General features: G+C 71.5%; 196 protein-coding genes and 4 pseudogenes (1 of these 200 running past the window's edge). 105 read left to right on the plus strand and 95 right to left on the minus strand.

The annotated features are described in order from the left end of the window. The first annotated feature begins 160 nt into the window (after positions 1 to 160). Entirely contained in the window at positions 161 to 1012 is an 852-nt protein-coding gene (locus AOQ37_RS28990) for a sulfurtransferase (RefSeq protein WP_107085330.1), read from the plus strand. Between the two features lie 163 nt (positions 1013 to 1175). On the opposite strand, the gene sepH is transcribed toward AOQ37_RS28990, so the two are convergent. Then, positions 1176 to 2213, minus strand: a complete 1038-nt coding sequence (gene sepH, locus AOQ37_RS28995; RefSeq protein ID WP_062648502.1) for a septation protein SepH — start codon at positions 2211 to 2213, stop codon at positions 1176 to 1178. Between the two features lie 472 nt (positions 2214 to 2685). On the opposite strand from sepH, the gene AOQ37_RS29000 reads away from it, so the two are divergent. Beyond that, positions 2686 to 3609 (plus strand): hypothetical protein, encoded by a 924-nt coding sequence (locus AOQ37_RS29000; protein ID WP_062648504.1) that lies wholly within the window; start codon positions 2686 to 2688, stop codon positions 3607 to 3609. Here AOQ37_RS29000 and AOQ37_RS29005 read toward each other — a convergent pair. Continuing rightward, positions 3533 to 4861, minus strand: coding sequence for a D-arabinono-1,4-lactone oxidase (locus AOQ37_RS29005; protein ID WP_062648506.1), 1329 nt, complete (start codon positions 4859 to 4861; stop codon positions 3533 to 3535). The two genes, AOQ37_RS29000 and AOQ37_RS29005, sit on opposite strands and share 77 nt — an antisense overlap. Beyond that, entirely contained in the window at positions 4821 to 6059 is a 1239-nt protein-coding gene (locus AOQ37_RS29010) for an MFS transporter (RefSeq protein ID WP_062648508.1), read from the minus strand. Before AOQ37_RS29010 ends, AOQ37_RS29005 begins: the two co-directional genes overlap by 41 nt. A gap of 233 nt (positions 6060 to 6292) precedes the next feature. On the opposite strand from AOQ37_RS29010, the gene AOQ37_RS29015 reads away from it, so the two are divergent. Both AOQ37_RS29015 and AOQ37_RS29020 read left to right on the plus strand, forming a co-directional pair. After that, complete coding sequence (locus AOQ37_RS29015; RefSeq protein WP_062648510.1) at positions 6293 to 7420, plus strand: ferrochelatase; 1128 nt, start codon at positions 6293 to 6295, stop codon at positions 7418 to 7420. Positions 7421 to 7428: 8 nt separating this feature from the next. Then, positions 7429 to 8243: pseudogene (locus tag AOQ37_RS29020) on the plus strand (inositol monophosphatase family protein). Positions 8244 to 8318: 75 nt separating this feature from the next. Here the strand turns inward: AOQ37_RS29020 and AOQ37_RS40915 are convergent. Continuing rightward, positions 8319 to 8495, minus strand: coding sequence for a hypothetical protein (locus AOQ37_RS40915; protein WP_199825099.1), 177 nt, complete (start codon positions 8493 to 8495; stop codon positions 8319 to 8321). A 416-nt stretch (positions 8496 to 8911) separates the two neighbouring features. Here AOQ37_RS40915 and AOQ37_RS29025 point away from each other — a divergent pair, with 416 nt between their 5' ends. The 4 genes from AOQ37_RS29025 to AOQ37_RS29040 all read left to right on the plus strand — a co-directional run bounded on the left by AOQ37_RS29025 (position 8912) and on the right by AOQ37_RS29040 (position 12551). Then, positions 8912 to 9565 (plus strand): response regulator transcription factor, encoded by a 654-nt coding sequence (locus tag AOQ37_RS29025; RefSeq protein ID WP_020125132.1) that lies wholly within the window; start codon positions 8912 to 8914, stop codon positions 9563 to 9565. A 6-nt stretch (positions 9566 to 9571) separates the two neighbouring features. After that, positions 9572 to 10816, plus strand: coding sequence for a sensor histidine kinase (locus AOQ37_RS29030; RefSeq protein WP_062648512.1), 1245 nt, complete (start codon positions 9572 to 9574; stop codon positions 10814 to 10816). A gap of 396 nt (positions 10817 to 11212) precedes the next feature. After that, positions 11213 to 11509, plus strand: coding sequence for a DUF4193 domain-containing protein (locus AOQ37_RS29035; RefSeq protein ID WP_003993510.1), 297 nt, complete (start codon positions 11213 to 11215; stop codon positions 11507 to 11509). A 13-nt stretch (positions 11510 to 11522) separates the two neighbouring features. Then, a complete protein-coding gene (locus AOQ37_RS29040) occupies positions 11523 to 12551 on the plus strand; it encodes a hypothetical protein (RefSeq protein ID WP_234437035.1) in 1029 nt (342 codons plus the stop codon). Positions 12552 to 12585: 34 nt separating this feature from the next. Here the strand turns inward: AOQ37_RS29040 and AOQ37_RS29045 are convergent, their stop codons facing one another. After that, a complete protein-coding gene (locus AOQ37_RS29045; protein WP_062648515.1) occupies positions 12586 to 13050 on the minus strand; it encodes a DUF3093 domain-containing protein in 465 nt (154 codons plus the stop codon). Positions 13051 to 13108: 58 nt separating this feature from the next. Here AOQ37_RS29045 and AOQ37_RS29050 point away from each other — a divergent pair, with 58 nt between their 5' ends. The 8 genes from AOQ37_RS29050 (at position 13109) to AOQ37_RS29085 (ending at position 21093) form a co-directional block, all read left to right on the plus strand. Beyond that, the gene (locus tag AOQ37_RS29050; RefSeq protein ID WP_062648517.1) at positions 13109 to 13693 is read left to right on the plus strand and encodes a PaaI family thioesterase; all 585 of its coding nucleotides are present in this window, start codon (positions 13109 to 13111) and stop codon (positions 13691 to 13693) included. Then, positions 13690 to 14241, plus strand: coding sequence for a dUTP diphosphatase (gene dut / locus AOQ37_RS29055; RefSeq protein ID WP_062648519.1), 552 nt, complete (start codon positions 13690 to 13692; stop codon positions 14239 to 14241). The genes AOQ37_RS29050 and dut overlap by 4 nt, the downstream gene beginning before the upstream one ends. A 1-nt stretch (position 14242) precedes the next feature. After that, positions 14243 to 15007 (plus strand): DUF3710 domain-containing protein, encoded by a 765-nt coding sequence (locus AOQ37_RS29060; RefSeq protein WP_062648521.1) that lies wholly within the window; start codon positions 14243 to 14245, stop codon positions 15005 to 15007. A 231-nt stretch (positions 15008 to 15238) separates the two neighbouring features. Beyond that, on the plus strand, positions 15239 to 16417 hold the full coding sequence (locus AOQ37_RS29065; RefSeq protein WP_062648523.1) for an alginate lyase family protein: 1179 nt from the start codon (positions 15239 to 15241) through the stop codon (positions 16415 to 16417). Between the two features lie 185 nt (positions 16418 to 16602). Then, entirely contained in the window at positions 16603 to 19161 is a 2559-nt protein-coding gene (locus AOQ37_RS29070) for a DUF4118 domain-containing protein (RefSeq protein ID WP_062648525.1), read from the plus strand. Next, positions 19155 to 19871, plus strand: coding sequence for a response regulator (locus AOQ37_RS29075; RefSeq protein ID WP_062648527.1), 717 nt, complete (start codon positions 19155 to 19157; stop codon positions 19869 to 19871). Before AOQ37_RS29070 ends, AOQ37_RS29075 begins: the two co-directional genes overlap by 7 nt. Before the next feature lie 58 nt (positions 19872 to 19929). Then, positions 19930 to 20328 (plus strand): OB-fold nucleic acid binding domain-containing protein, encoded by a 399-nt coding sequence (locus AOQ37_RS29080; RefSeq protein ID WP_078890401.1) that lies wholly within the window; start codon positions 19930 to 19932, stop codon positions 20326 to 20328. A gap of 3 nt (positions 20329 to 20331) precedes the next feature. Then, on the plus strand, positions 20332 to 21093 hold the full coding sequence (locus AOQ37_RS29085; protein ID WP_062648529.1) for a DUF3159 domain-containing protein: 762 nt from the start codon (positions 20332 to 20334) through the stop codon (positions 21091 to 21093). A gap of 251 nt (positions 21094 to 21344) precedes the next feature. Here the strand turns inward: AOQ37_RS29085 and AOQ37_RS29090 are convergent, their stop codons facing one another. Then, positions 21345 to 22022, minus strand: coding sequence for a potassium channel family protein (locus AOQ37_RS29090; RefSeq protein ID WP_062648531.1), 678 nt, complete (start codon positions 22020 to 22022; stop codon positions 21345 to 21347). Then, entirely contained in the window at positions 22022 to 22690 is a 669-nt protein-coding gene (locus tag AOQ37_RS29095; RefSeq protein ID WP_020125146.1) for a potassium channel family protein, read from the minus strand. Before AOQ37_RS29095 ends, AOQ37_RS29090 begins: the two co-directional genes overlap by 1 nt. Before the next feature lie 413 nt (positions 22691 to 23103). Between AOQ37_RS29095 and AOQ37_RS29100 the strand changes: the two genes are divergently transcribed. Both AOQ37_RS29100 and AOQ37_RS29105 read left to right on the plus strand, forming a co-directional pair. Beyond that, positions 23104 to 25197, plus strand: a complete 2094-nt coding sequence (locus tag AOQ37_RS29100; protein ID WP_062648533.1) for an APC family permease — start codon at positions 23104 to 23106, stop codon at positions 25195 to 25197. 138 nt (positions 25198 to 25335) lie between these two features. After that, positions 25336 to 26676, plus strand: coding sequence for a class I SAM-dependent RNA methyltransferase (locus tag AOQ37_RS29105; RefSeq protein WP_062648535.1), 1341 nt, complete (start codon positions 25336 to 25338; stop codon positions 26674 to 26676). Positions 26677 to 26865: 189 nt separating this feature from the next. Here AOQ37_RS29105 and AOQ37_RS29110 read toward each other — a convergent pair whose 3' ends face one another. Further along, positions 26866 to 27405 (minus strand): MarR family winged helix-turn-helix transcriptional regulator, encoded by a 540-nt coding sequence (locus AOQ37_RS29110; protein WP_062648537.1) that lies wholly within the window; start codon positions 27403 to 27405, stop codon positions 26866 to 26868. Positions 27406 to 27474: 69 nt separating this feature from the next. On the opposite strand from AOQ37_RS29110, the gene AOQ37_RS29115 reads away from it, so the two are divergent. From AOQ37_RS29115 to AOQ37_RS29125, 3 genes are all read left to right on the plus strand, one after another. Further along, positions 27475 to 28806: a multidrug effflux MFS transporter gene (locus AOQ37_RS29115; protein ID WP_062648539.1), complete on the plus strand. Its 1332-nt coding sequence runs from the start codon at positions 27475 to 27477 to the stop codon at positions 28804 to 28806. 176 nt (positions 28807 to 28982) lie between these two features. Continuing rightward, a complete protein-coding gene (locus tag AOQ37_RS29120; RefSeq protein WP_062648541.1) occupies positions 28983 to 29630 on the plus strand; it encodes a TetR/AcrR family transcriptional regulator in 648 nt (215 codons plus the stop codon). 687 nt (positions 29631 to 30317) lie between these two features. Next, the gene (locus AOQ37_RS29125; RefSeq protein ID WP_062648544.1) at positions 30318 to 31973 is read left to right on the plus strand and encodes an MFS transporter; all 1656 of its coding nucleotides are present in this window, start codon (positions 30318 to 30320) and stop codon (positions 31971 to 31973) included. A gap of 204 nt (positions 31974 to 32177) precedes the next feature. Here the strand turns inward: AOQ37_RS29125 and AOQ37_RS29130 are convergent, their stop codons facing one another. Next, positions 32178 to 32711 carry a MarR family winged helix-turn-helix transcriptional regulator gene (locus AOQ37_RS29130; protein WP_062648546.1) on the minus strand — a complete coding sequence of 178 codons (534 nt, stop codon included), beginning with the start codon at positions 32709 to 32711 and terminating at the stop codon, positions 32178 to 32180. A gap of 112 nt (positions 32712 to 32823) precedes the next feature. Between AOQ37_RS29130 and AOQ37_RS29135 the strand changes: the two genes are divergently transcribed. From AOQ37_RS29135 to AOQ37_RS29155, 5 genes are all read left to right on the plus strand, one after another. Further along, on the plus strand, positions 32824 to 33339 hold the full coding sequence (locus tag AOQ37_RS29135) for a YceI family protein (RefSeq protein ID WP_062648548.1): 516 nt from the start codon (positions 32824 to 32826) through the stop codon (positions 33337 to 33339). Positions 33340 to 33988: 649 nt separating this feature from the next. Beyond that, the gene (locus AOQ37_RS29140; RefSeq protein WP_199825100.1) at positions 33989 to 34378 is read left to right on the plus strand and encodes a cell division protein SepF; all 390 of its coding nucleotides are present in this window, start codon (positions 33989 to 33991) and stop codon (positions 34376 to 34378) included. A gap of 554 nt (positions 34379 to 34932) precedes the next feature. Further along, the gene (locus AOQ37_RS29145) at positions 34933 to 36051 is read left to right on the plus strand and encodes an AAA family ATPase (protein ID WP_062649013.1); all 1119 of its coding nucleotides are present in this window, start codon (positions 34933 to 34935) and stop codon (positions 36049 to 36051) included. Further along, a complete protein-coding gene (locus tag AOQ37_RS29150; protein ID WP_062648553.1) occupies positions 36048 to 36377 on the plus strand; it encodes a nucleotide pyrophosphohydrolase in 330 nt (109 codons plus the stop codon). The genes AOQ37_RS29145 and AOQ37_RS29150 overlap by 4 nt, the downstream gene beginning before the upstream one ends. A gap of 418 nt (positions 36378 to 36795) precedes the next feature. After that, positions 36796 to 37275 (plus strand): DUF6099 family protein, encoded by a 480-nt coding sequence (locus AOQ37_RS29155; RefSeq protein ID WP_062648555.1) that lies wholly within the window; start codon positions 36796 to 36798, stop codon positions 37273 to 37275. A gap of 111 nt (positions 37276 to 37386) precedes the next feature. Here AOQ37_RS29155 and AOQ37_RS29160 read toward each other — a convergent pair whose 3' ends face one another. Then, complete coding sequence (locus tag AOQ37_RS29160) at positions 37387 to 37572, minus strand: hypothetical protein (protein ID WP_062648557.1); 186 nt, start codon at positions 37570 to 37572, stop codon at positions 37387 to 37389. 242 nt (positions 37573 to 37814) lie between these two features. Here AOQ37_RS29160 and AOQ37_RS29165 point away from each other — a divergent pair, with 242 nt between their 5' ends. The 4 genes from AOQ37_RS29165 to AOQ37_RS29180 all read left to right on the plus strand — a co-directional run bounded on the left by AOQ37_RS29165 (position 37815) and on the right by AOQ37_RS29180 (position 44274). Further along, positions 37815 to 38747 carry an LLM class F420-dependent oxidoreductase gene (locus AOQ37_RS29165; RefSeq protein WP_062648559.1) on the plus strand — a complete coding sequence of 311 codons (933 nt, stop codon included), beginning with the start codon at positions 37815 to 37817 and terminating at the stop codon, positions 38745 to 38747. Positions 38748 to 39078: 331 nt separating this feature from the next. Continuing rightward, complete coding sequence (locus tag AOQ37_RS29170; protein ID WP_062648561.1) at positions 39079 to 40065, plus strand: DUF4232 domain-containing protein; 987 nt, start codon at positions 39079 to 39081, stop codon at positions 40063 to 40065. Positions 40066 to 40207: 142 nt separating this feature from the next. Beyond that, entirely contained in the window at positions 40208 to 41677 is a 1470-nt protein-coding gene (locus AOQ37_RS29175) for a 3' terminal RNA ribose 2'-O-methyltransferase Hen1 (RefSeq protein WP_062648563.1), read from the plus strand. Beyond that, positions 41674 to 44274, plus strand: coding sequence for a polynucleotide kinase-phosphatase (locus AOQ37_RS29180; RefSeq protein WP_062648565.1), 2601 nt, complete (start codon positions 41674 to 41676; stop codon positions 44272 to 44274). The genes AOQ37_RS29175 and AOQ37_RS29180 overlap by 4 nt, the downstream gene beginning before the upstream one ends. 42 nt (positions 44275 to 44316) lie before the next feature. Here AOQ37_RS29180 and AOQ37_RS29185 read toward each other — a convergent pair whose 3' ends face one another. After that, positions 44317 to 45228: an NAD(+)/NADH kinase gene (locus AOQ37_RS29185; RefSeq protein ID WP_062648567.1), complete on the minus strand. Its 912-nt coding sequence runs from the start codon at positions 45226 to 45228 to the stop codon at positions 44317 to 44319. Next, complete coding sequence (locus AOQ37_RS29190) at positions 45225 to 46394, minus strand: SPFH domain-containing protein (RefSeq protein ID WP_062648569.1); 1170 nt, start codon at positions 46392 to 46394, stop codon at positions 45225 to 45227. The genes AOQ37_RS29185 and AOQ37_RS29190 overlap by 4 nt, the downstream gene beginning before the upstream one ends. Positions 46395 to 46598: 204 nt before the next feature. Here AOQ37_RS29190 and AOQ37_RS29195 point away from each other — a divergent pair, with 204 nt between their 5' ends. Beyond that, positions 46599 to 47822, plus strand: coding sequence for an arginine deiminase (locus AOQ37_RS29195; protein WP_062648571.1), 1224 nt, complete (start codon positions 46599 to 46601; stop codon positions 47820 to 47822). Between the two features lie 121 nt (positions 47823 to 47943). Continuing rightward, positions 47944 to 48957: an ornithine carbamoyltransferase gene (gene argF / locus AOQ37_RS29200; protein WP_062648573.1), complete on the plus strand. Its 1014-nt coding sequence runs from the start codon at positions 47944 to 47946 to the stop codon at positions 48955 to 48957. Between the two features lie 96 nt (positions 48958 to 49053). On the opposite strand, the gene AOQ37_RS29205 is transcribed toward argF, so the two are convergent. Beyond that, on the minus strand, positions 49054 to 49515 hold the full coding sequence (locus tag AOQ37_RS29205; protein WP_062649016.1) for an ATP-binding protein: 462 nt from the start codon (positions 49513 to 49515) through the stop codon (positions 49054 to 49056). 313 nt (positions 49516 to 49828) lie between these two features. Here AOQ37_RS29205 and AOQ37_RS29210 point away from each other — a divergent pair, with 313 nt between their 5' ends. Both AOQ37_RS29210 and AOQ37_RS29215 read left to right on the plus strand, forming a co-directional pair. After that, positions 49829 to 50656: an enoyl-CoA hydratase family protein gene (locus tag AOQ37_RS29210; RefSeq protein ID WP_062648575.1), complete on the plus strand. Its 828-nt coding sequence runs from the start codon at positions 49829 to 49831 to the stop codon at positions 50654 to 50656. A 95-nt stretch (positions 50657 to 50751) separates the two neighbouring features. Continuing rightward, positions 50752 to 53046 (plus strand): bifunctional salicylyl-CoA 5-hydroxylase/oxidoreductase, encoded by a 2295-nt coding sequence (locus AOQ37_RS29215; RefSeq protein WP_107085336.1) that lies wholly within the window; start codon positions 50752 to 50754, stop codon positions 53044 to 53046. Positions 53047 to 53139: 93 nt separating this feature from the next. Here AOQ37_RS29215 and AOQ37_RS29220 read toward each other — a convergent pair whose 3' ends face one another. Further along, positions 53140 to 53967, minus strand: coding sequence for a PaaX family transcriptional regulator (locus AOQ37_RS29220; protein ID WP_062648579.1), 828 nt, complete (start codon positions 53965 to 53967; stop codon positions 53140 to 53142). 15 nt (positions 53968 to 53982) lie between these two features. Beyond that, positions 53983 to 55767, minus strand: a complete 1785-nt coding sequence (locus tag AOQ37_RS29225) for an AMP-binding protein (RefSeq protein WP_062648581.1) — start codon at positions 55765 to 55767, stop codon at positions 53983 to 53985. A 173-nt stretch (positions 55768 to 55940) separates the two neighbouring features. On the opposite strand from AOQ37_RS29225, the gene AOQ37_RS29230 reads away from it, so the two are divergent. After that, positions 55941 to 57077 carry an acyl-CoA dehydrogenase family protein gene (locus AOQ37_RS29230; RefSeq protein ID WP_062648583.1) on the plus strand — a complete coding sequence of 379 codons (1137 nt, stop codon included), beginning with the start codon at positions 55941 to 55943 and terminating at the stop codon, positions 57075 to 57077. Beyond that, complete coding sequence (locus AOQ37_RS29235) at positions 57074 to 57475, plus strand: RidA family protein (RefSeq protein WP_062648584.1); 402 nt, start codon at positions 57074 to 57076, stop codon at positions 57473 to 57475. Before AOQ37_RS29230 ends, AOQ37_RS29235 begins: the two co-directional genes overlap by 4 nt. 104 nt (positions 57476 to 57579) lie before the next feature. Here AOQ37_RS29235 and AOQ37_RS29240 read toward each other — a convergent pair whose 3' ends face one another. Continuing rightward, positions 57580 to 57783, minus strand: coding sequence for a DUF5999 family protein (locus AOQ37_RS29240; protein ID WP_062648585.1), 204 nt, complete (start codon positions 57781 to 57783; stop codon positions 57580 to 57582). 230 nt (positions 57784 to 58013) lie between these two features. Between AOQ37_RS29240 and AOQ37_RS29245 the strand changes: the two genes are divergently transcribed. Then, on the plus strand, positions 58014 to 58442 hold the full coding sequence (locus AOQ37_RS29245) for a DUF6299 family protein (RefSeq protein WP_062648586.1): 429 nt from the start codon (positions 58014 to 58016) through the stop codon (positions 58440 to 58442). A gap of 58 nt (positions 58443 to 58500) precedes the next feature. Here the strand turns inward: AOQ37_RS29245 and AOQ37_RS29250 are convergent, their stop codons facing one another. From AOQ37_RS29250 to AOQ37_RS39070, 6 genes are all read right to left on the minus strand, one after another. Next, on the minus strand, positions 58501 to 59559 hold the full coding sequence (locus AOQ37_RS29250; RefSeq protein ID WP_062649018.1) for an ABC transporter ATP-binding protein: 1059 nt from the start codon (positions 59557 to 59559) through the stop codon (positions 58501 to 58503). A gap of 119 nt (positions 59560 to 59678) precedes the next feature. Next, positions 59679 to 60539, minus strand: coding sequence for a molybdate ABC transporter permease subunit (gene modB, locus AOQ37_RS29255; RefSeq protein ID WP_062648587.1), 861 nt, complete (start codon positions 60537 to 60539; stop codon positions 59679 to 59681). Then, entirely contained in the window at positions 60536 to 61363 is an 828-nt protein-coding gene (modA, locus tag AOQ37_RS29260) for a molybdate ABC transporter substrate-binding protein (protein WP_062648588.1), read from the minus strand. The genes modB and modA overlap by 4 nt, the downstream gene beginning before the upstream one ends. Before the next feature lie 532 nt (positions 61364 to 61895). After that, positions 61896 to 62291 carry a TOBE domain-containing protein gene (locus AOQ37_RS29265; protein ID WP_062648589.1) on the minus strand — a complete coding sequence of 132 codons (396 nt, stop codon included), beginning with the start codon at positions 62289 to 62291 and terminating at the stop codon, positions 61896 to 61898. Positions 62292 to 62422: 131 nt separating this feature from the next. Beyond that, a complete protein-coding gene (locus AOQ37_RS29270) occupies positions 62423 to 63952 on the minus strand; it encodes a UDP-N-acetylglucosamine 1-carboxyvinyltransferase (protein ID WP_062648591.1) in 1530 nt (509 codons plus the stop codon). 64 nt (positions 63953 to 64016) lie between these two features. Further along, positions 64017 to 64217, minus strand: a complete 201-nt coding sequence (locus tag AOQ37_RS39070) for a DUF4236 domain-containing protein (RefSeq protein ID WP_078890403.1) — start codon at positions 64215 to 64217, stop codon at positions 64017 to 64019. A gap of 601 nt (positions 64218 to 64818) precedes the next feature. Between AOQ37_RS39070 and acnA the strand changes: the two genes are divergently transcribed. The 4 genes from acnA (at position 64819) to AOQ37_RS29285 (ending at position 70773) form a co-directional block, all read left to right on the plus strand. Beyond that, positions 64819 to 67536 carry an aconitate hydratase AcnA gene (gene acnA / locus AOQ37_RS29275; RefSeq protein ID WP_062648593.1) on the plus strand — a complete coding sequence of 906 codons (2718 nt, stop codon included), beginning with the start codon at positions 64819 to 64821 and terminating at the stop codon, positions 67534 to 67536. A 198-nt stretch (positions 67537 to 67734) separates the two neighbouring features. After that, the gene (locus AOQ37_RS39075; RefSeq protein ID WP_234437038.1) at positions 67735 to 67902 is read left to right on the plus strand and encodes a hypothetical protein; all 168 of its coding nucleotides are present in this window, start codon (positions 67735 to 67737) and stop codon (positions 67900 to 67902) included. Next, positions 67899 to 69443 (plus strand): sensor histidine kinase, encoded by a 1545-nt coding sequence (locus AOQ37_RS29280; protein ID WP_062648595.1) that lies wholly within the window; start codon positions 67899 to 67901, stop codon positions 69441 to 69443. The genes AOQ37_RS39075 and AOQ37_RS29280 overlap by 4 nt, the downstream gene beginning before the upstream one ends. Before the next feature lie 265 nt (positions 69444 to 69708). Beyond that, the gene (locus tag AOQ37_RS29285; protein WP_062648597.1) at positions 69709 to 70773 is read left to right on the plus strand and encodes a lytic polysaccharide monooxygenase auxiliary activity family 9 protein; all 1065 of its coding nucleotides are present in this window, start codon (positions 69709 to 69711) and stop codon (positions 70771 to 70773) included. Positions 70774 to 70945: 172 nt separating this feature from the next. On the opposite strand, the gene AOQ37_RS40540 is transcribed toward AOQ37_RS29285, so the two are convergent. Beyond that, positions 70946 to 71113, minus strand: coding sequence for a hypothetical protein (locus tag AOQ37_RS40540; RefSeq protein ID WP_159401381.1), 168 nt, complete (start codon positions 71111 to 71113; stop codon positions 70946 to 70948). A gap of 110 nt (positions 71114 to 71223) precedes the next feature. Continuing rightward, complete coding sequence (locus tag AOQ37_RS29290; RefSeq protein WP_062648599.1) at positions 71224 to 75027, minus strand: GH92 family glycosyl hydrolase; 3804 nt, start codon at positions 75025 to 75027, stop codon at positions 71224 to 71226. A gap of 452 nt (positions 75028 to 75479) precedes the next feature. On the opposite strand from AOQ37_RS29290, the gene ngcE reads away from it, so the two are divergent. From ngcE to AOQ37_RS29335, 9 genes are all read left to right on the plus strand, one after another. Further along, on the plus strand, positions 75480 to 76946 hold the full coding sequence (ngcE, locus tag AOQ37_RS29295; protein ID WP_062648601.1) for an N-acetylglucosamine/diacetylchitobiose ABC transporter substrate-binding protein: 1467 nt from the start codon (positions 75480 to 75482) through the stop codon (positions 76944 to 76946). A 45-nt stretch (positions 76947 to 76991) separates the two neighbouring features. Continuing rightward, on the plus strand, positions 76992 to 77918 hold the full coding sequence (locus AOQ37_RS29300; protein ID WP_062648603.1) for a carbohydrate ABC transporter permease: 927 nt from the start codon (positions 76992 to 76994) through the stop codon (positions 77916 to 77918). Positions 77919 to 77920: 2 nt separating this feature from the next. Next, complete coding sequence (locus AOQ37_RS29305; protein WP_062648605.1) at positions 77921 to 78853, plus strand: carbohydrate ABC transporter permease; 933 nt, start codon at positions 77921 to 77923, stop codon at positions 78851 to 78853. A gap of 657 nt (positions 78854 to 79510) precedes the next feature. Beyond that, positions 79511 to 80710, plus strand: coding sequence for an ROK family transcriptional regulator (locus AOQ37_RS29310; protein WP_062648607.1), 1200 nt, complete (start codon positions 79511 to 79513; stop codon positions 80708 to 80710). Positions 80711 to 80845: 135 nt separating this feature from the next. Beyond that, positions 80846 to 81934, plus strand: a complete 1089-nt coding sequence (locus AOQ37_RS29315) for a sugar ABC transporter substrate-binding protein (protein WP_062648608.1) — start codon at positions 80846 to 80848, stop codon at positions 81932 to 81934. A gap of 296 nt (positions 81935 to 82230) precedes the next feature. Further along, positions 82231 to 83022: an ATP-binding cassette domain-containing protein gene (locus tag AOQ37_RS29320; protein ID WP_078615460.1), complete on the plus strand. Its 792-nt coding sequence runs from the start codon at positions 82231 to 82233 to the stop codon at positions 83020 to 83022. Then, on the plus strand, positions 83019 to 84374 hold the full coding sequence (locus AOQ37_RS29325) for a sugar ABC transporter permease (protein WP_062648611.1): 1356 nt from the start codon (positions 83019 to 83021) through the stop codon (positions 84372 to 84374). The genes AOQ37_RS29320 and AOQ37_RS29325 overlap by 4 nt, the downstream gene beginning before the upstream one ends. Before the next feature lie 194 nt (positions 84375 to 84568). Beyond that, positions 84569 to 86494: a 1-deoxy-D-xylulose-5-phosphate synthase gene (gene dxs / locus AOQ37_RS29330; RefSeq protein WP_062648613.1), complete on the plus strand. Its 1926-nt coding sequence runs from the start codon at positions 84569 to 84571 to the stop codon at positions 86492 to 86494. Positions 86495 to 86650: 156 nt separating this feature from the next. Further along, positions 86651 to 88192, plus strand: coding sequence for an amino acid permease (locus tag AOQ37_RS29335; RefSeq protein ID WP_062648615.1), 1542 nt, complete (start codon positions 86651 to 86653; stop codon positions 88190 to 88192). A 179-nt stretch (positions 88193 to 88371) separates the two neighbouring features. On the opposite strand, the gene AOQ37_RS29340 is transcribed toward AOQ37_RS29335, so the two are convergent. Further along, on the minus strand, positions 88372 to 88743 hold the full coding sequence (locus tag AOQ37_RS29340; RefSeq protein ID WP_062648617.1) for a PIN domain-containing protein: 372 nt from the start codon (positions 88741 to 88743) through the stop codon (positions 88372 to 88374). A 79-nt stretch (positions 88744 to 88822) separates the two neighbouring features. Here AOQ37_RS29340 and AOQ37_RS29345 point away from each other — a divergent pair, with 79 nt between their 5' ends. Then, a complete protein-coding gene (locus AOQ37_RS29345) occupies positions 88823 to 89845 on the plus strand; it encodes a PLL family lectin (RefSeq protein WP_062648619.1) in 1023 nt (340 codons plus the stop codon). 222 nt (positions 89846 to 90067) lie between these two features. Here AOQ37_RS29345 and AOQ37_RS29350 read toward each other — a convergent pair whose 3' ends face one another. The 4 genes from AOQ37_RS29350 to AOQ37_RS29365 form a co-directional block, all read right to left on the minus strand. After that, positions 90068 to 92194 carry a 3-hydroxyacyl-CoA dehydrogenase NAD-binding domain-containing protein gene (locus AOQ37_RS29350; RefSeq protein ID WP_062648621.1) on the minus strand — a complete coding sequence of 709 codons (2127 nt, stop codon included), beginning with the start codon at positions 92192 to 92194 and terminating at the stop codon, positions 90068 to 90070. Continuing rightward, on the minus strand, positions 92191 to 93417 hold the full coding sequence (locus AOQ37_RS29355) for a thiolase family protein (RefSeq protein ID WP_062648623.1): 1227 nt from the start codon (positions 93415 to 93417) through the stop codon (positions 92191 to 92193). The genes AOQ37_RS29350 and AOQ37_RS29355 overlap by 4 nt, the downstream gene beginning before the upstream one ends. A 191-nt stretch (positions 93418 to 93608) precedes the next feature. Next, positions 93609 to 94646: a LacI family DNA-binding transcriptional regulator gene (locus AOQ37_RS29360; RefSeq protein ID WP_062648625.1), complete on the minus strand. Its 1038-nt coding sequence runs from the start codon at positions 94644 to 94646 to the stop codon at positions 93609 to 93611. Next, positions 94643 to 97051: a glycoside hydrolase family 2 protein gene (locus tag AOQ37_RS29365; protein ID WP_062648627.1), complete on the minus strand. Its 2409-nt coding sequence runs from the start codon at positions 97049 to 97051 to the stop codon at positions 94643 to 94645. Before AOQ37_RS29365 ends, AOQ37_RS29360 begins: the two co-directional genes overlap by 4 nt. A 181-nt stretch (positions 97052 to 97232) precedes the next feature. Between AOQ37_RS29365 and AOQ37_RS29370 the strand changes: the two genes are divergently transcribed. The 3 genes from AOQ37_RS29370 to AOQ37_RS29380 are packed head-to-tail and all read left to right on the plus strand — an operon-like array spanning position 97233 to position 100401. Further along, the gene (locus tag AOQ37_RS29370) at positions 97233 to 98552 is read left to right on the plus strand and encodes an ABC transporter substrate-binding protein (RefSeq protein WP_062648629.1); all 1320 of its coding nucleotides are present in this window, start codon (positions 97233 to 97235) and stop codon (positions 98550 to 98552) included. After that, complete coding sequence (locus AOQ37_RS29375; RefSeq protein ID WP_234437039.1) at positions 98552 to 99574, plus strand: carbohydrate ABC transporter permease; 1023 nt, start codon at positions 98552 to 98554, stop codon at positions 99572 to 99574. Before AOQ37_RS29370 ends, AOQ37_RS29375 begins: the two co-directional genes overlap by 1 nt. Beyond that, positions 99571 to 100401, plus strand: coding sequence for a carbohydrate ABC transporter permease (locus AOQ37_RS29380; RefSeq protein WP_062648631.1), 831 nt, complete (start codon positions 99571 to 99573; stop codon positions 100399 to 100401). Before AOQ37_RS29375 ends, AOQ37_RS29380 begins: the two co-directional genes overlap by 4 nt. Before the next feature lie 138 nt (positions 100402 to 100539). Here the strand turns inward: AOQ37_RS29380 and AOQ37_RS29385 are convergent, their stop codons facing one another. From AOQ37_RS29385 to AOQ37_RS29395, 3 genes are all read right to left on the minus strand, one after another. Further along, entirely contained in the window at positions 100540 to 101829 is a 1290-nt protein-coding gene (locus AOQ37_RS29385) for a ribonuclease D (protein WP_078890404.1), read from the minus strand. A gap of 200 nt (positions 101830 to 102029) precedes the next feature. Beyond that, complete coding sequence (locus AOQ37_RS29390; RefSeq protein ID WP_020125228.1) at positions 102030 to 102689, minus strand: helix-turn-helix transcriptional regulator; 660 nt, start codon at positions 102687 to 102689, stop codon at positions 102030 to 102032. Positions 102690 to 102943: 254 nt separating this feature from the next. Beyond that, positions 102944 to 103612 (minus strand): DUF3000 domain-containing protein, encoded by a 669-nt coding sequence (locus AOQ37_RS29395; RefSeq protein WP_078890405.1) that lies wholly within the window; start codon positions 103610 to 103612, stop codon positions 102944 to 102946. A gap of 207 nt (positions 103613 to 103819) precedes the next feature. On the opposite strand from AOQ37_RS29395, the gene hemE reads away from it, so the two are divergent. Next, a complete protein-coding gene (gene hemE / locus AOQ37_RS29400; RefSeq protein WP_062648637.1) occupies positions 103820 to 104887 on the plus strand; it encodes a uroporphyrinogen decarboxylase in 1068 nt (355 codons plus the stop codon). 6 nt (positions 104888 to 104893) lie between these two features. Here the strand turns inward: hemE and AOQ37_RS29405 are convergent, their stop codons facing one another. Then, complete coding sequence (locus AOQ37_RS29405) at positions 104894 to 105706, minus strand: rhomboid family intramembrane serine protease (protein WP_062648639.1); 813 nt, start codon at positions 105704 to 105706, stop codon at positions 104894 to 104896. A gap of 133 nt (positions 105707 to 105839) precedes the next feature. Between AOQ37_RS29405 and AOQ37_RS29410 the strand changes: the two genes are divergently transcribed. Further along, entirely contained in the window at positions 105840 to 106112 is a 273-nt protein-coding gene (locus AOQ37_RS29410) for a hypothetical protein (protein ID WP_078890406.1), read from the plus strand. Between the two features lie 16 nt (positions 106113 to 106128). On the opposite strand, the pseudogene AOQ37_RS29415 reads toward AOQ37_RS29410, so the two are convergent. Together AOQ37_RS29415 and AOQ37_RS29420 are read right to left on the minus strand one after the other, a co-directional pair. Next, positions 106129 to 107510, minus strand: a pseudogene (locus tag AOQ37_RS29415) (FAD-dependent oxidoreductase). Between the two features lie 27 nt (positions 107511 to 107537). Beyond that, on the minus strand, positions 107538 to 108644 hold the full coding sequence (locus tag AOQ37_RS29420; protein WP_078890407.1) for a DUF4349 domain-containing protein: 1107 nt from the start codon (positions 108642 to 108644) through the stop codon (positions 107538 to 107540). 159 nt (positions 108645 to 108803) lie between these two features. Between AOQ37_RS29420 and hemG the strand changes: the two genes are divergently transcribed. Next, positions 108804 to 110267: a protoporphyrinogen oxidase gene (gene hemG, locus AOQ37_RS29425; RefSeq protein WP_062648644.1), complete on the plus strand. Its 1464-nt coding sequence runs from the start codon at positions 108804 to 108806 to the stop codon at positions 110265 to 110267. A gap of 5 nt (positions 110268 to 110272) precedes the next feature. Next, the gene (hemQ, locus tag AOQ37_RS29430; RefSeq protein WP_062648646.1) at positions 110273 to 111004 is read left to right on the plus strand and encodes a hydrogen peroxide-dependent heme synthase; all 732 of its coding nucleotides are present in this window, start codon (positions 110273 to 110275) and stop codon (positions 111002 to 111004) included. Here hemQ and AOQ37_RS29435 read toward each other — a convergent pair whose 3' ends face one another. The 5 genes from AOQ37_RS29435 to AOQ37_RS29455 all read right to left on the minus strand — a co-directional run bounded on the left by AOQ37_RS29435 (position 111005) and on the right by AOQ37_RS29455 (position 116961). Further along, positions 111005 to 112615, minus strand: coding sequence for an alpha/beta hydrolase (locus AOQ37_RS29435; RefSeq protein ID WP_062648648.1), 1611 nt, complete (start codon positions 112613 to 112615; stop codon positions 111005 to 111007). It lies immediately after the preceding gene. Positions 112616 to 112746: 131 nt separating this feature from the next. Further along, the gene (locus AOQ37_RS29440; RefSeq protein ID WP_062648650.1) at positions 112747 to 113520 is read right to left on the minus strand and encodes a TIGR04222 domain-containing membrane protein; all 774 of its coding nucleotides are present in this window, start codon (positions 113518 to 113520) and stop codon (positions 112747 to 112749) included. A gap of 175 nt (positions 113521 to 113695) precedes the next feature. Next, entirely contained in the window at positions 113696 to 114472 is a 777-nt protein-coding gene (locus AOQ37_RS29445; RefSeq protein WP_062648652.1) for a DUF4142 domain-containing protein, read from the minus strand. Positions 114473 to 114733: 261 nt separating this feature from the next. After that, on the minus strand, positions 114734 to 116062 hold the full coding sequence (locus AOQ37_RS29450; protein WP_062648654.1) for an MbnB/TglH/ChrH family RiPP precursor modification enzyme: 1329 nt from the start codon (positions 116060 to 116062) through the stop codon (positions 114734 to 114736). Positions 116063 to 116208: 146 nt separating this feature from the next. Further along, the gene (locus AOQ37_RS29455) at positions 116209 to 116961 is read right to left on the minus strand and encodes a peptidyl-tRNA hydrolase (protein ID WP_062648657.1); all 753 of its coding nucleotides are present in this window, start codon (positions 116959 to 116961) and stop codon (positions 116209 to 116211) included. 27 nt (positions 116962 to 116988) lie between these two features. On the opposite strand from AOQ37_RS29455, the gene AOQ37_RS29460 reads away from it, so the two are divergent. Beyond that, positions 116989 to 117882 (plus strand): ABC transporter ATP-binding protein, encoded by an 894-nt coding sequence (locus tag AOQ37_RS29460; protein WP_062648659.1) that lies wholly within the window; start codon positions 116989 to 116991, stop codon positions 117880 to 117882. After that, positions 117879 to 118550, plus strand: coding sequence for a hypothetical protein (locus tag AOQ37_RS29465; RefSeq protein WP_062648661.1), 672 nt, complete (start codon positions 117879 to 117881; stop codon positions 118548 to 118550). Before AOQ37_RS29460 ends, AOQ37_RS29465 begins: the two co-directional genes overlap by 4 nt. Positions 118551 to 118567: 17 nt before the next feature. On the opposite strand, the gene AOQ37_RS29470 is transcribed toward AOQ37_RS29465, so the two are convergent. The 8 genes from AOQ37_RS29470 to zapE form a co-directional block, all read right to left on the minus strand. Next, entirely contained in the window at positions 118568 to 118759 is a 192-nt protein-coding gene (locus AOQ37_RS29470) for a hypothetical protein (protein ID WP_062648663.1), read from the minus strand. 51 nt (positions 118760 to 118810) lie between these two features. Then, a complete protein-coding gene (locus AOQ37_RS29475) occupies positions 118811 to 119665 on the minus strand; it encodes a polysaccharide deacetylase family protein (RefSeq protein WP_062648665.1) in 855 nt (284 codons plus the stop codon). 250 nt (positions 119666 to 119915) lie between these two features. Next, positions 119916 to 121289 carry a PhoX family protein gene (locus tag AOQ37_RS29480; RefSeq protein WP_062648667.1) on the minus strand — a complete coding sequence of 458 codons (1374 nt, stop codon included), beginning with the start codon at positions 121287 to 121289 and terminating at the stop codon, positions 119916 to 119918. 90 nt (positions 121290 to 121379) lie between these two features. Next, a complete protein-coding gene (locus AOQ37_RS29485; RefSeq protein WP_062648669.1) occupies positions 121380 to 122204 on the minus strand; it encodes a slipin family protein in 825 nt (274 codons plus the stop codon). Positions 122205 to 122321: 117 nt separating this feature from the next. Continuing rightward, on the minus strand, positions 122322 to 123830 hold the full coding sequence (locus tag AOQ37_RS29490) for a SulP family inorganic anion transporter (RefSeq protein WP_062649022.1): 1509 nt from the start codon (positions 123828 to 123830) through the stop codon (positions 122322 to 122324). Between the two features lie 8 nt (positions 123831 to 123838). After that, positions 123839 to 124420 carry a carbonic anhydrase gene (locus AOQ37_RS29495; RefSeq protein WP_062648671.1) on the minus strand — a complete coding sequence of 194 codons (582 nt, stop codon included), beginning with the start codon at positions 124418 to 124420 and terminating at the stop codon, positions 123839 to 123841. A gap of 91 nt (positions 124421 to 124511) precedes the next feature. After that, complete coding sequence (locus AOQ37_RS29500) at positions 124512 to 124928, minus strand: hypothetical protein (protein ID WP_062648673.1); 417 nt, start codon at positions 124926 to 124928, stop codon at positions 124512 to 124514. 183 nt (positions 124929 to 125111) lie between these two features. After that, on the minus strand, positions 125112 to 126218 hold the full coding sequence (zapE, locus tag AOQ37_RS29505; RefSeq protein ID WP_107085331.1) for a cell division protein ZapE: 1107 nt from the start codon (positions 126216 to 126218) through the stop codon (positions 125112 to 125114). Positions 126219 to 126255: 37 nt separating this feature from the next. Here zapE and AOQ37_RS29510 point away from each other — a divergent pair, with 37 nt between their 5' ends. From AOQ37_RS29510 to msrB, 4 genes are all read left to right on the plus strand, one after another. Beyond that, on the plus strand, positions 126256 to 127113 hold the full coding sequence (locus tag AOQ37_RS29510) for a pyrimidine reductase family protein (protein ID WP_062648677.1): 858 nt from the start codon (positions 126256 to 126258) through the stop codon (positions 127111 to 127113). 191 nt (positions 127114 to 127304) lie between these two features. Next, positions 127305 to 127778, plus strand: a complete 474-nt coding sequence (locus tag AOQ37_RS29515; protein ID WP_199825101.1) for an indole-3-glycerol phosphate synthase — start codon at positions 127305 to 127307, stop codon at positions 127776 to 127778. 208 nt (positions 127779 to 127986) lie between these two features. Further along, the gene (gene murC / locus AOQ37_RS29520) at positions 127987 to 129372 is read left to right on the plus strand and encodes a UDP-N-acetylmuramate--L-alanine ligase (RefSeq protein WP_062648682.1); all 1386 of its coding nucleotides are present in this window, start codon (positions 127987 to 127989) and stop codon (positions 129370 to 129372) included. A 13-nt stretch (positions 129373 to 129385) separates the two neighbouring features. Next, positions 129386 to 129796, plus strand: a complete 411-nt coding sequence (gene msrB, locus AOQ37_RS29525; protein ID WP_062648684.1) for a peptide-methionine (R)-S-oxide reductase MsrB — start codon at positions 129386 to 129388, stop codon at positions 129794 to 129796. A gap of 64 nt (positions 129797 to 129860) precedes the next feature. On the opposite strand, the gene AOQ37_RS29530 is transcribed toward msrB, so the two are convergent. From AOQ37_RS29530 to AOQ37_RS29540, 3 genes are all read right to left on the minus strand, one after another. Further along, positions 129861 to 130877 (minus strand): lysylphosphatidylglycerol synthase transmembrane domain-containing protein, encoded by a 1017-nt coding sequence (locus AOQ37_RS29530; RefSeq protein ID WP_062648686.1) that lies wholly within the window; start codon positions 130875 to 130877, stop codon positions 129861 to 129863. Positions 130878 to 131383: 506 nt separating this feature from the next. Continuing rightward, positions 131384 to 132838 (minus strand): sensor histidine kinase, encoded by a 1455-nt coding sequence (locus tag AOQ37_RS29535; protein ID WP_062648688.1) that lies wholly within the window; start codon positions 132836 to 132838, stop codon positions 131384 to 131386. After that, the gene (locus AOQ37_RS29540; RefSeq protein ID WP_234437040.1) at positions 132835 to 133527 is read right to left on the minus strand and encodes a response regulator transcription factor; all 693 of its coding nucleotides are present in this window, start codon (positions 133525 to 133527) and stop codon (positions 132835 to 132837) included. Before AOQ37_RS29540 ends, AOQ37_RS29535 begins: the two co-directional genes overlap by 4 nt. 152 nt (positions 133528 to 133679) lie before the next feature. On the opposite strand from AOQ37_RS29540, the gene AOQ37_RS29545 reads away from it, so the two are divergent. The 7 genes from AOQ37_RS29545 (at position 133680) to AOQ37_RS29575 (ending at position 139397) form a co-directional block, all read left to right on the plus strand. Next, the gene (locus AOQ37_RS29545; protein WP_062648692.1) at positions 133680 to 135017 is read left to right on the plus strand and encodes a ferredoxin reductase family protein; all 1338 of its coding nucleotides are present in this window, start codon (positions 133680 to 133682) and stop codon (positions 135015 to 135017) included. A 16-nt stretch (positions 135018 to 135033) separates the two neighbouring features. Then, positions 135034 to 135444, plus strand: a complete 411-nt coding sequence (locus tag AOQ37_RS29550; protein WP_062648694.1) for an FMN-binding protein — start codon at positions 135034 to 135036, stop codon at positions 135442 to 135444. 1 nt (position 135445) lies between these two features. Continuing rightward, positions 135446 to 136183 carry an FAD:protein FMN transferase gene (locus AOQ37_RS29555; protein WP_062648697.1) on the plus strand — a complete coding sequence of 246 codons (738 nt, stop codon included), beginning with the start codon at positions 135446 to 135448 and terminating at the stop codon, positions 136181 to 136183. A gap of 200 nt (positions 136184 to 136383) precedes the next feature. Next, positions 136384 to 136782 carry a hypothetical protein gene (locus tag AOQ37_RS29560; RefSeq protein ID WP_062649024.1) on the plus strand — a complete coding sequence of 133 codons (399 nt, stop codon included), beginning with the start codon at positions 136384 to 136386 and terminating at the stop codon, positions 136780 to 136782. An 82-nt stretch (positions 136783 to 136864) separates the two neighbouring features. After that, positions 136865 to 138019: an ABC transporter ATP-binding protein gene (locus AOQ37_RS29565; protein ID WP_078890409.1), complete on the plus strand. Its 1155-nt coding sequence runs from the start codon at positions 136865 to 136867 to the stop codon at positions 138017 to 138019. Then, the gene (locus AOQ37_RS29570; protein ID WP_062648701.1) at positions 138016 to 138732 is read left to right on the plus strand and encodes an ABC transporter permease; all 717 of its coding nucleotides are present in this window, start codon (positions 138016 to 138018) and stop codon (positions 138730 to 138732) included. The genes AOQ37_RS29565 and AOQ37_RS29570 overlap by 4 nt, the downstream gene beginning before the upstream one ends. Then, positions 138729 to 139397: an ABC transporter permease gene (locus AOQ37_RS29575; protein WP_062648703.1), complete on the plus strand. Its 669-nt coding sequence runs from the start codon at positions 138729 to 138731 to the stop codon at positions 139395 to 139397. Before AOQ37_RS29570 ends, AOQ37_RS29575 begins: the two co-directional genes overlap by 4 nt. A 108-nt stretch (positions 139398 to 139505) precedes the next feature. On the opposite strand, the gene AOQ37_RS29580 is transcribed toward AOQ37_RS29575, so the two are convergent. The 4 genes from AOQ37_RS29580 to AOQ37_RS29595 are packed head-to-tail and all read right to left on the minus strand — an operon-like array spanning position 139506 to position 144147. Then, a complete protein-coding gene (locus AOQ37_RS29580; RefSeq protein WP_020125271.1) occupies positions 139506 to 140105 on the minus strand; it encodes a GTP-binding protein in 600 nt (199 codons plus the stop codon). Beyond that, positions 140092 to 140535 carry a DUF742 domain-containing protein gene (locus AOQ37_RS29585; protein WP_062648705.1) on the minus strand — a complete coding sequence of 148 codons (444 nt, stop codon included), beginning with the start codon at positions 140533 to 140535 and terminating at the stop codon, positions 140092 to 140094. Before AOQ37_RS29585 ends, AOQ37_RS29580 begins: the two co-directional genes overlap by 14 nt. A 31-nt stretch (positions 140536 to 140566) precedes the next feature. Next, complete coding sequence (locus AOQ37_RS29590) at positions 140567 to 141043, minus strand: roadblock/LC7 domain-containing protein (RefSeq protein WP_020125273.1); 477 nt, start codon at positions 141041 to 141043, stop codon at positions 140567 to 140569. Then, entirely contained in the window at positions 141040 to 144147 is a 3108-nt protein-coding gene (locus AOQ37_RS29595; RefSeq protein ID WP_062648706.1) for a sensor histidine kinase, read from the minus strand. The genes AOQ37_RS29590 and AOQ37_RS29595 overlap by 4 nt, the downstream gene beginning before the upstream one ends. A 401-nt stretch (positions 144148 to 144548) precedes the next feature. Here AOQ37_RS29595 and AOQ37_RS29600 point away from each other — a divergent pair, with 401 nt between their 5' ends. Both AOQ37_RS29600 and AOQ37_RS29605 read left to right on the plus strand, forming a co-directional pair. Continuing rightward, a complete protein-coding gene (locus AOQ37_RS29600) occupies positions 144549 to 145508 on the plus strand; it encodes an ABC transporter substrate-binding protein (protein ID WP_062648708.1) in 960 nt (319 codons plus the stop codon). A gap of 24 nt (positions 145509 to 145532) precedes the next feature. Beyond that, positions 145533 to 147500 (plus strand): aromatic amino acid lyase, encoded by a 1968-nt coding sequence (locus tag AOQ37_RS29605; protein WP_062648710.1) that lies wholly within the window; start codon positions 145533 to 145535, stop codon positions 147498 to 147500. Between the two features lie 42 nt (positions 147501 to 147542). Here AOQ37_RS29605 and AOQ37_RS29610 read toward each other — a convergent pair whose 3' ends face one another. Then, entirely contained in the window at positions 147543 to 148913 is a 1371-nt protein-coding gene (locus AOQ37_RS29610) for a glycoside hydrolase family 43 protein (RefSeq protein WP_062648711.1), read from the minus strand. Positions 148914 to 149122: 209 nt separating this feature from the next. Between AOQ37_RS29610 and AOQ37_RS29615 the strand changes: the two genes are divergently transcribed. Then, the gene (locus AOQ37_RS29615; RefSeq protein WP_062648713.1) at positions 149123 to 149542 is read left to right on the plus strand and encodes an ankyrin repeat domain-containing protein; all 420 of its coding nucleotides are present in this window, start codon (positions 149123 to 149125) and stop codon (positions 149540 to 149542) included. Positions 149543 to 149665: 123 nt separating this feature from the next. Here AOQ37_RS29615 and AOQ37_RS29620 read toward each other — a convergent pair whose 3' ends face one another. From AOQ37_RS29620 to AOQ37_RS29650, 7 genes are all read right to left on the minus strand, one after another. Then, positions 149666 to 150283: a GTP-binding protein gene (locus AOQ37_RS29620; RefSeq protein ID WP_062648715.1), complete on the minus strand. Its 618-nt coding sequence runs from the start codon at positions 150281 to 150283 to the stop codon at positions 149666 to 149668. Then, positions 150270 to 150626, minus strand: coding sequence for a DUF742 domain-containing protein (locus AOQ37_RS29625; protein ID WP_062648717.1), 357 nt, complete (start codon positions 150624 to 150626; stop codon positions 150270 to 150272). The genes AOQ37_RS29620 and AOQ37_RS29625 overlap by 14 nt, the downstream gene beginning before the upstream one ends. A 1-nt stretch (position 150627) precedes the next feature. Continuing rightward, a complete protein-coding gene (locus AOQ37_RS29630) occupies positions 150628 to 151062 on the minus strand; it encodes a roadblock/LC7 domain-containing protein (RefSeq protein WP_020125285.1) in 435 nt (144 codons plus the stop codon). Positions 151063 to 151072: 10 nt separating this feature from the next. Further along, positions 151073 to 153679, minus strand: coding sequence for a sensor histidine kinase (locus AOQ37_RS29635; RefSeq protein WP_062648719.1), 2607 nt, complete (start codon positions 153677 to 153679; stop codon positions 151073 to 151075). A gap of 108 nt (positions 153680 to 153787) precedes the next feature. Continuing rightward, a complete protein-coding gene (locus AOQ37_RS29640; RefSeq protein ID WP_062648721.1) occupies positions 153788 to 154807 on the minus strand; it encodes a substrate-binding domain-containing protein in 1020 nt (339 codons plus the stop codon). 617 nt (positions 154808 to 155424) lie between these two features. After that, positions 155425 to 155886: a DUF6114 domain-containing protein gene (locus AOQ37_RS29645; RefSeq protein WP_062648723.1), complete on the minus strand. Its 462-nt coding sequence runs from the start codon at positions 155884 to 155886 to the stop codon at positions 155425 to 155427. Next, the gene (locus tag AOQ37_RS29650) at positions 155886 to 156551 is read right to left on the minus strand and encodes a DUF6230 family protein (protein WP_062648724.1); all 666 of its coding nucleotides are present in this window, start codon (positions 156549 to 156551) and stop codon (positions 155886 to 155888) included. Before AOQ37_RS29650 ends, AOQ37_RS29645 begins: the two co-directional genes overlap by 1 nt. 810 nt (positions 156552 to 157361) lie before the next feature. Between AOQ37_RS29650 and AOQ37_RS29655 the strand changes: the two genes are divergently transcribed. Next, positions 157362 to 157997: a hypothetical protein gene (locus tag AOQ37_RS29655; RefSeq protein WP_062648726.1), complete on the plus strand. Its 636-nt coding sequence runs from the start codon at positions 157362 to 157364 to the stop codon at positions 157995 to 157997. Positions 157998 to 158127: 130 nt separating this feature from the next. Here the strand turns inward: AOQ37_RS29655 and AOQ37_RS29660 are convergent, their stop codons facing one another. After that, positions 158128 to 159063 (minus strand): lytic polysaccharide monooxygenase, encoded by a 936-nt coding sequence (locus AOQ37_RS29660; RefSeq protein ID WP_062648728.1) that lies wholly within the window; start codon positions 159061 to 159063, stop codon positions 158128 to 158130. Positions 159064 to 159429: 366 nt separating this feature from the next. On the opposite strand from AOQ37_RS29660, the gene AOQ37_RS29665 reads away from it, so the two are divergent. The 4 genes from AOQ37_RS29665 to cyc2 all read left to right on the plus strand — a co-directional run bounded on the left by AOQ37_RS29665 (position 159430) and on the right by cyc2 (position 166332). Continuing rightward, positions 159430 to 161247 carry a S8 family peptidase gene (locus tag AOQ37_RS29665; protein WP_062648730.1) on the plus strand — a complete coding sequence of 606 codons (1818 nt, stop codon included), beginning with the start codon at positions 159430 to 159432 and terminating at the stop codon, positions 161245 to 161247. A gap of 582 nt (positions 161248 to 161829) precedes the next feature. Beyond that, positions 161830 to 162480 carry a ScbR family autoregulator-binding transcription factor gene (locus tag AOQ37_RS29670; protein ID WP_062648732.1) on the plus strand — a complete coding sequence of 217 codons (651 nt, stop codon included), beginning with the start codon at positions 161830 to 161832 and terminating at the stop codon, positions 162478 to 162480. A gap of 75 nt (positions 162481 to 162555) precedes the next feature. Continuing rightward, positions 162556 to 163845, plus strand: coding sequence for a damage-control phosphatase ARMT1 family protein (locus AOQ37_RS29675; RefSeq protein WP_062648734.1), 1290 nt, complete (start codon positions 162556 to 162558; stop codon positions 163843 to 163845). A gap of 300 nt (positions 163846 to 164145) precedes the next feature. After that, a complete protein-coding gene (cyc2, locus tag AOQ37_RS29680) occupies positions 164146 to 166332 on the plus strand; it encodes a germacradienol/geosmin synthase Cyc2 (RefSeq protein WP_062648736.1) in 2187 nt (728 codons plus the stop codon). Here cyc2 and AOQ37_RS29685 read toward each other — a convergent pair. Continuing rightward, complete coding sequence (locus tag AOQ37_RS29685; RefSeq protein WP_062648738.1) at positions 166323 to 167054, minus strand: CTP synthase C-terminal region-related (seleno)protein; 732 nt, start codon at positions 167052 to 167054, stop codon at positions 166323 to 166325. The two genes, cyc2 and AOQ37_RS29685, sit on opposite strands and share 10 nt — an antisense overlap. Positions 167055 to 167148: 94 nt before the next feature. Here AOQ37_RS29685 and AOQ37_RS29690 point away from each other — a divergent pair, with 94 nt between their 5' ends. The 4 genes from AOQ37_RS29690 to AOQ37_RS29705 all read left to right on the plus strand — a co-directional run bounded on the left by AOQ37_RS29690 (position 167149) and on the right by AOQ37_RS29705 (position 171654). Next, complete coding sequence (locus AOQ37_RS29690; RefSeq protein WP_062648740.1) at positions 167149 to 168036, plus strand: LysR family transcriptional regulator; 888 nt, start codon at positions 167149 to 167151, stop codon at positions 168034 to 168036. A 107-nt stretch (positions 168037 to 168143) separates the two neighbouring features. Next, entirely contained in the window at positions 168144 to 168770 is a 627-nt protein-coding gene (locus tag AOQ37_RS29695; RefSeq protein ID WP_062648742.1) for a PDZ domain-containing protein, read from the plus strand. A gap of 621 nt (positions 168771 to 169391) precedes the next feature. Beyond that, positions 169392 to 170519 (plus strand): aminopeptidase P family protein, encoded by a 1128-nt coding sequence (locus tag AOQ37_RS29700; RefSeq protein WP_062648744.1) that lies wholly within the window; start codon positions 169392 to 169394, stop codon positions 170517 to 170519. 46 nt (positions 170520 to 170565) lie between these two features. After that, on the plus strand, positions 170566 to 171654 hold the full coding sequence (locus AOQ37_RS29705; RefSeq protein WP_234437041.1) for an aminoglycoside phosphotransferase family protein: 1089 nt from the start codon (positions 170566 to 170568) through the stop codon (positions 171652 to 171654). Between the two features lie 52 nt (positions 171655 to 171706). On the opposite strand, the gene treZ is transcribed toward AOQ37_RS29705, so the two are convergent. Continuing rightward, positions 171707 to 173452 (minus strand): malto-oligosyltrehalose trehalohydrolase, encoded by a 1746-nt coding sequence (gene treZ, locus AOQ37_RS29710; protein ID WP_062648746.1) that lies wholly within the window; start codon positions 173450 to 173452, stop codon positions 171707 to 171709. Between the two features lie 165 nt (positions 173453 to 173617). Between treZ and AOQ37_RS29715 the strand changes: the two genes are divergently transcribed. From AOQ37_RS29715 to AOQ37_RS29725, 3 genes are all read left to right on the plus strand, one after another. Further along, entirely contained in the window at positions 173618 to 174169 is a 552-nt protein-coding gene (locus AOQ37_RS29715) for an FHA domain-containing protein (RefSeq protein ID WP_062648748.1), read from the plus strand. Positions 174170 to 174567: 398 nt separating this feature from the next. Beyond that, positions 174568 to 175896, plus strand: coding sequence for a M14 family zinc carboxypeptidase (locus AOQ37_RS29720; protein ID WP_199825102.1), 1329 nt, complete (start codon positions 174568 to 174570; stop codon positions 175894 to 175896). Next, the gene (locus tag AOQ37_RS29725) at positions 175893 to 176348 is read left to right on the plus strand and encodes an SSI family serine proteinase inhibitor (protein WP_062648752.1); all 456 of its coding nucleotides are present in this window, start codon (positions 175893 to 175895) and stop codon (positions 176346 to 176348) included. Before AOQ37_RS29720 ends, AOQ37_RS29725 begins: the two co-directional genes overlap by 4 nt. 223 nt (positions 176349 to 176571) lie before the next feature. On the opposite strand, the gene AOQ37_RS29730 is transcribed toward AOQ37_RS29725, so the two are convergent. The 4 genes from AOQ37_RS29730 to glgX form a co-directional block, all read right to left on the minus strand. Further along, complete coding sequence (locus tag AOQ37_RS29730; protein WP_062648754.1) at positions 176572 to 177822, minus strand: M14 family zinc carboxypeptidase; 1251 nt, start codon at positions 177820 to 177822, stop codon at positions 176572 to 176574. A gap of 132 nt (positions 177823 to 177954) precedes the next feature. Further along, positions 177955 to 178818 carry a nitroreductase/quinone reductase family protein gene (locus AOQ37_RS29735; RefSeq protein WP_062648756.1) on the minus strand — a complete coding sequence of 288 codons (864 nt, stop codon included), beginning with the start codon at positions 178816 to 178818 and terminating at the stop codon, positions 177955 to 177957. Positions 178819 to 179245: 427 nt separating this feature from the next. Next, the gene (gene treY / locus AOQ37_RS29740; RefSeq protein ID WP_062648758.1) at positions 179246 to 181597 is read right to left on the minus strand and encodes a malto-oligosyltrehalose synthase; all 2352 of its coding nucleotides are present in this window, start codon (positions 181595 to 181597) and stop codon (positions 179246 to 179248) included. Positions 181598 to 181679: 82 nt separating this feature from the next. After that, complete coding sequence (glgX, locus tag AOQ37_RS29745; protein ID WP_062648760.1) at positions 181680 to 183788, minus strand: glycogen debranching protein GlgX; 2109 nt, start codon at positions 183786 to 183788, stop codon at positions 181680 to 181682. Positions 183789 to 183986: 198 nt separating this feature from the next. Here glgX and AOQ37_RS29750 point away from each other — a divergent pair, with 198 nt between their 5' ends. The 4 genes from AOQ37_RS29750 to AOQ37_RS29765 all read left to right on the plus strand — a co-directional run bounded on the left by AOQ37_RS29750 (position 183987) and on the right by AOQ37_RS29765 (position 188417). Then, positions 183987 to 184814 carry a hypothetical protein gene (locus tag AOQ37_RS29750; RefSeq protein ID WP_062648762.1) on the plus strand — a complete coding sequence of 276 codons (828 nt, stop codon included), beginning with the start codon at positions 183987 to 183989 and terminating at the stop codon, positions 184812 to 184814. Positions 184815 to 184889: 75 nt separating this feature from the next. Further along, entirely contained in the window at positions 184890 to 186245 is a 1356-nt protein-coding gene (locus tag AOQ37_RS29755) for a copper amine oxidase (RefSeq protein WP_078890412.1), read from the plus strand. A 71-nt stretch (positions 186246 to 186316) separates the two neighbouring features. Further along, positions 186317 to 187585, plus strand: a complete 1269-nt coding sequence (locus AOQ37_RS29760; protein ID WP_078890413.1) for a DUF5919 domain-containing protein — start codon at positions 186317 to 186319, stop codon at positions 187583 to 187585. Positions 187586 to 187694: 109 nt separating this feature from the next. Further along, a complete protein-coding gene (locus AOQ37_RS29765) occupies positions 187695 to 188417 on the plus strand; it encodes a 3'-5' exonuclease (protein ID WP_062648764.1) in 723 nt (240 codons plus the stop codon). Positions 188418 to 188582: 165 nt separating this feature from the next. On the opposite strand, the gene AOQ37_RS29770 is transcribed toward AOQ37_RS29765, so the two are convergent. Further along, positions 188583 to 189446, minus strand: a complete 864-nt coding sequence (locus AOQ37_RS29770) for a phosphotransferase enzyme family protein (RefSeq protein ID WP_062648766.1) — start codon at positions 189444 to 189446, stop codon at positions 188583 to 188585. 176 nt (positions 189447 to 189622) lie between these two features. Between AOQ37_RS29770 and AOQ37_RS29775 the strand changes: the two genes are divergently transcribed. From AOQ37_RS29775 to mgt, 4 genes and pseudogenes are all read left to right on the plus strand, one after another. Continuing rightward, on the plus strand, positions 189623 to 190558 hold the full coding sequence (locus AOQ37_RS29775; RefSeq protein ID WP_062648768.1) for a carbohydrate ABC transporter permease: 936 nt from the start codon (positions 189623 to 189625) through the stop codon (positions 190556 to 190558). Continuing rightward, positions 190555 to 191388, plus strand: a complete 834-nt coding sequence (locus AOQ37_RS29780) for a carbohydrate ABC transporter permease (protein WP_062648770.1) — start codon at positions 190555 to 190557, stop codon at positions 191386 to 191388. The genes AOQ37_RS29775 and AOQ37_RS29780 overlap by 4 nt, the downstream gene beginning before the upstream one ends. Continuing rightward, a complete protein-coding gene (locus AOQ37_RS29785; RefSeq protein ID WP_062648772.1) occupies positions 191388 to 192662 on the plus strand; it encodes an ABC transporter substrate-binding protein in 1275 nt (424 codons plus the stop codon). The genes AOQ37_RS29780 and AOQ37_RS29785 overlap by 1 nt, the downstream gene beginning before the upstream one ends. Positions 192663 to 192676: 14 nt before the next feature. After that, positions 192677 to 193925: pseudogene (mgt, locus tag AOQ37_RS29790) on the plus strand (macrolide-inactivating glycosyltransferase). Positions 193926 to 194010: 85 nt separating this feature from the next. On the opposite strand, the gene AOQ37_RS29795 reads toward mgt, so the two are convergent. Beyond that, entirely contained in the window at positions 194011 to 196278 is a 2268-nt protein-coding gene (locus tag AOQ37_RS29795) for an MMPL family transporter (protein WP_062648776.1), read from the minus strand. 404 nt (positions 196279 to 196682) lie between these two features. Between AOQ37_RS29795 and AOQ37_RS29800 the strand changes: the two genes are divergently transcribed. The 3 genes from AOQ37_RS29800 (at position 196683) to AOQ37_RS29810 (ending at position 199010) form a co-directional block, all read left to right on the plus strand. Next, positions 196683 to 197231, plus strand: a complete 549-nt coding sequence (locus AOQ37_RS29800; RefSeq protein WP_062648778.1) for a DUF1697 domain-containing protein — start codon at positions 196683 to 196685, stop codon at positions 197229 to 197231. A gap of 81 nt (positions 197232 to 197312) precedes the next feature. Beyond that, positions 197313 to 198353 carry a ketopantoate reductase family protein gene (locus tag AOQ37_RS29805; protein ID WP_062648780.1) on the plus strand — a complete coding sequence of 347 codons (1041 nt, stop codon included), beginning with the start codon at positions 197313 to 197315 and terminating at the stop codon, positions 198351 to 198353. A gap of 57 nt (positions 198354 to 198410) precedes the next feature. After that, positions 198411 to 199010, plus strand: a complete 600-nt coding sequence (locus tag AOQ37_RS29810; protein WP_062648782.1) for a TIGR03086 family metal-binding protein — start codon at positions 198411 to 198413, stop codon at positions 199008 to 199010. Between the two features lie 29 nt (positions 199011 to 199039). On the opposite strand, the gene AOQ37_RS29815 is transcribed toward AOQ37_RS29810, so the two are convergent. The 15 genes from AOQ37_RS29815 to AOQ37_RS29885 form a co-directional block, all read right to left on the minus strand. Continuing rightward, positions 199040 to 199804, minus strand: a complete 765-nt coding sequence (locus AOQ37_RS29815; RefSeq protein ID WP_062648783.1) for a sirohydrochlorin chelatase — start codon at positions 199802 to 199804, stop codon at positions 199040 to 199042. A 6-nt stretch (positions 199805 to 199810) separates the two neighbouring features. Beyond that, a complete protein-coding gene (locus AOQ37_RS29820; RefSeq protein WP_062648785.1) occupies positions 199811 to 200710 on the minus strand; it encodes an ABC transporter permease in 900 nt (299 codons plus the stop codon). After that, a complete protein-coding gene (locus AOQ37_RS29825; protein ID WP_374701550.1) occupies positions 200697 to 201509 on the minus strand; it encodes an ABC transporter ATP-binding protein in 813 nt (270 codons plus the stop codon). Before AOQ37_RS29825 ends, AOQ37_RS29820 begins: the two co-directional genes overlap by 14 nt. 10 nt (positions 201510 to 201519) lie before the next feature. Then, positions 201520 to 202632 (minus strand): aliphatic sulfonate ABC transporter substrate-binding protein, encoded by a 1113-nt coding sequence (locus AOQ37_RS29830; protein WP_062648789.1) that lies wholly within the window; start codon positions 202630 to 202632, stop codon positions 201520 to 201522. 235 nt (positions 202633 to 202867) lie between these two features. After that, positions 202868 to 204202 carry a sulfate adenylyltransferase subunit 1 gene (locus AOQ37_RS29840; protein ID WP_062648791.1) on the minus strand — a complete coding sequence of 445 codons (1335 nt, stop codon included), beginning with the start codon at positions 204200 to 204202 and terminating at the stop codon, positions 202868 to 202870. Positions 204203 to 204204: 2 nt separating this feature from the next. Continuing rightward, on the minus strand, positions 204205 to 205143 hold the full coding sequence (gene cysD / locus AOQ37_RS29845; RefSeq protein ID WP_062648793.1) for a sulfate adenylyltransferase subunit CysD: 939 nt from the start codon (positions 205141 to 205143) through the stop codon (positions 204205 to 204207). Then, a complete protein-coding gene (gene cysC, locus AOQ37_RS29850; RefSeq protein WP_078890414.1) occupies positions 205140 to 205739 on the minus strand; it encodes an adenylyl-sulfate kinase in 600 nt (199 codons plus the stop codon). The genes cysD and cysC overlap by 4 nt, the downstream gene beginning before the upstream one ends. Before the next feature lie 4 nt (positions 205740 to 205743). Beyond that, the gene (locus AOQ37_RS29855) at positions 205744 to 206454 is read right to left on the minus strand and encodes a phosphoadenylyl-sulfate reductase (protein WP_062648797.1); all 711 of its coding nucleotides are present in this window, start codon (positions 206452 to 206454) and stop codon (positions 205744 to 205746) included. After that, positions 206451 to 206630, minus strand: a complete 180-nt coding sequence (locus AOQ37_RS29860; protein WP_062648799.1) for a hypothetical protein — start codon at positions 206628 to 206630, stop codon at positions 206451 to 206453. The genes AOQ37_RS29855 and AOQ37_RS29860 overlap by 4 nt, the downstream gene beginning before the upstream one ends. Then, positions 206627 to 208324: a nitrite/sulfite reductase gene (locus AOQ37_RS29865; RefSeq protein ID WP_062648801.1), complete on the minus strand. Its 1698-nt coding sequence runs from the start codon at positions 208322 to 208324 to the stop codon at positions 206627 to 206629. Before AOQ37_RS29865 ends, AOQ37_RS29860 begins: the two co-directional genes overlap by 4 nt. A gap of 180 nt (positions 208325 to 208504) precedes the next feature. Further along, positions 208505 to 208588 (minus strand): putative leader peptide, encoded by an 84-nt coding sequence (locus AOQ37_RS42200; RefSeq protein ID WP_309486338.1) that lies wholly within the window; start codon positions 208586 to 208588, stop codon positions 208505 to 208507. Positions 208589 to 208738: 150 nt separating this feature from the next. After that, a complete protein-coding gene (locus tag AOQ37_RS29870) occupies positions 208739 to 209311 on the minus strand; it encodes a GNAT family N-acetyltransferase (protein WP_062648803.1) in 573 nt (190 codons plus the stop codon). 17 nt (positions 209312 to 209328) lie between these two features. After that, positions 209329 to 210660 (minus strand): hypothetical protein, encoded by a 1332-nt coding sequence (locus AOQ37_RS29875; protein ID WP_062648805.1) that lies wholly within the window; start codon positions 210658 to 210660, stop codon positions 209329 to 209331. Between the two features lie 166 nt (positions 210661 to 210826). Then, positions 210827 to 212104, minus strand: a complete 1278-nt coding sequence (locus AOQ37_RS29880) for a GAF domain-containing protein (RefSeq protein ID WP_062648807.1) — start codon at positions 212102 to 212104, stop codon at positions 210827 to 210829. A gap of 312 nt (positions 212105 to 212416) precedes the next feature. Continuing rightward, on the minus strand, positions 212417 to 214066 hold the full coding sequence (locus tag AOQ37_RS29885) for an acyl-CoA dehydrogenase family protein (protein WP_062648809.1): 1650 nt from the start codon (positions 214064 to 214066) through the stop codon (positions 212417 to 212419). A gap of 124 nt (positions 214067 to 214190) precedes the next feature. On the opposite strand from AOQ37_RS29885, the gene AOQ37_RS29890 reads away from it, so the two are divergent. Next, positions 214191 to 215378 (plus strand): YihY/virulence factor BrkB family protein, encoded by a 1188-nt coding sequence (locus tag AOQ37_RS29890; protein WP_078890416.1) that lies wholly within the window; start codon positions 214191 to 214193, stop codon positions 215376 to 215378. A 105-nt stretch (positions 215379 to 215483) separates the two neighbouring features. On the opposite strand, the gene AOQ37_RS29895 is transcribed toward AOQ37_RS29890, so the two are convergent. Further along, positions 215484 to 216323, minus strand: a complete 840-nt coding sequence (locus AOQ37_RS29895; RefSeq protein WP_062648811.1) for an NmrA family NAD(P)-binding protein — start codon at positions 216321 to 216323, stop codon at positions 215484 to 215486. 104 nt (positions 216324 to 216427) lie between these two features. Here AOQ37_RS29895 and AOQ37_RS29900 point away from each other — a divergent pair, with 104 nt between their 5' ends. After that, complete coding sequence (locus AOQ37_RS29900; RefSeq protein WP_062648813.1) at positions 216428 to 217375, plus strand: AraC family transcriptional regulator; 948 nt, start codon at positions 216428 to 216430, stop codon at positions 217373 to 217375. A gap of 53 nt (positions 217376 to 217428) precedes the next feature. Further along, positions 217429 to 218103 carry an AraC family transcriptional regulator gene (locus AOQ37_RS29905; RefSeq protein ID WP_062648815.1) on the plus strand — a complete coding sequence of 225 codons (675 nt, stop codon included), beginning with the start codon at positions 217429 to 217431 and terminating at the stop codon, positions 218101 to 218103. Between the two features lie 10 nt (positions 218104 to 218113). Here AOQ37_RS29905 and AOQ37_RS29910 read toward each other — a convergent pair whose 3' ends face one another. Together AOQ37_RS29910 and AOQ37_RS29915 are read right to left on the minus strand one after the other, a co-directional pair. Further along, entirely contained in the window at positions 218114 to 218509 is a 396-nt protein-coding gene (locus tag AOQ37_RS29910) for a VOC family protein (protein WP_062648817.1), read from the minus strand. Positions 218510 to 218604: 95 nt separating this feature from the next. Then, a complete protein-coding gene (locus AOQ37_RS29915) occupies positions 218605 to 219237 on the minus strand; it encodes a VOC family protein (protein WP_062648820.1) in 633 nt (210 codons plus the stop codon). 165 nt (positions 219238 to 219402) lie between these two features. Here AOQ37_RS29915 and AOQ37_RS29920 point away from each other — a divergent pair, with 165 nt between their 5' ends. The 3 genes from AOQ37_RS29920 (at position 219403) to AOQ37_RS29930 (ending at position 221342) form a co-directional block, all read left to right on the plus strand. Further along, positions 219403 to 220056: a ThuA domain-containing protein gene (locus AOQ37_RS29920; RefSeq protein ID WP_062648822.1), complete on the plus strand. Its 654-nt coding sequence runs from the start codon at positions 219403 to 219405 to the stop codon at positions 220054 to 220056. 168 nt (positions 220057 to 220224) lie between these two features. Continuing rightward, complete coding sequence (locus AOQ37_RS29925) at positions 220225 to 221088, plus strand: isocitrate lyase/PEP mutase family protein (protein ID WP_062648824.1); 864 nt, start codon at positions 220225 to 220227, stop codon at positions 221086 to 221088. Beyond that, complete coding sequence (locus tag AOQ37_RS29930; protein ID WP_062648826.1) at positions 221085 to 221342, plus strand: hypothetical protein; 258 nt, start codon at positions 221085 to 221087, stop codon at positions 221340 to 221342. Before AOQ37_RS29925 ends, AOQ37_RS29930 begins: the two co-directional genes overlap by 4 nt. 314 nt (positions 221343 to 221656) lie before the next feature. On the opposite strand, the gene AOQ37_RS29935 is transcribed toward AOQ37_RS29930, so the two are convergent. From AOQ37_RS29935 to AOQ37_RS29945, 3 genes are all read right to left on the minus strand, one after another. Continuing rightward, positions 221657 to 221869 (minus strand): hypothetical protein, encoded by a 213-nt coding sequence (locus tag AOQ37_RS29935; protein ID WP_062648829.1) that lies wholly within the window; start codon positions 221867 to 221869, stop codon positions 221657 to 221659. Between the two features lie 37 nt (positions 221870 to 221906). After that, a complete protein-coding gene (locus tag AOQ37_RS29940) occupies positions 221907 to 222968 on the minus strand; it encodes a LacI family DNA-binding transcriptional regulator (protein ID WP_062648831.1) in 1062 nt (353 codons plus the stop codon). A 217-nt stretch (positions 222969 to 223185) separates the two neighbouring features. Next, positions 223186 to 224199, minus strand: a complete 1014-nt coding sequence (locus tag AOQ37_RS29945; RefSeq protein ID WP_062648833.1) for a hydroxyacid dehydrogenase — start codon at positions 224197 to 224199, stop codon at positions 223186 to 223188. Positions 224200 to 224471: 272 nt separating this feature from the next. Here AOQ37_RS29945 and AOQ37_RS29950 point away from each other — a divergent pair, with 272 nt between their 5' ends. Beyond that, positions 224472 to 226154 (plus strand): carboxylesterase/lipase family protein, encoded by a 1683-nt coding sequence (locus AOQ37_RS29950; protein WP_062648835.1) that lies wholly within the window; start codon positions 224472 to 224474, stop codon positions 226152 to 226154. Between the two features lie 27 nt (positions 226155 to 226181). Here the strand turns inward: AOQ37_RS29950 and mmuM are convergent, their stop codons facing one another. Beyond that, positions 226182 to 227123, minus strand: coding sequence for a homocysteine S-methyltransferase (gene mmuM, locus AOQ37_RS29955; RefSeq protein ID WP_062648836.1), 942 nt, complete (start codon positions 227121 to 227123; stop codon positions 226182 to 226184). Positions 227124 to 227430: 307 nt separating this feature from the next. Between mmuM and AOQ37_RS29960 the strand changes: the two genes are divergently transcribed. Beyond that, positions 227431 to 228843, plus strand: coding sequence for an RICIN domain-containing protein (locus AOQ37_RS29960; RefSeq protein WP_062648838.1), 1413 nt, complete (start codon positions 227431 to 227433; stop codon positions 228841 to 228843). A 6-nt stretch (positions 228844 to 228849) separates the two neighbouring features. On the opposite strand, the pseudogene AOQ37_RS29965 reads toward AOQ37_RS29960, so the two are convergent. Then, positions 228850 to 228899: pseudogene (locus AOQ37_RS29965) on the minus strand (rhamnogalacturonan lyase B N-terminal domain-containing protein); it runs 1631 nt beyond the window's last position.

Raw genomic sequence — 228899 nt, forward strand, 5'->3', positions numbered from 1 at the left:
GATAGGGGGTTTCTCATTGGTTTACGCGTGGTTGTCGCCGTATGTCGATCGCCTGTACGGCATGTGCTCGATCCCGCACACCCTGTGACCGAGCCTGTCCGGCCGAGCAGAGTAGCCGGACATGAGCGATGAGGCCACCCCGTACGCGAGGATGGTGAGCATGAACGTCATCATCTCCGCATCGGAACTGGCCGGCGACCTGGCGGGGGAGAACCCGCCGGTCGTCCTCGACGTCCGCTGGCAGCTCAGCGTGGCGAAGGCGGCGGGGGAGCCGCCGTTCGACGGGCGCGCCGCGTACGAGGCCGGGCATGTACCCGGCGCGGTCTACGTCGACCTGGACCGGGAGCTTGCGGGGGCGCCGGGTGGCCGCGGCCGGCATCCGCTGCCGGACCTCGCGCTGTTCGGTTCCGCGATGCGCCGGGCGGGTGTCTCGGCGGACAGGCCGGTCGTCGTGTACGACGGCGGGCAGGGCTGGGCGGCCGCCCGTGCGTGGTGGCTGCTGCGCTGGACGGGTCACCCGGACGTGCGGGTCCTCGACGGCGGGTTGCCGTCGTGGCAGGGCGAGCTCTCGCGCGACGTCCCCGCGCGCGGGGAGGGCGACTTCGAGCCGGTGCCGGGCGCCACGGGACTCCTCGACGCCGACGGGGCAGCCGCCCTCGCCGGTTCCGGGGTGTTGTTCGACGCCCGCGCGGGGGAGCGGTACCGGGGTGAGGTCGAGCCGATCGACCGGGTCGGCGGGCACATTCCGGGTGCCGTCTCCGCGCCCACGAACGACAACGTGGGCCCGGACGGCCGCTTCCTGGCGGCGGAGGATCTGCGGGACCGCTTCAAGGCGCTGGGGGCGTCCGACGGCACCGAGGTCGGCGTGTACTGCGGCTCGGGCGTCTCCGGCGCCCACGAGGTGTTGGCCCTGGCCGTCGCGGGGATCCCGGCGGCCCTGTACGTCGGCTCCTGGTCGGAGTGGTCCTCGGACCCGGCGCGGCCGGTCGCCGTGGGCCCCGATCCCCGGTAGTCCCGCCGCGCGGACACATGGGGAAGGGCCGCACCGGACAGGTGCGGCCCTTCCCCATGCCGTACGGATCCCCACGCCGGTACGGATCTCCGCACACATGAGGATGGTGCCCACCGGATCCCGTGAACCGGCCGACACCCCGGGGCCGTTGCCCGAGGGCCGGTTACTCCTGCTTCTTCCGCCGGGTGCCGAACACGATCTCGTCCCAACTGGGCACCGCGGCGCGGCGGCCCGGACGGACGCCGTCCGCCTCGGCCTGCCGGTCGGTGGCACCGATGAGACGGTCACGGTGGCTGCCGACGGAACGCGGCATGAGGACGTCCGCGTAGGCGGACCCGGCGGAGGCGGCCGGAGCCGGGGGCTCCTCGGCGACGGGCTCCTGCTCGTCGGGCTCCTCCGGGACGGGCTCAGCCGGGCGCTCCGGGACGACCATGTCGCCTCGGAAGCTCGGCACCGCCTCCAACAGACTGGTCAGCGAGTCGCGTTCCCGCTCGCCCGTGCTCTCCTCGGTGGGCTCGGACGCCTGGGCCGGCAGGCTGGGCCGGTCGAGCGTGCGGTCCAGCGGACGGTCGCGCGGCAGCCGTGCGATGCGCGGGACGAAGGGGAAACTGGGCTCGGGAGCGGCCAGGTCGTCGGACTCGCCGATCAGCGAGCGCGCCTCGTCGTCGACGGCCTGGACGAGCCGCCGGGGCGGGTCGTACGTCCAGCTCGCCGAGTGCGGCTCGCCCGCGACCAGATAGACCAGAAGGACTTCCCAGGTGCCGTCGTCGCGACGCCACGAGTCCCACTGGACGGTGTCCTTGTCGGCGCCGCGCAGCAGCAGCCGTTCCTGGACCGCTTCGCCGAGTTGGGGGCCGGCGTTCTCTCCGGGGCGGCGGACCGGGGTCTTCCGGGCCCGCTCGGCCATGAAGGCGCGCTCGGCCAGCACCGGGCCCTCGAAGCGGCGCACACGGTCGACAGGGATGCCGGCCATCTGGGCGACTTCTTCCGCGGTGGCGCCGGCACGTATACGCGCCTGGATGTCACGGGGGCGGAGATGGCTCTCCACCTCGATCTCGATCTGGCCGAGGCGGGGACGGTCGCCGCGGACGGCGGCGCGCAGACGCTCATCGATCGGAAGCGTGTACTCCGTGCTGTCCGCAGCCTTCAGCACCAGCCGTGTGCCGTCATTCGAGACGGCCACGACACGCAGTTCGGGCATGGGGACCTCCCGGGTGGTGCCTGCCGACGTCACGTGCGTCGCTGCTTCCGCTAGTCGAGTGTGGCCTGCCCGGGTGCAGCCTGCCACTACCTTGCCGAGTTGCCCGGCGTGTCGGGCACAGGTCCTGCGCCGCCGTTATGGCACGGTTACCTATTCGCCACGCTGAGTGACCAACCCCATCACCCTGTGCGACGAGCCCCCCCTCAAGCGGTCCAGCGAGGCCCCGGACATCCTGGAGGGAGACCGGGCCCAGGGCTCGCAACAGTACTCCATTTGGGCCACGTGCGTGGATTGGCGCGCCACCCAACTTCTGTGGAGAGGTGGGACTTGGCCGTCCCCCGCGGACATTTCGCGATCTTGGGCGTGGTGTAGTTCACGCAATCTCCCGAAAAGGAACTATCGCTTTCGCCCGTACGTCCCCTTCTCGTGCAGTTGATTGATCAAGTGAGGGAAAGGAAGGCAAGCTCCCGGTATGCGTGAAAGGCCCGAAACCGTCGGTGGAGCGAGCGCCGGGGAGGAGGTGAAGCGCAAGCGGATCGACCTGAGCGTGCCTCAGGTAGCCGGCAGCGCCGTGGCCGCGGTGGTGGCCGCGAAACTCGCCTCGTACTTCGGGGTCTACGGCACGATCCTCGGCGCGGGTCTGGTCAGCGTGGTCGCCACCTGCGGCGGATCGCTCTTCCAGCACTTCTTCAGCCGTACGGGGGAGCAGTTGCGCGAGGCGCAGGTCCGCGACGCGCACGGCGCACAGGTGCACGGCGCACAGGTGCACGGCGTACGGGTCCGCGACCCGCAGGCCCGCGACCCGCGGGTGGCCGCGCGACCGAGGGGGCGCACCCCGCTCCCGCCGGGCGAGTTCACCGAGGGCACCGTCCACCGCGCCCGGTCCGGGCGCCGCAAGCGGCCGGTGGTGGCGGCCGCGCTCGTCTTCGGGGTCGCGATGGCCGGGATCACCACCTACGAGCTGGTGTCGGGCGACAGCTTCAGCGGCGACCGGGGTACGACGGTCAGCGGGGCGGTGACGGGCGGCGGTTCCTCGTCCGGTACGTCCTCCGGCTCCTCCGGCGGGAACTCCGGGAACTCCGAGGACTCGGACGGCACGGACAGCACTTCGCCGACGGCGTCCCCGTCCTCGCCCGCCACCCCCTCGGCCGGGGCGTCGGATCCCTCGGACGGGGTCTCCTCCCCGGCGAGCGGCAGCGGGGAGGACTCGGGGGACGACACCGGCGGTGGTGCGACGGACGGGACCGCGCCGGCTCCCACGGCCACGGAGGGCGGCACGGGGGCCGACGACCCGGCGACCCCCGCACCCACGGGGTCCGCTACGACCCCAGAACCCTTCGCAGGTAGTCGTTCTGGAACAGACGACCAGGATCCAGCCGGTCCCGCAGCGCCGTGAACTCGCCGAAGCGCGGATAGACGTCGGCGAAGTACTCGGCGTCCCGGGTGTGCACCTTGCCCCAGTGCGGCCGGCCCTCGTGGGCGGTGAAGATGCGCTCGGCCGCGGTGAAGTACCCCTGGTAGGGCGTGCCCTTGGCCATGTGGACGGCGATGTAGGCGCTGTCGCGTCCGGAGGCGGTGGACAGGGTGATGTCGTCGGCGGGCGCGGTGCGCACCTCCACGGGGAAACTCACCCGCAGGCCCGAGCGGTCGAGCATCGCCTTCAGCTCGCGCAGCGTCCCGGTCACCGCCTCGCGCGGAACGGCGTACTCCATCTCCACGAAGCGGACCCGGCGCGGAGAGGTGAAGACCTTGTACGGGATGTCCGTGTAGGTGCGCGCGGACAGGGCCTTGCTGGACACCTGCGCGATGGCCGGGATCGTGGCGGGCACGGCCCTCCCCACCCACTGGGCCACCTGGAAGACGCCGTTGGAGAGGAACTCGTCCTCGATCCAGCTCGAGACCTGGCTCACCGGTCTGCGCGGGCCCGCGCTGCGGTTGTTGCGCTTGGTGTTGGTGCTGCCGGTGTGCGGGAACCAGTAGAACTCGAAGTGCTCGTTCTCGGCCCACAGCTCGTCGAACTCGGCGAGGACCTTGTCGAAGGGCATCGGTTCCTCCCGCGCGGTGAGCAGGAAGATCGGTTCCACGGCGAAGGTGATCGCGGTGACGACACCGAGGGCGCCCAGTCCGATCCGGGCGGCGGCGAAGAGCGCGCGCTCCTGCTCGGTGCCCTTCTCGGAGCAGGTGAGGACCGAGCCGTCCGCCGTGACGAGCTCGAGGCCCTTGATCTGGGCGGCGATCGAGGCGGACTCGCGGCCGGTGCCGTGGGTGCCGGTGCTGGTGGCCCCGGAGACCGTCTGCTCCATGATGTCGCCCATGTTGGTGAGCGACAGGCCCTCGCGCGCCAGCGCCAGGTTGAGCCGCTTGAGCGGGGTGCCGGCCTCTACCGTGACGGTCATGTTGTCGCGATCAATGTGGCGAATGCCCGTCAACAGTTGAGGGCGGATCAACACACCGTCGGTCGCCGCTATCGACGTGAAGGAATGCCCGGTACCGACGGCCTTCACCCTCAGTCCGTCCTCGGCGGCCCGGCGCACCGCCTCGGCCAGTTCGTCGACGGAGGCGGGCGTGACCTCCCGCGCGGGACGGGCGGCGACATTGCCGCCCCAGTTACGCCACGTGGCGTTCTTCCCGCTCGCTGTGCTGCTCAACGGTGCCTCCCCGACCCGGCGCCGGCCTGCTCAGCCGGCGGTACCCCAGAAAACCGACCGCGACCGCGACAGCTCCGGACACCGCCGGAACCCCGTACCCGGCCTGTGCGCCCGCCGCGTCGATGACCCAGCCGGCGATGGAGGAGCCGAGCGCGACGCCGACCGCGAGCCCGGTGCTGATCCAGGTCATGCCCTCGGTCAGTTGTGCGCGTGGTACGTGCTCTTCGATGAGGGACATCGTGGTGATCATCGTGGGAGCGATGGCCAGACCCGCAAGGAACAGCGCCACGGCCAGAAACGGCAAGTTCCCGACCAGTAGGAGGGGGATCATACTCACGCCCATCATGAACACGCCCAGCAGCCAGCGTCGTTCCGGCGTCCCCTTGAGGTGCAGCAGCCCGAAGACGAGCCCGGCCACGCAGGAACCGGCCGCGTAGAGCGCGAGGACGACACTGGCCGCGCCCTTGTGGCCCTGCTCGTCGGCGAAGGCGACCGTCACCACGTCGACCGCTCCGAAGATCGTCCCGGTCGCCACGAAGGTGGCCACCAGGACCTGGAGTCCGGGCGAGCGCAGAGCCGAGCCGCCGCCGCGCGTCGCGCGCGGGTGCGGCGCGGGCTCGGTGGCCCGCTGGGCGGTCAGCCAGAAGACGCCGACGGCGAGGAATCCGGCCGCCAGCAGCGGGCCGGCCTCCGGGAACCAGGCCGTGGACAGGCCGATGGAGATGATCGGCCCGAAGATGAAGCACACCTCGTCCACCACGGACTCGAAGGAGTACGCGGTGTGCAGTTGTGGCGTGCCCCGGTACACGGCCGCCCAGCGGGCCCGGATCATCGCACCCAGGCTCGGTACGGAACCGATCCCGGCGGCGCACACGAACAGCACCCAGTCCGGCCACTCGAAGTGCGCGGCGAGCAGCAGCCCGGCCGCGGCGGTGAGCGCGACCAGCGTCGCCGGGCGCAGCACCCTGCGCTGACCGTGCACATCCACCAGGCGCGAGATCTGCGGCCCGAAGGCGGCCGCCGCCAGCGCGATGGTCGCCGACAGCGCGCCCGCCAGCCCGTAGCGTCCGGTGAGCTGGGAGACCATCGTGACCACGCCGATGCCCATCATCGACAGCGGCATCCTGCCGAGGAACCCGGCGGCGGAGAAACCTGTGGAGCCGGGGGCGGCGAAGAGGGCTCGGTACGGGCTGGGCACGGGGTCTCCGGTGGGTCCGGGCACGCGCGCGTGACGGCTCGGCGCGGCGTGGGGGAAGGCGGCTCTGAGGGACTCGGTAAGGCGTGCGGTGAGCCCGGCGGAACCGGTAAGGCGTGAAGATGGCTCATACAGCTTACGAAGTTAGGCAACCCTAACGCATCCGGATATGCCCGGTACCCCGCCCGGCACCCCGCCGATTCCCGCCTGTCGGAGGCGGGTGGCAGGATCGACTCATGCGAGACGCGCTCGATGCCACCCCCTACGACGCCCTGCTCCTGCTCTCCTTCGGCGGCCCGGAAGGGCCGGACGACGTGGTTCCGTTCCTGGAGAACGTGACGCGCGGGCGCGGCATCCCCAAGGAACGCCTCAAGGAAGTCGGCCGGCACTACTTCCTGTTCGGCGGGGTAAGCCCCATCAACGACCAGAACCGCGCCCTGCTGGACGCCCTGCGCAAGGACTTCGCCGACCACGGCCTGGACCTGCCGATCTACTGGGGCAACCGCAACTGGGCGCCGTACCTCACGGACACCCTGCGCGAGATGGTCACCGACGGCCGTCGTCGCGTCCTCGTCCTCGCCACCAGCGCCTACGCCTCGTACTCCGGCTGCCGTCAGTACCGTGAGAACCTCGCCGACTCGCTGGCCGCGCTGGAGGCCGAGGGGCTCGAACCGCCGAAGGTCGACAAGCTGCGGCACTACTTCAACCACCCCGGCTTCCTGGAACCCATGATCGAGGGTGTGCTGCGGTCGCTGGCCGACCTCCCCGAGGAGGTCAGGGACGGCGCGCACCTCGCCTTCTCGACCCACTCCATCCCGATCGCGTCGGCGGACACCTCCGGCCCGGTCGAGGCCCACGGCGACGGCGGCGCGTACGTGAAGCAGCACCTGGACACCGCCCGGCTCATCGCCGACGCCGTCCGCGAGCGCACCGGCGTGGACCACCCCTGGCAGCTCGTCTACCAGTCCCGCTCCGGCGCCCCGCACATCCCCTGGCTGGAGCCCGACATCTGCGACCACCTGGAGGAGCGGCACGCGGCCGGCGTCCCGGCCGTCGTGATGGCCCCCATCGGCTTCGTCTCCGACCACATGGAGGTCCTCTACGACCTCGACACGGAGGCCAAGGCCAAGGCCGAGGAACTGGGCCTGCCGGTGCGCCGCTCGGCCACCGTCGGCGCCGACCCGCGCTTCGCCGCCGCGATCCGCGAGCTCGTCCTGGAGCGCGCCGCGACGGAGAACGGCCTGGAGGTCACCCCCTGCGCCCTGGGGGCGCTCGGCGCGAGCCACAACCTGTGCCCGGTCGGCTGCTGCCCCGCCCGTGCCCCCAAGCCCGCCGCCGCGGGCGCCGACAGCCCCTACGCGTGAGGAACGGCGTGACCGACCCCCTGCACACCGAACTGCTCGAGCTCGCCAAGGAGGCCGCCCGCCGGGCCGGCGAGCTGCTGCGGGACGGCCGCCCGGCCGATCTCGCGGTCGCCGCCACCAAGTCGAGCCCGATCGACGTGGTCACCGAGATGGACATCGCGGCCGAGAAACTGATCACGGGACTGATCTCCGAACACCGCCCCGACGACGGCTTCCTCGGCGAGGAGGGTGCCTCCAGCGAGGGCACCAGCGGCGTCCGCTGGGTGATCGACCCCCTCGACGGCACGGTCAACTACCTCTACGGACTGCCCACCTGGGCCGTCTCCATCGCGGCCGAGCAGGAGGCGAGACCGTCGCCGGGGTGGTCGAGATCCCGATGCGCGGCGAGACGTACCACGCGGTACGCGGCGGCGGGGCCTGGGGGAGCGGCGCCCGGCAGGGCGAGCGCGCCCTGTCCTGCCGTCCCGCGGCGCCCCTCGAGCAGGCCCTGGTCTCCACCGGGTTCAACTACGTCACCGAGGTCCGGGCCCACCAGGCCGACGTCGCCCGGCGGCTGATCCCGCTGCTGCGCGACATCCGGCGCAGTGGCTCGGCCGCGGTCGACCTGTGCGACGTGGCCGCCGGCCGCCTCGACGGCTACTACGAACGCGGACTGCACCCCTGGGACCTCGCGGCGGGCGACCTGATCGCCCGGGAAGCGGGCGCGCTGACCGGTGGGCGGCCCGGAGAGCGCCCCGCGCGCGACCTGGCGGTGGCGGCATCCCCCGGCGTCTTCGAGCCCCTCCAGCGACTCCTGGAGGACTTCGGCGCCTGGCACGACTGAGCCGCTCCCGCGCGGCCACGCGAAGGGGCCCCGGCGCTGGATTCGCCGGGGCCCCTCCGTCTGCGTACGTACTGCTCAGGCGACGCTCGTCGCGCCGACCTCCACACCGTGCTCGGCGGCGAGGCGGCGCAGGTCGTCGAGCTCGGCCTGTTCCACCTCGACGAGGAAGTCGTCGCCCTCGTCGCGAGCCCGCGTCAGGTCGGACTCGGTCGTCCTTATGCGGTGCAGAAGTCCTGCGGTGAATGCGTCCATGCTGCGCCCCCTCGTCCTGGGTCGTGGGTCGGTGGCACGGGGGTGTGCCGGTTGAGAAGGGGCGATCACGTCTGCCACAGGTGCCCAGCGCTGCCCTGCCGGGCGGCGACGGTGCCGGACACCCACGCCCGCTCTGCGGCCGACGGACCGCGGGGTACCGCATGGTGCTGCGGCACATGCAGAGCGTGATCGCGGGGTGTAAAGCCGTCCTCCCCCCGCTCCCTTCCGCGGAAACCTCAACCTCACGAGAAAATCTCGCATTCCCGGGCTTCACACCCGTCCTTCATCTTCCGCGCAGCCGCCTTACCCCCGACTTATGGCCGAAAAGGGCAGGATGGAGGCACACACTCACCGAACCCCCTGCCCGCGTGCGCTCACGGAGCGCTACGCGGGTGGACACAGGAAGGACAAGCGACGTGCGCGTACTCGTCGTCGAGGACGAGCAGCTGCTCGCCGATGCGGTGGCCACCGGACTGCGCCGGGAGGCCATGGCCGTCGACGTCGTGTACGACGGTGCGGCGGCTCTGGAGCGCATCGGCGTCAACGACTACGACGTGGTCGTCCTCGACCGGGACCTCCCCCTCGTCCACGGCGACGACGTCTGCCGCAAGATCGTCGAACTCGGCATGCCCACGCGCGTGCTGATGCTCACGGCCTCCGGTGACGTCAGCGACCGCGTCGAGGGCCTGGAGATCGGCGCCGACGACTACCTTCCCAAGCCCTTCGCCTTCAGCGAGCTGATCGCACGCGTGCGTGCCCTCGGCCGGCGCACGAGTCTGCCGCTGCCGCCCGTCCTGGAGCGGGCCGGCATCAAGCTCGACCCCAACCGCCGCGAGGTCTTCCGCGACGGCAAGGAGGTCCAGCTCGCGCCGAAGGAGTTCGCCGTCCTGGAGGTGCTGATGCGCAGCGAGGGAGCGGTGGTCTCCGCGGAGCAGCTCCTCGAGAAGGCATGGGACGAGAACACCGACCCGTTCACCAACGTCGTACGCGTGACCGTCATGACGCTCCGCCGCAAGCTGGGCGAGCCTCCGGTGATCGTCACGGTCCCCGGTTCCGGCTACCGGATCTGATCCGCCGTGGCAACGACACCCGCGCCTCCCCAGGCACCCCCGAAGCCCACCTGGGACCCCAGGAGCCCGCAGTCGCCCTTCCCGTGGCTGCGCCCGACCATCCGCATACGCCTCACGCTGCTGTACGGCGGCATGTTCCTGATCGCCGGCATCCTGCTGCTGTCGATCATCTACCTGCTGGCCGCACAGGCCCTGCACACCGGCAACCAGCCGTTGTTCAAGATCATCGACGTCGGGAACCTGAAGGTCTCCAGCACCGACTGTCCCGGGCTCGCCAGCGGCCAGACGCTGGGGGAGTTCAACGACGCGATCAGCCAGTGCATGAACCACCAACGCCAGGCGGCGCTGGACAACCTGCTCAGCCGCTCCCTGCTGGCTCTCCTGGGCCTCGCGGTGATCGCCTTCGCCTTCGGCTACGCCATGGCCGGCCGGGTGCTGTCCCCGCTCGGCCGGATCACCCGCACCGCGCGCGCGGTGGCGGGCTCGGACCTGTCCCGCCGTATCGAGCTGGACGGACCGGACGACGAGCTGAAGGAACTGGCCGACACCTTCGACGACATGCTGGAGCGCCTCCAGCGGGCCTTCACGGCCCAGCAGCGCTTCGTGGGCAACGCCTCGCACGAGCTGAGGACCCCGCTGGCGATCAACCGGACGCTGCTCGAAGTGCACCTGTCCGACCCGGAGGCGCCCGTGGAGCTCCAGCAGCTCGGCAAGACGCTGCTGGCCACCAACGAGCGCAGCGAGCAGCTCGTCGAGGGACTGCTGCTGCTCGCCCGCAGCGACAACCAGATCGTCGAGCGCAAGCCGGTCGACCTCGCGGAGGTCGCCGGGCAGGCCATCGACCAGGTGCACGGGGAGGCGGCGGCCAAGGGCGTCGTGATCCGGGGTGATCAGAAACCGGCCGTCGTCCAGGGCAACGGCGTCCTGTTGGAGCGGATCGCGCTGAATCTCGTGCAGAACGCCGTACGGTACAACGTGTCCGAGGGCGGCTGGGTCGAGGTGACCACCGAGGTCCAGCACGGGCAGGCGGTCCTCGTCGTGTCGAACACCGGGCCGGTCGTGCCCGCCTATGAGATCGATAATCTGTTCGAGCCCTTCCGTCGCCTGCGTACGGAGCGGACCGGCAGTGACAAGGGGGTCGGGTTGGGTCTGTCCATCGTGCGGTCCGTGGCACGGGCGCACGGCGGTCATATCGCGGCCCAGCCGCGCGAGGGGGGTGGACTCGTGATGCGGGTCACCTTCCCCGTCTGAGATCATGTCGCCGACACACGCGAGGATGTTCGCTTTGCGCGGAATTTTCTGGGTCCCGACCCGGCTTCCCCGTGTGTGATCGATCACAAGGGCGAATTTCCGGCCATCTACTCTCCGTGATCATGAATGCCGTCGTAAAGCCCGGAAAATCCGGGTTTTCAGGGGTCCTGATCACGGGAAGTACACGGTGAGACGCCTTTGAAGTGCGGCAATCGGACCGTGTACGGTCCCGATCGCCATCCAAGCCGATCACTCGTGAGGAGTTCGGTTGGGTGTCGATTGAGTAACAGACCTTGATGTGAGGCAAAATCTCCGCCTCGAGGCGGGCACAAGTCCGGCCTCTCACGCGTTACGTGCGCTGGAGACACCGCAGACACCCAGAGGGGGAGAGGCGAAATGGCTACCGATTACGACACCCCACGCAAGACCGATGACGACGTCGACTCAGACAGTCTTGAAGAGCTGAAGGCCAGGCGGAACGACAAGTCCGCCTCCGCAGTCGATGTCGACGAATTCGAGGCCGCCGAAGGTCTCGAGCTGCCCGGCGCAGACCTCTCGAACGAGGAACTGGCCGTCCGGGTGCTGCCGAAGCAGCAGGACGAGTTCACCTGCATGAGCTGCTTCCTGGTGCATCACCGCAGCCAGCTGGCCCGGGAGAAGAACGGCCAGCCGATCTGCCGCGACTGCGACTGAGGCGGGGTCGGCCGTGACTGGCTCGACCCCACCCAGGAAGCGCCGCTTCCCCCTGTGGGGAACGGACAAGGGGCCCTCCCGCGGCCCTCACGGCGTGCGTGACGACGAGCGAGGCTCATCCGGTACGGGAGCGGTCCCTGCGGGATCGGCCTCGCTCGAACCCGCGACGGACCGGACTGACCGACCGGTGCAGACGCGGAGCGCCGCCCCCGTCGCCAGACGGCGGGCGGCGGCCATCCGGGACAAGGCGACGGACCTCGCCAAGGAAGGCGTCCGCAAGGGCGGGAACCGCGCCAGGGCGGGACTGGGGCACCTCGCCGACCGGATCATCGACCTCGCCCCCCGGGTCCCCGTACGGGACCTCCAGACGCTGCGCAGGCAGTTCCCCGGCCTCGGGCCGGAGCAGCTCGCCGACAAACTCGTCTCGGGCGCGGCCAACGCCACGTCCACCGTCGGCGCGGGCATCGGGGCGGCGGCGATGCTCCCCGTACCGCCCGCGATGCCCACCGAACTGGCCGCGGAGATCACCGGGGTCGCGGCGATCGAACTGAAACTGATCGCCGAGCTCCACGAGGTCTACGGCGTGCGCCCGGCGGGCGGTCTCAAGGACCGCAGCACCGCGTATCTGCGGTCGTGGTCGGGCGAACGAGGCGTCGACGTCATGAAGCCGTCCACGGTCAACTCGGCGCTGGGCGGCCAGATGAAGCGCGAGCTGCGCCAGCAGATCATGAAGCGCATGGTCCGCGATCTGCCGATGCTGATGCCCTTCATGGTGGGCGCCGCCGTCGGAGCGGTCATGAACCGGCGGGACACCAGGAGAGTGGCCGGGAAGGTCCGGGCAGACCTGCGGAAGCGGCAGGTGCCGTGGGACGAGCTGCCGGCACTGCCGCCGCTGGAGAAGCCGGCGGACGCCCTGGCCATCGAGGAGATCCCCGAGAACCCCCTGCATTCCCTGGGCCCCGGCAGTCCCGGAATCTCCGGGAACCCTGAGAACCCCGGGAACCCTGAGAACCCTGACAGCCCCGGGAACCGAGAACCCTGAGAAGCCCGGAGGGCACGGGCGTCGAGACGGCCGGTTACGCCGTCGCCTCCCGCGCGGCCTTCAGCGCCTCGGCCAGACGCTCCGGCTCCCGCGTCGACAGGTACAGGTACGGCGTCGGGTCGTCCGGGTCGGTGACCTCGACCCGCAGTGCCGTGGGGATGTACGAGCGCAACAGCAGGAACGCCCGGGTGTCGGCCTTGTGCGTGCGCCAGGCGCGCGCCTCGTCCGCGTCCAGGATCTCCGCCTCGCCCAGGGCCGCGACCGGGATCTTCGCCTCGCCGGCGATGAGCGAGTCGCCCACGACGCGGATGCGGACGGAACCGTATGAGCTGGCCACGACGGCGGCGGCCGCGGTGCCGCCGACCAGCCCGCCGAGCAACGGCAGGGTGCCGAAGGGCAGCAGGATCAGGGCCATGGAGACACCCACGAGGAACGAGACGAACCACCACGACCTGGGGGCGGTGAGGCGTTCTTCGTACGGGGTGGTCGAGAGCTGCATGCGGCCAAGCTTGGCACGGTGTCCTGATGTGGCGGACGCGCGGGTAAGGTCTGCGCCTGTGAGTGGTACTTCCGCAGCTCTTGAGCCTCCGGCCGATGCCGTGAAACCCGTCCGGCACCCCGACGCTCCCGTGCCCGGCGAGCTCCTCGGTGCCCACTACGAACACTGTTTCGGATGTGGCGGCGAGCAGACGCACGGGCTGCACCTGGAGGCGCGGGCCGGCGAGGGGGTGACCGTCACCGCCGAGTTCACCGTGCAGCCCGCCCACCAGGGCGCGCCCGGCCTCGCGCACGGCGGGGTCCTGGCCACCGCCCTCGACGAGACGCTCGGCTCGCTGAACTGGCTGCTGCGGACGATCGCCGTGACCGGACGGCTGGAGACCGACTTCGTCCGGCCCGTGCCGGTCGGCACCACGCTGTACCTGGAGGCCGAGGTGACGGCGGTGGCCGGGCGCAAGATCTACTCCAGTGCCACCGGGCGGATCGGCGGTCCCGGCGGGCCGCTCGCCGTCCGTGCCGACGCGCTCTTCATCGAGGTCGCGGTCGAGCACTTCGTGAGCCACGGCCGGCCGGCGGAGATCGAGGCCGCCATGAGCGACCCGGACCAGATCAGGCGCGCCCGCGCCTTCGAGGTGAACCCGTGAGCCGTGACCCCCTGAACGTCCTGATCCGGCGCGTCGACCCCGACGTACCGCTTCCGACGTACGAGCACCCCGGTGACGCCGGGGCGGATCTGCGCACCACGATCGGTCATGAACTCGCGCCGGGGGAGCGGGCCGTACTGCCCACGGGGGTGTCCATCGCCCTGCCCGAGGGGTACGCGGCCTTCGTGCACCCGCGCTCGGGGCTGGCAGCCCGGTGCGGCGTCGCCCTCGTGAATGCCCCGGGGACGGTTGATGCCGGGTACCGTGGGGAGATCAAGGTGATCGTGGTGAATCTCGACCCGCGCGAGTCCGTGCGGTTCGAGCGCTTCGACCGGATTGCCCAACTGGTCGTCCAGCAGGTCGAGAGGGTCCGCTTCCAGGAGGTGGCGGAGCTTCCCGAATCCGCGCGGGCCGCAGGGGGCTTCGGGTCCACCGGCGGGCATGCGGCCGTGGGCGGTGAAAGCGGTACAAGCGCCTCGGCCGCCGAGGGCGGCGCGACGGGTGGGAATCGATACGCTTCGGTCGTATCCGACCGGGAAGGACAGTGACGTGTTCGGACGTCGCAAGAAGAAGGGTGCCGCCGAGGACGCGGCCGGCGAGGCCGAGCAGGTCGTCGACAGTGTCGACGCTGAGGCGGACGACGTGGAGGGCGAGCGCGAGCGGGTGCGTCTCGAGCCCGAGCCGCGCCCCGACGGGCCCTGGGACGACTCGGAGGTGCGCGACCCGGCCGAGGGCCGGGTGGACCTCGGCGGGATCTTCGTGCCCGGGGTCGACGGCATGGAGCTGCGGGTCGAGGTCGCCGGTGACGCGATCGTCGCGGCGACCGTCGTGCTGCGCGACAGCGCCATCCAGCTCCAGGCCTTCGCCGCTCCCAAGCGCGAGGGCATCTGGGGCGAGGTGCGCGAGGAGATCGGCTCCGGCATCACCCAGCAGGGTGGCATCGTCGACGAGGTCGAGGGCCCGCTGGGCTGGGAGCTGCGGGCGCAGGTGCCGGTACAGCTGCCGGACGGCACGGGTGGCTTCCACGTCGTGCGGTTCGTCGGCGTGGACGGTCCCCGCTGGTTCCTGCGCGGGGTGATCTCGGGCCAGGGCGCGGTGCAGCCGCAGGCGGCCGGTCTGCTCGAGCAGATCTTCCGGGACACCGTCGTGGTCCGCGGCGAGGGTCCGATGGCGCCCCGCGACCCCATCGTCCTCAAGCTGCCGAACGACGCGCAGATGGTCCCCGAGGGCGTCCAGCAGCAGGACGAGGGCTCCCGCTTCTCGGGCGGCATGGGCCAGCTTCAGCGCGGACCGGAGATCACCGAGGTCCGCTAGTCCAGGACGGCAGACCGCGACGGCGGTCCGCGCGGCGGTCCGCGACGGCGGACCGCACGGCTCTGAGGGCCGCACCCCGCACGGGGTGCGGCCCTTTGTCGTGTCCGCGTCTCGCGCGCTTCTCGTGTGTGAACCCTTGACGGTCCATTGGTCTGGACCTACGGTCCCGCTCAACGCCTGAGTTCATAAGGGCGCTCTGTGTTCACATACAAGAACGAGAACGGAGCTGCTGTGCGTCGAACCGCATTCCTTGTGACCGTCACCGCCCTGGTCCTGGGCGCTCTCGTGTCACCGAACGCCCCCCGGGCCCAAGCCGCCCCCACCACCTTCGCCCACCCCGGGGTCACCGTCTCGCGGGCACAACTGGACTTCGTCCGGGGCAAGGTCGACTCCGCGGCCCAGCCCTGGAAGGGCGCCTTCGACCAGTTGCTGGCGAGCAAGTACGCCAGCCTGAGCCGCACCCCCAAGCCTCGCGCCGTGGTCGAGTGCGGGTCCTACTCCAACCCGAACTACGGCTGCACGGACGAGCGGGAGGACGCCCTCGCGGCCTACACCGACGCCCTCGCCTGGTACGTCACGCGGGACGAGCGGTACGCGAAGAAGGCCATCGAGCTGATGGACGCATGGTCGGCCGTCGTCAAGGACCACACCAACAGCAACGCGCCCCTCCAGACCGGCTGGGCCGGCTCGTCCTGGCCGAGGGCCGCCGAGATCATCAAGTACACGTACACCGGCGGCTGGTCCGGCTCCGGCCGCTTCGCGACCATGCTGCGGGACGTCTACCTGCCCGAGGTCATCAACGGCTCCAACTCCAACGGCAACTGGGAGCTGTCCATGACGGAGGCCGCGATCGGCATCTCCGTCTTCCTCGAGGACAGGACCTCGTACGACAAGGCGATGGCGAGGTTCCGCACCCGCACGGCCGCCTACGTCTACCTGGCCTCCGACGGTGAGCTGCCGAAGACCGTGCCCAGCCAGAACCTGAACACCCGGGACAAGGTCGTCGCCTACTGGCAGGGACAGGGAACCTTCGTCACCGGCCTCACCCAGGAGACCTGCCGCGACCTCACCCACACCGGGTACGGCATCTCCGCGATCTCGCACGTCGCCGAGACCAGCCGGATCCAGGGGCAGGACCTGTACGGCACCGACGTCGGCGAGCGGCTGCGGCAGGCGCTCGGCTTCCAGGCCAAGTACGAACTCGGCGCGGCCGTCCCGAGCTGGCTGTGCGGCGGCTCGCTGAACCAGGCGCTCGGCCCGGTCACCGAGGTCGGCTACAACGCGCTGCACAACCGTCTGGGCATCGCGATGACCAACACCCAGACGCTGACCCTCCAGAACCGCCCGGCGGGCAGCAACAACCTCTTCGTCGCCTGGGAGACGCTCACCCACGGGGACAATCCCGCGTGACCCGATGTGCGTGAACCGATACGGGGGGCTCGTCCGATGAAGGGGTGAGGGGCGCCGGTGTCCGTCTCGCCGCGTCAGGGTTGCGTCAAAGGCGCCCCTCACCCTTCAGTCCGTCCCTTATGTCGGATCCGTTGGCCGTAAGGTCGACGCTGCGTACGCAGGAGTCACGGGAAGACAATGAGGCCATGGCACGCGGAAAGCTTCGGATCTACCTCGGTGCGGCACCGGGCGTGGGCAAGACGTACGCGATGCTGTCCGAAGCGCACCGCCGGGTGGAGCGCGGCACGGACTGCGTGGTGGGGTTCGTCGAGCACCACGGGCGGCAGCGCACCGAGGTGATGCTGCACGGCCTCGAACAGGTCCCGCGCCGGGAACTGGAGTACCGGGGCGGCACCTTCACCGAGATGGACGTGGACGCGGTCCTCACCCGAGCCCCGCGGGTCGCCCTGGTGGACGAACTCGCGCACACCAACGTCCCGGGCTCACGCAACGCCAAGCGCTGGCAGGACGTGCAGGAACTGCTCGCCGCCGGCGTCGACGTGGTCTCGACCGTGAACATCCAGCACCTGGAGTCCCTCGGCGACGTCGTGGAGTCGATCACGGGGGTGCGGCAGCAGGAGACGGTGCCCGACGAGTTCGTCCGGCGTGCCGACGAGATCGAGCTGGTGGACATGGCGCCGCAGGCGCTGCGGCGGCGGATGGCGCACGGGAACATCTATCAGCCGGACAAGGTCGACGCCGCCCTCTCCAACTACTTCCGGCCCGGCAACCTCACCGCCCTGCGCGAGCTGGCCCTGCTGTGGGTGGCCGACCGGGTCGACGAATACCTGAAGCAGTACCGCAGCGATCACCGCGTGTCGGCGATCTGGGGGTCACGCGAGCGGATCGTGGTCGGGCTGACCGGCGGCCCGGAGGGACGCACCCTGATCCGGCGGGCGGCCCGACTGGCGGAGAAGGGCGCGGGCGGGGAGGTACTGGCCGTGTACATCGCCCGCAGCGACGGGCTGACGTCCGCCTCGCCCAAGGAACTCGCGGTCCAGCGCACCCTCGTCGAGGACCTCGGCGGCACCTTCCACCACGTGGTCGGCGACGACATCCCCGCCGCCCTGCTCGACTTCGCCCGCGGGGTCAACGCCACCCAGATCGTGCTCGGCTCCTCGCGCCGCAAGACCTGGCAGTACGTCTTCGGGCCCGGGGTGGGCGCGACCGTCGCCCGGGGCGCGGGGTCCGACCTCGACGTGCACATCGTCACCCACGAAGAGGTCGCCAAGGGGCGTGGCCTGCCGGTGGCCCGGAGCGCCCGGCTCGGGCGGGCCCGGATCCTGTGGGGCTGGCTGGTCGGTGTGCTCGGTCCGGTGCTGCTGGCCCTGCTGCTGAACACCGTCCACCTCGGCCTCGCCAACGACATGCTGCTGTTCCTGGCCGTGACGGTGGCGGCGGCGCTGCTGGGCGGGCTGTTGCCGGCCCTGGCCTCGGCGGCGGTGGGCTCGCTCCTGCTGAACTACTTCTACACACCGCCCCTGCACCGCTGGACGATCGCCGATCCCAAGAACATCGTCGCCATCGTGATCTTCGTCGGCGTGGGGGTGTCGGTGGCGTCGGTGGTCGACCTGGCGGCCCGGCGTACGCACCAGGCGGCCCGGCTGCGCGCCGAGTCGGAGATCCTGTCCTACCTGGCGGGCAACGTGCTGCGCGGCGAGACCAGCCTGGAGGCGCTGCTGGAGCGGGTGCGCGAGACCTTCGGGATGGAGTCGGCGGCACTGCTGGAGCGGGCCGACGACAGAGCCCCGTGGACCCGCGCGGGCCACGTCGGGTCCGGACGACCGGTCGAGCGGCCCGAGGACGCGGACGTGGACGTCCCGGTCGGCGACCACCTGGCGCTGGCGCTCACCGGCCGGGTCCTGCCCGCGGAGGACCGGCGGGTACTGGCCGCGTTCGCCGCGCAGGCCGTCGTCGTACTGGACCGGCGGCGTCTCCAGGAGGAGGCCGAACAGGCCCGCGCGCTGGCCGAGGGCAACCGCATCCGCACGGCCCTGCTGGCCGCCGTGAGCCACGACCTGCGGACCCCGCTGGCCGGGATCAAGGCGGCGGTGTCGAGCCTCAGATCCGACGACGTCGCCTGGTCGGAGGAGGACGAGGCGGAGCTCCTGGAAGGCATCGAGGACGGCGCGGACCGCCTCGACCACCTGGTGGGCAACCTGCTGGACATGTCCCGCCTCCAGACCGGTACGGTCACGCCGATCATCCGGGAGACCGACCTCGACGAGGTGGTGCCGATGGCGCTGGGCGGCGTGCCCGATCCCACCGAGAGCGTCGAACTGGACATCCCGGAGTCGCTGCCCATGGTCGCGGTGGACGCCGGGCTGCTGGAGCGGTCGGTCGCCAACCTCGTGGAGAACGCGGTCAAGTACAGTCCGGCCGGCCGGAGCGTGCTGGTCTCGGCGAGCGCGCTGTCCGACCGGGTCGAGGTGCGGGTCGTGGACCGCGGACCGGGCGTCCCCGACGAGGCCAAGGAGCGGATATTCGCCCCTTTCCAGCGCTACGGTGACGCCCCGCGCGGGGCCGGGGTGGGCCTGGGGCTCGCGGTCGCGCGCGGCTTCGCCGAGGCCATGGGCGGCACCCTCGACGCGGAGGACACCCCCGGCGGCGGCCTCACCATGGTCCTCACCGTCCGCGCGGCGGGACCGCGCCCCGAGCCGCAGGCCGCACAGCCCGCACAACCCGAAAGGCACGCCTCATGCTGAGCCCGGCCGAGGGGACGCCCCAGGCTCCCACGAGAGTGCTCGTGATCGACGACGAGCCGCAGATCGTCCGCGCCCTCGTGATCAACCTCAAGGCCCGCAGGTACGAGGTCGACGCCGCCCACGACGGAGCCACCGCCCTCCGGCTCGCCGCCGCCCGCCACCCGGACGTCATCGTCCTCGACCTGGGCCTGCCGGACATGGACGGCGTCGAGGTGATCAAGGGCCTGCGCGGCTGGACCAGGGTGCCGATCCTGGTGCTGTCCGCCCGGCACTCCTCGGACGAGAAGGTCGAGGCGCTCGACGCGGGCGCCGACGACTACGTCACCAAGCCGTTCGGCATGGACGAGTTGCTCGCCCGGCTGCGCGCCGCCGTCCGCCGGGCCGAACCCGCCGGAGGCGGCGACGACGAGGTGCTGGTGGAGACCGGCACGTTCACCGTCGACCTGGCCGCGAAGAAGGTCAACCGGGCGGGGAAGGACGTACGGCTGACGCCCACGGAGTGGCATCTGCTGGAGGTGCTGGTACGCAACAGCGGCCGGCTGGTCAGCCAGAAGCAGCTGCTCCAGGAGGTGTGGGGGCCGTCCTACGGGACGGAGACCAACTACCTGCGGGTGTACATGGCCCAGCTGAGACGCAAGCTCGAGGCGGATCCCTCGCATCCCGAGCACTTCGTCACGGAGCCGGGGATGGGATACCGGTTCGAGCGCTAGTACGACCCGGTGGGGCGGCGACTACGGCTCCGCGGGGGTGCCCCGGTACCCTTCAGACATGAGTGCTGTCCCTCGTTCCGAAAAGCCGGTGGGCCGGTTCCGGCGCATGCTCGACCGGCTCTCCTCTTCGCAGGAGGACCTGGAGTCGGAGGAGCTGCGAGAGGACGCCGAGACGGCCGGATGCACCCGGATCGGAGACTGCCAGGACCGCCAGATCGTCACGGTTACTGGTACCTTGCGCACGGTCACTCTGCGGCCACGCGCCGGAGTCCCGGCCCTGGAGGCCGAGCTGTTCGACGGCAGCGCCGCGCTGGACGTGGTGTGGCTGGGCAGGCGCTCCATCGTGGGCATAGAGCCGGGACGCAGGCTCATCGCATCGGGTCGGGTCTCCATGAGCCGGGGCCGCCGGGTGCTGTTCAACCCCAAGTACGAACTGAGACCCCTGGGTAGGGAGTAGCCGGTGACGTCGCTCGACAAGCCGACCGAAGACACGACCGCGGACGACACGACCGCGGCCGACGCCCGGGCGGTGACCGAGGCCGCGCTGTTCGAGGCGTTCGGCGGGGTCCGGGGCATGGTCGAGACGGTCGTGCCCGGCCTGCTCTTCGTCACGGTCTTCACGATCAACAAGGATCTGCACATGTCCGCGATCGCCGCGCTCGCGGTGTCGCTGATCCTGGTCGTGGTCCGCCTGGCGATGAAGGACACGGTCAAGCACGCCTTCAGCGGGGTTTTCGGGGTCGCCTTCGGCGTCGTCTTCGCGATGATGACCGGCAACGCCAAGGACTTCTATCTGCCGGGCATGCTCTACACGCTGGGCCTGGCCCTCGCCTACATCATCACGACGCTGTGCGGGGTGCCGCTGATCGGCCTGATCCTGGGCCCGGTCTTCAAGGAGAACCTCTCCTGGCGGACCCGCAACCCCGGTCGTAAGACGGCGTACGCCAAGGCCAGCTGGGCCTGGGGGCTGATCCTGCTCGCCAAGTGCGCGATCCTCTTCCCGCTGTACTGGTGGGCCGACACCGCGCAGCTGGGCTGGGTGCTGATCGCGCTGAAGATCCCGCCGTTCCTGCTCGCGGTCTGGCTGACGTGGGTCTTCCTCGCGAAGGCGCCCGCGCCGATCGACGTGTTCGCGGAGATGGAGGCGGAGGAGAAGGCGGAGGCCGCCGCCGCGGAGACGTCGGAGACGTCGGAGGCGGGTGGGCGGCACCGTCGGGAGTAGCTCCCGGTGTCGGGGTGACCGTCCCCGGGGGCTGCGCCCCCGGACCCCCTTCGGCCCTGAACGTGCCTCGTCCTCGAACGCCGGACGGGCTGGTAGGGACACGTAAGGGCCCGTGCTCGAACGCCGGACGGGCTGAGAGGGACTCGCACGGCGGGCGGGTCCTCGAAGGCCGGACGGGCCGAAAGACACAGACGCGTGACGGGGGCGTCCGGAGATTTCCGGGCGCCCCCATCCTGCGTATGTCTCGCGGCTCAGCCGGCGGTGTCCTCCTTGCGGACCGACAGGAGGTCCTCCAGCTGCTCCTCCCTGGCCTGGGCGGCCACGAAGAGGAGTTCGTCGCCCGGTTCGAGGGAGTCCTCGCGGGTCGGGGTCAGGACCCGGGTGCCTCGGATGATGGTGACCAGCGAGGTGTCCTCGGGCCATTCCACGTCGCCGACCTGGGTGCCGGCCAGGGCCGACTCCTCGGGGAGGGTCAGTTCGACGAGGTTGGCGTCGCCGTGGCTGAAGCGGAGCAGCCGGACCAGGTCGCCGACGCTCACCGCCTCCTCGACCAGGGCGGACATCAGACGGGGGGTGGAGACGGCCACGTCCACGCCCCAGGACTCGTTGAACAGCCACTCGTTCTTCGGGTTGTTCACCCGGGCGACGACGCGCGGGACGCCGTACTCCGTCTTGGCCAGCAGCGACACGACCAGGTTGACCTTGTCGTCGCCGGTCGCGGCGATCACGACGTTGCAGCGCTGGAGGGCCGCCTCGTCGAGGGAGGTGATCTCACAGGCGTCGGCCAGCAGCCACTCCGCCTGTGGGACGCGCTCGACCGAGATGGCGGTCGGCGCCTTGTCCACGAGCAGCACCTCGTGGCCGTTCTCCAGCAGTTCGCCCGCGATCGAGCGGCCGACGGCGCCGGCTCCGGCAATGGCGACCCTCATCAGTGACCGTCCTCCTTGGGACCCTCGGCGAACGAGGCCTCGACCTTCTCGACCTCGTCGCTGCGCAGCATCACGTGCACCAGATCGCCCTCCTGGAGCACCGTCTGCGAGGTCGGCAGGATCGCCTCGCCGAGGCGGGTGAGGAACGCCACGCGGACGCCCGTCTCCTCCTGAAGCTTGCTGATCTTGTGGCCGACCCAGGACGGGGCGGCGTGCACCTCGGCGAGCTCGACGCCGCCGGTGGGGTCGCGCCACAGCGGCTCGGCGCCCGACGGGAGCAGCCGGCGCAGCATCTGGTCGGCCGTCCAGCGCACGGTGGCGACGGTGGGGATACCCAGGCGCTGGTAGACCTCGGCGCGCCGGGGGTCGTAGATACGGGCGGCGACGTTCTCGATGCCGAACATCTCACGGGCCACCCGGGCGGCGATGATGTTGGAGTTGTCGCCGCTGGACACGGCCGCGAAGGCGCCGGCCTCCTCGATGCCCGCCTCGCGCAGGGTGTCCTGGTCGAAGCCGACTCCGGTGACCCGCCGGCCACCGAAACCGGAGCCCAGTCGTCGGAAGGCGGTGGGGTCCTGGTCGATCACGGCGACCGTGTGCCCCTGTTGCTCCAGGGTCTGCGCGAGGGCGGAACCCACCCTGCCGCAGCCCATGATGACGATGTGCACGACCGTCCTTCCGAGGTCAAAAAGTCAAGAAGTCAATAAAAAATCTGGCTTGGCTTTGAACAGGGTCTCAGACCGTCGACCAAGCTACACACGTGCGGTCACCGCAGGGCACCCCTGTGCACGCTTCACGTGATCAGCGGCGGCTGATGCTCCACAGGCTGAGGAAGGTAAGGATTCCGAGGCCGATGAGGGTGCCGACGGCGCCGATGATCTCCGCGGTCGTGTGCATGGACCCTCCAAGGGGGCGGCAGCGGGCGGGGATTGTCATATAGACATGGGGATCGGCGCCGTAACGGAATCCGCAGCACGGGCATGGCCGATTTCACCCGGGAGGCAGACGCGGCACACCATCACCCGGCTGAGGTCGGGGGAGGGTGGGCGGTCCCGTGTTCGAAGGCCTACGATCCTCTGTTGTGTCCAAACTGACCGACGTGCCCAAACGGATTCTGATCGGGCGCGCACTGCGCAGTGATCGGCTCGGAGAAACGCTCCTGCCGAAGCGCATCGCCCTGCCCGTCTTCGCTTCTGACCCGCTGTCCTCCGTGGCCTACGCGCCCGGGGAGGTGCTGCTGGTCCTGTCCATCGCGGGCGTGTCGGCCTACCACTTCAGCCCCTGGATCGCCCTCGCGGTCGTCGTGCTGATGTTCACGGTGGTCGCCTCCTACCGGCAGAACGTCCACGCCTACCCCAGCGGTGGCGGCGACTACGAGGTGGCCACCACCAACCTCGGCCCCAAGGCCGGCCTGACCGTCGCGAGCGCGCTGCTCGTCGACTACGTCCTGACCGTCGCCGTCTCCATCGCCTCCGGCATCGAGAACCTGGGCTCCGCGATCCCGTTCGTGGTCGAGCACAAGGTGGCCTGCGCGGTCGCGGTGATCGTGCTGCTGACGCTGATGAACCTGCGCGGCGTGAAGGAGTCCGGGAAGCTCTTCGCGATCCCCACCTACGTCTTCGTCGCGGGCGTCTTCATCATGATCGCCTGGGGCGCCTTCCGCGGACTGGTGCTCGACGACACCATGCGGGCGCCGACGGCCGAGTACACGATCAAGGCCGAGCACCAGGGCCTGGCCGGATTCGCCCTCGTCTTCCTGCTGCTGCGCGCCTTCTCCTCCGGCTGTGCCGCGCTCACCGGCGTGGAGGCCATCTCCAACGGCGTCCCCGCCTTCCGCAAGCCCAAGTCGAAGAACGCGGCGAGCACGCTCGCGGCGATGGGCCTGCTGGCCGTCACCATGTTCTGCGGCATCATCGTGCTGGCCCTGTTCACCAAGGTCCGGATGGCCGAGAACCCGGCCGTCGACCTGCTGCACGACGGGGTCGCGGTCGGCGCCGACTACGTCCAGAACCCGGTGATCACCCAGGTCGCCGAGGCCGTCTTCGGCAAGGGCAGCTTCCTCTTCATCGTGCTCGCCGCGGCCACCGCCCTGGTGCTGTTCCTCGCGGCGAACACCGCGTACAACGGCTTCCCGGTGCTCGGCTCGATCCTGGCCCAGGACCGCTATCTGCCCCGCCAGCTGCACACCCGCGGTGACCGCCTCGCCTTCTCCAACGGCATCGTGCTGCTGGCCGGCGCGGCCATGCTGCTGGTGATCATCTACGGCGCCGACTCCACGCGGCTGATCCAGCTGTACATCGTCGGCGTGTTCGTGTCGTTCACCCTCAGCCAGATCGGCATGGTGCGGCACTGGAACCGCCTCCTGGCCACCGAGACCGACCAGGCCAAGCGCCGTCACATGGTCCGCTCCCGCGCGATCAACACCTTCGGCGCCTTCTTCACCGGCCTGGTCCTGATCGTCGTCCTGGTCACCAAGTTCACGCACGGCGCCTGGGTCGCCCTGCTCGGCATGGTGATCTTCTACGGGACGATGAGCGCGATCCGCCGCCACTACGACGGCGTCTCCGCGGAGATCGCCGCTCCCGAGGGGCCCAGCGACGACACCGTCCGGCCCTCGCGCGTCCACTCGGTGCTGCTGATCTCCAAGATCCACCGCCCGACGCTGCGCGCCCTCGCCTACGCCAAGCTGATGCGCTCCGACACCCTCGAGGCGCTCACCGTCAACGTCGACCCGGCCGAGACGAGGACGCTGCGCGACGAGTGGGAACGGCGCGGTATCGACGTCCCGCTGAAGGTCCTGGACTCGCCCTACCGCGAGGTCACGCGGCCGGTCATCGAGTACGTCAAGAGCCTGCGCCAGGAGTCGCCGCGCGACGCGGTGTCGGTGATCATCCCGGAGTACGTGGTCGGCCACTGGTACGAGCACCTGCTGCACAACCAGAGCGCGCTCCGCCTCAAGGGCCGGCTGCTGTTCACGCCGGGCGTCATGGTCACGTCCGTCCCGTACCAGCTCCAGTCGTCCGAGGCGGCGAAGAAGCGGGCCCGCAGGCGCTCCGAGTGGAACGCTCCGGGCGCGGTGCGACGCGGCCCCGCGCAGCAGGGCCACCCGAAGGAGCCGACGGGCACGGGTTCCGCCGGCTCCCCGGGCTCCTCGAAGCCGGACGCGAAGAGCTGACCCTCGCCCCGGGCGGGCCCCCGGCCCTCGGCCCCTGACCCTCGCCCCGGCGCATGGTGAACGGCCGGACGACAGCCACGTAGACTGGTGGGCTGTTGTCCGGCCGTTCCTCGTTCGACGTTGTGGAGTCACCCCGCCATGCAGGCAGAACCGAAGAAGTCGCAGGCGGTGTCGCTCGTGGGGCAGGAATACGAGGTCGAGATCGGCCCCGTCGCCCATGGCGGCCACTGCATCGCCCGCACGGACGCCGGTCAGGTGCTGTTCGTCCGGCACACACTGCCCGGTGAGCGGGTCGTGGCCCGGGTGACCGAGGGCGAGGAGGGGGCCCGGTACCTGCGCGCGGACGCGGTACAGGTGCTCGAGGCGTCCAAGGACCGCGTCGAGGCACCCTGCCCGTACGCCGGACCCGGCCGCTGCGGCGGCTGCGACTGGCAGCACGCCAAGCCGGGCGCCCAGCGCCGGCTCAAGGGCGAGGTGATCGCCGAGCAGCTGCTGCGGCTCGCGGGCCTCACGCCCGAGGAGGCCGGCTGGGACGGCACCGTGATGCCGGCCGAGGGCGACAAGCTGCCGGCCGGCGAGGTGCCCGCCTGGCGCACCCGCGTCCAGTACGCGGTCGACGCCGACGGCAACGCCGGCCTGCGGCGCCACCGCTCGCACGAGGTCGAGCCGATCGAGCACTGCATGATCGCGGCACCGGGCGTCAGCGAGCTGGGCATCGAGGACCGCGACTGGTCCGGCATGGCCTCCGTCGACGCGATCGCCGCGACCGGCTCCCAGGACCGCATGGTGATCCTCGAGCCCCGCCCCGGAGCCCGCCTCCCCCTCGTCGAGCTGGACCGGCCCGTCTCCGTCATGCGCGTCGAGGAGCACGACGGCGGCATCCACCGCGTCCACGGCCGGGCCTTCGTGCGCGAGCGGGCCGACGGCCGGACGTACCGGGTCGGCAGCGGCGGCTTCTGGCAGGTCCATCCGCAGGCCGCCGACACCCTCGTCAAGGCGGTCATGCAGGGTCTGCTGCCGCGCAAGGGCGACATGGCGCTCGACCTGTACTGCGGCGTCGGCCTCTTCGCCGGCGCCCTCGCCGACCGCCTCGGCGACAAGGGCGCGGTCCTCGGCATCGAGTCCGGCAAGCGCGCGGTCGAGGACGCGCGGCACAACCTGGCCGGCTTCGAGCGGGTGCGGATCGAGCAGGGCAAGGTCGAGGCGGTGCTGCCCCGCACCGGGATCACCGAGGTCGACCTGATCGTCCTCGACCCGCCGCGCGCGGGCGCCGGCAAGAAGACGGTCGAACACCTGGCCTCGCTCGGCGCCCGGAGGATCGCGTACGTGGCCTGCGACCCGGCGGCACTGGCACGCGACCTGGCGTACTTCCGGGACGGCGGGTACCGGGTGAGGTCGCTGCGGGCTTTCGACCTGTTCCCGATGACGCACCACGTGGAGTGCGTGGCGGTGCTGGAGCCTGCGGCCAAGGGGAACTGACCTGCGCAGTTTTCCTGGGTTGCGCATGCCCGTCCGGGTGCGCTCGACGTGTTACCCGAAATGCACTACGTGGAACGTCCCGTTCGACGTGGAGTGGGTTCGACCTGCGACTTCGTGATCGGTGCAGGCCGCCTTGCTGAACCCCCGGCCCGGCTGCCGCTTGGCTTGAGCTTCGGGTTCAGCCCGGGGTCAGCCGTGGCGGCCCTGGCCTTCCATCGCCTCCACCAGCCGCTCCAAGGCCCCGACGACCCACTCGCGGTCCTTGCCGAGTCCTGCCAGTAGGTCCACCTCGGCGGCGAGTTGGCGGGGGAAGAGGTCGTCGACGGCCTTCGCGCCCGACTCCGTGATGGCGATCAGGGCGGCGCGGCGGTCGGCTGGATTGGGGGTGCGGGTGATGAAGCCGCGCCGTTCCAGCTTCGCGAGGGTCTTGCTGATGCCGGCGCGGGACAGGCCGAGGCGTTCGGCGAGGCTGCGGGCGATCACCGGGTCGGTGGCGTGGCGCAGCGGGATGAGTGTGTCGACCTCCGGGGCGGTGAGGGGGGCGCCCGCGTAGAGGGGCTCGACGGCGCGGTCGAGCAGGCCGGTGGCGCGCTTGAGCAGGCCGATCACTTCCATGGGGGAGGTGTCGAGGCCCGGATTGTGCGCGGCCCACTGGGCGCTGACGTCGGCGGGGGATGCGGACGCGGCGGGGGAGACGGGGGAGTCAGGGGTGGTGGGGGAGTGGGGCATGCGGCTCGGCTCGCCTTCTGGCCTGCGGGCTATTTGTTAGCTGGTGAACTATTGGTTATCTTTATTTTCATGGTACCTCCGTCATCTTCCCGTGCCGCCGCCGTGCCGACCACCACCGGTGCTGACACCGGTGCCACCGCTGGTGCCGTCACCGGTGGTGGGGCGGCCGGCGGCGCTCCCGGTCCGGCGCCGCGGGAGCGGTCGGCCGTCGCCCTCGTCGCCGTGCTCGGTGCTCTGACGGCGGTCGCGCCGCTCGCGACCGACATGTACGTCCCCGGCTTCCCGGCCATGGGCGACGCGCTCGGGGCGAGCAGCTCGGCCGTGCAGCTGACGATGACGGCGTTCCTGGCCGGGCTGGTCGTGGGACAACTGTTGATCGGGCCGTTGAGCGACGCTCTCGGGCGTCGCCGACTGCTGATATCCGGGTCGGCCGGGTTCGTGCTCTTCTCCCTGGTGTGCGCCGTCGCGCCGGACGTCGGTCTGCTGACCGGCGCCCGCTTCCTCCAGGGCGTGGCCGGCGCGGCGGGCATGGTGCTGGCCCGGGCCGTGCTCACCGACCGCTTCCACGGAGCCGAACTGCCGCGCCACTTCGCGGTGCTGTCCCAGGTCATGGGCGTGGCCCCGATCGCCGCGCCGGTGCTCGGCGGAGTCGTCCTGGGGGTTTCCACCTGGCGTGCGGTGTTCGTCGTGCTGGCCGTGCTGGGCGGACTGCTGGTGCTTGCCGTGGTGCGCGGGGTGCCGGAGTCCCTGCCGCCCGAGCGGCGTCGGAGCGGCGGGTTCGTGAACACGTTCCGAGCCATGGGAACGCTGCTCGGCCGCCGGGCGTTCATGGGATACGTCCTCGTCGTCGCCTTTGTGGCGGCCGCCCTGTTCACCTACATCAGCGGTTCCAGCTTCGTCTTCGAGGACCTCCACGGCGTCTCCTCGACGACGTACTCCCTCATCTTCGCCACGAACGCGGTCGGCATGCTGCTCGCCGGCGCGGTCTTCTCCTGGCTCGCCGGGCGGGGTGTGCGGCTGAACACCCTGCTCACGGCCGGTGTCGGCGTGGTGCTGGCGGGTGCGCTGGGGCAGGTTCTGGTGGTCCTGTCCGTGGGGGAGAGCCTCGTGGGTACGTGGCTGACGCTGTTCGTGACCGCCAGTGGCGTGGGGCTGGTCTTTCCGAGCGGCATGAGTATCGGGCAGTCGGTGGGGCGGATGGCGCCGGGAGCGGCGTCCGCGCTGCTGGGCGGTCTCCAGTTCCTCTTCGGAGCACTCGCCTCACCGCTGGTGGGAATGTTCGGGGAGGGCAGCTCCCTGCCGATGGCCCTGATCATGCTGGCCGCCGCCGCGGGGGCGGGACTTGCCCTCGTCGGGCTGGCGCGGCCGTGGCAGGGGCACGGGGAGCCGGCTGCGGGCTGAGGCTTTCGGCGGGCTGCTCCGGTGACGGGGCGCATCAGAGGTGTGGTCGAGCCGGGTCGCTCCCGAGTCTCGCTCGGGTCGCCTCCGAGTCGCCTCCGGGTCGCTCCCGTGGCGAAGATCCGCCACAATGGGCGCCCGTCGTCCGTTCGTCCGTACCGAACCATCCGAGGTTTCCCGTGACCCACTCCGTGGCCCGCGAGCCGCAGCGGCGCAATTCGCGGTCCAACCGGGCGCGCATTCTGGCCACCGCCCGGCAGGAGCTCGGCCGGAATCCGGACGTCACCCTGGAGGAGATCGCGCGCGCCTCCGGCGTCGTACGACGGACCCTCTTCGGCCATTTCCCGGGGCGGGCGGCATTGCTGGAGGCGCTGGCGGAGGAGGCGTCCGAGGCTCTGCGCGGCGCGCTGGCGGTCGCGTCGGCGCCGCGGGAGCCGGCCGAGCGGGCACTCGCGCACTTCGTCCACACGATCTGGCCGGTGGGCGACCGCTACCGCCTGCTCCTGGCGCTGGCTCGGCGCGACCTGGGCGACGAGCGCGTCGCCGAGATCCTCGCCCCGGCCCGCGACGAGGTCACCACCATCCTGACGCGCGGGCAGCGAGACGGTGTCTTCCACACGCAGTTGCCGCCCGCCGTGCTGAGCGCGGGGCTCGAGGCGATGCAGGTCGCGCTGCTGGAGGAGGTCAACACCGGGGCACTGGAGGACGACGGCAGCCGGACGGCCGTCGTCACGCTCGTCGCGGCCGGAGTGCCGGAAGAGCGGGCCCGTGCGGTGGTCGGCGAGGTCGTGTCGGCGGCCGGCGAGGCAGCTGAACCGGGGGCCTGAAACGCCTGAGTGAGGGTCTCCCTCCCCGGGCCGCAGATCCGCCTGTTCTGCCGCAGCCTCTGTGCCTGTTCCCGTGCCTGCCCTTGCCTTCGTGCCTGGTGCCTGCCCCTGTCTTCGTCCGCGGCCTCGCCTCTGCGTTCTGTGTTCCGCGTTCTGTGTTCTGTGTTCTGCGATGAGGGCACGACGTCGGTATCCAACGTCGGTAGCCGGTAGCCGGTAGCCGGTAGCCGGTAGCCGGTAACCGGTAGCCGGTAACCAGTAGCCAGGAGCCGGGCGTAGTCGAGACGGTCGCGGTCCGTGATCTGTCCGCCGCTGCCGTCTCAGGCCCGGTCAACCAGTCCTCGCGCAGGGCGAGTTCCGAAGGTGCCTGCGTCGGACGGGACCCGCGCGCCTGTACCTCGGGCGGCGCCGCGCTGTGCACGTCCGTGCCCTCCCGGCAGTCCTTCGCCCGCCGTGACACCGCCCCCTTGCCGTCGGCCTCGGGCGGCTCTCCCCTGGCCGAGTTCGATCCATCACCCCACCCCGATCCGGGCGCGAAAGCGGTCGTCCGCCCTGGGTGAGGTGAGGGCGGAGCGGCTCCGGGCACCCGTCGGAGCGGCAGGACGGCGGAGTATTTGCACAGTGATGGGCAATAAACTAGTCTGCACATCAACGGGCAATTAACTCGTCCTCTCTTAGGAGCCCCCCATGCCCTTCCCCGTCAACACACCCGTCGAGAAGATGACAGGGCCGTACGACAATCGCTGGTCGGCGTTGATCGTGCTCTGTCTGAGCCTGTTGATCGTGGTCATGGCGAACACCTCGCTGATCGTGGCCGCGCCGGACATGACGACGGACCTGGGGCTGAGCAGCAGCGACCTCCAGTGGGTCATCGACGGCTACACGGTCCCGTATGCCGCGCTGATGCTCGTGCTGGGGTCGATCGGCGACAAGTACAGCCGTCGCGGCGCGCTCGTCACCGGGCTGCTGGTCTTCGCGGGCGGTTCGGTGATGGGGAGCCTGGTGGACCGGACCGAGCTGGTCATCACGGCTCGCGCGATCATGGGTGTCGGCGCCGCGGTCGTCATGCCGGCCACGTTGTCGCTGCTCGTCGCGATCTTCCCGCGGCGGGAGCGGGCGAAGGCCATCACGGCCTGGACGGCCACCTCGGGGCTGGCCATCGCCGTCGGTCCGCTCGTCGCCGGCTGGCTGCTCCAGGACCATGCGTGGGGCTCGACCTTCCTGATCAACGTCCCCATCGCGCTCGTCGCCGTCGTCGGCGCGCTCGCGCTGGTCCCGCCGTCCAGGGCGGCGGGCATGGGCCGGATCGACTACGTCGGCGGTCTGCTGTCGATCGTCTCCGTCGGCGCGCTGGTGTACGCGACCATCGAGGGCCCGCACTTCGGCTGGGGCGTCGGCCCGATCGCCGCGGCCGTGGTCTCCGGGGTCGGTCTGGTGACCTTCGTGGCCTGGGAGCTGCGGCATCCGCACCCGATGCTGGATGTCCGCAAGTTCCGTCTGCGGCCCTTCGGCGGTTCGATGCTGGCGGTGCTGTTCTTCTTCTTCGGCACCTTCGGCGCGATCTACTACTCCACCCAGTTCCTCCAGTTCGTGCTGGACTACGACGCGCTGGAGACCGGTGTACGGCTGTTGCCGCTGGCCGGCGCGGTGTTCGTGGGTGCTGCGGTGACCGGGCGGCTGACCCCGAAGCTGGGCGTGCGGGCCATGGTCGTGTCCGGCATGGTGATCGGCACCGCGGGCGTCTTCCTGCTCACCCGCGTCGACACGGGCTCGACGTACACGGACTTCCTCGCGCCGATGATGATGCTGGGCTTCGCGATCGGCCTGAGCGTGTCCCCGGCCACCGACACGATCATGGGGTCGTTCCCGGAGAACGAGCTGGGTGTCGGCGGCGGCGCCAACGACACCGCGCTGGAGCTGGGCGGTTCGCTCGGCATCGCGATCCTCGGCTCGCTGCTCGGCACCGCGTATCGCGACAAGCTGACCGGCCTGGTCGGCGGCAACCTTCCGGCTGCCGCGCTGGAGACCGCCAAGGACTCGGTGGGCGGTGGCCTGGCGGTCGCCGAGCAGGTCGCGAAGGACCCCGCGGGTGGCGTGCAGCAGGCGCAGGCCCTGGTGGAGGCCGTGCACGAGGCCTTCGCGCACGGTGTCGCCCAGACCAGCCTGATCGGCGGGATCATCATGGCCGCCGGCACGATGATCGTCTTCGCGGTCCTGCCCGGCCGCAAGGCCTCGGTGGACGCTGAGGCGGCGAAGGATTCCGAGGAGTCCGGCGCTTCGGGCTCGGGCTCGGGCTCGGGCTCAGGATCGGACTCGGAGCAGTACACGGACGTCTCCCGATAGGACAGGCCGTCCGGCCCCCTGTTGTGCGTCTGCAGTCCGCCGTCCGCCGTCCGCCGTCTGCCGTCTGCCGTCTGCCGTCAGCTGACTGCCTGACTGTTTGTCCGTCCCCTCCCGTCCCGGCCCGCTCGCCCGGCTCCGCCCCGCCCCGGTGTTTCTCGGAACTCCGCAGGTGGGGCGTTCGGCGTCCGGATTCAGGCGTCCGAATCAGTCGGAGACGGTGGCGTGCTCCGGCTCCGGCTGCGACTCCGTGGCCGCCTTCGGCATCAGCCCGCTCATCGCGGCGCACTGCTCGGGTCCCATGACGTGGGCCAGCGCCCCCGTCACCGTCTCGGCCAGGGCGCCGGAGGCCTCCCGGAGCATGTCCCGGGCCTTGTCGGTGAGCGCCACCTCCACCCCGCGCTTGTCCCCGGACACCGACCTGCGGGTGACGAGACCGGCGTGCTGAAGGCAGGCGATCTGGTACGTCAGCCGGGTCTTGGGCCGGCCCAGCAGTTCCGCGACGCGGGTCATGCGCAGGCCGCCCTGGGGCTGTTCGGCCAGGAGGCACAGGACCAGGAACTCGTCGTGCGAGACGTCGAGGTGCTCCTTGACCACCGAGCGCAGCCGCTGTTCCACCGCGCCGGTCGCCGCCAGCAGCAACATCCAGCCACGCAGCTCGGACGGCAGCAGACCCGCCCCGGCGCCCTGCGCTGACGGGCATGCGGGCAGGTCGGCGGGGTGTTCAGCGGAGTCTGCCATGGTTCGAGTGTATCTCTAGTCCAAATTTGCATGACCCTGTTGTCCAGATTTGGATAACCGGCTAGCGTGGCCGTGACCCTTATCCAGACGCGGAACACCAAGGAGAACGGCCATGACCGTCGCCGTGGAAACCGGACTGTGGCAGCTCGACGCGGGCGCCTCCACCGTCGCCGTGAAGCACAAGGCGATGTGGGGCCTGGTCCCCGTCAAGGGCGTCTTCGCCACCGTCGGCGGCGGGGGTGAGGTGGCCGCCGACGGGACCGTCACCGGCTCCCTGGTCCTGGACGCCGCTTCCGTCGACACCAAGAACCCGAAGCGGGACAAGCATCTGCGCAGCGGGGACTTCTTCGACGTCGAGAACCACCCCGAGATCACTTTCGCGGTGCGCTCCGCCGAACTCGGGGCCGACGGGGACGTGAAGGTGTCCGGCCAGCTGACGGTGCGCGGCATCAGCCGGCCGCAGAACTTCACCGCCCGTCTGAGCCAGGCGGATGCCGACGCGGTCACCCTGGACGCCACGTTCACCGTGGACCGGAACGAGTTCGGGATGACTCTGAACCAGCTCGGCATGATGGGTGGCCTGACGACGATCACCACCACGCTCCGCTTCACCCGCACGGTCGCCTGATACGCCGTCATCCCGGGGTGCGTCAGTCACCTGACCCTGCGTCAGCGTCGTTGCGTGTGAAGGACTTTTGACGTCCCGCGCCTGGCCAGGGTCACGTGAACGTCGCCTTCGGTGTCATCAGTGCCAAGTTGGTTGTGTGGCACGGCGGTTGTGGGGACTCACGCGGGATTCAGGGGGATGGACGGGCGTCCCCGCCTGCCACAACTGCCGTGTTCGCCGGGGGCCGGGGAACCGGCCGGTTGAGTCGCCCTGATCCGGGTCACCCGCCCGTGTGACTCTGTCGCCGCCCCTGTGATTTCGCCGGCGGGCGAGGACGCACTCCGCCGCAGGTCAAAACCACTCCGCCGTAGATTGCGGTGACCGGGCCCCGGGCCGTCGGTCACGCCGGCGTCACCATCTCTCGTACGCCCGTACCGGCCGAGCCGATCAGCCGAGCCGATCACTGCCGCCGTGTACGCGCTTTCGCCACGGAATCAGGGCTGGTGAGCGGCGCACACCTGGACGTGGGGATTCCGGTGTGGTCGCCCCGAGAAGCCGCCGCGCGCTGCCGGAGACCGTGGCGGTCCGTGTCGCTGTTGGGCTGAACGGGTGACTTGGCGTAAGAATGGCTGGTGCAGGCATTGAAGGCGAGTCAGTTCGGGGGGTGCCGGTGAACCGTTACGACGTCACCGATGAACAGTGGGAAGGGCTCGCTCAGGTTGTTCCGCTGCGGGGCCGGGACGCGTGGCCGTCGGCGGTGAGCCATCGCTCGCTCCCTGACGCGGAGACGGAGACCCGGCGGCGTTTCGTCGTGCTGCGGGTCAACGTCTTCGCGGACGCCCGCGAGGTCGCCGAGACGCTGATGGCGGGCATCCCGGTGCTGCTCGACCTGACGGGCGCGGAGACCGACACCGCCAAGCGCGTCCTGGACTTCTCCACCGGAGTCGTATTCGGCCTGGCCAGCGGCATGCACCGGGTCGACCGCAACGTCTTCCTGCTGACCCCGCCGGGCACCGAGGTCAGCGGGATCATGGAGGGAGCGGGGATTCCAGGAGTCTGAGCGACCCCCGGGCGTCGAGCGACCCGCGCCCAGCGCGGCGCTCGGCGGCGCCCGCGGCCGGTGCTCGGTGCCCGGCGCCGCCCGCCAACGGTGGTCGGTGCTCGGCATGCGGCGTAGTGCGCAGCGGCGTGGTCGTCGAGGACGTCGGGGACGTTGAGGACGTCGAGGACGTCGGGGACGTCGAGGACGTCGGGGTCGCTCGATCGTAGGAAGGTTTTCGGGGCGGAACGGTTCGTCGGCCTGCGGAGTCCTACGGTCCGGATATGCCCTCGCCGTTTGCCTCCTCCGCTGCCTCCCCGTCGGCTTCTTCGGCTGCCGCTTCCCCCACTCCGTCCGCCCTTTCCGGCTCCTCCGCCCCCTCTGCCGCTTCCACGGCCTCGGCCCGCCCGGTATCCGCCGGGCCGCCGTCGGCAGACGTCGCCCCCACCGTGCCCGCGCAAGCCCCGTCCGCGGCGGAGCGACGCGGTCAGCCCTCCGTGCCGTCCTCCGCGCAGTCCACCGCGCAGGGCCCCGGTCCCGGCCCCCGTACGGGCCCCGGCACGGCGTCCGCCCAGGTGCGGTACGTCCGGCCCTGCGTCACCGAACTGCGGCTCTCCGCCTTCGAGGGTCATCGGCGGGCCAGGTTCGCGCTCGGGGCGGTCACGCTGTTCGTCGGGGCCAGCGGGAGCGGCAAGACCAGCGCGCTGCGCGCCTACGAAGCGCTGGCGCGGCTCGGCGGCGGAGCCCCGCTGGGTGAGGTGTTCGCCGATCCGCTCGCGTGTGTACCGCAGGGGGCGCGGCCCGATGCCCAGCGTCGCCGGGGATTCCGTATCGGATGCACGGCCGACGGACCCGGCGGCCCGGTCCGGCTCGATGTCGCGGTACAGGCCGAACCGGAGCTGCGCATCGTGGGGGAGCGGCTGAGCGCGGCGGGTGTCGTACTGCTGGAGACGGCACTGCGCGATCCCGGCCGCCGCACGGTGCAGGCGGCCTGGCACACCGGGGGCTCCGCGCCCGTGACACGGGCCCCGCTGCCCGACGACCGGCTTGGCACCGCCCTGCTGCCCCTGCGCGTGGCGGGTAAGACCGACGGGCAACGTCAGGTGCTCGCCGCCGCGGAACAGATGGTCGTCGCCCTGCGCTCCGTCTTCGCCTGCGATCCGCAGCCCGACTGGATGGGGGTCCCGGTCCCCACCGGCTCCGGCCGACTGCTCACCGGCTGCGACAACCTCGCCGACGTCCTGTGGCGCACCCGGGAGGAGTGCGCCCGACGGCACGCGCAACTGGTGGCCGCGCTGTCCGCCGGTTCCGGCGCACCGGTCGTGGACCTGCGTGCCGAACCGCTGGCCGACGGCACGGTCCGGGCGCTGCTCCACCGCGCCGACGGCAGCCGTACGGAACTCGCCCGGCTGGGATACGGCGAGCTGCGTTACGTCGCCCTCGCCCTGGTGCTGCTCACCGGGCCGGGCGTCCTCGACGTGGACCCGGCCGGCGAGGTGCCCGCCGCGATGCAGACCCTCACGCTGCTCGCGGACGGCCTGGACCGCGGCCTCGACGCACGACAGCGCGCCGAACTGCTGCGGCTGGCGGTGCGGATGGCCGAGCGCGGGCACATCCGCTGCGTCGGCGCGGTCGGCGACGGCTATGGCGCCGCCCGGACGGAGGGAGTGACGGTGGTACACCTGGGTGCGTGACTGAACAACACCTCGACGTGGCGAAGCTCCAGCGCAGACTCGCCGAGTTCGCGGCCGCGCGGAACTGGCAGCCCTTCCACACCCCGAAGAACCTCGTCGCCGCCCTCAGCGTGGAGGCGTCCGAACTGGTCGAGATCTTCCAGTGGTTGACGCCGGAGGAGTCGGCACGCGTGATGGAGGACCCGGACACCGCCCACCGGGTGACGGACGAGGTCGCCGACGTACTCGCCTATCTGCTCCAGCTCTGCCAGGTCCTCGGTGTCGATCCGCTGGCGGCGCTGGACGCGAAGATCGACCGCAACGAGCACAGGTTCCCGGCGCCGTAGGGAGACCCTGCACCGCCCGGCACAGGCCCGGCCGGGACCTTGTGGAAACCCCGCGGAACCTCCGCCTCGTCGCGCGGCGGTGACGTGCGGCCTCGGCGGTGACGTGCGGCCTCGGTGGTGACGTTCGGCCGTGCGGGCGGGGGTGACGCGCGGCGGCGTCGCGCGCCGGTGACGCGATGACCCCGTAGCGGTCCCGGTGCGGCCCGTGGACACCTCGCAGCGGCATCTCGGATGTGAGCCGAACAGTCCGTTTTCACTCTCCGCAGTCGACGGGCGGACCGAAATCGATTTGTTGTCCACAGATTTCGGTCTTCCTCTGGCTTTTCGCCCCACAGACCCTCACTCTGGGTAGTGGACTGGTGGAGACGGGTGTTCGGGCGGACGTGCGAGCAGCACGTCGGGCAGACGGGGGCAGCGCATGGATGCGGTGCGGCTCATCCTGACGAGCAGGAGCGCGCTGGCGGGCAGCGCGGAAGGAGCGGGGATCCTCGCGGAGGTGTGGCAGGCGCAAGCCCTGGCGCAGGCGATCGGCAGTCGCCTCGCCGTCTCGGGCCCGCCCGAACTGCGCGGTGAGGCGCTGGGGCTGACCGAGCTGGCGGGCAGAGGCTGCGGCGTGCTGGGCGCGCCCGACCTCGACCCCGGGGACCTGCTCGCCGCCCGGCTCACCGAACTGGACGACGCACGCCGGGCGCTGCTCGACCTGAGCGGGCTCCTGGGCGAGGTCGGCATCGCCCTGGTCGGCCTGGCGAGCTCGGCGGACGACCAGGGCACGTACTGGAAGTGCATGGAGGCCATCGACGCGGCGGACGAGTCCAGGGACCGGGTCCTGGAGATGCTGCGCAAACTGGCGGCGAGGGAGGAACGGGAGGAGAGGGAGGGCGCCTTGCCGGAGAGGTGAGGAAAGCCGACCTGCCCGGCGCGCTCGGCGGAAGGGGAGGAGGGGAAAGGGGGAGAGGGGCGGGCGGGGAGGGGGGAGAGAGCGGGAGGCGGAAGGAAGTGGAGGCGGAGGTCAGCCCATCACGTCACCCTCATCTCCCGGCCCCCGCATCACACCCCCGGCCGACTGGAAGTCCGCGTCCAGCGCCGAGAGGTCCGCGTTGAGCGCCGCCATCAGCTCCTCCATCTGCTCCAGCAACCCCTTCGGCTGAGCTGCGGCGGGGGCCCCGCCCTGCTGCGGCACGGTCTCTTCGGACATGACGGCCTCCTCGGCGCTGGCCCCCCGGGAGGAGGGCCGATGCGGGTGACGTCCCGGCGCTGACCAGCCGGGCGCGGGCGCCGGGCGGGCCGGCTCCGCCCGCCCAACGATCACCGGAGGGGCGGGTCACTGGCCGGGGCAACCCCCCACGCACGGCGCGGCCGATTTTCACCCGACCGGGGACGGCGGAGGGAGCAGGGACCGATGGGGTTGACGGGAAGGGAGGAGTGCAGGATGGAGACATGGATCTGCGTATCTTCACCGAGCCCCAGCAGGGGGCGACCTACGACACCCTTCTCACCGTGGCCAAGGCCACCGAGGACCTCGGGTTCGACGCCTTCTTCCGCTCCGACCACTACCTGAAGATGGGCGAGGTGAGCGGCCTTCCGGGCCCCACGGACGCCTGGATCACCCTCGCCGGGCTCGCCCGCGAGACCAAGCGCATACGCCTGGGCACGCTGATGACGGCGGGTACCTTCCGGCTGCCCGGCGTCCTCGCCATCCAGGTCGCGCAGGTCGACCAGATGTCCGGGGGGCGCATCGAACTGGGCCTGGGCGCGGGCTGGTTCGAGGAGGAGCACAAGGCGTACGGCATTCCCTTCCCGAAGGAGAAGATCGGCCGCCTGGAGGAGCAGCTGGAGATCGTCACGGGCCTGTGGGCGACGGAGCTCGGCAAGACGTACGACTTCCACGGCACCTACTACGACCTCACCGACTCGCCCGCGCTGCCGAAGCCCGCCCAGGCGAAGATCCCGGTGCTGATCGGCGGCACCGGTGCGACCCGCACACCGCGGCTGGCCGCCCGGTTCGCCGACGAGTTCAACATGCCGTTCGCCTCGGTCGAGGACAGCGAGCGTCAGTTCGGCCGGGTGCGGGCCGCCGCGCAGGAGATCGGCCGCGCGGCGGACGCGATCACCCTCTCGAACGCCCTCGTCGTCTGTGTCGGCAAGGACGACCGGGAACTCGCCCGGCGAGCCGCCGCGATCGGCCGTGAGGTCGACGAGCTGAAGGCCAACGGGCTGGCCGGTTCCCCGGCCGAGGTCGTCGACAAGATCGGCCGCTATGCCGAGGCCGGGTCCCGGCGGTTCTACCTCCAGATCCTCGACCTGCACGACCTGGACCACCTGGAGCTGATCTCCGCGCAGGTGCAGGCACAGCTGAGCCGCTACAACTGAGCGCGACAACTGAGCGCGACAACTGGGCGCCACGACTGAGCCAGTGCAGCTGAGCCGTACAGCTGGGCCGGCACGGGAGCCGCCGGTACGCCCGTAGGGGGGGGACCGGCACCGAGGGCGACGGCGGCTGAGCCGGCACGGGAGCGCCGCCGGTACGCCGTACGGGGCACCGGCACCGAGGGAGACGGCGGCGTGCTCCGGCCCGGCTCGGACATCGTTGTCCTCCTTGTCCGGCGGCCGAGGCGCGGCGCCCCTCATCTGTGACACGGCTGTGACCGGAGGTATGGCTTCCGTCACAGTAGGCATGGCCGGGCGCTGATGAGGTGGCCGGATGCGCAGACCCCTCCCGCTCCTTCCGGCCCTCGCCGCCCTGCTGCTCCTGACGGGATGCGGAGCGGAGCACGCCGGCGCCGACAACGGCGGCGTCGGCGCGAGTTCGACGCCGCGCACGCAGGTCACCGAGCCCGCCGTGGACGGGGTCCGGATCACCTCGGTGACCCTCCCCGCCACCTCCGCGACCCCCGGCGCCTCCGACACCCCCGGCGCATCCGGCATCGGCGGGGTCGAGGCCGAACGCCTCCCGACCGGCCTGGGCGCCGGCTCCGGCATCTCGGCCGCCTACGAGGTCACCAACTCCGGTACCGAGGAGCTGACGTACACCGTCCTGTTCGACTTCACGACCGGCGCGGGCGAGGTCATGAGCAACGAGCGGGTGACCGTGCGCGCGGTGGGACCCGGCCGGACGGTACGGGGCACGGTCCGACCGGGGACGCTCATGTCGGGAGCGTCCACGGTGACGACGGTGAAGGTCGGGGAGGTGACCAAGGTCCCGGCGGACGAGGCGCCGAGCGAGGCCGGGGTCTGCCCGCCCTCCGGCATCCGTGTGTCGGCCGACGACGGTGACGCCGCGATGGGGCTGCGCGTCGTGGGACTCGTCCTGGAGAACTGCGGCGACCGGGACTACACCGTCGACGGCTACCCGCAGCTGAGCCTCCTGGACGAGGACCATGAGCCGGTCGACGGCGTCGAGATCTTCAAGGGCAGCGGCGGTATCTCCACCGTCACCGGGTTCGACGACCCGCCCCGGCCCGTCACCCTGAAGCCCGGCGAACGCGCGAGCGCCGGCCTGATGTGGCGCAACACCACCGGCTTCGGCACCGCGGTCGACGTCCCTTACGTCCGGGTGCGCGCCAGGTCCGACGCGGCGCCGGTGATGGTGACCCCGCACCTGGACCTCGGCACCACCGGGAAACTGGGCGTGAGCCCATGGCGCAGCACGCCCGCGGGAGCCGAGGCGGACGGCCGTCCCCGGGGCTGACCAGCGCGGACAGGGGGCGGTCGGGTGCCGGTCGGGTGGGAAAATCGCGCGTGGCGCGGAAGCGTTCTCTGTACGTTGTAGGGGTGCGCGGGCGCACGATCAGCGCTTCCGCTCCTTCTTCCGAACCCACCGAGGCACCCACGTGTTCCTGACGATCAGCACCACCGGCACCCCCGAACGTCCTGCCACCGACCTGGGCTACCTGCTGCACAAGCATCCCGACAACGCGCAGGCGTTCTCCACCTCCTACGGCAAGGCCCACGTCCTCTACCCCGAGGCGGACGCCGAGCGCTGCACGGCGGCGCTGCTGCTGGAGGTGGATGCCGTGGCGCTGGTCCGGCGTGGCAAGGGCAAGGGCCGGGGCGGCGCTCCGGACGCGGCCCTCGCCCAGTACGTCAACGACCGCCCCTACGCGGCCTCCTCGCTGCTCGCGGTGGCGCTGAGCGCGGTGTTCTCCAGCGCGATGCGTGGTGTGTGCGCGGCGAAGCCCGAACTCCCCTCGCAGACAAGGCCGTTGAGGATCGAGGTACCCGCACTGCCGGCCCGTGGCGGCGCCGACCTCGTACGCGGCCTGTTCGAGCCGCTCGGCTGGGCCGTGCGTGCCGAACCGGTGCCCCTCGACACGGAGTTCGAGGAGTGGGGCGACTCGCGGTATGTGAGCCTGGTCCTGGAGTCGCGGACGCTCACCGTCGCCGAGGCCCTGCGCCACCTGTACGTCCTGCTGCCGGTCCTCGACGACGCCAAGCACTACTGGGTCTCCTCCGACGAGGTCGACAAGCTGCTGCGCGCCGGTGAGGGATGGCTGGCCGAGCACCCCCAGCAGAAACTGATCACCAGCCGTTACCTCTCGCGCCGCTGGTCGCTGACCCGACAGGCGATGGAGCGGCTGGAGCTGGTCCGGCTCGCCGAGGCGGACGACAGCGAGGTCGAGGAGATCGACAACGCGGTCGAGCCGGAGGCCGAGACGGAGGAGCGCCCCACCCCGCTGGCCGTGCTGCGCCGCGAGGCGATCGTCACCGCGCTGACGCAGTCCGGGGCCGCCCGGGTCCTCGACCTCGGCTGCGGTCAGGGCCAGTTGGTGCAGGCGCTGCTGAAGGACCCGCGCTTCACCGAGATCGTCGGGGTCGATGTGTCGATGCGCGCGCTCACCATCGCCTCCCGCCGGCTGAAGCTGGACCGGATGGGCGAGCGGCAGTCCTCCCGTGTCCGGCTCTACCAGAGCTCGCTCGCCTACACCGACGCCCGCCTCCAGGGCTATGACGCCGCCGTGCTCAGCGAGGTGATCGAGCACCTCGACCTGCCCAGGCTGCCCGCCCTGGAGTACGCGGTGTTCGGTGCGGCCCGTCCGCGCACGGTCCTGGTGACCACCCCGAACGTCGAGTACAACGTCCGCTGGGAGAGCCTCCCGGCAGGCCATGTCCGGCACGGCGACCACCGCTTCGAGTGGACCCGCGAGGAGTTCCGCGGCTGGGCGGCCGCGGTCGCCGAACGGCACCACTACACCGTGGAGTTCGTCCCGGTCGGCCTGGACGACCCGGAGGTCGGGCCGCCCACCCAGATGGCCGTCTTCACCCTGAGCGGCGCGAACGAGAAGGAGGCGAAGGCGGCATGACCGAGACCCAGGTTTCCACGCAGCGGCGGGGTGGCCGTGTGCTGCCCGTCACCGACCTCTCCCTCGTCGTCCTGATCGGCGCGTCCGGGTCCGGCAAGTCCACCTTCGCCCGCCGCGTCTTCAAGCCCACCGAGATCATCTCCTCCGACTTCTGCCGGGGCCTGGTCTCCGACGACGAGAACGACCAGAGCGCGACCCGGGACGCCTTCGACGTCCTGCACTACATCGCGGGGAAGCGGCTCGCGGCCGGCCGTCGCACGGTGGTCGACGCCACCAGCGTGCAGCCGGACGCCCGCCGCCAGTTGATCGAGCTGGCGAAGCAGTACGACGTGCTGCCCATCGCCATCGTGCTGGACGTGCCGGAGGAGGTGTGCGCCGAACGCAACGCGGCCCGCACCGACCGCGCCGACATGCCCCGCCGGGTCATCCAGCGCCACACCCGCGAACTGCGCCGCTCGCTGCGCCACCTGGAGCGCGAGGGCTTCCGCAAGGTGCACGTCCTGCGGGGAGTCGAGGACATCGAGAACGCCTCGGTCGTCACCGAGAAGCGCTACAACGACCTGACCCACCTCACCGGGCCCTTCGACATCATCGGAGACATCCACGGCTGCGCCGCCGAACTGGAGCGCCTGCTGGGCAAGTTGGGCTATGCGGACGGCGTCCACCCGCAGGGACGGCAGGCCGTGTTCGTCGGCGACCTCGTCGACCGGGGACCGGACAGCCCGGGTGTCCTGCGCCGCGTGATGGCGATGGTCAGGTCGGGCAACGCCCTGTGCGTGCCCGGCAACCACGAGAACAAGTACGGCCGTCACCTGCGCGGCCGCAAGGTCCAGCACACCCACGGTCTGGCCGAGACCATCGAGCAGATGGAGAGCGAGAGCGAGGAGTTCCGCGCCGAGGTAAGGGAGTTCATCGACGGTCTCGTCAGCCACTACGTCCTCGACGGCGGCAGGCTCGTGGTCTGTCACGCGGGCCTGCCGGAGAAGTACCACGGCCGCACCTCCGGCCGGGTCCGCTCGCACGCGCTGTACGGCGACACCACCGGTGAGACCGACGAGTTCGGCCTGCCGGTGCGCTACCCGTGGGCGGAGGACTACCGGGGCCGCGCGGCGGTGGTCTACGGCCACACGCCCGTCCCGGAGGCGACCTGGCTGAACAACACCATCTGCCTGGACACCGGCGCCGTGTTCGGCGGCAAGCTGACCGCGCTGCGCTGGCCGGAGCGCGAGCTGGTCGACGTACCGGCGGAGCAGGTCTGGTACGAGCCGACGAAGCCGCTGCGCTCCGAGGCGCCCGGCGGGCACGACGGCCGCCCGCTGGACCTGGCCGACGTGCACGGCCGGCGGGTCGTCGAGACCCGGTACGACGGCCACAACCGCGTCTCGATCCGGGAGGAGAACGCGGCCGCGGCCCTGGAGGTCATGAGCCGGTTCGCGGTGGACCCGCGGCTGCTGCCGTACCTGCCGCCGACGATGGCCCCCACGGCCACCTCGCACGTCGAGGGATACCTGGAGCACCCGGCGGAGGCGTTCGCGCAGTACGCGCAGGACGGTGTCGCGCGGGTCGTGTGCGAGGAGAAGCACATGGGCTCGCGGGCGGTGGCCCTGGTGTGCCGGGACGCGGAGACGGCGCGCAAGCGTTTCGGCGTGGACGGCCCCACCGGCTCCCTCTACACCCGCACCGGCCGGCCGTTCTTCGACGACGAGGGCGTGACGGAGGAGATCCTCGGCCGGATACGGACGGCGGTGGAGGAGGCGGGTCTGTGGGCGGAACTCGACACGGACTGGCTGCTGCTGGACGCCGAGCTGATGCCCTGGTCCCTGAAGGCCTCGGGTCTGCTGCGCTCGCAGTACGCGGCCGTGGGCGCCGCCTCCGGCGCGGTCTTCCCGGGCGCCCTGTCCGCTCTGGAAGGCGCGGCGGCACGGGGTGTCGACGTCGGGGACCTCCTCGCCCGTCAGCGTGAACGCGCCTCGGACGCGGCCGCGTTCACACAGGCGTACCGGCGCTACTGCTGGACGACGGACGGGCTGGACGGCGTACGGCTGGCCCCGTTCCAGATCCTCGCGGTCCAGGGCCGCAGCCTCGCCGGTCTGCCGCACGACGAGCAGCTGTCGCTCCTGGACCGGCTGGTGGAACACGACAACACCGGTCTGCTCCGGACGACCCGGCGGCTCTACGTCGACACGGCCGACCCCGAGTCGGTGGCGGCCGGTGTCGACTGGTGGCTGGAGATGACGGGCCGGGGCGGCGAGGGCATGGTCGTCAAGCCGCTGGGCGCCGTGGTGCGCTCGGGGTCTACGCGTTCGGGCGACGCCGGGAGCGGGGGAGGCGAAGGCCGTCTGGTCCAGCCCGGTATCAAGTGCCGGGGCCGCGAGTACCTCCGGATCATCTACGGCCCGGAGTACACCCGCCCGGACAACCTCACCCGGCTGCGCGGGCGCTTCCTCAACCACAAACGGTCGTTGGCGATCCGCGAGTACGTCCTCGGCCTGGAGGCCCTGGCCCGACTGGCCGAGGGGGAGCCGCTGTGGCGCGTCCACGAGGCGGTCTTCGGTGTACTGGCCCTGGAGTCGGAGCCGGTGGACCCCCGCCTGTGAGCGGTGGCGGTGGTGGAAGCGGGGGGGGCGTCGTGCCGCGGTTCAGCCCACGAGGCGTAGCGCCGCTTCCGCCCGCCCCACCCGTACCCGCTGACCCCACGTCAGCTCCACCGCGTCGCTCTCGATCCCGTCACCGAAGGCGATGAGGCGCTCCGACTCGACGGTGAGCGTCAGCCGGCCGCCCGCCGCGAGCTCGCCCGCGACCAGCGAGGTACCGGTCGCGGGGGACGGCCACGCCTCCCGCACGAACCACACCAGGCGGTCCTCCGTCGGGCCCGGCAGGCGCGGGGCCGATGCGCTCCCGCCGCCCCGCTCCTGCCACACCGACCGGATCCAGCCGGTCGCCCCGGTGCCCGTGCCCACCAGCACCCCGGAGGAGGCCTGGGCCTCGGCGGCACCCCCGTCGCCGTCGAGGCCCAGGCGGTAGCGGGCGGTCTGGTGTCCCGCGGCCCCCAGATAGATCTCGTTGAGAGCCAGGAGCCGCTGGGTGTCGTCGGCCACCGCCTCGACCATGGTCAGCCCCTCCGCGCCGGTGCCCGTCGCGAGCACCGAGGGCAGGAGCAGCCGGGCGTCCGCCGGGCTGTGGCGGACCAGGACACCCGGGTTGCGGCCCGGGTCGGTGTCGATGCCCACCACCGGCTGGCCGGACAGGTACTTGGCGACGTTCGCCACGAGTCCGTCCTGGCCGACCACCACGACCACGTCCTCCGGGGCGAACAGGAAGCGGTCCAGGTCGGCCCGCTCCACCCGGGTCTGACGCCAGGTCAGGGGGATCGCCGCCGTCACCTCGGCCAGTGCCCGCCGTGTGCGCCGGTGGCGTTCGGCGATCTCCTCGATGTCCCGGCCCCGCGAGGAGAGGAAGAAGGCGGCCTGGCCGTGGGTGCCGTGCCGGGCGACCAACTCCTCGTACTCCGTGGTGCGGTGGACCAGCACGGCCCGCGGGGCGAGACTCATTCCCGTTCCCCGCCGCCGAGCCTCGACAGGAGACCGGTGAGGACGTCCGGCGAGATCGTCACGTTGTCGATGCGGGGCAGGTTCTCGGCGAGACGCGTACCGGTGAGGGCGTGCAGGGTCGCCACGTCGACGTCGGCGTGCACGCGCAGCCAGGCCGCCTGTGCCTGCGCCCGCGCCTCGCCGACCTCGCGGGCCGCCTGCGCCTCGGCACGGGCGAGCTGGACCGAGCGGGCCGCCTCCGCCTCCGCGAGCCGTACCGTGCGCGCCGCCTCCACCTGGGTCAGCCGCTCCGTGCGCTGCGCCTCGGCGTCGGCCAGCCGCACCTGCTTCGCGGCCTCCGCCTCAGCCAGCTTCACCGACCGCGCGGCCTCCGCCTCCGCCAGCCGCACGGACCGGGTGGCCTCCGCCTCCGCCCGCACCTTGTCGGCCGCCGCGCTCTCCTCCGCCTCGCGACGGGTGTTCGTACCGCGCTGCTCGACCAACTGCTCCTCGCGGCGGGCCAGTTCGATCTGGCTGGCCAGTTCGTTCTCGGCGATCGTCCGCTCCCGCTCGACGGCCACCGCCCGCCGCTCGTACGTCGCCCGGTCGGCCTCCTGCTGGATCTGCTCACGCGCCGGGGTGCGCAGCGCCCGTTCCACCTCCGGTTCCGGACGCAGCGCGACGACCCGTACGGCCACGATCTCGATGCCCGTGGCCGGCAGCCGCGGCTCGGCCGCCAGTCCCGTCGCGACCCGCTCCCGTACCGACGTCACGCCGTCCACCAGGGCCGACGACAGTGAGGTCCGTGCGAGGACGTCCAGCGCGTGCTGCTGTGCCGTCTCCGTGAGCAGTGTGCCGAGCTGCTCCAGGGGCGCGCTGCGCCACACGCCCGTGTCGGGGTCGATGGAGAAGTCGAGGCGGGCGGCGGCGACGGCCGGGTCGCTGATCCGGTAGGTCACCGTCGCCTGCACCGTCACGTCCTGGAAGTCGACCGTGCGGGCGTGGAAGGTCATCGCCAACTCGCGGTCGTCGACCGGGACTTCGGACAGTGCGGCGCTCAGTGAGCGGAACCAGAAGCTGAGTCCCGGGCCGTCGTGCGCCAGCTTGCCGGAGCGGTGGTGGCGCACGTGCGCCGTCGGGGCGCCGCGCAGATGGCGCCAGCCCAGGCGCCGGGTGATGTCGGCCATGAGAGACCCCCCTCGTCCGTTTCCCGCGTTTCTCGTCAGTGCGACGATAAGAAAACGATAGCCGCGCGTTCCTCTTGTCGTCAAGGGGACGAGAACGACGTGAGGGCGGCGGAGGGTGGCCGTGGGGGGCTCAGGGTGGAACAAGCTCGTGCGGAATCGGTCCAGCAGGGGGTGAAGGTGGTCCCTGGTGGTCAGGATGGAGACATGGGATTCCATGTCGACTCCGAGGCCGGGCGGCTGCGCCGCGTCATCCTGCACCGGCCGGATCTCGAGCTCAAAAGGCTCACCCCCAGCAACAAGGACGCCCTTCTCTTCGACGACGTGCTGTGGGTGCGCCGGGCGCGCGCCGAGCACGACGGGTTCGCCGACGTGCTGCGCGACCGCGGTGTCGCCGTCCACCTCTTCGGCGACCTGCTCACCGAGGCCCTGGAGATCCCGGCGGCCCGAGCGCTCGTCCTGGACCGCGTATTCGACGAGAAGGAGTACGGGGTACTCGCCACCGACCACCTCCGCGCCGCCTTCGAGGCGCTTCCCGCTCCGGAACTCGTGGAGGCCCTCGTCGGCGGCATGACCAAGCGGGAGTTCCTGGAAGCGCATCCCGAACCGACCTCCGTGCGCTTCCATGTCATGGACCTGGACGACTTCCTCCTCGACCCGCTCCCCAACCACCTCTTCACCCGCGACACCTCCGCCTGGATCTACGACGGTGTCGCGATCAACGCCATGCGCTGGCCGGCCAGGCAGCGCGAGACCGTCCACTTCGAGGCGATCTACCGGCACCACCCCGTCTTCCGCGGGGAGTCGTTCCGTGTCTGGTCCGAGGGGCAGGCCGACTATCCGTCCACCATCGAGGGCGGTGACGTCCTCGTCATCGGCAACGGCGCCGTGCTGATCGGCATGAGCGAGCGCACCACCCCGCAGGCCGTCGAGATGCTCGCCCACAAGCTGTTCGCGGCGGGTTCGGCCGAGACCATCGTGGCCCTCGACATGCCGAAGCGGCGCGCCTTCATGCACCTCGACACCGTGATGACGATGGTCGACGGCGACACCTTCACCCAGTACGCGGGCCTCGGCATGCTCCGCTCGTACACCATCGAGCCGGGCGTCGGCGAGAAGGAGCTCAAGGTCACCGACCATCCGCCGGAGCACATGCACCGCGCGATCGCCGCCGCCCTCGGTCTGAGCGAGATCCGCGTGCTCACCGCCACCCAGGACGTCCACGCCGCCGAACGCGAGCAGTGGGACGACGGCTGCAACGTCCTCGCCGTGGAGCCGGGTGTCGTCGTCGCCTACGAGCGCAACGTCACCACCAACACCCATCTGCGCAAACAGGGCATCGAGGTGATCGAGATCCCCGGCAGCGAACTGGGCCGGGGCAGGGGCGGACCGCGCTGTATGAGCTGTCCGGTCGAACGGAGTGCCGTATAGGCGTACGGATGTCGTTCGCGCGTCTGTATAAAAATGTTGGGTGTCGTATAGACTTCCGGGGTTCCCTGCCACCGCAGTCCCGTGCACTGCACTTTTCCACCGCACCTCTGGAGCGACCCCCATGGCGACAGTCCCGACCGCCCTCGCCGGCCGCCACTTCCTCAAGGAGCTGGACTTCACCGAGGAGGAGTTCCGCGGCCTGATCGAGCTGGCCGCGGAGCTCAAGGCCGCCAAGAAGGCCGGGACCGAGGTCCAGCACCTGCGCGGCAAGAACATCGCCCTGATCTTCGAGAAGACCTCGACGCGCACCCGCTGCGCGTTCGAGGTCGCCGCGGCGGACCAGGGAGCCTCCACCACCTACCTCGACCCCTCCGGCTCGCAGATCGGCCACAAGGAGTCGGTGAAGGACACCGCCCGGGTGCTGGGCCGCATGTACGACGGCATCGAGTACCGCGGCTCCAGCCAGCACAGGGTCGAGGAGCTCGCCGCCCACGCGGGCGTGCCCGTCTTCAACGGTCTCACCGACGACTGGCACCCCACCCAGATGCTCGCCGACGTGCTCACGATGACCGAGCACTGCGCCAAGAGCCTCGTGGACGACGGTTTCGTCCTCGCCTACCTCGGCGACGCCCGCTTCAACATGGGCAACTCCTACCTGGTCACCGGCGCTCTGCTCGGCCTGGACGTCCGCATCGTCGCGCCCAAGGAGTACTGGCCGGCCGACGAGGTGGTCGCGCGGGCCCGCGAGCTGGCCGAAAGCTCCGGCGCCGCGATCCTGCTCACCGAGGACCTGGCCGAGGGTGTCGCGGGCGCCGACTTCGTCGCCACCGACGTGTGGGTCTCCATGGGTGAGCCCAAGGAGGTCTGGGACGAGCGGATCGCCGCCCTCGGCCCGTACGCCGTGACCATGGACGTCCTGCGCGCCACCGGCAACCCGGACGTCAAGTTCCTGCACTGCCTCCCGGCCTTCCACGACCTCGGCACCAAGGTGGGCCGCGAGATCCACGAGGCGCACGGCCTGGACTCCCTCGAGGTGACGGACGAGGTGTTCGAGTCGGCCCACTCGGTCGTCTTCGACGAGGCGGAGAACCGACTGCACACGATCAAGGCCGTGCTGGTGGCGACGCTCGCCTGAGCGGCGCCGACGGCGGACAGTGACGTCGCGGCGGAGGGCCGTGTCACGGCGCGCGTGACGTCACCGCGGAAAGTGACGGCACCGCCGAGAGCGGCGTCACGCCGGGTGCGGCCGCCACTGTGCCGGAACGGCGGCCAGCCTGAACCACACCGCCTTGCCCTGTTCCGTGGGCCGGTGCCCGCAGGACGAGCTGAGGGTGCGGATGAGCAGCAGCCCGCGCCCGTGCTCCTGCCAGGGGTCGGGCTCCTCCCCGGAGGGGCGGGTGAGATCGCCCGGCGGCAGCGGGTCGGGGTCGTGCACCTCGACCTGGCAGCCGGTCGGCCGCAGCTCCACCACCAGCTCTATCGGGGCGTCCCCGGCGGTGTGCTCCACGGCGTTGGCCACCAGCTCGGCGGTGAGCAGCTCCGCGGTGTCGCTGTCCGCTCCGTGCTTCAGCTCGGCCAGCGCCGTTCGGACCAGCGCGCGGGCCACCGGCACGGCCGCGGCGGAGTGCGGCAGCGCGATACGCCAGGAGGCGGCCGGGTCGGAGGGGCGTTCGTACAAGGCGAGTCCGTTCATGGCGCAGGGTCCGGTGATCGACATCAGGCGGTCCTGCTTTCAACTTCAGGAATGGTACGGCGGCCTCCGGCAGAGGCGCTCGGCGGGCGCCGCACGGGACCCTCGGCCCCTGCCCGGCGACTTACCCGGGACAACGGTCCCTCTCGCGCACCTGATCCCGTTGTTACCGCGTTATTGACGACCGGTGACGTGTGTGACGAGAACATGTCGTGCGGTGACACGGCGATTCTTCCCGGCAGCCCTATCGCGTACTCATGACGACAGTCACGAGAGGGTGGTAACTTCGAGGGTGACTGTCGAGGAGGCCGCCCTCATGAGTCCCTTCACCGGCTCCGCCGCCCGCACCTCCGACTGGCACCACCTGCGCGTCACACACACCGACGGCATCGCCACCGTCACCCTGGCCCGTCCCGAGAAACTCAACGCCCTCACCTTCGGCGCCTACGCCGACCTGCGCGACCTCCTCGCCGAGCTGTCCCGGGAGCGGTCGGTCCGCGCCCTGGTCCTGGCCGGCGAGGGCCGCGGCTTCTGCTCCGGCGGAGACGTCGACGAGATCATCGGCGCCACCCTCGGCATGGACACCGCCCGGCTCCTCGACTTCAACCGGATGACCGGCCAGGTCGTGCGCGCCATGAGGGAGTGCCCGTTCCCGGTCATCGCGGCCGTGCACGGCGTCGCGGCGGGCGCCGGCGCGGTCCTCGCCCTGGCCGCGGACTTCCGGATCGCCGATCCCAGCGCCCGCTTCGCGTTCCTCTTCACCCGCGTCGGCCTCTCCGGCGGCGACATGGGCGCCGCCTATCTGCTGCCCCGGGTCGTGGGCCTCGGCCACGCCACCCGGCTGCTCATGCTCGGCGAGCCGGTCCGCGCCCCCGAGGCCGAGCGCATCGGCCTGATCAGCGAACTCACCGACGAGGGCCGCGCCGACGAGGCCGCACAGGCCCTCGCCCACCGCCTCGCCGACGGACCGGCACTGGCGTACGCCCAGACCAAGGCCCTGCTGACGGCCGAGCTGGACATGCCCCTGGCGGCGGCGGTGGAACTGGACGCCGCGACCCAGGCCCTGCTGATGAACGGCGAGGACTACGCGGAATTCCACGCGGCGTTCACCGAGAAGCGCCCGCCGAAGTGGAGGGGTCGGTAGGCGTGGCCGCCGACGGGCGGGCATCCACCCCGACGGCGCGGGCCACCGCCGACGAGCCGCGCGGCCGCGGGACACGACCCGCCACGACGCGACCGCTGCCGCCCGGACCGACCGGCCACCCCCTCCGGGTCGCGATCATCGGCGGCGGCCCCGGCGGGCTCTACGCGGCCGCCCTGCTGAAACGCCTCGACCCCGGCCGCGAGATCACCCTCTGGGAACGCAACGCCCCCGACGACACCTTCGGCTTCGGCGTCGTCCTGTCCGACGAGACCCTCGGCGGCATCGAGCACGCCGACCCGCAGGTCTACGCCGCCCTCCAGCAGGACTTCGTCCGCTGGGACGACATCGACATCGTGCACCGCGCCACCCGGCACACCTCCACCGGACACGGCTTCGCCGCCCTCGGCCGACGCCGGCTCCTGGAGATCCTGCACGAGCGCTGTCGCTCCCTCGGCGTCGGCCTGCGCTTCCGCGCCGAGGCGCCGGACCCCGCACGGCTGGCGGCGGAACACGACCTGGTCATCGCCGCCGACGGCGTGCACAGCACCACCCGCCAGGCGTACGCCCAGGTGTTCCGCCCCCGGGTGACCAGCCACCACTGCCGCTACATCTGGCTCGCCGCGGACTTCGCCTTCGACGCCTTCCGCTTCGAGACGGCCGAGACCCCGCACGGCGTGATGCAGCTGCACGGATACCCCTACGCGGCCGACTCCTCGACCGTGATCGTCGAGATGCGCGAGGAGGTCTGGCGGGCGACCGGCTTCGACGAACTCGACGAACGGGAGTCCGTCGAGCGCTGCGCCAAGATCTTCGCGGACGCCCTCGGCGGACGCTCACTGGAGTCCAACAAGTCCACCTGGACCACGTTCCGGACCGTCGTCAACGAGCGCTGGTCGCACGGCAACCTCGTCCTGCTGGGCGACGCCGCCCACACCGCCCACTTCTCCATCGGCTCCGGCACCAAACTCGCCGTCGAGGACGCCCTGGCGCTGGCCGCCTGTCTGCACGAACACCCCGATCTCCGCACCGCGTTGACCGCCTACGAGGAGGAACGCAGGCCCGTCGTCGCCTCCACCCAGCGGGCCGCCCGCGCCAGCCTGGAGTGGTTCGAGAACATCGGCCTCTACCTCGACCAGCCGCCCCGCAGGTTCGCCTTCAACCTCCTCACCCGCAGCCGCCGCGTCACCCACGACAACCTGCGTCTGCGCGACCCGCGCTTCACCGAGGGCGTGGAGCGGGAGTTCGGCTGCCCGCCCGGCACACCCCCGATGTTCACCCCGTTCCGGCTGCGCGGACTGACCCTGCGCAACCGGGTCGTCGTCTCGCCCATGGACATGTACTCGGCCACCGACGGCCTCCCCGACGACTTCCACCTCGTCCATCTCGGCGCCCGCGCCCTCGGCGGCGCCGGACTCGTCATGACCGAGATGGTGTGCGTGTCTCCCGAGGGCCGCATCACGCCCGGCTGCACCGGCCTCTACACCGGGCGCCAGGCCGACGCCTGGCGGCGGGTCACCGACTTCGTGCACGAGCGGGCACCGGGCACCGCGATCGGCGTCCAACTCGGCCACTCCGGGCGCAAGGGATCGACGAGGCTGATGTGGGAGGGCATGGACGAACCACTGCCCGAGGGGAACTGGCCGCTCGTGGCCGCCTCCCCGCTGCCGTACAGACCGGACGGCCGACTGCCCCGCGAGCTCACCCGGGCACAACTCACCGACCTACGGCAGGAGTTCGCCTGCGCTGCCCGGCGGGCCGCCCGTTCCGGCTTCGACCTGCTCGAACTGCACTGCGCCCACGGCTACCTGCTGTCCGGCTTCCTCTCCCCGCTGGCCAACCTCCGGACCGACGCCTACGGGGGCTCACTCGCCCGGCGGCTGCGCTTCCCGCTGGAGGTCTTCGACGCGGTCCGCGCGGTCTGGCCCGAGGAACGGCCGATGACCGTCCGCATCTCCGCCACCGACTGGGCCGAGGGCGGCACTTCGGCCGACGACGCCGTCGAGATCGCCCGCGCCTTCGCCGCGCACGGCGCCGACGCGATCGATGTGTCGACCGGCCAGGTGGTCGCCGACGAACACCCCGAGTTCGGACGCTCCTACCAGACCCCCTTCGCGGACCGCATCCGGAACGAGGTGAGGGTGCCCGTGATCGCGGTCGGCGCCATCTCCTCCTGGGACGACGTCAACTCGCTGATCCTGGCAGGCCGTACGGACCTCTGCGCCCTCGCCCGACCACACCTCTACGACCCGAACTGGACCCTGCACGCGGCCGCCGAGCAGGGCTACACCGGACCGGGAGCCGACTGGCCCGCCCCCTACCGCGCGGGCAGCCGCCCACCACGCACCGGACGCGCCGACGCGCCCAAACCCCGGCTGAAGCTGATGAGTTGAGGTATGCGGGAGTGCCGTGGGGAGCACAACGGGCCGTGCGCCGGGAAGGGTGACCGGGAGCAGGCCGGGGAGTGCGGCGGGCCTACCACTCCGTCACGGCGCGTGCGGGGTCACTCCCGCGAACTGCGCTCCCGCGTCCCGCAGCCGCTCGTGCAGTGCCTGGAACACGGCCGCCGAACGGGTCCCCGGCCAGTCCTCCGGCAGCAGGCGGGCGGGCAGTCCGGGATCGGCGTAGGGCAGGTGGCGCCAGGAGTCCAGGGCCAGGAGATAGTCCCGGTAGGCCTCCTCCGGCGGGGTGTCCGGACGCTGCCGCCAGGCGTTCAGCACGCGCGCCTGGCCGTCCAGGAACGTCTCGTGCTCCTTGGCGATGGCCGCCAGGTCCCACCACCGGCCGACGGACTCGACGGTCGGCGCGAAGCCGAGGTGCTCGCCGCGGAAGAGGTCGACGTACGGGTCGAGGCGCAGCCGCTGGAGGGTGTGCCGGGTCTCGTCGTACAACCGCGCCGGCGCGATCCACACACCCGGCGCGGCGGTACCGAACCCCAGGCCCGCGAGCCGCGAACGCAGCACATGCCGCTTCTGCCGCTCCGACTCGGGCACGGAGAACACCGCCAGCACCCAGCCCTCGTCCGCGGGCGGGTCCGTGGCGTAGATGCGCCGGTCGCCGTCGTCGAGCAACTGCCGTGCCTCGTCGGACAGTTCGTATCCGGCCGCGCCCTGTGCCGTCCGGGCGGGCAGCAGCAGCCCACGCCGTTTCAGCCGGGACACCGAGGAGCGTACGGAGGGCGCGTCGACACCGACCGCGGCCAGCAGCCGGATCAGTTCGGCGACGGGCACCGGGCCTGGTGCGAAGCGGCCGTACGCGCCGTAGAGCGTGACGATGAGAGACCGGGGTGCGGGCTGATCGGACACGTTGATCATCTTAGGTCTTCGGTATCACTGCTGGTCACTCTTGGTCTCATCCCTGATGTGATCTTCGCTCCGATCTCCGGTCGGGCCCTTGCTGTCGCCTTCGCCGTGGTCCTGCGTGCGGTCCTCGGTGCGCAGGCGGAACCGCTGGAGCTTTCCCGTCGCCGTCCGGGGCAGCGCGTCCAGGAAGACGAACGCGCGCGGGCACTTGTACGGTGCCAACTCCCGGGTGACGAAGGCGCGCAGTGTCTCCGCGTCGCGCCGGACGCCGGTCCGCAGGACGACGAACGCCACGACCAGCTGCCCCCGTCGCTCGTCGGGACGTCCCACGACCGCCGCCTCGACGACGTCGGGGTGGCGCAGCAGCGCTTCCTCGACCTCGGGGCCCGCGATGTTGTACCCGGCGGAGATGATCATGTCGTCGGCGCGGGCGACGTACCGGAAGTAGCCGTCCGGCTCCCGCACGTAGGTGTCGCCGGTGATGTTCCAGCCGTCGCGCACGTACTGCCGCTGACGGGGGTCGGCGAGGTAGCGGCAGCCGACCGGCCCACGCACCGCGAGCAGGCCGGGCTCGCCGTCGGGCACGGGTCTGCCGTCCGGGTCCTGCACGCGCGCGTGCCAGCCGGGGACGGGGACACCGGTCGTGCCGGGCCGGATGTGTTCGTCGGCGGCCGAGATGAAGATGTGCAGCAGTTCGGTGGCGCCGATGCCGTTGATCAGCCGGAGTCCGGTCCGTTCGTGCCAGGCTCGCCAGGTGGCGGCGGGCAGGTTCTCGCCGGCGGAGACACAGCGGCGCAGCGAGGAGACGTCGGGTGCGGCCGGCCGCTTCGGCCCGCCGGGCCCGACCGGCCGGGTGGGCCCCTCGAGGGCGTTCGGCCCGGCCTGACCGTTCCGGCTGCTCCGGCCGCTCCGGTCGTCCAGCTCGTTCAGCTCGTCGAGCATCGCGCGGTAGGCGGTGGGGGCCGTGAACAGCACCGTCACCCGGTGTGTGGCGATCGCGGGCAACAACTGCCGTGGGCCCGCCTGTTCGAGCAGCAGAGCGCTGGCGCCGGCCCGCATCGGGAAGACGACCAGTCCGCCGAGGCCGAAGGTGAAGCCGAGCGGGGGACTGCCGGCGAAGACGTCGTCCGGAACCGGTTTCAGTACGTGCCGCGAGAAGGTGTCGGAGATGGCCAGTACGTCCCGGTGGAAGTGCAGACAGCCCTTCGGCCGACCGGTGGTGCCGGAGGTGAAGGCGATCAGCGCGACGTCGTCGGAAGCGGTCGCGACGGCTCGGTACGGCGTGGGCGGCGCCGACCGGTTCAACAGGTCGTCCGGGGCGTCACCGCCGTACGTCGTGATCCGGAGCCCGGGTATCTCCGCCTTGGCGAGATCGTCCACGGACCTGATGTCGCAGAGCGCGTGCTGCACCCGCGCGATCTCGCACATGGCGCGCAACTCGTTCGACCGCTGCTGGGCCAGGACGGTGACCGCGATCGCGCCCGCCTTCAGCACCGCCAGCCAGCAGGCCGCGAGCCAGGGCGTGGTGGGACCGCGCAGCAGCACCCGGTTTCCCGGGACGACCCCGAGATCACCGCTGAGCAGATGCGCGATCCGGTCGACCCGGGTCCGCAGTTCCCCGTACGTCCAGGACGGCCCCGAGACGGTGTGGAACACGGGCCGGTCCGGCGCCGCGCGGTCGAGCAGCTCGGCGGCGCAGTTCACCTGATCGGGGTAGGCCAGCTCCGGCAGATCGAAGCGGAGACCGGGCCAGGTGCCGGGCGGCGGAAGGTGGTCGCGCGCGAAGGTGTCGACGTGGGCCGAGACGTTCATGGGCGTTCGCCCCCTTGCCTGGATGGACTGTCCGGCCGGGCTGCCCGGGCGGGCGTCGTCTTGGGGTCGCCTCATGGAGCGTAGCGCGTTGGTGACGACAGTCAACGCTACGCGATACCGTCGAGGGGAAGTGGTAGGCGAGAGCAGCCGCCGAGCGGCAGAGGGGACAGGCGATGCCCGCATTCTCGCTCGAACCGGCACAGGTCGCCCGGTGCGCGCAGCTGCGCGCTCTTGCCGCGGAACGGCTGCGCCCGCTGGCCGAGAAAGGCGAACCGGGGCGCGTCAACCGCCCGCTCGTCGCCGAACTCGGCCGGCTCGGCCTGCTGCCGAGGCTGTTCACCACGGGCGCCGTCGACCTCTGCCTGATGCGCGAGTCGCTCGCCTACGCGTGCACGGAGGCGGAGACCGCGCTCGCGCTGCAAGGCCTCGGCGCGCACCCGGTCCACGCCCACGGAACCCCCGCCCAGCGGCGGCACTGGCTGCCCCGCGTCGCCGACGGCACCGCGATCGCCGCCTTCGCCCTGAGCGAGCCGGGCGCGGGCTCGGACGCGGCTGCCCTGTCCCTGGCCGCCGAGCGGGACGGGTCGGACGGCTGGCGGCTCACCGGTGAGAAATGCTGGATCTCCAACGCTCCCGAAGCCGACTTCTACACCGTCTTCGCCCGCACCACCCCGCAAGCGGGAGCCCGTGGCGTGACCGCCTTCCTCGTACCGGCCGACCGCGCGGGTCTCACCGGCTCCGCCCTGGACATGCTCTCCCCGCACCCCGTCGGCGCCCTGCGCTTCGACGGCGTACCGGTCACCGCCGACGACGTGCTCGGCGAGCCCGACCGCGGTTTCCGGGTCGCCATGGGCACGCTCGACCTGTTCCGCCCCAGCGTCGGGGCCTTCGCCGTCGGCATGGCGCAGGCCGCCCTCGACGCGACCCTGGCGCACACCGCCCGACGGGACGCCTTCGACGGCAAGTTGAGCGACCTTCAGGCGGTCGCCCACCAGGTCGCCGAGATGGCCCTGCGCACGGAGGCGGCCCGTCTGATGGTCCACGCCGCCGCGGCGGCGTACGACAGCGGCGCCCCGGACGTCCCGAAGCGGGCCGCGATGGCCAAGCTCTGCGCCACCGAGACGGCGCAGTACGTCGTGGACGCGGCCGTCCAACTCCACGGCGCACGGGCCCTGTGCCGCGGTCATCTGCTCGAGCACCTCTACCGGGAGGTGCGCGCGCCGCGCATCTACGAGGGGGCCAGCGAGGTCCAACGCGGCATCATCGCCCGAGAGTTGTACGCCGAGCACGCCGCTCTGGAGGCCAGGTGACCACCGAACGCGTCAACCCGCCCGGACTCTCCCCGCCCGTCGGCTTCTCCCACGCCGTCGTCGCCACCGGTGAGCGGATCGTCTTCCTGGCGGGGCAGACCGCGCTCGACGCCGAAGGGAAGATCGTGGGGGAGTCGCTGCCGGAGCAGTTCACCCGGGCGCTGACGAACCTGCTGGCCGCGCTGAAGGCGGCGGGCGGTTCGGCGGCGGACCTCGCGCGCGTCACGGTCTACGTCACGGATGTCGCCGCGTACCGCGAGAGGGCCGCCGAACTGGGCGCGATCTGGCGCGAGTCGGCCGGACGCGACTATCCGGCGATGGCGGTCGTCGGGATCGTACGACTCTGGGACGAGCAGGCACTCGTCGAACTGGACGGCTTCGCGGTACTCGACCGGTGAACCGGGCCGGTGACCGCTGCCGACGCCGGGTCGGGTTCGGCGACCGGTCTCGGCACCTTGTGGGACGGTCGCGCCGGGGCTGTCGCCGGCTTCGACGATCCAGGTCAGGCGGCGACGGCCAACCGCTCGACGGTCACCCGGTGCGGGTCCACGGCACGGCCGTCGGGCAGCAGTTCGCCGGAGTCGTCGAAGACGATCGTGCCGTCACACATCAGGTACCAGCCCTGCTCGGGGTGGGCGGCGACGATGTGCGCGAGGCCGACCGGCCGGGCGTCGGCGGAAGCGCGGGGAAGCCGGTGGGAACACATGGAGCACCTCCACGTCGGTGGGGTCGGCCGTCCGGTCGGCCCCCATGGGGAGACCATGCGCCCGGCCCGCGGGCATCTCCAGGGGCTGCCCGAAAGCGTGACACCACCAGGACGACACCAGGACCGTTCGTCGACGACCGGTGCGGACTCGCCACCGAAGGAGTGACGATCACCGTCCCGGGCGCGCCCGCCCGGTACCTGTGGAGGCCCCCACAACAGGAGGTACTCCCATGTCGTTGCGTTCCGCCCTCTCCGCGGCCGCCGGCGCCGTCCTGCTATCGCTCGCCGCCCCGGCGGTCACGGCCACAGCCGACGCGGCGGAGTCCGTCACCGTGGACTCGGTCGGCACCATCGCCGCGGACGGCACCGTCACGCTCTCGGGCACCTACCGGTGTCTCGGCAACACGGGTCCCGTCTTCGTCAGCTCCTCGGTGGGCCAGGGTTCCGGCAAGGTTCGGCACGGCATCGGCGGCACCCGTGCCGTGTGCGACGGCGCCGAGCACACGTGGAAGAACACCGGAAAGGCCACGCCGGCCGATCTCGAACCCGGTACCGCCCACGTGGAGGCCACGCTGATGGAACTCCGCCCCCAGGGCAGCCTGCCGCTGCCCCGCTTCCACGCGGCCCAGGAACGGGACATCACGCTGACGGCCGGCTGAGCGGCCGCTCCCGGACGGCGGGCCCCGTCGACTTCGACCCGATCCGGACCCGCCCCGCTCACACCGGGTAGGCGTGGGTCTGCGCGGCCTTCACCGCCGCCCAGACCCGCGCCCCCGGATGCAGGTCGAGTTCGGCCGCGGCGACGGTGGTGAGGTCAGCGGCGAGCGGGAGTCCGCCGGTGAGGTCGGCGCGGATCTGGTCGCCGTGGGTCTCCAGGCCGGCGACCTCGCAGTGCCAGAGGTTGCGGGCGCTGGTGCCCGTCGGGCGGTCGCGGTAGAGGGTGACCGCGCTCGGCGGGAAGGCCACGAACACCGGGCCGGACAGGACCTCGGTGGTGGTGACGGCCGGGCCGGCGTCGAGGCGGACGGTGTGGCCGTCGGCCTCGCCCCGGTAGAGGTTCAGGCCGACCAATCGGGCGATGTAGTCCGTACGGGGATGGCGGGCGATGTCGGACGGCGCCCCCTCCTGGACGACCCGCCCGTGCTCGACGACGACCAGCCGGTCCGCGAGCACCATCGCGTCCAGCGGATCGTGCGTGACGAGGACGGCGACGGCCTCGAACTCGGCCAGGTGGCGCCGGAGTCGGGAGCGGACCTCCAGCCGGGTGCGGGCGTCCAGCGCGGCCAGCGGCTCGTCGAGGAGCAGCAGCCGAGGGTCGGTGGCCAGCGCACGGGCCAGGGCCACCCGCTGGGCCTGGCCCCCGGACAGCCTGCGCGGCTTGGCGCCCGCGTGCGCCGCCAGGCCCAGGCGGTCCAGCCACTCGGCGGCCCGGGCACGGGCCGCCGCCTTGGTCTCGCCCTGGCAGCGCGGCCCGAAGGCCACGTTGTCCAGTGCGCTCAGATGCGGGAAGAGCAGATAGTCCTGGAAGACGACACCGACCGGGCGGGACTCCGGCGGCGTACCCTCCAGCGCGCCACCGTCCAGCCGTATCCGGCCCTCGGTGAGCGGCGTCAGACCGGCGAGGGCGCGCAGCGCGGTGGTCTTCCCCGCGCCGTTCGGCCCCAGCAGGGCGACCACCTCACCCGGCGCCACCCTCAGCGCCACGTCGAGGCGGAACCCCCCGCGCTCCACGACCAGGTGGGCGTCGAGCCCGCCCGCGGACGGGTCGGCGCGCATGCCCGGCTCGTCGTTCCCGGCCGGGTCGGCGCGCGGGTCGAGCTCGCCCTCGGCGGCCGTACGGGCCCGGCGCTCGCGGTGGACGGACCGGGCGTCGGCGGCGGTTTCCTGCGGCTCGGTCATCCCGTTGTCATCCAACGGTCGCGCAGGCCCGCCAGCACCGCGACGGACACGGCCAGCAGGACCAGACTGAGGGCGATGGCGGCCTCCGGGTCGCTCTGAAGGGCCAGATACACGGCCAACGGCATGGTCTGGGTACGGCCGGGGAAGTTGCCGGCGAAGGTGATCGTCGCGCCGAACTCGCCGAGCGCCCGGGCCCACGCCAGGACCGCGCCGGCCGCGATGCCCGGCGCGATCAACGGCAGCGTGACCCGGCGGAACGCGGTGAAACGGGAGGCGCCGAGGGTGGCGGCCGCCTCCTCGTAGCGCGGGTCGGCGGCCCGCAGGGTGCCCTCGACGGTGATGACGAGGAACGGCAGGGCGACGAACGCCTCGGCGACCACGACCCCGGCCGTGGTGAACGGGAGCGTGACACCGAACCAGGAGTCCAGCGACCTCCCGACGATGCCGTTGCGCCCCAGCGCCATCAACAGCGCCACACCGCCGACCACGGGCGGCAGGACGAGCGGCAGGGTGACGAGCGCCCGGACGAGACCGCGCCCCGGGAACTCGACGCGGGCCAGCAGCCAGGCCAGCGGCACGCCGACGACCATGCTCACGGCGGTCGCGGCGGTGGCGCACACCAACGACAGCCGCAGCGCCTGCCACACCTCGGCACTGGTCAGCAGCTCCGGCAGACTGCGCCAGGGCGCCCGCACGAGCAGCGCGATCAGCGGCACGATCAGGAACGCCAGGCCGATCAGCGCGGGCACCAGCAGAGGCAGCGGCACGCCGCCCACCTGGGCCCGGACACGCCGACGCCGCGGTCCGCCGCGGACGGTGTCGGCCGCGCCGTCCGGCCCCTTGCCCGGGTGGGTCACGGCTGGAGGAACCCGGCCCCGGTCAGGACCTTCTGGCCCTCGGCGGACCGCACCAGCGCGATGAACGCCTCGGCCGCCTCGGCGTTCCGCGCGTCCTTGAGCCGGACGATCGGGTAGTCGTTGACGGCGTCGGCCGATTCGGGGAACTCCACACCCTCCACCTTGTCACCCGCCGCGTGCACATCGGTCTTGTAGACGACCGCGGCGTCGGCCTCCTTCAGCTCCACCTTCGTCAGGGCGGCCTTGACGTCCTGCTCGTAGGACACGGGGGTGAGCTTCAGCTTGCTGGCGTCGAGGGCCTTCTGGGCCGCGGCGCCGCAGGGTACCGTCCTGTCGCACAGCACGACCTTGAGGCTCGACCCGGTGAGGTCCTCGAGGGAGGCGATCTTGTCGGGGTTGCCCGGCAGGGTGGCGATCTCCAGCTGGTTGCGGACGAAGGTGGTGGGCGTCCCCGAGGCGTCCCCGGCGTCCGTCACGATCGCCATCGTCTTCGGGCTGGCGGACGCGAACACGTCCGCCGGGGCACCGCCGGTGATGCTCGCGGCGAGGGAGTCGCTGCCGCCGAAGCTGAAGGTGACCTTCGTGCCCGGGTGCGCCTTCTCGAACTCCTTGCCCAGCGCGGTGAAGCTCTCCTTCAGCGAGGCCGCGGCGAACACGGTGACGGTGCCGGACACCTTGTCCGAGGCGGACGCGGAAGCGGAGGAGTCCGAGTCGGCCGACGAGGAGTCGTCGGACGACGAGCAGGCGCTCAGGGCCAGCAACGCGCCGACCCCCAGGGCGGCCACCTGCGTCGGTCGGCCGGTCCGGCGCGCGGTTCGGGTCATCACGGGTCCACTCCCTCTGGTCCTGACGGACACATCACGTGGGGTCCTGGCGGACCGCCCACGTCTGCGGTCCGGTAGGTGTGCATGCCGATGATAATGCCGCAGATGCGAGGGGAAAGTCTCCTGTGGCTTCGCATGAGCCGGAACAGCGATCGCTCGGGGTGGCATGTGCGTTTGCACGGGAGGCAGGGCCGGGTGCGGTCGTCCAGGAGGTGGCAGCCCGTGAGCCGTCTGTCGCAGTCACCGGCTCGACCGCCGGTCCGCGCTTCGACCCGGTCCGGGGCAGGGCCCGTCTGGGCTCCCTGATCGGGGTGTCCGGGGCAGGGGCCGTCTGGGCTCGCTGATCGCGGGGTCCGGCGCGGACGGCCGTCGCGCCCCGCTGTCCAGGGCCGGGATCGACCCCGACTCCGGACGGGCACCCGTCCTCCTGGCGGTCACCCTCGACGACGCCCCGCTCGACCGCGGGCCGCGTCCGGTGGACGCGGGCGGCGCCTGACCGGCGTGGCGGGGCAGTGTCGGTTCTCCGGCGTGCTCAGGCCCGGTCGATGTGCACGTTCGTCGACTTCACCCGGGCGGTGGCCTCCACCCCGACCTCCAGCCCCAGTTCCTCCACGGCCTCCCGGGTCAGCAGCGACACCAGCCGGTGCGGCCCGGCCTGGATCTCCACCTGAGCGGCGACATCACCGAGCTTCACGGCCGTGACGATGCCGGGAAACGCGTTGCGGACCGATGTGTACGAGGCACCCTCCTCGCCGCCACCGCTCCTGGCCAGCTCCACGGAGAAGGCAGCCAGATCCCGGCCGTCGATGAGGCGTCGTCCGCCCTCGTCGCGGTGTGTGGCCATCCGGCCGGCGTCCGCCCACCGCCGCGCGGTGTCCGGACTCACCCCGAGCAGACGCGCCGCCTGGCCGATCGTGTAGGACTGCATAGCCGCCAAGATAGGCGATCAACGCCGCCCCGACCGTCCGCCGGGGCCCGGAGCAGCCACCCGAGAGGTGGCGCCGCCGCCCCCAGACCCGCATGCGTGCGGTTCGAGCGGGGGGCGGCGGCGTCCGACGGTCAGATGTCCCGGAAGATCTCGATCTGTGCCCCGACGGAGTTCAGCCGCTCGGCCAGGTCCTCGTAACCGCGGTTGATGACATAGACGTTGCGCAGCACCGAGGTGCCCTCCGCCGCCATCATCGCCAGCAGCACGACGACCGCGGGCCGCAGGGCCGGCGGGCACATCATCTCGGCGGCCCGCCAGCGCGTCGGACCCTCGACCAGCACCCGGTGCGGGTCGAGGAGCTGGAGTCGCCCGCCGAGCCGGTTCAGGTCCGTGAGATAGATCGCGCGGTTGTCGTAGACCCAGTCGTGGATGAGGGTCTTGCCCTGCGCGACGGCCGCGATGGCCGCGAAGAAGGGCACGTTGTCGATGTTCAGCCCGGGGAACGGCATCGGGTGGATCTTGTCGATCGGCGCCTCCAGCTTGGAGGGCCGGACGGTGAGGTCGATCAGCCGGGTGCGGCCGTTGTCGGCCGGATACTCCGGCGTACGGTCGTGATCGAGCCCCATCTCCTCCAGGACCGCCAGCTCGATCTCCAGGAACTCGATGGGCACCCGGCGCACCGTCAGCTCCGACTCGGTGACGACGGCGGCGGCCAGCAGGCTCATCGCCTCGACCGGGTCCTCGGAGGGCGAGTAGTCGACGTCCACGTTGATGTTCGGCACGCCGTGCACGGTGAGGGTGGTGCTGCCGATGCCCTCGACCCGCACCCCGAGCGCCTCCAGGAAGAAGCACAGGTCCTGGACCATGTAGTTGGAGGACGCGTTGCGGATGACGGTCACGCCCTCGTACCGGGCGGCCGCCAGCAGGGCGTTCTCGGTGACCGTGTCCCCGCGTTCGGTCAGGACGATCGGCCGGTCCGGGCGGACGGCGCGGTCGACGACGGCGTGGTACTGCCCCTCCGTCGCCGCGACTTCCAGACCGAACCGGCGCAGCGCGATCATGTGCGGCTCGATGGTCCGCGTACCGAGGTCGCAGCCACCGGCGTACGGGAGCTTGAAGTGGTTCATCCGGTGCAGCAGCGGACCGAGGAACATGATGATGGAACGGGTGCGTACGGCGGCCTCGGCGTCGATCGCGGCCATGTCCAGCTCGGCCGGCGGCACGATCTCCAGGTCGACCCCGTCGTTGATCCAACGGGTCCGGACCCCGATGGAGTTCAGGACCTCGAGGAGGCGGTAGACCTCCTCGATCCTGGCGACCCGGCGCAGCACTGTGCGCCCCTGGTTGAGCAGTGAGGCGCACAGCAGGGCCACGCAGGCGTTCTTGCTGGTCTTCACGTCGATCGAGCCGGACAGCCGACGGCCGCCCACGACCCGCAGGTGCATCGGTCCCGCGTAACCCAGAGAGACGATTTCACTGTCCAGGGCTTCACCGATTCGAGCGATCATCTCAAGGCTGATGTTTTGGTTGCCTCGCTCGATGCGGTTGACAGCACTCTGGCTGGTTGCGAGCGCCTCGGCCAGCTGCGCCTGTGTCCAGCCACGGTGTTGGCGGGCGTCACGGATGAGCTTGCCGATGCGTACGAGGTAGTCGTCTGCCATGGGGTTGAGGTTATCTCAGATATGAGATCGCACCTCTTGGGGGGTCCATTCGGGTGACGTCCCGTCAATGGCGCTTCTCCTTGCGCGTACGACGCCATCCGAAAGGTCCGGGCAAATCAACCGATGTCGTACGACGTCCGGTGCTGCTGTGCGTGTGGTGCGGTCCGTGCCGGCCGCCGCCGGTCGTGATCGACCAGGAGTGCCGATTGATGTTCAGTCGCACCCCGGGGAGGATGCGGAAACTCTTGCGGAAAGTGAGGGGCATCGAGCCTCCTTCGTCGAGTGGCGTCCGTCCGCACTCGTCTACCCCGAGTCGGCGGCCTCATGACCGGCGCATTCTCAACGCCCTTGACTCGGCGGCCTCATGGCCGGTGAGCCCCCGATGCCGCTGCCCCCGAGGCCCGTTCGGGCGCCGGGGTCGTGCCGGACGGCCGGAAGGGGGTGGGGGTCCGTGGGTGCGCATCCGGTCCGTCCGGGCGTCCCGGCCACGACCTCGCTCCCGGTCGGCGGTGGCCCGTGTGCCGCTCGACCGCCGCGTGGCCGAGGTCACGGAGGGCGTGCGCTCCACCGGCGGCATACTCGTCAGCGCTTCCCGTGGCACTTTCCGGCGGGAGTGGCGGGACCGGCCGGCCGAGTGCGGATTCCGGGGTTCACCGGGAGCGCGCAGCGAGCCCGGGCATGACCATTCAGCCCCCATGTACTAGAGTTATCTCGACATCGAGATATCTGCCGAGGCGCCCCGCAGTCGCACGCTTCAGTCGGTCCAGTAGTAAGGGTTACCTAACTTAGCCTGACCTTAGCGGATCGGCCAAGCCCGCGCGACGGCAGGATGCGGTGGTAAGCGCACATCAATGAAGGAGACTGTCGTGTCGGCGAACAGCTTCGACGCCCGCAGCACGCTGCGCGTGGGCGACGAGTCGTACGAGATCTTCCGGCTGGACAAGGTGGAAGGCTCGGCTCGCCTTCCGTACAGCCTGAAGGTGCTGCTGGAGAACCTGCTCCGTACCGAGGACGGCGCGAACATCACCGCCGACCACATCCGTGCGCTCGGCACCTGGGACTCCCAGGCCCAGCCGTCGCAGGAGATCCAGTTCACGCCGGCCCGCGTGATCATGCAGGACTTCACCGGCGTGCCCTGTGTCGTCGACCTCGCCACCATGCGTGAGGCCGTCAAGGAGCTCGGCGGCGACCCGGCGAAGGTCAACCCGCTCTCCCCGGCCGAGCTGGTCATCGACCACTCCGTCATCGCCGACAAGTTCGGCACCCACGAGGCGTTCGCGCAGAACGTCGAGCTCGAGTACGGCCGCAACAAGGAGCGCTACCAGTTCCTGCGCTGGGGCCAGACCGCGTTCGACGACTTCAAGGTCGTCCCGCCGGGCACCGGCATCGTCCACCAGGTGAACATCGAGCACCTGGCGCGCACGGTCATGGTCCGCAACGGCCAGGCCTACCCCGACACCCTGGTCGGCACCGACTCGCACACCACCATGGTCAACGGCCTCGGCGTCCTCGGCTGGGGCGTCGGCGGCATCGAGGCCGAGGCCGCGATGCTCGGACAGCCGGTTTCGATGCTGATCCCGCGCGTCGTGGGCTTCAAGCTCACCGGTGAGCTGCCCGCCGGCACCACCGCCACGGACCTGGTGCTCACGATCACCGAGATGCTGCGCAAGCACGGCGTCGTCGGCAAGTTCGTCGAGTTCTACGGTGAGGGCGTCGCCGCCACCTCCCTCGCGAACCGCGCCACCATCGGCAACATGTCGCCGGAGTTCGGCTCCACCGCCGCGATCTTCCCGATCGACGACGAGACCCTGAAGTACCTCAAGCTCACCGGCCGCTCCGAGCAGCAGGTCGCGCTCGTCGAGGCGTACGCCAAGCAGCAGGGCCTGTGGCTCGACCCGAAGGCCGAGCCGGACTTCTCCGAGAAGCTCGAGCTGGACCTCTCCACCGTCGTTCCGTCGATCGCCGGCCCGAAGCGCCCGCAGGACCGCATCGTCCTCGCGAACGCCGCCGAGCAGTTCAAGACGGACGTGCGCAACTACGTCGACTCCGTGGACGAGGCGGGCCAGGAGTCCTTCCCGGCCTCCGACGCCCCCGCCGTCGCCCCGAACGGCGCCCCGTCCAACCCGGTCACCGTGACCGCCCCCGACGGCTCGACGTACGAGATCGACCACGGCGCGGTGACGGTCGCGGCCATCACCTCCTGCACCAACACCTCCAACCCGTACGTGATGGTCGCCGCCGCGCTCGTCGCGAAGAAGGCCGTGGAGAAGGGCCTGACCCGCAAGCCGTGGGTCAAGACCACCCTCGCGCCGGGTTCGAAGGTCGTCACCGACTACTTCGACAAGGCGGGCCTGACCCCGTACCTCGACAAGGTCGGCTTCAACCTCGTCGGCTACGGCTGCACCACCTGCATCGGCAACTCCGGCCCGCTGCCGGAAGAGGTCTCCAAGGCCGTCAACGACCACGACCTCGCGGTCACCTCGGTCCTCTCCGGCAACCGGAACTTCGAGGGCCGGATCAACCCCGACGTCAAGATGAACTACCTGGCCTCCCCGCCGCTGGTCGTCGCGTACGCCATCGCGGGCTCCATGAAGGTGGACATCACCAAGGACGCGCTGGGTGTCGACCAGGAGGGCAAGCCGGTCCACCTGGCCGACATCTGGCCCTCCGAGGCCGAGGTCAACGACGTCGTGGCGAACGCCATCGGCGAGGACATGTTCAACAAGTCCTACCAGGACGTCTTCGCGGGCGACGCCCAGTGGCAGGCGCTGCCGATCCCCACCGGCAACACCTTCGAGTGGGACACCGAGTCCACCTACGTGCGCAAGCCCCCCTACTTCGAGGGCATGACGATGGAGACCACCCCGGTCTCCGACATCGTCGGCGCGCGCGTCCTCGCCAAGCTGGGCGACTCGGTCACCACCGACCACATCTCCCCGGCCGGTGCCATCAAGGCCGACACCCCGGCCGGCAAGTACCTCACCGAGCACGGTGTAGAGCGTCGTGACTTCAACTCCTACGGCTCCCGCCGAGGCAACCACGAGGTCATGATCCGCGGTACGTTCGCCAACATCCGCCTGCGCAACCAGATCGCGCCGGGCACGGAGGGCGGTTACACCCGCGACTTCACCCAGCCCGACGCGCCGGTGTCGTTCATCTACGACGCCTCGCGCAACTACATCGAGCAGGGCGTCCCGCTGGCCATCCTGGCCGGCAAGGAGTACGGCTCGGGCTCGTCGCGCGACTGGGCGGCCAAGGGCACCGCGCTCCTCGGCGTCAAGGCCGTCATCGCCGAGTCGTACGAGCGCATCCACCGCTCGAACCTCATCGGCATGGGCGTGCTCCCGCTCCAGTACCCGGAGGGCGCCAGCGCCGAGTCCCTCGGCCTGACCGGCGAGGAGACCTTCTCCTTCACCGGTGTCGAGGAACTCAACAACGGCACCACCCCGCGCACGGTCAAGGTCAGCACCGACACGGGTGTCGAGTTCGACGCGGTCGTCCGCATCGACACCCCCGGCGAGGCCGACTACTACCGCAACGGCGGCATCATGCAGTACGTGCTGCGCAGCCTGATCCGCAAGTAGCCGATCCGGCACGGCAGTGGAGGGCCGCATCCCCGTCAGCGGGGGTGCGGCCCTCCGTCGTGCCGCCCCGGCGCCGGTCCGCGCGGGCACCCGACCGCCGATGCCTCCTTGCGGAATCGCGGGAAGAAACCCGTTTCACACGGCTTCGGCCCAGTCGGAACACAGGGTTCCCTCAGCGGACCGGGACAGGATCAGGACATGGCTGGCATCCCCGGTACCCGAAGCGAACGGGTCCGCGTCCTGATCGTCGACGACGAACCCGCGCTCACCGAAGTGCTCTGCGCGGCCGTCACCGAAGCGGGCCGGCGCCCCTGCCTGGCCGCCACCGGGCCCAGCGCTATCAGACCGGTGGAGGCCGGAAGGTGAGAAGCTCCGGCCGGTGGCGTTCGCGCGGCGGGGACAGCCGCCCGCGGGGCGGCTCCCTGCGCACCCGCCTCCTGATCCTCTTCGGCGTCGTCCTCGTCGCCGTGTGCGCCGTGACGGCCCTCACCGCCGTCCTCGCCCAGCGTGCCTACCTGCTGGGCGACCTGGACGACCGGGTCACCGACGCCGCGGAACGCAGCCTCGACGGCGCCTCCCTCCACCCCGACAAGGCCCGCGACCTCACGTTCCTCGACGAGAGCGGCCGGCCGGCCGGGATGCTCGCCGCCCGCCTGGACGCCGACGGCACCGTCCTCGCGGCGGCGACGGTCGGCCAGGACACTCCGCCGCGGTCCCTGACACGAGCCCAGATCGCGGCCCTGCGAGGCATCGCGACCGACGGCGGCCCGCACACCAGGACGATCCCGGGACTGGGCACCTACCGCTTCACCGCCCTCGACGACGACGGCGTACGCGTGCTCACCGGTCTTCCGATGGACGACGTCCAGGACATGATCAGCGGCCTGGTCGTGGTGGAGTCGGTCGTGGCCGCGGCGGGTCTGGCCGTGGCCGGCGGTGTCTGCGCGGTGGTCGTACGACGCCAGCTGCGCCCTCTCGGCAGGGTCGCCGCCACCGCCGTCGAGGTCACGCACGCCCCGCTCCGCCGCGGCGAGGCGACCGGTCTCACCCGGGTTCCCGAACGGGACACCGACCCCGGCAGCGAGGCCGGCCAGGTGGGCGCCGCCCTCAACCGCATGATCGACCATGTGGAGTCCTCGCTCGCCGAACGCCGGCACAGCGAGGAGCGGATGCGCCGCAGCGAGGAACGCATGCGCCGTTTCCTGGCCGACGCCAGCCACGAACTGCGCACCCCGCTGGCCTCCATCGCCGGCTACGCGGAGCTGATGAACCGCGGAACGGACCGCATCGAACCGGGACTGGCCTGGCGCCGGGTGACGGCCGAGTCCGCGCGGATGACGGGCCTGGTGGAAGACCTGCTGCTGCTCGCCCGGCTGGACGAGGGCAGGCCGCTGCCATCCGCCGAGGTGGACCTCGCGGCGCTCGTCGCCGAGGCGGTGTGGGACGCCCGGGCCGCGGGCAGCGGTCACGACTGGCGACTGGAGCTGTCCGTCGACGAGGCGCCCCTGGTCCTCGGCGACGAGGTACGCCTGCGTCAGGTGGTCGCCAACCTGTTGGCCAACGCGCGCGTGCACACACCCGCCGGAACCGGCGTCGTGGCGGTGGTGGAGGCACGACGGGGGACGTGCGCGGTGCGCGTGCGGGACGACGGCCCGGGCATCCCAACCGACCTCCTCCCGACGGTCTTCGAACGCTTCACCCGCGCCGACGCCTCCCGGGCCCGCGCCACCTCGGGCAGCGGCGCCGGTCTGGGCCTCGCCGTCGTCGCGGCGATCACGGCGGCCCACGGCGGTCACCTCGCCGTACACAGCGAACCGGGCCGCACGGAGTTCACGGTGGAACTGCCGCTCGCGGGGGACACCGGCGCGGACACCCTCACCTGGAGTCCACAGGTGTCCGTGCGATGAGCCGACGGCGCGGAACCGTCCGAGCGGACGAGCCGCCCCGCCCCGCGGTGGTTTACAAGTGGACCGTACGGCGCTACCTTCCGGCACAGGTGAAGTGGGAGCGCTCCCATATCCGCTCGTGACCGGCGGACCGGAACCTGTCGGGCTCGGGTCCGGGAGGCTCCCGCTTCACGCCCCCACCCGCATCCGCAGTGCACCCCATGCACGCACGGTCCGTACACGGAAGGCGGACTCATTCGCCATGCGATCTGCCATGCAACCTGTCATGATCACGTCAGAATCGAGGTCGGGGTTACGCACCCGGGCCCTTCTCCTCGTCCTCCTCGCGCTGCTGGCCACCGTCCCCGCCCTGGGTCTGATCGTCACGACCGGCGGCAAGGCCGAGGCGCACGGCACCCCCATGAAACCCGGCAGCCGTACGTTCCTGTGCTGGCAGGACGGACTGACCGACACGGGTGAGATCAAGCCGGTCAATCCCGCGTGCAGGAACGCGCAACAGGTGAGCGGTACCACGCCGTTCTACAACTGGTTCTCGGTACTGCGTTCCGACGGGGCCGGACGCACCCGCGGGTTCGTCCCGGACGGCCAGTTGTGCAGCGGCGGCAACGCCAACTTCACCGGATTCGACGCGGCCCGCGGCGACTGGCCGCTCACCCATCTCACCTCGGGCGCCAGGGTCGACTTCTCCTACAACGCCTGGGCGGCGCACCCGGGTTGGTTCTACGTCTATGTCACCAAGGACGGCTTCGACCCGACCCGTACCCTCACCTGGGACGCGATGGAGAGCCAGCCCTTCCTCTCGGTCGACCACCCGCCGCTCAACGGCAGTCCGGGCACGGTCGAGGCCAACTACTCCTGGACGGGGCAACTCCCGGCGAACAAGTCCGGCCGGCACATCATCTACATGGTCTGGCAGCGTTCGGACAGCGCCGAGACCTTCTACTCCTGCTCCGACGTCGTCTTCGACGGCGGAAACGGCGAGGTGACCGGCATCCACGAGCCGGGGAACCCGACCGAGCCCGTCCCCGGCACCTGCACCGCCACCCGGCGGACCACCAACAGCTGGACCGGCGGCTACCAGTCCGAGGTGACCGTCACCAACTCCGGCGACGTTCCGATGCTCGGCTGGATGGTCGACTGGACACTGCCCGGCGGTCAGTCGGTGGCCAGCCTGTGGAGCGGCAACGCGACGTACGACGGACAGGCGGTGATGGTGCACAACGCCGACTGGAACGGCTCGTTGAGCCCGGGGCAGAGCGCGACGTTCGGATACGTCGTCTCCGGCTCGGGCGGCGACAGCGCCACGAGCCTTCCATGCAGGGTCGGCTGAGCACGAGCAGCTCAGGGCGGGCCCGGTGGGCGGAGATCCGCACGCCGACCGGGCCCGCGAGCCGGGCCTGCCCCGAGGGGGGATCGGGGCGGTCCGGTGCGTCCCCGCCCGGACGGTGCCACGGACGGGTAGCGCGATGCGACAACGTTGTCCGCATGTCGCACCGATGACCCTACCGGGTCAACGCGTGTAGGAGCCAACCGAGTTGAGGACAGAAGTCGTAGCAGGCGTGGAAAGCCGGGCCGGGGCCGTACGCCCGCGCCGGAGCGGCGGTGAGGAACAGGGCCTTGTGGCGGGCCGCTCCCGTCAGCGGTCCCGTGAACCGTCCGGTGACGCTCATGAGCCGCGGTCCCCCTCGTGGGCCGGGCCGCCCGCTGTCCGCGGGCGGCCCGGCCGTCGAGGAGAAGAGGCGACGCCCGGTGCGGCGGGCGGTCGCTGTCGGCTACCCGATCAGGACAACAACTCCACCTCGGCCAGGCTGACTTGCCCTCCCGCGTCGCCGTCCAGGACCAGCCGGTAGTGGGCGTACGTGCCCGGCCGCTCCAGGGTGAAGGCGCGTGTCTGCCGGTCCCACGGGAAGCTCTCGCCGGAGCGCCGGTCCAGGTCGGTCCACGTCCGGCCGTCCGCCGATCCCTGGAGCACCCAGCCCGTCGGTGCCTGGGTGTGGTCGGCCGACGTGAGGGTGTACTGCACCGCTTCGGTGCCGGCCGTGACCGGCAGGACCAGCGTTCCCGGCAGGGTTTCCTGCGTCGCCGACGTGTCGTCGAACAGCGCGCCCGCGCCCTTCAGCACGTCCACGCGCGGCGTCGGCACCTGGTCGTTCTGCGTGATGGACACCGGAGCGGCGTTCTTTCCGGACCCCCAGGACGAGGGACGCGGTCCCATGTCGAACTCCAGGACCCCGCCCTTGGCGAGCAGCGTGTGGGGCAGTGAGGTCGACGTCCAGGCGCTGCCGTTGACCTTCAGGCCCTGGACGTACACGTTCTTCGCGCTGTTCTTCGGCGCCTTGACCACCAGGTCCTTGCCGTTCTCCAGATGCACGGTCGCCTTGGTGAACAGCGGGGAACCGACGGCGTACTCGCCGCTGCCCATCACCAGCGGGTAGAAGCCGAGCGCGGAGAACAGGTACCAGGCCGACTGCTCGCCGTTGTCCTCGTCGCCGTGGTACCCCTGTCCGATCGAGCTGCCGGTGTAGAGCCGTGCGAGCACCTCGCGGGCCTTCTCCTGCGCCTTCCAGGGCTGCCCGGCCGCGTCGTACATGTAGATCGCGTGGTGGGCGACCTGGTTGGAATGCCCGTACATGCCCATCCGCACGTCCCGCGCCTCCGTCATCTCGTGGATGACACCGCCGTACGACCCCACGAACTCCGGGGAAGCGGTTTCCGGGGTGGCGAAGTAGGTGTCGAGCTTCTTCGCCAGACCGTCGCGGCCGCCGTACAGGTTCGCCAGGCCCCGGCTGTCCTGCGGGGCGGTGAAGGCGTAGCCCCAGCCGTTGGTCTCGGTGTAGTCGTACCCCCAGACGCGAGGGTCGTAGGTCTCCGACGCCACGCGCCAGTCGCCCTTCTCGTCCTTGCCCTGGAAGAACCCGGCCTTCGTGTCGAAGAGGTGCACATAACCCTGCGCGCGGTTGAGGAAGTAATCGGCTTCCTCCTGGTAGCGCTTCTCGCCGGTCTGCTTGAACAGGGCCTGGCCCATGCGGGCGATGCCGTAGTCGTTGAGGTAGCCCTCCAGCGCCCACGACAGGCCCTCGTGCGTGGCCGTGCCGGTGTAGCCGAGGAACGGCGAGGTGGACATGCCCTTGCGGCCCACCCCCGAGGCCGGGGGCACGACGGTCGCGTTCTTCAGGGCCGCCTCGTAGGCCGCCTCGGCGTCGAAGCCGACCCCCTTGACGAACGCGTCCGCGAAGGCGACGTCGGACGAGGTACCGGTCATCAGGTCGGCGTACCCGGGCGAGGACCAGCGGGAGGTCCAGCCGCCGTCCTTGTACTGCTGGACGAATCCGTCGGTGAGCACACCGGCCTGAGTGGGCGTCAGCAAAGCGTAGGCGGGCCAGGTCGTCCGATAGGTGTCCCAGAAACCGTTGTTGACGTACACCTTGCCGTCCACGATCTTGGCGCCGGTGTGCGTCGGGGTGTCCGGGCCCGGCATGGGCGAGAAGGGCGACGCGTACCGGTACGTCGAACCGACTTTCTCGAATCCGGAGTTGGGATACAGGTAGAGCCGGTACAGGCTGGAGTACAGCGTCGTGAGCTGGTCCTGGCTCGCCCCCTCGACCTCCACCGTGCCGAGCAGCTTGTCCCACTGCTGCCGGGCGCGCTGCTTGACCGTGTCGAAGCCGGTGTCCCGCGGGATCTCCTGGCGCAGGTTGTCGCGGGCCTGGTCGACGCTGATCAGGGAGGTCGCCAGGCGCAGGGTGACCGTGCGGTCGGCGCCCGCGTCGAAACGCAGGTAGCCCTTCACGCCGCTGGAGGTGCCCTCGGTGACCGGGGCGTCGAACTCGCCGTACACGAAGAGCCGGGTCGCGCCCGCCGACAGCCCCGACTTCACGTCCGAGTAGCCCGTGACGACGCCGGCTTCCTTGTCCAGCGTCAACCCCGCCTGATCGGTCACGTTGTCGAAGACGACGCTCGCGTCCGAGCCCGGGTAGGTGAAGCGCAGGGCGGCCGCGTGGTCGGTCGGTGCCATCTCCGCGGTGAGGCCGTTGTCGAAACGGACTCCGTAGTAGTACGGGCGGGCGGTCTCGTTCGCGTGCCGGAAGGGCAGGGCCCGCGCCGTCCGCCCGGTGTCCGGGACGCCGGCCGCGGCCGACGGCATCAGCTGGAAGGTCTGCCGGTCGCCCATCCACGGGCTCGGCTCATGACTCGCGCTGAACGCCTGGATCGTGGGCAGGTTGTCGGCGTTGTTGCCCCGGGCGTAGTCGTACAGCCAGCCGAGCGAGGACGCGTTGGTCACCGGCGTCCAGAAGTTGAACCCGTGCGGCACGGCCGTGGCGGGAAACGTGTTCCCGCGCGAGAAGCTCCCGCTGGAGTTGGTGCCGCGGGTGGTCACCGCGTAGTCCGACAGATGCGCCTTCGCGGGCTCGGGGTCGGCCGTGCGCAGCGCGATGTCGTCCACCCAGCCCCTGAACCGGGCGGGCCCGCCGGGGGAGTCGTAGGCGAGGAGGATCCGGTCGACCGTCTTCCCGGCCGCCACCGTCCCGATCCGGGACACCACGTCGTTCCACTGGTTGACGTACAGCACCTTCGCGGCGCCCTGGCCGCGGGGCGACAGCGGGAAGCCGTACTGGTCGCTCGCCCCGAGCCCGCTCAGGTAGGTGCCGTCCGTGAAGGCCAGGTCCACGGAGACATGCGTCGCGGCGTAGTCACGGTCGCCCTCCGCCATCCCGGGGAAGATCCGGTACGCCAGCTGCGTGCGCGTACCGACCCGGACATTCACGTCGAAGACCTTGTTGTACGAGTACGCCCGGCCGGACGCGGTGTGCCGCCCCGCGTAACGCAACGCACGGCGCCCGGTGAACCCGGCGCCCGCCTTCGCGGTCGGTGAGCCGCTCGGGCCCCGGTCGGCGACGGTGAGCATGTCCGGCGGGACGGGCGCGTCGCTGCCGCCGGTGCCGAAGCGCACGTCGGCGAGCTGGACGATCCCGGCGCCGTGGTTGCGGGTGAACTCCAGCCGGAAATGCCGGTACTCGGCCGCGGCCGAGAGGGTGAACGTACGGCTCTGGAACCGCTCGGTGAAGGACTCCCCGGAACGGGTGTCGAGGGGTGTCCAGGCGGCGCCGTCGGCCGAGCCCGAGAGGGTCCAGTCGGCGGGGTCGCGTTCGGCGGCGTCATTGGCCGAGGTGAGCGCGTAAGCGCTTACCCGCGCGGGCTGGTCGAGGTCGAACTCGACCCACCCGGTGGACGCGAACGTCAGCCACTTGGTGCTCGCCTCGCCGTCGACGAGGTTCTCCTTCACCTCGCCGCCGGCCGTGTTCTCCGCGCTCGCCCGGACGTCCGTGACCCGGTCGGTCACATCGCCGGGGAGCCCGCCGCCGTAACCGCCGTCCACGCCCGAGGCCCGTTTGCCGCCTCCGGGCGTGGTGTCGACCGTGCTCTGCCAGTCGGGGGCGTGTTGACCCGTCTCGAAGGACGAGGCGAACCCCCGGCTCGGTACCGGCACCGGGGAGGGCAGCGCGACCGCCGTCCCCTGTGCGCCGACCGTCATGACCAGAGCGGCCGTGATCACGACCGCCCGCAACCGTCCCAACCGTCGCATGCGTGAGTACCCTCCCCGCGCCGGACAACGCCCCGGACAACGTTGTCTTCGTGGTGCGCAGGAATCAGTAGGTGGCCAAGTGGACAGTGATGTCAAGGATGTTGATTGCGCCAGGCGGGGCCCATGTCATGCAATTTTCCGGCAAGCCACCCACCGGCCGGTCATATTTCCGGGAGGTCTCAACTCGGAAAAGACCAACGGCCAACCTTGCATTCGATCTTGCTCAGTTGGCAAGAAGTGGACTATACCTGTCGGCGATTCACCGTCGATTCCGGCGGTGCCGTCCGATCGCGTGATGGTCGATCGCCCGCTGCTGCCCGCACGGCGCCGGCCGCATGATTCCGACCGCATGATTCCGACCGCATGATCCGTACGACCCTGCTTGACCTGACCGCGGTGCCGGGAAGGATCCGGTACACCGCCTGAGTCCTGGAGAAGGCGAGGACTTGAGCATGGGATCCCACTCCGAGAACATCGGTTCCGACAAGAACGGCTCCGCAGGCGTCGGCCGCCGAGACCTGATCAAGAGATCCGCGGCGCTCGGCCTGATCTCCGTCCCCACGATGAGCTTCCTGTCCGCCTGTGCCAGCAGCGGCGGCGGGGGCGACGAGGACAAGGCCAAGGCCGGAAAGAAGACCGCGAAGAACCCGCTCGCGGTCAACGAGACCGCCCAGCTCGAATTCGTCCTGTTCGACGGCGGTTTCGGCAAGGAGTACGCCGAGGACGCGGTCAAGATCTACGAGAAGGGCTTCCCCGGCGCGAAGGTCAAGTTCTCGGCCACCCAGAAGATCCAGTCGACCCTCCAGCCCCGCTTCAACCAGGGCACGCCGCCCGACCTCATCGACAACTCCGGTGCCGAGCAGATGGACATGGGCGTCCTGGTCGGCAAGAAGCAGCTCGCCGACCTCACCCCGCTCCTGGACGCCGCGTCCTACGACGACCCGAACAAGAAGGTGCGCGACACCCTGCGCCCCGGCATCGTCGAGATGGGCCAGTTCGACGGCGACCCGGTCTGGATCATGTACTACGCCTACACCGTCTACGGCGTCTGGTACTCGCAGAAGGCCCTGGACTCGCTCGACGCCACGTACCCCGAGACCTGGGACCAGATGCTCGCGGTCTGCGAGAAGGCCAAGAAGAAGGGCATCGCGGGCTGGACGTACGCGGGCAAGTACCCGTACTACCTGCCCTTCTCGCTGTACCCGATGATCGGCAAGGTGGGCGGTCGCGAGGTCCTCGACGCCATCGACAACCTGGAGCCGAACGCCTGGAAGCACCCGGCGGTCAAGGCCTGCTTCGACGCCTACTACGAGCTCTACAAGAAGGGTTACGTCCTCAAGGGCACCCCCGGCCTGGACCACATCCAGTCGCAGACCGCGTGGGCCAAGGGCAAGGCCCTGTTCATCCCCAACGGCTCCTGGGTGGAGAACGAGTCGGCGAACGTCATCCCCGCCGACTTCGACCTGGCCGTCTCCGCGCCCACCGGCATCGACTCCTCCGACAAGATGCCCTTCGGCACCATCTGGGCGTCCGGCGGCGAACCGTTCATCGTCCCGGCCAAGGCCAAGAACGCGGCGGGCGGCATGGAACAGCTGCGCATCATGCTCAGCGAGGCGTCCTCCAAGAACTTCACCGCCAAGGTCAAGTCGCTGACCGCTTACAACGGCGGCACCGACGGCATCACCCTCACCCCCGGGCTCAAGTCGGGTGTGGCGGCGCTGGACAAGGCCGGCGAGAACGTGGTGAATCCGCGACTTCAGGACTGGTATGTCCAGCTTCAGAAAGAAAAGATCGGGGTGTCCGGCCTCGGCGAGATGATGGCCGGCCGCCTCACCCCGGCCGAAGCGATCAAGAAGATCCAGGGTTACGCCGACGAGGCCGCCAAGGACACGTCGATCAAGCATTACAAGCACCAGTGACGGTGAGAATCACGGCGAAGTATCCATAAAAGCACCGGAGTGGCGATGCAGCACGGCAAGTACCGGTTCATCGTGGGGTTCCTGGCGCTCCCCCTGGGACTGTACGCGCTCTTCGTGGTGTGGCCCTTCGTCCAGTCCATCTACTACTCGTTCACGGACTGGACCGGCCTGAGCCCCGAATTCAAGATGGTCGGCCTGGACAATTACCGGAGGATGCTGGACGACGAGATCTTCTGGAAGTCCCTGCGGCACAGCTTGATGTTCGCGGTCGTGCTGCCGCTGGTGACGATCAGCCTGGCGCTGTTCTTCGCTTTCATGATCAATGTCGGCGGGCGGCGCAGGAAGGGCGGGCCGGTGATCTCCGGGGTCCGGGGCTCGTCCTTCTACAAGATCGTGTATTTCTTCCCGCAGGTGCTGTCGATCGCCATCGTGGCGCTGCTGTTCGCCTTCGCGTACAACCCGGACAGCGGCGCGATCAACTCCTTCTTCCGGGGGATCGGACTGGACGGCCTCCAGCCCCTCTGGCTCGGCGACCCCGATCTCGCGCTGTGGTGCGTGATGGCGGTGCTCGTCTGGTCCACGGTCGGCTTCTTCGTGGTCCTGTTCTCGGCGGGCATGGCCTCCATCCCGGCGGACCTCTACGAGGCCGCGCTGCTGGACGGCGCGGGCCGGGCCGCGACGTTCTTCCGCATCACCCTGCCGCTGCTCTGGGACACGGTGCAGTCGGGCTGGGTCTACATGGGGATCCTCGCGCTCGGCGCCGAGTCGTTCGCGGTCGTCCAGATCATGACGACCGGCCCCGGCGGCCCCGACTACTCGACCACCGTCATGGTCCTGTACGTGTACCAGAAGGCGTTCCGTGACGGTCAGGCCGCCTACGCCACCACCATCGGCGTCGCCCTGCTCATCGTGACGCTGGCCTTCGCCGCGGTCGTGATGCGACTGGGACGGCGCGAGCGGCTGGAGTACTGACGATGAAGACGACCGAAACCCCCGTGCCTCCGCCGGCCGAGTCCGGCTCGGCTCTCCCCGTCACGAAGGTCGACCTGGCGACCGGGAAACCGTCTCGGGGGAAGAAAACGGAAGGAAACGTTCTCAACGCCTTCTCCCACGGCATCCTGGTCATCTGGGCGATCATGGTCGTGCTGCCGCTGCTGTGGGCGGTGATGACCTCCTTCAAGGACGACAGCTCCATCTTCGGCTCGCCCTGGTCGCTGCCGGACCGGCTGCACTTCGACAACTGGTCACGGGCGTGGACCGAGGCCAACATGAGCGACTACTTCCTCAACACCGTCCTGGTGGTGGGAGGTTCGCTCATCGGCACACTGGTCCTCGGCTCCATGGCGGCCTACGTCCTCGCGCGTTTCGACTTCCCGGGCAACCGCTTCATCTACTACCTCTTCATCGGAGGCATGAGCTTCCCGATCATGCTCGCGCTGGTCCCGCTGTTCTACGTCGTGAACAACATGGGCCTGCTGAACTCCATCCACGGCCTGATCCTCGTCTACATCGCCTACTCGCTGCCGTTCACGGTCTTCTTCCTGACGGCCTTCTTCCGCACGCTGCCGACCTCGGTGGCCGAGGCCGCCTTCGTGGACGGCGCCTCGCACAGCCGTACGTTCTTCCAGATCATGGTGCCGATGGCCAAGCCGGGCCTGATCAGCGTCGGCATCTTCAACTTCCTGGGCCAGTGGAACCAGTACATGCTCCCCACGGTCCTCAACACCGACCCCGACAAACGCGTCCTCACCCAGGGCCTGGTCCAACTGGCGGTCAGTCAGGGCTACAAGGGTGACTGGTCGGGGCTGTTCGCGGGTCTGGTGATGGCGATGCTGCCGGTGCTCGCCGCGTACATCGTCTTCCAGCGCCAGGTCGTGCAGGGGCTGACCGCGGGGGCGCTGAAGTAGGCCGCGTCCCTCCGGGGTGCGGCTGACGCCCGGGGCGAGTCGCCCTCCGGGCCTGCGCGGACGCCCGCTTCACGGAACGGCCCGCGCAGCCCGGCCCCTGCTCCGCCCCTCGACCGCCGCCCCTGCTCGCCGCCCGCCGCCCCGTTTCGCCGACTGCCGCCCCGTTCGCCGGTCGCCGACGCCGCGTGCCGCCTCCGCCGGCCGCCCCCTTTCGCCGCCCGCCGCCCCCGTCCGCCGGCCGCAGCTGCCGCTCACCGCCCCCGCACGAACTGTGATGGCGGGCGTGGCCGAAGCTGCCGCCCGCGGGCTTATCGGGAAAGACGGGGCAAAATCGGCGACGCCTTCATTACCTGGCACTCCCTGCGTCCATCCGTGCGCCCCGGCCCCGCGCCCTCCTCGCGCCCTCACCTCGCCCGGCTCCCCGCCCGCACCTGCTTTCGCCCTTCACCACCACCGCCGAGCCGCTGGCCGCAACGCCCCGCAGCCGCTCATGCACGCCCCGCGACCCCGGCTCCGACCACCCTCCGTGTCTCTTCGCACGCAGGCGGATACTGTTCAACCTCTTGACGGGAGGCGACCCGAACGGCTCAGCTTAGAGTTCACTAGTTGGACATAGACGGGGCCTCATCGAAGCGGTCCCGCGCGCAGGAGGTCGTCGTGGAGACTCCGGGGTCGCAGTCGTCGCTGCACCGAGCCAACCTGGAGCGGGTCGTACGCGCCGTGCGTCTGGCAGGGTCCCTCACGCAAGCGGAGATCGCCCGGAGCACCGGTCTGTCCGCCGCGACCGTCTCCAACATCGTGCGTGAACTCAAGGACGGCGGAACCGTCGAGGTGACGCCCACCTCGGCCGGTGGTCGAAGGGCTCGCAGCGTCAGTCTGAGCGGCGACGCGGGCATCGTCATCGGGGTGGACTTCGGGCATACCCACCTCCGGGTCGCGGTGGGCAACCTGGCGCACCAGGTCCTCGCGGAGGAGTCCGAGCCGCTCGATGTGGACGCCTCCTCGACGCAGGGCTTCGACCGGGCGGAACAGCTGGTCAACCGGCTGATCGAGGCCACCGGGGTGGACCGGGAGAAGGTCGCGGGAGTCGGCCTGGGCGTGCCCGGACCGATCGATCTGGAGTCCGGGACGCTGGGTTCGTCGGCGATCCTGCCCGGCTGGATCGGCACCAGACCCGCCGAGGAGATGAGGGGCCGCCTCGGTGTGCCCGTGCACGTGGACAACGACGCCAATCTGGGTGCCCTCGGCGAGATGGTCTGGGGCAGCGGCAGAGGCGTGCGTGATCTCGCGTACATCAAGGTCGCGAGCGGTGTCGGCGCCGGCCTGGTGATCGAGGGGAAGATCTACCGGGGTCCTGGCGGCACCGCCGGAGAAATCGGACATATTACACTTGACGAGTCCGGCCCCGTCTGCCGCTGCGGAAACCGGGGCTGCCTGGAGACCTTCGCGGCGGCGCGCTATGTGCTCCCGCTCCTCCAGTCCAGCCACGGCACGGATCTGACGATGGAAGGCGTCGTGCGGCTGGCGAGGGACGGTGATCCGGGCTGCCGTCGGGTGATCGCCGACGTCGGCCGACACATCGGCAGTGGAGTCGCCAATCTCTGCAACCTGCTGAATCCGAGCCGGGTGGTGCTGGGCGGTGATCTCGCCGAGGCCGGTGAGCTGGTGCTCGGTCCCATCAGGGAGTCTGTCGGCCGCTACGCGATCCCGAGTGCGGCGCGTCAACTTTCCGTTCTTCCGGGGGCACTTGGTGGCCGTGCGGAGGTGTTGGGGGCGCTCGCTCTCGCACTGAGCGAGATGGGCGATTCCACCCTTTTGGACGGCACGCTCACCGCGGCGACACCTGCCTTCACTTAGAGAACGAATGACGCCGTTGCCATCTCGTTAAGTATTTACTTCTTGACGTCGAACTTGCGGCCGAGTTGACTTCGAGCCACCTCGGCCGCAGCGTTGCGGCCCTGTCAGGGAGGCACACCTCAAATGAACGCAACGATGCGTAGAGTCGTGATCGGCGCCACCGCCGTGTCCATGGCGCTGTCGATTGCCGCGTGCGGCAAGGCGGGCGACGACAAGGACAGCGACTCCGGCAGCAGCAGCTCGGGCGACAAGTCCATCGGCCTGCTGCTCCCCGACAGCGTCACCGCGCGGTACGAGAAGTTCGACAAGCCGTACTTCGACGCCAAGGTCAAGGCGCTCTGCTCGGACTGCAAGCTCGAGTACGCGAACGCCGCGGCCGACTCGGCCAAGCAGGCCCAGCAGGTCAGCAGCATGGTGACCAAGGGTGTCAAGGTCATCGTGATCTCCGCCCAGGACTCCGCCGCGATCAAGTCCTCGATCCAGTCCGCGGTGGACAAGGGTGTCAAGGTCATCGCGTACGACCGTCTCGCCCAGGGCCCGGTCTCGGCCTACGTCTCCTTCGACAACGTCAAGGTCGGCGAGCTCCAGGGCCAGGCCCTGCTCGACTCCCTCGGCGCCAAGGCGACCACCAAGTCGAAGATCGTCATGATCAACGGTGACGACGCCGACCCGAACGCCGGCCAGTTCAAGGAAGGCGCCCACAAGGCCCTCGACGGCAAGGTCGACATCGCCTACGAGCAGTCCGGCCTCTGGAAGGACACGGTCGCCGCGCAGAAGATGTCCGCGGCCATCACCCAGCTCGGTGCCAAGAACATCGCGGGCGTCTACTCGGCCAACGACGGCATGGCCGGTGGCATCGCCAACACCCTCAAGGGTGCGAAGATCAGCGGCATCCCGCTGACCGGTCAGGACGCCGAGCTCGCGGGTATCCAGCGCATCGTCGCCGGCACCCAGTCCTCCACCGTCTACAAGGCCTTCAAGCCCGAGGCCGAGGCCGCCGCCCAGCTCGCGGTCGACCTGCTGGAGGGCAAGGACATCAAGGCCCTCGCCACCGAGACGCTGACCAGCGGCTCCGGCGACAAGGTCCCCTCGCAGCTGCTGACCCCGGTGTCGGTCACCAAGGCCAACATCAAGGACACGGTGATCAAGGACGGTCTGTACACCGTCGCGGACATCTGCACCGCCGAGTACGCCGCCGCCTGCAAGGCCGCCGGAATCCAGTAGTCCGCCGGTCCTTCCGTAGGCACCCGGTCCCGAGGGCCCCTCTCGAGTCGCTTCTCGAGCCGGCCCTCGGGTCCCACCGACCGCTCAGCGGTCCCGTGAGACCTGTCCGACGCCCGCCCCACCTCACACCCCGCTGCCGGGGCGGGCGTCGGACGGAACCGTTGCCAAGTGCAGCGGATTCACGCATGTTCATCTTGTAAACCTCGTGCGTCGGCATCGCGTACCCCGCGTGTCGCGCACATCCCTCCGCGCCTGTCTTTGAGCGCGGCATCCCCGCCGGTCAGGCGGCGAAGGAGATGGTTCACGTGTCCGCTACGCCCGTGCTGGCGTTGCGCGGGGTCTCCAAGCGATTCGGTGCTGTGCAGGCACTCACCGACGTCGAGCTGGAGGTCCACGCCGGAGAAGTGGTCGCCCTGGTGGGCGACAACGGCGCAGGAAAGTCCACCCTGGTCAAGACGATCGCGGGTGTCCACCCCATCGATGAGGGCGTCATCGAATGGGAGGGAAAGCCGGTCAGCATCAACCGGCCGCACGACGCTCAGGGACTCGGCGTCGCGACCGTCTACCAGGACCTCGCCCTGTGCGACAACCTCGACGTGGTCGGCAACCTCTACCTCGGACGTGAGCTGCTGCACCGCGGCGTCATCGACGAGGTGACGATGGAGAAGAACGCCCGGGAGCTGCTGTCCACGCTCTCCATCCGCATCCCGAGCGTCCGCATCCCGATCGCGAGCCTCTCCGGCGGTCAGCGTCAGGTCGTCGCCATCGCGCGCGCCCTGATCGGTGACCCGAAGGTCGTCATCCTCGACGAGCCCACCGCCGCCCTCGGCGTCGAGCAGACCGCGCAGGTCCTCGACCTGGTCGAGCGGCTGCGCGAGCGCAACCTCGGCGTCATCCTCATCAGCCACAACATGGCCGACGTCAAGGCGGTCGCGGACACCGTGGCCGTGCTGCGTCTGGGCAAGAACAACGGCTCCTTCCCCGTGAAGGACACCAGCCACGAAGAGATCATCGCCGCGATCACCGGGGCCACGGACAACGCCGTGACCCGTCGTGCGGGGCGTCGCACCGCGGAGGCGGCAAAGTGAGCGACACGTCCAAGACCGTGAAGAGCGACTCCTCGGAGCCCGGGAAGGTCGAGAAGACCGGGGGCGTCATCGAGGACCAGACCACCGTCGCGCCCGCCGACGACCCGACCGCCGCGCCGGTGTCCGTCGTCGACCCGCGCCTGCTGGTGCGTGAAGAGGGCTTCAAGGGCTACCTCACCGAGTTCAAGCGCAAGGTGAAGGGCGGCGAACTGGGTCAGATCCCCGTCGTCCTCGGTCTGATCGTCATCTGGACCATCTTCCAGGCGAAGAACGACCTCTTCCTGAGCGCCGACAACCTCTCGAACATCAGCTACTTCATGTCGGCCACCGGCATGCTGGCCATCGGCCTGGTGTTCGTCCTGCTGCTCGGCGAGATCGACCTGTCGGTCGGTTCCGTCAGCGGCCTGGCGTCGACACTGTTCGCGGTGTTCGTGGTGGACCACACCATGAACCCGTGGCTTTCGCTGGTGCTGACGATCCTCACCGGTGTCGGCATCGGTGCCCTGCACGGCTGGTTCTTCGCGAAGATCGGCGTGCCGGCCTTCGTGGTCACCCTGGCCGGCTTCCTCGGCTGGAACGGCCTGATGCTGTGGCTGCTGGGCTCCAGCGGCACGATCAACATCCCGTCGGACTCCGGCCCGGTGCACCTGCTCGGCCAGAACTCCTTCTTCATGGACCAGGCCATCATCGGCGCGTACCTGCTGGCCGGTCTCGCGGTCGTGCTGACCGCCATCGGCAACTTCGGCGAGCAGCGTCGCCGCCGGGCCGCCGGTGTGCCGTTCCGGCCCACCACCGAGATCCTGCTGCGCGTCGGCGCGCTGGCCGTCGCGTCCTTCCTCGCGGCGAGCGTGCTGAACAACGCGTCCGGTGTCTCCAACGCGCTGGTCATCTTCCTCGCGGCGCTGGTCGTCGTCGACTTCGTGCTCCGTCGCACCACGTACGGCCGTAAGGTCTTCGCGGTCGGTGGCGGCATCGAGGCGGCCCGCCGGGCCGGTATCAACGTGCCGATGGTCCGCATCACCGTGTTCGCCATCTCCGGTGGCTTCGCGGCGGTCGGCGGCATGTTCTTCGCGGGCCAGACGGCCTCCGCGACGCTGAACGCCGGTGGCGGCAACACCCTGATGCTCGCCATCGCGGCGGCCGTCATCGGTGGTACGAGCCTCTTCGGCGGCCGCGGCACGGTGTGGTCGGCCCTCCTGGGCATGCTGGTCATCCAGTCCATCCAGACCGGCCTCGACCTGCTGAACATGAACACCTCGATCCAGTACATGATCACCGGTGGTGTTCTGCTGGGCGCGGTCGTCATCGACTCCATCTCCCGCAAGAGCCAGAAGGCCGCCGGGCGCGGCTGACGCTCCTGGTGACCCGACCGTGCCCGGCATCCGTACCGATGCCGGGCACAGTCGTGTCATAGGAAAGGCTCATTCTGGGTACGGCCGTTCGCGTGACCTATGAGGCATGGGCCGGAGTCCGTCCGCCCGGGCGGAACATTAGACTCGACGAGCCCGGCAACAGCTCGATCAGCTTTTACTGCAAGGAGGCACGGGTGCCGCTGCTGACCCGCATCAGGGGACCGCGCGATCTGGACCGGCTCAGCCTGGAGGAGCTGGACCAGCTGGCAGGGGAGATCCGGACCTTCCTGGTCGACGCCGTCTCCAAGACCGGTGGCCACCTCGGCCCCAACCTCGGCGTGGTCGAGCTCACGATCGCCCTGCACCGGGTCTTCGAGTCCCCGAAGGACAAGGTGCTGTGGGACACGGGACACCAGTCCTATGTGCACAAGCTCCTCACCGGTCGGCAGGACTTCTCCCGGCTGAAGATGAAGGGCGGCCTGTCCGGCTACCCCTCGCAGGCCGAGTCCGAGCACGACGTCATCGAGAACAGCCACGCCTCCACGGTGCTCGGCTGGGCCGACGGCCTCGCGAAGGCCAACCAGATCCTCGACCGCGGTGACCACGTGGTCGCCGTCATCGGGGACGGCGCGCTCACCGGCGGCATGGCCTGGGAGGCGCTGAACAACATCGCCGACGGCGACCGCCCGCTGGTCATCGTCGTCAACGACAACGAGCGCTCGTACGCGCCGACCATCGGCGGCCTGGCCAACCACCTCGCCACCCTGCGGACGACGGACGGCTACGAGCGCTTCCTCGCCCGCACCCGGGAGGTGCTGGAGCGCACCCCCGTCGTCGGCAGACCCCTCTACGAGACCCTGCACGGCGCCAAGAAGGGCCTGAAGGACTTCATCGCCCCCCAGGGCATGTTCGAGGACCTCGGCCTGAAGTACGTCGGCCCGATCGACGGTCACGACATCGAGGCCCTGGAGTCCGCGCTGGCCCGCGCCAAGCGCTTCGGCGGCCCGGTCATCGTGCACTGCCTCACCGAGAAGGGCCGCGGCTACCAGCCCGCCCTCCAGGACGAGGCCGACCGCTTCCACGGCATCGGCCCCATCCACCCCGACACCGGCCTGCCGATCAAGGCCTCCGGCGCCGACTGGACCTCGGTCTTCGGCGACGAGATGGTCGAGCTCGGCAAGGAGCGCGAGGACATCGTCGCGATCACGGCGGCGATGCTCCAGCCGGTCGGACTGAAGAAGTTCGCGGACACCTTCCCGAACCGCATCTACGACGTCGGCATCGCCGAACAGCACGCCGCGGTCTCCGCCGCGGGCCTGGCGGCCGGCGGGCTGCATCCGGTGTTCGCGGTGTACGCCACCTTCCTCAATCGTGCCTTCGACCAGGTCCTGATGGATGTCGCCCTCCACAAGTGCGGTGTGACGTTCGTACTGGACCGGGCCGGGGTCACCGGCACCGACGGCGCCTCCCACAACGGCATGTGGGACATGTCGATCCTCCAGGTCGTCCCGGGCCTCAGGCTCGCCGCCCCGCGCGACGCCGACCAGGTTCGCGCCCAGCTGCGCGAGGCCGTCGAGGTCGAGGACGCGCCGACCGTCGTGCGCTTCTCCAAGGGCGCCGTGGGCCCCGCCGTACCCGCCGTGGGGCGTGTCGGCGGCATGGACGTGCTGCGCGAGAGCGGCACCGACACCCCGGACGTGCTGCTGGTCTCGGTGGGTGCCCTCGCCCCGATGTGCCTGGAGATCGCGACCCTGCTCGACCGGCAGGGCATCACCACCACGGTCGTCGACCCGCGCTGGGTCAAGCCCGTCGACGAGGCCATGGCCCCGCTCGCCGAGCGGCACCGCGTGGTCGTCACCGTCGAGGACAACTCCCGGGTCGGCGGCGTCGGCTCGGCGATCGCCCAGGCGCTGCGCGACGCGGGCGTCGACGTCCCGCTGCGTGACTTCGGCATCCCGCCCCGCTTCCTCGACCACGCCTCCCGCGCCGAGGTCATGGCCGAGATCGGGCTCACCGCCCCGGACATCGCCCGCCAGGTCACCGGACTGGTCTCCAAGCTCGACGGCAGGTACGGCAGCACGGCCGCGGAGGTCGACTCCGTGGAGTCCGCGCGCGACTGACGTCGTACCGGACGAACCGACACGCCCGAATGGGCCGGTTGCGCCACTGCGAAGAGTGGTTAAACCGGCCCATTCGCGTTAAGTCGCCCGCGCCGGGGCATACGGTCTACGCCCCCTCTCGATCATGTCGAGGACGACACAGCGTGGGAGGTCCCCGTGAGCAGCACCCTCTTCCGGACGAAGAAGGTCGAGCAGTCCATCCTCGATACCGAGGAACCCGAGCACGCGCTCAAGAAATCCTTGTCCGCGTTGGATCTCACCGTCTTCGGCGTCGGTGTCATCATCGGCACCGGCATCTTCGTCCTGACCGGCACGGTGGCCAAGAACAACGCCGGTCCGGCCGTCGCCCTGGCCTTCGTGGCCGCGGGCGTGGCCTGCGCGCTCGCCGCGCTCTGCTACGCCGAGTTCGCCTCGACCGTGCCGGTGGCCGGCTCGGCGTACACCTTCTCGTACGCGTCCCTGGGAGAACTTCCCGCCTGGATCATCGGCTGGGACCTGGTCCTGGAGTTCGCGCTCGGTACGGCGGTGGTGGCCGTCGGCTGGTCGGGGTACATCGCCTCGCTGCTCGACAACGCGGGCTGGCACCTGCCGGCGGCGCTCAGCGGCCGGGAGGGCGCCGACGGCTTCGGCTTCGACATCCTCGCCGCCGCCCTCGTCCTGGTGCTGACGGCCATCCTCGTGGTCGGCACGAAGCTCTCCGCGCGGGTCACCTCGGTCGTGGTCGCCATCAAGGTGACCGTCGTCCTGACCGTGATCGTCGCGGGCGCCTTCCTCATCGACGGCAAGAACTACGACCCGTTCGTCCCGAAGGCGCAGCCCGTGCCGGCCGGCGACAGCCTCCAGTCCCCGCTCATCCAGCTGATGTTCGGCTGGGCGCCGTCCAACTTCGGCGTGATGGGCATCTTCACCGCCGCCTCGGTGGTCTTCTTCGCGTTCATCGGCTTCGACGTCGTGGCCACGGCCGCCGAGGAGACGAAGAACCCGCAGCGTGACATGCCCCGCGGCATCATCGGTTCCCTCATCATCTGCACCGTCCTGTACGTGGCGGTGTCGATCGTCGTGACCGGGATGCAGCACTACACCGACCTCTCGGTCAGCGCCCCGCTCGCCGACGCCTTCAAGGCCACCGGGCACCCCTGGTTCGCGGGCTTCATCAGCTTCGGCGCCGCCGTGGGCCTGACGACCGTCTGCATGATCCTGCTCCTCGGCCAGACCCGGGTCTTCTTCGCGATGAGCCGCGACGGACTGCTGCCGCGCTTCTTCTCCCGCGTCCACCCGCGGTTCAAGACCCCGCACCGGCCGACCATCCTGCTCGGCGTCCTCATCGCGATCCTGGCCGGCTTCACCAGCCTGAGCGAACTCGCCGAGCTGGTGAACATCGGCACCCTCTTCGCCTTCGTGGTCGTCGCCATCGGTGTGATCATCCTGCGCAAGTCCCGCCCCGACCTGCCGCGGTCCTTCCGGACCCCGTGGGTGCCGTTCCTGCCGATCCTGTCGGTGTGCGCCTCGCTGTGGCTGATGCTGAACCTGCCCGCCGAGACCTGGCTCCGGTTCGGCATCTGGATGGTCATCGGGTTCGTCGTGTACTTCCTCTACGGCCGCTCGCACAGCCTTCTGGGACGGCACGAGGAGACGGCCCTGAACGGCCCCGCCGGGCCCTCCGGGACCGCCGGTCCGGGCCGCGACGACGCCGTGTGACGCCCTTGGAGCCCCGGCACCGCCGCCGGGCCCGCCCCGGCCCTGTCCGTCCCCGAGAGGGACGGACAGGGCCGGTCGCGTTACCACACTGCCCGGATCCCGTCCGGGTCCCGCCCGGGGCGCGTCCCGCTCCGGACGCGTCCTCCGCGGTCGGCGTCCCGCCTCGGGCGCGGGACGCCTCAGTCCCGTACCGAACGCGGGCCCGTCACGTCCGCGCCCAGCTCCGTCACCCGGCGGCGCAGCTCGCGGTCGGCCGTGACGACCAGGCGGGGGCGCTCCACCGCCGCGGCGACCAGCTCGACGATACGGTCGTCCCCGCTGCCGGCCGCCTCCTCGACCCGTACGCCGGGCACCGGCTCCACCCCGCGGGCCGCGCCCTCCACGACGAGGACGATCTCCTGGGCCCCCTCGTGGCCCGGCAGCCCGGTCACGGCCAGCCGGTCGCGCAGGCGCTCCGCGGCTCCGCGCCGGTCCCGCCACCACCCGTCGGGCACCGATCCGACGACGTTCGCGGCGTCGACGATCACGAGCAGCGCGGCGTTGTCGTCCATGGGACCAGGGTGGCACGGACGGCCCCGCGGGTGTGACCCTCGCGCGGGCGCCGCGAAGGGTCCGTCATAAAGTGATCGGGTGAACGGCGACTGGCTCATACGCGGCCGCGACGGGCGGCTCGGTGTCTATCTGGTGTCGGACGACGCCGTCCTGTGCCGGGCGGAACGCGCCCCGGGCGGGCCCTGGGAGGCCCCGCGCAGGGTGGGCGGCGACCAGAAGGTCTGTCCGGCCCCGGCCCCGGCCGTCGGCCAGGGCGTGGACGGTTATGCCCACCTGGCCGCCTGGCGGCCCACGGTGAAGGGCGAGGCGGGGCTGGTGCACTCCGCGCACTTCCGGCCGCACCTCGCGGCCCTGGACTGGACGCCCGTCGGCCACCCCAACAAGAAGGGCGACCGCACCGGCACACCCGCGGTCGCGGTGGACGCCCAGGGGCGGGCGCACGTCTTCGCCCGCAACATCGGCACGGGACTGTGCATGGTCGCCCAGAAGGAGAAGGGCGGCTGGGATCCGTGGCGCGACCTGAAGGGGCAGGGCGTCGAGGGCCCGCCGATCGCGGTGACGGGGGAGTCCGGCTGCGTCCAGGCGTACGCCGCCGTCTCCGGGGGGATCCTGCACTGGCGCCAGGAGGCGCCGGGCACCCAGCCGGTGCTCCAGGAGCCCCTCAAGACGTCGGTGCGGCCGCGCACCCTGCGGGCGCTGGCGACCTCCGCGGAGCACACCACGCTCTTCTACACGGACGACTCCGGTGACGTGTGCGCTTGGCGTCCCGGCGCCGAGCCCGTCTCCCTGCTCGCGGCCGCCGGACCCGGTCCGGTCGCCGCGATCCGCACCGAACTCGACGGTCACGACTGCACGTTGCTCGCCCAGCGCTCCGCGAGCGGCCGGGTCGCCTTCGCCGCGTACCCGACGGAACGGGAGTCGGCCGGCGCCTGGTGGGCCGAGTCGGGACCCCAGCTGCCCGTGGACGCCATGGTGGCGCTCGCCAAGGACCACGAGGACCGGGTGGTCGCGGCGGCGCTGTCCCCGGCGACCGGCCTGCTCCAGCTCACCCGCCGCAAGGACGAGCCCGGCCTGGCCCTGATGGCCTGGCGGACGGTCTGACGCGGAGGCCTTCGGGCCACGCGCCCGCGCTGCCCGCGGCCGGCGGTGCGCCTGCTCGTGCGCCCGCTCCCGCGGCCGGGCGGTGGGCCGGGCGGGCCGGACCGAGAGCCCGGCCCGCCGGGGCCGGGCAGAGCGGCGGGAACACGGGAAAGAGGGCCTCCGCCGGTGGCGGAGGCCCTCTTCACGTCCGAGGACGCGGGTTCGCTCAAGCGGTCACGGGGGTCAGGCCGGAACCGAGGCCAGGCCCGGGGCCAGGAACTTCTTGCCGTTCACGCGCTCGGAGACACCCTCGCGGTCCAGGTACGGCGTGATGCCGCCCAGGTGGAAGGGCCAGCCGGCGCCCGTGATCAGGCAGAGGTCGATGTCCTGCGCCTCGGCGACGACGCCCTCGTCGAGCATGAGCCCGATCTCCTGCGCCACCGCGTCCAGGACACGCGCCCGCACCTGCTCCTCGGTCAGGACGGTGTCGCCCTGCTTCAGGAGCGCGGAGACCTCGGGGTCCAGCTCGGGCTTGCCGCTGTCGTAGACGTAGAAGCCGCGCTTGCCGGCCTTGACGACGGCCGCGAGGTTCGCCGAGACCGTGAAACGGTCCGGGAACGCCCGGTTGAGCGTCTCCGAGACGTGCAGCCCGATCGCGGGGCCGACCAGCTCGAGGAGCACCAGCGGGGACATCGGCAGGCCGAGCGGTTCGACCGCCTTCTCCGCCACCGCGACCGGGGTGCCCTCGTCGATGACGTTCTGCACCTCGCCCATGAAACGGGTGAGGATGCGGTTCACGACGAACGCCGGGGCGTCCTTCACCAGAACCGCCGTCTTCTTCAGCTTCTTGGCGACGGCGAAGGCGGTGGCCAGCGAGGCGTCGTCGGTCTGCTCGCCCCGGACGATCTCCAGGAGCGGCAGGATCGCGACCGGGTTGAAGAAGTGGAAGCCCACGACCCGCTCGGGGTTCTTCAGCTTCGACGCCATCTCGGAGACCGACAGCGAGGAGGTGTTCGTGGCGAGGATCGCGTGCGCCGGGGCGACCGCCTCGACCTCCGCGAACACCTGCTGCTTGACGCCGATCTCCTCGAACACGGCCTCGATGATGAAGTCCGCGTCGGCGAAGCCCTCGGCCTTGTCCAGGACGCCGGAGACCAGGGCCTTGAGGCGGTTGGCCTTGTCCTGGTTGATGCGGCCCTTGCCGAGCAGCTTCTCGATCTCGGCGTGGACGTAGCCCACACCCTTGTCGACGCGCTCCTGGTCGATGTCGGTCAGCACGACCGGCACCTCGAGGCGGCGCAGGAACAGCAGCGCGAGCTGCGAGGCCATCAGGCCCGCGCCCACGACGCCGACCTTGGTGACCGGACGCGCCAGGGACTTGTCCGGGGCACCGGCCGGGCGCTTGCCGCGCTTCTGCACCAGGTTGAACGCGTAGATACCGGCGCGCAGTTCGCCACCCATGATCAGGTCGGCGAGCGCGACGTCCTCGGCGTCGTAGCCCTGCTGGAGGTCGCCGTTCTTGGCGGCGGCGATGATGTCGAGGGCACGGTAGGCGGCCGGGGCCGCGCCGTGCACCTTGCTGTCCGCGACGAACCGGCCGCGCGCGACGGCCTGGTCCCAGGCCTCACCGCGGTCGATCACCGGGCGGTCGACGACGATCTCGCCCTTGAGGACGGACGCCGTCCACAGCAGCGACTGCTCCAGGAAGTCCGCGCCCTCGAACAGGGCGTCGGCGATGCCCAGCTCGTAGACCTGCACACCCTTGAGCTGCTTGTTCTGGTTGAGCGAGTTCTCGATGATCACCGAGACGGCCTTGTCGGCGCCGATCAGGTTCGGCAGCAGCGTGCAGCCCCCCCAGCCGGGGACCAGGCCGAGGAAGACCTCGGGCAGCGAGAAGGCAGGCAGCGCCGCGGACACCGTGCGGTACGCGCAGTGCAGACCGACCTCGACGCCACCGCCCATCGCCGCGCCGTTGTAGTACGCGAAGGTCGGGACCGCGAGGCCCGACAGACGCTTGAAGACCTCGTGGCCGCCCTTGCCGATGGCGAGCGCGTCCTTGTGCTCCTTGAGGAGCTCGACGCCCTTGAGGTCCGCGCCGACGGCGAAGATGAACGGCTTGCCGGTGACGCCGACACCGACGATCTCGCCGGCCGCCGCCTCCTTCTCGACCTGGTCGATCGCGGAGTCGAGGTTCGCGAGGGACTGCGGGCCGAACGTCGTCGGCTTGGTGTGGTCGAAACCGTTGTCCAGCGTGATCAGGGCGAAGCGCCCGGCGCCGAACGGCAGGTCCAGGTGACGGACGTGCGCCTGGGTGACGACCTCGTCCGGGAACAGCTCGGCCGCGCCCTTCAGGAGTTCGGTGGTGCTCACTTGTCGCCTCCGGCGGACTCGAAGTGCGGGTTCTCCCAGATGACGGTGGCGCCCATGCCGAAGCCGACGCACATGGTGGTCAGGCCGTAGCGGACGTTCGGCTGCTCCTCGAACTGGCGGGCCAGCTGCGTCATCAGACGGACACCGGAGGAGGCCAGCGGGTGACCGAAGGCGATCGCGCCGCCGTACTGGTTGACGCGCTCGTCGTCGTCCGCGATGCCGTAGTGGTCGAGGAAGGCCAGGACCTGGACGGCGAAGGCCTCGTTGATCTCGAACAGACCGATGTCGGAGATGGACAGACCGGCCTGGGCCAGCGCCTTCTCCGTGGCCGGGATCGGGCCGTAGCCCATGACCTCGGGCTCGACACCCGCGAAGGAGTACGACACGAGGCGCATCTTGACCGGCAGGTCGTTCTCGCGGGCGAAGTCCTCGGACGCGATGAGGGAAGCGGTCGCGCCGTCGTTCAGACCGGCCGCGTTACCGGCCGTGACCCGGCCGTGGACACGGAACGGCGTCTTGAGGCCGGAGAGGTTCTCCAGCGTCGTGCCCGGGCGCATCGGCTCGTCGGCGGTGACCAGGCCCCAGCCCGTCTCCCCGGCGTCCGGGTTGGTGCGGCGGACCGAGACCGGCACCAGGTCGGCCTGGATCTTGCCGTTCGCGTAGGCCTTGGCGGCCTTCTCCTGCGAGCGCACGGCGTATTCGTCGGCGCGCTGCTTGGTGATCTGCGGGTAGCGGTCGTGCAGGTTCTCGGCGGTCATGCCCATGAACAGGGCGGACTCGTCGACCAGCTTCTCGCTGACGAACCGCGGGTTGGGGTCCACGCCCTCACCCATCGGGTGGCGGCCCATGTGCTCGACACCACCGGCGATGGCGATGTCGTAGGCGCCGAAGGCGACGGAGCCGGCGACCGCGGTGACGGCCGTCAGGGCGCCCGCGCACATGCGGTCGATGGAGTAGCCGGGCACGGACGTCGGCAGACCGGCCAGGATGCCGGCCGTACGGCCGATGGTCAGGCCCTGGTCGCCGATCTGCGTGGTCGCGGCGATGGCGACCTCGTCGATCTTCTTCGGGTCGAGACCGGGGTTGCGGCGCAGCAGCTCCCGGATCGCCTTCACGACGAGGTCGTCGGCGCGGGTCTCGTGGTAGATGCCCTTCGGGCCCGCCTTGCCGAACGGGGTACGGACGCCGTCTACGAAGACGACGTCCCTGACGGTACGAGGCACGATGGCTCTCCTCCAGGTGCGGGATGGCACTGCTGCGGCACGCAAGCGCTGAGCGCGCGCTCAGGACCCATGCTACTTGTGGGTAACGTAGCTGCCCAGTCCCGGAGGGCCAAGCGGCGAACGTCACACCCGGAACGGGTCCGGGATCACCCTCCGCCGCACCCCCTGCCCCGCCCTGCCCCCACCCGCCCTCAGCCCCGCGGCGGCGCCGTCGAGCCCCGGGGTGTCAGGACGGGCGTCGGCACCGGATGCGAACCGGGACCCGACCCGGTGATCACCCCGAACAGCGTCCGCGCCGCCTCCGCGCCGAATCCGTGCACGTCATGGCTCATCGCCGAGAGCGTCGGATGGGTGAGCCGGCACAGCTGTGAGTCGTCCCAGGCGAGGAGGGAGACGTCGCCCGGCACGGCGAGCCCCATCTCCGCCGCCACGGCCAGCCCCGCCACCGCCATGATGTCGTTGTCGTAGACGATCGCCGTCGGCCGGTCCGCCGGAGCGGCGGTCAGCATCGACCGGGTCGCCCGCGCCCCCGCCTCACCGGAGTAGTCGGTGGCGACCTGCCGGGCCCCGGCCAGCCCCAGAGTCCGTGCCGCCGCGTCGAAGGCCGCGGTCCGCATCACCGTGTGCCCGAGCGCTGCCGCGCCACCCACCCGCGCGATCCGCCGGTGCCCGAGCGCCGCGAGATAGCGCACCGCCTCCGTCACCGCCGTCGCGTCGTCGGTCCACACGGAGGTCAGGCTCCCGGTCAGCGAGGGATGCCCCACGGCGACCACGGGCATCCCGAGCCGCTCGGCCGCCGCCACCCGGGGATCGTCGGCCCGGAAGTCGACCAGGATCGAACCGCCGATCTGCCGCCCCCGCCACCACGACTCCAGGAGCCCCGCCTCCTCCTCCACGGTGTGCACCAGCCTCAGCAGCAGCGAACAGGAGTGCTCGGTCAGCACGCCCTCCACCCCGGAGACGAACTCCATGTAGAACGGTTCCAGGCCCAGCATCCGGGCCGGCCGACAGATCGCGAGCCCCACCACGTCCACGCGTGAACTCGACAGCGAGCGTGCCGTGAGGTTCGGTTCCCAGCCCAGCTCCCGCGCCGCCGCGAAGATCCGGTCCCGGGTCGCCTCCGCCAGCCCCGGCTTGCGGTTGAAGGCGAGCGAGACGGCACCCTTGGACACGCCGGCGCGCGCCGCCACGTCCTTTATGGTGACGCGGGACGACGGGGAGGCTGTCATCGAGCGGGCTCCTGGCAGTACAGCGCGGCCCGGGCGGCGGCGGCATCGGGAGTCTCCCAGCCCTCGACCCCGATGGTCACCCGCTCCCCGGGCAGCAGGGTCACGAGCCCCCGGTCGGCCCGGGCTCCCGGCGCCAGCCGGTCGGCCTGGAGCAGCAGATCCCGGACGAGGGTGCGGGCCGTGACCGTGACACTCCCCGGCGCCACCGACACCTCGAAGCGCGGTGGCGGGTACGCGAAGTCACGGTCGGGGACCGGGAAGTGCGCGGCCCGCAGCCCGCCCTCGCTCGCGGTCCCGCCCGAACCGGGGGACACCCCGGCGTCGGCCACCAGGAACTCCTCGTGCCCGGCCGGCTCCAGTTCCGCGGGCACCCGCAACACGTCCACCACCCGGGCGCCGACCGCCAGTTCCACCCGGGCCGCGCCGATCACCTCTCCCGCCACGGACATCCGCCGCAACGAGACCGTCCCCTTCCACGGCTCGGCCGACTGGTTCACGGCGGCCAACACCATTTCACCGTGCCGCACTTGGAAGGTGAGCAACCGGTCCGCGTACAGCCGCCGCAACTCGTGGTACAGCGGCTTCTCCCGCCCGTCACCGTCGATCGCCGCCCAGGAGGTCACCGGCCAGCAGTCGTTGAGCTGCCAGACGATCGTGCCCGCGCACACCGGCCAGTGCGACCGCCAGTGCTCGATCCCGGCCGCCACCGCCCGCGCCTGGTTGACCTGCGTGAGGTAGTGCCAACGGTCGAAGTCCCCCGCCGGTACGTCGAAGTGGCGGGCGAGGCCGCGCGCCAGCTTGCCGTTGCCGTCCTCGGCCTTCTGGTGGTGCAGCATGCCGGGGGAGTCCGGCGCGAGCTCCTCGCCCGGCAGCGCCCGCCGCAGCGTCGCGTGGGCGGGCGGCGCCTGCCAGCCGAACTCGGCCACGAACCGCGGCACTTCCCTCCGGTACGCCGTGTAGTCCAGCTTGTTCCACACCTCCCACGCGTGGTGCGTCCCGTGCGCCGGGTTGTTGGGGTGGTGCTCCCACGACCCCGACCACGGACTTCCCGCCGTGTACGGCCGGGTCGGATCCAACTCGGCCACCACACGCGGAAGAACGCCCAGGTAGTACCCCTCGCCCCAGGAGTCCCCGGCGAGCCGCTCCTCCCACCCCCAGTCCCTGAAGCCCCACAGGTTCTCGTTGTTGCCGTTCCACAACACCAGCGACGGATGCGGCATCAGCCGGACGACGTTCTCGCGGGCCTCCGCCTCCACCTCACCCCGCAACGGCTGTTCCTCGGGGTAGGCCGCGCACGCGAACGGGAAGTCCTGCCACACCAGCAGACCCAGCTCGTCGCAGGCGTCGTAGAAGTCCTCGCTCTCGTAGACGCCGCCGCCCCACACCCGGACCAGGTCGACCCCGGCGTCGGCCGCCTGCCGCAACCGCTTCCGGTAACGCTCCCGGCTCACCCGGGACGGAAACACGTCGTCCGGGATCCAGTTCACCCCCCTGGCGAAGAGCCGCTCGCCGTTGACGACGAGGGTGAAACCGGTCCCGTGAGCGTCCGCGGAGGTGTCCAGGCCGACGCTCCGGAACCCCACGCGCCGTCGCCAGACATCGAGCGGCGCGTTCCCGTGACGCAACGTCAACTCAACGTCGTACAGCGGCTGCCCGCCATAGCCGCGGGGCCACCACAGCTCCGCCTCCGGCACCTCGACGCGCACCACACCGCTGGTGCCCGTCACCTCGACGCGCGCCGACCGGCCCGCCACCCGGGCCTCCAGCGTGAGCCCGGCCTCCACCCGGGTCCGCTCCACCTCCACCCGCAGCTCGACGACCCCGACGCCCTCCTCCACCGTCACCAGCGGGCGCACCCGGGCCAGGCGCGCCGTCGACCACCGCTCCACCCGTACCGGCCGCCAGATCCCCGCCGTCACCAGGGTGGGCCCCCAGTCCCAGCCGAACGAGCACGCCATCTTGCGGAGGTACTGGTACGGCTCGGAGTAGGCGCCCGGGCGCTCACCGGCCCGGCCGCGCACCGCCTCCGCCTCGGCGTAGGCCGAGACGAACCGGACGGCCAGCGGTCCCTCCAGCCCCGTCACGTCGAAGCGGTACGAGCGGTGCATGTTCCGCACCCGGCCGAGGAGCTGACCGTTCAGGGTGATCTCCGCGACCGTGTCGAGGCCGTCGAAGACCAGGTCGGTCTGCTCGTGCCCGGACGGCACGGCCGGCAGCTCCCTCTCGTAGGTCCACTCGCGCCGCCCCACCCACGCGACCTCCTCCTCACCCCGCCCGATGAACGGGTCCGGGATCACCCCGGCGGCGAGCAGGTCGGTGTGCACACAGCCCGGCACCACGGCCGGGAACGGCTTTCCCCCGTGCCGCAGGTGCCAGCCGTCGTCGAGCGATGAGGCCTCCAGCATGCGCACTCCCTAAACCGGTAAAGCCCACAACTGAGCGCCACTTCTTCATCGTTGGCGGGAATCTGACTTTACCGGTTGAGAAAGCGCTGTCAGAGTGCCGAATCAGCCAACCCGCTCGTGTTCCACCAACCCGCACGTGCTCATCCGTCCCGAGAACATCCCGAGAACGGAAGTGATGCACATGAACCGCCGTACCGTCACGGTCCTCGCCACGATCGCCGGAGCCGCCCTGCTGCTGCCCGGCTGCACCGGCACAGGTGGCAGCGCGAAGGGCGCGGACGCCAAGGTCCCCGACGACCCCGCCGAGGTCAGCGGAACCATCACCGTCCTCACCGTGCGCACCGACCTGGTGCAGGACGGCACGATGAAGAGGTACGCCGCCGAGTTCAACAAGACCTATCCGAAGGTCCGTGTGGAGTTCCAGGCGCTCACCAATTACGAGGCCGAGATCAAGATCCGGATGAACACGGACGACTACGGTGACGTCCTGCTGATCCCCGCCGTGATCAAGAAGAACGACTACCCGAAGTTCTTCGCCTCCCTCGGCACGGCGGCCGAACGAGCCCAGAAGTACCGGTTCACCGACTTCACCACCGTCGACGGCAAGGTGTACGGGCAGAGCCCGGTCGGCGTGATGCCCGGCTTCGTCTACAACAAGCGGGTCTGGCAGGAGGCCGGGGTCACCGAATGGCCCACCACCCCGGCGGAGTTCCTGGCCGGCCTGAAGGCGATCAAGGCGAGGACCGACGCGGTCCCGTACTACACCAACTTCGCCGCGCAGTGGCCTCTGACCTCCTGGACGTACGTCGACGGCGCGGTCCACTGCGACCCGCAGGCGACCACGAAGCTCGCCGAGGGCGACCCCTGGGCCGAGGACTCCGACCTGCGGGTCGGGGACACGCTGCTGTACGACATCGTCGAGCAGGGCCTCGCCGAGAAGGACCCGACGACCAGCAACTGGGAAGAGTCCAAGCCCCGGACGGCCAAGGGCGAGATCGCCACCCAGTGGCTCGGCACCTGGGCGATCATCCAGTTCCAGGACGCCGCCAGGAAGGCCGGGGTGAATCCGGACGACATCGGTTTCATGCCCTTTCCCGCGCAGACGGACGGCTCTTTCTGCGCGACCGTCGGCCCCGACTACCACCAGGCCGTGAACGTCCACTCCCCGCACAAGGAGGCGGCCCGCGCCTGGATCGACTGGTTCACCGACAAGTCCGGCTACGACAAGGACAACCTGGCGATCTCCCCGCTCAAGGACGCGGCCATGCCCGAGGTGCTGAAGCCGTACGAGGAGAAGGGCGTCAAGCTCATCGAACTGGACGACGCGGCAGGCGCGAAGGTCAAACTGATCGACGACGAGTCCGAGGTCGGCATCTACAAGCCCGAGTACCGCCAGGACCTGGTCGACCTGGCACGCGGCGCCAGGAAGGGCAGCCTGGACGACTTCCTCACCGGACTCGGCCGGAAGTGGACCGAGACGCAAGCGAACGTGAGCGACTGATGGCGCACGCGCACGCGCACGCCGACCCGCCCGCCCACACCCACACCCACAGCCACCCGCACGCGCAGGCGCTCCGCGCCGGGCAGCCGAACTCCGAGGCCCTGCGACCGGTTTCGCAACAGGCCACGCCCGCGCCCTCTCCCGCCCCGCGACGGGCGCGCGCCCGGCGGCTGCTCACCCCGTGGCTGTTCCTGCTCGCCCCGCTCGCCCTGCTGATCACGTTCACCTACGCGCCGATCGCCAACATGATCGCCTACAGCTTCACCGACTGGGACGGCGTGAGCCCCGAACTGCACTACACGGGCGCCGAGAACTACAGGGAGATCTTCACCAGGGAGGACCTCTTCCAGGTCTTCTGGGTGAGCGGCTACTACCTCGTCGCCTCGGTGATCCAGATCGTCGCCGCGCTGTACTTCGCGACGATCCTCAGTTTCCGCGTCCGCTTCCGGAACTTCTTCAAGGGCGTGCTCTTCTTCCCGTCCCTGGTGAACGGTGTGGCGATCGGTTTCGTCTTCCTCTACTTCTTCCAGGACGGCGGCACCCTCGACACGGTGCTCGGCCTCTTCGGACGGCCCACCGACCACGCCTGGCTGGGCACGCCGGCCTCGGCGAACGTCTCGCTCGCCGGCGTCTCGGTCTGGCGCTACCTCGGGATGAACTTCGTCCTGTTCCTCGGCGCGATCCAGTCCATCCCGGGGGAGCTGTACGAGGCGGCCGAACTGGACGGGGCCGACCGCCGGCACCAGTTCCGCTACATCATCCTGCCCGGCATCAAGCCGGTGCTGACCCTGACGGTGATCCTGTCCGTCTCGGGTTCCCTCTCGGCCTTCGAGATCCCGTACATCATGACCGGCGGGGCGACCGGCACCGAGACCTTCGTGATCCAGACCGTGAAGCTGGCCTTCCAGTTCAACAAGACGGGGCTCGCCTCGGCGGCGGCGGTCGTGCTGCTGCTGATCATCCTGCTGGTGACCTGGGTGCAGCGACGTCTCGTCCCCGACGACAGGGTGGACCTCGTATGACACGCCGTGCCCTGACCCGCGCCCTCGTGTACCTGTCGCTGATCGCCGCGACGCTGGTCGTCCTGCTCCCGCTGGGCGTCGTCCTGCTGACCTCGCTGAAGACCGAGAAGGAGACCGCGAACGGCAGTGGAGCGCTCACACCGCCGGACGACCCGCTCAACTTCCACAACTACGTGACGGCGTTCCAGGACGGCGGCATGCTCACGGCGTTCGGCAACACCGCCTTCATCCTCGTCATCTCGGTCGGCGGGACCGTGCTCATCGGGTCGATGACGGCGTACGCGATCGACCGGTTCACCTTCCGTTTCCGGAAGCTGGTGATCGCCCTGTTCCTGGTCGCCGCGCTGGTCCCCGGAGTGACCACCCAGGTGGCCACCTTCCAGATCGTCCACAGCCTCGGCATGTTCGACACCCGCTGGGCCCCGATCGCCCTCTACATGGGTACGGACATCGTCTCGATCTACATCTTCCTCCAGTTCGTGCGCTCGATCCCCATCTCCCTGGACGAGGCCGCGCGACTCGACGGAGCCAACGCCTTCACGATCTACCGGAAGATCATTTTCCCGTTGCTGAAACCGGCGATCGCGACGGTCGTGATCGTGAAGGGGATCGCCGTCTACAACGACTTCTACATCCCGTTCCTCTACATGCCCTCGCAAGATCTTGGCGTGATCTCGACGTCCCTGTTCCGCTTCAAGGGCCCGTACGCGGCGCACTGGGAAACGATCTCGGCAGGAGCGGTGCTGGTCATCCTGCCGACACTGATCGTCTTCCTCGCCCTCCAGAAGTACATCTACAACGGCTTCATGAGGGGAGCGACGCGGTAGCCGCCCGCGACTCACGCCGCGGGCCGACGGTACCCCGGGGCCGCTCCCGCCGCTGGTGCGCGGGCACCCCGGAGCCCGCCTGCGCCGCGGAGCCCGCCGCCACCCCGGGGTCCCGGGAAGCGGCCGCCGTCGCGGACGTCAGGCGCCGTCCTGGACGGTCAGGGCCGCGGCGAGGACCGGTGCGACCTGCTCCACCTGCCACGGCCGCGCCCCGTACGACGCGAGCGCGCCGGCCACCGCTTCCTCGGCCGCCGCCGGCGGCTCCCAGCAGACCCGCCGGACCGCGTCCGGAGCGATCAGGTTCTCCTGCGGCATGTTCAGTTCCTCGGCCAGCGCGGAGACGGCGGTGCGCGCCGCGGACAGCCGAGCCGCCGCAGCGGGGTCCTTGTCGGCCCAGGCCCGCGGCGGCGGCGGTCCCGCCACCGGCTGCCCCGGCTGCGGCAGCTGGGACTCGCTCAGCGCCTTCGCCCGGTCGACCGCCGCCTGCCACTGCTCCAGCTGCCGCCGGCCCATCCGGTGCCCGAAACCGTTCAGCGCGGCCAGGGCCTGCACGTTCGCCGGAAGCGACAGCGCCGCCTCCACGATCGCCGCGTCCGAGAGCACCTTGCCCGGCGACACGTCCCGCCGCTGGGCGATCCGGTCCCGGGTCTGCCACAGCTCCCGTACGACACCGAGCTGCCGGCGCCGCCGTACCTTGTGCATCCCGGACGTACGACGCCACGGATCCTTGCGGGGCTCGGCGGGCGGTGCCGCCGCGATCGCGTCGAACTCCTGGCGGGCCCAGTCCAGCTTGCCCTGCCGGTCCAGCTCCTTCTCCAGCGCGTCGCGCAGGTCGACCAGGAGCTCGACGTCGAGAGCCGCGTACCGCAGCCAGGGCTCGGGCAGCGGCCGGGTGGACCAGTCCACCGCGGAGTGGCCCTTCTCGAGGACGAAGCCCAGCACTCCCTCGACCATCGCGCCGAGGCCGACCCGCGGGAACCCGGCGAGCCGTCCGGCCAACTCGGTGTCGAACAGCCGCGTCGGCACCATGCCTATCTCGCGCAGACAGGGCAGATCCTGGGTGGCCGCGTGCAGCACCCACTCCACGCCGGACAGGGCCTCGCCGAGCGCGGAGAGGTCGGGGCAGCCCACGGGGTCGATCAGCGCGGTGCCGGCGCCCTCGCGGCGCAGCTGCACCAGATAGGCGCGCTGCCCGTAGCGATAGCCGGAGGCGCGCTCGGCGTCCACGGCGACGGGGCCGGTACCGGCGGCGAAGGCGGCGATCACCTCGGCGAGGGCGGCCTCGTCGGCGATCACGGGAGGAATGCCCTCGCGCGGTTCGAGCAAAGGTGTCGGCGCCCCGGAATCAGCTGATCCGCCGTCGTCCGGAGGGGCGCCTCCGGTGGTTCGCAGTGAACTGGCTGCTGCGGTTTCTTGGGCGTCGGTCACCTGTCAAGGGTATCTGTGTATCGACGGCGCCCGCCGACGGAACGTTCCGTCGGCGGGCGCCGGATGGTCGTAAACCAGTCAGGACGGTGAACGAGGGGGAGGAGGTCGGGAGGAAAGCGGGCGGAGAGGGGTGCGCGGGGCCGCGGTCGCGGGCCTTCCCGCGGGAGCGGCTTCCGGGTGACGGGCGGGGTCTCGGTGTCTCAGTGGATGATGCCGGTCCGCAGGGCCACCGCGACCATACCGGCGCGGTCGCCCGTGCCGAGCTTGCGGGCGATGCGGGCGAGGTGGCTCTTGACGGTCAGCGCGGACAGGCCCATCGAGACGCCGATCGCCTTGTTGGACTGGCCTTCCGCGACCAGTCGCAGCACCTCCACCTCGCGGCCGGAGAGCTCGCGGTAGCCGCCCGGGTGGCTCGGGGCACCCGGGGGGCGGCGGTGCAGACGGGCGGCGGAGCCCATGGGGGCGGCACCGGGTCGGCTGGGGAGGCCGAGGTTGGTGCGGGTTCCGGTGACGACGTAGCCCTTGACGCCGCCCGCGAGGGCGTTGCGCACGGCGCCGATGTCGTCGGCGGCGGAGAGGGCGAGGCCGTTGGGCCAGCCCGCGGCGCGGGTCTCCGACAGCAGGGTGAGGCCGGAGCCGTCGGGCAGGTGGACGTCGGCGACGCAGATGTCACGGGGGTTGCCGATGCGGGGACGAGCCTCCGCGATGGACGAGGCCTCGATCACGTCGCGAACACCGAGCGCCCACAGATGGCGGGTGACGGTGGAGCGGACGCGCGGGTCGGCCACGACCACCATGGCGGTGGGCTTGTTCGGGCGGTAGGCGACCAGGCTTGCGGGCTGCTCGAGGAGAACGGACACCAGGCCTCCTGGGTGGGGGACGGGAGCCGGCTCGCGGGGCTTGTGGGGAGGAAGCCGGGACGAACCGTGCTTTCAAGGTCACAGTCGTCTTCGGCAGCGAACCCGGGGTCCTTTAGAGAATGATCACGATCTAGTGAGTAACAATACGTGCAATTCGGACACGCGATCGATCATCCGAAGATCGAGTCGGTTTAAGTGGGCTTCTTACGGGATCGAAAATGGCCGTATCGACAAAGAGATCGACAAAGAGGTGGTCAACGTGACTGAGGCCCCCTGCGCTGCGGCAGCGTGACCACCGACGCGTCCCCGGGGCCGGCCGGCGGCAGCCCCGCCACCTGCGCCAGCAGATCGCACCAGGCCGCCAGGTGCGCCCCCGCCTCCGGCACCCCGCCCAGTCCCTCGCGCGGTGTCCAGGAGGCCCTGATCTCGATCTGCGAGGTCGCCGGACGCTCCGCCAGTCCGCCGAAGTAGTGCGAACCCGCGCGGGTGACGGTCCCGCTCGGCTCGCCGTAGGTCAGTCCGCGCGCCTGGAGCGCCCCGGTCAGCCATGACCAGCACACCTCCGGCAGCAGCGGGTCCGCGGCCATCTCCGGCTCCAGTTCGGCGCGGACGAGGGTCACCAGCCGGAACGTCCCGCGCCAGGCGTCGTGCCCCGCCGGGTCGTGCAGCAGCACCAGCCGGCCGTCGGCCAGGTCCTGGTCGCCGTCCACGACGGTCGCCTCCAGCGCGTACGCGAAGGGGGCGAGCCGCTTCGGGGCCGGTGTCGGGTCCATCTCGATCTGCGGCCGCAGCCGCGCCGCCCTCAGCTGGTCGACCGCCGCCCGGAAGGGCGGTGGAGCCGACCTGGTCCCATCCGGGTCCCCCTCGTTCGCGTCATCCATCCCGCCAGCGCCGTCCGACAGTCGTCCCTGAGCCGCAGCCATGCGGGGAAGATTAAGGGGAACGGGGCCTTCGCGCAGGGCAAGACACCCGTGCGGGGCTCGCGGACGGGTGCGCGCTGGGCGAACAGGCGCACGGGCCGCGCACGTCCGGGACGCCCGGCGCGGGCGGGGCGTCGGCCGGGTGCGGGCCGGGCACGGACGTGGCAGGGGCGGCCTCACGGCCCCCGGCGCCGTGCGAGACTTGCCGTCGTGAGTGCGAACGAGAGCCCGGCGGGCCGGCAGCCGACAGCGACCTACGACAGTGCCTTCATGAAGGCGTGCAGGCGTGAACCGGTGCCGCACACGCCCGTGTGGTTCATGCGGCAGGCCGGACGTTCACTGCCGGAGTACCGCAAGGTCCGTGAGGGCATCCCGATGCTCGAGTCCTGCATGCGGCCCGAGCTGGTCACCGAGATCACCCTCCAGCCGGTGCGCCGGCACAACGTGGACGCGGCGATCTACTTCAGCGACATCGTCGTCCCGCTCAAGGCCATCGGTATCGACCTCGACATCAAGCCCGGCGTCGGCCCGGTCGTCGAGCAACCGGTCCGCACCCGCGCCGACCTCGCCCGGCTGCGCGATCTCACCCCCGAGGACGTCTCCTACGTCACCGAGGCCATCGGCCTGCTGACCGCCGAGCTCGGTGCCACCCCCCTCATCGGTTTCGCGGGCGCTCCTTTCACCCTCGCGAGCTACCTCGTCGAGGGCGGTCCGTCCCGCACGTACGAGAACGCCAAGGCGATGATGTACGGCGACCCCGAGCTCTGGGCCGACCTGCTCGACCGCCTCGCGGAGATCACCTCCGCCTTCCTGAAGGTGCAGATCGAGGCGGGTGCCAGTGCCGTCCAGCTCTTCGACTCCTGGGCCGGCGCGCTCGCCCCGGCCGACTACCGCCGCTCGGTGCTGCCCGCCTCCGCCAAGGTCTTCCGCGCGGTCGAGGGGTACGGCGTCCCGCGCATCCACTTCGGCGTGGGCACCGGCGAGCTGCTCGGGCTGATGGGCGAGGCCGGCGCGGACGTCGTCGGCGTCGACTGGCGCGTCCCGCTCGACGAGGCCGTCCGCCGGGTCGGCCCCGGCAAGGCACTCCAGGGCAACCTCGACCCGACCGTCCTGTTCGCCGGCACCGAGGCCGTCGAGGCCAAGGCCCGCGAGGTCCTCGACGCGGCCGCCGGCCTGGAGGGCCATGTCTTCAACCTCGGCCACGGCGTCATGCCGTCCACCGACCCGGACGCGCTCACCCGCCTCGTCGAGTACGTCCACACGCAGAGCGGCCGCTGAGCCGTCTCACCAGGTGTGCCGGGGGCGCGCCCGTCTGCCGAACAGCAGACCGCGCGGCTCCGGCGGCGGGGGCGTGCCCGGCTTGAGCGGCCAGGCCAGCAGCATGCCGGCCAGGAAGCCGACGACGTGCGCCGCGTACGCCACGGTGCCCGCGCCGGAGACGCCCTCCCCGGAGGAGTACACCGCCTGGAGCACGAACCAGAAACCCAGCACCATCCAGGCCGGCAGCCGCAACGGCAGGAACACCAGGAACGGGACGAGCACCCAGACCCTGGCCTTCGGATACAGCACCAGATAGGCGCCCAGGACTCCCGCGATCGCCCCGGACGCGCCGATCAGCGGGTCGGTCGAGTCGGGGTTGACCAGCGCGAAGCCGTACGACGCCGCGTAGCCGCAGGCGACGTAGAAGAGGGCGAAGCGGACGTGCCCCATGCGGTCCTCGATGTTGTTGCCGAAGATCAGCAGGAACAGCATGTTGCCCAGGAGATGCAGCCAGCCGCCGTGCAGGAACATCGCGCTGAACACGCTCAGCGCGGGCGACTTCTCGTAGCCCGGCGGGCCCAGCACGCAGCCCGCGCCCCGCACTTCACCGGTGGGCACGAGCTGCGGAAGCTGATGGTGGATCAACTCCCGTGGCACGGCGGCGTAGTGCTCCAGGAAGGCGTGCAGATGACACGTCTGGGCCAGGCTGCTGTCGCCCGCCGTGGAGCCGGACAGGCCGGGCATGAACAGGAAGACGAAGACGTTCGCCGCGATGAGCGCGTACGTCACCACCGGCGTGCGGCGCACGGGATTCACGTCATGGACGGGGATGACCACAAGAAATTACTGCCCCCGATCCGTTCGGCGAACCTGTGAAGCGGTGAACGCGCATCCGCACCGGCGCGTATGAAGCGTCAACCGCTCGCGGCACGAGGAAGGCGGGCCGCGGGGACGACGTGAGGAACAGACGATGAACGACCGAGTGACTCCCCCCATGCACGCCACTCCGGACGGCGAGGCGGAGATCTCCCTGGTGATACGGCTGCCCTGGGAGGACGTGGCACGGCTCGGCCAGGAGGCCGGGCGGCTCGCCGCGCAGATGCAGCGGCCGGTGACGTTGGACGAGGCCGTGAGCAGCCGACTGCGGTCGCGGCCGGCGCCCGCGGCGCACGCGAAGCCCGCGGAGCAGCCGTCCTCCACCGCGCCGGTCTCCGCGCTGCCGCGACTGAGCGGAACCGCTTGAGGAACGTGCCGCCCGGCTAGCCGTTGCGTACCTTCGCCGACGCCTTTCTCGCCACTACCAGTACGGGGTCCCACACCGGTGAGAACGGCGGCGCGTACCCGAGGTCCAGTGCCGTCATCTGTTCCACCGTCATCCCGGCCGTCAACGCCACCGCCGCGATGTCGACGCGTTTGCCCGCACCCTCCCGCCCGACGATCTGGACACCCAGCAGCCGGCCCGTCCGCCGCTCGGCGAGCATCTTGACCGTCATGGGGGAGGCGTCGGGGTAGTAGCCGGCGCGGCTCGTCGACTCGATCGTGACCGCCTCGAACCGGAGGCCGACGCGCCGGGCGTCCTTCTCGCGGAGGCCGGTGCGGGCGATCTCCAGATCGCATACCTTGCTGACGGCCGTGCCGACCACGCCCGGGAACGTGGCGTACCCGCCGCCGACGTTGGTCCCGATGACCTGGCCGTGCTTGTTGGCGTGGGTGCCCAGGGCGATGTGGCGTTCCTGGCCGGAGACCAGGTCCAGCACCTCGACGCAGTCGCCACCGGCCCAGACGGTGCCGTCGGCCAGCGGGCCGCGCACCCGCATCGCCAGGTCCGTGAGGAGACCGCCGTGGGCGCCCAGGGGCAGGCCCGCGGCCTTCGCGAGCTCGGTCTCCGGGCGGACCCCGATGCCCAGCACCACCACGTCCGCCGGGTACTCGGCGTCCTCGGTGACCACCGCCCGTACATGGCCGTCCTCGGTGGTGCGCAGGGCGGTGACCTCGGCGTCGTTCACCATGGTGACGCCCAGGCCCTCCATGGCCCGGTGCACCAGCTGCCCCATGTCCGGGTCCAGCGTCGACATCGGCCGGCTGCCCCGGTTCACGACCGTCACCCGGTAGCCGCGCTTGATGAGCGCCTCGGCCATCTCCACACCGATGTAGCCCGCCCCCACGACCACGGCCCGCTTCCCTTGCGCGCGGGCCAGCGTGTCGAGCAGCGCCTGACCGTCGTCCAGGGTCTGCACCCCGTGCACGCCCCGAGCGTCCATGCCCGGCAGGTCCGGCCGGATCGGGCGGGCCCCGGTCGCGATGACCAGCTTGTCGTACGAGGTCCAGGACTCCGCCCCGGAATCCAGCGCACGCGCGCGTACCCGCCGGCCCGCGACGTCGATCTCCGTGACCTCCGTGCGCAGCCGCAGATCGATCCCCCGCGCGCGGTGTTCCTCGGGTGTGCGGGCGATCAGGTCGTCCCGCTCGGTGACGTCACCGCCCACCCAGTACGGATGCCGCACGCCGAGTAGGACGTGAAGTGACCGCGCTCGAAGGCCACGATCTCCAGCTCCTCGGGCCCCTTCAGACGGCGGGCCTGCGACGCCGCGGACATGCCCGCGGCGTCCCCGCCGATCACCACCAGTCGCTCGATGCTCATACGAACACGCTACGGGGGGCTCGCAGTTCAGCGCTGCTCGGGCTCGCCCGGCTCGGCCCCGGCCTGCTCGGGCCCGGTCTGCACCGATCCGGTCCGTGCGGACCCGACCTGCGCGGACCCGACCTGCGCGGACCCCGTCCGGGTGACCCCGGCCCGCGCCGCCCCCGGCTGCCCCGGCACGCCCAGCCCGGCCCGGCTCGCCTCCGCCGCCCTGCGGCGCGGGCGCACCACCCGCAGCCACACCAGCACGAGCAGGGCGGCCGCCGCGAGGAACGGCAGCGCCGCGCCGAACACCACGGCGATCCAGCGCAGCGTCGTCACGAACGCGTCCCAGCCGCCCGCCAGCGCGTCCACGAACCCCGGGTCGTCGTCCTCGACGGCCGGGACGACCGGCTTCTCCGACAGGGTGAGGGTGACGGTCGCCAGACTCGTGCGGTCCTTCAGGGACGACTGCTGGGCGAGCAGCGCCTCGAGATCGGCCTCCCGCCTGCTCAACTCACCCTCCAGGGTGACCACGTCGCTCAGCTTGGTGGCCCGGTCCATCAGCTCACGCACCCGCACCACGCTGGCCCGCTGCGAGGCGATGCGGCTCTCGACGTCGACGACCTGGTCGGTGACGTCCTGGGCCTTCGCCGTGCGCTCCAGGAGCTTGCCCGCGCCCTGGAGATCGGCGAGGACGTCGTCGTACTGCGCGACGGGCACCCGCAGCACGACCCGGGTCCGCTCGGCGCCGTCCCCGTCCCGGACGGTCGTCTCGTCGCCGACGTAGCCGCCCGCGTTCTCGGTGGTGGCGCGGGCCTCGTCCAGGGCCTTGGGCACGTCCTTGACCTGCACGGTCAGTGAGGCGGTGCGGATGATGCGGTTGGCGGTGAGGTCGGGTGCGGAGGTGGCCTTCGAGCCGCTCGCCCCCGCGCCCTCCTTCGCGTCCTGCGCGGCGTCCGCGTCACCGGCGCCGGCCTCGCCCGCCGCGGCCTCCCCGACCGCCGCCTTGTCGGCCGTGCTGCTCGCGCCCGAGTCGTCCGCGGCGCTGCATCCGGTGAGCGCGAGGGCCGCGGCCAGCAGGACCCCGGCCAGGGCGGGCGAGGGCCGTGCGGAACGTCGTACGGAGCGTCCTGCGGAACGTCGTGTGCGCATATGGGTGAACCCCCGAGGTGATGACTGCATGGACGCTCCTTCGACGCCCGGGCGGGCGGGAACGTTGGCGGCGATCGGTTCCGAACAGGTCACGGTCGGGACGCGGGGAGGACACCGGGCCGCGACGGCGGTGTCGGCGGGGTCTGAGAGAGTGGACGCATGAGCTCAACGGGTACGGGCACGGGGCCGCGTGTCGTCGTCATCGGAGCCGGGATCGCCGGACTGGCCGCCGCCCACCGGCTGGTGGAGCGCGGGGCCCGGGTGACCGTCCTCGAGGCCTCCGACCGGGTGGGAGGCAAACTCCTGCCCGGCGAGATCGCGGGCGTGCGCGTGGACCTCGGCGCCGAGTCGATGCTGGCCCGCCGACCCGAGGCGATCGCCCTCGCGCGCGAGGTGGGCCTCGCCGACCGCCTCCGGCCACCGGCCACCGCGACGGCGTCGATCTGGACCCGCGGCGCGCTGCGCCCCATGCCCAAGGGCCACGTCATGGGCGTCCCCGGCGCGGCGGACGCCCTCGCCGGGGTCCTCTCCGACGAGGGGCTCGCCCGGATCGAGCGCGACAGCGACCTGCCCCGCACCGAGGTCGGTGACGACGTCGCGGTCGGCGAGTACGTGGCCGCCCGCCTGGGTCGCGAGGTCGTCGACCGGCTCGTCGAGCCGCTCCTCGGCGGGGTGTACGCCGGCGACGCCTACCGGATCTCGATGCGCTCCGCCGTCCCGCAGCTCTACCAGGCGGCACTGACCCACACCTCGCTGACACGGGCCGTCCGCGAGATCCAGGCGAAGGCCGCCGCCCATCAGCAGACCGGCCCGGTGTTCATGGGGGTCGAGGGCGGCGTCGGCTCCCTGCCGCTCGCGGTCGCCGGGTCCGTTCGGGCGCGCGGCGGCGAGATCCACACACGCGTACCCGTGACCGCGCTGCGCCGGGCGCCCGACGGCGGCTGGCGTGTCACGGCGGGGGAGCGGGTGCTGCCCGCCGACGCCGTGGTCGTCGCCGTCCCCGCCCCGGCCGCCGCCGCGCTGCTGGCCACCGAGGCCCCCGGGGCCGCCGCCGCGCTGCGCACGGTGGAGTACGCCTCGATGGCCCTGGTCACCCTCGCCTACCGGCGCGCCGACACCGCCGGCACGCTCCCCGAGGGCAGCGGCTTCCTCGTCCCGCCCGTCGACGGACGCACTATCAAGGCATCCACCTTCGCCTCCCGCAAGTGGGGCTGGATCGCCGACGAGGACCCGGAAACGGTCGTGCTGCGCACCTCCGTCGGGCGGTACGGCGAGACGGAGATCCTCGGCCGCGAGGACGCCGAACTGGTCGACGTCTCCCGGCACGACCTGCGCGCCGCCACCGGCCTGGAGGCCACCCCCCTCGAGACCCGCGTCACCCGCTGGACGGACGGCCTGCCGCAGTACCCGGTCGGCCACCACGCGCGCGTGGCCCGCATCCGCGAGGAGGTCGCCCGGCTCCCCGGCCTCGCGGTCTGCGGCGCCCCGTACGACGGCGTGGGCATTCCGGCCTGCATCGCGAGCGCGTACGCCGCGGTCGACCAGCTCGGCGGCGACCTGAGCGCCGTACGGGAGCTGGCGGCCAACCCGGTGCAAAGTCTGCACGGCGGAGCGGGAGAATGAGAGCCATGAGTGACGACGCCCCCACCACCGAGTCCGGCAGGGTCCCGAACAAGGGCAAGCTGGCCAAGGACCTCAACGAGGTCATCCGCTACACGCTGTGGTCCGTCTTCAAGCTGAAGGACGTGCTGCCCGAGGACCGCGCGGGCTGGGCCGACGAGGTCCAGGAGCTGTTCGACCAGCTCGCCGCCAAGGACGTGACGATCCGCGGCACCTACGACGTGTCCGGCCTGCGTGCCGACGCCGACGTCATGATCTGGTGGCACGCCGAGACCGCCGACCAGCTCCAGGAGGCGTACAACCTCTTCCGCCGCACGAAGCTGGGCCGTGCCCTGGAACCGGTCTGGTCGAACATGGCGCTGCACCGGCCCGCCGAGTTCAACCGCTCGCACATCCCGGCGTTCCTCGCCGACGAGACGCCCCGCGACTACGTGAGCGTCTACCCCTTCGTCCGCTCCTACGACTGGTACCTGCTGCCCGACGAGGACCGCCGCCGCATGCTGGCCGACCACGGCAAGATGGCCCGCGGCTACCCGGACGTCCGCGCGAACACCGTCGCCTCGTTCTCGCTCGGCGACTACGAGTGGATCCTGGCCTTCGAGGCCGACGAGCTCTACCGCATCGTCGACCTCATGCGCCACCTGCGTGCCTCGGAGGCCCGTATGCACGTCCGCGAGGAGGTCCCGTTCTACACGGGCCGCCGCAAGGACCTCACCGAGCTGGTCGCGGGCCTCGCCTGATCAGCGTCCCGGCCGGGCGGCGCGCTCCGCGGGGGCGACCGCCGGCTCGGGTTCCGGGTGCGGTGCGCAGGCCGCGCGCCGCACCGGGAGCCGCCCCTCCAGCAGGTACGCCTCCAGGTGGCCGTTGACGCACCGGTTCGGACCGCCCGCGATGCCGTGCGTACCGGCGTCCCGCTCGGTCACCAGCACCGAGCCCGTCAGCCGCCGGTGCATCTCCAGCGCACCGGCGTACGGCGCCGCGGCGTCCCGTTCGGCGGCCAGGATCAGCGTCGGCGGCAGTTCGCCCGGACCGGTCCGCACGTCCACCGGCCGCTGCCGGGGCGCCGGCCAGTACGCGCACGGCAGGTTCGCCCACACGTTGTCCCACGTCTCGAACGGCGCGACGCGCGCCAGCCGCGTGTTGTCGCGGTCCCACACCTTCCAGTCCGTCGGCCAGGACGCGTCGTTGCACTCCACGGCCGTGTACGCGGCGTTGGCGTTCTCCGCCTCCGCCGCGGCCTCCCGCACCGGCCCGGCCTGCGCGATCAGCTGCTCCGGATCACCCTTCAGGTACTCCGACAGCGCCTGCGCCCGGGAGGGCCAGTAGTCGTCGTAGTACCCGGCCTGGAGGAACGCGCCCTGGAGCTGCCGCGGCCCCACCGTCCCGCCGGCCGGCTCCGCGGCGAGCCGGGCGCGCGCCCGCTCGTAGCTGGTCAGCACCGCCTCCGCCGTGTCACCCAGGCCGTAGACGTCGTCGTGCCGCGCGATCCACTCCCGCAAGTCCGTCCAGCGGCTCTCGAACGCCGCCGACTGGTCCAGGTTGTTGCGGTACCAGATCTGTGCCGGATCCGGGTTCACGGCCGCGTCGAACACCATCCGCCGCACATGGGAGGGGAACAGCGTCGCGTAGACGGAGCCGAAGTAGGTGCCGTACGACGCGCCCATGAAGGTCAGCCGCTCCTCGCCGAGCGCGGCGCGCAGCACGTCCAGGTCTCGGGCGTTGTTGAGCGAGTTGTAGTGCCGCAGGGCACTGCCCGTCCGCTGCGCACAGCCGCGCGCGTACGCCTTCGCCTGCGCGATGCGCTCCCGCTTGTACGACTCCGAGGGGTGGTCCGGGGCGGGGGCGGGGCCCTTGAAGAAGCGCTTGGGATCCTGACAGGACAGCGGCGCCGAACGGCCGACCCCGCGCGGGTCGTAGCCGACGAGGTCGTAGGCCGCCCCGATGCGCTTCCACTCCGGCAGCAGTCCGATCAACGGGAAGTACAGGCCCGAGCCGCCGGGACCGCCGGGGTTGAAGACCAGCGCGCCCTGCCGGGGCACCCGGCGCTTGCTGTTGTGCGGATCCCGGTGGGTGGCCCGCACCCGGCTGACGGTGAGCTCGATCTGCCTGCCGTTCGGGGCCGCGTAGTCGAGCGGGACGGAGACCGTGCCGCACTGCATGCTGCCGGGCAGGTCCTGCGCGTCGGAGCACTTGCCGAACTCGATGCCCTTCGCCGCCGCCCGCGCGGCGGCCGACACGACACCGGTCGAGCCGGACAGAGCGCCGGAGTTCGGGGCGCCGCCCGCCGGGACGGCGGAGAGGGCGGTCAGGAGGAGGGCTCCTGCGGCCGAGTGGAGGGCGGCGGCTCTCATCGGGTGTCCCTTCGGTGCACGGCGGCGACACAAGGGATGGTTGGTTCGACCGTGGGGGAAGGCAAGCACCATCGTCGGGTGTCGGCGTCAATGCCCCTTGTGCGCCCCCCGCTGGTCGAGCGCGCCCCGGCTCAGTCCCGCCCGTACCCACGATGAGCGAAGGCCGCCCGCAGGTCCGGCTCGCCCACCGCGCGGATCCCGCGTACGGCGACGGAGGTCAGGTACGTACGGTCGTCCCCCGTGCCACCGTCGGGCCGCGCCAGCGCGCCCAGCAGCCGCTGCCCTGCCGGGGACGCCCAGCGCGAGTACGGATGCACCTCCACCCGCGCTATGGCCAGGCAGCTCAGCGTGAGCGCCAGGGGAAGCGAGAACCAGAGCGCGACGAGATCGCGGGGCATGTCCGGGGTGGCGGGGAACAGCAGTGCGGTGACGCCCAGGGCGAGGACGGCCACGGCGGCGGCCCGTACCTGCCGCACTCCGGCCGCGACCGTCGTACGGCCCCCGTCGGGCACCGCGAGACCGGCGCGGACCAGCCGGTCGGCGAGGCCGCCCACCGCGTCCGCCGCCGCGGCCGCCGCCCGTGCCGGGGCGATGAGGGACTGTCCCCCGGGTCCGATGGCCCCTATGACCGACCGCTCCATCTCGTCGCGCCCGCACGGGTCCAAGACGGTCGCCCACCCGGTCCGGGCGAGCAGCAGTCGCCGCTGCCGCGCCATGGACACCATCGTCAGGTCGGCGACCCTGCCCGGCCCGCCGGACAGGAAAGCGGCCTCATAGAGCGTCAGATCATGACCCTGGCCGGCGTTCTCGTCGACGGCGGCGGCCCGTACGGCGGCCAGGCACAGCCGTGCGCACGCCGCGCCCGCGACGGCCCATGCCAGCAGCAGGAGAAGCACCCAGACCATGCCGTGTTTCTATGCCAGGTGCACCGGAAAACGCCATGCCTTGTTCACAATCCGGACCGGGCGTTGTGGATACGTGACGTTCCGCGCGCCTTCGTCCACGAAAACCGGCTCGGCGAAAACCGGTTCCCCCCGGAGACCGTTCTCGTGAGCGGTGTCAGGTGTCAGGTGTCAGGTGTCAGGTGCCGGGTGGCGGGCTGGCCGCGGCCGGCGGGAGCGTGTAGGTGGGAGACGGCGACGGCGTCACCGGCACGGCGGAGCCGGGATCGGCCGTCGGACCCGGCGGGGCGGGGGAGCGGGTGATCGACGGGGTGCTGCCGGCGGCCAGGTCCCGGGCGAGGGCGTCGAAGTCGACGAACCCGGTGGCCTCCAGGATCTTGATGTGGTCCAGCACGGTGGTGTTGGCGTCGTCGGCGAGCTCGCGCACCAGCGAGTTGCGGGTGCCGGCCCGCACCTGGGCGACGACGGAGAACACCCGTCCGTGCGCGAGCCGCAGGATGTTGGCGAACTTCCAGTCGTACTGCCCGCCCTGCGCCGCGTCGAGCTCGCTCAGCCAGCCCTTCTGCTGGTCGTTGGGCTCGTCGGGCAGCGCGAGGCCCAGCTGAGAGGCGACGGTACGCACCCGCTCGTCCAGGAAGGTGTGTCCCTCGACCAGATGCCGGCCCGCCGTCCGTACGGCCTCGGTCGTGCCCTTCGTCTGCGCCTGCTGACCGGCGGGCAGCTCCCACAGCCCCGCCAGCCGCACCTTCGTGATGAAGTCCCGGTCCAGCGCGGACAGCGGCCCGTACTGCGTGGACACCGTCTGCGCGTTCAGCACGTCCACGCCGGTGCCGGACCGGTCGGCGTACGACCAGATCGGGAAGACCAGCGCCGCCAGGGTCGCCGCCAGACCCGTGATGATGAGCCCGGTTCCGCTGAAGATGCCTCTGCCCTGGATGGGGGGTCGCGGCCGCATGGGGTGCCTCCTGCTCGCGGCACTGCACGCTAGTGCGCTTCGGTTGTGGGACTGGCTGGCATATTACTGCGCCTGCGCCGCCAACTGCCGTACAGGGGCGAATGGTTACAACCCGGGCATCATGTGTGAAACGGGAGGGGTGAGGGACGCCTCGAAAAGGGAGGAAGGGTGCGGAATCGCCGACGGAACGGTTTCGCCGCGTGTGCCGGGCTGTGGGGTGTTAGTCCCGGCACATTCGGGCCACTCGCGGCATTCGATCACTCATCGTCGGATCAACGTCCGTCCCACCCGTCCCACCTGGCCCAGCCGTGACCTCGGCCGCGGCGCGGGGCCCGAGCGGTCCAGCCACCAGCGGCGCAGTTCACGGCGGGCCCGGCCCTCCGTCAGCCGCCCGCCCAGGAGTGTCCGCTCGGCGAAGTCGAGGGCGTCCTGCCGGTAGCCGGCGCGCATCGGGTGCCCTTGGGCGTAGGCGAGGAAAGCGGCGCGGTAACCGCTTCCGAGGATCACCGGCAACTCCGGGGCGACCTTCGCGACCACATCCGCCCGCTTGGCCGCCAGCGCCCGGGACTGTACGCCGAGTCGCACCCGGTCGAAGCCCTCGGGGACCGGCGTCCCGGCGACGAGCGCGGACAGCAGAGCCGCCTGCGCGAGCCCCAGCCGCTGACGCGTGGCCTCGTCGACGGCGGTCGGTTCCGGCTGCGGGGCGCGCGGGACGGCCGCGTCCGCGCTCGGGCTCCTCGTCCCGGGCTCGGCCCAGGCGTCCTGCCCGCCGGCCTCGACGGCCGCTCTGATCTGGTCCAACTCCCGCTCCAGCTCCGCCGGTTCGGGGAAGTTCTCGTCCCGTTCCAGCAGCACTCCCGGCGGTGACACCCGGGACGCGAGGTCGGTGAGGATGTCGAGGACCGGCCGGGGCACCGGGTGGGCGTGGCTGTCGTGCCAGACGCCGTCCCGCTCGAAACCGCCCGCGACATGGACGTACGCGATGGCCTCCAGGGGCAGTTCGGCCAGTGCCTTGGCGGGGTCCTCGCCCCGGTTGACGTGGTTGGTGTGCAGGTTGGCCACGTCGATGAGCAGCCGTACGCCCGTGCGGTCGGCCAGCTCGTACAGGAACTGCCCCTCGGTCATCTCCTCGGCCGGCCACGCGACGAGCGCGGCGATGTTCTCGACCGCGAGCGGCACCGGCAGCGCGTCCTGCGCGATGCGCACGTTCTCGCACAGCACGTCGAGGGCGTCGCGGGTGCGCGGCACGGGCAGCAGGTGCCCGGCCTCGAGCCGCGGGGACGCCGTCAGGGTGCCGCCCGCGCGGACGAACGCGATGTGCTCGGTGACCAGCGGCGAACCCAGTGCCTCGGCCCGCTCGGCGAGCGCGGCCAGACGTCCCGCGTCGGGCCGCTCCGCGTCGCCCAGCCCGAGCGAGACGCCGTGCGGGATCACGGTGACCCCACGCTCGCGCAGCCGTAGCAGCGACTCGGGCAGATGCCCGGGACACACGTTCTCGGCGACGGCCTCGACCCAGTCGATGCCCGGCATCCGCTCGACGGCGTCCGCGATCTCCGGCCGCCAGCCGATCCCCGTCCCCAGTCGCCTCATGGTCCCCGCCTCCTTCGTGCCCCCTGCGTGGTGACGGTGGTATGGCCCCGCCACCGCGCCCCGAACCGCGCGCGGTCTTCCTTCAGAGCAACATTTGAGGTTCGGCCCACCCGGCCGCACCACGGGGGCTGTGCGGGGCGACGGGGCTAGCGGGTCCGCAGGGCCGGGTGGTCCGCGACCACCGTGCAACTGCCCGGGGCGATCTCGGTGAAGCCCGCGTCCCGCACCAGCGGCAGTCCGCTCCGCGTCAGCTCACGCCACCGTCGCGGCTCCGCGGTCCGTACGGCGAGCGGAAAACCCGCCTCGCGCCACGCGGTCCGCTCCTCGTCCGACAGTTCCCACCAGGCGAGCTGCGCGCCGTGCCCGGCCTGCGCCATCGCCTTGCCCGCGGACATGCCCACCTCGGGGTTCTGCCAGATCACCGCGGCCGTCGGGTCGAGGTCCGCCGGCGGCTCCGGGTCGTCGAGATCTGTTCCGGAGACCTGGAGCTTCGCCAGTTCCTTGGGCCAGCCGTCCAGCGGAACGGGCGGAAACACCCTGACCTCCGCCGCCTTGCCCGTGACCGTGATGCCGGGCAGCGCTTCCGCCCGCCGCCACTCGGCGCCACGCGCGCGCCGCACCACCTTGCGGATCCGGGCGTCCTGCCAGTCCCGCACGGCTGCCGCCCACTCGCCGTCGCCCAGCGCCCGCTCGTCGGCGAGGAGGGTCAGCACGGCGCGCGCGGCCGTCTCCAGCGCGTCCGTGCGGGCCGGCGGATCGGCGCGCTCGATGCGGACCACCAGGGGCAGGACGAACTGCGGGGCCTCGTCCCGTGTCGAGGGCTCGGTACGGAAAGGGCTGTCGCCGGGAACGGCCGGATCAATCGTCACGTCCTCCAGTCTGCCAGGTGGAAGATCCATGCAACCGGGAGCGGGAGGACGGTCCGTATGCCACGTGAGGTGCGGCTGGAGGGCGTGGGCCGCCGCTACGGCGTCCGCGGTCCCTGGGTGTTCCGCGACGTCGACCTGAACCCGGCCCCCGCCGCGCTCACCCGCGTCGATGGCCCCAACGGCACCGGGAAGTCCACCCTGCTCCGCCTGCTCCGCCTGCTCCGCCTGCTCCGCCTGCTCCGCCTGCTCGCCCGCGTCGACGCGCCGACCGAGGGCAGGGTCACCGGCACCCCTCGTACGGCCTGCGTTCCCGGGCGTTTCCCCGCCGCCCTCCCCTTCACCGCCCTCGGCTACCTCACCCACCTCGGCGCGGTCCACGGCCTGTCCCGTACGGCGGCCGAGCGGGCCGCCGGCGACTGGCTGGACCGCTTCGGCGCCACCGCCCACGCCCACACGCCGATGAGCCGCCTGTCCAAGGGCAGCAGCCAGAAGGTCGCGGTGGCCCAAGCGCTCCTCGCCGAACCGGAGTTGCTGATCCTGGACGAGGCCTGGACCGGTCTCGACACCGACGCGCGCGCCGAACTGGACCGGGCCGTCGCCGAGCGGACGGCCGCCGGATCGGCCGTCGTCTTCGTGGACCACGACCCCCGCCGCCTCGCGGGCCGGACGGACGCCGAGTACACCGTCCGCGACGGCACCCTCCGCCGCCGTACCGCGGCACCGGCCGCCGCCCCCGACGGCCCCCGGGTGATCATCGAGGTACACGGTCCGACGGCGCCGCTCCCACCGGAGATCCTCCGGCTGGCCACCGCCGCCGAGGAGACGGCCGACCGCTCCCACCGGCTCACCGCCCCCGCCTCCCACTCCGACGTCCTGCTCCGCGCCCTGCTGACCGCCCGCCCGCCGTGGCACGTGGTGAGCGTCCGTCAGGACGGCGGCCGCCGCCCATGACCGCTCTCCTGCGCTATCAGAGCGCTCTGCTCCTGCGCTCGCAGCGCTGGCTTCCCCCGTTCCTGCTCTACGCCGTCTTCCTGGCCGTCGGCGTTCAGGGAGGACAGCCGCTGCTGGACTCGCTCGGCTACACGGCCGCCTTCCTGCTGCCCGTCGCCGCCTGGCTGGTGCGGATCTGCGTCACCAACGAGCCGCCGGCCGCCCGTACCGTCGTCGCCGCGGCGGTCGGCCCCGGGCGGGCGCACCTGGCGTGTGTCCTGGTCGCGCTGACCACGGCCGTCGTGCTCGGCGCCGCGGCGACGGTGACGGTCACGCTCATCAGCGACCCGGTCGGCACCGACCACGACCAGCGCGTTCCCGTCCCGCAGGCCGCCGGTGCCGGTCTGCTCGCCGTCCTGACCTGCGCCCTGCTGGGCGTGGCCGTCGGAGCGCTCACCGCCTGGCCCCTGCTGCGCTCGCCCGGCCGCGCGGTGCCCGCCCTGCTGCTGGCGGCGCCGGCGGCCCTGGTGGTCACCGGTTCCCCGGCGCGGGCGGCGGTGAGCGACCTGGTGGGCGGCTCCCGGACGGCGACCGTCCACGCACCGATCCTGCCCATGGCCGCGGCAGTCCTGCTCACCGCGGTGGCGACGGCCGTGGCGTGCGCGCTGACGTCACGCCGGTCACCGTGATCGAGGGGAGAGGACGGCTACCCCGAGCACGCGGTCCGTTGTGCCTCCTGCCACTCGCACACCGGGCACAGCGTGATCCCCTTGTACGACTCCGGATACTCCGTGGGCTTCCGGCACAGCACGCACTCGGCGTACGGCGGACCCTCGGCCCGCGGCGGTGTGGTCGCGTCGATCAGGCAGTAATCCCGGTCGTCACTGTCGTCGCTCATGCCTCCAGCGTACGTAGGCGTTGACGGCGTCGGCCGCCCGGTCGAGGGCCGTCATCCTCGTCCGCTCGCCGCCCCGATCAGCTCGGACACCTTGACGAACCGGTACCCCTGGCGGCGCAGCTCGGGCACGATGGCCCGCACCGCGCGCTCGGTGGTCGGCGCGGCGCTGCGCGTGCAGTGCATGACGACGACGGAGCCGGGTCGGACCCCCTCCAGCACCTGCCGGGCCACCGCGTCCGCGTCGGTCGCGAACGCGTCCCCGCTCACCACGTCCCACTGCACCGCGGTCACGCCCAGGCCGCTCACCGCGCGCAGCGCCCGCCGGTCGTAGCAGCCACCGGGGAAACGGAAGTACGGCATCGCGTTCGGTACCCCGGCTCTGCGGAACGCCGTGTACGCCCGTTCGACGTCCGCGCGCATCCCGTCTACGGGGACGGTCGGCAGGCCGTAACAGTCGTCGGTGAAGGCGTAGTGGCTGTAGGAGTGGTTGGCGATCTCGAAGCGGGGGTCGCGGCCGAGGGAGCGGGCCTGGTCCGGGTACTCCTCGGCCCAGCGGCCGGTCATGAACACGGTGGCCGGCACCTTCAGCGTCCGTAGCGCGGCGATCAGCCCCGGGTTGTCGAAGTGCTCACCGGCTGCCGCGCGGGCACCCTGGTCGGCGGTCATGTCGGCGTCGAAGGTGAGGGCCACCGTCCTGCCGGCGGTGCGGGGCGCGTTGCCGAAGACGGGGGTGAGTCCGGCGGGACCAGGGGCCAGGGTGGGGGGCCGGGTGGGGGCGACGGAAGCGTGCGCGGGGGCCGCCGGGCGGGTGGTGAGTGGGTCCTGGGGGGCGCCGCAGGCGGTGAGGGGGGCGAGGGCGGCACCGAGGGCACAGAGGGCGGCGAAGCGACGTACGGGAGAGATCATCGTATGAAGTTATGAGAGCAATAGCGGCATTCCTGGCGATATCCGGCCGCGCCTCCCGTCCTGTCACCCGCCCGGGCCCTCCCGCGCCCGGCCCCGCTCCCGGCCGTCAGCCCCGAGCCGGCGCCCGTGCTCGGAGGCCACGGGCACGTGGTGACGCACGACCGTCTCTTGCGGGAACGCTTCCCCTGCCCCGCCCGGAACCCCCGTCGTGCCCGTCGTGCCCTTCAGGAGCCCGTCCGCTCGGGACCCGCTAGCGGCGCCAGGGGCCCGTGACGGCGAAGGTCGTTCCCGGGGTGTAGCAGTTGACGTACATCGTGTCGCCGTCGGGGGAGAAGGTGACGCCGGCGAACTCGCCCCACTCGGGTGCCTCCGGTGTCCCGATGTTCTGGCGGCCCCGCGCCATCGCGTACACCTCGCCTGACCTGGTCACGCCGAAGACGTGCTGGGCGCCGTTGCCGTCCTCGCAGACCATCAGGCCGCCGCTGGGCGCCAGGCAGATGTTGTCCGGTGATTCGCCGGGGAGCTGGACGTCCGTGTCCGGGCCGAAGACGATGACGAGGGTGAGGCGGCGCAGTTTCGGGTCGTACCGCCAGATCTGGCCGAAGTGGTCGGCGGCCGAGCCGTCGGAGCCGCGTGCGAACGACGACACGAAGTACACGCACCGCCCGCCCCAGTAGCAGCCCTCCAGCTTCTGCGCGTGCGTGATGCCCTTCGGGCCGAAGTCCTGGAGGCGGATCGGGGTGTCGGTGGCGAGGGGGTCCGGTACGTCGACCCACTCGATGCCGTCGAAGGTGGCGCCGGTGTCCTGGATCGAGGACAGGTCCGGCACGCCGGGGACGCGCATCGCCTGGAGGCGGCCGCCCGCGCGCAGCGAGCCCACCCCGCCCAGCGGCTTCTTCGGGAGGAAGCGGTAGAAGAGACCGAACGGCTCCAGGAACGCGTCCTCGGTTTCGTAGACGATGCCCAGACGCGGATCGACGGCGATCGCCTCGTGCTGGAAACGGCCCATGGCGGTCAGGGGGACCGCCCCGGTGCGGCGCGGGTCGGCCGGATCGACCTCGAAGATGAAGCCGTGATCCTTGGTGTAACCGTTGGTCCCCGCTTTGTCCTCGGTCTCCTCGCAGGTCAGCCAGGTGTGCCAAGGGGTGGGCCCACCCGCGCAGTTGACGGCCGTACCGGCGATGGCCACCCGCTCGGCGAGCACGTTGTTCCGGGGGTCCAGCGTCAGCGCCGTACAGCCGCCCTTGCCCGCCGGGTCGTAGGTCAGGCCGTCGACCGTGGGGACGGGGTACTTGGCCGTGGGGCGGTTCTCGTGGTTGCGGACCAGGTGGACGCGACCGTTCCGGGCGGGGAGGGCCGTCATGCCGTCGTGGTTCGAGGGCACCGGGCCCTCGCCGGAGCGCAGCGGGTCGCCCTCACGGGAGAGGACGCGGTAGCGGAAGCCCGCGGGGAGGTCGAGCAGGCCCTCCTTGTCGGGTACGAGGGGGCCGTAGCCGTCGCGGCCGAGGCCCTGCGCGGCGGCGGTGCCCGCGAAGAGGTCGGAGAGCGCGCCGGTGAACGCGATGCTCGCGCCCACCCCCAGGGCGCCGGTACCGGCGAGGATCTGACGTCGTGTCGCAGACATGCGAAAACCTTCCTGCTGGCGGACAGGAACTGTGATCCCGCAGTGTCTATCACCAGGAGAGCGCCCCGGGAACCACGCGCGTACCCCGTGTCACTCGTCCACGTCCTTCGGGAGCGCCGGCGGAGGCGGCTCTTGCGGCGGATGTGGTGGGAGCGGTTGCTGGGCCTTCTCCAGGAACCGCAGCAGCTCCACCGGGAACGGCAGCACCAGGGTGGAGTTCTTCTCGGCGGCGACCGCCACCACCGTCTGGAGCAGCCGCAGCTGGAGCGCGGCGGGCTGCTCGGACATCTCCTTCGCCGCCTCGGCGAGCTTCTTCGACGCCTGGAGTTCCGCGTCGGCGTTGATGATCCGGGCGCGCCGTTCACGGTCGGCCTCGGCCTGCCGGGCCATCGAGCGCTTCATGGTGTCGGGCAGGGAGACGTCCTTGATCTCCACCCGGTCGATCTGCACGCCCCAGCCGATGGCGGGGCTGTCGATCATCAGCTCCAGGCCCTCGTTGAGCTTCTCCCGGTTCGACAGGAGGTCGTCCAGCTCGCTCTTGCCGATGATGGACCGCAGGGAGGTCTGCGCCATCTGCGAGACGGCGAAGCGGTAGTCCTCGACGTTGATGACCGCGGCCGCGGCGTCCACCACCCGGAAGTACACCACCGCGTCGACCCGCACGGTCACGTTGTCGCGGGTGATGCCCTCCTGGGCGGGGATGGGCATCGTCACGATCTGCATGTTGACCTTGTGCAGCCGGTCCACGGTCGGGACGACCAGGGTGAACCCCGGCGGCCGCACCTCGCCGCGCAGCCGGCCGAGCCGCAGGACGACCCCGCGTTCGTACTGCTTGACGACCCGTGCCGCCGCCGCGACGTACACGAGGCCTCCGGTGGCGACCACCGCGGCCGCGCCGAGCAGTTCCTCGAGCATGACGACCTCCTCGACAAGAGGCCCGTAAGAGCGTTTCTGTCTGCTCTGTAACGATATGCCCGCCATCCGGCCCGGAGCCACGCCCCAGGTCCCGGGCCGGACGGTCCACGGGGCGGGCTACACGGTCGTCACCGGTCGCGACACGTTCACCGGTTCCGTGACCTTCACGGGCGTCGTGCCGGCCGCGCTGTGCCGTTCGGCCCAGGCCTCCAGTGCCGTGCGGCAGGCGTGGTCGAGGTGATGCAGACCGGAGAGGTCCAGCTCGACGGGACGGTCCTGCGGAAGGGCTTCCAGATGGTCGAGGATCTTCGGCAGTCGCAGGAACGTCGCGTTGCCCGAGAGGTACGCCTGGACCGGACCCGCGCCCTTGTCGACGACCTCCAGCCGGATGTGCGAGGCCTCCCAGGCCGTCTTGGCGACGGCCAGCGCGAGGCCGATGAGCACGCCCTCGAACATGCTGACCGCGACGATCGACACGGCCGTGACCACCAGGATCAGCGCCTCGCCGCGGTGCTCGCGCCACAGACCGGCGATCGCCCGCACGGGCACGAGCTTGGCGCCCGCGTGCACGAGGACGCCGGCCAGCGCCGGGACGGGGATGTACGCCAGCACGTTCGGCAGCAGGGCGGCGAACAGCAGCAGCCAGACGCCGTGCAGGACGCGCGAGGCCTTGGTCCGGGCGCCCGCCTGCACGTTGGCGGCGCTGCGCACGATCACCGCGGTCATCGGCAGCGCGCCGAGCGCCCCGCAGACCGCGTTGCCCGCGCCCTGCGCCATCAGCTCCTTGTCGTACTCGGTGCGCGGACCGTCGTGCAGCCGGTCCACGGCCGCCGCGCTGAACAGGGACTCGGCGGACGCGATCAGGGTGAACGCGACGATCGTGCCGAGCAGGCCGACGTCCGCGAGTCCGCCGAAGGAACTCAGCGACGGGGGCTGGACGGAACCGAGCAGCCCGCGCACCTCGACCGTGGCCACGGGGAGGTTCAGCAGCACGGCGCTGAGCGTCGCCAGGCCCACCGCGGCGAGCGGCCCGGGCACCGTACGCACCTTCGCCGGCAACCGCTTCCACGACACGAGCACCGCGACGGTGCCGGCGCCGATCGCGAGCGAGGCCAGCGCGGAGGTGTCGCCGACCGCGTCCACGAGCGCCCCCGGCAGTCCGGCGATCTTCTCGATGCCGGACGCCGGCGCCTTGGTGCCCGCGGCCGCGTACAGCTGACCGGCGATCAGCACCAGGCCGATTCCGGCCAGCATGCCCTCGACGACCGAGACGGAGATGGCCCGGAAGTAGCGGCCCAGCTTCAGGGCGCCCATGGCGAGCTGGAGGATGCCCGTGGCGAGGACGACGACCCCGAGGGCGGGCAGGCCGAACTCCCGCACCGCCTCGAAGACCAGCACGGTGAGTCCGGCCGCCGGGCCGGACACCTGGAGGGAACTGCCCCGCAGCAGACCGGTGACGACGCCGCCGACGATGCCGGTGACGAGCCCCAGCTCGGCCGGCACGCCGGAGGCCACGGCCACGCCCACGCACAGCGGCAGCGCGACCAGGAACACGACGAGGGAGGCGGCGAAGTCCTGCCGCAGGTGGGGGAACCGGGATATTCGCCCGGCGGGCTTCTGGTTCATCGCGGCGCTCACAGGGCCTCGAACCGGTCGGTGTCCGCGCGGTGTTCGCGTACGGCACCGGTGTGCACCTCGTAGTACCAGCCGCGCACCCGCAGCCGGCCGTCGGCCAGCCGCTTCTCCACGCACGGGTAGGAGCGCAGCCGCAGCAACTGGGCGAGGACGTGGTTCTGCACCGCCCCCATGACCGTCGGGTCGTCGGGGTCGGAGGTCCCCGGTTCGTCCGCTGCGTGCGCGAGCCAGTCGCGCACGGCGGGGACGCCGTCGAGGTCGTCGCCGCGTACCAGCGCGCCGACCGCGCCGCAGTGCGAGTGGCCGCAGACGACGACGTCCTGGACGCCGAGCACCTCCACGGCGTACTCGATGGTGGCGGCCTCGCCGGTGGGACGGTCGGAGAGGTACGGGGGCACGATGTTGCCCGCGGTGCGCAGCTCGAAGAGCTCGCCGGGACGGGCGCCCGTGATCAGGGCGGGAACGACCCGCGAGTCGGAGCAGGTGATGAACAGGACCTGGGGGGACTGGCCGGCCGCGAGTTTGGCGAACTCCTCAGGGCGCTGTCCGAACGTACGGGCGTTGTCGATGAGGGGCTGCATGACGTGGTGACTCCTCCTGGCGCGCCGTGGGGGCGCGTCGGATGTGCAGGACACAGGACAGGTGGGGGAACTGCTGTTCTGCTCTGCTCTCTCAGCAGCGGAAGACCTGGAGGGCCGCCGGAGAGTGCGCCGCCGACGGTCTCGACCAGCGGTGATAGGGGGCGCCGGGGCGGCGCGGCTGATGCCCGGCCGCGGGATCCTGCGCCAGCAGCGCGCGCTCGGGCTCCTGGGGTGTCGAGGCGGCCGGGGCGGTGGTGGTGGCGCGGTGGCGGTCACGCGTGCGCAGGGGGTCGGCGGGGCCGCCGGTGGGGAGGTCGCAGTCGCGGAGCGTGGCGACCTCGTCGCGCATGGCTTTGCCCGAGGTCTTGATGCCGGGCGGGGTCTTGGCCTCGGCCTGACGCGCTGTGTGCGCGTGTGCGAACGACGACGTGGGTGCGAAGAACGGAAGGGTGAGCAGGACGGCGGCGAGGATCGAAAGGACGGTCCGGGTCGTCGTACCTCGGAACATGCGCCCCCCTTCGGCCGGTTCGCGTTTCTAGTACAGACCAACGGTTGGTCAACCACTGGTCAAGAAACACGTTAACCCTGCAAGGTTGTTTGCAGGGTTAACTGGACGTTGCGAGATGAAGTGCGCCTCAAAAGGGAGGGATTCTTGGCGCGAACAGGCCCTTGACCGGAGGGTCAAGATCGTTTATTGGTGCTCGACGAGCTTCTTGGCGTCGCGGGCCAGCGCGGTGAGCCGGGAGATCGCGCGGAAGTACTTCTTGCGGTAGCCGCCGTTCAGCATCTCCTCGCTGAACAACCGGTCGAAGGGGAGCCCGGAGGCCAGGACCGGGACCTCGCGGTCGTAGAGCCGGTCGGCCAGGACCACCAGCCGCAGAGCCGTGGACTGGTCGGGCACGGCCCCGACGTCCGTGAGGCAGACCGCGTTCAGGCCATCGGTCAACGCGCCGTAGCGGCTCGGGTGGACCTTGGCGAGGTGCTCCAGCAGATGCGGGAAGTCGTCGAGCGAAGCGCCCTCGGTGGCGTACGCCGCCTTCGTCACCTGCTCGTCGGAGTACGGCGCCGGCGCCTCGGGCAGGCCGCGGTGGCGGTAGTCCTCACCGTCGATGCGCAGGGCGCGGAAGTGCGCCGACAGGCCCTGGATCTCGCGCAGGAAGTCGGCGGCGGCGAACCGGCCCTCGCCGAGCTTGCCGGGGAGCGTGTTGGAGGTGGCGGCGAGCGCGACCCCCGCCTCGACCAGCTTGCCGAGCAGCGTCGAGACGAGAACCGTGTCGCCCGGATCGTCCAGCTCGAACTCGTCGATGCACAGCAGCCGGTGCCCGGAAAGGGTCCGTACCGTCTGCTGGAAGCCGAGGGCGCCCACCAGGTTGGTCAGCTCGACGAACGTGCCGAAGGCCTTGAGGGCGGGCTCCGCCGGGGTGGCGTGCCACAGGGAGGCCAGCAGGTGCGTCTTGCCGACGCCGTAACCGCCGTCCAGGTAGACACCGCGCGGTCCGGCGGGGACCTTGGGCGCCTTGGACCTGCCGAAGCCGAGGAACCCGCGCTTGGCGCCGCCCGTCGCGTGCGCTCCGCCGAGTCCGGCCGCGAACCCCTCCAGGACGCCGACCGCCTCGGTCTGGCTGGGCTGGTTCGGGTCCGGGATGTAGGTGCTGAAGCGGACCGAGTCGAAGCGTGGCGGCGGCACCATCTCGGCGACCAGCCGGTCCGCGGGGACATGGGGCCGGCGGGTGCAGAGGGACACCGGGGCCGCGTCGGTTATCGGGCCGAGGCCGGAGGCTGAGGAGGAGGACGACACGGTTCCCCATGCTACGGGGCGTGCCAGACTGCCTGACATGCGACGGCTGTTCCCTGTGACCGACCAGACAGTGACCACCGACCCCGGCGGCAGGCCGCTCGGGGCTCCCGACGAGGGGGGTGGCGGGGAGAGCGGCACCGCGGTGGACCGGGAGTGGAGCCTCGACGAGCTCGCCGAGGCCTACGCGTATCCCGGAGCCGGAGCCGGAGCCGGAGCCGGAGCCGGAGGGCCGGTGCCCTGGCTGCGGGCCAACATGGTGTCGACCCTGGACGGCGCCGCCCAGCACGACGGGCGCTCCCAGCCCATCTCCACCGCCGCCGACATGCGGATCTTCGGCACGCTGCGCGGGCTCGCGGACGTCGTGGTGGTGGGTGCGGAAACGGTACGCCTGGAGGGGTACCGCCCCGCACGCGCGCGTGCCGAGTTCGCCGGGCGGCGCGAGGCGGCCGGGCAGGGACCCGCCCCGGCCGTCGCGGTGGTCAGCGCGAGCCTCGACCTGGACTTCTCGCTCCCGCTCTTCACCTCGCCGCTGGTCCCCACCCTGATCCTGACGGGAGCCGCCGCGTCCCCCGAGAGGGTCGCGGCCGCGGAGAAGGCGGGCGCGCGCGTGGTGGTCGCCGGGGACGGCACGGGCGTCGAGCCGGACCGCGCCGTACGGGCGCTCGTCGAACTCGGACACACCCGGCTGCTGACGGAGGGCGGTCCCCGGCTGCTGGGTCAGTTCGTGGCGGCCGGGGTGCTCGACGAGCTCTGTCTGACCGTCTCCCCGATGCTCACGGTCGGCGACGCCCAGCGGATCACGGGCGGACCGTCGGTCGCCGTTCCGCACCGGTTCGCACTGGTGTCCCTCCTCGAGGAGGAGGGTTTCCTGTTCGGCAGGTATCAGAGGCCGTGATGCCGGATAGGAGTTCGATCACCACCGTCGGTCCCAAAAGGGCGGAATCAACCGTTCCGTTTAGCGTCCGGCGGGCACACTGAATCTCGCAGTCCCCGTGCGTACGCGGGGGAGGATGGTTTCCGCAGGGCCGCGAACGGCCCACGGAGGAAAGAGGGCCACGGGGGTCCTCGAAGGAGAATGGGGCGCTGGTGTTCACAAGCGTGTTGATGATCGAGAAGGCCCTGACGTCCGCCGACGTGGAGTTCGTCAGCACCTTGCACGGGGACGAGCCGGTCTCCTTCCAGGTGCTGCTCCAGCCGCGCGGTGACCAGGCGGACCGCCTGCTGCGGGCCATCGACGACGTGGCCCTCGGTGAACTGGACGAGGCGGCGCGGGAGGGCGAGACACCCGAGGGCGACGAGGCCAAGGGGTTCGGCGTACGGGCCCTGGAGGTGTCCCTGCACGCCCTGCACGCGGCGGGCCACGACGCGGTGGGGCGCCTCGTCGAGGACCATCCGCTGGACGCGCTCAAGTCCCTGGTGGCGGAGGCGGGCGCGGACGAGGTGATCGTGCTGACCGACCCCCACTACGTCGAGGAGTTCTTCCACCGGGACTGGGCCTCCCGGGCCCGGCACAAGGTGGGGGTGCCGGTGCTGAAGCTCTTCTCGCACAGCAAGGCGTGAGCGGAGCCCTGTGCCGCGCCCCTGTCGGCACCCGTGCCGGTTCGGGCGCCGGTGCGGGCGTGGCGTGACCGGGTGCGCCGGGTCCGCTCGTGCCCGTGCGGCGCGGTCGTACAGGATGCGGTCCCGCGCCCCTGGCTGGGTGGTCCGCGCCCCGCGCAATAGGGTGGGGGCGCACCGAACCGTCGTAGCGCACCCTGGGAGAACACGCATGGCACCCGGCCTTCCTACCGCCATGGACCGACCGCACTTCATCGGCATCGGTGGGGCGGGGATGTCGGGCATCGCGAAGATCCTGGCTCAGCGCGGCGCGAAGGTGGCCGGCAGCGACGCCAAGGAGTCCGAGACCGCGGCGGCGCTGCGGGCGCTCGGGGCGACGGTGCACATCGGCCATGCCGCCGAGCACCTGGCCGAGGACGCCAGCTGTGTCGTCGTGTCGTCGGCGATCCGCGCGGACAACCCGGAGCTCGCCCGCGCGGCCGAGCTGGGCATTCCGGTGGTCCACCGCTCGGACGCGCTCGCCAGGCTGATGGACGGGACGCGGCCGATCGCCGTCGCCGGCACCCACGGCAAGACGACGACCACGTCCATGCTCGCGGTGTCGCTGTCCGAGCTGGGACTCGACCCCTCGTACGCGATCGGCGGCGACCTGGACGCGCCCGGCTCCAACGCGCTGCACGGCGAGGGCGAGATCTTCGTCGCCGAGGCGGACGAATCGGACCGCAGCTTCCACAAGTACGCGCCCGAGGTCGCCATCGTCCTCAACGTCGAGCTGGACCACCACGCCAACTACGCGTCGATGGACGAGATCTACGAGTCCTTCGAGACCTTCGCCGGGAAGATCGTGCCCGGCGGCACCCTCGTGATCACCGCCGACCACGACGGCGCGCGGGAACTGACCCGGCGGGTCGAGGGTGTGCGGGTGGTGACGTACGGGGAGGCCGAGGACGCCGACGTGCGGGTGCTCTCCGTCGTCCCCCAGGGGCTGAAGAGCGAGGTGACCGTGCTGCTCGACGGGCAGCGGCTCACCTTCACCGTCTCCGTGCCCGGCCGCCACTACGCGCACAACGCCGTCGCCGCGCTGGCCGCGGGCGTCGCACTGGGCGTCCCGGCCGCGGAACTCGCCCCCGCCCTGGCCGCGTACACGGGCGTCAAGCGCCGGCTCCAGCTCAAGGGCGAGGCGGCGGGCGTCCAGGTCATCGACTCCTACGCCCACCACCCGACGGAGATGACGGCCGACCTCGAGGCGATGCGCGCGGCGGTCGGCGACGCCCGGATCCTCGTCCTCTTCCAGCCGCACCTGTTCTCCAGGACCCAGGAACTCGGCCAGGAGATGGGCCAGGCCCTGTCCCTCGCGGACGCCTCCGTCGTCCTCGACATCTACCCCGCCCGCGAGGACCCGATCCCGGGCGTGACCAGCGAGCTGATCATCGACGCGGCCCGGGCGGCGGGCGCGGACGTGACCGCGGTGCACGACAAGGACCTGGCCCCGCAGGTCGTGGCGGGAATGGCGAAGGCGGGTGATCTCGTTCTCACCATGGGCGCGGGCGACGTGACGGACCTGGGCCCGCGCATTCTGGACCGTCTTTCCCAGTAAGGGGCTGAGGCTCATGTCGTACGACGTCGAAAAGCCGGACGAGCAGTGGCGGACGGAGCTGACCCCGGCCGAGTACGCCGTACTGCGGCAGGCCGCCACCGAGCCCGCGTTCACCGGTGAGTACACCGACACCAAGGCCGAGGGCGTCTACTCGTGTCGCGCCTGCGGTGCCGAACTCTTCACCTCCGAGACCAAGTTCGACTCCCACTGCGGCTGGCCGTCCTTCTTCGACCCGAAGGACACCGACGCGGTGGAGCTGATCGAGGACCGCTCGCACGGGATGCTGCGCACCGAGGTGCGGTGCGCCCGGTGCGGTTCGCACCTCGGACACGTGTTCGCGGGCGAGGGCTACGGGACCCCGACCGACCAGCGGTACTGCATCAACAGCATCTCGCTGCGGCTGGCGACGGACGGCGAGGGCTGACGGCGCGGGACGGCGAAAGCTGACGGTGAGGGCTGACGGCCCGGGTACGGCGAAAGCTGACGGCTCACAGCTGCTTGCGCTGGACCAGCGCCGAGAGCACGAGCATCCCGGGCAGCAGGGGCAGCCACACCGTCAGCACCCGGTAGCCGATGACCGTCGCCGTGGCGAGGGGCAACGGGGTGCCGTACCCGGCCAGGGTGAGGACGAGCGCCGCGTCGACCGGGCCGATGCCGCCGGGGGCGGGAACGGCACCGGCCGCGGTGCTCGCCGCGAGGAACGCGAAGAGCAACTGGGGCCAGGACAGGGGCAGGCCGAGCGCCGTTCCCACCGAGGCCACCACGCTCGCCTGGATCAGCGGCGCCGCGACCGCTCCACCCCACAGGGGCAGGAATCGGGCCGGGCGGGTGTGCAGATGCCGGGCGTCGGTGAGCGCCGTACGGACGAAGTCCAGGGCGGGCCGCCGCAGCGGCCGTACGAGGACGAGCAGCGCTCCTGTCGCCGCGGGGGCCAGCAGAAGGCCCGCGGCGGCCAGGAGCAGGGTCCGTCCCTCCGGGAGGAGCCTCGCGGGGGGTACCGCGCTGGGCGCGGCGAGCAGGAAGATCAGCACGACGGGCGTCTTCGCCACGGCTCTGACCAGGGAGTACAGCGCGATCGAGGCGGTGGCGCGGGGGAGGGCCACCCCCTGGCGCTGGAGGAAGCGGACCGTCACCGCGTGGGCGCCGATGCTCGCGGGCAGTATGTGGTTCGCGGCGCCCGCGGCGATCTGGGAGGCCACCAGCAGCCCCGGCGGCAGCCGGTCCGGGATCGCACCCTGACGGACACAGGCCGCGGCGACCGAGCCCAGGTAGGTGAAGAGAAGCCCGATCAGCAGCCACCAGGGGTCGGCGGCGGCCAGCAGGGCGGCGCCGTCCCGCACGGCGTGCCAGTCGAGCGCCGCCCACACCGCGAGCAGCAGGATGGGGGAGAGGGTGAGCGCCCGGCGGGTGGCGGTGGCCGCCAGGGGGCGGCGGCGGTCTTCCGCGAGCGGCGGCCGGGGCTGCGGCGGTGGGGACGCGGGGTCGTCGAGGGGCAGCAGGGGCACGGCGCACGTCGTCCTTCCGCGTCGTGACCGCGCGCGGCGGCGCGACGGATCGGGCCTGGGGAGGGGACGGGGAAGTCGTTCCCCTCCGGTGTGACGGTGCGGTGTCCGTAAGCCGACGGAGTGCGGGCCGCAGGGCGACCGCGGTGCGGTGGGGCGGGGTGCCGTGAGGCGAGATGCGGTGGGGCGGGGTGCCGTGCGGCAGGTGTGCTGAGCGAGGTGCGGTGGGGCGGGGTGTGCTGAGCGAGGTGCGGTGGGCGGGGTGCGGTGAGGCTTTGGGATTTCTGCCCGTACCCCCCGCGGTTCATCCCGGGCTCGTCCGGAGGTTCACCGGCCCGCAGTACGGTCGACCGCCTCCCCGCGGTCCGGTCGGCCGACTTCGCCGGGCGGCCGAGAGGCGTTTCCGCCAGCCGAGGAGACCGCTCGCCGAATCCCCGTCACCGGCTCACCGGCTCACCGGCTCACCGCATCTCGCCTCATGGCTCACCGGCTTGCCGGTGGCACCGGCGTCACCGTGTCCCGTTCCCGGTCGTGACCGGTCCCCGTGGCAGCGTCACGACGAACATCGTGGCCCCGGGGGCATCGCCCAGCTCCAGCGAGCCACCGTGCGCCCGTACCAGGGACCGGGCCACCGACAGGCCGAGGCCGCTGCCGCCGCGGTCGCGGCTGCGGGCCTTGTCGACCCGGTAGAACCGGTCGAAGACGCGGTCGCGGTCGTCGGCCGAGATGCCGGAGCCCCGGTCGGTGACACGGACCCGCGCCAGTTCCGCCGAGACGGCGACCTCGACGCGGACCGCGGTGCCGACCGGGGTGTGCACGGCGGCGTTGGTGAGGAGGTTGTCCAGGACCTGGCGGATGCGGTGCGGGTCCATCCGCAGCGGCACGGCGGCCGGTCCCGCGGACACCGTCAGCGGATGACCCGGGTGGCTCGCGCGGAACGCGTCGACCGCCTGCTCGACCAGTTCCATCAGGTCGGCGTTCTCCATCCGCAGCGGTGTCTCCACCTCGGCCGCGTCCAGGCGGGCCAGCAGCAGGAGATCGTCGAGGAGCACGCCCATCCGGGCGGCCTCGGCGCGCAGCCGGGCCAGGTGCTTGTCCCGTTCCTCGGGCGCGTTGGCGGGCGCGTACTGGAAGAGGTCCGCGTAGCCGCGTACCGACATCAGGGGTGTGCGCAGCTCGTGCGAGGCGTCGGCGACGAAGCGGCGCAGCCGCTGCTCGGCCTGCGCCCGCACGGCGAGGGAGTCGTCGATGTGCTCCAGCATCGTGTTGAAGGCCGTGCGCAGTTCCTCGACCTCCGGACCGCCGCCCGGGGCGTCCGCGCGCAGGTGGAGCCGGGACGCCGACTCGGTCAGGTCGTGCGAGGCGATGCCGTGCGCGGTGTGCGCCATGTCGCTCAACGGTTTCAGACCGTGTTTCAGCATCCGCCGGCCGAACACCACCAGGGCCAGCAGCGCGAGGCCGAAGGCGACCACCTGCACGGTGATCAGCCGGCGCACGGTGCCGTCGATGTCCTCCGTCGGCGCCGCGCTGACCAGCACGACACCGGGCGAGACCTCGCAGGCCCGCAGCAGATAGGTGCCCTCGCCGTCGATCCGCACCGTGCGGGTGACCTCGGCGTCGACGTCCTCCATCCGCCGGGCGAGCGCGGTGAGCGCCGTGGTGTCCGAGGGCACGTCGGCGGGTCTGCGCAGCACGGCCGCGCCGGGCGAGACGTCGTACACGGCCGTGTACCAGCCGTAGTACGGCTTGCGCTCCACGATGCCGTGCGCCTTGGCGTCCTTGGTCTGCACGATCTGGACGAGCTTGATCTGGTCGCGCAGCTGATGGTTCAGATAGTCCCGCATGTACATGGTCAGCGTGGCGCCGACCACCGCGAACACGACGAGCGACAGCGCGCCCAGGCCGAGCGCCAGCCGGGTGCCGAGCCGCAGTCTGCGGTAGGCGTGCCAGAAGCGGCCTATCACCCGGCCGCCTGCCGGATCACGTATCCGAAGCCGCGTACCGTCTGGATCAGCGGGTCGTCACCCGTCGTGTCGAGCTTGCGGCGCAGCCGGCTGACGACCAGTTCGACGACGTTGGAACGGCCGCCGAAACCGTATTCCCACACGTGGTCGAGGATCTGTGCCTTGGTGAGCACGGTCGGCGACTTCCGCATCAGATACCGCAGGACCTCGTACTCGGTGGGGGTCAGCGTCAGCAGTCTCCCGCCCCGCCGGACCTCGCGGGTGTCCTCGTCCATGGTGAGGTCCGCCACCCGCAGCACGGAGCGCTGGACCCCGGGGCCCGCGCTGCGCCGCAGTACGGTCCGCAGCCGGGCCATCAGCTCCTCCACGGCGAACGGTTTCACCAGGTAGTCGTCCCCGCCCCGGGTGAGCCCGGCGACCCGGTCGGCGACCCCGTCGCGTGCCGTCAGGAACACCACCGGCACCATCGTGCCCGTGTGCCGCAACCGGTCGAGCACGCCGAAGCCGTCGATGTCGGGCAGCATCAGGTCGAGCACCACGATGTCGGGACGGAATTCGGCGGCACGGCGCAGCGCCTCCGCACCCGAGTTCGCGGTGACCGCGTCCCAGCCTTCGTAGCGGGCGACCGTCGCCACGAGATCGGCGATCGGCGGGTCGTCGTCCACGACGAGGAGTCGTACTTTTTCCACCTGCTCATAGTGCGCCACCCACCCCACAGCGCCAGACCCCCGTCTCGGGCGGGCGCGAATCGATAAGATCTTGAAAGTTGTACGACAGGAAAACGACAGCGAAGCACGGACAAGCTCTGTGTTCTGAGGACCCGATCTAGGAGTTTCCGTCCGTGACGACCGTCCAATCGCCTCCCGTACCCCCCACGGCGATACGTCCCAAAGTAGTGGCCCGCACCGGCCTGTACGCCGTGCTCGCCGCGAACGCGGCCGTCGTGACCCTCTTCGCCGTCCAGGCGGGCTTCGCCTCCAACGCGCTCGTCGTGATCGGCCGCTTCGCCGGCCTGTACAGCGCCCTGCTGATGGCGTTCCAGCTGTTGCTGGTGGCCCGGCTCCCCTGGCTGGACCGCCGCATCGGCATGGACCGGCTGACCAACTGGCACCGCTGGACCGGTTTCGGCCTGTTGTGGGCCTTGGTCTGCCATGTGGTGTTCATCACCTTCGGCTACGCCGAATCCTCGTCGATGAACCCGGTGAGCCAGCTCGTCGACCTCGCCGAGACCGTCGAGGGCGTGCTGCGTGCCGCCGTCGCGGTGGTGCTGATCCTGGTCATCGGCGGTGCCTCGGGCCGCTGGGCCCGCCGCCGCCTCGCCTACGAGACCTGGCACTTCATCCACCTGTACACCTACGTCGCCGTGGTGCTGGCCTTCACCCACCAGGTCGCGGTCGGCACGACCTTCACCACGTCGTCCGCCGCCACCGGCTACTGGTACGCGGTGTGGGGCGTGGCCCTCGGCTCGGTGTTCCTGGGCCGGCTGGTGCTGCCCCTGTGGCGGAACCGGCGCCACCGGCTGCGCGTCGAGGCCGTCGTCCCCGAGGCCGACAACGTCGTCAGCGTGTACATCACCGGTCGCGACCTGGACCGGCTGCCCGCCCGGGCCGGCCAGTTCTTCCTCTGGCGGTTCCTCACCAAGGACCGCTGGTGGCAGGCGAACCCCTTCTCCCTCTCGGCCGCGCCCGACGGCACCCGGCTGCGCCTCACCGCGAAGGCGGCCGGTGACGGCTCCGCCGGACTGCGCCATCTCGAGCCCGGTACCCGCGTTTTCGCCGAGGGCCCCTACGGCGCCTTCACCGCCATGCACCGGACCCGGCCCGAGGCGCTGCTCATCGCCGGCGGCGTCGGCGTCACCCCGATCCGGGCACTCCTCGAGGAGATCCACGGACACGCCGTGGTCATCTACCGGGTGGCCGGGGAACGGGATGCCGTGCTCTACGACGAGCTGCGCGAACTCGCCCTGGCCAAGGGCGCCGAGCTGCACCTGGTCACCGGGCCGCCGGTGCCCGACCGGCTGGCGCCGCGTGAACTGGCCGCGCTCGTACCGGACATCACCGAGCGGGACGTCTTCCTGTGCGGGCCGCCGCCGATGATGAACGCGGTCCTCGGCACCCTGCGCGAGCTGGACGTGCCCAAACCGCAGATCCACTTCGAACGCTTCAGCCTGGCCGGATGAGAGATACGAGAACACCGTGAAGCGAGTAATCCCCGCCCTGGTCCTGTCCGTGGCGGGTCTGATCCCGGTCTGGCGCTACGAGCCGTCGACCGGTACGACCTCCACCACCGAGTCCGCCTCGACGCCCTCCGTGTCCTCCTCCACGTCGTCCTCGGGCTCCCCGGGATCGACCACGTTCACCGGTACGACCGTCGCCACGGAGAAGGGCGACGTGCAGGTCCAGGTCACCTTCGAGGGCGACAGGATCACGGCCGTGGAGATGCTGAAGCAGCCGGACCATCCGCAGACGACCGCGGCGCTGCCGAAGCTGGTCGCGGAGACGCTGGCCGCGCAGAGTGCGGACATCGACACCGTCTCCGGCGCGACGGTCACGAGCGACGGATACCGGGAGTCCCTCCAGGCCGCGATCGACGCGAACGGCGCCTGACGTGCACCGCGTCGAACATGTGATGGGGTTCCCGGTCTCGCTGCGGGTCGACGACAGGGTCGTCCCCGACGGGGCCGGGGACGCCGTGTTCGCGTGGCTGCGCGAGGTCGACGCGCGGTTCAGCCCGTTCAAGGCAGACAGCGAGGTCTCCCGGTACGGCCGGGGCGAGCTGTCGGCCGACGAGCTGAGCGCCGACCTCGTCGAGGTGCTCGCCCTCTGCGAGCGGTACCGGGTGGCCACCGGCGGCGCCTTCGACGTCCGGCTGCCCGGCCGCGGACTGGACCCCTGCGCGGTGGTCAAGGGCTGGTCCGTGCAGCGGGCCGCGGAGCTGCTGACCCGGGCCGGGCTCACCCGGTTCTGTCTCAACGCCGGGGGTGACGTGGTCGTTTCCGGCGGGCCCTGGCGGGTCGGCGTACGGCATCCCGAGCTCGCCGACCGGCTGTGCGCCGTCCTCGACCTCACCGACGGGGCCGTGGCCACCTCCGCGCGCTACGAGCGCGGCGACCACATCCTCGACGGCCGCACCGGCCGTCCGGCGACCGGCCTCGACAGCCTCACGGTCGTGGCCCCGACCCTGACCGAGGCGGACGCCGTCGCCACGGCCGCCTTCGCCCTGGGCGCGGACGGTGTCGAGTGGGCGGCCGCGCGGGACGGCTGCGAGGTGTACGCCGTACTGCCCGGCGGACGCGTGCTGCGCAGCGCCGGGTTCCCGACGGCGGCGGCAGGGGCGCCCGCGTGAGGGCGGGGGCGGCCGTCCCGGGGATGGCCCGGTGGATGCCGGGGCGGCTCTTCGCGCCGATGCGGGCCGACCCCGTGCCCCTGCCCCTGGGCTGACGCTCCCGCATAACTGCTGTGGGTCACCGGTGTTCCGGTGACCCACGGGTCGTGCACCGGGGAAATGCCTTTCGCCCGGGTGCGGGTGGCGTGATCCCCTGGGGCATGAGCCTGACGACCGAGGTCTTCCTGGTGCGCGACGACGGTGACCTCGACATCCTGACCGGGGAGCGGGACGGTCGGCCGGACGGCACGGACCTGGCCGGCCCGGAGTCGTGGCGCACCCAGGTCTGGGGATCACGGGCCGTCCGCCGGATCGGCGCCCGGTTCCTGCCGGCGCTGGTGAGCGTGCACCACGGTGATGTCGTCGCCCCGGACGAGATCCCCGCCGTCCTGACGGAGATCGCCCTGGTGCGCGCCTGTTCGGAGCGGCTCGCCGCCGAGACCCGCCCGCCCGACCGGACGGCCGAGAGCCACCACTTCCACATCTCCAGCCGTCTCGACGGCATCGAGGCGAGCGCGCGGTACGCGCAGGGGGCCGGCGGCGGACTGCTGATCTGGTAAGCGGTCTAGACTCTCCCCGCAACGGCCCGAACTCGTATCGAGAGCGGGCGGAAATGGCCAGACCCGAAGGGTATTCGGCGCTTTGATACGGATAGATTCAGTCACCAAGCGATACCCGGACGGCACGGTGGCGGTCGACCGGCTTTCCCTCGACATACCGGACCGTTCGATCACCGTCCTGGTCGGCCCCTCGGGCTGTGGCAAGACGACCACCCTGCGGATGATCAACCGGATGGTCGAGCCCAGCGAGGGCACGATCCTCATCGACGGCGTCGACAGCCGTCAGCAGCCGGTCAACACCCTGCGCCGGTCCATGGGTTACGTCATCCAGAACGCCGGACTCTTCCAGCACCGGACGATCGTCGACAACATCGCGACCGTGCCCCGCATGCTCGGCTGGAGCAAGGACAAGGCCCGCGCGCGGGCCCGCGAGCTGATGGAACGGGTCGGACTCGACGCCTCGTTCGCCAAGCGCTATCCCTACCAGCTCTCCGGCGGCCAGCAGCAGCGCGTCGGCGTGGCCCGCGCGCTCGCCGCCGATCCGCCGGTGCTGCTGATGGACGAACCGTTCTCCGCCGTCGACCCCGTGGTCCGCAAGGGCCTCCAGGACGAACTGCTGCGCATTCAAGCCGAGTTGGGCAAGACCATCGTCTTCGTCACACATGACATCGACGAGGCCGTCAAGCTCGGCACGATGGTCGCCGTGCTGCGTACCGGCGGCAGGCTCGCCCAGTTCGCGCCGCCGGCCGAGCTGTTGTCCGATCCCGCGGACGCGTTCGTCGAGGACTTCCTCGGCGCGGACCGTGGCATCCGGCGCCTGTCCTTCTTCTCGTCCGCGGGCCTCGACCTGCTCACCACCCCGATCGTCGCGATCGACTCCACGGCCGAGCAGATCGCCGCACGGGGCGCGACCGACGCCCCCTACCTCCTCGTCACCGGTCTGGACGGCCGTCCGCTCGGCTGGAGCGAACCCGGCGCGCTGACGGCAGGTCGGATCGACGCCGACCGACTGCTCCCGTACGGGCGGCCGTTCGTCGCCGGACGCGACTCACTGCGAGCCGCCCTCGACTGCGCGGTCCTGTCGCCCACCGGCTGGGCGGTCGCCGTGGACACCGAGGGCCGGGCCGCCGGGGTCGTCTCGCAGACGGCCATCGGCGAGGCCATCCGCGGCGCCCACGCGGCAGGACGTGAGGAGCGGCCGACGCCCGAGGAGACCCCTCAGAAGGTCATCCGGTGAACCGCTTCTTCGACATCCCCAGCGACCTCCAGCACGACTGGTTCGGCCTGATCGGGCTCCATCTGCGCGAGGCACTGCTCCCGGTGCTGGGCGGGCTGCTGCTCGCGCTCCCGCTGGCCCAGCTGTGCGTGCGGCTGCGCTGGCTGTATCCGCCCGTGCTGTGGGTGACGACCGTGCTCTACGCCATCCCGTCGCTGGCCTTCTTCGTCGTCCTCATCGACTACACGGGCCAGACCGAACTGACGGTGATGATCCCGCTCACCGTCTACAGCCTGGTCGTGCTCGTGCCGGCCATCGTCGACGGCGTCCGTTCGGTCCCGCAGGAGACCCTCGCCGCCGCGACCGCCATGGGCTTCGGACCCGTGCGCCGGTACGTCCTGGTCCAGTTGCCGATCGCGGTGCCCGCCATCATCGCCGGGCTTCGGGTGGCCACCGTGTCCAGCATCAGCCTCGTCAGCGTCGGCATGCTGATCGGCAACCAGGGCGCGCTCGGCAATCTGCTGCACGACGCGCAGATCTACAACCGGCCCGAACTCGCCTGGAACTCCGTCATCACCAGCGCCGCCCTGGCGGTGCTCGCCGACGCCCTGCTGGTCGTCCTCCGGGTCCTGCTCACGCCCTGGATGCCGAGCGGCGCGCGCGGCGGAAAGACCAAGCCCGCCGGGGTCCGGCCCGAACCGGCCGTGCCCGCCCTGGAGGACGCAGCCCGGTGAACGTCATCAATTTCATCAACGCCTTCTTCAGCGACAGCGCGCACTGGCACGGCTACGACGGAATCCCCACCCGCGTGGGGGAACACGTCCAGTACTCCCTGGAGGCGCTGGCCCTCGCCGCCCTGATCGGGCTGCCGATCGGCCTGGTGACCGGTCACTACGGACGCGGCGGGAACGTCCTCTCCCTCGTCGCCACGGCCGGCCGGGCGCTTCCCACCTTCGGCCTGCTGGTGGTGACGACCATCGTGCTCGGCTTCGGCATGCTGCCCGTGATGATCCCGCTGGTCGTCCTCGCCGTCCCGCCGATCCTGGTCACCACCTACGAGGCGGTGCGCTCCGTCGACCCGTCCCCCGTGGACGCCGCACGCGGCATGGGCATGGGGGAGTCCGGCATCCTGCTGCGCGTCGAACTGCCCGTCGCGCTCCCGCTGATCTTCGGCGGTCTGCGGTCGGCGGCCATCCAGATCGTCTCCACGGCCACCATCGCCGCGTACGTCAGCCTCGGCGGCCTCGGCCGCTACATCGTCGACGGTCTCTACCAGCACGACTACGAGAAGGTGGTGGGCGGCGCCACCCTGGTCGCCGGCATGGCACTCGCGACGCTCGCGGTGTTCTGGGCGGCCGCCAAGGTGACGGTCTCGCCCGGGGTACGCGGGAGCAACTAGCCGCCGACGGCGTCGGATCCCCGGCGGCGACGGGGCTCAGGGCGGGAACGTACGCGGTGCGGGGGGAACGGCGTTCCCCCCGCACCGTAGTTCCGGTCCGGCCTGCCGTCAGCCGCCCGAGCGGGCCAGCGCCTGCTCCAGCACGACCAGCAGCGCGTCGCGCACCGAGCCGCGCTCGCGGGCGTCGAACACGAGCAGCGGTACGCCCTCGGACACGTCGAGAGCCCAGCGGACCTCGTCCAGCGTGTGCGCGATCTGTCCGTCGAAGGCGTTCACGGCGACGGCGAACGGGATCTGCTTGTGCTCGAAGTAGTCGACCGCCGCGTAACAGTCGTCGAGACGGCGGGTGTCCACGATGACGAGCCCGCCGACCGCGCCCTCCACGATGTCGTCCCACATGAAGCCGAACCGTTCCTGCCCCGGCGTGCCGAACAGGTACAGCTTCAGTGTCGGGTCGATGGTGATGCAGCCGAAGTCCATCGCCACCGTGGTCGTGGTCTTGCGCGGGGTGTGGCTGAGGTCGTCCACACCCGCCGCGACCTCGGTGATGGCCGCCTCGGTGGTCAGCGGCTCGATCTCGGAGATCGAGCCGACGGCGGTGGTCTTGCCCACGCCGAAGCCGCCCGCGATCACCAGTTTCACCGGCAGCGGCGGCCGTACGGCGGCCTGGCCGGCCGAGGTGCGGACCAGCGGTTCAGTCGGTGTCACGGAGTACCCCCCGGGAGTCGGGGATGGCCCGCAGGCCATCGATAACCCTGCGCAGAACGGATGCGTCGTGGGTGACGCCGGAGTCGGGCATGTGCACCGACAACTGCCCCGCCGTCCGGAGGTCCTCGGCGAGGACCCGCACCACGTTCAGGTGCAGCCGCAGCCTGGCCGCGATCTCCGCGATGGACTGCGGGACGCGGCAGGCGGCGACGATGTCGTGCTGTTCGAAGGAGAGCCGGTCGAGCGCGTCGAGCCCGCCGGTGGTGGCCACCAGCTGGGTCTCCACGGGCATCGTCCGGCCGGACGACGCCTCGCCGACGCCGCCCGCCACCCGGCCGGCGGTGACCAGGAAGGGCCGGACGGCGGGCGCGGGGCCGACGGGTACGACGCCGTCCTCGCCGGGCCCGCGCGGTGTGCGGCCGTCCGCCATCGGTGTTCGCTCTCTCTACGGTGGCACGCGCTCAGCGCGTACGCGTGGCGCCGACGCTGTTCTTCAGTTCCAGGACGAGCTGCGGGCTGAGCGCCGTGCCGGCGCGGTTGGCGAACACCGTCATCTCGTAGGCGATGTTGCCCAGCTTGGCCTCCTTGTCGGTGACGACGCCGAGCACGGCGCCGCTGCCGATCGCGGAGACCAGGACGTGGCCGCCCTCCAGGTCGATGATGACCTTGTTCAGGCCGCCCAGGCCGTAGTTGCCGGAGGCGCCCGCGGCCAGGCTCGTGATGCCCGAGACGATCGCGGCCAGCCGTTCGGAGTCGGCGTGCTCGCGCAGCTCCGACACCGCGATCAGCAGTCCGTCGGAGGACACCGCGATGGCGTCCACGACTCCCGCGGTCTCGGTGGCGAAGCGGTTGAGCAGCCAGGTGAAGTCGGCTGCGGCGGCCCGCAGGTCGGTCGGCTTGGCGTCTCCGGCGGGAGTCTCACCTGTCGACGTGCTCACTGCTCGGCTCCTTCCGGAAGGTGGTTCTGGTGGTGCGTGGTGTCCCGGCCGGTGATCGGGTCGGTGATCGGCTCGCTCCGGTCGGACGCGTCGGACGGCTCTGTCCGGTCGGTCCTGTCGGGCGAAACGTCGGGACGGTGGTCGTGCCGGCGGTCGTTCCGGCTGTCGGTCAGGGCTTCGGTGGTGGGGGTGGAGGCGAGCGGGCGGGTATCGGCGGGGCGAGGGTGCTCGCCGGTGTCGCGGTGCGCCCGGGCCACGGCCGCCTCGAACTCCTCCAGCGAGTCGCGTACGGCGTCCGCGTCGGCGGGTCGGGGGGCCTGCCGCGCGGCCTGCTGGGCGGCGGCGTCGGCGGTCGTCCGCAGCGTCGCGCCGCGCACCCGTCGACGGAGCGGACGGGAGCCGTCGGGCCCGACGGCGAACGGGTCCGCACCGGCCCCGGTGGGCGTGGAGAGGGGACCGGTGGAACCGGAGGCGCGGTCGGGACCGGAGCTGTGGTCGGGCGCGGGCGGTTCGCCGCCGCGGTCCGTCACGCCGTGCTCCGCCCCGCGGACGGAGTCGCCGGGGCCGCCGGTCGTACGGGCAGGGCCGCCCTCGGAGCCGGACGTGCGGGCGTGCGGCGCGGGCGACTGCGTCCGGGCGGCGGGCCGGGAACCGGTGTCGTGGAGGTGCGCCGACTCCGCCGGACCGGCGGGCGTGCGTTCCGCCGTACGGGCGTGCTCCCCGGGCTCGTCCTCCGCGCGGGCGTGGAGCGTCGCCTCGGCCGTGCGCGGCGCCGGGATCCCGACACCGGCCGGGTAGGGACGGGCCGCGGACCCACCCGCGGAGGCCGGGAGGCCGGTGTCAGCGGTTTCCGCGGAGGCGTCCGCCCCTGTCCCCGGCGTGCCGGTGGCGGTGACGTCGTCCCCTTCCTGCGACTGCCGCTCGTCCGGGGACGGATCGCGGCGGGGGACCCGGCGCGGGAGCGCGGTCGCGTCGTCCTCGCTCGTGGCCCAGGACGGAACCGTGGCCGGGACGGAGGACGACGGCGAGGGGCCGGCAGGGGGTGCCGACGGGGCGGCGAGGGCCGCGCCGGCCGGGGAGGAAGGTGTGCCGGCGGAGACCGGACGGCCCACCGGACCCAGCTCGCTCATCGTCAGGAGCAGCGTCGACGGGATGAGCACCTCGGCCGTCACGCCGCCGCCCGGGGTGCGGGAGAGGGTGACGTCGACGTCCCAGCGGCGGGCCAGCGCACCGACCACGAACAGGCCGAGCACCTTCGTCGGGACGACGTCGAGACGTTCGCGGCGCACGAGGCGGGAGTTCTCCTCGGCGATCCGCTCGGCGCTCATACCGAGACCGTGGTCGGCGACGGTGATCGAGGCGCCGTCGACGTCGGCGCCGACGACCACCTCCACGGGGCTGCCCTCCGGCGAGAACGACACGGCGTTCTCCAGGAGTTCGGCGATCATCAGGGTGAGGTCACCGATGATGTCGGGCTCCACCATGGCCTCGGTCGCGGCGCGCAGCCGAACCCGCTGGAAGCCCTCGATCTGGCCCAGCGCGGCACGTACGACGTTGGTGAGTTCGGTCGGCCCGGCGTCCAGGACGGTCTCGCGGATGCCGGCCAGCAGCATCAGGCTGTCGGCGTTGCGACGCAGCCGGACCGCGATGTGGTCGATGGAGTAGAGGCGTTCGAGGAGGGCCGGGTCGGTCTCGCCGCGCTCCACCGCGTCGATCAAAGCGAGCTGACGCGTCGTCAGGTTACTGACGCGACGGCCGACGTTGCCGAACATCTCGGCGACGTTGCGGCGGCTGAGCACCTGGCGCTCGAGCAGGGCGGCCGCGGTCGTCTGCACGTTGTTGAAGGCCTCGGCGAGTTCACCGATCTCGTCGTCCGCGGTGACCGGCAGCTCGCGCAGGCGCGGGGGACCGGACTCCTCGGCGTCGTCGTCGGCGACCCGGGCGAGTTCGCGGCCCGCGACATCGGCGACCTCCTGGGCCGCTCCCGTCAGCGCCAGCACCGGGCGGACCACGGAGCGGCGTACCAGGATGGAGAAGGCGATCCACAGGGCGAAGCAGAGCAGCGCCAGGGTCAGCAGCAGGCCCGCGCGCCACTGGGCGCTGGAGGCGGTGTCGTCGGCCCGGTCGGCGATCTGGTCGATGAGCGACGCGGTGATCTTCAGCCGGGTCCGGGCCTGTGTGCTGTAGTCGGGGTAGGAGGCGATGGCCGCACGGAACGCGGTACGGATCTCGGCCTTCGACTCGGCCTGGAGCGCGCTGGGGTCCACGGCCAGTTCGGCGTAGTGCTGACCGATCGAGGCCTGCGAGGCGTTGTGCTCGATGCCGCCGAACTCCTCGTTCTGCGTCTCGCTGGCGAACCGCTCGAACCGCTCGGCCTGATAGGTGAACAGCTCGTAGGAGCCCACCGCGCCGGTGAACTCGATGAGCGCGTTGCTGTCGCCGGTCCGGGCGGAGAACACGCCGGTCTCGAAGGCGCCGTGCGCGGCGTCGGCGCGCAGCAGCGAGTCGAGGAGGTTGCCGGTGAACGTCGTCGCGAGACCGGCGTTGCGGTCCAGGCCCAGACCGTCGATGAGGCCGTCGGCCGCACCCGAGTACGCCGGGTCGATGTTGTCGGCGGGCAGATAGCCCTGCTCGATGGTGGCCCGCAGGCCGGCCAGGCCCTGGACTTCCTTGAGGGCCTGCACCTCGGTGTCCGGGAGCCGGTCGCCGAAGGCGTCGACCACCTTGCGCACCTGCGCGTCCACAGCGGACTGGGCCTGCCGGTAGCCGTCGGTGGAGGGGGTGCCGCCGTCGAAGGACGCCTCGTGCCGCACGGAGAGCAGGATCGCCTGCTGGTGTTCGTCCTGGAGCGTGGCGACGAGCTGGGCGACCTGCGCGCTGTCCCGCACCAGTTGGGCGGCGTCCTCCGCGCGGTCGGACTCCTGCACCAGGTCGACGATGAGGTACGTCAGCAGCAGCGCGATCACCGTCAGCGGGATACCGACGAGTACGTTCAGCTTCCGCTGGAAGGGCCACCGGTCGGCGAAGCCTCGCAGGCCCCGGCGCGCGGACGTCGGTGCCGAGGATGCCGACCGGGCGGACGCGTCCACCTCTTTCGTGGACACCGGGCCTCCTTCGAGAAGGTGCTGTGGGCGTGCAAGGGGGGTCGCATGCATGCCCAGTTCCTGCACACACGTGTCCGAATATGAATGATACGGAAGCGGCCCCCGCACACCGCTGTGGCCGACGCCGACTGCTGTGGCGGACGCCAACTCCGGCGAGACTATCGCCTATTCGAACGGCCGAGCGCGTTGCCCTACGTCAAGAATCCATTACGAACAGGTGTACTGGAGCCGTTCAGGGGCCTTCGGAGGGGTACACAGGTGATCTCCCGATCCGTGCGCCAGTGATCACGGATCGAAGCCAATCGGTAACCCGACCCCTCTTGACTGATCAAGAAGCGGGTGGATTGGATCAGGCCAGAGTGTTTGAGTTCTCATCAACCCCCCAGCCCGGAACGGGAACCGTGACTTCCAACGCCCACAGCAGCAGGTCCCTGAGGAACCACCCCGGTGCGGCGGCCGTCGCCCTCGCAGCGGTGACGGTCCTGCTGGCGGGATGCTCCTCCTCGTCCGACGACACCTCCGACCCGCTCGCCGGCGACAAGGCGGCCGGTGACACCGTGGTCGTCGGCTCCAACAACTTCGCCGAAAGCATCCTGATCGCCGACATCTACGGCGAGGCCCTGAAGGCCAAGGGCATCAAGGTGTCCTACAAGCCCAACATCGGCAGCCGGGAGACCACGTACGGCCTGCTCAAGAACGGTTCGATCACCGTCCTGCCGGAATACAACGGCTCGCTGCTGGCCTACCTGGACGCGAAGGCCGAGCAGACCTCGCTCGCGACCGTGAACGCCGCTGCGACGGCCAAGCTCGACTCCAAGCTCACGCTGCTGGAGTCGTCGCCGGCCGAGGACAAGGACTCCGTCACGGTCAACGCGGAGACCGCCAAGAAGTACAACCTCACGGCGACGTCCACGCTCGCCGACCTCAAGGACATCGCGCCGGAACTGGTCCTCGGCGGCTCGCCCGAGTTCCAGACCCGCCAGCAGGGCATCCTCGGCCTGGAGTCGGTGTACGGGCTGAAGTTCAAGTCCTTCAAGGCACTCGACGCGGGCGGTCCGCTGACCCAGGCCGCGCTCAAGAAGAACACCGTGCAGGCCGCGGACATCTTCACCACGGACCCGACCATCACCAAGGAGAAGTTCGTCGTCCTCCAGGACCCGAAGAACCTCTTCGGATTCGCGAACGTGACCCCGCTGGTCTACAAGAGCGGACTCTCCCAGGAGGGCGTCGACGCGCTCAACGCCGTCTCCGCCAAGCTCGACACCAAGACCCTGCTCGACCTGGACTCGCAGGTCCAGCTGGAGAGCAAGGACCCGCTGGACGTCGCCAAGGCCTGGCTGAAGTCGGCCGGACTCGGCTGAGGTTCCACCGGAGCACGTGAACCGTTGGACACGGCAGCAAACGGACGGAGCCGGGTTCACCCGCACCACGGGGGCGCCCGGGTCGTCCTGAACGGAACCGCCCTCACCGTCGGCGAGCTGATCGCGCTCGCCGACGGTGCGGCCGTTCCCGCGGTGGCCCCCGAGGCCCGTGAGCGGGCCGCCCTCTCCTGGCGCACCGCGCAACGACTCGCCGCCGCCGGACGGCTGTACGGCCGTGGCACCGGCGTCGGCGCGCAGCGCTCGGTGCCGGTCGACGAGGGCGACGAGAGCGCGCACGGGCTGCGCCTGCTGCGCAGCCACGCGGGGGGAGCGGGCGCCCTGCTCCCCGCTCGCCAGGTCCGCGCCCTGCTCGCGGTGCGCGCCAACCAGCTGCTCGCCGGGGGCTCCGGCATCCAGCCCGCCCTCATCGACGCCCTGGTGGACGCCCTCCGTCTAGGTGTCCACCCGGCCGTCAACGAATACGGCGGGGTCGGCACCGGAGACTTGACGGCGCTGGCCCAGACCGGCCTGACGCTGATCGGCGAACAACCCTGGCTGAGTTCGGAGACGACCCGGCCGACGCATCCGCCGGGACCGGACGGCCGGCCGGCGGGCCGGATGGAGCGGGCTGAGCCGGGCGGCGACCCGGCACCCGAGCCCGCGTCCGAGCCCGCACCCGAGCCCGCGATCGACCCGGACAGGCGCCGGGCCGGTTCCTCACGCACGGGCGGACCGGCGGACACGGCGGCCACGACGTCTGCGGCGGCCACGACGTGTGCGGCGGCGACGGCGGTCCCCCGCACCGAGTCCGCCACCACGACCCACATCGTCACTCCCGCCGTTCGGCTCGTCACCCTGACCGGACCCGCCGACCGGACCGTCTACGTCCCCGTCTCCGCTCCCCTCTCCGCTCCCGTTCCCGAGTCCGCTCCCGTTCCCGAGTCCGCATCCACTCCCGAGTCCGCATCCACTCCCGACTCCGCACCCGCTCCCGTCACGGCGGCCGCCTCCGTCCCCGGCGCAGGCCCGTCCGCCGGACTCCCGGCCCCGGTGATCCTCCAGCCCGGTGACGCGCTGGCACTGCTCAGCAGCAACGCCCTCGCGCTGGGGCAGGCGGCGCTCGCCCAGCAGCGGCTGGACGTACTGCTGCGGGCCACGCATGCCGTCGCCGCTCTTTCCCTCGCGGCGGTCTCGGGCTCGCCGGAGGCGTACGCCGCGCCCGTGCACGCCCTTCGGCCCTACCCCGGCGCGGCCCGTGCGGCCGGGGAGGTGCGGCGGCTGCTCGGGCTGCCCGACCGGCCGCGCCGCCAGGGCCGGCGCATCCAGGACCCCTTCGGCTTCCGGGCCTTCCCGCAGGCGCACGGATGTGCCCTGGACGCCTCCGAGCGACTGCGTGACGTCATCGAGGTGGAGGTCAACTGTCCGTCGGAGAACCCCCTCATGGATCCCGACGGGGCGGCCGCCTTTCATCACGGTGGCTTCTTCGCGGCACCCCTGGGCCTTGCCCTGGACGCCGCCGTCCTCGCCCTGTTGCAGACCGCGCAGCTCTCCGCCGCCCGGCTGACGGCGCTCGGCGACCCCGGGATCACCGGCCTGCCCGCGTTCCTCGCCGGTGGGCCCGCTACCAGCTCGGGCACGATGATCCTGGAGTACACCGCCAACTCCGCTCTTGCGGAGCTGCGTTCGGCGGCCGCACCCGCTTCGGCGGGCCACGCCGTCCTGTCGCGCGGCCTGGAGGAGGCCGCCAGCTTCGCCGGACAGGCCGCCCGCCAGACCGCACGGGCGACGGACGCCTACACCACCGTCCTCGCCTGTGAACTCGTCGCAGCCGTCCGGGCCTTGAGGATGAGCCCGGTCCTGGGCGAGTCTCCGCCGCCGACCGCGGTCTTCGCCGCGGCGGCGGCCGTCCTCCCGGCGGGCACGGAGGACCGTCCCCTGACCGCAGACGTGACGGCGGCCGCCGAACTGCTGTCCGATCTGGCCGAGTTGTGATCCGGAACCGAGGACGCGCCGGGCCCCGGTGACGGACCGCGCTCAGTAACCCACGTAGAACGTCGCGTCCTGCTTCTCGGTGGTCGTCGAGACCGGGTCGATGCGCAGCACGTAGTTGGCATGCCGTAGATAGCGCGTCGGGTTGTTGTAGGAACGGAACGACGCCCATCCGGAGTCCGCCAGGCCCGCCGTACGGTAGAAGGTCGCGTCACCGGCGAACGCCGAAGTGCCGTCGTTGACGTCCAGTTGGAGCTGGTAGTTGTAGTGCCGCAGGTACCGGGTCGGGTAGTTCACCGACTGGAAGGAGACCCCGGAGCTGTCGGCCAGGCCGGGGACGAGCTTCCACTGCGAGTCGGTGTACAGATCGAAGGGGTACGTGTCGATGCGACCGACGTAGTTGGCGTGCCGGACGTAGCGGTCCGGGTAGTTGTAGGACTTGAGCCGGTTCCAGGCCGGGGCGCCCCACTTGGCGACGAGGTTGCTGTACTGCGTGCCGGTGATCGTGGTGATGCCGCAGTGCTTGGAGTTCACCGGCTGGGTGTAGGTCCGCTGGTCGAGCGCGCTCCAGGTGTCCGCCGCGAGGTCGGTGGACTGCCAGGCGTAGAAGACTCCGTTCGGCGTGTAGGTGTCCCCCCAGAGCCACCAGGTGCTGGAGGTGAGTGACTTGACGAGGGTCGGGGCCTCGGTGCCGCCGTGGGCGACCCCCGTGGTGAAGACCGTGAAGCTGCCCGGGTCGAGGGAGCTGGAGCGCGCGCCCACCAGCGTCTGGTCCTTCTTGAAGTACAGGTAGTTGACGCCGTTCACCCCTACGGCCATGTCGCCGTCGATCACGTCGTAGCCGGGGTCGAAGAAGACCTGGGGCGCCGAGGCGGTGACGAAGTCGGTGGTGTAGTTGACCATGATCACGTTGTGGCCGCTGGAGTTGACGGCGGAGTAGATGAGCGCGTACTGCCCCCGGCCCGCGTCCCAGAACGCCTCCGGCGCCCAGCTGTGGGTGTTCATGTCGTGCAGCTTCAGCCGGTGGTAGCCGGTGAAGGTGCGCAGGTCGGTCGAGTTCCACACGTGCACGTACTGGCTGACGTAGCTCCAGTCGGTGCCCTTGAGGTCGGTGGCGATCACGACGTAGGTGCCGTCCTGCTTGCGCAGGATGAACGGGTCGCGCAGCCCCAGCGCGCCCTCCGTGGGCGTGACCACGGGGTTGTTCTGGTTCAGCGGCATCCAGTGCAGCCCGTCCGTGCTGACGGCGAGGTGGAGGCCGTAGTCGGTACCGGCGCCGAGGCTGGTCGATTCGGTGAAGTAGCTCATCACGTAGGCCGAATCGGCCGCGTGGGCGGACGGGACGCCGAGGGTGAGGGCCAGGGGGACGGAGGCGGCCGCGCCCAGGACGAGGCGGCGGGAGGGGTTGGGGGTCATCTGCGCTCCAGGGGTGCGGGGGTACCCTTTGATGTCGACCCGAGGTTCGAAATGTCGAACCAGGTTCGGTGAGTCGGTCAGAAAGTAGGGGTGCGCGGGGAACAGGTCAATCACCGGGACGCGCTTGGCGGTTTCCCGCCGTGCGGCGGTGAGCGGTCCACGGAAATTGCGGCGAGACCGTCGGCCCGCACGGGCTAGTCTCGGCGACCGTGAACAGGAGACGGCAGAAGAAACTGACGCGGCGTCTGGTGTCGGCGGTGATGTTCGAGGGTGGCGGCCCTCGGATCGACATGCTGTTGCGAGCCGGCGCCGACCCGGCCGCCGCCGATCCCGACGGGACAACGCCGTTGTACGTGGCCTGCGTTCAGGGAGAGGCCGACAACGCGCGTCGACTGCTCGAGGCGGGTGCGCCGCCCGACGCCGAGAGCGCGGGCCCGGGCGCCGAGGGAACCCCGCTGTGCGCGGCGGCCTGTTGGGGCCATCTCGACGCCGTCCGCACCCTGCTCGCACACGGCGCCGACCCCAACCTCCGCGAGGACCACGGCACCGGGCTCACCCCACTGGAGTGGGCGGTCGCGGGACCGCATCCGGAAACGATGGCCGCACTGCGCGCCGCGGGCGCCCGCTGACGAAGTCCCGCACAGACGCAATCCAGCGCACTCGGACGCCGTCGGGCGTCGGGCGGTCGTGCCGTCGAGCCGCGCGGGTGGCCGTGCGGGCGATCGTCAGGTGCCGGGGCCGCGGGCGGCCGATCAGTGTGCCGGGCTCGACCGGAGTACGACGTCCTCGATCAGCCGGTCGATCAGCGCGATCAGTACCTCCCGGCACGAGTCACGCTCCCGCGCGTCGCACAGCAGCACGGGAACATGGTCCGGCAACGCCAATGACTCCTGGATCTCCTCCGCCGGATACGGGTGCGACCCATGGAAACCGTTGGCCGCGACGACGAACGGGACGCCCCTGCGCTCGAAGAAGTCGATCGCGGCGAAACTGGACTCCGGCCTGCGCACATCGATGAGCACCACGGCCCCGAGGGCGCCGATCGCCAGGTCGTTCCACATGAACCAGAACCGCTGCTGGCCCGGCGTGCCGAAGAGGTACAGCACCAGGTCCTCGCCGATGGTGATCCGTCCGAAGTCCAGGGCCACGGTGGTGGACCGTTTCTCCTCGATGCCCTTCAGGTCGTCCACCTCCAGCCCGGCGACGGTCAGCGGCTCCTCCGTGCGCAGCGGGGCGATCTCGCTGACCGCCCCCACCATGGTGGTCTTTCCCACGCCGAAGCCACCGGCGATGAGGATCTTCACCGTGTCCGGTGCGACGTCCGGTCCGGCGCCGAGGACGGGGACAGCGGTGGAATCAGATCCGGCCAAGGCCGTCCCTCACTTTCGCCAGCAGATCGAGATCCGGGGTGCCGGTGACGGGGCGGGGCGGCCGGGCCGTGATCAGGCCCGCCTCCAGCAGGTCGCAGAGCATGATGACGACCACGCTCACCGGCAGGTCGAGACGGGCCGCGACCTCCGCCACGGCGAGTGGCCGGGCGCACAGCCGCAGGATCCGGTTGTGCTCCGGCTGCGGCCGAGCGGCCCGCTCGGGCGGCGGGTCGACCGCGGTCACCGTGGTGATGAGCGTGAAGTCGGCGCGGCTGGGCCGGGTCCGGCCACCGATGAGGGTGAACGGCCTGACGAGCCGGCCCGCTTCGTCGCCTCCGCTCACCTCACCCGCCGTTGGTGCGGACGGCGGGACCGACATGGGCCCGCGGTGCCGCGCTGAGGTGCTCGCCGATCTTCTTCACCAGCATGTTCATCTGGTACGCCACCACGCCGACGTCCGCGTTCTTCCCCGCCAGGACGACGAGGTGAGCCCCCGGGCCGGCCGAGGTGAGGATCAGGTAGCTGTTGGCCATCTCGATGAGCGCCTGGCGTACCGGGCCACCACGGAAATCCATGCTGACGCCCTTGCTGAGACTCATCAGGCCGGACGCGGTCGCCGCCAGCCGTTCGGCGTCCTCGCGCAGGAAACCGGTGGACTTGCTCACCACCAGCCCGTCCTCGGAGAGTACGACGGCCTGGTTCACGTCGGCTACCCGGTCCACGAGACCGGTGAGCAGCTGGTCGAGCTGGGTGTTCGTGCCAGGGATGGAGCGTGTCATCGCAAGTCCTTCATGAGCGGTCGGCGGGCGGTGTCGAGGTCCGGTGGGGGCTCGCGGTGGTGACCGGCGGGCCGGAGACCTCCTCGTCGGATGGTTCCTGCGGGTCGTCGAGCGACAGGTCGGCGTCGGCGTGTGCACGCAGCGTGCCTCGCTGGAAAGCGCCGAGGGAAGAGGCGGCACGCTCCGCCGTGAAGTCGTCCGGGCAACCGTCCTCCCCGTCCGTCGCGGTGGACGAGGTGGACGCGGCGTCCTCGCGCAGCTCGGTGGCGAGGCTGGTCTGCGGGACCCTGCGGGGCAACGGGGTGAGACCTTCGGCCCGGGCGGCCTTGCCCGGCGCCCGGTCCGCGTCGGTCCGCACCCCGCCGGCCCGGGAGCGCGTGTCGCTCACAACGCCCGACGCACCGGCCCCCGGGAGCGGCGAGGCGGACCCTTCGGCGCCGGACCTGCCGCGCTCCCGCGCCGCGTCGGGTGTGTCCCGGGGAGGCGACGGGAGGTCCGCCTCCGGCGCGGGGGCCCCGACGCTCGGCAGCGCACCGGGGGTCTCCGCGAACCGGTCAGCCGGTTCTTCCGGGTCCGCCGGATCGGCCGGGGCCAGGGCCACCGGGTCTGCCGGGTCCGACTGGTCCGCCGGGTCCGACTGGTCCGCCGGGTCTGCCGGGTCTGCCGGGTCCGATGAACCGGGGGTCTCGTGGACCACGATGTCGTGCGGGACCAGCACGATCGCCGTGGTGCCGCCGTACGGTGACGAGCGCAGGGTGACGGCGATGCCGTGCCGGGTCGCCAGCCGGGCGATCACGAACATGCCCAGCCGCAGGTCGTCGGCGAGCGCCACCACGTCGAACTGGGGAGGCACCGCCAACTGCGCGTTGAACGAGGCGTAGTCGTCCTCCGACATACCGAGTCCGCGGTCCTCGACCTCGATCGCCAGACCCTTGGCGACCAGTGCGGCCCGGACCCCGACCGGGCTGGGCGCCGGCGAGTAGGACGTCGCGTTGTCGATCAGCTCGGCGAGCAGATGGATCACGTCCGCCACGGCGGGCGGCGCGATGTACACCTCCTCCTCGGTGTGCACCTCCGCCCTCCGGTACTCGGCGACCTCCCCGACGGCACTGCGCAGGATGTCGATCAGCGCCACGGGCTCCGTCCAGCTGCGCCCCGGCCGGCCCCCGCTGATGATGACGAGGTTCTCCTCGTAGCGCCGCAACTGGCTTGCCGTGGAGTCCAGTTCGTACAGGCCGGAGAGCACGTCCGGGTCCTGGTGCCGCCGCTCCAGGGCGTCGAGCTTGCTGAGCTGGAGGTTGACCAGGTTCTGGCTCTGCCGGGCGATGCCCAGGATGACCTTCTGGAATCCCCGCCGGGTGTCGGCGAGTTCGACCGCCGTGTGGACGGCGGTGCGCTGTGCCGTGTTGAACGCCGCTGCCACCTGGCCCAGTTCGTCGCCGCCGTAGTCCAGCGGCGGGGTGGCCGAGTCCACGTCCACCGTCTCACCCCGGTCGAGCCGGGCGACGACGTCCGGGAGCCGTTCGTGTGCCAGGCTCAGCGTGGCCATCCGCAGCCCGTGCAGCCGCCGGGACAGCGAGCGGGTGATACGCCAGGACATGCCGACGCACAGCAGCAGGGCGACGAGACCGCCGGCGCTGAGCGAGGCGGCCGTGATGAGCAGCTCACGCGCTTCGTCCGCGCTGTGCTGGAGCAGCGCCGTGGTCTGTAGCCGGATCAGTCCCGAGTACTGGTCGGAGACGTCGACGAGTGCGGCCCGCCACTGCTTCTGCACGTCCGGCAGGGCGATGTCACCGTTGTCGCTCTGATCCGCGCGGGCCGCGAGCACCTTGTCCTCCACGGACTCCAGGATCTGCCACTGGTAGCTCGTCAGGATCTTCTCGGTCTGGGCCTTCGCGGCACCGGTGAGGGAGGGGACGATCTGGTCCTGCACGAGCCAGCGCCGGGTGTTCACCAACTGGGCGAACTTCGCCCACGCCTTCTCGTCCATCCGCTGCCGGGGCCCCGCGAGGGTGAGCTGGAGGTCCTCCTCGGAGACCAGTTCGGCGGCGTGTTCCAGCGCGACGAGCGGCCCGGCCTGCGAGGTGAGGTCACCGTCGTCGACCTGGGACAGCTCCTGGAAGGCGTGGATCTGGTCGTCGATGATCGACGTGTACTGGTCCAGTGCCTGAGCGGCGGTGATGTCGACGGGGTCGTCCACCTGGCCCCGGTAGTACTCCAGGCTGCCCACGGAGGCGACGACCGAGTACATCCGGTCCCTGACGCGGTCGGACGCTTGCTGGATGTCGTCCGACCGGGCGACGAGTTCGGCGACCGCCGCGTCCGTCTGCTCGCGCTGGGCCTCCAGAGCGGCCCGGGAGCCGACGGGCCGCGAGGCCAGCCACACGGCGGACAGGCTGCGCTCCCGCTGGAGCATGAGCGTCGCCTCGGTCCCCATGGCGCCGGTGGACCGGCTCAGTTCGGTCTGCGCGCGCAGCCGGAGTCCCTCCGCGAACATCTGGGTGGTCGTCACTCCCCACATGGCGGCGAGGGTGACGCTGGGCACCAGCGCCAGCAGGATCAGGGAGAGACGTATGGAGCCGAGACGTCGGCGCCGGGCACCTGTCCGTGGAGACATAGTCGTCCTAGAGCGATCAGCGAGGGGGAGGGGGAGGGGGGAAAGGAAGGACGGAGAAGGAGAAGGGCGGGGGGAGCGGGAGGCAGAGGGGAGGGGAGAACGGTCCGGTCAGCGGGTGCCGGCCGCGGCGAAGCGGGCGACTTCGGCGACGTTGGTCTTGGTGACGAAGGCCGGGCCCGTCAGGACGGGCGCCGTACCGCCGCCGCTGACATTGCCGTTGGTCTTGTAGAGCCAGAGCGCGTCGACGGCCAAGTAACCTTGCAGGTAAGGCTGTTGGTCGACCGCGAACTGCACGCTGCCGTCGCGGACGGCCGTGACCAGGTCCTTGTTGAGGTCGAAGGTCGCGACCTTGGCCTTGCTGCCGGCCTTGTCGGTGGCCTGTACCGCGGCGAGTGCGAACTGCGCCCCGTTGGCGATGACTTCGTCGATGTCCGGTTCCTGCCGCAGACGTGCCGTCACGGCGGCGGTCATGGCGTTCATGTCCGTCCCGTCGACGTAGAGCATCTCGGTCTCGCCGGTGAACGTCTTCTTCAGGCCCGCGCAGCGCGCCTCCAGGGCGATGTTGCCGCGCTCGTGGATGACGCAGAGGGCGTGCTTGGCGCCGAGGCCGTCGAGCTTGTCGCCGACGGCGCGGCCCGCGACGCTCTCGTCCTGACCGAAGTACTCCAGAAGGCCCGCCGAACGCCAGGCGTCGATACCGGAGTTGAGCCCGACCACGGGTATTCCGGCCGCCTTGGCGCGGGCCACCGGGCTCTTCATCGCCTGCGGTTTGGCGAGGGTCACCGCCAGGCCGTCGACCCGGTCGTTGATCGCGTCCCGCACCAGCTCGGCCTGGCCGGCGGCATCGGAGTCGCTGGCGTAGGTCAGGTCGACGCCGTCCTTGGCGGCCGCTGCCTCGGCGCCCTTGCGCACCAGCTCCCAGAAGTCGTCGCCCTCGGCGCCGTGGGTGATCAGGGTGATCTTGATCCGGTCGCCCGAGCCGCCCGCCGCGTCCGTGTCCGAGCCGGACGACGTGCTGCCCGAGCAGCCGGTCAGCAGGAGGAGGCAGCAGGCTGCGGCCAGGCCGCCGAGGCGTATGAATCCGGAGGGAGCGGAGGGAGCGGAGAAAACGGGGAGGGGGGTGTTCATGGGGGGCTGCACCTCGCTGTGCGGCAGAGCAGGGAGTACGGGGCGAGCGCCGCCGGAGCGAGGGGGTGTGCACCGGCGAGAGGCATTCGTTGGCTCGGAGCCAACCGTGTGTGACCGCTGGGAGTCAAGTGAGCAACCACACGGGTGAGGTGCTGCCGCCGCATCGTGATCCTGAACGGGGCACCAAGGGTCGAAAGCAGCATTCACGCAGCTGAATTGACTGATCGTCAATCCGACGATCCCGCGATGAGGCGTCGTGGGCCGCCGCCCCGTGCATCGCGAGGTCCGCGTCGAGGACGACCTCAGTGCCTGCTGTCACTGCCGCTGCTGTCCTCAGTGCCTGCTGTCGCTGTCGCTGCCGTCCTCGCATTCGCTGTCCCCATGTCTCAACCTTCCGTCCAAGAGGGGACGTCGAGACGAGAAGTGCGCGTGGGCGACGAAACCGGCGGGGCCGGGAGCGCCTGCGGTGCGCAGGTCGTCCCGGCCCCGCCGGTGAGGTGACGTACGGCCGTGAACCAGGCCCGCGCGCGCGGGTCAGGCCCGCGGGACACTCCCCGCAGGTCCGCAGGTCCGCAGGTCCGCAGGTCCGCAGGTCCGCGGGTCCGCAGGTCCGCAGGTCAGGCGGGTTCGCCCGCTCCGGGCAGTGGGCCGTCCTGACGGACCGCCTTGGCCGTTCCGTCCGCCCGGGTCGCCTTGCGCCGCTGCCGACGGCTCTGGCGCGGTTCCTGGTCGGGCAGCCAGCCGAAGGCGAGGCTGCTGCCCACGGCGCCCAGCAGGAGACCGATGACGAAGCCGCCGATGTTGGACGTGACCCAGGTGCCGAGGGACAGCAGGATGGCGATGATCGAGTAGAACAGCCGCTGGGTCGGGTTGAAGATGATCAGCAGACCGCACACCATCATCAGGGTGGGCAGGAGGTAACCCGCCAGGCCCTGCATACCCACATGAAGGATCACCGGGAGCGGCGCCTTCATGGTCACGAGGATCTCGGCGCCGCCCAGGACGAGCAGCACGCCGCCCGCGAAGGGCCGGTGGCCTCTCCATACCCGGAAGCGGTCCCGCCACTGGGTGAAGCTCATTACTTGCAGCCCTCGCCGGAGAAGCTCATCTTCAGTCCCGGCAGCTTGAAGACGGCGGCGGTGGCCGCGTAGTTGTGCTGGTACAGGTTCTTGATGACGACCGTGTCCGCCTGCTGGCCGTAGACGCCCGCGGGGCCCTGGACCGGGACCTTGTCGAAGGTGCTGGAGTCGCGGCCGATCTCGATGTTGTTGAACTCGGCGTCGCCGGAGATCTCGTCGGAGTCGATGGCCAGGTTCTTCACGCTCACCGGGGTGGACCCGCCGCCGGCCCTGAGGACGAGCTGGATGCCGCCGAGGTCGACGCTCTGGCACATGTTGGTGATCTTGCCGTTCTTCACGACCGAGGTGACGACCAGGACCTGGCCGCCGGTGTCGCCCTGGTTGGGGCTGTTCTCGATCATGTTGTCCAGACCGCCGAACTGCGCGAAACCCTCACCGTCGAGCCTGTCGGCGGTGACCACGAACGGCATGCCGGAGATCGCGAACTGCACACCCAGGGCACCCTGCGCGGTCAGGACCGCGAGCCCCGCGGCGACGAGGGTGGCGGGCACCGCCATGACGGCGGCCCGACGCGGCCGGACCCGACCGCGTCTCGTTGTGGAACCGCTTTCGGGGTTCTCTGGAGTGTTGTCGGCGGACGAAGTGACGTCCGGGGACGAGGCCATGTCTGCTCCCATGCACTTGGTCATGCGGGTTGGGCTTCAGTGGCACGTTGTCCTGGCGCGGACAGCGGCTGCCGCGCACACCTCCTCGCGACTCCCGTAAATCGCAAGGGCTTTCTGGTTACGCAGCAGTAGCCGTCGAGGAAGTTACCGATGGTTACACCAGCCGGTCAAGGGAGATGTGGAAAAAGAGTGTTCATTATGTGCCGTCTGCGGGCCGCATCCCCCGAAGGCTTTCGCATATATCTGTCGCACCGTCAACTTTGTTTCAGGGCCTTGACGTTGACGGAGTATCAGGTCTAGAACTCTCCCTGGTTCAGCCGGGATCCGTGGCGCCGGATCCGCAGCGCGGCGACATCGCCGCGCCCCGGACGCTTTTCAGCCAGACGGGCCACTCGGTCCCGAGCTCGATCCCTTTCACGGCACCGGATACGGCCGCTTCCCCCCGCGGGCCGCGACCGGTCGCCCCTCCCCGTCCGGCCCGGCCGGAGTCACTCGCCAGTGCCTTCGGCCGGTCACCGGCGGGCCGCCGTCGCCGGTCCGTCACGTACGGAGAAGGCGTCACGGGCCGGCGACGGCGGACGCCGATCAGCGTCCCCTCCTGTCGCGAACAGCGACGCACCGGTTCACACCCCCCACCGACCAGCCCCTCGCGAGCCCCCCACCGACCGACCCCCTCGCGAGCCCACCCCCACCGGCCGGCCCCTCATGGGCCGACCCCCATGATCAGCGCCTCACGGGTCAACCCCCCACCTGCCACCCGCCGCTGATCACCCCCCCAATGAAGACCCCACTTGAGAAAGAGGCACCCGCATGCGCACTCGCTCCCTCCTCGCCCTCGCAGGTACCGTCGTCGCCCTCTCGCTCACCGCCGTCACCCCGGCCTCCGCGGCCGGAGCGGTGCTGACGACCGCGAACGGCGACGTCGCCGTCGGTGACGTCCTGAACGCCTCCCTCGCCAGCGGTACGTCCGCCACGCTGTACTCCAGCGCGACCGGCACCAGCGGCGTCTCCTGTGCCACGTCCGGGTTCAGCGCCACCGTCACCGACAACCCCACCGCACCCGGCACCGCCACCGAGTCGCTCACCGCGCACACTTTCGGCAACTGCACCGCGAACGTCGTCGGCGTGCTCGGCGTCACGAGCATCACGGTCAACAACCTGTCCTACAACACGAGCGTGGCGTCGAACGGCACGGTCACCGTGACCCCGCCCAGCGGCTCCACCATCCAGACCACGGTCGTGCTGCGCACCCTGCTGGGCAGCATCAACTGCGTCTACCAGGCGCCCAGCCTGACCGGTACGGCGAACAACGCCGACAACAGCATCACCTTCACCGGCCAGCAGTTCACCAAGTCCTCGGGCTCGTCGCTGTGCTTCGCCAACGGCTTCTTCACCGCCAAGTACGCCCCGGTGACCGACGCGGGCGCGGCCGTCACCGTCAACTGAACCCCGTCACGACGACCGAGCACCGTCACGACAACTGAACCGTCACGACAACTGAATACCGTCACGACAACTGAATACCGCCCGTACGGCTGATCGGCCGACGCGCGACAGGGCTCCTCGCCGACGGAGTTCAGCGTCGACGCAGACGTGCGACAAGGGCGGCGCCGCCGGTGAGCACCAGCACCGCCGCGGCGCCGCCCGCCAGCATGGGCGCGGACGGCCCGGAGCCGGAATCGGTGGCCGACGCCACCGGGGTGCTCTCGGGGGCGGCCTCGGTGGCCTCGGCCGGTGCGTCCCCGGACGCGGTGGACGCCGACGGAGCGGCGGAAGGCGAGCCGGGTGTCGTGCTCGCCGCCGCCGCGGGCGTGGCCGGATCGGGCGCCTCGGTCGTCGGGTCGCTCTCCGGCTCGCTCGGTGCGACCGCCGCCGGGAAGACCACGTCCGAGCACGAGTAATAGGTGTCCGGCGTGCTGCTGTTCTGCCAGATCGTGTACAGCATCTGACGTCCCGTCCGGTCGGCCGGCAGCTTCGCCGTGAGGTGGTAGGCGCCGTCCTTCAGCGCCGGGTCCTTGACCTCGACGAACGGCCTCGACGGCAGGTCGGACCAGGTCAGCGGCTTCGACGGGTCGTACCCCGGCTTCGTCAGATACAGCTTGAACGTCCCCGTGTGCGCGATCGTCGAGGCGTACGTCATGCGCAGCGTCCCGCCCGGGGTGAGCCGGGTCGACGGCCAGTCGGCCCGGGCGAGGTCGAGCCCCTTGTACGCGGACAGCCCGCCGCTGCACAACCGTCCGTCGGGAATGGTCTGCCGGTCACGGCCGTTCACGTTCGCCACCCGCAGGTTGTCCCACGCGGCGAAGGACGTGCCGTTGGCGTCGACCGCCGCCCGGCAGGCCGCGGTGCGCGCGTCGGATCCGCCTTCGGGGGAGCAGGCGAACACCCGGCTGACCGGGTCCGTGGGGGCGCCGTGCGCCTGGGCCGGCCCGGCGGCCCACAGGCCCAGCAGGAACGGGCTCACGGCGGCGGCCGCCAGAGCTGCGGTGCGGTGTGCGGTGGTGCGGGGCATCGGGGACGTCTCCTCGGCCGGCGCGGGAACGGTCTGCTGTGAGTACGGGAATCCGGTCCGGCGCGTTCAGTGCGCCTCTCGGCGGGTTCCGTGCCGTACGGACGCGGTCGAATCGGGCGTTCGATGACCATTCGGCGCCGTCGAGGGTGGGTTTTCGGCCGGATCGAGGGTTTCCCCTGTATCCGGATGACTGATCCTTTGCCTATCGTTCCTGCACAGCCGACCCACAGGTAACCCCGACGGGGTCGGTCCCCGCGCCTGGCCGGCCTTTCGCGCTGCTCTTCGATGAACCCCCCGCCGCTTCCCCGTCGAAGCGAATCGACCGCCGCTCCGCCCTGTCCGGAGTCGGTTACGAAAGGCACGCCCTTGCGCACCTCACCCGCCCTGAGGCGGAAGCTCATATCCGTCGCCGCGCTCTCCGCGGCCCTGCTCACCGCCGCGTCGACCGCTTCGGCCGTCGCCGTCCAGGAAGCCGTTCCCCAGGGTTCCGCCGTCCCCGCCGTCCCCGCGGCTCAGACCGAGGCCGCGCCCGGCACCCCGGCCGAGCGCCTCATCGTCGGTTACAAGAGCGGTTCCGCCGAGGCCGGTTCGAACCCGGCCGCCGAGGCCGACGCCGCGGCCAAGGGCCGAAAGACCGGCGAGGACGTCGACTTCCAGCGCCGGCTCGGCACCGGCGCCGCCCTGGTCGACCTGGGTGACGACCTCACGCAGGCGGACGTCGCCGACGTCGTCGCCCAGTACCGGGCGGACCCGCAGGTCGCCTATGTCGTCCCGGACCGGCTGAACAAGCCGAAGGCCGACCCCAACGACTCCGAGTACACCAAGCAGTGGGACCTCTTCGAGGCCACCGCGGGTATGAACGTGCCGGGCGCCTGGGCGACCTCGACGGGCACCGGTGTCACCGTCGCCGTCATCGACACCGGTTACGTCGCGCACAGCGACCTCGCCGCGAACATCGTCGGCGGCTACGACTTCATCGCCGACACCGCGGTCTCCGTGGACGGCGACGGCCGTGACGGCAACCCGGCCGATCCGGGCGACCACTACGCCGCCAACGAGTGCGGCTCCGGCGTCCCGGCGAGCAACTCCTCCTGGCACGGCACCCATGTGGCCGGCACCATCGCCGCCGTCACGAACAACAGCAAGGGTGTCGCGGGCATCGCGTACGGCGCGAGGATCTCCCCGGTGCGGGTGCTCGGCAAGTGCGGCGGCTACGACTCCGACATCATCGACGCCATCACCTGGGCGTCCGGCGGTACCGTTTCCGGTGTTCCCGCCAACTCCAACGTCGCCAAGGTCATCAACATGAGCCTCGGCGGCGACGGGGCCTGCACCTCGGCGACCCAGAGCGCGATCACCGCCGCCGTGAACCGGGGAACGACGGTCGTGGTGGCGGCCGGCAACGAGAGCGACAACGTCGCGAACCACTCGCCGGGCAACTGCGCCGACGTCATCTCGGTCGCGGCGACCAACCGCACCGGCGCCAAGGCGTCCTACTCCAACTACGGTTCCCTCGTGGACATCTCGGCGCCCGGCGGCCAGACCAGCACCGGCACCGCGAACGGCATCCTGTCCACCCTGAACTCCGGGACCAAGACGCCGTCCAGCGAGTCTTACGCCTACTACCAGGGCACCAGCATGGCCACCCCGCACATCGCGGGCCTGGTCGCGCTCGTCAAGTCGGCCGACTCCGCGCTGACCCCGGCGCAGATCGAGACGGCCATCAAGAACAACGCCCGTGCCCTGCCCGGCGCATGCTCCGGCGGCTGCGGCGCGGGTCTGGCGGACGCGGCCAGGACGGTGCAGGCGGTGAGCGGCTCCGGCGGCTCCACGGGGGGCACCACCTTCTCCAACACCACCGCGGTCGCGATCCCGGACAACGGATCCGCCGTCGAGTCCCCGATCACCGTCAGCGGCCGCACGGGCAACGCCCCGACCGCACTTCAGGTCGGCGTCGACATCACCCACACCTACCGCGGCGACCTGGTGATCGACCTCGTGGCGCCGGACGGCACCGCCTACCGGCTGAAGTCGGCCAGCTCCTCGGACTCCACGGACAACGTCAGCACCACCTACTCGGTGAACGCCTCCGCCGAGACCGCCAACGGCACCTGGAGACTGCGTGTCCAGGACACCGCGGCGCAGGACACCGGCAAGATCAACAGCTGGAAGCTGACCTTCTGAGGAGATCCGTTCCTCGCTGCCTGCGACGAACGAACGAACGAACGGGCGGGCGGGCCGGCCGGTGTCCACACCGGCCGGCCCGCCCGTTGTCTGCCGCTGCCTGTTGCCGCACATTCCGTTTCCGCCTGTCACCCGTGCTGTCGCGGGCCTGGGCGGCGCCGCGAAGTTCCCCTCGGCGGCCACGAGTTGGCTGTGGATTTTCGCGTCGTTTCCATGAAAAACAAACCGGTCACCTCGCTCCGGAACATCGCCCGAAGGGTCTGTTCCACAAGGTGCCGTGAGAACCTCGGTATGCGGTGACACGTGTCGCTCGGGCGTTCCGCCAACCTGTTCTTCGGAGGCCCGCAAGCGGAAACCGCGCACCCCGTCTCTTTTGGTTCCGGCTCGACTATGCCGCCGGTACGTTCTCTGTGGCAGGCTTCCGGTAGTCGGCCAGCGGCGGCGCGCAAGTCCGGGCAGTACGGCGGGCGTCGGCGGTCCGCACTCCCATGGCCCATACAGTCGTACCGTGAGCTATTGTGTACGGGGGGTAAGAAAAAACGGCATGACCCGTTCGTTACCGGCCCGGGAGAGTACCAGTCGATGGCGAGGCAGTTACGCGCCGAACAGACCCGCACGACGATCATCACGGCCGCCGCCGACCTGTTCGACCGGCACGGCTACGAGTCGACAAGCCTCAGTGACATCGTCGCGCACGCCCATGTCACCAAGGGCGCCCTCTACTTCCACTTCGCGGCGAAGGAGGATCTGGCCCACGCCATCATGGAGTTGCAGTCCTCGGCCTCGCGCAGGATCGCCGGCGAGATCGACGACCGCGGCTACGCCTCCCTCGAAGCGCTGATGCGCCTGACGTTCGCCCTGACGCGACTGTCGGTGGAGGGGCCGATCCCCCGGGCCGGCCTGCGGCTCGCCACGGGGGGAGTGGCGGTACGGCCGCCCTTGTCGCATCCCTTCGTGGAATTGCTGGACCTGATCTCCCGGCGGCTCGGCGGCGCGCTCAAGGAGTCCGACATCCACCCGGACGTCGACGTCGACGCCGTCGCGCACTCCCTGGTCTGCTTCTTCGTCGGCACCCGAGTCGTCGGCCGGTCCCGTGAACCCGCCGGTCGGCTGCCCCGCCGGATGGCCGAGATGTGGCACGTCCTCATCCGCGGCCTGGTGCCGGTGCCCCGTCGGCCGCGGTATCTCAGCCTGGCGGCACGGCTGGAGAGGGAGATCATGGCGGTGGTGTGAGGGGTGCGGGGCGCGCGGTCGTGGTGCGGGTGACGTTCGGCCCCGGCGCCGCGCCCCCGGGATACGGTGAGCCGTATGTCCGACACCTCCGCGCCGCCCGTGATCCTCGGCGACGAGCCCGGCTCGTTCCCGCACAGTGTCCTGGCCGAACGGCATCCGGCGATCATCGAGCAGGTCCGGGAGGCGTTCCCCTACGGCCCCGACATCCAACGGCGCCTGGACGCGCTGCTCGACAACTGCGCCAAGGGCGTGATCGAACCGCTTCCCGCCGACGCGCCCGACCGGGACCGGTGGCGGACCTGGGGTCTCGACGCGTACATCGGACGATCCTGGTTCGAGGTTCCCTGGCTGTGGTCCGAAAGCTACTTCTACCGCCAACTCCTCGACGCGGTCGGCTACTTCGTGAGCGGTGCCTGGCAGGGCATCGACCCGTTCCGCCCCTTCAAGCTCGCCGAGCTCGACGCACCCGAGACCGACGAGGAGTTGGCCGTGCTCGACGCCCTGGAGGGCCGCCCGGTCGACGAGCGGGCCCGCGCCCTGCTGCACGGGTCGCTCTGGGGCAACCGCGCCGACCTCGGTTTCCGGCTGTCCGACGTCGAGGCGGAGAAGCGCGCCGCCGTCACGGGACTGGTCGCCGACGACAGCGAGACGCTGTGGTCGCTGCTGCCGCCCTCGGGTACGGGGACGGGCGCGGAAACCGGTGGCGAAAGCGCCCTCCGGGTCGGCACAGGCACAGGCACCGGCGCAGGAACAGGGACAGGTACCGGTTCCGGTACCACCGGAACCCCCGCCCGCACCCTCTGCCTGGTCGCCGACAACGCGGGACGGGAACTGATCCCCGATCTCCTTCTCGCCGGACACCTCCTCGCGCACGGGCGCTGCGGCCGTGTCGTGTTTCACGTCAAGCCGTATCCGTACTACGTCTCCGACGCCACCACGGCCGACGTCGTCGACGCGCTCAGGAAGCTGAAGGTCGCGCGGGGAGTGGCCGCCGAGCACGGCCGGAGGCTCTGGGCGGCGATGACCGACGGCACCCTCACGGTGCGCGCCCATCCCTTCTCCGCCGCCCCGCTGCCCTACGCCGCGATGCCGGACGACCTGCGGGCCGAGTTCGCGGCTGCCGCCCTGACGATCGTGAAGGGCGATCTCAACTACCGTCGCCTGGTGGGCGACAGCCGGTGGGACCCGACCACCTCGTTCGCCGAGGTGACCGCCGGCTTCCCCGGTCCGGTCGCGGCCCTGCGCACCCTCAAGTCCGAGGTGATCACGGGCCTGGCGCCCGATACCGAGGCCGCTCTGGTCGCCGCCGAGGGGCAGCGCTGGCGCACCGGCGGAACGCACGCGCTGATCCAGGTACGGGAGTGACGCCAGGGGGCAGCCGCACGGCGAGGTCGGCGCGCACGGCGATCGCCCCGCGATGCCGTGGCGCACGGCGGCTCGGCGGGGAACGGGCACCGAACTGCCGGGCGAAGGGGGCCGGAGCACCGGCCTGAGACATCCATGTCCACGGCGCCGTACGACGACGACCGGGCAGGTGGTGCGGGCGGCCTGCCGACGGGTGGCCCAAGTCCCCTACTGTTCAGGGCTTTCCGCCCGATTCACGCGATGGTGTGATCATGTGTGGCCCCGCGGATGACGGCGCGGACCCCCGGGTAGGGCCCGGCCATGACGCAACCGTTCGAACTCCCGCACTTCTACATGCCGCATCCCGCGCGCCTGAACCCGCACGTCGAGGAGGCGCGGACCCACTCGACGCAGTGGGCGCGCGACATGGGCATGCTGGAGGGGTCGGGGATCTGGGACCAGGCGGACCTTGAGGCGCACGACTACGGTCTGCTCTGCGCCTACACCCACCCCGACTGTGACGGTCCCGCGCTGTCGCTGATCACCGACTGGTACGTGTGGGTGTTCTTCTTCGACGATCACTTCCTCGACATGTTCAAGCGCACGCCGGACCGGGCCGCGGGCAAGGCACACCTGGACCGGCTGCCGCTGTTCATGCCGCTGGACCTGTCGACCCCCGTGCCCGAGCCGCGCAATCCGGTCGAGGCGGGCCTCGCCGACCTGTGGAGGCGCACGGTGCCGGCCATGTCGCAGGACTGGCGACGCCGTTTCGCCGTGGCGACCGAGCACCTGCTCAACGAGTCGATGTGGGAGCTGTCCAACATCAACGAGGGGCGGATCGCCAACCCCGTCGAGTACATCGAGATGCGGCGCAAGGTGGGCGGCGCGCCCTGGTCGGCGGGGCTCGTGGAATACGCGACCGCCGAGGTCCCGGCCGCCGTCGCCGGGTCGAGGCCGCTCCGGGTGCTGATGGAGACGTTCTCCGACGCCGTGCACCTGCGCAACGACCTGTTCTCCTACCAGCGGGAGGTGGAGGACGAGGGCGAGAACAGCAACGGCGTGCTCGTGCTGGAGACGTTCTTCGGCTGCACCACCCAGGAGGCCGCCGACACCGTCAACGACATCCTCACCTCCCGCCTCCACCAGTTCGAGCACACCGCGTTCACCGAAGTGCCCGCCGTGGCCCTGGAGAAGGGGCTCACCCCCGACGAGGTGCTCGCGGTCGCCGCGTACACCAAGGGCCTTCAGGACTGGCAGTCCGGCGGCCACGAATGGCACCTGCGCTCCAGCCGCTACATGAACCAGGGCGCCACCTCCGCGGCGCCCTGGCAGAAGCTGACCGGCCCGGGCACCTCCGCCGCCGACGTGGGCGCGCTGCTCGCCTCGGCCGCCGCCGAGCGCTTGCGGGCGTACGCGCACGTGCCGCACCAGAAGGTCGGCCCGTCGCTGCTGCCCGACTTCCACATGCCCTTCCAGCTGGAGCTGAGCCCGCACCTGGAGGCGTGCCGCCCGCGGCTCACGGCCTGGACGCACCGGATGGGCATGCTGGAGGAAGGTGTCTGGGACGAGGACAAACTCGCCGCCTACGACCTCCCGTTGTGCTCGGCGGGGCTCGACCCGGACGCCACCGCCGAGGCGCTCGACCTCAGTGCCCGCTGGCTCGCCTGGGGCACCTACGGGGACGACTACTACCCGCTGGTCTACGGCGCGCGTCGTGACCTGGCCGCCGCCCGGCTGACCACGGCCCGGCTGTCCGCCTGTATGCCCGTGGACGGCGAGGAGGCGCCCGTCGTCCCGGTCAACGCCATGGAGCGCGGGCTGAGCGACCTGTGGGCGCACACCACCGCCGACATGACCCCCGACCAGCGACGCACCCTGCGCGAGGCGGTCGACGTCATGACCGAGAGCTGGGTGTGGGAGCTGTCCAACCAGCTCCAGAACCGGATTCCCGACCCGGTCGACTACCTGGAGATGCGCCGTGCCACCTTCGGCTCGGACCTCACGCTGAGCCTGTGCCGCATGGGCCAGGGCCCCGCCGTCCCGCCGGAGGTCTACCGCAGCGGTGTCGTCCGCTCGCTGGAGAACGCCGCGGTGGACTACGCGTGCCTCACCAACGACGTCTTCTCGTACCAGAAGGAGATCGAGTACGAGGGCGAGATGCACAACGCGATCCTCGTCGTGCAGTCCTTCTTCGGCTGCGACTACCCGACCGCACTGGGCATCGTCCACGACCTGATGACCCAGCGCATGCAGCAGTTCGAGCATGTCGCCGCGCACGAACTGCCGCTCCTCTACGACGACTTCGACCTGTCGCCCGAGGCGCGCGAGGCCATGGGGCACTACGTCGGTGACCTGCGGAACTGGCTGGCCGGCATCCTGCACTGGCACCGCGAGGTCGACCGCTACAAGTCCGCGTACCTGGCCCGCCGCACCCACGGCTTCCTGCCGGACCTCGCCCCGCCGGCGCCCCTGCCTCACCTGTCGGTCTCCCTGCCCTCCTACGGCTGAGGCTCCTTGCGGGAGGCGTGCGCGACCGCGGCTCGCGCCAGCGCCCGCACGATCGGGTGCGGGCGCGAGCCGTCGCCGGACAGCTCCGGCTGGAAGAGGGAGGCCAGGAAGAAGGGATGGCCCGGCAGTTCGGCGAGTCGGACCCGGCCGTCCTCGTCGTGGCCGGAGAAACGCAGGCCGTGGGCGCGCAGGGTGTCGAGGTGGCGGGAGGGGCCGTAGGCGCAGAAGTAGCGCTCGACCGTGCGCTCCGAGCCGATCACCGACTGGGCGAGCGAGTCCGGCTCGATCGTCACGACGCCCTCGTGGCCCACGAGTGAACACGCCAGGGGCTCGATGAGCAGGTCGTCCGCCTCCGGGTCGTTCTCGGCGTGCGCCGCCCGCGTGAGTCCGCAGACGTCACGGGCGTACTCCAGGAGCGCGTGCTGGAAGCCGCCGCAGGTGCCGAGGAACGGGATGCCCTCCTCGCGCGCCGTGCGGATCGCCGACAGCACGCCCGCCTCGCTGCGGTAGGGGCTGCCCGGCACCACCCACACCGCGTCGAATCCGCGCACCGCGCCCTCGGCCTCCGCGTCCTCGGAGGAGATCCAGTACGGGTCGAGGACCAGCCGGTCCCGGGTGGCGAGCGCGTCCACCAGGAGCGGGACGCGGGTGTGCGAGACGACGTTCGGGGAACGGTCGCCGACCAGGGCGATCCGGGCGATCTGAGCGGTGGTGTCGGTCATGCCGTTCATCCTGGGGGCGGCCCGGACTTCACGTCCAACGATGATTCGTGCACCCTCGATAAGCAGAACTGATGCGGGCTGCGACCCTGGGCGCATGGATCCGCATCTGCTGCGCACCTACGTCACGGTCGCGCGTCTCGCCTCCTTCTCCGAGGCGGCCCGGGAACTGGGCTACACCCAGTCCGCCGTCTCCCAGCACATCGCGGCCCTCGAGCAGGACCTCGGCGCTCCGCTGCTCACCCGCCGGCCGGTCCTGCCCACCACGGCGGGCGAGCGGCTGCTCGAACACGCGGGCCCGCTGCTGCTGCGCCAGGAGGCGGCCCGCGCGGACGTCGTCCGGATCGCCTCGGCGCCCGCGCACGGGCTGACCCTGGCCGGCTCCGCCACCGCCCTCGTCCCGGCCGCCCTCACCGCCCTCCCGCCGGCCGGCGTGACGGTGCGGGTGGTCGGCCGTGACGCCGTCTCCGCGGCCGTCGCCGACGCCACGGCCGACGTGGGTCTCGTCGACGGTCTGGCCGCGCCCAGCGACCCGCTCCGGCTGCCCGACGTCGCGCCGCTGACCACGTACGGCGTCGGCGAGGAACCGGTCCGTGTCCTGCTGCCCGCCGGGCATCCCCTGGCCCGGCGCAGCGGTCTGTGCCTCGGTGACCTCGCCGACGCGCGCTGGCTGGACGCCCCGGACGCCGGGCTCCCGCTGCCCCAGCTGCGGGCCGCGAACGGCGGCCACGGCTTCCGCCCCGCCCTGCGCTACGACGGCACCGACCTCCGTGTCCTGACCGCCCTGGTGGCCGCAGGCCACGGCCTCACCCTGCTGCCCCGCTCGATGGCGACCGGTGTGCCGGGCACCGCCGCCGTCCCGGTCACCGGGCCGCGGGTCGTCCACCGGATCGAACTCGTGTACGCGGGCACGCCGTCGGGTGCGGCACGGACCCTGGTGGAGGCGCTCTCCACCCGCCCTGAGGCGCTGTCCACCCGCCCGTGACCTGCGGTGCCGCCGACCGGTACCGCTCCTGACCCTGGGTCAGTCTCACTCGTTCGTGGCTCGTGGCACGCCGGTGCGCCGGGTAGAGCACCAGCCGGAGGCGATCCATGGAACAGACAGCGTTGCGTCCCAAGCCCCTGCCGGGCTCCGAGCCCGCCGGTGGTGCCAGGCCCGCCGGCGGTGCCGGGCCGGACGGCCGGGGCCGCCGCCCGCACGCCGCGCGCCGCCGCGGCCGACGGCTGACGACCCTGCTGTTCGGCCTGGTCACCGGCACCGTCCTGGTCCTGTCCGGCGTCGGACTCGGCACCGTGGGGGCGACCGTGATCGGCATGAGCAGACTGGCCGAGCTCCAGCGGCAGGCGGGTCAGGACGGCCGGGGAGCGCCGGGCGTCGCGACCGTCCCGGGCCTGCCGGGCCCGGCCACGCCGGACGCTTCGTCCGGGGCGCCCGCCGCGTCACGGCGCGAGCCGGGGGCCACCCTCGGCCTGGAGGCCGTGGACGCGCCGAGGGCGGGCGCCGAGATCGTCGCCGTCCACGTGCCCGGCCCCGGACATACGGCCGGCCTGCTCCGCGGTGACGTCCTGCTGAAGTTCGGCGGGACCCGGATCGACTCGGCCATGGACCTCGCCCGGGCGGTCGACGCGGCCCGCCCCGGCGTGGCGATCAAGATGACGGTGCGGCATCACGGCGGCGGATACGACAGGTTGACGGTGATCCCCGGCATCGTCACCTGACCGGGCCCCGGGACGACCGCCCGCACGGCCCGGCACCGCCCCGACCGCCGCCACCACCGGACAGGCCCGCACCGCCCGGCCGGCACCGCCCCGACCGCCGCCACCACCGGACAGGCCCGCACCGCCCGGCCGGAACCGCCCCGGCCGCCGCCACCGGACGAACCACCGTCCGGCCGGCACCGCCCGGGCCGGCGCCACCGCCGGACATGCCCGTACGGCCCGGTCGGCAGCGCCCCGGCCGCCCCCGCCGCCGGACAGGCCACCGGCCGGGCGGGACGCCACCGCGTCGCCGTGAGCGTCGGGCCGACCTTTCCTTGCTCCGGGCCGTCCACGAGGTCGGTTGCTACGGACTCTGCGTGGGGTGCGTCGGGTGGGTGAAGGCCGTCCTGTTCCGGGCCGGGGCGTGCCGCCGCACGGAGCGGGTCTTCGGTGGTGTCCTGCTGCTCCTGGGCCCGAGCACGGCCCCGGACGGCTGCCCCGGGCAGGTCCCCCGCCCGGAACCCGTACCGATCGGCTCGCGCGACCTCCGCCGTACGGGCAGGATGCTGCCCGTACGGCCTTCACGTCAGCGTCACCCCGTCCGTCACACGTCAGCCGCCACGTCCTTTCTGGGAGGCCAGGATGACCGGCACCGCCACCGGGTCCTTCACCGCCGACGACTACCGGACCCGCATGGAGCGCGCCGCGCGCCAGGCCGCCGACGCCGGACTCGCCGGACTGCTCGTGGCGCCCGGACCCGACCTCGTATGGCTCACCGGGTACGCGCCCACCGCCGTCACCGAACGGCTCACCCTGCTCGTCCTCGCCCCCGGCCGGGACCCCGTCCTCGTGGTGCCGACGCTGGAGGCCCCCGACGCCGCGAAGGCGGTCGGCGCCCCGGCGCTCACCCTGCGGGACTGGACCGACGGCAAGGACCCCTACGCGGCCACCGCCGGCCTCGTCGACAAGGGCGGCCGGTTCGGGATCAGCGACAACGCCTGGGCGATGCACCTGCTGGGCCTCCAGAACGCCCTGCCCGCCACCTCCTACGCCTCGCTCACCGAGGTCCTGCCGATGTTGCGCGCCGTCAAGGACGCGACGGAGCTGGAGCTGATGGCGGCCGCCGGAGCTGCCGCGGACGCGACGTTCGAGGAGATCCGGAAGGTCCCCTTCGCCGGGCGCCGGGAGACCGAGGTCGGCGCCGACCTCGCCGCCCTGCTGCGCCGGCACGGGCACTCCCAGGTCGACTTCACGATCGTCGCCTCCGGGCCGAACGGCGCCAACCCGCACCACGAGGTCGGCGACCGGGTCATCGAGCACGGCGACATGGTCGTCCTGGACTTCGGCGGCCTCAAGGACGGCTACGGCTCCGACACCTCCCGCACCGTGCACGTCGGGGAGCCCACCGACGAGGAGCGCCGGGTCCACGACCTCGTGCGCGCGGCCCAGGAGGCGGGCTTCCGGGCGGTCCGGCCGGGCGTCGCCTGCCAGGAGGTCGACCGGGCCGCCCGCGCGGTCATCGCGGATGCCGGCTACGGCGAGTACTTCATCCACCGCACCGGCCACGGCATCGGCGTCACCACCCACGAGCCGCCCTACATGATCGAGGGCGAGGAACGACCCCTCGTGCCCGGCATGTGCTTCTCCGTCGAGCCCGGGGTCTATCTGCCGGGCCGGTTCGGTGTGCGTATCGAGGACATCGTCACCGTCACCGAGGACGGCGGCCGCCGTCTCAACGACACCACCCGCGAGTTGGTCATGGTGGACTGACCGACCCAGGAGTCCCGGCACCCATCCGAACGGCAGCGTCGCGACCATGACCCAGGCACCGACACCCACCGCGGACACCGTCCGCCGACTGGTCCGCTCGCTCCTCGACGAGGGCGGCACGAGCGGCCCGGGGCCGGAGGTACGCCCCGTCGCCGAGGGCGACGCGCCCGCCACCTGGTGGGTGGGCACCCGTCATGTGCTGCGCCTCGCGACGGACCGTGAGACGACCCTGCGCCGCCGCCGGGAGCTGCGGCTGCGCGATCTCGTCCGCCCGCACGTCCCGGTCGCCGTGCCCACCAGCGTCGCGCACGGCGAGTGGTCGCCCGGGCTGGCGTACACCCTCGACACCAAGGTGCCCGGCGGCACCGCCGAGGAGCACGACGTGTCGGCCGTCGGCGAGGCCGACCTCGCCGGACTGCTCCGGGGGCTGCGCGAGGTGCCGGCCCGCCAGGCCGAGGCGCTCGGGGTGCCGCGCACCGCCCCGCGCTCCCTGGAGGCGCTGCGCCGGATGGCCGTGGCCGCAGCCCAACGCCTCGCCCGTGCCGACGAGTTCGACCCGTCCCGTCTGCACCAGCTCACCCCGCCCGGCGCGGCGCAGCTCGCCGCCCAGCCCGGCACCGCCGTCCTCGTCCACCACGCCCTGCGGGGCGAGCACCTCGTGGTGAGCGCCGACGGCCGGGTGCGCGGTGTCCTCGACTGGACCGGCGCGGTCCTCGGGGATCCCGCCGAGGACATCGCGGGCCTCGCCCTCGCCGTCGGCTCCGGCGCGGCCGTCCGCGCCGCCACCCTCGCCGGTTACGGAGCCCGCCCCTGTCTGCGCGGCCTGTGGCTCGCCCGCTGCGACACCGTCGTCCGCCTCGCGGAGCGCCTCGACGGCCGTACCGGCGGCCGTACGGCCGGGCGCACCACCGGCAGCACCACGGGCCGCACCACCGGCCCACGGGACGCCGAGGAGCTGACCCTGCCCCGGGTCCAGCTGGCACGGGCCTGGGAGGCCATCCTGCTGGAGCGGGTGACGGAGTTCCGCGAGGACGGGGAGGACCCGGAGACCGGGGAGGACCCGGAGACCGGGGAGGACCCGGAGACCGGGGAGGACAGGGAAGGCGGGGCGGGCGGGACGGACGGAGTGGGGTGACGCAGAGGGGCGGGCCCGGGGTCTCCCACCGGGCCGTCCCGACGGGTGTCCCTCAGTCCTGCTCCAGTACCACGCACGACTCGCCCGGCACGTGCAGCAGCCCGTCCCGGCCCGGAACGTCCACCGGATCCCAGGTGAGGAGGACGCGGGCCGGACGCGGGCCCAGGGGGATCGCGGCCGGCTCCTTGCCGAGGTTGACGGCCACCAGGACGTCACCGCGCCGGAACGCCAGCCAGTGGGCCTGCGGGTCGTGGGCGACCTTGATGTCGGCCAGATCCGGATCGGTGAGGTCGGCGGTCGCGTGCCGCAGCGCGATCAGCTCGCGGTACCAGGCCAGCACGCGCGCGTGCGGCTCGCGCTCCGGCTCGGACCAGTCCAGGCACGAGCGCTCGCGCGTCGCCGGGTCCTGCGGGTCGGGCACGTCCTCCTCGGCCCAGCCGTGCGCCGCGAACTCCCGCCGCCGACCCCGCCGTACGGCCTCGGCGAGCTCCGGGTCGGTGTGGTCGGTGAAGTACTGCCACGGTGTGCCCGCCGCCCACTCCTCGCCCATGAAGAGCATCGGCGTGAACGGCGCGGTCAGCGTCAGCGCCGCCGCGCAGGCCAGCAGACCGGGGGAGAGGGACGCCGACAGCCGGTCGCCCTGGGCGCGGTTGCCGATCTGGTCGTGGGTCTGGCCGTACCCGAGGAGCCGGTGCGCGGGCAGCCGGGCGCGGTCCAGCGGGCGGCCGTGACGTCGGCCACGGAAGTCCGAGTAGGTGCCGTCGTGGAAGAAGCCGCCGGTGAGGGTCTTGGCGAGCGCCGCGAACGGGTCGCGCGCGAAGTCGGCGTAGTAGCCCTGCGACTCACCGGTGAGCGCGGTGTGCAGAGCGTGGTGGAAGTCGTCGTTCCACTGCGCGTGCAGACCCAGACCGCCGGCCCGGCGGGGGGTGATCAGCCGCGGGTCGTTCAGATCGGACTCGGCGATCAGGAACAGCGGGCGCCCGGTCTCCTCGGCGAGGGCGTCCACCGCCGCCGACAGCTCCTCCAGGAAGTGACACGCGCGCGTGTCGGCCAGCGCGTGCACCGCGTCCAGCCGCAGCCCGTCGAGCCGGTAGTCGCGCAGCCAGGCCAGCGCGCTGCCCAGCAGATAGGCGCGCACCTCGTCCGAACCGGGCGCGTCCAGGTTGATGGCGGCGCCCCACGGCGTGTGGTGTGTCTGTGTGAAGTACGGGCCGAACTCCGGCAGGTAGTTGCCGGACGGTCCCAGATGGTTGTGCACGACGTCCAGGACGACGCCCAGCCCGAGCGCGTGCGCCCGGTCGACGAACCGCTTCAGCGCCTCGGGACCGCCGTACGGTTCGTGCACCGCCCACGGCGACACCCCGTCGTAGCCCCAGCCGTGCCGGCCGGGAAACGCGCACAGCGGCATCAACTCGACGTGTGTGATACCGAGTTCGGCGAGATGCTCCAAGCGCCCCGCGGCCGCGTCCAGGGTGCCCTCGGGCGTGTACGTGCCCACGTGCAGCTCGTACAGGACCGCGCCCGGCAGCGGTCGGCCCGGCCACGGTGTACGCCACGCGTAGCGGGCCTGGTCGACGACCGCGCTCAGCCCGTCCGGGCCGTCCGGCTGACGGCGCGAGCGGGGGTCGGGGCGGACGGGGCCGTCGTCCACCGCGAAGCCGTACCGCGAGCCGTCCGCGGCCTCCGCCTCCCCGGTCCACCACCCCGTCCGCTCCGGATCGCGCTCCAACGCGCGGGTGATGTCGTCGCACTGGAGCGTCACACGTTCGGCCTGCGGTGCCCACACCTCGAACTGCACGGACGGTTCCCCTTCGTCTGCTCACCGTGATGTAGCGCGTCGGGTCCATCGTGCTCCACCGGAGATCAATCCGCTTTTGGAACACTCCCATTGGCGGCACGCGCGCGGGCCGGGCGTTTTCGCGTCTTCTGGACACCCGGGGCGCGCTGACCGACAATCACCACCGTGACGTCGTCTTTCGAGTTCAACACGTACCCCGCGCGGTTGTCCGACGTGGAGCGCGACCGAGCGCTGAAGGTGCTGCGTGACGGCGTCGCCATGGGGCGGCTGTCGCACGACACGTTCATCCGCCGTATGGAGCTGGCTCTCGTCGCCCGCCGCTCCGACGAGCTCGCCGTCCTCACCGCCGACCTGCCCAGGGAGAGCCGCCTGTCGCGGGTCGTCTTCGGCAGCGTCGAGGCGGTCTCCGGGTTCACCGTCCGGCTGCGCAGGGCCTGGCAGGCCGAGCGGCTGCCCAAACTGCTGCTGCCGCACCCCGGCACCGAGAGCGCGCTGCGCATCGGCCGCGACCCGGCGAGCGGCCTCAGGCTGACCCACGAGAGCGTCTCCCGGGTGCACGCCGAACTCAGGCGCCAGGGCGGGATGTGGGTGCTGCGCGACCTCGGCTCCACCAACGGCACCACGGTCAACGGGCGTCGTGTCATCGGCGCGGCCGTGGTCCGCGAGGGCGACCAGGTCGCCTTCGGCCGCATGGCGTTCCGCCTCTCGGTGAACTGACCGGCCGGACCTCCCCGCCGGACCTCCCCGCCGAGTCCACGCGCCGAGCCCACGCGCCGAGGCGGCCCACCGAGGCGGCCCACCGAGCCGGTCCTCCGGAGTGGCTGCCGAACCGGCCTGACGAACCGGTCCACCGGCCGGGTCGCTTCGCCGCCGGTGCCGCTCGGTCGGTCCCCGGGCCGGACGCGGTCCGTCGAACCATGGGGTTCCGGCGGGTCCCGACGATGCCCCGCGCCCACCCGCGATACCGCCGCCGCCCGCTCAAGTCCCCCCGCCCATCGCGGTGTTGACGAACCCCCGGCCCATGACTCACTGTGCGTACACCAGACACGCCAGGTGAACCGACGGCGCCGCCCCGTGGGAGGTGTGCCCTGCCGCCCCTCCTCCGTTACCCGACCGTGGACGAACTCGCGGCCCGCGCGGCAGCGCTCGCCGTCCGTGGTTCCGGGGACGTCCGGCTGCGTCGCGCCGGGGTCTCACGCGCGGGCTCGCCCCTGTGGCTGCTCTCCGTCGGGCGCGGCACCCGCCAGGCCCTCGTCGTCGCCGGGCCGCACGCCAACGAGCCCGTGGGCGGTGCCACCGTCCTGAGGCTGGCCGAGCGCGTCCTCGCCGACCCGCGGCTCACCGTCGGCGCCGACGCCACCTGGAACCTGCTGCTCTGCCTCGACCCCGACGGCCTGCGCCGCAACGAGGGCTGGCTGACCGGCCCCTACAGCCTCGGCCGCTACTTCCGTCACTTCTTCCGCCCCGGCTTCCTGGAGCAGCCCGAGTGGCTGCCCGACGGCGCGGCCGCCGCCGCGCTGCCGGAGACCCGGACGCTGCTCCGTCTCCAGGACGAACTGAAACCCTTCTTCCAGTGCTCGCTGCACGGCGTCGACGTCGGCGGCGCCTTCGTCGAACTCACCCGCGACCTGCCCGGACTCTCCCGGCGCGTCGCCCACACCGCCGCCCGCCTCGGCATCCCCCGCGAACTCGGGCCGTACGACACCCTGTACTGGCCCCGGCTCGGGCCGGCCGTCTACCGGATCCCGCCGCCGCGACCGCGTGATCTCGCCGCCGCCATCACCGAGGCGGCCGTCGAGTCGACCTGGTACCACCCGCACCGGCACGGCACGGTCACCGCGGTAGTGGAGGCGCCCATGTGGGGCGTCGCCGCCATGGAGGACGACTCCCCGCCCGCCGACCGGGACACGGTGCTGCGCGCCGTGAGCGCTGCCCTGAGTCATGACGCACAGTTGCTGGAACGTATCCTCGCGCGGGTGCGGCCCCATCTCGCGAGCACCCCGGACGCGGCCCGTCTGCTCGCCCCGGTCGACGACTACCTACTGATCTGCCCCGGTCTCGCGGCCGCCTGGGACCCCGCCACGGCCGACCCCGCCCGCCCCCTGCCCGCGCTCAGCACCGCCCACCTGACCGCCCTGCGCATCGCGGGGCGCCGGATCGCCGTCCGGACCGCGGGCCTGCTGCACCAGCTGGTCACCGGCACCGGACGCGATCCGGCCGGCGCGCTGCCGGAGCTGGACGGCCTCATCGACGCCTGGTGCGCCGATTACGAGGACGAGTGCGGGGCGCGCTGGATTCCCGTCGCGCGCCAGGCGGAGTACCAGGCACGGGTGGTGCTGGCCGCGTTCGAGCTGGCGGGCCGCCGCGCCGCCGAGCCCGCGGGTGCCCGTTCGGGTGAGTCGGACTGGGGTACACAGCCGGCCGTGCCGATGCATCGGGAATGACGTACTTCCTCAACCGTCGCCGGTCGGCCGAAGCCGTACGGCGCGCGCTCACGGCCGCGGCCGTCCTCCTCCTGACCGTCGGCGCCGCCCCGGCCCTGGCGGCCTCCCACGACGCCCTTCCCGGCAACTGGCTCCAGCTCACCGTCACCCGCGGCGACTCCCGCTCCAGCGACACCCGGGGCACCCTGCTGCTGTGCGACCCGCCCCAGGGCCACTCCCGCGCCGTGGAGGCCTGCGACGTCCTGACACGGGCCGGCGGGGACGTCGGCGCCCTCACCGCGGACGGCAGCCGCATCTGCCCGCTCATGTACGCGCCTGTGACGGTCCGCGCGCAGGGGCAGTGGAACGGGCGCCCGGTCGACTACGAGCGCACCTTCGGCAACGACTGCGAGCGGGAGGCGCTGACGGGGGCGGTGTTCGCCCTCGACGACCAGGAGGTCCCGGAGGTCTGACCGGGCCGGACCGCCGCGGGCACCCGCGCGTGCCCGCGGCCCTGCCCGGCGTCCGGCCCGCCGTCCCGTTCTCCGGGATGTACCGTTGCCCGTCCGCCATGCCGTCCCGTTCGCCCGTCCGCCACGCCTTCCCGTCCGGCGCGCAGCCCGTGATCCCGTTCGCCGCCCGTCCCGATTGTGCGGGCCGATGCGCGAGCCGATGCGCGGGCCGGTGTGCGGGCCGTCAGGCCGCCCGTTCGCGCGCGTGCAGGGCCGCCGCGACGACCGTGCGGGACTGGTGCTCGACCTGGTGCTCCAGGGGCACCCAGCGGGCCCGGAAGCGGTAGGCGAAGGCGTCGCTCCACGTCTCGACGAGCTGCTCCAGGCGCGGGGCGGCATGGTCGTCGCTCTCCTGGAGGACCCGCCACAGCATCGCGGCCGCCCGCAGCGGCAGCCTGCGGGCGAAGGCGTCCACGCTGCCCACGTACGCCATCGTCGTGTCGGCGGGCGGGTTGTCCGTCCAGTCCGCGGCCAGCCCCGGCACCAGCTCCAGCGCCCACTTCGCCGCCCGCAGCAACGGCCCGTCGACGCCCTCCAGACGCGGCAGCGCCTCGAAGAGCACCCGCTCCACCTCCGTGGTGTCGCGCAGCAGGCGTCGTGCCAGCCGCCGCATCGCCGCGGCCGGGGCGGGATGCGGTGCGGGGTCGTCCACCATGTCGCTCGCCCACATGGGCACCTCCACCACCGCGGTCAGGCCGCCGTAGCGATGGGCGTGGTACCAGGTGCTGTGCCGTGCGTCGTCCGGCATGCTCGGGTACGCCGCCTCGACTCCGGCGGCCGGCATCACGTGCACGCCGGGCCCGGACGCGGGCCAGCCCGCCGCGTCGGACGCGCCCGTCTCCACCGGGATGTGCAGCTGGGCCGCCGACTTGACGAACGGCTCGGCGAGACCCGGGATGTCCTTGGTGAGCTGCACCCAGCTGCCGCCCAGGTCGGTGCCGTGCAGCGTCACCTGGAGGTAGGGCCGCAGCTCGTCGATGACCCGGGTCAACGCGCGTGTCTCCGGGGGCAGCCGGTCCGGCGGCAGCACGGCCGGGGACCACTCCGGCTGCTCCGGACCGGCGGGCCGGAAGAAGCCGAGGTGGTACTCCAGCAGGCTGCGCGGCGCCGGGGTGACATGCAGACTCGCTCCGTCGGGGTCCGCGCACAGCAGGAAGTGCCAGGACGTGCCGTCCCGCAACTCCCGTTCCTGCACGACTCGTTCGGCGAGTGCGAGCAGTGTCGAGCCCCCGGTCGGCTCGTTGGCGTGGGCACCCGCGACGACGAGCACGGCCCGCCGGGCGTGCCCCACGGACAGCAGGTGCAGGGGCCGGCCCGCACGGGAGACCCCCACCTGCCGCAGCGCGCACATTCCGGGCTCGTGCGCGGCCAGGGCCCGGACAGAGGACGTCAGTTCGGCCACCGTCGGGTAGCGCAGCTCCGGCAGGAGACTCACCCCCGTATTCGTCCGCCCGGCCTTCGCATCCGCAGTACCCCATGCTCTCCGGGAACTGTCAAGAACGCCTGGGGGGAGCCTCCAGGGGGCGCTCGGATGCGCACGCCGGCGGGTGGTACGGCCGGTCCGCGCTCACGTCTCGCGCGTCCTTTCGGCGCCCGCCGTCCCCGCGGGCGGGGCCGGGGGCCAGGGGAGCTCGGTGAGGAGCGGGACGATCGTCTCCTCCTCGAAGTCGAGATGGGCGTTCAACTCGCGTGTCATGGACTCAAGTTCCGTACGGAACCGCCCGGGATCCGCGATCGCGACACCCTCCAGCAGGGTCACCAGATCGTCCTGGATGCGCGCGACGGTGCGGTGTTCCTCGGTGAGCCGGGTGAAGGTGTCGGCCAGGTGGGGGTGGTGGCGGGCCATGGTGGGGAACAGATGGGCGTCCTCGCCGACGTGGTGGAACCGCAGCGCCTGACAGAACGCCAGGCAGCGCTGCCGGATCTCCAGCCCGAGGCCCGGAGCGGGCGGCTCGCCCGGGCCCTCGTGGGCGGCGCGGGCGGCGAAGTGGGCCTCCGCCTGCGTGGCCACCTGGCGCAACTGCCCACGCAGCCAGGTGTGGACCTCCATGATCTTGTCGGCGAGGGTGCGGATCTCGCGGGGGCCCGCCCAGCCGTCGGGCTCGGCGGGTCGGAGGACGACGGCCGGCCGGGCCCCCTCGGCGGGGACCGCGAGCGCCTCGAAGGTGTCGGTGCCGAGCTCGACCCGCACCATGGGGTGGGCGAGCAGGTCGCGGTACCAGTCGGGACGGTCGGGGGTGGCGGGGTCCGCCCCGACGACCAGGAGCGAGTCGCCGCGGCGGACATAGCAGAGCGGAGTGGTCCGCTCGGTCCCCGGCGTCGCGCCGGTGGTCGTCAGCAGGAGCAGGTCGCCCCCTGCGTGCGTGCCTTCGACCTTCCCGCCGTTGGCGCGGAACTGCTCGATGAGGGAGGCATGGAACGACGTGGACATACGGGTGGGTCTCTCCGGAAGTCGTGGTGTGCGGCCGTACGGCACGCAGCACAGGGCACACGGGAGGTGCCGTGAAGGGTGACGGCGCGCTGCGGACAGCAGCGCCGGCGGCGCCGAGGACAGACTGCGGACAGGCTGTGAGCGGCACCGAAGGCACGCTGAAGGCAGCACCGGGGGTCGGCGCCGAGGACGGCGTCGAAGCGATGCGGAACGGAGGCGGACCGAGGAGGCGCGCAGCCGACACACGTCGGCGACGGGTCTGCGTCAGTCGCGGGGCGCGGAGTGTGAACTCATGGCGTGTCCCTCGAAGAAGGGTGTTCGCCCGACCGCCGGCCGGCCCACCGCTCTTTGGCCGACGTCACGCGACACCGCCTCCATTACATGCATCTGACCGTCACCTGTCAACGCCGGAGATCACCCCGCGCTCTCACTCCGTCCGCTCCAGCAGCGCCACCGGCAGCGGCTCGAACAGGTCCGCCACGCGCGCGTGGCCCGTGAACTCCCGCCCGGGGGTCAGCACGTCGGCCCAGGTGCCGGGAGGCAGCGCCAGCCGGGTCTCGCGCCAGCCGCCCGCCTCCGCCAGCCGCAGCGACAGCCGCGTCACGGCCGTCAGCACCCGGCCGGAGCGGGCGAACGCCAGGCAGTGGGCCGCGGCCGGTCCCTCGGCGGGCAGCGGCTCGTACGCCGCCGTGTCCCCGAAGACCTCCGGCCGCCGTCGGCGCAGCCGCAGCGCGGCAGCGGTCACCGCGCCCTTGGCACCGGGGTCCTTCGGCGGGAAGAGCGCCGGGCGCCGGTTGTCCGGGTCCACCAGCGCCCGGTACTCGCTCTCCGTGCCCTGGTACACGTCCGGCACCCCGGGCATGGTCAGATGCACCAGCGCCGTACCGAGCACGTTCGCACGGATGTACGGCTCCAGTGCCTCGCGCAGCGCGGCCACCCGCTCGCCCGGCACCCCGCACGGCCCCGCCGCCACGAACGCGGCCACCGCCTTCTCGTACGCCGGCTCCTGCTCCGTCCAGCTCGTGTACAGCCCCGCCTCGCGAACGTGCTTGAGCAGGGCCTCCTGCACGCGCTCCGGGGCCGCCGGGCCCAGTCCGAAGACCGTCTGCCACGCCGCCCACGCCAGCTGCCCGTCCGGCACGCCCTCCTGCGCCCGGGTCACCTCGGCGAGGACGTCCGCCCAGCGCCGCGGGCACTCGGTGAGCACGGCGAGCGCGGCGCGCACGTCGGCGCTGCGCTTGGTGTCGTGCGTCGACACGACCGTCCCGGTGGCCGGCCAGTCGCGCTGCACGCGCGCGCAGTAGGCGTGGAAGCGGGCCGGGGACACCCCCGGGTCGCCCGGGTCGCCGCCCACCTCGTTCGCCGCGGCCAGCGGCACGTAACGGTAGAACGCCGTGTCCTCCACCGACTTGGCACGCAGCGCGGACGCCGTCTGCGCGAACCGCGCCCGGAAGTCCACCCCGGCCGGCCCCTCCGCGCCGAGCACCAGTTTCCGCACCACGTCGACGGCGCCCGCCTCCTCCGGCACGACGAACGCCTGCCGCGCCTCGGCGGCCGCCTCCTCGGTGACGACGGCGGCCGGGTCGCCCGAGGCGTACGGCCGGTACACCTCCAGGCGCACGAGCAGCTCCTCCAACGCCGTCCGCAGCGCCCAGGGCGCCCGGTCGCGCAGGCCGGGGTCGGCCGACGCGGCGCACACCCGGGACGCCGCCCGCGTCAGCCGCTCCGTCTCGGCCGCCAGCTCGTGCGTGAGCACCTTGTACGCCGCCCGGCGAACCGTGGCCGCCCAGTCGCCGCCCCGGTCCGTCTGCGGGGCCGCGAAGCGCCGGTAGTGGGCCAGCAGCTCTCCGGCGCCCTCGGCGTCCGTGAAGAGGCCGTCGACGTGACGCAGGGCGTCGTAGCCGGTGGTGCCGGCCACGGGCCAGGAGTCCGGCAGCCGCTCCCCGTCGGCCAGGATCTTCTCGACGACCGTCCAGCGGCCGCCGCTCGCCGTGTGCAGCCGCGCCAGGTAGGCGTCGGGGTCGGCGAGGCCGTCCGGGTGGTCCACGCGCAGCCCGTCGACGACGCCCTCGTGCAGCAGCCGCAGGATCGTGCCGTGGGTGGCCTCGAACACCTCCGGGTCCTCCACCCGCACCCCGATGAGCTCGGAGATGCTGAAGAAGCGCCGGTAGTTCAGCTCGGTGCGGGCCAGCCGCCACCACACCGGCCGGTACCACTGGGCGTCCAGGAGCTGCGGCAGCGGCAGCCCCTCGGTGCCCTCGCGCAGCGGGAGCACGTGGTCGTGGTAGCGCAGTACGTCGCCGTCCACCCGCAGCCGGGCCAGCTCCGACCCTAGGGGGCCGCCGAGCACCGGGAGCAGCACCTGGCCGCCCTGCGCCTCCCAGTCGATGTCGAACCAGCGCGCGTACGGCGACGTCGGCCCCTCGCGCAGCACCTCCCACAGGGCGGGGTTGTGACGCGGCGCCATCGCCATGTGGTTCGGCACGATGTCCACCACCAGGCCGAGCCCGTGCTCGCGCGCGGTGTGCGCCAGCGCCCGCAGCCCCTCCTCCCCGCCGAGTTCCGCCCGCACCCGGGTGGGGTCCACGACGTCGTAGCCGTGCGGGGAGCCCGGTACGGCCTCCAGGACGGGGGACAGGTGCAGATGCGAGACGCCGAGCGAGGCCAGGTACGGCACGGCCGCCGTCGCCGCCGGGAACGGGAACTCGGGCTGGAGCTGAAGCCGGTAGGTCGCCGTGGGCGGCACGGGAACGGAGGCGTCACGTCGCTCAGGGGTCATGACAACCTACGTACCCGTCCCGCGGCGTTTCGTGTCACACACCCCGCCGGGCGGGTCGTTCCCGCACCTCCGCACGGCTCGCTCAGGTCGGCCGCTGGAGCACCGTCATGCTCCGGTCGACCAGGGTCAGCCGGGCCCCGGCCTGCACCTTCGGGCCCGCGCCGGGGGCCGGGGCCTCCGGGTTCGCGGTGTCCACGACCACCTGCCACTGGCGCCCGTGGTCGACCGGCACCACGAACTCCATCGGCTTGGCGGAGGCGTTGAACATCAGCAGGAAGGAGTCGTCGATGATCCGTTCGCCGCGCGCCCCCGGCTCGGAGATCGCGTTGCCGTTGAGGAACACCGACAGCGCGGACGCCTGCGCCCGGTCCCAGTCCCTGGGCGCCATCTCCTTGCCCTCGGGAGTGAACCAGGCGATGTCCGACAGCTCGTCGTGCGTGCCCTCCACCGGCCGGCCGTGGAAGAAGCGGCGCCGCCGGAAGACGGGATGCTCCTTGCGCAGCCGCACCAGCGCGCGCGTGAAGTCCAGCAGCTCGCTGCCCTCCTCGGGCCACTGGACCCAGGCCAGCTCGCTGTCCTGGCAGTAGGCGTTGTTGTTGCCCTTCTGGGTGCGCCCGAACTCGTCCCCGTGGCTGATCATGGGCACGCCCTGGGAGAACATCAGCGTGGCGAGGAAGTTGCGCATCTGCCGGGCCCGCAGCTCCAGGACGTCGGGCTCGTCGGTCGCGCCCTCCGCGCCGCAGTTCCAGGACCGGTTGTGGCTCTCGCCGTCCCGGTTGTCCTCCCCGTTGGCCTGGTTGTGCTTGTTGTTGTAGGACACCAGGTCGTGCAGGGTGAAGCCGTCGTGGCAGGTCACGAAGTTGATGGAGGCCAGCGGGCGCCTGCCGTCGTCCTGGTAGAGGTCGGAGGAGCCGGTCAGCCGGGAGGCGAACTCGCCGACCGCGCGCGGCTCGCCCCGCCACACGTCCCGCACGGTGTCGCGGTACTTGCCGTTCCACTCGGTCCACAGCGGGGGGAAGTTCCCCACCTGGTAGCCGCCCTCGCCCACGTCCCACGGCTCCGCGATCAGCTTCACCTGGGAGACCACCGGGTCCTGCTGGACCAGGTCGAAGAACGACGACAGCCGGTCCACCTCGTGGAACTGACGGGCCAGCGTCGCCGCGAGGTCGAAACGGAACCCGTCGACGTGCATCTCCAGCACCCAGTACCGCAGCGAGTCCATGATCATCTGGAGGACGTGCGGGGACCGCATGAGCAGGGAGTTGCCGGTGCCCGTGGTGTCCATGTAGTACCGGGGATCGTCCGTCAGCCGGTAGTACGACTGGTTGTCGATGCCCCGGAAGGACAGCGTCGGGCCCAGGTGGTTGCCCTCGGCGGTGTGGTTGTAGACGACGTCGAGGATGACCTCTATCCCCGCCTCGTGCAGCGCCCGCACCGCCGACTTGAACTCCAGGACCTGCTGACCGCGGTCGCCCCAGGAGGCGTACGCGTTGTGCGGGGCGAAGAAACCGATCGTGTTGTAGCCCCAGTAGTTGTTCAGGCCCATGTCGACCAGCCGGTGGTCGTTGACGAACTGGTGCACCGGCATCAGCTCGAGGGCGGTCACCCCGAGCTCCGTCAGATGCTCGATGATCGCCGGGTGCGCCAGCGCCGCGTAGGTGCCGCGCAGCTCCTCCGGCAGCCCCGGATGGCGCATCGTCAGACCCTTCACATGGGCCTCGTAGATCACCGTGTGGTGGTACTCGGTACGCGGCCTGCGGTCGTCGCCCCAGTCGAAGTAGGGATTGACCACGACCGACGTCATGGTGTGCGGCGCCGAGTCGAGGTCGTTGCGCCGCTCGGGGGCGTCGAAGTGGTAGCCGTACACCTCCTCGCCCCAGCGGACCGCGCCGCTGATCGCCTTCGCGTAGGGGTCGAGCAGCAGCTTCGCCGAGTTGCAGCGCTGCCCGCGCGCGGGATCGTAGGGACCGTGCATCCGGAATCCGTACCGCTGTCCGGGCATGACGCCCGGCAGGTACGCGTGCCGGACGAACGCGTCGCTCTCGCGCAGTTCCACCGCCGTCTCCGAGCCGTCGTCGTGCAGCAGACACAGCTCTACTCGGTCCGCGGCCTCCGTGAAGACCGCGAAGTTCGTGCCGGCGCCGTCGTACGTGGCACCGAGGGGATACGCCTCTCCAGGCCAGACCTGCATGGACACGACTCTTTCAGGTGTCTCGCCCCGCCGGGGGCGCCTTGGACGTCGAGTCTCCAGGAAAGTGACGGAACCACCTGTGACTTACGCCCCTCTTACCCGACGACCAGTGCACAGGACGACAGGTGACCCACGTCCTGTGCCGAACCAGTGGGGCAGACACGTACTCCCGCGCAACAGGGGGAGTAGGGGGAATTTGTGCGCACGACAGTGCGCCGCCACCTGGGCAAGGTGGTGGCGGGTACGGCCATCGCGGTGGCCGCGACAGCCGTGATGGTGGGGATCACCCTGCCGGGCACGGCGGGGGCGGACGACTCAGGAGGCGGCAAGGGCGGACAGAGCACCGGACAGGCGGCCGGACGGCAGCAGGGGCAGCAGGGGGACACGGGGGCGGTTCAGCCCGGTGTCGTCGAGGGGGCGCCCGCCGAGGGCGCCAAGGGCAAGGGCCGCGACCCGCTCACCGACGACGAGATCGCGCGCGTCGAGAGGATCGCGCTCGACCGGCAGCAGTTCGCCGCCAGTGAGGACGTGGACGGCGACCGCGGTCCCCAGCGCCTCGGCGTGGACCTGGCCGAGCCCGCGGCCGGCGAGGTGGACGACCCCGCGGCGCCCCGGCGCGCGGTGGTGTCGTTCTACGACTACAAGGACGACACCCTCGTCACCAAGACCGTCAACCTCGACACCGGCAAGGTCGAGAACACCGGCACCCAGCACGGCGTGCAGCCGCCGCTCAGCGCCGCCGAGCAGAACGAGGCGGCGAGCCTGCTGATCGCCGATCCGCTGGGCGCGGGCCTGAAGGCCGACTTCAAGGACGCCACCGGCAAGGAGCTCGGCTCCCCGGACCAGCTCCAGATCGCCGCCATGATCTACCGGGCGGTGCCGGGCGCCGAACCGGCCGTCCTCGACAAGTGCGGGGAACACCGCTGCGTGCGGCTGCTGCCGAAGGTCAGGAACGGCCCGTGGATCGACGCCCGGTCCCTGGTGATCGACCTCAGCACCCGCAAGGTCGCCCGGCTCACCGGCTGACTCCGCGGCAGGCCCACCTCCACGTCCGTTTCCGACCCGCCTTCCGGAGCGGGAGGCACAGGGAGTCATGTCCTCATGCGTGTTCCGAATCTGATCCGCGGCCTCCGGCCGCAGGCCACCGGCCGGGTCCACAAGGGTGCCGCCGCAGGCCTCTGTGCGGCCGCGCTGGCCGCCGGCACGGCCGCGGGAGCCGGTCCGGCCGCCGCCCAGCCCGTGACGGCCCCCAGGGCGGCCCCCGCGGCGGCCGCCGACTGCTCCGCCGCCTACCGCATCGAACAGAAGCTCGCCACCGGCACGACCTGGCGCATGTGCTGGCGCTTCGAGGCCAAGTCCGGCCTGGTCCTGGAGAAGATCTCCTACCAGCCGCCCGGCGAGACCAAGCCGATCAGGGTCCTCAACAGCGCCAAGATCGCCCAGATCCACGTGCCGTACGACGACGGCAAGAACGAGTACAACGACATCACCGACTACAACTTCGGCTCGGGCCTGGTCAACATGGCTCCCGCCGAGTGCCCCGGCGGGACCATCAGGACGGTGAAGGTCCCGGAGTCCTTCTCCGACAACCCGAACGTCAAGGGCCTGTGCACCACGACCCGTTCGCGCGGTCACGCCTACCGCATGCAGTCCGACGGCAACAAGGTCTTCCAGGCCCAGGGCAAGGACCTGCTGATCTACACCGTCAACAAGGTCGGCTGGTACGAGTACATCACCGAGTGGCGCTTCTCCGACGACGGTGCGATCAACATGAACGTCGGCGCCACCGGCAGCCTCTCGCCCTTCGACTACGACGCCGGCGACGGCCGCGGCTGGCCGATAGGCAAGGGCGCCAAGTCCTATGCCACCAGCCACAGCCACAACGTCTTCTGGCGGCTGGACTTCGGCCTCGACGGCTCCTCGGCCACCAAGGTGGAGCAGTTCGACTCGGTGGTCAGCCCGCCCGCGGGCGGCCAGCAGGGACCGACGGCCAAGACCACCAGCACGCCCGTCACCAAGGAACTCGCGGGCGACGCCCAGAACATGCGCTGGTGGCGGATGGTCAGCGCGACCGGCAAGAACAAGGACGGCCACGCCCGCTCCTACGAACTCGTCCCCGGTGCCACCACCAAGTACTCCGGGCGCAGGTTCACCCAGCACGACGTCTACTTCACGCAGTACAACCAGTGCGAGCAGTACGCCAGCAACAACGTCCGCGACTGCGGCAGCCCGCTGCACGGCACCTCCGTCGACAAGTGGGTCAACGGACAGACCCTCACTCACCCCGTGACCTGGGTGAACGTGGGCTTCCACCACATCGCCCGGGACGAGGACCAGCAGCCCATGCCGGTCCACTGGCAGGGTTTCTCGCTCGCCCCCAGGGACGTCACCGCTATGAATCCGCTCACTCCGTCCGCTCTCGCGGGACAGAACGGACAGACGAACAGCGGTAGTTGAGAAACGACCTGTCCATCCGGCTGCACCGCCCGCCGTACCCGGAGTACCCTTCCTTGATCGTTGGGACGGGGATGCTCGGGGGAGCGGAAGGCGGTGCGCGGGTGGGCTCGGGAGGGCTGGAGCTGCCCCCTGGTGACGAGGGTCGCGAGGGGGGCTCCGCAGACGCCCCGCCGGGCACGGTGTCGCTGGCCCGGCCGATGGAGACGAACGCCATCGGGCCGGAGCTGGACTGGGACGCCGAGTCATGGCGCGAGGTACGCACCCGCGCCCAGCGGGCCGGCCGGGCGTACATCTGGCTGAACCTCGTAGAACAGCGGCTGCGCGCCGTGGTGGCCGCCGTGCTGCGGCCCATCTACGAACCCGTCCACGGCGACGAGTGGGTGGTCGCCGCGGCCGGGCCCGCCGGCCAGGAGTGGGTGCAGCGCGCGGTCGCCGTACGCGAAGTCAGCCGCCGCAAGGGCTACTTGCTGGACCCGGCCGACGACAACGTCATCTCCTTCCTCACGCTGCCCCAGCTGCGTGAGCTGATGGTGCAGCACTGGCCGTGCTTCGAGCCGTACTTCGACGACCGCAGGGACGTCGAACTCGCCCTGGACGAGCTGGAGGTGACCCGCAACGTCGTCTCCCGCAACCGGGCGCTGTCCGAAGCCGTCCTCGGCCAGGCCGAGCGGGCCTCCGCACGCCTGCTGGAGATGCTCGGCACCAGCGGCGACGTGCCCTCGGCGCGCAGGCTGCGCGTCGACGCCGTCGAGGACCTCGTGGGCGACCGGTACGCGGACGTGGTCGCCGTCCACTCCGACCGGGTGCGGCTGCTGCGCCGGTTCCCCGCCGAGGACATCTTCGACGGCGCCCGCCGCCTCGACGCCATCGGCATCGGCCTGAACCTTCTCGTGCAGAACTTCTCCGGCCGCCGCCTGGTCCGTCTCGCCGAGGCCGGGGCCAGGGTCCGGCTGCTGTTCCTCAACCCTGCCTCCAGCGCGGTCAAGCGCCGCGAGCGCGAACTCGGGATGAAACGGGGCGAACTGAGCCGCGCGGTCGAGATGAACATCCTGCACATGCGCCGGGTCCGCGCCCGGCTGCGGGACCCGGGCGCCTTCCAGATCCAGGTCTACGACGAGACGCCCCGCTTCACCGCCTACCTGGTCGACGGCGACGGCACCGACGGCATCGCGGTGATCCAGTCCTATCTGCGCCGCATGCGTGGCATGGAGGCGCCGGTGCTGGTGCTGCGCAACGGCAACCGGGTGGTCAGATCGGGCGAGGCGGACGACGGCGGGCTCTTCGCGGCGTACCGCGAGGAGTTCGAGCTGGCCTGGGCGGACTCACGGCCGGTGTCCTGAATCGTCCGTTTCGACCGGAAGGCAAGCGGAACGCGATCCTCTGATTGTCAGTGGTGCGTGCGAGGGTGGAGACCACTGGGGGAAAGCACCACCGAGAAGGGGGGCCACCATGGCCTGGTACCGGGAGCTGCTTGTCGGCTTCGACCTGGAGACGACCGGGACGGACCCGCGCGAGGCGCGCATCGTCACGGGAGCCGTGATCGAGGTCAGGGACGGCCAGGTCCTGGGACACCGCGAATGGCTGGCCGACCCGGGAGTGGAGATCCCGGCGGACGCCGTCGCGGTGCACGGGATCAGCAACGAGCGGGCGACCGGCGAGGGCGCCCCCGCGGACCGGGTCGCGGACGCGATCGCCGACACCCTCGCGGGCTACTGGCGCACCGGCGTCCCGGTCGTCGCCTACAACGCGGCCTTCGACCTGACCCTGCTCTCCGCCGAACTGCTGCGCCACGGTCTGCCCTCGCTGCGCGACCGCCTGGGCGGTCTGGACCCGGCGCCGGTCGTCGACCCGTACACCATCGACCGCTCGGTCGACCGCTACCGGCGCGGCAAGCGCAACCTCGAGGCGGTCTGCGCCGAGTACGGCGTCCGCCTCGACTCCGCGCACGACGCCTCGGCCGACGCCCTCGCGGCGGCCCGCCTCGCCCGGGCGATAGCCGGCCGCCACCCCAAGGTCGCGGCCCTCGGCCCGGCGGAGCTGCACCGCCGCCAGATCGAGTGGTACGCCGAGTGGGCGGCGGACTTCCAGAGCTTCCTGCGCCGCAAGGGGGAGGCGGACGCGGTGATCGACGGCGCCTGGCCGGTGCGGGAGCCGGCGGAGAAGACCGTCTGACGCTCCCCACACCCCGAGCCGGCCGACCTCACCGACCGCCGGACGGGGGCCTGTCGGACCGGTAGCTGTCGGACGCGGGCCTGTCGGACGCGGGCCTTTCGGACGGGGAGCCGTCGGCTTCCGTCACGCTCCGGGCGGTCGCCCGCCACGCCCGCAGCACCCTGATCAGAACGGATACCATCGCACCGCCTCGTCGCCGTTCCGCAGCGAGGCCACCCGGCGCCGGAACTCCGCCAGCGCCTTGGGGTCGGTGGGCGCGTGCTGGGCGACCCAGGCGCAGCTCGCGGTCTCGCGGGCGCCCCGCAGGACCGTGCACCCCGGCCACTCCCGCACGTCCCAGCCGTAGGTGTCGGTGAAGGCGTCGTAGGCCTCGGCGGGCAGCCCGTACCGGTCGCGGGAGAGCGCCATGACCACCAGGTCGTGCTCGCGCAGATCGGCGGAGACGGTCTCCAGGTCGACCAGGACCGGCCCGTCGGGCCCGATGTGCACATTGCGGGGGAGCGCGTCGCCGTGGATCGGGCCGGGCGGCAGGTGCGGGGTGAGGGCGGCGGCGGCCGCGGCGAAGCCGTCCCGGCGCTCGCGCAGATACGCCGCGTCCGCCGGGTCGATCGCGTCGCCCGCGAGCCGCAGCCAGCGTTCGACGCCCGACAGCAGATCGCGGGCGGGCAGGCCGAAGCCGGGGGCGGGCAGGGCGTGCACCAGACGCAGCAGTTCGGCCAGATCCCGTGGCTCCGCGGGCCGCAAGGGCTCGGGCAGCCGGTGCCACAGGGTGACCGGGTGGCCCTCGACGAGCAGCGGCTCCGGCTCGGCGGCCCGCACCGCGGGGACGCCCGCCCCCGCCAGCCAGGCCGCGACGCCCAGCTCGCGCCGGGCCCGGCCGAGCAGTTCGGCGTCCCGGCCCACCTTGACCACCAGGTCACCGGCGGCGAACACCGCGTTCTCGCCCAGGGCGAGGAGCCGTGCCTCCGCCGCCGGGCCGGGCAGTACCTCCGCCGCGGCGAGTACGTCCCGCGCCCGTGCCTCGTCCATCGTCCGCCTCCGTGGGGTTCGGCCGCCCGACCGCGCCGGACGGGTCGTGATCCGGCCATTCGACGGTCAGTGTCGCATTCGCGCAGATCGGACCGTGCGCACGGTCCCTTGACGGGGTACCGCACCTTCACGACCATGGCGGGGCCCGTCACAGCCGCGGGAAGGGGGCCGATCCGGTGTCGTTGGCGACCGAGAAGAGACGGACCGCGCGTCGCGCGTCCGGCACCGGCCCGCCGCGCGGCACCGCGCGCCACGGCGCGTTGTTCCTGGTCCTCCCCGCCCTGATCCCCATCCTGGTGCTGAGCGTCGGCCCGCTGCTGTACGGGATCCTGCTGGCGTTCACCGACGCCCAGTCGGGTCGCACCACGCCCACCCGGTGGATCGGGGTCCTCAACTTCTCCGACCTGCTGCACGACACGCTGTTCTGGGAGTCGTTCCGGATCGGCCTGGTCTGGGCGGTCGGCGTGACCGTCCCGCAGTTCCTGCTCGCCCTCGGCCTCGCCCTGCTCCTCGACCAGGACCTGCGGCTGCGCTGGCTGGCCCGCGCCCTCGCGATCATCCCCTGGGCGATGCCCGAGGTCGTGGTCGGTGTCATGTGGCGGCTCGTCTACAACCCGGACGCCGGCATCCTCAACGAGACCGTGCGCGACCTGGGCCTGGGCGACGGGCGGGACTGGCTCGGCGCGACGGCGACCGCCCTGCCCGCGGTGATCGTCGTCGGCGTGTGGGCGGGCATGCCGCAGACGACGGTCGCCCTGCTCGCCGGCCTCCAGAACACCCCGAGGGAACTGCACGAGGCGGCCGCGGTGGACGGCGCGGGCGCCTGGCGCCGTTTCCGCACGGTCACCTGGCCCGCCCTGCGGCCCATCGCCCTCGCCATCACGGCCCTCAACCTCATCTGGAACTTCAACTCCTTCGCCCTGGTCTACGTGCTGACCAACGGCGGACCCGGCGGCCGCACCCGGCTCCCCATGCTCTTCGCCTACGAAGAGGCCTTCCGCTACGGCCAGTTCGGCTACGCGGCGGCGATGGGCTGTGTGATGGTCGCGGTGATCTCCGTGATGCTGGCCCTGTTCCTGGTGGGCCGGATCAGGGGAGGTGACGACGCGTGAGGACCCGTCCGGCGGCCCGGGCGGGCCAGTACGCGGCCCTGCTCGGCTACCTCCTCTTCCTCGCCTTCCCCTTCCTCTGGCTGCTCTCGGTCGCGTTCAAGCCCGCCCGCGAACTGGGCAGCCTGCACCCCACCTGGGTCCCGGAACATCCCACGCTCGCCAACTTCCGCCAGGCCTTCGACGAACAGCCCCTGCTGCACGCCGCGTTCAACTCACTGCTCGCCGCGGTCGCCGCCGCCCTGATCGCCGTAGTCCTCGCCACACCGATGGCGTACGTCATGGCACGGCAGCGCACCCGGCTCGCGCGGGCCGCCTCCGGCTGGGTGGTGGTCAGCCAGGCCTTCCCGTTCGTGCTCGTGATCATCCCGCTGTTCCTGGTGCTGAAGAACCTGCGGCTGATCGACTCCGTCCCGGGGCTCGTGATGGTGTACGTGGTGTGGGCGCTGCCCTTCGCGCTGTGGATGCTCGTCGGATACGTCCGGGCCGTCCCCGTCGAACTGGAGGAGGCGGCCGCGATCGACGGCGCCGGGCGGCTGCGGACGCTGGTCTCGGTGACGGCTCCGCTGCTCGCCCCCGGGATCGTGGCGACGGGGCTGTTCGCGTTCATCACGGCGTGGAACGAGTTCTTCTTCGCGCTGGTCCTGCTGAAGACCCCGGAGAAACAGACCCTGCCGGTCGTCCTGACCCACTTCATCGGCACCGAGGGCGTCGCCGACCTGGGTCCCCTGGCCGCGGCCGCCTTCCTCGCCACCCTGCCCTCACTGGCCGTCTTCGCGATCGTCCAGCGCCGGATCACGGGCGGCATGCTCGCCGGGGCGGTGAAGAGCTGATGCGCGCCGGAGCGCTGGTCGTGGCCGTTCTGCTGCTCCTCGCGGGCTGCACCGCGGACAGCGGGGACGACGAAGGACCCGTCACCCTCCGCTTCCAGTCCCTCGCCTGGCAGGAGGAGTCCGTCCAGGCCAACAAGGACCTGGTGAAGGAGTGGAACGCCACCCACACCGACGTCAAGGTCGAGTACGTCCAGGGGAGTTGGTCGGGCGTCCACGACCAGCTGCTCACCTCCTTCGAGGGTGGCGAGGCCCCCGACATCATCCACGACGCCTCCGACGACCTCGCCGACTTCGCCTACGGCGGCTACCTCGCCGACCTGACCGGTCTGCTGCCCGCCCGCCTCACCTCGGACATCCCGCGGCGCAGCTGGGAGACGACGACCTTCGGCGACGGCGTCTACGGCGTGCCGTTCCTCCAGGAACCCCGTGTCCTCGTGGCGAACGCGACCTGGCTGAGGCGTTCCGGCGTACGGATCCCGACCCCCGAACACCCCTGGAGCTGGGCGGAGTTCCGGCAGATCACCGAGCGGCTCAGCGGCGACGGCAGGTACGGGGTGGCCTGGCCGCTGAAGGAGCCCGTCTCCGCCACCCTCAACCTCTCGCTGTCGGCCGGCGGACAGCTGTTCCACCGGGGGGCCGACGGAAAGGTCACCGTCCGCTTCGAGGCCGGCGACGAGGTCGTGCCGCGCACCGTCCACGACCAGGTCGGCACCGACCGCAGCGCCTCACCCACGACTCTGGGCAGCGGCGGCTCGGACACCCTGCCGGGATTCTTCGGCGGCCGGTACGCGATGGTCCCGCTCGGCTTCTCCTACCGCCAGCAGATCGTGCAGCAGGCGCCCGAGGGGTTCGACTGGCAGGTGCTGCCGGCTCCGGCGGGCGCCGACGGGCTCGCCCAGGGGGTCAGCCCGCAGACGCTGTCCGTGGCCGAGGACAGCCCGCACAAGAGGGAGGCGGTCTCGTTCATCGACTTCCTGCTCCGGCCGGCGAACATGGTGCGGCTCGCGCTGGGCGACTGGATGCTGCCGACCGGCACACAGGCCCTCGCCGATCCCGCCCTGCACACCACGAAGGACGACTGGGCGACCGGCACCGCGCTCGCCGAGCACCTGCGCCCGGCGCCCGCCCAGTCCGTGCGGGGCTATGCCGAGTGGAAGGACAAGGTCGCCACCCCCGCGTTCCAGGAGTACTACAGCGGGGCGATCGGACTCGGTGAACTGCGCGAGCGGCTCGAGAAGGACGGCAACCTGGTGCTGGCGCGCTACCAGCGGTGAACGGTCCCCGCGTATTGAAGTTGCACGAGACGTCTCGTCTCGCTTACGGTCGACGGTATGACCAGTCGCCCAGCCCATGTCGCCATGTTCTCCATCGCCGCCCACGGCCACGTGAACCCGAGCCTCGAGGTGATCCGCGAACTCGTCGCGCGCGGGCACCGGGTCACGTACGCGATTCCGCCCGTCTTCGCCGAGAAGGTCGCCGGTACCGGCGCCGAGGTCAAGCCATGGCAATCGACACTTCCCGCACCCGACGACGACCCCTCCGCGTGGGGCAGCACCCTCCTCGACAACGTCGAGCCCTTCCTCGCCGACGCGATCCAGGCCCTGCCCCGGCTGATCGAGGCGTACGACGGGGACGAGCCGGACCTGGTGCTGCACGACATCACCGCCTACCCGGCCCGCGTCCTCGCCCACCGCTGGGGCGTACCGGCGATCTCCCTCTCGCCCAATCTGGTGGCCTGGGAGGGCTATGAGGAGGAGGTCGCCGAACCGATGTGGGCGCAGCCGCGGGAAACGGAGCGCGGAAAGGCCTACTACGCGCGCTTCCACGCCTGGCTGGAGGAGAACGGGATCACCGAGCACCCCGATTCGTTCGTCGGCCGCCCGGCCCGCTCCCTCGTGCTGATCCCCAAGGCGCTCCAGCCGCACGCCGACCGGGTCGACGAGAGCGTCTACACGTTCGTCGGCGCCTGCCAGGGCGATCGTGCCGCCGAGGGGGAGTGGACGCGCCCCGCCAAGGCGGAGAAGGTCGTCCTCGTCTCGCTGGGCTCGGCCTTCACCGACCGGCCGGACTTCTACCGGGAGTGCGTGCGCGCCTTCGGTGAGCTGCCCGGCTGGCACCTCGTGCTCCAGATCGGCCGGCACGTCGACCCCGCCGCGCTGGGCACCGTACCCGGAAACGTCGAGGTATGTTCCTGGGTGCCGCAGCTGACGGTCCTGAAGCAGGCCGATCTGTTCGTCACGCACGCCGGCGCGGGCGGCAGCCAGGAAGGGCTGGCCACGGCCACACCGATGATCGCCGTACCGCAGGCCGTCGACCAGTTCGGCAACGCCGACATGCTCGTGGGGCTCGGCGTGGCCCGTCGGCTCGACCCGCCCGAGGCGACGGCCGCGACCCTGCGGGAGGCGGCCCTCGCGCTCGTCGACGACCCGGAGGTCGCCCGGCGGCTCGAGGCGCTCCGGGCGGAGATGGCCGAGGAGGGCGGCACCCGCCGGGCGGTGGAACTCATCGAGGCCGAACTGCTGAGGACGCGGTCCTGAAACAGCCACGAGTGAGGGCCCGTTGACTCCCTCGGTAGGTCAACGGGCCCTCGGTACGCATGACTTCAGCGGAAGCCGAGCGGCGTCAGACCCGCAGCGGCTCGCCCTCGTCGTCCCGCGTGACCTGCGCGACCGCCTCGGGCGACTCGTCGTGCGTCAGGTCGGGCAGCCAGTCCAGCCACTTCGGCAGGTACCAGTTGCGCTCGCCCAGCAGGGCCATCACGGCCGGGAGCAGCACACCGCGGATGATCGTCGCGTCGATCAGCACCGCGGCCGCCAGGCCCACGCCCATCTGCTTCATGGACTGCATGGACAGCGTTCCGAAGATCGCGAACACGGCGACCATGATGACCGCGGCGCTGGTGACGACGCCGGCCGTGGTGACCACCCCGTGCTTGATGGCCTCGTTCGTCGACCGGCCCCGCATCCGCGCCTCACGGATCCGCGAGACGACGAACACGTGGTAGTCCATCGACAGGCCGAACAGGATCACGAAGAGGAACAGCGGCAGCCAGGTCACGATGGCGCCGACGCCCTCCGCCCCCACCAGCGACGCGCCCCAGCCGTGCTGGAAGACGGCGACCAGGATGCCGTAAGCGGCGCCCACCGACAGCAGGTTGAGCACGATCGAGGTGACCGCGACCGTCAGCGACCGGAACGACAGCAGCATCAGCAGGAAGGCGAAGACCACGACGAAGGCGAACACCGGGGCGACGGCGCCGCCCAGTTGGTCGTTGAAGTCCTTCGAACCGGCCACCTGTCCGGTGATCGGCGCCTGGAGGCCGTCGACCTTGCCCAGCGTCGCGGGGCGCACCTCGTCGCGCAGCTTGTCGAGGCTCGCGCCCGCCTTGTCCAGGTCGGAGCCGCCGACCAGCGGAACGTACACGTAGGCGATGTTCTGCGCGTCGTGCAGCTTGATCTCGACCGGACCGCGGGAGGCACCCGAGCTGACCGCCCGCTCCTTGAACTGCGCGAGCGCGGTCTTCACCTCGGCGGCGTTGATGTCGTCCGCCTTGACGATCACCTCGGCCGGTTCGGAGCCGCCCGGGAAGGCGTCGTTGACCCGGTTGTAGGTCTGCACGATCGGCAGCGAGTCGCCGAACTCCTGGTCCAGGGTGAGGTTCTGGGTCTTCATGCCGACCGCCGGAGCCGCGATCGCGAGCAGCGCGCCGGCCGCCACGACCAGTGAGACGGCGGGCTTGGCGAGGACGACCTTGAGCACGGCGCTCCAGAACCGGCTGCCGTCGCCCGCGCGCCCGCCGTTGCCGTTCTTGCGGCGCTTTTCGGGGTGCAGGAACGGGATCCGGCCCTTCTCCACCCGGCGGCCCAGCAGCGACAGCAGTGCGGGCAGCACGGTCACCGAACCGACCATGGCGACCGCGACCACCATCAGGGAGGCCAGGCCCATCGCCTCGAACGTCGCGAGCCCGGTGAACAGCATGCCCGCCATCGCCACGCACACGGTGACGCCGGAGACGATCACGGCCCGGCCACTGGTCGCCGCGGCGATCCTGAGGGCGGTTTCCGGATCACGTCCCGCGGCCCGCTCCTCGCGCTCACGGCGCAGGTAGAACAGGCAGTAGTCGACGCCGACGGCCAGACCGACCAGCAGCATCACGGAACTCGCGGTGTCGTCCATCGGCTGGAAGTGGCTGACGATGCTCATCAGGCCCATCGTCGCCATGATCGCGGTGACCGCGAGCGCCACCGGCAGCAGCGCCGCCACCAGCGCGCCGAACGCGATCAGCAGAATGCCCAGGGCCACCGGCACCGCGGAGTACTCCGCCTGCTGGAAGTCGTCGCCGAACGCGTCGTCGAACGTCTTCATCATGCTGGCGCCGCCGATCTCCTCGATCCGCACCGAGGAGTGGTCCTGCTGGACGCCCTCGACGGCCTCGAGAACCGGCTCGACCCGCTCGCCCGCGGTGTCGGAGTCGCCGCGCATGTCGAACTGGACGAGCGCGCTGCGGCCGTCCTCGGAGATCGTGTCCGAGTCGTACGGGGAGGTCACGTCGGTGACCTTGCCGGTCTTGTCCACGGCCGAGACGACCGCGGCGACGGCGGCCTTGAACTCCGGGTCCGTGGCCTTGACGGAGCCGTCCTTCGACTGGATGAGGACCGTCTCGCTGGCCGGTTCCTCGATGCCGGCGTCCTCGATGATGCGGGCGGCCGTGTGGGTCTCGCCGCTGAGCTGGTCGCTCTCCTTGACCTCGACCGTGCCCGCCGCCGAGCCGATCCCCATGGCCAGGACGACGAACAGCACCCAGATCCCCACGGCGGCCCATCGGTGCCGGGCGCTCCAGCCGCCTGCCCGCGCGGCGATGCCCCGCACCCGTATATCTCCGTTCCCCATGACGGGCCTGCCCTCTTGTGATGCGGTGGAAGCCCCCTGCCGCCACCTTTCGATTCGAAGGTATGGCCTGGATAAAGCCATCTCGTCGTGCCTCCCGGTGAGGTCCCGGACCCTCGACTCCTCCCGTCGGACCGCGTGGTCTCACCGCTGGGGAGGACAGAGGGCCCCTACATCTATCCGGGGATCTAGGGGATGACGATCAGGGTGCGGGCACGGACCTTTCGACGCCGGAGGTCGGAACGATGATTACGAAAGTTTGTTGAAGAAGTCACAGGCCTGTGGAGATGTCCGGCAGGTGTTGCTCCGCGTCCCGCGGATCGGCCAGAGTTTCGCCCGGAGCGCCACCTCGGCCGCGGCCGTCGTGCCCACCCCCACGGGGCACGACGGCCGCCTAAGGTGAGCGGATGACGACGACGTACGCGGCCCTGCTGCGCGGCATCAACGTGGGCGGCAGCAGGAAGGTCCCGATGGCCGAACTGCGCACCCTGCTGGAGGGGCTCGGCCTCGGGGACGTCCGAACCCACCTCCAGAGCGGCCAGGCCGTCTTCTCCGGCGCGCACGGCGACGAGGAGAGCCTCGCCGCCGAGCTCACGGCGGCGATCGAGAAGCACTTCGGCTTCGCCGTGGGCGTGATCGTGCGCGACCACGCCTATCTGAAGGCGGTCGCCGACGCCTGCCCGTTCCCGGCCGCCGAGCTGGAGGCCAAGCAACTCCACCTCACGTACTTCTCCACCGCCGTCGACGCGGAGCGCTACGCCGGGATCGACCAGGCGGCCTTCCTCCCCGAGGAGTTCCGCCTCGGCGACCGTGCGCTGTACCTGTACGCCCCGCAGGGCCTCGGCCGGTCCAAGCTCGCCGAGCAACTGTCCAGGCCCCGGCTGAACAAGGGGCTCATCGCCACCACCCGGAACTGGAACACCGTCGTCAAACTGGTGGAGTTGACGCGAGCGTGACCGTGCGCGGGCCGTCGGCCTCGCCGGACCGGCGCCCCCGCTTCTGACGGCGCTCACGCACGGCTGTGCGAGGCTCGTCCCATGCGCTACATCATCATCGGGGCAGGGGCGATCGGCGGCACGGTCGGCGGACGGCTGGCGGAGGCCGGGCACGAGGTCGTGCTGGTCGCGCGCGGCGCGCACCGGGCGGCGCTCACCGAGGGCGGACTGCGGCTCAGGGTTCCGCAGGGCGAGCTGACGTACCGGCTGCCCGTCGTCGGCGGACCGGACGAACTCGGCACGCTGCGCGCCGACGACGTGCTCTTCCTCGCCGTCAAGACCCAGGACGCCGAAGCGGCCCTCCAGGTCTGGCGCCCGGCCTCGGTCGAGGGCGGCGGCACGGCAGGGGAGCGACTGCCCCTGATCTGCGCGCAGAACGGCGTGGAGAGCCCGCGCCTCGCCCTGCGCCGCTTCCGGCACGTCTACGGCGTCTGCGTCTGGCTGCCCGCCACCCATGTCGAACCGGGTGCCGTCTCCGCGGCCGGCACCCCGCTCACCGGCATCCTTCATCTCGGCCGGTACCCGCACGGCACCGACGACACGATCCGCGCGGTCGCCGCCGACCTGGAGAAGGCGTACTTCGAGGCGCCGGTCGTGCCCGACGTCTCCCGCTGGCAGTACGCGAAGCTCTTGTCCAACCTCGGAAACGCCCTGGAGGCGGTGAGCGGCCCGGTGGACGGCCCCGAGGCGGAGGCCCTGTACGCGAGGGTGCGGGCCGAGGGCGAGACCGTACTGCGCGCCGCCGGTATCGCGTGGGCGAGCACCGAGGAGCAGCAGGCCCTGCGCGGCGACAAGGTCACGCTCGTCCCGCTCGACGGTGTCTCCCGCGGCGGCGGTTCCTCCTGGCAGTCGCTCAGCCGCGGTGTCGGCACCATCGAGGCCGACCACCTCAACGGCGAGATCGCCCTCCTCGGCCGTCTGCACGGCGTACCGACCCCGCTGAACGAACTGCTCCAGCGGCTGGCCGACGAGTTCGCCCGGGAACACCGCGAACCCGGTTCCCTGCCGTTGCCGGAGCTGATCCGACTGGCCGCCGACCGGGTGGCGGACCGCGACACCGGCCGGTCCCCCGGATCGGACTGACGGCGCTGTCGCGTTTGTTCAAGAGTCCTGAGCACCCCGCTGCCTAGCGTGGGACCCATGAAGCACGACGAGACGCACCAGTACCTGTCCGCATGCGCCGCCGAGGCCGCGCGCGTCGCCCGCGGTGTCCCGGCGGCCCGGTTGAACGCCCCGACACACTGCCCGGGCTGGGACGTTCGCACCCTGGTCGACCACTGGGTCCTCTACACCTCCCACGGTCTCGAACACCGCGCCCTGCGCAGACAGCTCCCCGAGGACCTGGTCGCCCGTGACTTCACGGCCGACCCGCTGTGGGCCGAGGCGTACGCCGACCGGCTGGAGCGCGCGGTCGCCGCCTGGGCGGACCCGGCCGTGTGGGAGGGCGAGGTCGACCTCGGAACGGCCGCGATGCCCGCCGCCGAGATCGCCTCGATGATCGTCAAGGAGCTGGCGGTGCACGGCTGGGACGTGGCGGTCGCCACCGGCCAGGAGTTCCGCATCTCGGACGACGCGGCCCGCTTCGTCCTCGATGTCGTCGAACACCACGGCGACCTCTACCGTCAGTACGACGGCTTCGCGGCGGTGGTGCCGGTACCCGAGGACGCGCCGGTCTTCGAGCGGGCCCTGGCGGCGAGCGGCCGCGACCCACGCCGGAGCACCGCCCACGTGAACCGCTGACCGATCACACCGGACCGGTCGCGCCTCGGTCAGGCGCCGACGGCCGCAAGCGCCGGCCTGCGCGCCGCGTCGTACCGTTCCAGCAGCACCCGCGCCACCTCCGGCGCCGGACCCAGCACCTCGGCCAGGACGTCGGCCTCGGCCGCGCCGCGCGCGATACGGTCCGGCAGGAAGCCGGGGGCCAGGACGTACGGCGCGACGGCGACCCGCGCGCACCCCGTCGCCCGCAGCGCGCGGACCGCGTCCTCGGTGCGCGGGAACCCCGAGGGGGAACCGGCGGCGGAGGCGAACGCAGGCCGCACGGCACACCAACCGGTGCGCCGCCACTCCCGCGCGATCTCTGCGATCACTGCGATCGCCTCCGGGTCGGTGGACCCCGCCGAGGCCAGCACGACCCCGGTCGAGGATTTGTCGGCGGGCGTCAGGCCGGCCTCGTACAACCGTCGTTCGAGGACGGTGAGCAGCAGCGGCGACGGGCCGAGCACCTCGGCCTGCACGATCCGCAGCTGTGCCGGAGCGTCCCGCAGGACCGCCGGGATGTCCGCCTTCGCGTGGAACGCCCGGGTCAGCAGCAGCGGCAGCGCCACGACGTCCCGGACGCCCTCCGCCGCCAGCGACTCCAGCACTGCCTGGACGGACGGGATGTTGAAGTCCAGGAAACCGGTCTCCACCCGTAGACCCGGCCGCAACGACCGCACCCGCCGCACCAGGGCGTGCACGGTCGCGGCATGCCGCGGGTCACGACTGCCGTGGGCGATCACCACGAGAACGGGAGGAACCGGTTTCCTGTACATGGGACGTCAGCTCTTCACCAGCAGACCACGGCTGCGCAGCACCCACCGCTCCAGCGGACTGAAGATCAGCAGGTCGATCGCGATACCGACGAACAGGATGAGCAGGATCGCCTCGAACACCATCGACATGTCACTGGCGTTGCGGCCGTTCTCCAGCAACTGGCCGAGACCGACGCCGAGGTCGGGGAAGGACGCGATGATCTCCGCCGCCATCAGCGAACGCCAGGAGAACGCCCAGCCCTGCTTCAGACCCGCCACATAGCCCGGCAGCGCGGCCGGCAACGTGATGTAGACGGTTCCCTTCAGCCCGGTCGCGCCCATCGTGCGGCCCGCCCGCAGGAACAGCGGCGGCACCTGGTCGACACCGGACACCAGCCCGTTGGCGATGGACGGCACCGCGCCGAGCAGGATCACCGCGTACATCATCGAGTTGTTCAGACCCAGCCACAGCACGGCCGGCGGCACCCACGCCACCGACGGCAGCGACTGGAGACCGGACAGGATCGGACCGATCGCCGCCCGCACGAACTTCACCCGGGCCACCAGCAGACCCAGCGGGGTGCCGATCGCCAGCGCGAACAGGAAGCCGAGCAGACCGCGCGAGACGCTGGTCCAGATGTAGCCGAGCAGCTTGCCCTCGAGCCAGGCGTCCTGGAGCGTGCGCCCGACGTCCAGGGGGGAGACCAGCTTGGTCGGGTCGTCGACGACCTTGAAGGTGATCTGCCAGACGACCAGCAGCAGGACGGTCGCGAGGATCGGCGGCAGGATCTTGTCGACGAAGGTCCGCCGGAAGGGCGTGCGGCCGGCGGGCGCCACGACGTCCAGCGCGTCGAGCCCCGCCTCCACCCCGGCGAGCTCGGTGGGAGCCGCCTTCGGCACCGTCGTCTTCGTCTCAGTGCTGGCCATGACGGCGGATCTCCCCACGCAGGACTTCGGTGATCTCGATGGACAGTTCCGCCACCGGGGCGTCCTCGATCCGGCGCGGCTGAGGGATGTCGACCGTCCACTCGCGCGCCACCCGGCCGGGCCGGGAGGACAGCAGGACGACCCGCTGCGCGAGCCGGACCGCCTCGCGCACGTTGTGCGTGACGAAGAGGACGGACAGTCCCGTCTCCCCCCAGATCCGGGTCAGTTCGTCGTGCAGCACATCCCGGGTGATGGCGTCCAGCGCCGCGAACGGCTCGTCCATCAGCAGGATGTTGCTCTCCTGCGCCAGCGCGCGGGCCATCGCCACGCGCTGCCGCATGCCGCCGGAAAGCTCGTGCACCCGCTTTCCGTACGCGCCCTTCAACCGCACCAGCTCGAGGAGCTCCTCGGCCTTGTCGCGCCGCTCGGGCTTCGCGACACCCCGCAGCTTCAGGGCGAGTTCGATGTTCTTGCCCGCGCTCAGCCACGGGAAGAGGGCGTGCTCCTGGAACATCAGCGCCGGACGGCCGTCCGTCGTGATGGTGCCGGCGGTGGGCTCGTCGAGCCCCGCCACCAGGTTGAGCAGCGTGGACTTTCCGCAGCCCGAAGCACCCAGGAGGGTGACGAACTCGCCGGGAGCGACATCGAGCGTGATGTCGTCCAGGACGAGCTGCTGCCCGCCCGGACCCGCGAAGGACTTCGAGACGTGCTCAAGCCGGGCCGCGTACTCCACGGACTCCGCGGACTCGGCGGCCTTGGCGAAGGTCGTGGCCATGGTCGTCACCTCCTGGGAACTCATCGGATTCCGATCAGCTGACGCCGAGACCGGCGTCGTCGACCGCGGACTCGCCCTCGGCCTTGAGGACCTTGTTCAGGATGCTCAGGTCGTAGATGCCCGTGAGGTCGGGCTTCTCCAGGAGGCCGGCCTTGACCGCGTGCTCCGCCTCGGTGTTGAGCGTGGAGGCCAGCGGGTCGTTGATGAACTGGATCGACGTCCACGCCGGGTCCAGCACCTCGGTCGGCAGCGCCTTGCCGGAGTCCGCCTCCAGCTGCTTGTTCGCCGCCGCCTTGGCCGCCGCCGGGTTGGCGTTGATCCACTTGTTGGAGTCGACCGAACCCTTCAGCACCGCCTCGACGACCTTCGGGTGCTCCTTGAGGAACTTCTGCGACACGATGATGTTCGTGATCACGAACTTCTTGTCGGGCCACAGCGACGCCTCGTCGAGCAGCACCTTGCCGCCCTCGGCGACCAGCTTGGACGCGGTCGGCTCCGGCACCCAGGCGCCGTCGATCGAACCGGCCTTGAAGGCGTCCGGGGTCACCTTGTTGTCGCTGCGGACAACGGTCACGTCACCCTTGCCGCTCTGCGCGTCGACCTTCCAGCCCTGTTCCGCGATCCAGTTGAGGAACGCCACGTCCTGCGTGTTTCCGAGCTGAGGCGTGGCGATCTTCTTGCCCTTGACGTCCTTGACGGACTTGATCTTGTCCGCGTTGACGACGAGCTTCACACCGCCGGACGCCGAACCGCCGATGATGCGCAGGCTCTTGCCGGCGGACTTGGTGAAACCGTTGATGGCCGGCGAGGGGCCGATCCAGCCGATGTCGATGGAGCCGGCGTTCAGCGCCTCGATCTCGGACGGGCCCGCGTTGAAGGTCGCGTACGAGGCCTTGGTGGCGCCCAGCGCCTTCTGGAAGATGCCCTGCTGACGGCCGACCAGCGCGGTCGCGTGCGTCAGGTTGCCGAAGTAGCCGATCTTGACGGTGTCGAGCCCGTCGATCTTCTCCGATCCGGCGGCGACCTTCTCGTTGGCGTTGTCGTCCTTGGCGTCGGACCCGTAGCCGCAGGCGGCGAGGGCGAGCAGGGGAAGGGCCGCTACGGCGGCGAGGCCGCGGCGAAGAAGGACTGAGCGGTTGGCAGGCACGGGAGGGGTTCCTCTCGTTGGCCCGGCGGTCACGGGTTTTCAGGTCGTGGCCGGGAAATCGGCAAAGGGTTTTCGTCGCTTCCGGGACGGCGGGTGGGGGGACGGGGCGCGCAGGCAGTGCGCGTACGTCAGAGCGCACATCGCGCCACTCCGCCCTGCCCGCTGCCGAGGGCGCCGCTGCCGACGCGGCCGCCCTCCTTCGCGAACGTGGAGTAGAAGTCGGTCGTGGTCATCGTCAGAAGTCCCAACCGTCGTCGTCGGACTCGTCCTTGACCGGCTCCGGCGCCGCGAACGACTCGCCGACCATGCCGGCGGTGAGCGTGGTGCCGTCGGCCGGGTCGATCAGGATGAACGAGCCGGTGCGGCGGGAGTCGGCGTAGGAATCCACCGGCAGCGGTTCCGAGGTACGGATCTTCACGCGGCCGATGTCGTTGGCGACGAGCTGTCCCGGGTGCGGGTGCAGGGACAGGTCGTCGAGCGTGAGCCGGGACGGGATGTCCTTGACGATCGCCTTGACCGTGCGGGTGCCGTGCTTGATCAGCACCCGGTGCCCGACGGTCAGCGGCTGGTCGGCCACGTGGCACACGGTCGCCTCGACGTCCTGCGTGGTGGCCGGCGCGTCCTTGGTCGGCACGATCAGGTCGCCGCGCGAGATGTCGATGTCGTCGCTGAGCAGCACGGTCACCGACTGGGTCGTCCACGCCGCGTCCACCGGCCGGCCCAGCAGGTCGATGCCGGAGATCGTCGAGGTACGGCCGGACGGCAGCACCGTCACCGCCTCCCCGACGTGGAAGGTGCCGGCCGCGATCTGACCCGCGTACCCCCGGTAGTCCGGGTGCTCGGCGGTCTGCGGACGGATCACGTACTGCACCGGCAGCCGTGCGTGGCAGTGCGCCAGGTCGTGACTGACCGGAACCGTCTCCAGGTGTTCCAGGAAGGTCGGCCCGCCGTACCAGTCCATGTTCGCCGACGGGTCGACCACGTTGTCCCCGGCGAGCGCCGAGATCGGGATCGCGGTGACCTCGGGAACGCCGAGTTCGCTCGCGTACGCCGTGAACTCCTCGGCGATCTGCGCGAAGACGCTCTCCCGGTACTCGACGAGGTCCATCTTGTTGACCGCGAGGACGACGTGCGGAACACGGAGCAGGGCCGCGATCGCCGCGTGCCTGCGGGTCTGTTCCACGACGCCGTTGCGGGCGTCGACCAGGATCACCGTCAGCTCGGCCGTGGAGGCGCCCGTGACCATGTTCCGGGTGTACTGCACATGGCCGGGGGTGTCGGCGAGGATGAAACGGCGCCGGGGCGTGGCGAAGTAGCGGTAGGCCACGTCGATGGTGATGCCCTGCTCACGCTCGGCGCGCAGGCCGTCGGTGAGCAGCGCCAGGTCGGGGGCGTCCTGGCCGCGGCTCGCCGAGACGCGTTCCACGGCCTCCAGCTGATCGGTGAGGATCGACTTGGAGTCGTGCAGGAGCCGGCCCACGAGCGTGGACTTGCCGTCGTCGACGGAACCGGCGGTGGCGAACCGCAGCAGGGTCGTGGCCGAGAGTTCCTCGGAGGTGATCGTGCTCATGCTTAGAAGTACCCCTCGCGCTTGCGGTCTTCCATCGCGGCCTCGGACATCTTGTCGTCGGCGCGGGTGGCGCCCCGCTCGGTGAGCCGGGAGGCGGCGATCTCGGCGATGACGTCGTCCAGCGTCACCGCGTCGGAGTCGACGGCGCCGGTGCAGGACATGTCGCCGACGGTCCGGTAGCGCACGAGGCGCTTCTCGACCGTCTCGCCGTCCTTCGGGCCGCCCCACTCGCCGGCGGTCAGCCACATCCCGCCGCGCCGGAAGACCTCCCGGTCGTGCGCGAAGTAGATCTCGGGCAGCTCGATGCCCTCACGGGCGATGTACTGCCAGACGTCGAGCTCGGTCCAGTTGGACAGCGGGAACACCCGGACGTGCTCACCGGGGGCGTGGCGGCCGTTGTAGAGGTTCCACAGCTCAGGCCGCTGACGGCGGGGGTCCCACTGGGAGAACTCGTCGCGCAGGGAGAACACCCGCTCCTTGGCGCGGGCCTTCTCCTCGTCGCGGCGTCCGCCGCCGAAGACGGCGTCGAACTTCTCGGACTGGATCTTCTCCGTCAGTGGCAGCGTCTGGAGCGGGTTGCGCGTGCCGTCGGGGCGCTCGCGGAGCGTGCCGCGGTCGATGTAGTCCTGGACGGAGGCCACGTGCAGGCGCAGTCCGTGCGCGTCGACGACCCGGTCGCGGTACTCGAGGACCTCGGGGAAGTTGTGCCCGGTGTCCACGTGCAGCAGCGAGAAGGGGACCGGGGCCGGGGCGAACGCCTTCAGCGCCAGATGCAGCATGACGATGGAGTCCTTGCCGCCGGAGAACAGGATCACCGGGTTCTCGAACTCGCCCGCCACCTCGCGGAAGATGTGCACCGCCTCGGACTCCAGTGAGTCCAGGTGGCTGAGGGCGTACGGACTCGCCGTGCCCTCCTCGGCCTTGGCGACGGTCGTCGTCATGCCAGTCCCCTCTCGGTGAGCAGGGCGTACACCGACGCCGCGGACTCCTGCACGGTCTGGTCCTGTGACTCGATCCGCAGATCCGGCGACTCGGGGGCCTCGTAGGGGTCGTCGACCCCGGTGAGCCCGGTCAGTTCGCCCGCCGCCTGCTTCGCGTACAGACCCTTCACGTCCCGGACCGAGCACACCTCGACCGGGGTCGCCACGTGCACCTCCAGGTAGCCGGTCCCGCTGTCCTGATGGCGCTTGCGCACCGCGTCCCGGCTGTCGGCGTAGGGCGCGATCACCGGGACGAGGGCCGTGACGCCGTTGCGGGCGAGCAGTTCGGCCAGGAAGCCGATGCGCTGCACATTGATGTGCCGGTCCTCGCGGCTGAAACCGAGGCCCGCGGAGATGAACTCGCGGATCTCGTCGCCGTCGAGCACCTCGACACGGCGGCCCTCCTCACGCAGCCGGCCGGCCAGCTCGTACGCGATGGTGGTCTTGCCGGCGCTCGGCAGACCCGTGAGCCAGACGGTGGCTCCGGTCGTCACGTGGTTCTCCCGGTTCGTAGAAGTAGCGGTGGGGGCAGGGGTGTGCGTGGGGGTCGAGGTCATGGGGTCAGCCGTGCAGCCCGCACTCGGTCTTCGCGCGTCCCGCCCAGCGGCCGGCGCGCGCGTCCTCGCCCGCCAGGACCCGGCGGGTGCACGGGGCGCAGCCGACGGAGGCGTAACCGTCCATCAGCAGGGGGTTGGACAGCACGCCGTGTTCGGCGATGTACGCGTCGACGTCGTCCTGGGTCCAGCGGGCGATGGGCGAGATCTTGACCTTCCGCCGCTTCTCGTCCCAGCCGACCACCGGAGTCCCCGCCCGGGTGACGGCCTCGTCACGGCGCAGGCCGGTGGCCCAGGCCCGGTACCCCTCGAGTCCCTCTTCGAGCGGCTGCACCTTGCGCAGCTTGCAGCACAGGTCGGGGTCGCGGTCGTGCAACTTCGGTCCGTGCTCGGCGTCCTGCTCCGCGACGGTCCGGCGCGGGGTGAGCGTGATGACGTTGACGTCCATCACCGCCTCGACCGCGTCCCGGGTGCCGATGGTCTCGGGGAAGTGGTAGCCGGTGTCGAGGAACACCACGTCCACGCCCTTGCGGACCCGGGACGCCAGGTGGGCGACCACGGCGTCCTCCATCGAGGAGGTCACGCAGAACTGCTCGCCGAAGGTGTCCACCGCCCACTGGAGGATCTCCAGCGCGGAGGCCTCCTCCAGGTCGCGGCCCGCCTGTTCGGCGAGCGCCTTCAACTCGTCGGTCGAACGGCCTTCCTGAAGCGTCGTCATATCCGGTCCCCTCCCGGTTCGGTGTGCTGAACGCCCCGGGCGAGCAGCCCGAGGAACTTCAGCTGGAATGCGCGGCTGCACGCCGCGCATTCCCAGGCGCCGTGGCCCTGCTCGTTCGGACGCAGGTCCTCGTCGCCGCAGTAGGGGCAGTAGAAGGGGGCGGCGCGCTCGCTCATGAGAGGGCCTCCTCGCTGGCACGCGTGGCCCACACGGCGAACCGCTCGCCGTCCTCGCGCTCGGCCTGGAACCGCTTCAGCACGCGTTCCACGTAGTCCGGCAGTTCCTCCGAAGTGACCTTCAGACCACGGACCTTGCGGCCGAAAGCGGCTTCCAGTCCGAGCGCGCCGCCCAGGTGCACCTGGAAGCCCTCGACCTGCTCGCCCCGGTCGTTGAGGACCAGCTGGCCCTTGAGACCGATGTCCGCGACCTGGATGCGGGCGCAGGCGTTCGGGCAGCCGTTGATGTTGATGGTGATCGGCTCGTCGAACTCCGGGATGCGGCGCTCCAGTTCGTCGATGAGCGTGGAGCCGCGCTGCTTGGTCTCGACGATGGCGAGCTTGCAGTACTCGATGCCGGTGCAGGCCATCGTGCCGCGCCGGAAGGGGGAGGGCTTGGCGGTCAGGTCCAGCGCCTCCAGCGCCTCGACCAGCGAGGCGACCCGCCCCTCCTCGACGTCGAGGACGATCATCTTCTGCTCGACGGTGGTACGCACCCGGCCCGAGCCGTGCGCCTCGGCGAGCTCGGCGATCTTCGTCAGGGTGGCGCCGTCGACGCGGCCGACGCGCGGGGCGAAACCGACGTAGTAGCGCCCGTCCTGCTGGCGGTGCACACCGACGTGGTCGCGCCAGCGCTCGACGGGGGCGGCGGGCGCCGGGCCGTCCACGAGGGCGCGCCGGAGGTACTCGTCCTCCAGGATCTGGCGGAACTTCTCCGGACCCCAGTCGGCGACCAGGAACTTCAGGCGGGCGCGGGTGCGCAGGCGCCGGTAGCCGTAGTCGCGGAAGATGCCGATCACACCGGCCCAGACGTCCGGGACCTCGTCCAGCGGGACCCAGGCGCCGAGCCGGACGCCGATCTTCGGGTTGGTGGACAGACCGCCGCCGACCCACAGGTCGAAGCCGGGCCCGTGCTCGGGGTGTTCGACGCCGACGAACGCGACGTCGTTGATCTCGTGGGCGACGTCCAGGAGCGGGGAGCCGGAGATCGCCGTCTTGAACTTGCGCGGCAGGTTGGAGAACTCCTTGCTGCCGATGAACCGGCGGCTGATCTCCTCCACGGCCGGGCTGCCGTCGATGATCTCGTCCTCGGCGATGCCGGCCACCGGCGAACCGAGGATCGTCCGGGGTGTGTCGCCGCAGGCCTCGGTGGTGGACAGGCCGACCGCCTCGAGGCGGTTCCAGATCTCGGGCACGTCCTCGATGCGGATCCAGTGGTACTGGACGTTCTGCCGGTCGGTGAGGTCGGCGGTGCCGCGGGCGAACTCCTGCGAGATCTCGCCGATCACCCTCAGCTGCTCGGTGGTGAGCCGGCCGCCGTCGATACGGACCCGCAGCATGAAGTACTTGTCGTCCAGCTCCTCCGGCTCGAGGATCGCCGTCTTGCCGCCGTCGATCCCCGGCTTGCGCTGGGTGTACAGCCCCCACCAACGCATCCGGCCGCGCAGATCGTTGGGGTCGATCGAGTCGAAACCCCGCTTGGAGTAGATCGTCTCAATGCGTGTCCGCACGTTGAGACCGTCGTCGTCCTTCTTGAACTGCTCGTTGCCGTTGAGCGGGGTGAAGTGTCCCGCTGCCCACTGGCCCTCACCGCGGTGACGGCTCACCTTGCGGCGGGAAGTCGCGGCGGCAGGGTTCTGCGGGGTGGCGGCCATGGTTGATACGTCCTTCGGGACAGCGGCGGAAGATGTCGGCGCGGTGCGCCGTCCGGGAGGGGCGGTGGTCGGGGGACGGTCGGGCGGCTCCGACCTGCGCGCGCGGGCGCATGGAGCCCGCGTGCGCGGCGTTGCGCAGGCGAGAGGCTCGAACGGCGATGTCGGCGGTGCTGCGGCTCGTCAGCTCGCCGGACAGATGGCGCTGGACATGCGGCCGAGGTCGACGTGCCGCCGACTCACCAAGGCAATTCCAGTTCCGGACATGGCGAAAGCGTGTCACGGCGTTCTGGACACAGTCCAGCTTCGTCCGCGATGCGGACACCCTTGTCCCGAAGTGTGAGACAAGGGTGGCGTCGATCACATGACCTGCGAAGCCTCTTGTCGGCGCAGGTCACAGCCGGTATGGGCGGAGGGTCAGACCGGGAAGGCGCCCGGCCAGGGGCCCGGCGCGGACACCTCGGGCTGCTCCTCGACCTTGGTGTCGAAGAGCTTGAAACCGCGGCGCTGATAGTTGTCCATCGCGTGCTCGCCGTCCAGGCTGCACGTGTGCAGCCACACCCGCTTGGTCTGCGGCAGCCCGGGCCAGCGGTCCGCGAGGTCCCACGCCCGGGCGGCGCCGTACGCCAGCAGGTGCCCGCCGATGCGACGCCCGCGGAAGGCCGGGATCAGACCGAAGTAGACGATCTCCACGACACCGTCGTCCTGCGGCTCCAGCTCCACGTAGCCCGCCGGTGTACCCCGGTCGTGGGCGACCCAGGTCTCCACCCCCGGGCGCGCCAGATGCTCCTGCCACTGCGCGTACGTCCAGCGCAGCCGGTCGATCCAGCGGATGTCCCCGCCGACGGACGCGTACAGGAAACGGCTGAACTCGGGGGAGGGGACCTCGGAGCGGACGATCCGCACGTCGCCCTCGGGCGCGGCGGCCGGCAGGACGTCGGCCGGGTCGGTCTGCTCCAGGGACCAGGTGGTCACGGGGATGTGGGTCATGCCCGCCAGGGAATCATCTACCCGGTCGTCCTGTCGATCGAGGCCAGCGGCAGCGCGAAGAGCGTTCGTCCCGACTGGGTCCAGACCTCGCCGGTCGCCTCCCAGTAGGAGAGGGACTCGGTCTGCGGGCTCCAGCAGCTGTGCGTCTCCTCGGCGCCGCACGCGGCCGCCCCGGACCCGTCGGCCTCGGACCCGTCCGCCGTGTCGTCGCGCCGGCCGGCGTCCTGCCGCCACAGCGTGCCTCGCCGGTCGTCCGGACCGGCGGCCCGGGTCACGTACCACCGCGCCCCGTACGACAGCACGCCCCGTACGCCCGTCACCTTCGTCTCGAACGCCTCCGAGGCCCGTACCCGGCCGGTGGCGTTCGTGGCGAGCAGCCCCTCGTGACCGGGGACGGTGCTGAAGGGGTAGCGCCACAGACGGGCGTCACGGTCGGCGTCGTCGAGGGTCCACTCCCCGGCGACCAGGCTGTCCGGCACGGTGCTGCGGTCGAGGGAGACGGTCGCGGGATGCGGGGCGTCGGAGTCCCCGCTCAGCGCGTAGGAACCGATGGCCGGCAGGACGAAGCGGTAGCCGTGCGCGGACCAGCCGCCCGGGACCCGCCCGACCGCGTCACCGACGACGGTGGCCCGCTGGACCCGGTTCATGTCGTACACATAGAGCGCGGACCGGTCCCCGTCGTCGGCGGTGACCAGCAGTTTGTCCTGGTACCAGACCATCCCGGAGACGTGCGAGACCAGTCCGCGGTAGTCCCGCCCCTCGTCCACCGGCAGGGCGAGCAGGGCCCAGGTGTAGGTGAGGTGGTTCAGGTTGCCCGCGTTCACGAAGCCGACCCGGGCCAGCCCCCGGTCGGCGGCCGGGCCGCCGCTGCGCGACCAGCCGGAGAGGATCACCCGGTTGGAGCCCCAGACGCCGTCGTCGTCCGCGTCCCCCGAGGTGGTGACCGCGCCGGGCTGCCAGCCCTCGGTGTCGTCCGTGTTCCAGCAGTAGGCGCGCGAGGCCACGGGGGAGACGGGCAGGGCTCCGCGCTCGGCGGGCGAGCAGTCGACCGCGTCCCGCAGTGTGCGGTCGGCCGCGCCGAGGACCGCGCCGACGCCGACCGGCCGGCCCATTCCCGCGGCGAGCCGGTCCAGGGACGCCTGCGGCACCCGGTTCTCCGTGAGGCGCAGCTTTCCGGTCTCGGCCGAGGCCGTGAGCGGCTTCAGGTCCCCGGGTCCGTCGTCCGTGACCGTTGCCTGGGAGACGCTGATCATGGTGGCGGCGGCGGTGAGGGCGAGGGCGGTCCCGGACAGGAACGCCCGCAGCGCCCTGCCTCGTCTGCGCCGGCGGTGTCGGCCGCGTTGCTTCATTTGCCCTCCCGAGGCGGGCCAACTGCGCCTGATGATCCGTACGTTGACCGAGGAGCAGGTGGGGTGACCCGTAGGGGGATGCTACGGCAGTCGGGCCCCGTCGGGGACGAAGACCCCGCAAATATGCGGAACATACCGCCGGAAGGACCCCGGTGCACCTCTTTCGCTACGGTCCTGTCCCCCGGTTCCTCACCACGGCGGGCGCGGTCGAGTGCGGCAGCAGCGACCTCGGGTCCGCCGGCAGGAGCACCTCGACCTCGGCGTCCTCGCAGAAACGATACGGCCGATGGCTCAGGAGACCGCCGAGGTACCGCCGCACCCGGGACATCTCGGCCCGCACCGTCACCGTACGGCCCGCGTCGCCGAACATGTCCTCGGCCAGGCCCGCCGCGCTGCGGCCACCGCGTTCGGCCGCCAGCAGGTAGAGCAACTCGGCATGCCGGGGACTGAGTTCGTGGGACCACGAGCCCGCGCCGCCCGACACCTTCACCGACCAGCGCCGGGGCCGGGTCAGATCCAGCACGATCCGGGTCGCGCCGGGCGGCAGCGGCTCGGCGCTCTCGTCCACCGACCGCACCAGCCAGCCCCCGGCCAGCGGCTCGATCGAACACAGGCCGAGCGCCGGGAGCCAGCGGCGGCCCGGGGACGGCGACTTGGGCAGCGCGATGCGGCTCGCGTACGGCATCCCGGTCACCGCGGCCGTCCACCCGTTCCCGTCCACCACCGCCGCCCGGCCGCCGAGCCGGGCCAGCACCGGCGCCGCCACCGCCCGCAACCGCTCCAGCGAACCCAGGTGCCGCTCCCGCAACCTGGACTCGGCGAGCTTCGCCACCGAGTCGACCCAGGCGAGGGTGGCCGGATGCATCGTCTCCAGCGGCCCGCTGACATCGACCACACCGATCAGCCGGCCGTCGCGCGGATCGGTGATCGGGGCGCCCGCGCAGGTCCAGGCCGCGTGCGAGCGCACGAAATGCTCGGCGGCGAACACCTGGACGGGCCGGCGGACCACCGCCGGCGTGCCCACGCCGTTGGTGCCGACCACGGCCTCGCCCCAGTCGGCGCCCAGCTCGAAGCCGAGCCCGTCTGCCTTGCGCAGCACGGGTCCGCAGCCCTCGCGCCACAGCACCCGGCCCTCCGGGTCGGCGACGACCATGATGTGGTGGGCGACGTCCGCGACCGACAGCAGCCCCTCGCGCAGCACCGGGAGCACCTCCCGCAACGGCGACTCCTCCCGCCTGCGCCGTACCTCGTCGGCGCTGAGCAGCCCCGCCCGGAAATCGTGTTCCGGATCCACCCCGCTGCGCAGCATCCGGTCCCAGGACTGCTCGATCACGGGGCGCGGGGCGACGCGTGCCTGCTGACCGGCGAGCCGGGCGTCACGCACCTCGTTGAGCACCCGCGCCGCCCGCGCGGCGTCGACGGCCGCGAGCTGCGGCACGTTCATCGGTGGCATCGCCACAGGGCCTCCCGGGAGAACGCAGTCGGACAACCGGATGTCAAGTTTCTGCGCCGACTGTTTCCGGTCTTGCTGAAGGCCCCCATCTTGCCGTCCTCAGGTGACGGACGGGCACAGTCCGGTCACAACCACCGACACGTTGCAACCCCCTGCAACCCTGGTGAACATCCACAGGCTGTCCGAAACTTGAGCCACGCCGTCCCGAGCGGCGATTCTGGCCTCGCAGGGCCACAGCGGCGGGGGTGGTGCCGTGTCGGCGCAGCACCACCCCCGCTCCCTGTCGTCGCAGGCCGGCTCGGGTCAGCCGCGGGGTTGGGCCCGCTCGACGATCGACGCCAGGTCCAGGCTGTGGGGCAGTGTCCCGAAGGCCGCGCCCCCGTCCCCGCCCAGCCGCGAGGCGCAGAAGGCGTCGGCGACCTCCGGCGGCGCGAATCGCACGAGCAGTGCCCCCTGAAGCACCAGAGCGAACCGCTCGGCCAGCCGGCGCGCCCGCCCTTCGACGCCGTCCAGATCCGCCAGCTCCGTCAGCAGGCCCTTGATCGCCCTGTCCAGCCGGTGATCGGCCCCGCGCGCCTTCCCGACCTCCTGGAGGTAGGCGTTCAGTGCCTGCGGCTCCCGCCGGAGGGCCCGCAGCACGTCCAGGGCCTGGACGTTGCCCGCCCCTTCCCAGACCGAGTTCAGCGGCGACTCGCGCACCAGCCGGGGCATCCCCGACTCCTCGACGTAACCGTTGCCGCCCAGGCACTCCGAGGCCTCCACCGCCACCGGCGCACAGCGCTTGGTCACCCAGTACTTGGCCGCCGGAACCGCGATCCTGAGCAGGGCCCGCTCCTGCTCGCCACCGTCGTCGTAGGCCGCCGCGAGCCGCAGCGCGAGCACGGTCGCCGCCTCCGACTCCAGCGCGAGATCGGCCAGGACGTTGCGCATCAGCGGCTTGTCGACGAGCTTCCCGCCGAACGCCTCACGGTGGGTGCAGTGGTGGATCGCCTGCGCCACCGCCTGCCGCATCAGCCCCGCCGAGCCCAGCACACAGTCGAGCCGGGTCGCCGCCACCATGTCGATGATGGTGCGCACCCCGCGCCCCTCCTCGCCGACCCGGCGGGCCCACGTCCCGTCGAACTCGACCTCGGCCGACGCGTTGGACCTGTTGCCCAGCTTGTCCTTGAGCCGCTGGAGGCGGAAGACGTTGCGGGAACCGTCCTCCAGCACGCGCGGCACGAGGAAACAGGTGGGACCGCCCTCGCCCCGGACCGGGGCCGCCTGCGCGAGCACCAGGAAACCGTCCGACATGGGCGCCGAACAGAACCACTTGTGACCGGTCAGCTCGTACGTGCCGTCCTCGGCCAGAGCAGTGGCGACCGTCGCGTTGGCCCGGACATCGCTGCCGCCCTGTTTCTCCGTCATCGCCATGCCGAAGAGCACCCCGGACTTCAGGTGGGCCGGCCGCAGCTCACGGTCGTAGATCGTGGACGTCAGCCGGGGCTCCCACTCGGCGGCCAGCTCCGGGTCGGCGCGCAGCGCGGGCACCGCCGCGTGGGTCATCGACAGCGGACAGCCGTTGCCCGCCTCCACCTGCGTCCACACCAGAAAGCCCGCCGCCCGGCGTACGTGCCCGCCGGGCCGCACCCAGGCATCCGTCAGATGGGCCCCGACCCCCTTGCCGAGCAGCCGGTGCCACGCCGGATGGAAGTCGACCTCGTCGATGCGGTGGCCGTAGCGGTCGTGGGTACACAGTTTCGGCGGACACTCGTTGGCCTGCACCGCCCACTCGTGCAGCTGCGCCGAGCCGGCCGCCCGGCCGAGCGCCGACAACTCGCCGTGCGCCTCGTCGAGCAGTTCCGGATCAAGATGCCGTTCCACGGCCGCCACCAGCGCTCGATCGGCGCCGTACACGTCGTACCCGGTCAGGGGCGGGGGCTGGTTGGTCACGGTGTGCGTGGTGCCTGCCATAGCCCGAACCTACCCCCGGGTACGACGGTCATGGCCACCAGAGGGCCCATGCGTCGCTCCGCGCCCCGCGCAAGCGGCCTTGCCGGAGGTGAGTGCAGCCCCTAACGGCGGATACCTTTAGGGCGTGCAGCCAGAAAGTCAGTCACCCGAGCAACCCGGGAGCCCCGCCGGGCGTCTCCACCGGGCGCGTGCCCTTTACCGGAACGTCTCCAAGCGACGGACGGCCTGGCTGCTGTTGAAGGACACCGTCAACACCTGCATCGAGTACCGCATCCTCGGTCTCGCCGCCGAAGCCGCCTTCTTCACCCTGCTGTCCGTGCCGCCACTGCTGCTCAGCCTCATCGGCCTGCTCGGCTACGTCGACGACTGGACCGGCACCGACACCATCACCAGCCTGGAGGCCAACCTCCTCGACGCCTCGCGCACGGTCCTCTCGGACAAGGGCGTCCGGCAGATCGCCCAGCCGATCCTCGACGACGTGATGAAGGGCGGCCGCCCCGACGTCATCTCCATCGGCTTCCTGTTCGCGCTCTGGTCGGGCTCACGCGCGGTGAACGTCTTCATCGACACCATCACCGTGATGTACGGCCTCGACGGCGTGCGCGGGATCGTCAAGACACGGCTGGTGGCCTTCCTGCTGTTCGTCGGGGCCCTGCTGATCGGCTCGGTCGCGCTGCCGCTGATGGTCGCCGGGCCGGACGCGGTGGTGCGGATCCTCCCCTGGTCGACCACCGTGGTGCAGGTCCTGTACTGGCCGGTCGTGATCGTGCTGTCCGTCGCGTTCCTGACCACGCTCTACCACGTCTCCGTCCCCGTGCGCTCCCCGTGGATCGAGGACGTCCCCGGCGCGCTCGTCGCCCTCGCCATGTGGGTGCTCGGCAGTTTCCTGCTGCGCATCTACCTGACGAACACGATCGAGGGCGCCACCATCTACGGCTCCCTCGCCGCCGCCGTCGCCGTACTGCTGTGGATCGGCGTCTCCGCGTTCGCCGTGCTGGTCGGCGCCGCCGTCAACGCCGCGATCGACCGGGTCTGGCCGGCCGCCGCTACGGCCGCGGCCCGCGCCGCCAACGAACGGATCCGGGAGGAGGAGGCGGCGGAGTACGTCGCCCGCATGGCGGCGATCCGCTCCCACGAGGAGGACGACCCCGACGACCCCGACATGCCGTCCGAGTTCCCCGAGCGGTGGTCCCGCTTCCTCCCGCCGGAGGACGTGACGGGACGTTTCCGGACGCATGCGAAGAGCTATCCGAAGGGGCACGGCGGAAACGGAAGCGGCGGGCACGGGGAAGAGCAACCCCCGGAGAAGTGAGCCCCGGGGAACCCGAGGAGGGGCGAACCGCGGGGGGAACGAACCGAGGAGGAACGAATCCCCGCAGCGCCCCCGCCCCGGGAACGCCGGGAGCCCGGGCACGGCCTAGGCCTTCCAGACGCCCGCCGCCGCCGACTCCCCGGCAAACTCCGCGAAGTCGCGCGGCTCGCGGCCGAGGGCCTGCCTGACGCCGTCGGAGAGGTGGGCGTTGCGCCCGTCCAGCAGCGACTCGAACAGCTCCACCAGGAAGGCGACCTCCTCGGGCGGCACGCCGAACCCGGCCAACCGCTCGCCGTACCGACGCGCGGGGACCGGCGTGTACGTCAGCGCGCGACCGGCGGCCTGCCCGATCTCCGCGATCGCTTCCCGGAACGTCAGCAGCCGTGGCCCGGACACCTCCACCGCCTCCCCCACGTACCGATCACCCTCGGTGAGCGTCTTCACCACGACATCGGCGACATCCCGCAGGTCGACGAACGGCTCCCGCACCTCCCCGCCCGCGAACACCAGTTCCCCGGTCTGCCGCAGCCCCTCCACCAGCGGCCCCTCACTGAAGTTCTGCGCGAACCACGCGGCCCGTACGACCGTCCAGTCCGCGCCCGACGTCCGCAGCGCCTCCTCGGTCGGCAGAGCCCGCTCCTCACCCCGTGACGACAGCAGCACCAGCCGCCGCACCCCGAGAGCGACCGCCTCCCGGGCCAGCCGTCCCACCGCGTCGGCCGCGTCCGGAGCCCCCACGTCCGAGGGGTGGACCAGGTAGGCCGCGTCCGCGCCGCGCAGCACAGGGGCCCACGTCGAGCCGTCGTGCCAGTCGAACCCCCGGGCCCGCGAGGCCGCCCGCACGGTCAGCCCGGCCGCCTCGGCCGCCCGGGCCACCCGGCTGCCCGTACGACCGGTCGCGCCGGTCACCACCACCGTCATCCGCTGTGCCGTGTTCTGTGTCATGCGTTCAGTCAACTGCCGTCTCCCGCACGGTCCCATCGCCGAACGGCTCATTCCCATAAGCGCGCGTCTACGCTGGCCGCATGGACGCTCCCCCACCCTCGACCATGCTCACGCGGGGGGACCCTCTCGCGGGCCTGCTGGAGGGTCCACGCGCGCGGGGCGCCCTCATGATCCGCGCGTGCTTCGACCCGCCGTGGGCCGTACGGGTCGAGGACCGCGCCCCGCTGACGGTGATGCTCATGGTGCGCGGCGAGGGCTGGGTCGTGCCGGACGAGGGGGCGGACGTCCGCCTGCGGGCCGGCGACCTCGCCATCGCCCGCGGCCCCGGCCCGTACACCTGCGCCGACGTTCCCGGCACACCCCCGCAGGCGCTGATCCTCCCCGCAGGGCAGTGCGCGTACCCCGACGGACGTCCCCTGAACGGCTCCATGGACCTGGGCGTGCGGACCTGGGGCGACCGGCCGGACGGCTCCACCGTCGTCCTCATCGGCACGTACCCGATGCAGGGCGAGATCAGCGGCCGGCTGCTCGACGCGCTGCCCCCGCTGCTGTCCCTCTCCTCCGACGTGTGGCAGTGCCCGCTCACCCCGCTGCTCATGGAGGAGATCATCCGCGACGAACCGGGCCAGGAGGTCGTCCTGGACCGCATGCTCGACCTCCTGGTCATCGCCGCGCTGCGAGCCTGGTTCGCCCGTCCGGAAGCGGCGGCCCCGGCCTGGTACCAGGCACTCGCCGATCCGGTCGTGGGCCGCGTGCTGCGCCTGGTCCAGGACGATCCGGCGCACCCCTGGACCGTGGCGTCCCTCGCCGCGAAGGCGGGTGTCTCCCGGGCCGCGCTGGCCCGCCGCTTCAGCGACCTCGTGGGCGAACCCCCGATGACCTACCTCACCGGCCGGCGTCTCGCTCTCGCCGCCGCCCGGCTGCGCGACACCCAGGACACGATCGGGGCGATCGCCCGTCACGTCGGCTACGGAAGCGCTTTCGCCCTGTCCAGCGCGTTCAAGCGGGTGTACGGCGTCAGCCCCCAGGAACACCGGACGCGGACGTCCTAGGGAGCGACGGTCCGCACCGGCACCCCGCATCCCGGCGGCGTAGCCTGGCGTACATGTACGAGGAGCGGCCCTCCCGGCTGGCCGGGGCGGTGGTCTGGACGAAGACGCCGTCCGCGGCGGCCGACGCGCTTCCCGTGCTCCCCGACGGCTGTATGGACCTGCTGTGGCGCGAGGGCAGACTGCTGGTCGCCGGACCGGACACCCACGCCCATGTCCCCGACGGGCCGCCCGCGACCTGGGCGGGCATCCGCCTGTTCCCCGGCACCGCACCCGAGCTGCTCGGCGTACCGGCCCACGAACTGCGTGATCGCCGGGTCGAGTTGACCGAGCTGTGGCCGGCGCCGGAAGTACGTCGGCTGACCGACCGGGTCGCCTCGGCCGCCCACCCCGCCGCGGCACTGGAGGAGTTGGCGCTGGAGCGGGCGGCGCCGCCCGACGGAGTGCTGCGCGAACTGGTCGCCGCCCTCGCCGCAGGCCGTTCGGTGGCCGCGACGGCCGACGAACTGGGCCTGGGAGCACGCCAGTTGCATCGCCGTTCGCTGACGTCCTTCGGCTACGGCCCCAAGACGCTGGCCCGGATCCTGCGCCTTCAGCGAGCTCTCGCGCTGGCCCGGCGGGGCGTGCCCTACGCGGACACCGCGAACCGGGCCGGGTACGCCGATCAGGCCCATCTCTCTCGGGACGTCAGGGAGTTCACGGGCCTCACCCTCGGCGCCCTGCTGCGCTGAGCGTGCCGCGCTACTGAGGCAGCGGTGCGAACAGGTCGACGCCGTTGCCGTCGGGGTCGAGCACGACGGCGTAGCGCTGGCCCCAGAAGGCGTCCCACGGCTTCAGGTCGCCCTGGTGACCGGCGCCCAGCAACTCGTCGTACACCGCGTCGACCTCGCCCGGTGTGTCGCAGCGCAGTGCGAGGGAGGTCCGGCCGCTCCCGGACGGAGCCCGCCACCCCGGGTTGAACGAGCGGACGGTGTCCTCGGTGTCCAGCAACAGCCGCAGGCCCCCGGGCAGTTCGGCCTCGGTGTGCGGTTCCCGCTCGGCCCCCTCGGGAAAGGCGAAGCCGAGTCGACGGTAGAAGGAGACGGAGGCGGCCATGTCGGAGACGACCAGGCCGATGGCATCGAATCGTGGACTCATGCGACAACGGTAGGCAGAGCCGTCCCGGCCGGTCTTGAAGGAAACGGACACGCCCCGGGTGTCGTTTCCTTCACCCGGACGGCGCCGCCGTCAGGTCAGCCGAAGGTCACCGGCCCGTGGGGGGTGTCCACGGTGAACGAGAACGCCGCCGGGCCCTCGGTCAGGACGAGGTCGGTGCCGAGGGTGGTCAGCAGGGGGCGGACTTCTTCGGGCGCGGGGGCGGTGGCGGTCAGTTCCAGCAGGGGACTGACGGGCAGGCCGGAGGCGGAGGGGTGGGTCGTGCCGCCCCAGTCGATGAGGAACGGCACCAGGCCGGACGGATGCGGGGAGCCGCCGTCCGTCAGCCGCCATCGCAGCAGGGTGCCGTCGGGGCGCCGCCGGCTCATCGCCCGTACGTCTCCGGTGTCGTAGCCACTGGCCCGGGCCTGCGCGACGGCGGCGTCCAGATCGGGCGGACTGATGGCCCAGGTGATCGTCCGTGCGGTGGCGAGGGCGTCCACGCCGAAGGGGCGCGGGTAGGAGGGCGTGGGCTGGTCCGGATCCGGGCCGATGATCTCCAGATACGCCTGATGGCCGAGACCGACCAGGTAGTTGCGGGTGCCGAGCCCGACATGCACCCCGCCGGGCGCCGGGGCCACTCCCGTGCGTCGCGTGAACTCGGCGACCGTCGCGGCCAGATCGGGCGTTGCGAGAACGATGTGGTCGAGGCGTGCGGGAATGGTGTTCATCCCGCCCGAGCCTACGCGTGCGGTCCCGGACACGGCCGCGCGGAGGGAACACCTGTGCGGCGACCTGCGGCATTCTCTCCGGAACGAATGCCGTGGCACGTCTCGGGGACCGATGCTGTGACATCGCTCCCGGACCCCAACTCCCGTCCGTCTAGGCTCCTCCGCATGACCGCCCGCCTGCTGGTGTACACCCGCACCACCGATTACCGACACGACTCCATCCCGGACGCCGTCGCCGCCCTGCGCGCGTGGGGCGGGTTCGCCGTCGACCACACCGAGGACCCGGCGGCCTTCGAGGCCTCGCTGGACGGGTACGCGGCCGTGGTCTTCCTGTCCACCAGCGGCGAGGTGCTGACCCCGGCAGGGCGGGAACGTCTCGTCGCTCACGTCGAGGCGGGCGGCGGCTTCGCCGGCGTGCACGCCGCGGCCTGCACCGAGTACGACTGGCCGTACTACGGCGAGCTCCTCGGCGCCCGCTTCGCCCGCCACCCCGAGTACCAGCCGGGCAAGGCGGTGATCGAGGACCACGACCACCCCGCCACCCGCTCACTGCCGGCCGTCTGGGACTTCACCGACGAGTGGTACGACTTCCGCGCCAACCCGCGTGGACGGGTACGCGTTCTCGCCGTCGCCGACGAGTCGTCCTACACCGGCGGCGGGATGGGGGCCGACCACCCGCTGGCCTGGTGCCGCGAGCAGGGGCGGGGACGCGTCTTCTACACGGCCCTCGGGCACGCTTCCGAGGCCTACGCCGACCCCCGCTTCCGGGCCCATCTGAGCGGCGGCATCGCCTGGGCGGCACGGCTGCGGGACCAGTGACGTTTCTCCGGTGAACCGGTTCCGCCATTGGGGTGAGCAAAGCCTTCACACGGAGAAGGCAGTGCGTCGACATAGAGATCCTTTTGTCTTCGTAAAGGGCCGTTGTGTCGCAACGGCCCTCTTGCACCTGGTGTGTTGACCCCTCGACTCCATTGGAGGAGCCGGACGGTGACTTACGGGAACAAGCTGCGGGAGCGGATCGCCGACCCGGGAACGACCCCCCTGATCGGCGTGTACGACATGTACTCGGCGTCGATCGCGGCGGAGCACTACGACGGGATGTTCGTCTCGGGATTCGGTTTCGCGGCCTCGCACTACGGGCTGCCGGACATCGGTTTCATCGCCTGGCCGGACATGGTGGCGTTCGTCCAGCGGTTGCGGGGCGCCTTTCCGCGGCATCACCTGCTGGTGGACATCGACGACGGGTACGTCGACCCGGAGGTCGCCTGCCACGTGGTGGAGGGCCTGGAGCGCATCGGGGCCTCGGGCGTGATCCTGGAGGACCAGAAGCGGCCGCGCCGCTGCGGTCACGCGGACGGCAAGCAGGTACTGCCGCTGAACGAGTACCTGGCGAAACTGGAGATGGTGCTGGCCACCCGGCGCGACATGGTCGTGGTGGCCCGCACGGACGCCACCGACGAGCACGACATCCTGCGGCGGGCCGCCACGCTGGCCGCGACCGACGCGGACGTGATCCTGGTCGACGGGGTCCGCACCGTGGAGTGGATCCGCCGGATCCGTGACGTGGTGGGCAGCAAGCCGTTGCTGTTCAACCAGATCGCCGGCGGCAAGTCGCCGCGGCTCTCGCTGAGCGAGCTGTCCGACCTGGGAGTGAACGTCGCGATCTACAGCACGCCGTGTCTCTTCGCGGCGCACGCGGCCATGGACTCCGCGCTCGGCGACCTCAAGCGGGCCGACGGCCGGCTCCCCGAGGTCGACGCGGCGAGCGGTATCGGCGTACGGGCCTCGACGGAGCTGCTCGAGCGGAACATCGCGCGTCTGCGCGCCGCGCCCGAAAGCGTGAACGCGTGAGTCCGGTCGCTCCCCGGCTCGGCACGGCGACGGCCCTGGCTGTCGCCCTGCTGGGCGCGGTCGCGGCGCCGGCCGTCGCCGAGGGCAGTCTGATCACCGTGATCGACAATTCGCACGCGGACTCGATCCTCGAGGTCGACCGGGCGGCCAACGTCCAGCAGGGCAGCAGCGGCACCGCGGGCAGCGACCACGACGGGAGCGCCGTCGACATGATGGAGGCGCTGGTCGGCGCGCCGGACCGGGGGGAGGACTGAGGCGAGGGGATCACCGGCCGGGAGCCACCGTGAGGGTGGCACCCGGCTCTCCGCTGTCCGGATACGACGCGTCTCCCGGCGACCCGGGTGAGCGCACGGCCGACGCTCGCGGTCGGGGGTCGGGGGTCGGGGTCGGGGTCGGGGCCGTGTTCCCGGTCCGTGTCCCTGCCCCGGTCTCTGTCCCCGCCCCGGTCTCTGTCTCTGCCTCTGTCCCGATCCGGTCCCTGTCCCTGTCCGGTCCAAGCCGTGACGCTCGTGACATGCCGGCGAAGGCGAGCGCCACGGCCTGTTTGACCGGAGCGGCGAGCGGCTCGTCAGTCCTCGTCGAGGTCGGGGCGTCCCGCCTCGTTCAGTTCGACGTCCTCGGGCTCGTCGCCGGTCTCGCCGGCGGGACCGTCGACCGTGGCGTGGGCGGTGGCGTCCCGGGGGGCGGAGCCCAGGGTCGCGGCCCGGGCCGTCCCCATGACGGTGATGAGGAGGGCGGACGCGACGACGAACAGGACGGTGGTGCGTGTGCTGAGATTCATGCCCGGAAAACGATCAGTGACGCCGGGAGGTCACCGCTCACGGCCTCGCCCGCCGCTGCGGCGGAGCCGTGCTCGCCCGCTCCACGAGCCGCGTCGACAGTTCCGTACGCGTCCCCTCCGGGTGGTCGCCGTCCATCATCCGCAGCAATAACCGCAGGCCCGTCGCCGCCATCTCCGCCAACGGCTGGCGCACGGTGGTCAGAGCGGGGGTGGTCCACCGGGACTCCGGCAGGTCGTCGAAGCCGACCACGCTGACGTCGTGCGGGATCCGCACCCCCCGCTCCGCCGCGGCCCGGTAGGCGCCGAGAGCCATGCGGTCGGAGCACACGAAGACGGCCGTCGGCGGTTCGGGCAGATCGAGCAGCTCACACATGCGCCAGTAGGCGACGGACTCGTCGAAGCCGCCGTTGCGCAGATACTCCGGGCGGTACGCGAGTCCTGCCGACGCCAGGGCCGAGCGATAGCCGGCGACCCGGGCGCTGCTGCCCATCCTGCGGCGCGGGCCGGCGATCACGGCGATGCGCTCGTGACCGAGCGCCAGCAGGTGCTCGGTCGCCGTCACCCCGCCCTGCCAGTTCGCCGCGCCCACGGAGACCACCCCGGGCGGCGGCTCGACCACCGGGTCGATCAGCACGAAAGGAGTGCGGTGCAGCTCCAGCCACGCGTACTGAGGCGTCGTCAGCTCGGTGAGGTTGAAGAGGACCCCGGCCGATCCGCGGGCCGTCAGCTTGTCCAGCCAGCCGCGCTGCGGGCGGCCCGCGCGGGTGCGGGAGAGGGCGGCCGAGACGACCACGTCCAGGCCCGCGTCGTGCGCCGCCTCCTCCACGCCGTGCAGCACCGCGCCCGACCAGGAGCTGTCCAGCGAGTGCACGACGAGGTCGATCAACCGGGGCGGCCTGCTCGCGTCGAAACGTGGTCTGCGCACATATCCCAGCCGGTCCAGCGCCTCCGTCACCCGCCGCCTGGTCTCGGGGGCGACATCCTCCCTGCCGTTGACCACCTTGGAGGCGGTGGGTACCGACACCCCTGCCTCGCGTGCCACGACCGCCAGGGTCGGCCCGGCCGTCACGCTCGTACTCGCAGTTGCCGTGCGCACCATCGGGAACCACCTCTCCGGCCTGCCCGAAGGCCAGCGAAAGTTCGACCAGCGTCCTTTCGGAGCCGACGCGGAAACAGCCGACTCGAAGAAAGCGCTTGCTATCCTAGGGGCGCCTCGGCGGGACGTGAAGACTCGGGAAAACGCGGGATCTTGGGCGCGGCACCTTTCGAAAACCGCGGACGTGCGGCGCGGCCCGGAAGGCGGCGGGGGTGTCGACTCAGGCCACCCGCGCGAGGTCGGCGCGACGCACTTCGTGGGCGAGGGGCAGCCCCTCGCCCAGCCGTTCCAGCTCCTCGACGACGATGCGGCCGAGCCGTCCCAGCTCGTTCCCGAGGGAGCCTGCGATGTGGGGGGTGAGGAAAACGTTCGGCAAGCGGTAAAGAGGGGAGTCCGCGGGCAGCGGTTCGGGGTCGGTGACGTCCAGGACGGCGTGCAGTCGGCCGGAGACCAGCTCGTCGGTGAGGGCACGGTGGTCGACGAGGGCGCCCCGAGAGGTGTTGATCAGCACGCCGCCGTCCCGTATCAGGGCGAGGCGGGCGCGGTCGAGCATGTGGTGGGTCTCGGGAATGTCCGGCGCGTGCAGGCTGACGATGTCGCTGTGGCGCAGCAGGTCGTCCAGGGAGAGTGGCCGGGCGCCGAGTTCGGCGGCCTCCGCCGCGTCCACGTACGGGTCGTGCAGGAGGACCTCGAAGTCGTGCGGACGCAGGAGTTCCAGGAGTCGGCGCCCCACCCGCGAGGCGCCGATGACACCGATCCGGCGGCCGAGGTTGCCGACGGTCGCGGTCTCGGCGGGGGTCGGCCCGGTGTGGGTGCGGCGGAAGCGTTCGCGGTGGACGAAGGCGTCCTTCCCGGCGAGCAGGATCATCGCGAGGGTGTACTCGGCGACCGGGACGGCGTTGCCGGTCACGGCACTGGACACGGTCACCCCCCGGGCCCACAGCGCCTCTCCGGCCAGGGAGCGCACCGAGCCCGCGGCGTGCAGGACCGTACGGAGCCGGGGTGTCGCGTCGAGGGCGTCCGCTTCGAGCCGGGGGCAGCCCCAGCCGGTGATCAGGATGTCGGCGCCGGCCAGCGCGGCCGCCACGGCGGGGTCGGCGAAGTCCCTCACGACGAGCTCCGGGTCGATCTCGGCCGCCTGTCGCAGCCGGGCCACGAGCGCCGGGGGGAACAGCGGAGGAAGGTGCACCGGATCCATGGCGAACACAACCCTGGGCAGCGGGGCGCTGGGCATGACTCTCCCGAGGTGCGGAGGAAGGGAAGCGCTTTCGGAAAGCGCCCACACCGTAGGTCCGGCGCTCAGTCGTGGTCAATCGGTCGGGATCGCCGGAGAAGAAGCCGCCGAGGGCGGTCCTTCCCCGACCGGTGCGCCGACGGCGTCGGGGCCGTCCTGGCGCTGGTGTACGCCGAACAGCCCTGCCGGGAGCCCGTGGACCGGAATACAGCGCGCCGTTGTGGTGCTCTGGTCATACCGGTGCGCGAGCGCGGCGAAGGGCTGGTGGGCACATGGCGGCAGACCGGACGGACCCACGGACCGAGAACCGGGCGGACGACGGCCCCGATCCCGTCGTCACGACCCCCTACGGCGCCGTGCGCGGGCGGTACGAGGACGGTCTCGCCGCGTTCCGCGGCATCCCGTACGCGGCACCTCCCTTCGGGGCCCGCAGATTCCGGCCGCCCGTGCCGCCCGAGCCCTGGGACGGGGTACGGGACGCCGGAGCCTTCGGTGCGACGCCGCCGAAACCGCCGTACTCCGAGGCTTTCGCCCAGTACCTGTCCGACCCCGTCGTGCCGGGCGACGACTGCCTCAACCTCAACGTCTGGACGCCCGAGCCCGGCCCGGCCGCCCGGTTGCCCGTCCTCGTCTGGCTGCACGGCGGCGGCCTGACCAGGGGATCCTCGGCGGTGCCGGTGTACGACGGACGCCATTTCGCCCGCGACGGGATCGTTTTCGTCTCGGTCAACTACCGGCTGGGAGTGGAGGGCTACGGACTCTTCCCGGACGCCCCCGCCAACCCCGGTCTGCGTGATCAGCTCGCCGCCCTGGAATGGGTGCACCGCTCGATCAGGGCCTTCGGCGGCGACCCCGACAGGGTCACCCTGGCGGGACAGTCCGCCGGAGCCATCAGCGCCGGAGTCCTGATCGCGGCTCCGCAGGCACAGGGCCTGTTCCGGCGGGCCGTCCTCCAGAGCGGACCGCCGGAGGCCTCGGAACGGGACAAGGTCCGCCGCATGGTCCGCCGCATGGCGACCCGGCTGAAGATCCCCGCCACCGCCGAGGCCTTCGCCGCCGTCGACCGGGACCTGCTGCTGCGGACCCAGGGGGAGGTGGGCAGGCTCAGCAGCCCCGTCCTGGGCGGGCCCGCCTTCGGCATCGTCGTCGACGGCGACCTCGTCCCCCGGGACCCGCTTCGGGCACTCACGGACGGCGACGCGGCCCACGGCGTCGACCTGCTCCTGGGCTGGACCCGGGACGAGTACCGGCTCTGGCTGGTCCCCGGCGGACTGATGGAGCGCGTCGACCGGCTGGGACCCGTCGCCCTCGCGGGCGCCATGGCCCGCTGCCACTGCGGCCACGAGGTGCCGCGCGGCTACCGCACCCTGTACCCCGGGGCCGGGACGGCCGAGGTCTTCGGCCAGATGGTCACCGACAACCTGCTGCGCGGCCCCCTCCAGCGGCTGGCCGAGGCCCGCCCGGGATCGTCCTACGTGTACGAGTTCGCGTGGCCCTCGCTCAGGCCCGGTCTCGGCGCCTGCCACGCCCTCGAACTCGGCTTCGTCTTCGACACCGGCGAGACGGCCGAGTCCGCGAAACTCGCCGGGGGCGGCGCGCCGCAGGAACTGGCCGACGCGATGCACGGGGCGTGGACCCGGTTCGTCGCCACGGGCGACCCCGGCTGGGAAGCGTGGGGGCCGGCCCACCCCGTGCGGATCTTCGGCGAGGTCGACAGCGGGCGGTCCGAGGAGAACGGCACGCCGCACGGGGCCGACGCCCTGGCGTACACCGCATACGGCCCGCGGGACCGCCAGCTGGCCCTGTGGAGCGCGGAGACCGTAACGGTTCCACCGGCGGGGCCCCTCGACGCGGCGGCGACACCGGACCCGCTGCTCGGGAGGACCCCGCGCGGCGCGGAGCTCAGGTCCGCGATGCGGCGACTGCGTCGGGCCGGGGGAGTGCGGGGCCGCTGACCGTCGGACGGGCCGGGAAGCGGCGGCCTACGCGTGGGTCAGTGTCCGGGCGATCGACGCGACGGCCTCCGGACCGACCCGGCAGCAGCCGCCGATCAAGCGTGCCCCCGAATCCCGCCATCCCAGGACCTGTTCGGCGGTGAAGGTGGACCGGCCGCTCCAGGCGCGTGCTTCCGCGTCCCACACCTCACCGCTGTTGGGGTAGACCACCACCGGCTTGCCCGTCACCCGGGCCGCGGTCGCGACGGCGGCTTCGACGTCCTTCGGGGCGCAGCAGTTCACCCCGACCGCGATCACCTCGTCCGCGTCCGCTGCCAGGGCGAACGCCTCGTCCAACGGCTGCCCGGCACGCGTACGGTCACCGGCGATCGAGTACGACAGCCAGGCCGGCACGCCGAGCCCCCGGATCGCGCGCAGCAGTGCCTCGGCCTCATCGGCGTCGGGAACCGTTTCCAGCGCCAGGACGTCGGGCGCGGCGGCGGCCAGCACCTCCAGCCGTGGACGGTGGAAGCCTTCCAGTTCCGCGACGCTCAGCCCGTAGCTGCCCCGGTACTCGGAGCCGTCCGCGAGCATCGCCCCGTACGGCCCCACCGAGGCGGCCACCCACAACGGGTGCCGGGACCCCTTGCCCCGTGCCTGCCGGGCGGCCTCCTGGGCCAGTTCCACGCTCAGGGCCAGCAGCCGGGCCGCCTCGTCGTGGCCGATGCCCCGCTTGGCGAACCCTTCGAACGTGGCCTGGTAGCTGGAGGTGATCGCCACGTTCGCGCCCGCCTCGAAGTACGCGAGGTGCGCCTGGGTGATCGCCTCGGGCTGCTCGGCGAGCAGCCGCGCCGACCACAGTTCGTCGCTCAGGTCGTGCCCGGCTGACTCCAGCTGGTTGGACATACCGCCGTCGAGGACGACGGCTCCGGCGGCGAGAGCCGTGCTCAGGGTGGTCTCGGCGGGGGAAGCGGGGAGGTCGCGGGTCATGTCATGACGCTAGTCGAAGGCACGGCGGACGGTCGGATCCGTCCGATGAATGAACAGACTGACCGCTATACGGGACGCGAGCGGGCGGGCGGCCGCTCGAACCCCTCCTGGTCCCACCTCCCCGCCCACACCCTCCGGAAAGGGCTTTCCATCAAGTCCCGTCCGACCCGTTGACCTGCCCGTAGCACACCCTTACCTTTTCGGCGTCCGCCCTTCCATATGCCGTTCGAAGCTCCGAACGCCCCTCCCTCGCGAGGTGGCCGCTCCGGCGTCCCTGGCGCCGACACCGTGAAGGAGAGTGCGTGAGATGAGACGTGCGTGCACGACCCTGCTCGCCCTCTGTCTTGTGCTGATCGGTGCCCTCGCGACCGCCGGACCCGCCCAGGCGGCCTCCGTGACGATCGTCAACGGCACCCGGTTCGACGACAGTTCAGGCAACCCCGTGCACGCCCATGGCGGCGGGGTGCTCAAAGTCGGCTCCTACTACTACTGGTTCGGCGAGAACCGCAGCGCCGACAACACCTTCCTCTACGTGGACGCCTACCGCTCCACCGATCTGAAGAACTGGGAGTTCCGCAACCATGTCCTGACCCGGTCGAGCGCCTCCGAGTTGGCCGCGGCCAACATCGAGCGTCCGAAGGTCATGTACAACGCGTCCACCGGCAAGTTCGTGATGTGGATGCACAAGGAGAACGGAACCGACTACAGCGAGGCCCGCGCGGCGGTCGCCGTGTCGGACACCGTCGACGGGAACTACGCCTGGCGGGGCAGCTTCCGTCCGCTCGACCAGCACATGTCGCGTGACATCACGGTCTTCGTGGACAGCGACGGCGCCGGCTACATGGTCTCGGCGGCACGCGAGAACTACGACCTCCAGATCTACCGGCTCACCGCCGACTACACCGCGATCGCGAGCCTCGTCGCCGATCCCTGGCACGGCGGCCACCGCGAGGCACCCGCCCTGTTCAAGCGGGGCGGCGTCTACTTCATGCTGACCTCCGGCGCGACCGGCTGGAGCCCCAACCAGCAGCAGTACGCCACCTCGACCTCGCTCGCCGGACCTTGGTCGGCCATGACGAACGTCGGCGACCCGACGGCCTACGGCTCGCAGACCGCGTACGTCCTGCCCGTCCAGGGGACCTCGGGGACCTCGTACCTCTACCTGGGTGATCGCTGGGGCAACTCCTTCGGCGGGACCGTCAACGACTCCCGTTACGTCTGGCTGCCGCTGACCTTCCCCACGACCACCTCGCTGTCGATGTCCTGGTCGCCCGAGGTCACCGTCGACACGGCGGCCGGCACGGTTGCCGGAACGAGCGCCACGTACAACACGCTCATCGCCCGGCACAGCGGCAGGTGCGCGGACGTCACGAGCCAGTCCCTGTGGGCGGGGGCCCAGATCAAGCAGTACGACTGCAACGGCGGCACCAACCAGAAGTACTGGTTCAAGTCCGTCGGAAGCGGCTACTACCAGTTGGTGGTCAGAAGCAGCTCGCTGTGCGTACAGGAGAACGCGAACACGGTCAGCCAGGAGAACTGCGACACGACGGCCACCGCCCAGCAGTGGTCGCTGACGGCATCCGGCTCCTACGTCAACGTCAAGTCCCGGGCGAGCGGCGAGTGTCTGGACGTGAACGGCGCGTCCACCGCCAACTCCGCCGCGCTCATCACCTACACGTGCAACGGAGGGACCAACCAGCAGTGGACGCGCGGCACCTGACCCGCGTCAGACGAGAAGGTCGATCGCGTCGATCGACGTTCCGGCGCTGAGGTAGG

Origin of the sequence: Streptomyces maremycinicus, from assembly GCF_001184025.1 — a bacterium.
GTDB lineage: Bacteria > Actinomycetota > Actinomycetes > Streptomycetales > Streptomycetaceae > Streptomyces > Streptomyces maremycinicus.

Excerpts from the sequence above, each read along its gene's own strand:
- AOQ37_RS28990 (WP_107085330.1), top strand. The coding sequence starts at position 161 with ATGAACGTCATCATCTCCGCATCGGAACTGGCCGGCGACCTGGCGGGG.
- sepH (WP_062648502.1), bottom strand. The coding sequence starts at position 2,213 with ATGCCCGAACTGCGTGTCGTGGCCGTCTCGAATGACGGCACACGGCTG.
- AOQ37_RS29000 (WP_062648504.1), top strand. The coding sequence starts at position 2,686 with ATGCGTGAAAGGCCCGAAACCGTCGGTGGAGCGAGCGCCGGGGAGGAG.
- AOQ37_RS29015 (WP_062648510.1), top strand. The coding sequence starts at position 6,293 with ATGCGAGACGCGCTCGATGCCACCCCCTACGACGCCCTGCTCCTGCTC.
- AOQ37_RS40915 (WP_199825099.1), bottom strand. The coding sequence starts at position 8,495 with ATGGACGCATTCACCGCAGGACTTCTGCACCGCATAAGGACGACCGAG.
- AOQ37_RS29035 (WP_003993510.1), top strand. The coding sequence starts at position 11,213 with ATGGCTACCGATTACGACACCCCACGCAAGACCGATGACGACGTCGAC.
- AOQ37_RS29045 (WP_062648515.1), bottom strand. The coding sequence starts at position 13,050 with ATGCAGCTCTCGACCACCCCGTACGAAGAACGCCTCACCGCCCCCAGG.
- AOQ37_RS29070 (WP_062648525.1), top strand. The coding sequence starts at position 16,603 with ATGGCACGCGGAAAGCTTCGGATCTACCTCGGTGCGGCACCGGGCGTG.
- AOQ37_RS29075 (WP_062648527.1), top strand. The coding sequence starts at position 19,155 with ATGCTGAGCCCGGCCGAGGGGACGCCCCAGGCTCCCACGAGAGTGCTC.
- AOQ37_RS29080 (WP_078890401.1), top strand. The coding sequence starts at position 19,930 with ATGAGTGCTGTCCCTCGTTCCGAAAAGCCGGTGGGCCGGTTCCGGCGC.
- AOQ37_RS29090 (WP_062648531.1), bottom strand. The coding sequence starts at position 22,022 with ATGAGGGTCGCCATTGCCGGAGCCGGCGCCGTCGGCCGCTCGATCGCG.
- AOQ37_RS29105 (WP_062648535.1), top strand. The coding sequence starts at position 25,336 with ATGCAGGCAGAACCGAAGAAGTCGCAGGCGGTGTCGCTCGTGGGGCAG.
- AOQ37_RS29110 (WP_062648537.1), bottom strand. The coding sequence starts at position 27,405 with ATGCCCCACTCCCCCACCACCCCTGACTCCCCCGTCTCCCCCGCCGCG.
- AOQ37_RS29115 (WP_062648539.1), top strand. The coding sequence starts at position 27,475 with ATGGTACCTCCGTCATCTTCCCGTGCCGCCGCCGTGCCGACCACCACC.
- AOQ37_RS29125 (WP_062648544.1), top strand. The coding sequence starts at position 30,318 with ATGCCCTTCCCCGTCAACACACCCGTCGAGAAGATGACAGGGCCGTAC.
- AOQ37_RS29130 (WP_062648546.1), bottom strand. The coding sequence starts at position 32,711 with ATGGCAGACTCCGCTGAACACCCCGCCGACCTGCCCGCATGCCCGTCA.
- AOQ37_RS29135 (WP_062648548.1), top strand. The coding sequence starts at position 32,824 with ATGACCGTCGCCGTGGAAACCGGACTGTGGCAGCTCGACGCGGGCGCC.
- AOQ37_RS29155 (WP_062648555.1), top strand. The coding sequence starts at position 36,796 with ATGGATGCGGTGCGGCTCATCCTGACGAGCAGGAGCGCGCTGGCGGGC.
- AOQ37_RS29160 (WP_062648557.1), bottom strand. The coding sequence starts at position 37,572 with ATGTCCGAAGAGACCGTGCCGCAGCAGGGCGGGGCCCCCGCCGCAGCT.
- AOQ37_RS29165 (WP_062648559.1), top strand. The coding sequence starts at position 37,815 with ATGGATCTGCGTATCTTCACCGAGCCCCAGCAGGGGGCGACCTACGAC.
- AOQ37_RS29170 (WP_062648561.1), top strand. The coding sequence starts at position 39,079 with ATGCGCAGACCCCTCCCGCTCCTTCCGGCCCTCGCCGCCCTGCTGCTC.
- AOQ37_RS29180 (WP_062648565.1), top strand. The coding sequence starts at position 41,674 with ATGACCGAGACCCAGGTTTCCACGCAGCGGCGGGGTGGCCGTGTGCTG.
- AOQ37_RS29185 (WP_062648567.1), bottom strand. The coding sequence starts at position 45,228 with ATGAGTCTCGCCCCGCGGGCCGTGCTGGTCCACCGCACCACGGAGTAC.
- AOQ37_RS29190 (WP_062648569.1), bottom strand. The coding sequence starts at position 46,394 with ATGGCCGACATCACCCGGCGCCTGGGCTGGCGCCATCTGCGCGGCGCC.
- AOQ37_RS29195 (WP_062648571.1), top strand. The coding sequence starts at position 46,599 with ATGGGATTCCATGTCGACTCCGAGGCCGGGCGGCTGCGCCGCGTCATC.
- argF (WP_062648573.1), top strand. The coding sequence starts at position 47,944 with ATGGCGACAGTCCCGACCGCCCTCGCCGGCCGCCACTTCCTCAAGGAG.
- AOQ37_RS29205 (WP_062649016.1), bottom strand. The coding sequence starts at position 49,515 with ATGAACGGACTCGCCTTGTACGAACGCCCCTCCGACCCGGCCGCCTCC.
- AOQ37_RS29210 (WP_062648575.1), top strand. The coding sequence starts at position 49,829 with ATGAGTCCCTTCACCGGCTCCGCCGCCCGCACCTCCGACTGGCACCAC.
- AOQ37_RS29220 (WP_062648579.1), bottom strand. The coding sequence starts at position 53,967 with ATGATCAACGTGTCCGATCAGCCCGCACCCCGGTCTCTCATCGTCACG.
- AOQ37_RS29225 (WP_062648581.1), bottom strand. The coding sequence starts at position 55,767 with ATGAACGTCTCGGCCCACGTCGACACCTTCGCGCGCGACCACCTTCCG.
- AOQ37_RS29230 (WP_062648583.1), top strand. The coding sequence starts at position 55,941 with ATGCCCGCATTCTCGCTCGAACCGGCACAGGTCGCCCGGTGCGCGCAG.
- AOQ37_RS29240 (WP_062648585.1), bottom strand. The coding sequence starts at position 57,783 with ATGTGTTCCCACCGGCTTCCCCGCGCTTCCGCCGACGCCCGGCCGGTC.
- AOQ37_RS29245 (WP_062648586.1), top strand. The coding sequence starts at position 58,014 with ATGTCGTTGCGTTCCGCCCTCTCCGCGGCCGCCGGCGCCGTCCTGCTA.
- AOQ37_RS29250 (WP_062649018.1), bottom strand. The coding sequence starts at position 59,559 with ATGCGCGCCGACCCGTCCGCGGGCGGGCTCGACGCCCACCTGGTCGTG.
- modA (WP_062648588.1), bottom strand. The coding sequence starts at position 61,363 with ATGACCCGAACCGCGCGCCGGACCGGCCGACCGACGCAGGTGGCCGCC.
- AOQ37_RS29265 (WP_062648589.1), bottom strand. The coding sequence starts at position 62,291 with ATGCAGTCCTACACGATCGGCCAGGCGGCGCGTCTGCTCGGGGTGAGT.
- AOQ37_RS29270 (WP_062648591.1), bottom strand. The coding sequence starts at position 63,952 with ATGGCAGACGACTACCTCGTACGCATCGGCAAGCTCATCCGTGACGCC.
- AOQ37_RS39070 (WP_078890403.1), bottom strand. The coding sequence starts at position 64,217 with ATGCCCCTCACTTTCCGCAAGAGTTTCCGCATCCTCCCCGGGGTGCGA.
- AOQ37_RS39075 (WP_234437038.1), top strand. The coding sequence starts at position 67,735 with ATGGCTGGCATCCCCGGTACCCGAAGCGAACGGGTCCGCGTCCTGATC.
- AOQ37_RS29285 (WP_062648597.1), top strand. The coding sequence starts at position 69,709 with ATGATCACGTCAGAATCGAGGTCGGGGTTACGCACCCGGGCCCTTCTC.
- AOQ37_RS40540 (WP_159401381.1), bottom strand. The coding sequence starts at position 71,113 with ATGAGCGTCACCGGACGGTTCACGGGACCGCTGACGGGAGCGGCCCGC.
- AOQ37_RS29290 (WP_062648599.1), bottom strand. The coding sequence starts at position 75,027 with ATGCGACGGTTGGGACGGTTGCGGGCGGTCGTGATCACGGCCGCTCTG.
- ngcE (WP_062648601.1), top strand. The coding sequence starts at position 75,480 with ATGGGATCCCACTCCGAGAACATCGGTTCCGACAAGAACGGCTCCGCA.
- AOQ37_RS29300 (WP_062648603.1), top strand. The coding sequence starts at position 76,992 with ATGCAGCACGGCAAGTACCGGTTCATCGTGGGGTTCCTGGCGCTCCCC.
- AOQ37_RS29305 (WP_062648605.1), top strand. The coding sequence starts at position 77,921 with ATGAAGACGACCGAAACCCCCGTGCCTCCGCCGGCCGAGTCCGGCTCG.
- AOQ37_RS29315 (WP_062648608.1), top strand. The coding sequence starts at position 80,846 with ATGCGTAGAGTCGTGATCGGCGCCACCGCCGTGTCCATGGCGCTGTCG.
- AOQ37_RS29320 (WP_078615460.1), top strand. The coding sequence starts at position 82,231 with ATGGTTCACGTGTCCGCTACGCCCGTGCTGGCGTTGCGCGGGGTCTCC.
- AOQ37_RS29340 (WP_062648617.1), bottom strand. The coding sequence starts at position 88,743 with ATGGACGACAACGCCGCGCTGCTCGTGATCGTCGACGCCGCGAACGTC.
- AOQ37_RS29360 (WP_062648625.1), bottom strand. The coding sequence starts at position 94,646 with ATGACAGCCTCCCCGTCGTCCCGCGTCACCATAAAGGACGTGGCGGCG.
- AOQ37_RS29365 (WP_062648627.1), bottom strand. The coding sequence starts at position 97,051 with ATGCTGGAGGCCTCATCGCTCGACGACGGCTGGCACCTGCGGCACGGG.
- AOQ37_RS29370 (WP_062648629.1), top strand. The coding sequence starts at position 97,233 with ATGAACCGCCGTACCGTCACGGTCCTCGCCACGATCGCCGGAGCCGCC.
- AOQ37_RS29375 (WP_234437039.1), top strand. The coding sequence starts at position 98,552 with ATGGCGCACGCGCACGCGCACGCCGACCCGCCCGCCCACACCCACACC.
- AOQ37_RS29380 (WP_062648631.1), top strand. The coding sequence starts at position 99,571 with ATGACACGCCGTGCCCTGACCCGCGCCCTCGTGTACCTGTCGCTGATC.
- AOQ37_RS29395 (WP_078890405.1), bottom strand. The coding sequence starts at position 103,612 with ATGGCTGCGGCTCAGGGACGACTGTCGGACGGCGCTGGCGGGATGGAT.
- AOQ37_RS29410 (WP_078890406.1), top strand. The coding sequence starts at position 105,840 with ATGAACGACCGAGTGACTCCCCCCATGCACGCCACTCCGGACGGCGAG.
- AOQ37_RS29420 (WP_078890407.1), bottom strand. The coding sequence starts at position 108,644 with ATGCGCACACGACGTTCCGCAGGACGCTCCGTACGACGTTCCGCACGG.
- hemG (WP_062648644.1), top strand. The coding sequence starts at position 108,804 with ATGAGCTCAACGGGTACGGGCACGGGGCCGCGTGTCGTCGTCATCGGA.
- hemQ (WP_062648646.1), top strand. The coding sequence starts at position 110,273 with ATGAGTGACGACGCCCCCACCACCGAGTCCGGCAGGGTCCCGAACAAG.
- AOQ37_RS29435 (WP_062648648.1), bottom strand. The coding sequence starts at position 112,615 with ATGAGAGCCGCCGCCCTCCACTCGGCCGCAGGAGCCCTCCTCCTGACC.
- AOQ37_RS29440 (WP_062648650.1), bottom strand. The coding sequence starts at position 113,520 with ATGGTCTGGGTGCTTCTCCTGCTGCTGGCATGGGCCGTCGCGGGCGCG.
- AOQ37_RS29445 (WP_062648652.1), bottom strand. The coding sequence starts at position 114,472 with ATGCGGCCGCGACCCCCCATCCAGGGCAGAGGCATCTTCAGCGGAACC.
- AOQ37_RS29450 (WP_062648654.1), bottom strand. The coding sequence starts at position 116,062 with ATGAGGCGACTGGGGACGGGGATCGGCTGGCGGCCGGAGATCGCGGAC.
- AOQ37_RS29455 (WP_062648657.1), bottom strand. The coding sequence starts at position 116,961 with ATGGATCTTCCACCTGGCAGACTGGAGGACGTGACGATTGATCCGGCC.
- AOQ37_RS29460 (WP_062648659.1), top strand. The coding sequence starts at position 116,989 with ATGCCACGTGAGGTGCGGCTGGAGGGCGTGGGCCGCCGCTACGGCGTC.
- AOQ37_RS29465 (WP_062648661.1), top strand. The coding sequence starts at position 117,879 with ATGACCGCTCTCCTGCGCTATCAGAGCGCTCTGCTCCTGCGCTCGCAG.
- AOQ37_RS29470 (WP_062648663.1), bottom strand. The coding sequence starts at position 118,759 with ATGAGCGACGACAGTGACGACCGGGATTACTGCCTGATCGACGCGACC.
- AOQ37_RS29475 (WP_062648665.1), bottom strand. The coding sequence starts at position 119,665 with ATGATCTCTCCCGTACGTCGCTTCGCCGCCCTCTGTGCCCTCGGTGCC.
- AOQ37_RS29480 (WP_062648667.1), bottom strand. The coding sequence starts at position 121,289 with ATGTCTGCGACACGACGTCAGATCCTCGCCGGTACCGGCGCCCTGGGG.
- AOQ37_RS29485 (WP_062648669.1), bottom strand. The coding sequence starts at position 122,204 with ATGCTCGAGGAACTGCTCGGCGCGGCCGCGGTGGTCGCCACCGGAGGC.
- AOQ37_RS29490 (WP_062649022.1), bottom strand. The coding sequence starts at position 123,830 with ATGAACCAGAAGCCCGCCGGGCGAATATCCCGGTTCCCCCACCTGCGG.
- AOQ37_RS29495 (WP_062648671.1), bottom strand. The coding sequence starts at position 124,420 with ATGCAGCCCCTCATCGACAACGCCCGTACGTTCGGACAGCGCCCTGAG.
- AOQ37_RS29500 (WP_062648673.1), bottom strand. The coding sequence starts at position 124,928 with ATGTTCCGAGGTACGACGACCCGGACCGTCCTTTCGATCCTCGCCGCC.
- AOQ37_RS29510 (WP_062648677.1), top strand. The coding sequence starts at position 126,256 with ATGCGACGGCTGTTCCCTGTGACCGACCAGACAGTGACCACCGACCCC.
- murC (WP_062648682.1), top strand. The coding sequence starts at position 127,987 with ATGGCACCCGGCCTTCCTACCGCCATGGACCGACCGCACTTCATCGGC.
- msrB (WP_062648684.1), top strand. The coding sequence starts at position 129,386 with ATGTCGTACGACGTCGAAAAGCCGGACGAGCAGTGGCGGACGGAGCTG.
- AOQ37_RS29560 (WP_062649024.1), top strand. The coding sequence starts at position 136,384 with ATGAGCCTGACGACCGAGGTCTTCCTGGTGCGCGACGACGGTGACCTC.
- AOQ37_RS29585 (WP_062648705.1), bottom strand. The coding sequence starts at position 140,535 with ATGGCGGACGGCCGCACACCGCGCGGGCCCGGCGAGGACGGCGTCGTA.
- AOQ37_RS29610 (WP_062648711.1), bottom strand. The coding sequence starts at position 148,913 with ATGACCCCCAACCCCTCCCGCCGCCTCGTCCTGGGCGCGGCCGCCTCC.
- AOQ37_RS29630 (WP_020125285.1), bottom strand. The coding sequence starts at position 151,062 with ATGACACGCTCCATCCCTGGCACGAACACCCAGCTCGACCAGCTGCTC.
- AOQ37_RS29635 (WP_062648719.1), bottom strand. The coding sequence starts at position 153,679 with ATGTCTCCACGGACAGGTGCCCGGCGCCGACGTCTCGGCTCCATACGT.
- AOQ37_RS29640 (WP_062648721.1), bottom strand. The coding sequence starts at position 154,807 with ATGAACACCCCCCTCCCCGTTTTCTCCGCTCCCTCCGCTCCCTCCGGA.
- AOQ37_RS29645 (WP_062648723.1), bottom strand. The coding sequence starts at position 155,886 with ATGAGCTTCACCCAGTGGCGGGACCGCTTCCGGGTATGGAGAGGCCAC.
- AOQ37_RS29650 (WP_062648724.1), bottom strand. The coding sequence starts at position 156,551 with ATGGCCTCGTCCCCGGACGTCACTTCGTCCGCCGACAACACTCCAGAG.
- AOQ37_RS29655 (WP_062648726.1), top strand. The coding sequence starts at position 157,362 with ATGCGCACTCGCTCCCTCCTCGCCCTCGCAGGTACCGTCGTCGCCCTC.
- AOQ37_RS29660 (WP_062648728.1), bottom strand. The coding sequence starts at position 159,063 with ATGCCCCGCACCACCGCACACCGCACCGCAGCTCTGGCGGCCGCCGCC.
- AOQ37_RS29670 (WP_062648732.1), top strand. The coding sequence starts at position 161,830 with ATGGCGAGGCAGTTACGCGCCGAACAGACCCGCACGACGATCATCACG.
- AOQ37_RS29675 (WP_062648734.1), top strand. The coding sequence starts at position 162,556 with ATGTCCGACACCTCCGCGCCGCCCGTGATCCTCGGCGACGAGCCCGGC.
- cyc2 (WP_062648736.1), top strand. The coding sequence starts at position 164,146 with ATGACGCAACCGTTCGAACTCCCGCACTTCTACATGCCGCATCCCGCG.
- AOQ37_RS29685 (WP_062648738.1), bottom strand. The coding sequence starts at position 167,054 with ATGACCGACACCACCGCTCAGATCGCCCGGATCGCCCTGGTCGGCGAC.
- AOQ37_RS29690 (WP_062648740.1), top strand. The coding sequence starts at position 167,149 with ATGGATCCGCATCTGCTGCGCACCTACGTCACGGTCGCGCGTCTCGCC.
- AOQ37_RS29695 (WP_062648742.1), top strand. The coding sequence starts at position 168,144 with ATGGAACAGACAGCGTTGCGTCCCAAGCCCCTGCCGGGCTCCGAGCCC.
- AOQ37_RS29700 (WP_062648744.1), top strand. The coding sequence starts at position 169,392 with ATGACCGGCACCGCCACCGGGTCCTTCACCGCCGACGACTACCGGACC.
- AOQ37_RS29705 (WP_234437041.1), top strand. The coding sequence starts at position 170,566 with ATGACCCAGGCACCGACACCCACCGCGGACACCGTCCGCCGACTGGTC.
- AOQ37_RS29725 (WP_062648752.1), top strand. The coding sequence starts at position 175,893 with ATGACGTACTTCCTCAACCGTCGCCGGTCGGCCGAAGCCGTACGGCGC.
- AOQ37_RS29735 (WP_062648756.1), bottom strand. The coding sequence starts at position 178,818 with ATGTCCACGTCGTTCCATGCCTCCCTCATCGAGCAGTTCCGCGCCAAC.
- treY (WP_062648758.1), bottom strand. The coding sequence starts at position 181,597 with ATGACCCCTGAGCGACGTGACGCCTCCGTTCCCGTGCCGCCCACGGCG.
- glgX (WP_062648760.1), bottom strand. The coding sequence starts at position 183,788 with ATGCAGGTCTGGCCTGGAGAGGCGTATCCCCTCGGTGCCACGTACGAC.
- AOQ37_RS29755 (WP_078890412.1), top strand. The coding sequence starts at position 184,890 with ATGCGTGTTCCGAATCTGATCCGCGGCCTCCGGCCGCAGGCCACCGGC.
- AOQ37_RS29760 (WP_078890413.1), top strand. The coding sequence starts at position 186,317 with ATGCTCGGGGGAGCGGAAGGCGGTGCGCGGGTGGGCTCGGGAGGGCTG.
- AOQ37_RS29765 (WP_062648764.1), top strand. The coding sequence starts at position 187,695 with ATGGCCTGGTACCGGGAGCTGCTTGTCGGCTTCGACCTGGAGACGACC.
- AOQ37_RS29770 (WP_062648766.1), bottom strand. The coding sequence starts at position 189,446 with ATGGACGAGGCACGGGCGCGGGACGTACTCGCCGCGGCGGAGGTACTG.
- AOQ37_RS29785 (WP_062648772.1), top strand. The coding sequence starts at position 191,388 with ATGCGCGCCGGAGCGCTGGTCGTGGCCGTTCTGCTGCTCCTCGCGGGC.
- AOQ37_RS29795 (WP_062648776.1), bottom strand. The coding sequence starts at position 196,278 with ATGGGGAACGGAGATATACGGGTGCGGGGCATCGCCGCGCGGGCAGGC.
- AOQ37_RS29800 (WP_062648778.1), top strand. The coding sequence starts at position 196,683 with ATGACGACGACGTACGCGGCCCTGCTGCGCGGCATCAACGTGGGCGGC.
- AOQ37_RS29805 (WP_062648780.1), top strand. The coding sequence starts at position 197,313 with ATGCGCTACATCATCATCGGGGCAGGGGCGATCGGCGGCACGGTCGGC.
- AOQ37_RS29810 (WP_062648782.1), top strand. The coding sequence starts at position 198,411 with ATGAAGCACGACGAGACGCACCAGTACCTGTCCGCATGCGCCGCCGAG.
- AOQ37_RS29815 (WP_062648783.1), bottom strand. The coding sequence starts at position 199,804 with ATGTACAGGAAACCGGTTCCTCCCGTTCTCGTGGTGATCGCCCACGGC.
- AOQ37_RS29820 (WP_062648785.1), bottom strand. The coding sequence starts at position 200,710 with ATGGCCAGCACTGAGACGAAGACGACGGTGCCGAAGGCGGCTCCCACC.
- AOQ37_RS29825 (WP_374701550.1), bottom strand. The coding sequence starts at position 201,509 with ATGAGTTCCCAGGAGGTGACGACCATGGCCACGACCTTCGCCAAGGCC.
- AOQ37_RS29840 (WP_062648791.1), bottom strand. The coding sequence starts at position 204,202 with ATGAGCACGATCACCTCCGAGGAACTCTCGGCCACGACCCTGCTGCGG.
- cysD (WP_062648793.1), bottom strand. The coding sequence starts at position 205,143 with ATGACGACGACCGTCGCCAAGGCCGAGGAGGGCACGGCGAGTCCGTAC.
- cysC (WP_078890414.1), bottom strand. The coding sequence starts at position 205,739 with ATGACCTCGACCCCCACGCACACCCCTGCCCCCACCGCTACTTCTACG.
- AOQ37_RS29855 (WP_062648797.1), bottom strand. The coding sequence starts at position 206,454 with ATGACGACGCTTCAGGAAGGCCGTTCGACCGACGAGTTGAAGGCGCTC.
- AOQ37_RS29860 (WP_062648799.1), bottom strand. The coding sequence starts at position 206,630 with ATGAGCGAGCGCGCCGCCCCCTTCTACTGCCCCTACTGCGGCGACGAG.
- AOQ37_RS29865 (WP_062648801.1), bottom strand. The coding sequence starts at position 208,324 with ATGGCCGCCACCCCGCAGAACCCTGCCGCCGCGACTTCCCGCCGCAAG.
- AOQ37_RS42200 (WP_309486338.1), bottom strand. The coding sequence starts at position 208,588 with ATGTCCGGAACTGGAATTGCCTTGGTGAGTCGGCGGCACGTCGACCTC.
- AOQ37_RS29870 (WP_062648803.1), bottom strand. The coding sequence starts at position 209,311 with ATGACCCACATCCCCGTGACCACCTGGTCCCTGGAGCAGACCGACCCG.
- AOQ37_RS29875 (WP_062648805.1), bottom strand. The coding sequence starts at position 210,660 with ATGAAGCAACGCGGCCGACACCGCCGGCGCAGACGAGGCAGGGCGCTG.
- AOQ37_RS29880 (WP_062648807.1), bottom strand. The coding sequence starts at position 212,104 with ATGAACGTGCCGCAGCTCGCGGCCGTCGACGCCGCGCGGGCGGCGCGG.
- AOQ37_RS29885 (WP_062648809.1), bottom strand. The coding sequence starts at position 214,066 with ATGGCAGGCACCACGCACACCGTGACCAACCAGCCCCCGCCCCTGACC.
- AOQ37_RS29895 (WP_062648811.1), bottom strand. The coding sequence starts at position 216,323 with ATGACACAGAACACGGCACAGCGGATGACGGTGGTGGTGACCGGCGCG.
- AOQ37_RS29900 (WP_062648813.1), top strand. The coding sequence starts at position 216,428 with ATGCTCACGCGGGGGGACCCTCTCGCGGGCCTGCTGGAGGGTCCACGC.
- AOQ37_RS29905 (WP_062648815.1), top strand. The coding sequence starts at position 217,429 with ATGTACGAGGAGCGGCCCTCCCGGCTGGCCGGGGCGGTGGTCTGGACG.
- AOQ37_RS29910 (WP_062648817.1), bottom strand. The coding sequence starts at position 218,509 with ATGAGTCCACGATTCGATGCCATCGGCCTGGTCGTCTCCGACATGGCC.
- AOQ37_RS29915 (WP_062648820.1), bottom strand. The coding sequence starts at position 219,237 with ATGAACACCATTCCCGCACGCCTCGACCACATCGTTCTCGCAACGCCC.
- AOQ37_RS29920 (WP_062648822.1), top strand. The coding sequence starts at position 219,403 with ATGACCGCCCGCCTGCTGGTGTACACCCGCACCACCGATTACCGACAC.
- AOQ37_RS29935 (WP_062648829.1), bottom strand. The coding sequence starts at position 221,869 with ATGAATCTCAGCACACGCACCACCGTCCTGTTCGTCGTCGCGTCCGCC.
- AOQ37_RS29940 (WP_062648831.1), bottom strand. The coding sequence starts at position 222,968 with ATGGTGCGCACGGCAACTGCGAGTACGAGCGTGACGGCCGGGCCGACC.
- AOQ37_RS29945 (WP_062648833.1), bottom strand. The coding sequence starts at position 224,199 with ATGCCCAGCGCCCCGCTGCCCAGGGTTGTGTTCGCCATGGATCCGGTG.
- AOQ37_RS29950 (WP_062648835.1), top strand. The coding sequence starts at position 224,472 with ATGGCGGCAGACCGGACGGACCCACGGACCGAGAACCGGGCGGACGAC.
- mmuM (WP_062648836.1), bottom strand. The coding sequence starts at position 227,123 with ATGACCCGCGACCTCCCCGCTTCCCCCGCCGAGACCACCCTGAGCACG.
- AOQ37_RS29960 (WP_062648838.1), top strand. The coding sequence starts at position 227,431 with ATGAGACGTGCGTGCACGACCCTGCTCGCCCTCTGTCTTGTGCTGATC.